Source organism: Halobacterium sp. KA-4, from assembly GCF_021028995.1.
GTDB lineage: Archaea > Halobacteriota > Halobacteria > Halobacteriales > Halobacteriaceae > Halobacterium.
This window is the reverse complement of record NZ_JAJJZG010000002.1, coordinates 1-216,369: the sequence shown is the minus strand read 5'-3', so window position 1 is coordinate 216,369 and position 216,369 is coordinate 1. Positions and strand designations below refer to the sequence as shown.

The 216,369-nt window shown below is 67.7% G+C and carries 240 protein-coding genes, 7 tRNA genes and 5 pseudogenes (1 of these 252 only partly in view); 137 read left to right on the top strand and 115 right to left on the bottom strand.

Features of this window, described 5'->3' with window-relative positions; translation table 11 throughout:
• Positions 1-1,353, bottom strand: the 5' portion of a protein-coding gene (locus LPA44_RS03400; RefSeq protein ID WP_230888178.1) for a minichromosome maintenance protein MCM. The gene continues 741 nt to the left of window position 1, outside the view; the window shows 1,353 of its 2,094 coding nt (coding positions 1-1,353); it begins with the start codon at positions 1,351-1,353; its stop codon lies beyond the left edge, outside the window.
• Positions 1,354-1,475: 122 nt separating this feature from the next.
• Here LPA44_RS03400 and LPA44_RS03395 point away from each other — a divergent pair, with 122 nt between their 5' ends.
• Positions 1,476-3,104 (top strand): sensor histidine kinase, encoded by a 1,629-nt coding sequence (locus LPA44_RS03395; protein ID WP_230888177.1) that lies wholly within the window; start codon positions 1,476-1,478, stop codon positions 3,102-3,104.
• Between the two features lie 8 nt (positions 3,105-3,112).
• On the opposite strand, the gene LPA44_RS03390 is transcribed toward LPA44_RS03395, so the two are convergent.
• Positions 3,113-3,646: a P-loop NTPase gene (locus LPA44_RS03390; RefSeq protein WP_230888176.1), complete on the bottom strand. Its 534-nt coding sequence runs from the start codon at positions 3,644-3,646 to the stop codon at positions 3,113-3,115.
• A 101-nt stretch (positions 3,647-3,747) separates the two neighbouring features.
• On the opposite strand from LPA44_RS03390, the gene LPA44_RS03385 reads away from it, so the two are divergent.
• On the top strand, positions 3,748-3,948 hold the full coding sequence (locus tag LPA44_RS03385; protein WP_230888175.1) for a ribbon-helix-helix protein, CopG family: 201 nt from the start codon (positions 3,748-3,750) through the stop codon (positions 3,946-3,948).
• A gap of 106 nt (positions 3,949-4,054) precedes the next feature.
• Here LPA44_RS03385 and LPA44_RS03380 read toward each other — a convergent pair.
• The 5 genes and pseudogenes from LPA44_RS03380 to LPA44_RS03360 form a co-directional block, all read right to left on the bottom strand.
• Positions 4,055-4,621 (bottom strand): annotated as a pseudogene (locus tag LPA44_RS03380) (P-loop NTPase); the annotation flags it as partial.
• 46 nt (positions 4,622-4,667) lie between these two features.
• Positions 4,668-4,901 carry a hypothetical protein gene (locus tag LPA44_RS03375; protein WP_230888174.1) on the bottom strand — a complete coding sequence of 78 codons (234 nt, stop codon included), beginning with the start codon at positions 4,899-4,901 and terminating at the stop codon, positions 4,668-4,670.
• Positions 4,901-6,226: an NrfD/PsrC family molybdoenzyme membrane anchor subunit gene (gene nrfD / locus LPA44_RS03370; protein WP_230888173.1), complete on the bottom strand. Its 1,326-nt coding sequence runs from the start codon at positions 6,224-6,226 to the stop codon at positions 4,901-4,903. The genes LPA44_RS03375 and nrfD overlap by 1 nt, the downstream gene beginning before the upstream one ends.
• Positions 6,227-6,308: 82 nt before the next feature.
• Positions 6,309-7,529, bottom strand: a complete 1,221-nt coding sequence (locus LPA44_RS03365; RefSeq protein ID WP_230888172.1) for a 4Fe-4S ferredoxin N-terminal domain-containing protein — start codon at positions 7,527-7,529, stop codon at positions 6,309-6,311.
• A gap of 190 nt (positions 7,530-7,719) precedes the next feature.
• Positions 7,720-8,133, bottom strand: coding sequence for an EamA family transporter (locus LPA44_RS03360; RefSeq protein WP_230888171.1), 414 nt, complete (start codon positions 8,131-8,133; stop codon positions 7,720-7,722).
• Positions 8,134-8,210: 77 nt separating this feature from the next.
• Here LPA44_RS03360 and LPA44_RS03355 point away from each other — a divergent pair, with 77 nt between their 5' ends.
• Complete coding sequence (locus LPA44_RS03355) at positions 8,211-8,501, top strand: DUF7526 family protein (protein ID WP_230888170.1); 291 nt, start codon at positions 8,211-8,213, stop codon at positions 8,499-8,501.
• Positions 8,502-8,509: 8 nt separating this feature from the next.
• Here LPA44_RS03355 and LPA44_RS03350 read toward each other — a convergent pair whose 3' ends face one another.
• The 3 genes from LPA44_RS03350 to LPA44_RS03340 all read right to left on the bottom strand — a co-directional run bounded on the left by LPA44_RS03350 (position 8,510) and on the right by LPA44_RS03340 (position 9,846).
• Entirely contained in the window at positions 8,510-8,782 is a 273-nt protein-coding gene (locus LPA44_RS03350; protein ID WP_230888169.1) for a hypothetical protein, read from the bottom strand.
• A 110-nt stretch (positions 8,783-8,892) separates the two neighbouring features.
• The gene (locus tag LPA44_RS03345; RefSeq protein WP_230888168.1) at positions 8,893-9,690 is read right to left on the bottom strand and encodes a group I intron-associated PD-(D/E)XK endonuclease; all 798 of its coding nucleotides are present in this window, start codon (positions 9,688-9,690) and stop codon (positions 8,893-8,895) included.
• An 83-nt stretch (positions 9,691-9,773) separates the two neighbouring features.
• Positions 9,774-9,846: transfer RNA gene (locus LPA44_RS03340), tRNA-Pro, on the bottom strand.
• 92 nt (positions 9,847-9,938) lie between these two features.
• Here LPA44_RS03340 and LPA44_RS03335 point away from each other — a divergent pair.
• Together LPA44_RS03335 and LPA44_RS03330 are read left to right on the top strand one after the other, a co-directional pair.
• A complete protein-coding gene (locus LPA44_RS03335; protein ID WP_230888167.1) occupies positions 9,939-10,220 on the top strand; it encodes a pro-sigmaK processing inhibitor BofA family protein in 282 nt (93 codons plus the stop codon).
• A 14-nt stretch (positions 10,221-10,234) separates the two neighbouring features.
• The gene (locus LPA44_RS03330) at positions 10,235-10,657 is read left to right on the top strand and encodes a DUF6789 family protein (protein ID WP_230888166.1); all 423 of its coding nucleotides are present in this window, start codon (positions 10,235-10,237) and stop codon (positions 10,655-10,657) included.
• Here the strand turns inward: LPA44_RS03330 and LPA44_RS03325 are convergent, their stop codons facing one another.
• From LPA44_RS03325 to LPA44_RS03305, 5 genes are all read right to left on the bottom strand, one after another.
• Positions 10,658-12,466: a cbb3-type cytochrome c oxidase subunit I gene (locus LPA44_RS03325; RefSeq protein ID WP_230888165.1), complete on the bottom strand. Its 1,809-nt coding sequence runs from the start codon at positions 12,464-12,466 to the stop codon at positions 10,658-10,660. It lies immediately after the preceding gene.
• Between the two features lie 69 nt (positions 12,467-12,535).
• Entirely contained in the window at positions 12,536-14,590 is a 2,055-nt protein-coding gene (locus LPA44_RS03320) for a DEAD/DEAH box helicase (RefSeq protein ID WP_230888164.1), read from the bottom strand.
• A 245-nt stretch (positions 14,591-14,835) separates the two neighbouring features.
• A complete protein-coding gene (locus LPA44_RS03315) occupies positions 14,836-15,216 on the bottom strand; it encodes a cupin domain-containing protein (protein ID WP_230888163.1) in 381 nt (126 codons plus the stop codon).
• Positions 15,217-15,241: 25 nt separating this feature from the next.
• On the bottom strand, positions 15,242-16,099 hold the full coding sequence (locus tag LPA44_RS03310; protein WP_230888162.1) for a 3-keto-5-aminohexanoate cleavage protein: 858 nt from the start codon (positions 16,097-16,099) through the stop codon (positions 15,242-15,244).
• Entirely contained in the window at positions 16,096-16,281 is a 186-nt protein-coding gene (locus LPA44_RS03305) for a hypothetical protein (RefSeq protein WP_230888161.1), read from the bottom strand. Before LPA44_RS03305 ends, LPA44_RS03310 begins: the two co-directional genes overlap by 4 nt.
• Before the next feature lie 126 nt (positions 16,282-16,407).
• Here LPA44_RS03305 and LPA44_RS03300 point away from each other — a divergent pair, with 126 nt between their 5' ends.
• From LPA44_RS03300 to LPA44_RS03290, 3 genes are all read left to right on the top strand, one after another.
• Positions 16,408-17,373: a ring-cleaving dioxygenase gene (locus LPA44_RS03300; RefSeq protein ID WP_230888160.1), complete on the top strand. Its 966-nt coding sequence runs from the start codon at positions 16,408-16,410 to the stop codon at positions 17,371-17,373.
• Between the two features lies 1 nt (position 17,374).
• A complete protein-coding gene (locus LPA44_RS03295; protein WP_230888159.1) occupies positions 17,375-18,595 on the top strand; it encodes an iron-containing alcohol dehydrogenase family protein in 1,221 nt (406 codons plus the stop codon).
• Between the two features lie 69 nt (positions 18,596-18,664).
• Positions 18,665-19,837 (top strand): CBS domain-containing protein, encoded by a 1,173-nt coding sequence (locus LPA44_RS03290; protein ID WP_230888158.1) that lies wholly within the window; start codon positions 18,665-18,667, stop codon positions 19,835-19,837.
• On the opposite strand, the gene LPA44_RS03285 is transcribed toward LPA44_RS03290, so the two are convergent.
• Both LPA44_RS03285 and LPA44_RS03280 read right to left on the bottom strand, forming a co-directional pair.
• A complete protein-coding gene (locus LPA44_RS03285) occupies positions 19,838-20,599 on the bottom strand; it encodes a DUF4097 family beta strand repeat-containing protein (RefSeq protein ID WP_230888157.1) in 762 nt (253 codons plus the stop codon).
• 101 nt (positions 20,600-20,700) lie between these two features.
• Positions 20,701-20,773: transfer RNA gene (locus tag LPA44_RS03280), tRNA-His, on the bottom strand.
• Between the two features lie 122 nt (positions 20,774-20,895).
• On the opposite strand from LPA44_RS03280, the gene LPA44_RS03275 reads away from it, so the two are divergent.
• The 4 genes from LPA44_RS03275 to LPA44_RS03260 are packed head-to-tail and all read left to right on the top strand — an operon-like array spanning position 20,896 to position 23,340.
• Positions 20,896-21,285 (top strand): ArsR/SmtB family transcription factor, encoded by a 390-nt coding sequence (locus tag LPA44_RS03275; RefSeq protein ID WP_230888156.1) that lies wholly within the window; start codon positions 20,896-20,898, stop codon positions 21,283-21,285.
• Entirely contained in the window at positions 21,278-22,423 is a 1,146-nt protein-coding gene (gene arsB / locus LPA44_RS03270) for an ACR3 family arsenite efflux transporter (RefSeq protein ID WP_330166475.1), read from the top strand. Before LPA44_RS03275 ends, arsB begins: the two co-directional genes overlap by 8 nt.
• Positions 22,416-22,841 (top strand): arsenate-mycothiol transferase ArsC, encoded by a 426-nt coding sequence (locus LPA44_RS03265; RefSeq protein WP_230888155.1) that lies wholly within the window; start codon positions 22,416-22,418, stop codon positions 22,839-22,841. The genes arsB and LPA44_RS03265 overlap by 8 nt, the downstream gene beginning before the upstream one ends.
• A 46-nt stretch (positions 22,842-22,887) precedes the next feature.
• Complete coding sequence (locus tag LPA44_RS03260) at positions 22,888-23,340, top strand: DUF5814 domain-containing protein (RefSeq protein WP_230888154.1); 453 nt, start codon at positions 22,888-22,890, stop codon at positions 23,338-23,340.
• Here LPA44_RS03260 and LPA44_RS03255 read toward each other — a convergent pair whose 3' ends face one another.
• From LPA44_RS03255 to LPA44_RS03240, 4 genes are all read right to left on the bottom strand, one after another.
• Positions 23,341-23,745, bottom strand: a complete 405-nt coding sequence (locus LPA44_RS03255; RefSeq protein ID WP_230888153.1) for a CopG family transcriptional regulator — start codon at positions 23,743-23,745, stop codon at positions 23,341-23,343. It abuts the gene before it with no gap.
• Between the two features lie 46 nt (positions 23,746-23,791).
• The gene (locus LPA44_RS03250; protein ID WP_230888152.1) at positions 23,792-24,382 is read right to left on the bottom strand and encodes an RPA family protein; all 591 of its coding nucleotides are present in this window, start codon (positions 24,380-24,382) and stop codon (positions 23,792-23,794) included.
• 1 nt (position 24,383) lies between these two features.
• Positions 24,384-25,316: a replication factor A gene (locus LPA44_RS03245; protein WP_230888151.1), complete on the bottom strand. Its 933-nt coding sequence runs from the start codon at positions 25,314-25,316 to the stop codon at positions 24,384-24,386.
• 62 nt (positions 25,317-25,378) lie between these two features.
• Positions 25,379-26,002 (bottom strand): LysE family translocator, encoded by a 624-nt coding sequence (locus LPA44_RS03240; RefSeq protein ID WP_230888150.1) that lies wholly within the window; start codon positions 26,000-26,002, stop codon positions 25,379-25,381.
• A gap of 152 nt (positions 26,003-26,154) precedes the next feature.
• Between LPA44_RS03240 and LPA44_RS03235 the strand changes: the two genes are divergently transcribed.
• Positions 26,155-27,150, top strand: a complete 996-nt coding sequence (locus LPA44_RS03235) for a mannose-1-phosphate guanylyltransferase (RefSeq protein ID WP_230888302.1) — start codon at positions 26,155-26,157, stop codon at positions 27,148-27,150.
• A gap of 1 nt (position 27,151) precedes the next feature.
• Here the strand turns inward: LPA44_RS03235 and LPA44_RS03230 are convergent, their stop codons facing one another.
• Positions 27,152-27,625: a Tfx family DNA-binding protein gene (locus LPA44_RS03230; protein WP_230888149.1), complete on the bottom strand. Its 474-nt coding sequence runs from the start codon at positions 27,623-27,625 to the stop codon at positions 27,152-27,154.
• A 121-nt stretch (positions 27,626-27,746) separates the two neighbouring features.
• Here LPA44_RS03230 and LPA44_RS03225 point away from each other — a divergent pair, with 121 nt between their 5' ends.
• The 3 genes from LPA44_RS03225 to LPA44_RS03215 all read left to right on the top strand — a co-directional run bounded on the left by LPA44_RS03225 (position 27,747) and on the right by LPA44_RS03215 (position 31,973).
• On the top strand, positions 27,747-29,813 hold the full coding sequence (locus LPA44_RS03225; protein ID WP_230888148.1) for a hypothetical protein: 2,067 nt from the start codon (positions 27,747-27,749) through the stop codon (positions 29,811-29,813).
• Positions 29,814-29,903: 90 nt separating this feature from the next.
• Positions 29,904-30,965, top strand: coding sequence for a hypothetical protein (locus LPA44_RS03220; RefSeq protein WP_230888147.1), 1,062 nt, complete (start codon positions 29,904-29,906; stop codon positions 30,963-30,965).
• 99 nt (positions 30,966-31,064) lie between these two features.
• On the top strand, positions 31,065-31,973 hold the full coding sequence (locus LPA44_RS03215; protein WP_230888146.1) for a hypothetical protein: 909 nt from the start codon (positions 31,065-31,067) through the stop codon (positions 31,971-31,973).
• Here LPA44_RS03215 and LPA44_RS03210 read toward each other — a convergent pair.
• From LPA44_RS03210 to ahaH, 13 genes and pseudogenes are all read right to left on the bottom strand, one after another.
• Complete coding sequence (locus LPA44_RS03210; protein WP_230888145.1) at positions 31,970-32,449, bottom strand: TRAM domain-containing protein; 480 nt, start codon at positions 32,447-32,449, stop codon at positions 31,970-31,972. The genes LPA44_RS03215 and LPA44_RS03210 overlap by 4 nt on opposite strands.
• 105 nt (positions 32,450-32,554) lie before the next feature.
• Positions 32,555-32,947 (bottom strand): DUF6276 family protein, encoded by a 393-nt coding sequence (locus tag LPA44_RS03205; protein WP_230888144.1) that lies wholly within the window; start codon positions 32,945-32,947, stop codon positions 32,555-32,557.
• Positions 32,948-32,994: 47 nt separating this feature from the next.
• Positions 32,995-33,675, bottom strand: coding sequence for a V-type ATP synthase subunit D (locus tag LPA44_RS03200; protein WP_059057781.1), 681 nt, complete (start codon positions 33,673-33,675; stop codon positions 32,995-32,997).
• A 62-nt stretch (positions 33,676-33,737) separates the two neighbouring features.
• Positions 33,738-34,765, bottom strand: a pseudogene (locus LPA44_RS03195) (Brp/Blh family beta-carotene 15,15'-dioxygenase).
• Entirely contained in the window at positions 34,756-35,466 is a 711-nt protein-coding gene (locus LPA44_RS03190; protein ID WP_330166474.1) for a lycopene cyclase domain-containing protein, read from the bottom strand. The pseudogene LPA44_RS03195 and the gene LPA44_RS03190 overlap by 10 nt, the downstream one beginning before the upstream one ends.
• 93 nt (positions 35,467-35,559) lie before the next feature.
• On the bottom strand, positions 35,560-36,978 hold the full coding sequence (locus tag LPA44_RS03185) for an ATP synthase subunit B (RefSeq protein ID WP_230888143.1): 1,419 nt from the start codon (positions 36,976-36,978) through the stop codon (positions 35,560-35,562).
• Positions 36,978-38,729: an ATP synthase subunit A gene (locus LPA44_RS03180; protein WP_230888142.1), complete on the bottom strand. Its 1,752-nt coding sequence runs from the start codon at positions 38,727-38,729 to the stop codon at positions 36,978-36,980. Before LPA44_RS03180 ends, LPA44_RS03185 begins: the two co-directional genes overlap by 1 nt.
• On the bottom strand, positions 38,726-39,067 hold the full coding sequence (locus tag LPA44_RS03175; RefSeq protein WP_230888141.1) for a V-type ATP synthase subunit F: 342 nt from the start codon (positions 39,065-39,067) through the stop codon (positions 38,726-38,728). The genes LPA44_RS03180 and LPA44_RS03175 overlap by 4 nt, the downstream gene beginning before the upstream one ends.
• Positions 39,064-40,113, bottom strand: a complete 1,050-nt coding sequence (locus tag LPA44_RS03170; protein ID WP_230888140.1) for a V-type ATP synthase subunit C — start codon at positions 40,111-40,113, stop codon at positions 39,064-39,066. Before LPA44_RS03170 ends, LPA44_RS03175 begins: the two co-directional genes overlap by 4 nt.
• The gene (locus LPA44_RS03165; RefSeq protein ID WP_230888139.1) at positions 40,110-40,697 is read right to left on the bottom strand and encodes a V-type ATP synthase subunit E; all 588 of its coding nucleotides are present in this window, start codon (positions 40,695-40,697) and stop codon (positions 40,110-40,112) included. The genes LPA44_RS03170 and LPA44_RS03165 overlap by 4 nt, the downstream gene beginning before the upstream one ends.
• Positions 40,698-40,719: 22 nt before the next feature.
• Complete coding sequence (locus LPA44_RS03160; protein ID WP_230888138.1) at positions 40,720-40,989, bottom strand: F0F1 ATP synthase subunit C; 270 nt, start codon at positions 40,987-40,989, stop codon at positions 40,720-40,722.
• A 5-nt stretch (positions 40,990-40,994) separates the two neighbouring features.
• Positions 40,995-43,175: a V-type ATP synthase subunit I gene (locus LPA44_RS03155; protein WP_230888137.1), complete on the bottom strand. Its 2,181-nt coding sequence runs from the start codon at positions 43,173-43,175 to the stop codon at positions 40,995-40,997.
• Positions 43,162-43,494: an ATP synthase archaeal subunit H gene (ahaH, locus tag LPA44_RS03150; RefSeq protein WP_230888136.1), complete on the bottom strand. Its 333-nt coding sequence runs from the start codon at positions 43,492-43,494 to the stop codon at positions 43,162-43,164. The genes LPA44_RS03155 and ahaH overlap by 14 nt, the downstream gene beginning before the upstream one ends.
• Positions 43,495-43,598: 104 nt before the next feature.
• On the opposite strand from ahaH, the gene LPA44_RS03145 reads away from it, so the two are divergent.
• On the top strand, positions 43,599-44,243 hold the full coding sequence (locus LPA44_RS03145; RefSeq protein WP_230888135.1) for a methyltransferase domain-containing protein: 645 nt from the start codon (positions 43,599-43,601) through the stop codon (positions 44,241-44,243).
• Positions 44,244-44,269: 26 nt separating this feature from the next.
• Here the strand turns inward: LPA44_RS03145 and LPA44_RS03140 are convergent, their stop codons facing one another.
• Positions 44,270-44,731 (bottom strand): type IV pilin, encoded by a 462-nt coding sequence (locus LPA44_RS03140; RefSeq protein ID WP_230888134.1) that lies wholly within the window; start codon positions 44,729-44,731, stop codon positions 44,270-44,272.
• Positions 44,732-44,782: 51 nt separating this feature from the next.
• Positions 44,783-46,042, bottom strand: a complete 1,260-nt coding sequence (locus LPA44_RS03135; protein WP_442903362.1) for a DUF7094 domain-containing protein — start codon at positions 46,040-46,042, stop codon at positions 44,783-44,785.
• Positions 46,043-46,198: 156 nt separating this feature from the next.
• Here LPA44_RS03135 and LPA44_RS03130 point away from each other — a divergent pair, with 156 nt between their 5' ends.
• The 3 genes from LPA44_RS03130 (at position 46,199) to LPA44_RS03120 (ending at position 49,205) form a co-directional block, all read left to right on the top strand.
• Positions 46,199-47,347: a helix-turn-helix transcriptional regulator gene (locus LPA44_RS03130; RefSeq protein WP_230888132.1), complete on the top strand. Its 1,149-nt coding sequence runs from the start codon at positions 46,199-46,201 to the stop codon at positions 47,345-47,347.
• An 86-nt stretch (positions 47,348-47,433) separates the two neighbouring features.
• Positions 47,434-48,234: an electron transfer flavoprotein subunit beta/FixA family protein gene (locus tag LPA44_RS03125; protein ID WP_230888131.1), complete on the top strand. Its 801-nt coding sequence runs from the start codon at positions 47,434-47,436 to the stop codon at positions 48,232-48,234.
• Positions 48,231-49,205 (top strand): electron transfer flavoprotein subunit alpha/FixB family protein, encoded by a 975-nt coding sequence (locus tag LPA44_RS03120; RefSeq protein WP_230888130.1) that lies wholly within the window; start codon positions 48,231-48,233, stop codon positions 49,203-49,205. Before LPA44_RS03125 ends, LPA44_RS03120 begins: the two co-directional genes overlap by 4 nt.
• Before the next feature lie 18 nt (positions 49,206-49,223).
• Here LPA44_RS03120 and LPA44_RS18325 read toward each other — a convergent pair whose 3' ends face one another.
• Both LPA44_RS18325 and LPA44_RS18320 read right to left on the bottom strand, forming a co-directional pair.
• Positions 49,224-50,168 carry an acyl-CoA thioester hydrolase/BAAT C-terminal domain-containing protein gene (locus tag LPA44_RS18325; protein ID WP_442903361.1) on the bottom strand — a complete coding sequence of 315 codons (945 nt, stop codon included), beginning with the start codon at positions 50,166-50,168 and terminating at the stop codon, positions 49,224-49,226.
• A pseudogene (locus LPA44_RS18320) lies at positions 50,075-50,446 on the bottom strand (acyl-CoA thioesterase/BAAT N-terminal domain-containing protein); the annotation flags it as partial. The pseudogene LPA44_RS18320 and the gene LPA44_RS18325, both read right to left, overlap by 94 nt.
• Before the next feature lie 337 nt (positions 50,447-50,783).
• On the opposite strand from LPA44_RS18320, the gene LPA44_RS03105 reads away from it, so the two are divergent.
• Positions 50,784-51,626, top strand: coding sequence for a polyprenyl synthetase family protein (locus LPA44_RS03105; RefSeq protein WP_230888127.1), 843 nt, complete (start codon positions 50,784-50,786; stop codon positions 51,624-51,626).
• On the opposite strand, the gene LPA44_RS03100 is transcribed toward LPA44_RS03105, so the two are convergent.
• Positions 51,623-52,720, bottom strand: coding sequence for a DUF373 family protein (locus LPA44_RS03100; RefSeq protein WP_230888126.1), 1,098 nt, complete (start codon positions 52,718-52,720; stop codon positions 51,623-51,625). The genes LPA44_RS03105 and LPA44_RS03100 overlap by 4 nt on opposite strands.
• Positions 52,721-52,839: 119 nt before the next feature.
• Here LPA44_RS03100 and LPA44_RS03095 point away from each other — a divergent pair, with 119 nt between their 5' ends.
• Positions 52,840-53,835, top strand: a complete 996-nt coding sequence (locus LPA44_RS03095; protein WP_230888300.1) for a radical SAM protein — start codon at positions 52,840-52,842, stop codon at positions 53,833-53,835.
• A gap of 258 nt (positions 53,836-54,093) precedes the next feature.
• On the opposite strand, the gene LPA44_RS03090 is transcribed toward LPA44_RS03095, so the two are convergent.
• Together LPA44_RS03090 and prf1 are read right to left on the bottom strand one after the other, a co-directional pair.
• Positions 54,094-54,363 carry a DUF7571 family protein gene (locus tag LPA44_RS03090; RefSeq protein WP_230888125.1) on the bottom strand — a complete coding sequence of 90 codons (270 nt, stop codon included), beginning with the start codon at positions 54,361-54,363 and terminating at the stop codon, positions 54,094-54,096.
• A 200-nt stretch (positions 54,364-54,563) separates the two neighbouring features.
• Positions 54,564-55,814 carry a peptide chain release factor aRF-1 gene (gene prf1, locus LPA44_RS03085; RefSeq protein ID WP_230888124.1) on the bottom strand — a complete coding sequence of 417 codons (1,251 nt, stop codon included), beginning with the start codon at positions 55,812-55,814 and terminating at the stop codon, positions 54,564-54,566.
• Positions 55,815-55,960: 146 nt separating this feature from the next.
• Between prf1 and LPA44_RS03080 the strand changes: the two genes are divergently transcribed.
• Positions 55,961-56,803, top strand: coding sequence for a MinD/ParA family ATP-binding protein (locus tag LPA44_RS03080; protein ID WP_230888123.1), 843 nt, complete (start codon positions 55,961-55,963; stop codon positions 56,801-56,803).
• A 154-nt stretch (positions 56,804-56,957) separates the two neighbouring features.
• On the opposite strand, the gene argS is transcribed toward LPA44_RS03080, so the two are convergent.
• The gene (argS, locus tag LPA44_RS03075) at positions 56,958-58,712 is read right to left on the bottom strand and encodes an arginine--tRNA ligase (protein ID WP_230888122.1); all 1,755 of its coding nucleotides are present in this window, start codon (positions 58,710-58,712) and stop codon (positions 56,958-56,960) included.
• Between the two features lie 218 nt (positions 58,713-58,930).
• Here argS and LPA44_RS03070 point away from each other — a divergent pair, with 218 nt between their 5' ends.
• From LPA44_RS03070 to ribB, 4 genes are all read left to right on the top strand, one after another.
• Positions 58,931-59,941, top strand: a complete 1,011-nt coding sequence (locus tag LPA44_RS03070; RefSeq protein ID WP_230888121.1) for a WD40/YVTN/BNR-like repeat-containing protein — start codon at positions 58,931-58,933, stop codon at positions 59,939-59,941.
• Between the two features lie 56 nt (positions 59,942-59,997).
• Positions 59,998-60,954, top strand: a complete 957-nt coding sequence (gene twy1 / locus LPA44_RS03065) for a 4-demethylwyosine synthase TYW1 (RefSeq protein WP_230888120.1) — start codon at positions 59,998-60,000, stop codon at positions 60,952-60,954.
• Positions 60,955-61,023: 69 nt separating this feature from the next.
• Entirely contained in the window at positions 61,024-61,731 is a 708-nt protein-coding gene (locus LPA44_RS03060; protein ID WP_230888119.1) for a CTP-dependent riboflavin kinase, read from the top strand.
• Positions 61,715-62,377, top strand: coding sequence for a 3,4-dihydroxy-2-butanone-4-phosphate synthase (gene ribB, locus LPA44_RS03055; RefSeq protein WP_230888118.1), 663 nt, complete (start codon positions 61,715-61,717; stop codon positions 62,375-62,377). The genes LPA44_RS03060 and ribB overlap by 17 nt, the downstream gene beginning before the upstream one ends.
• A gap of 15 nt (positions 62,378-62,392) precedes the next feature.
• Here the strand turns inward: ribB and arcD are convergent, their stop codons facing one another.
• A complete protein-coding gene (arcD, locus tag LPA44_RS03050) occupies positions 62,393-63,844 on the bottom strand; it encodes an arginine/ornithine antiporter ArcD (protein ID WP_230888117.1) in 1,452 nt (483 codons plus the stop codon).
• Positions 63,845-63,987: 143 nt separating this feature from the next.
• Between arcD and LPA44_RS03045 the strand changes: the two genes are divergently transcribed.
• On the top strand, positions 63,988-64,914 hold the full coding sequence (locus LPA44_RS03045; protein ID WP_230888116.1) for a branched-chain amino acid transaminase: 927 nt from the start codon (positions 63,988-63,990) through the stop codon (positions 64,912-64,914).
• 114 nt (positions 64,915-65,028) lie between these two features.
• The gene (locus tag LPA44_RS03040; RefSeq protein ID WP_230888115.1) at positions 65,029-65,223 is read left to right on the top strand and encodes a hypothetical protein; all 195 of its coding nucleotides are present in this window, start codon (positions 65,029-65,031) and stop codon (positions 65,221-65,223) included.
• Positions 65,224-65,257: 34 nt separating this feature from the next.
• Here LPA44_RS03040 and LPA44_RS03035 read toward each other — a convergent pair whose 3' ends face one another.
• Positions 65,258-65,860 (bottom strand): DUF502 domain-containing protein, encoded by a 603-nt coding sequence (locus LPA44_RS03035; RefSeq protein ID WP_230888114.1) that lies wholly within the window; start codon positions 65,858-65,860, stop codon positions 65,258-65,260.
• 48 nt (positions 65,861-65,908) lie between these two features.
• Positions 65,909-66,748 (bottom strand): proline dehydrogenase family protein, encoded by an 840-nt coding sequence (locus LPA44_RS03030; RefSeq protein WP_230888113.1) that lies wholly within the window; start codon positions 66,746-66,748, stop codon positions 65,909-65,911.
• Between the two features lie 90 nt (positions 66,749-66,838).
• On the opposite strand from LPA44_RS03030, the gene LPA44_RS03025 reads away from it, so the two are divergent.
• From LPA44_RS03025 to LPA44_RS02995, 7 genes are all read left to right on the top strand, one after another.
• Positions 66,839-67,384, top strand: a complete 546-nt coding sequence (locus tag LPA44_RS03025) for a CDP-2,3-bis-(O-geranylgeranyl)-sn-glycerol synthase (protein ID WP_230888112.1) — start codon at positions 66,839-66,841, stop codon at positions 67,382-67,384.
• Positions 67,385-67,620: 236 nt separating this feature from the next.
• The gene (gene pyrE / locus LPA44_RS03020) at positions 67,621-68,148 is read left to right on the top strand and encodes an orotate phosphoribosyltransferase (protein WP_230888299.1); all 528 of its coding nucleotides are present in this window, start codon (positions 67,621-67,623) and stop codon (positions 68,146-68,148) included.
• Positions 68,149-68,245: 97 nt separating this feature from the next.
• Positions 68,246-68,959: a phosphoribosyltransferase family protein gene (locus LPA44_RS03015; RefSeq protein WP_230888111.1), complete on the top strand. Its 714-nt coding sequence runs from the start codon at positions 68,246-68,248 to the stop codon at positions 68,957-68,959.
• A gap of 160 nt (positions 68,960-69,119) precedes the next feature.
• Complete coding sequence (locus LPA44_RS03010; RefSeq protein ID WP_230888298.1) at positions 69,120-70,508, top strand: NCS2 family permease; 1,389 nt, start codon at positions 69,120-69,122, stop codon at positions 70,506-70,508.
• 54 nt (positions 70,509-70,562) lie between these two features.
• Positions 70,563-70,808, top strand: coding sequence for a glutaredoxin family protein (locus LPA44_RS03005; RefSeq protein WP_230888110.1), 246 nt, complete (start codon positions 70,563-70,565; stop codon positions 70,806-70,808).
• A 70-nt stretch (positions 70,809-70,878) separates the two neighbouring features.
• Positions 70,879-71,247, top strand: a complete 369-nt coding sequence (locus tag LPA44_RS03000; RefSeq protein WP_230888109.1) for an STAS/SEC14 domain-containing protein — start codon at positions 70,879-70,881, stop codon at positions 71,245-71,247.
• Positions 71,248-71,293: 46 nt separating this feature from the next.
• Positions 71,294-71,479, top strand: coding sequence for a hypothetical protein (locus LPA44_RS02995; protein WP_230888108.1), 186 nt, complete (start codon positions 71,294-71,296; stop codon positions 71,477-71,479).
• A 9-nt stretch (positions 71,480-71,488) separates the two neighbouring features.
• Here the strand turns inward: LPA44_RS02995 and LPA44_RS02990 are convergent, their stop codons facing one another.
• Positions 71,489-72,451: a transcriptional regulator gene (locus tag LPA44_RS02990; RefSeq protein WP_230888107.1), complete on the bottom strand. Its 963-nt coding sequence runs from the start codon at positions 72,449-72,451 to the stop codon at positions 71,489-71,491.
• Between the two features lie 141 nt (positions 72,452-72,592).
• Here LPA44_RS02990 and LPA44_RS02985 point away from each other — a divergent pair, with 141 nt between their 5' ends.
• Positions 72,593-73,855, top strand: a complete 1,263-nt coding sequence (locus tag LPA44_RS02985; protein ID WP_230888106.1) for a tRNA(Ile)(2)-agmatinylcytidine synthase — start codon at positions 72,593-72,595, stop codon at positions 73,853-73,855.
• Positions 73,856-73,947: 92 nt separating this feature from the next.
• The gene (locus LPA44_RS02980; protein WP_230888105.1) at positions 73,948-74,163 is read left to right on the top strand and encodes a DUF7511 domain-containing protein; all 216 of its coding nucleotides are present in this window, start codon (positions 73,948-73,950) and stop codon (positions 74,161-74,163) included.
• A 2-nt stretch (positions 74,164-74,165) separates the two neighbouring features.
• Here LPA44_RS02980 and LPA44_RS02975 read toward each other — a convergent pair whose 3' ends face one another.
• The gene (locus tag LPA44_RS02975; protein ID WP_230888104.1) at positions 74,166-75,239 is read right to left on the bottom strand and encodes a pyridoxal-phosphate dependent enzyme; all 1,074 of its coding nucleotides are present in this window, start codon (positions 75,237-75,239) and stop codon (positions 74,166-74,168) included.
• 198 nt (positions 75,240-75,437) lie between these two features.
• Positions 75,438-76,394 carry a succinylglutamate desuccinylase/aspartoacylase family protein gene (locus LPA44_RS02970; protein ID WP_230888103.1) on the bottom strand — a complete coding sequence of 319 codons (957 nt, stop codon included), beginning with the start codon at positions 76,392-76,394 and terminating at the stop codon, positions 75,438-75,440.
• An 85-nt stretch (positions 76,395-76,479) separates the two neighbouring features.
• On the opposite strand from LPA44_RS02970, the gene LPA44_RS02965 reads away from it, so the two are divergent.
• Positions 76,480-76,767: a DUF7536 family protein gene (locus tag LPA44_RS02965; RefSeq protein ID WP_230888102.1), complete on the top strand. Its 288-nt coding sequence runs from the start codon at positions 76,480-76,482 to the stop codon at positions 76,765-76,767.
• Between the two features lie 126 nt (positions 76,768-76,893).
• Complete coding sequence (locus LPA44_RS02960) at positions 76,894-77,412, top strand: hypothetical protein (RefSeq protein ID WP_230888101.1); 519 nt, start codon at positions 76,894-76,896, stop codon at positions 77,410-77,412.
• A 1-nt stretch (position 77,413) separates the two neighbouring features.
• Here the strand turns inward: LPA44_RS02960 and LPA44_RS02955 are convergent, their stop codons facing one another.
• The gene (locus LPA44_RS02955) at positions 77,414-78,607 is read right to left on the bottom strand and encodes a potassium channel family protein (RefSeq protein ID WP_230888100.1); all 1,194 of its coding nucleotides are present in this window, start codon (positions 78,605-78,607) and stop codon (positions 77,414-77,416) included.
• Between the two features lie 184 nt (positions 78,608-78,791).
• Here LPA44_RS02955 and citZ point away from each other — a divergent pair, with 184 nt between their 5' ends.
• Positions 78,792-79,928, top strand: coding sequence for a citrate synthase (gene citZ, locus LPA44_RS02950; protein WP_230888099.1), 1,137 nt, complete (start codon positions 78,792-78,794; stop codon positions 79,926-79,928).
• 27 nt (positions 79,929-79,955) lie between these two features.
• Here citZ and LPA44_RS02945 read toward each other — a convergent pair whose 3' ends face one another.
• Both LPA44_RS02945 and LPA44_RS02940 read right to left on the bottom strand, forming a co-directional pair.
• Entirely contained in the window at positions 79,956-81,257 is a 1,302-nt protein-coding gene (locus tag LPA44_RS02945; protein ID WP_269069619.1) for an MATE family efflux transporter, read from the bottom strand.
• Between the two features lie 66 nt (positions 81,258-81,323).
• On the bottom strand, positions 81,324-81,524 hold the full coding sequence (locus tag LPA44_RS02940) for a hypothetical protein (RefSeq protein WP_230888097.1): 201 nt from the start codon (positions 81,522-81,524) through the stop codon (positions 81,324-81,326).
• On the opposite strand from LPA44_RS02940, the gene ilvA reads away from it, so the two are divergent.
• Positions 81,523-82,752, top strand: coding sequence for a threonine ammonia-lyase (gene ilvA, locus LPA44_RS02935; protein ID WP_230888096.1), 1,230 nt, complete (start codon positions 81,523-81,525; stop codon positions 82,750-82,752). The two genes, LPA44_RS02940 and ilvA, sit on opposite strands and share 2 nt — an antisense overlap.
• Here ilvA and LPA44_RS02930 read toward each other — a convergent pair whose 3' ends face one another.
• Positions 82,753-83,595, bottom strand: coding sequence for a hypothetical protein (locus LPA44_RS02930; protein WP_230888095.1), 843 nt, complete (start codon positions 83,593-83,595; stop codon positions 82,753-82,755). It abuts the gene before it with no gap.
• A 116-nt stretch (positions 83,596-83,711) separates the two neighbouring features.
• On the opposite strand from LPA44_RS02930, the gene LPA44_RS02925 reads away from it, so the two are divergent.
• From LPA44_RS02925 to thsB, 6 genes are all read left to right on the top strand, one after another.
• A complete protein-coding gene (locus LPA44_RS02925) occupies positions 83,712-84,095 on the top strand; it encodes a Rid family detoxifying hydrolase (protein ID WP_230888094.1) in 384 nt (127 codons plus the stop codon).
• Positions 84,096-84,284 (top strand): hypothetical protein, encoded by a 189-nt coding sequence (locus LPA44_RS02920; protein ID WP_230888093.1) that lies wholly within the window; start codon positions 84,096-84,098, stop codon positions 84,282-84,284.
• 46 nt (positions 84,285-84,330) lie between these two features.
• Positions 84,331-84,412: transfer RNA gene (locus tag LPA44_RS02915), tRNA-Ser, on the top strand.
• Positions 84,413-84,680: 268 nt separating this feature from the next.
• Positions 84,681-84,959: a hypothetical protein gene (locus LPA44_RS02910; protein WP_230888092.1), complete on the top strand. Its 279-nt coding sequence runs from the start codon at positions 84,681-84,683 to the stop codon at positions 84,957-84,959.
• 50 nt (positions 84,960-85,009) lie between these two features.
• On the top strand, positions 85,010-85,231 hold the full coding sequence (locus LPA44_RS02905; protein ID WP_230888091.1) for a TRAM domain-containing protein: 222 nt from the start codon (positions 85,010-85,012) through the stop codon (positions 85,229-85,231).
• A gap of 170 nt (positions 85,232-85,401) precedes the next feature.
• On the top strand, positions 85,402-87,066 hold the full coding sequence (gene thsB / locus LPA44_RS02900) for a thermosome subunit beta (protein ID WP_230888090.1): 1,665 nt from the start codon (positions 85,402-85,404) through the stop codon (positions 87,064-87,066).
• A gap of 261 nt (positions 87,067-87,327) precedes the next feature.
• Here thsB and lrp read toward each other — a convergent pair whose 3' ends face one another.
• Positions 87,328-87,789, bottom strand: coding sequence for an HTH-type transcriptional regulator Lrp (gene lrp / locus LPA44_RS02895; protein WP_230888089.1), 462 nt, complete (start codon positions 87,787-87,789; stop codon positions 87,328-87,330).
• A gap of 124 nt (positions 87,790-87,913) precedes the next feature.
• Here lrp and glnA point away from each other — a divergent pair, with 124 nt between their 5' ends.
• Entirely contained in the window at positions 87,914-89,290 is a 1,377-nt protein-coding gene (gene glnA / locus LPA44_RS02890) for a type I glutamate--ammonia ligase (protein WP_230888088.1), read from the top strand.
• A gap of 51 nt (positions 89,291-89,341) precedes the next feature.
• Here glnA and LPA44_RS02885 read toward each other — a convergent pair whose 3' ends face one another.
• From LPA44_RS02885 to LPA44_RS18035, 6 genes are all read right to left on the bottom strand, one after another.
• Entirely contained in the window at positions 89,342-90,166 is an 825-nt protein-coding gene (locus tag LPA44_RS02885) for a phosphatase PAP2 family protein (RefSeq protein ID WP_230888087.1), read from the bottom strand.
• Positions 90,163-91,359, bottom strand: a complete 1,197-nt coding sequence (locus LPA44_RS02880) for a YihY/virulence factor BrkB family protein (RefSeq protein ID WP_230888086.1) — start codon at positions 91,357-91,359, stop codon at positions 90,163-90,165. Before LPA44_RS02880 ends, LPA44_RS02885 begins: the two co-directional genes overlap by 4 nt.
• 22 nt (positions 91,360-91,381) lie before the next feature.
• Entirely contained in the window at positions 91,382-92,500 is a 1,119-nt protein-coding gene (locus LPA44_RS02875) for a tRNA (guanine(26)-N(2))-dimethyltransferase (protein WP_230888085.1), read from the bottom strand.
• A 236-nt stretch (positions 92,501-92,736) separates the two neighbouring features.
• Entirely contained in the window at positions 92,737-94,047 is a 1,311-nt protein-coding gene (gene aceB / locus LPA44_RS02870; protein ID WP_230888084.1) for a malate synthase AceB, read from the bottom strand.
• Complete coding sequence (gene aceA / locus LPA44_RS02865) at positions 94,040-95,092, bottom strand: isocitrate lyase (protein WP_230888083.1); 1,053 nt, start codon at positions 95,090-95,092, stop codon at positions 94,040-94,042. The genes aceB and aceA overlap by 8 nt, the downstream gene beginning before the upstream one ends.
• Positions 95,085-95,216 carry a hypothetical protein gene (locus LPA44_RS18035; RefSeq protein WP_269069528.1) on the bottom strand — a complete coding sequence of 44 codons (132 nt, stop codon included), beginning with the start codon at positions 95,214-95,216 and terminating at the stop codon, positions 95,085-95,087. The genes aceA and LPA44_RS18035 overlap by 8 nt, the downstream gene beginning before the upstream one ends.
• A gap of 236 nt (positions 95,217-95,452) precedes the next feature.
• Here LPA44_RS18035 and LPA44_RS02860 point away from each other — a divergent pair, with 236 nt between their 5' ends.
• Positions 95,453-95,791, top strand: coding sequence for a hypothetical protein (locus LPA44_RS02860; RefSeq protein ID WP_230888082.1), 339 nt, complete (start codon positions 95,453-95,455; stop codon positions 95,789-95,791).
• Between the two features lie 295 nt (positions 95,792-96,086).
• Here the strand turns inward: LPA44_RS02860 and hisH are convergent, their stop codons facing one another.
• On the bottom strand, positions 96,087-96,743 hold the full coding sequence (gene hisH, locus LPA44_RS02855; RefSeq protein WP_230888081.1) for an imidazole glycerol phosphate synthase subunit HisH: 657 nt from the start codon (positions 96,741-96,743) through the stop codon (positions 96,087-96,089).
• 130 nt (positions 96,744-96,873) lie between these two features.
• On the opposite strand from hisH, the gene LPA44_RS02850 reads away from it, so the two are divergent.
• The 3 genes from LPA44_RS02850 (at position 96,874) to phnE (ending at position 99,746) form a co-directional block, all read left to right on the top strand.
• Positions 96,874-97,908 carry a phosphate/phosphite/phosphonate ABC transporter substrate-binding protein gene (locus LPA44_RS02850; RefSeq protein ID WP_230888080.1) on the top strand — a complete coding sequence of 345 codons (1,035 nt, stop codon included), beginning with the start codon at positions 96,874-96,876 and terminating at the stop codon, positions 97,906-97,908.
• An 87-nt stretch (positions 97,909-97,995) separates the two neighbouring features.
• Positions 97,996-98,739, top strand: a complete 744-nt coding sequence (gene phnC / locus LPA44_RS02845; RefSeq protein ID WP_230888079.1) for a phosphonate ABC transporter ATP-binding protein — start codon at positions 97,996-97,998, stop codon at positions 98,737-98,739.
• A complete protein-coding gene (gene phnE, locus LPA44_RS02840; RefSeq protein WP_230888078.1) occupies positions 98,736-99,746 on the top strand; it encodes a phosphonate ABC transporter, permease protein PhnE in 1,011 nt (336 codons plus the stop codon). The genes phnC and phnE overlap by 4 nt, the downstream gene beginning before the upstream one ends.
• A 1-nt stretch (position 99,747) precedes the next feature.
• Here phnE and LPA44_RS02835 read toward each other — a convergent pair whose 3' ends face one another.
• The 3 genes from LPA44_RS02835 to LPA44_RS02825 form a co-directional block, all read right to left on the bottom strand.
• Positions 99,748-100,344 (bottom strand): uracil-DNA glycosylase, encoded by a 597-nt coding sequence (locus LPA44_RS02835; protein ID WP_230888077.1) that lies wholly within the window; start codon positions 100,342-100,344, stop codon positions 99,748-99,750.
• Between the two features lie 137 nt (positions 100,345-100,481).
• Positions 100,482-101,033: an endonuclease dU gene (locus tag LPA44_RS02830; protein WP_230888076.1), complete on the bottom strand. Its 552-nt coding sequence runs from the start codon at positions 101,031-101,033 to the stop codon at positions 100,482-100,484.
• Positions 101,034-101,066: 33 nt separating this feature from the next.
• The gene (locus LPA44_RS02825; RefSeq protein WP_230888297.1) at positions 101,067-101,246 is read right to left on the bottom strand and encodes a DUF5786 family protein; all 180 of its coding nucleotides are present in this window, start codon (positions 101,244-101,246) and stop codon (positions 101,067-101,069) included.
• Positions 101,247-101,352: 106 nt separating this feature from the next.
• Between LPA44_RS02825 and LPA44_RS02820 the strand changes: the two genes are divergently transcribed.
• Both LPA44_RS02820 and LPA44_RS02815 read left to right on the top strand, forming a co-directional pair.
• Positions 101,353-101,961 (top strand): MBL fold metallo-hydrolase, encoded by a 609-nt coding sequence (locus tag LPA44_RS02820; RefSeq protein WP_230888075.1) that lies wholly within the window; start codon positions 101,353-101,355, stop codon positions 101,959-101,961.
• Positions 101,962-102,030: 69 nt separating this feature from the next.
• A complete protein-coding gene (locus LPA44_RS02815; protein ID WP_230888074.1) occupies positions 102,031-102,573 on the top strand; it encodes a GNAT family N-acetyltransferase in 543 nt (180 codons plus the stop codon).
• Here the strand turns inward: LPA44_RS02815 and LPA44_RS02810 are convergent, their stop codons facing one another.
• Both LPA44_RS02810 and LPA44_RS02805 read right to left on the bottom strand, forming a co-directional pair.
• Positions 102,574-102,717, bottom strand: a complete 144-nt coding sequence (locus LPA44_RS02810) for a 50S ribosomal protein L40e (RefSeq protein WP_230888073.1) — start codon at positions 102,715-102,717, stop codon at positions 102,574-102,576.
• Positions 102,718-102,992: 275 nt separating this feature from the next.
• Complete coding sequence (locus tag LPA44_RS02805; RefSeq protein WP_230888072.1) at positions 102,993-103,490, bottom strand: DUF367 family protein; 498 nt, start codon at positions 103,488-103,490, stop codon at positions 102,993-102,995.
• A gap of 140 nt (positions 103,491-103,630) precedes the next feature.
• Here LPA44_RS02805 and LPA44_RS02800 point away from each other — a divergent pair, with 140 nt between their 5' ends.
• Positions 103,631-105,040, top strand: a complete 1,410-nt coding sequence (locus tag LPA44_RS02800; protein ID WP_230888071.1) for a lamin tail domain-containing protein — start codon at positions 103,631-103,633, stop codon at positions 105,038-105,040.
• A gap of 53 nt (positions 105,041-105,093) precedes the next feature.
• Positions 105,094-105,459: a nuclear transport factor 2 family protein gene (locus LPA44_RS02795; RefSeq protein ID WP_230888070.1), complete on the top strand. Its 366-nt coding sequence runs from the start codon at positions 105,094-105,096 to the stop codon at positions 105,457-105,459.
• Here the strand turns inward: LPA44_RS02795 and LPA44_RS02790 are convergent.
• Together LPA44_RS02790 and serS are read right to left on the bottom strand one after the other, a co-directional pair.
• Complete coding sequence (locus LPA44_RS02790) at positions 105,411-106,379, bottom strand: TIGR03557 family F420-dependent LLM class oxidoreductase (protein ID WP_230888069.1); 969 nt, start codon at positions 106,377-106,379, stop codon at positions 105,411-105,413. The two genes, LPA44_RS02795 and LPA44_RS02790, sit on opposite strands and share 49 nt — an antisense overlap.
• 72 nt (positions 106,380-106,451) lie before the next feature.
• Positions 106,452-107,831: a serine--tRNA ligase gene (gene serS, locus LPA44_RS02785; RefSeq protein WP_230888068.1), complete on the bottom strand. Its 1,380-nt coding sequence runs from the start codon at positions 107,829-107,831 to the stop codon at positions 106,452-106,454.
• A gap of 118 nt (positions 107,832-107,949) precedes the next feature.
• Here serS and LPA44_RS02780 point away from each other — a divergent pair, with 118 nt between their 5' ends.
• Positions 107,950-109,122, top strand: coding sequence for an inorganic phosphate transporter (locus tag LPA44_RS02780; RefSeq protein ID WP_230888067.1), 1,173 nt, complete (start codon positions 107,950-107,952; stop codon positions 109,120-109,122).
• A 3-nt stretch (positions 109,123-109,125) separates the two neighbouring features.
• On the opposite strand, the gene LPA44_RS02775 is transcribed toward LPA44_RS02780, so the two are convergent.
• Positions 109,126-109,581, bottom strand: a complete 456-nt coding sequence (locus tag LPA44_RS02775) for a hypothetical protein (RefSeq protein ID WP_230888066.1) — start codon at positions 109,579-109,581, stop codon at positions 109,126-109,128.
• 77 nt (positions 109,582-109,658) lie between these two features.
• Between LPA44_RS02775 and LPA44_RS02770 the strand changes: the two genes are divergently transcribed.
• The 3 genes from LPA44_RS02770 (at position 109,659) to LPA44_RS02760 (ending at position 114,470) form a co-directional block, all read left to right on the top strand.
• Positions 109,659-110,573, top strand: a complete 915-nt coding sequence (locus LPA44_RS02770; RefSeq protein ID WP_230888065.1) for an MBL fold metallo-hydrolase — start codon at positions 109,659-109,661, stop codon at positions 110,571-110,573.
• 5 nt (positions 110,574-110,578) lie between these two features.
• A complete protein-coding gene (locus LPA44_RS02765) occupies positions 110,579-112,516 on the top strand; it encodes an AMP-dependent synthetase/ligase (RefSeq protein WP_230888064.1) in 1,938 nt (645 codons plus the stop codon).
• Positions 112,517-112,607: 91 nt separating this feature from the next.
• Positions 112,608-114,470, top strand: a complete 1,863-nt coding sequence (locus tag LPA44_RS02760; RefSeq protein ID WP_230888063.1) for a cation:proton antiporter domain-containing protein — start codon at positions 112,608-112,610, stop codon at positions 114,468-114,470.
• Between the two features lie 6 nt (positions 114,471-114,476).
• On the opposite strand, the gene LPA44_RS02755 is transcribed toward LPA44_RS02760, so the two are convergent.
• From LPA44_RS02755 to LPA44_RS02745, 3 genes are all read right to left on the bottom strand, one after another.
• A complete protein-coding gene (locus LPA44_RS02755) occupies positions 114,477-114,959 on the bottom strand; it encodes a GtrA family protein (protein ID WP_230888062.1) in 483 nt (160 codons plus the stop codon).
• Positions 114,956-115,720 carry a glycosyltransferase gene (locus tag LPA44_RS02750; RefSeq protein ID WP_230888061.1) on the bottom strand — a complete coding sequence of 255 codons (765 nt, stop codon included), beginning with the start codon at positions 115,718-115,720 and terminating at the stop codon, positions 114,956-114,958. Before LPA44_RS02750 ends, LPA44_RS02755 begins: the two co-directional genes overlap by 4 nt.
• Before the next feature lie 66 nt (positions 115,721-115,786).
• Positions 115,787-116,932, bottom strand: a complete 1,146-nt coding sequence (locus LPA44_RS02745) for a thiolase family protein (protein WP_230888060.1) — start codon at positions 116,930-116,932, stop codon at positions 115,787-115,789.
• 77 nt (positions 116,933-117,009) lie between these two features.
• Between LPA44_RS02745 and LPA44_RS02740 the strand changes: the two are divergent.
• The 4 genes and pseudogenes from LPA44_RS02740 to LPA44_RS02725 form a co-directional block, all read left to right on the top strand.
• Positions 117,010-117,711 (top strand): annotated as a pseudogene (locus LPA44_RS02740) ((Fe-S)-binding protein); the annotation flags it as partial.
• A 181-nt stretch (positions 117,712-117,892) separates the two neighbouring features.
• The gene (locus tag LPA44_RS02735; RefSeq protein WP_230888059.1) at positions 117,893-119,575 is read left to right on the top strand and encodes a flippase activity-associated protein Agl23; all 1,683 of its coding nucleotides are present in this window, start codon (positions 117,893-117,895) and stop codon (positions 119,573-119,575) included.
• A gap of 148 nt (positions 119,576-119,723) precedes the next feature.
• On the top strand, positions 119,724-121,040 hold the full coding sequence (locus tag LPA44_RS02730; RefSeq protein WP_230888058.1) for an ATP-binding protein: 1,317 nt from the start codon (positions 119,724-119,726) through the stop codon (positions 121,038-121,040).
• A complete protein-coding gene (locus tag LPA44_RS02725) occupies positions 121,037-121,855 on the top strand; it encodes an MBL fold metallo-hydrolase (RefSeq protein WP_230888057.1) in 819 nt (272 codons plus the stop codon). The genes LPA44_RS02730 and LPA44_RS02725 overlap by 4 nt, the downstream gene beginning before the upstream one ends.
• Before the next feature lie 13 nt (positions 121,856-121,868).
• Here LPA44_RS02725 and LPA44_RS02720 read toward each other — a convergent pair whose 3' ends face one another.
• Positions 121,869-122,855: a DUF5787 family protein gene (locus LPA44_RS02720; RefSeq protein WP_230888056.1), complete on the bottom strand. Its 987-nt coding sequence runs from the start codon at positions 122,853-122,855 to the stop codon at positions 121,869-121,871.
• 168 nt (positions 122,856-123,023) lie between these two features.
• Between LPA44_RS02720 and LPA44_RS02715 the strand changes: the two genes are divergently transcribed.
• From LPA44_RS02715 to rdgB, 10 genes are all read left to right on the top strand, one after another.
• Positions 123,024-124,262 carry a translation initiation factor IF-2 subunit gamma gene (locus LPA44_RS02715; protein WP_230888055.1) on the top strand — a complete coding sequence of 413 codons (1,239 nt, stop codon included), beginning with the start codon at positions 123,024-123,026 and terminating at the stop codon, positions 124,260-124,262.
• Complete coding sequence (locus LPA44_RS02710; protein WP_230888054.1) at positions 124,262-124,639, top strand: twitching motility protein PilT; 378 nt, start codon at positions 124,262-124,264, stop codon at positions 124,637-124,639. Before LPA44_RS02715 ends, LPA44_RS02710 begins: the two co-directional genes overlap by 1 nt.
• On the top strand, positions 124,640-125,203 hold the full coding sequence (locus LPA44_RS02705) for a DNA-directed RNA polymerase (RefSeq protein WP_230888053.1): 564 nt from the start codon (positions 124,640-124,642) through the stop codon (positions 125,201-125,203).
• A complete protein-coding gene (gene spt4 / locus LPA44_RS02700) occupies positions 125,204-125,401 on the top strand; it encodes a transcription elongation factor subunit Spt4 (RefSeq protein WP_059057698.1) in 198 nt (65 codons plus the stop codon).
• Between the two features lies 1 nt (position 125,402).
• On the top strand, positions 125,403-125,936 hold the full coding sequence (locus tag LPA44_RS02695; RefSeq protein WP_230888052.1) for a GTP-dependent dephospho-CoA kinase family protein: 534 nt from the start codon (positions 125,403-125,405) through the stop codon (positions 125,934-125,936).
• 78 nt (positions 125,937-126,014) lie between these two features.
• The gene (locus LPA44_RS02690; protein WP_230888051.1) at positions 126,015-126,326 is read left to right on the top strand and encodes a 30S ribosomal protein S24e; all 312 of its coding nucleotides are present in this window, start codon (positions 126,015-126,017) and stop codon (positions 126,324-126,326) included.
• Entirely contained in the window at positions 126,327-126,461 is a 135-nt protein-coding gene (locus LPA44_RS02685; protein ID WP_167245830.1) for a 30S ribosomal protein S27ae, read from the top strand.
• A gap of 8 nt (positions 126,462-126,469) precedes the next feature.
• A complete protein-coding gene (locus LPA44_RS02680) occupies positions 126,470-128,041 on the top strand; it encodes a bifunctional N(6)-L-threonylcarbamoyladenine synthase/serine/threonine protein kinase (RefSeq protein ID WP_230888050.1) in 1,572 nt (523 codons plus the stop codon).
• Between the two features lie 40 nt (positions 128,042-128,081).
• Positions 128,082-128,357 carry a DUF5808 domain-containing protein gene (locus tag LPA44_RS02675; RefSeq protein WP_230888049.1) on the top strand — a complete coding sequence of 92 codons (276 nt, stop codon included), beginning with the start codon at positions 128,082-128,084 and terminating at the stop codon, positions 128,355-128,357.
• Between the two features lie 37 nt (positions 128,358-128,394).
• On the top strand, positions 128,395-128,949 hold the full coding sequence (gene rdgB, locus LPA44_RS02670) for an RdgB/HAM1 family non-canonical purine NTP pyrophosphatase (RefSeq protein WP_230888048.1): 555 nt from the start codon (positions 128,395-128,397) through the stop codon (positions 128,947-128,949).
• A gap of 1 nt (position 128,950) precedes the next feature.
• Here rdgB and LPA44_RS02665 read toward each other — a convergent pair whose 3' ends face one another.
• The 3 genes from LPA44_RS02665 to LPA44_RS02655 all read right to left on the bottom strand — a co-directional run bounded on the left by LPA44_RS02665 (position 128,951) and on the right by LPA44_RS02655 (position 131,207).
• Positions 128,951-129,421 (bottom strand): DUF7384 family protein, encoded by a 471-nt coding sequence (locus tag LPA44_RS02665; protein WP_230888047.1) that lies wholly within the window; start codon positions 129,419-129,421, stop codon positions 128,951-128,953.
• A gap of 90 nt (positions 129,422-129,511) precedes the next feature.
• Positions 129,512-130,279, bottom strand: coding sequence for a DUF6517 family protein (locus LPA44_RS02660; protein WP_230888046.1), 768 nt, complete (start codon positions 130,277-130,279; stop codon positions 129,512-129,514).
• 55 nt (positions 130,280-130,334) lie between these two features.
• Entirely contained in the window at positions 130,335-131,207 is an 873-nt protein-coding gene (locus LPA44_RS02655; RefSeq protein ID WP_230888045.1) for a dihydrodipicolinate synthase family protein, read from the bottom strand.
• 207 nt (positions 131,208-131,414) lie between these two features.
• On the opposite strand from LPA44_RS02655, the gene LPA44_RS02650 reads away from it, so the two are divergent.
• Both LPA44_RS02650 and LPA44_RS02645 read left to right on the top strand, forming a co-directional pair.
• Positions 131,415-132,620 carry an inorganic phosphate transporter gene (locus tag LPA44_RS02650; protein ID WP_230888044.1) on the top strand — a complete coding sequence of 402 codons (1,206 nt, stop codon included), beginning with the start codon at positions 131,415-131,417 and terminating at the stop codon, positions 132,618-132,620.
• Positions 132,621-132,675: 55 nt separating this feature from the next.
• The gene (locus LPA44_RS02645) at positions 132,676-133,119 is read left to right on the top strand and encodes a hypothetical protein (protein ID WP_230888043.1); all 444 of its coding nucleotides are present in this window, start codon (positions 132,676-132,678) and stop codon (positions 133,117-133,119) included.
• A gap of 3 nt (positions 133,120-133,122) precedes the next feature.
• Here LPA44_RS02645 and LPA44_RS02640 read toward each other — a convergent pair whose 3' ends face one another.
• Complete coding sequence (locus LPA44_RS02640) at positions 133,123-133,329, bottom strand: DUF7501 family protein (RefSeq protein ID WP_230888042.1); 207 nt, start codon at positions 133,327-133,329, stop codon at positions 133,123-133,125.
• A gap of 154 nt (positions 133,330-133,483) precedes the next feature.
• Between LPA44_RS02640 and LPA44_RS02635 the strand changes: the two genes are divergently transcribed.
• Complete coding sequence (locus LPA44_RS02635; protein ID WP_230888041.1) at positions 133,484-134,323, top strand: aldo/keto reductase; 840 nt, start codon at positions 133,484-133,486, stop codon at positions 134,321-134,323.
• Positions 134,324-134,357: 34 nt separating this feature from the next.
• On the opposite strand, the gene LPA44_RS02630 is transcribed toward LPA44_RS02635, so the two are convergent.
• Positions 134,358-134,429, bottom strand: a tRNA-Thr gene (locus tag LPA44_RS02630).
• A 44-nt stretch (positions 134,430-134,473) separates the two neighbouring features.
• Positions 134,474-135,136, bottom strand: coding sequence for a DUF7114 family protein (locus tag LPA44_RS02625; RefSeq protein WP_230888040.1), 663 nt, complete (start codon positions 135,134-135,136; stop codon positions 134,474-134,476).
• Positions 135,137-135,195: 59 nt separating this feature from the next.
• Here LPA44_RS02625 and LPA44_RS02620 point away from each other — a divergent pair, with 59 nt between their 5' ends.
• Entirely contained in the window at positions 135,196-135,879 is a 684-nt protein-coding gene (locus LPA44_RS02620; protein WP_230888039.1) for an enoyl-CoA hydratase/isomerase family protein, read from the top strand.
• Here LPA44_RS02620 and LPA44_RS02615 read toward each other — a convergent pair.
• Positions 135,876-136,682 (bottom strand): NAD+ synthase, encoded by an 807-nt coding sequence (locus LPA44_RS02615; RefSeq protein ID WP_230888038.1) that lies wholly within the window; start codon positions 136,680-136,682, stop codon positions 135,876-135,878. The genes LPA44_RS02620 and LPA44_RS02615 overlap by 4 nt on opposite strands.
• A 121-nt stretch (positions 136,683-136,803) precedes the next feature.
• Between LPA44_RS02615 and LPA44_RS02610 the strand changes: the two genes are divergently transcribed.
• Both LPA44_RS02610 and LPA44_RS02605 read left to right on the top strand, forming a co-directional pair.
• Positions 136,804-136,874, top strand: a tRNA-Gly gene (locus tag LPA44_RS02610).
• A gap of 258 nt (positions 136,875-137,132) precedes the next feature.
• Positions 137,133-138,390 (top strand): annotated as a pseudogene (locus LPA44_RS02605) (RNA-guided endonuclease InsQ/TnpB family protein).
• A gap of 76 nt (positions 138,391-138,466) precedes the next feature.
• On the opposite strand, the gene LPA44_RS02595 reads toward LPA44_RS02605, so the two are convergent.
• Genes LPA44_RS02595 through LPA44_RS02580 form a run of 4 tightly spaced genes read right to left on the bottom strand, consistent with a single transcriptional unit; the run spans position 138,467 to position 140,681 of the window.
• Positions 138,467-138,727, bottom strand: coding sequence for a glutathione S-transferase N-terminal domain-containing protein (locus tag LPA44_RS02595; protein ID WP_230888035.1), 261 nt, complete (start codon positions 138,725-138,727; stop codon positions 138,467-138,469).
• 32 nt (positions 138,728-138,759) lie between these two features.
• Positions 138,760-139,470 (bottom strand): hypothetical protein, encoded by a 711-nt coding sequence (locus LPA44_RS02590; protein WP_230888034.1) that lies wholly within the window; start codon positions 139,468-139,470, stop codon positions 138,760-138,762.
• Positions 139,467-139,712: a DUF7577 domain-containing protein gene (locus LPA44_RS02585; protein ID WP_230888033.1), complete on the bottom strand. Its 246-nt coding sequence runs from the start codon at positions 139,710-139,712 to the stop codon at positions 139,467-139,469. The genes LPA44_RS02590 and LPA44_RS02585 overlap by 4 nt, the downstream gene beginning before the upstream one ends.
• Positions 139,713-139,769: 57 nt before the next feature.
• Positions 139,770-140,681: an acyltransferase gene (locus LPA44_RS02580; protein WP_230888032.1), complete on the bottom strand. Its 912-nt coding sequence runs from the start codon at positions 140,679-140,681 to the stop codon at positions 139,770-139,772.
• A gap of 152 nt (positions 140,682-140,833) precedes the next feature.
• Here LPA44_RS02580 and LPA44_RS02575 point away from each other — a divergent pair, with 152 nt between their 5' ends.
• Positions 140,834-141,892: an aldo/keto reductase gene (locus LPA44_RS02575; protein WP_230888031.1), complete on the top strand. Its 1,059-nt coding sequence runs from the start codon at positions 140,834-140,836 to the stop codon at positions 141,890-141,892.
• Positions 141,893-142,160: 268 nt separating this feature from the next.
• On the opposite strand, the gene LPA44_RS02570 is transcribed toward LPA44_RS02575, so the two are convergent.
• The gene (locus LPA44_RS02570; RefSeq protein WP_230888030.1) at positions 142,161-143,633 is read right to left on the bottom strand and encodes a heme-binding protein; all 1,473 of its coding nucleotides are present in this window, start codon (positions 143,631-143,633) and stop codon (positions 142,161-142,163) included.
• Positions 143,634-143,999: 366 nt separating this feature from the next.
• Here LPA44_RS02570 and LPA44_RS02565 point away from each other — a divergent pair, with 366 nt between their 5' ends.
• Positions 144,000-144,521, top strand: a complete 522-nt coding sequence (locus LPA44_RS02565) for a PadR family transcriptional regulator (protein ID WP_230888029.1) — start codon at positions 144,000-144,002, stop codon at positions 144,519-144,521.
• Positions 144,522-144,535: 14 nt separating this feature from the next.
• On the opposite strand, the gene LPA44_RS02560 is transcribed toward LPA44_RS02565, so the two are convergent.
• The 3 genes from LPA44_RS02560 to pyrH are packed head-to-tail and all read right to left on the bottom strand — an operon-like array spanning position 144,536 to position 148,752.
• A complete protein-coding gene (locus LPA44_RS02560; RefSeq protein ID WP_230888028.1) occupies positions 144,536-146,326 on the bottom strand; it encodes a site-2 protease family protein in 1,791 nt (596 codons plus the stop codon).
• A 51-nt stretch (positions 146,327-146,377) separates the two neighbouring features.
• Positions 146,378-148,024 carry a lysine--tRNA ligase gene (gene lysS / locus LPA44_RS02555; RefSeq protein ID WP_230888027.1) on the bottom strand — a complete coding sequence of 549 codons (1,647 nt, stop codon included), beginning with the start codon at positions 148,022-148,024 and terminating at the stop codon, positions 146,378-146,380.
• Between the two features lie 2 nt (positions 148,025-148,026).
• Entirely contained in the window at positions 148,027-148,752 is a 726-nt protein-coding gene (gene pyrH / locus LPA44_RS02550; RefSeq protein WP_230888026.1) for a UMP kinase, read from the bottom strand.
• Positions 148,753-148,855: 103 nt separating this feature from the next.
• Between pyrH and LPA44_RS02545 the strand changes: the two genes are divergently transcribed.
• The 4 genes from LPA44_RS02545 to LPA44_RS02530 all read left to right on the top strand — a co-directional run bounded on the left by LPA44_RS02545 (position 148,856) and on the right by LPA44_RS02530 (position 151,699).
• Positions 148,856-149,122 (top strand): hypothetical protein, encoded by a 267-nt coding sequence (locus tag LPA44_RS02545; protein WP_230888025.1) that lies wholly within the window; start codon positions 148,856-148,858, stop codon positions 149,120-149,122.
• Between the two features lie 41 nt (positions 149,123-149,163).
• Positions 149,164-149,925 carry a molybdopterin synthase gene (locus LPA44_RS02540; protein ID WP_230888024.1) on the top strand — a complete coding sequence of 254 codons (762 nt, stop codon included), beginning with the start codon at positions 149,164-149,166 and terminating at the stop codon, positions 149,923-149,925.
• A 273-nt stretch (positions 149,926-150,198) separates the two neighbouring features.
• Positions 150,199-150,453: a DUF7123 family protein gene (locus LPA44_RS02535; protein ID WP_230888023.1), complete on the top strand. Its 255-nt coding sequence runs from the start codon at positions 150,199-150,201 to the stop codon at positions 150,451-150,453.
• Between the two features lie 130 nt (positions 150,454-150,583).
• Positions 150,584-151,699, top strand: coding sequence for a site-2 protease family protein (locus tag LPA44_RS02530; protein ID WP_230888022.1), 1,116 nt, complete (start codon positions 150,584-150,586; stop codon positions 151,697-151,699).
• On the opposite strand, the gene thiL is transcribed toward LPA44_RS02530, so the two are convergent.
• Entirely contained in the window at positions 151,696-152,556 is an 861-nt protein-coding gene (thiL, locus tag LPA44_RS02525; protein ID WP_230888021.1) for a thiamine-phosphate kinase, read from the bottom strand. The genes LPA44_RS02530 and thiL overlap by 4 nt on opposite strands.
• Positions 152,557-152,696: 140 nt before the next feature.
• Between thiL and LPA44_RS02520 the strand changes: the two genes are divergently transcribed.
• From LPA44_RS02520 to LPA44_RS02475, 10 genes are all read left to right on the top strand, one after another.
• Positions 152,697-153,152 (top strand): 30S ribosomal protein S19e, encoded by a 456-nt coding sequence (locus tag LPA44_RS02520; RefSeq protein WP_230888020.1) that lies wholly within the window; start codon positions 152,697-152,699, stop codon positions 153,150-153,152.
• A 96-nt stretch (positions 153,153-153,248) separates the two neighbouring features.
• Entirely contained in the window at positions 153,249-153,608 is a 360-nt protein-coding gene (locus tag LPA44_RS02515) for a DNA-binding protein (RefSeq protein WP_230888019.1), read from the top strand.
• Positions 153,609-153,611: 3 nt separating this feature from the next.
• Positions 153,612-154,205, top strand: a complete 594-nt coding sequence (locus tag LPA44_RS02510; protein WP_230888018.1) for a DUF7411 family protein — start codon at positions 153,612-153,614, stop codon at positions 154,203-154,205.
• A 56-nt stretch (positions 154,206-154,261) separates the two neighbouring features.
• On the top strand, positions 154,262-155,137 hold the full coding sequence (locus tag LPA44_RS02505; protein WP_230888017.1) for a DMT family transporter: 876 nt from the start codon (positions 154,262-154,264) through the stop codon (positions 155,135-155,137).
• A 50-nt stretch (positions 155,138-155,187) separates the two neighbouring features.
• The gene (hisS, locus tag LPA44_RS02500; protein WP_230888016.1) at positions 155,188-156,486 is read left to right on the top strand and encodes a histidine--tRNA ligase; all 1,299 of its coding nucleotides are present in this window, start codon (positions 155,188-155,190) and stop codon (positions 156,484-156,486) included.
• 3 nt (positions 156,487-156,489) lie between these two features.
• Positions 156,490-157,284, top strand: coding sequence for a tRNA pseudouridine(38-40) synthase TruA (gene truA, locus LPA44_RS02495; RefSeq protein WP_230888015.1), 795 nt, complete (start codon positions 156,490-156,492; stop codon positions 157,282-157,284).
• Between the two features lie 78 nt (positions 157,285-157,362).
• Complete coding sequence (gene pepF / locus LPA44_RS02490; protein ID WP_230888014.1) at positions 157,363-159,153, top strand: oligoendopeptidase F; 1,791 nt, start codon at positions 157,363-157,365, stop codon at positions 159,151-159,153.
• A 110-nt stretch (positions 159,154-159,263) separates the two neighbouring features.
• On the top strand, positions 159,264-160,496 hold the full coding sequence (pan2, locus tag LPA44_RS02485; protein ID WP_230888013.1) for a proteasome-activating nucleotidase Pan2: 1,233 nt from the start codon (positions 159,264-159,266) through the stop codon (positions 160,494-160,496).
• Between the two features lie 58 nt (positions 160,497-160,554).
• Entirely contained in the window at positions 160,555-161,028 is a 474-nt protein-coding gene (locus tag LPA44_RS02480) for a pyruvoyl-dependent arginine decarboxylase (RefSeq protein ID WP_230888012.1), read from the top strand.
• 68 nt (positions 161,029-161,096) lie between these two features.
• Positions 161,097-161,468 carry a DUF5811 family protein gene (locus tag LPA44_RS02475; RefSeq protein WP_230888011.1) on the top strand — a complete coding sequence of 124 codons (372 nt, stop codon included), beginning with the start codon at positions 161,097-161,099 and terminating at the stop codon, positions 161,466-161,468.
• On the opposite strand, the gene LPA44_RS02470 is transcribed toward LPA44_RS02475, so the two are convergent.
• Complete coding sequence (locus LPA44_RS02470) at positions 161,465-161,668, bottom strand: hypothetical protein (protein WP_230888010.1); 204 nt, start codon at positions 161,666-161,668, stop codon at positions 161,465-161,467. The genes LPA44_RS02475 and LPA44_RS02470 overlap by 4 nt on opposite strands.
• 77 nt (positions 161,669-161,745) lie before the next feature.
• Positions 161,746-163,548, bottom strand: a complete 1,803-nt coding sequence (infB, locus tag LPA44_RS02465; RefSeq protein WP_230888009.1) for a translation initiation factor IF-2 — start codon at positions 163,546-163,548, stop codon at positions 161,746-161,748.
• 144 nt (positions 163,549-163,692) lie between these two features.
• On the opposite strand from infB, the gene LPA44_RS02460 reads away from it, so the two are divergent.
• Positions 163,693-163,935: a PRC-barrel domain-containing protein gene (locus LPA44_RS02460; RefSeq protein WP_059057654.1), complete on the top strand. Its 243-nt coding sequence runs from the start codon at positions 163,693-163,695 to the stop codon at positions 163,933-163,935.
• On the top strand, positions 163,935-164,393 hold the full coding sequence (locus LPA44_RS02455) for an NOB1 family endonuclease (protein WP_230888008.1): 459 nt from the start codon (positions 163,935-163,937) through the stop codon (positions 164,391-164,393). The genes LPA44_RS02460 and LPA44_RS02455 overlap by 1 nt, the downstream gene beginning before the upstream one ends.
• Here LPA44_RS02455 and LPA44_RS02450 read toward each other — a convergent pair.
• The 3 genes from LPA44_RS02450 to LPA44_RS02440 all read right to left on the bottom strand — a co-directional run bounded on the left by LPA44_RS02450 (position 164,390) and on the right by LPA44_RS02440 (position 166,938).
• A complete protein-coding gene (locus LPA44_RS02450; protein ID WP_230888007.1) occupies positions 164,390-164,524 on the bottom strand; it encodes a ribbon-helix-helix protein, CopG family in 135 nt (44 codons plus the stop codon). The genes LPA44_RS02455 and LPA44_RS02450 overlap by 4 nt on opposite strands.
• 62 nt (positions 164,525-164,586) lie before the next feature.
• On the bottom strand, positions 164,587-165,618 hold the full coding sequence (locus LPA44_RS18195) for a CPBP family intramembrane glutamic endopeptidase (protein ID WP_230888006.1): 1,032 nt from the start codon (positions 165,616-165,618) through the stop codon (positions 164,587-164,589).
• A 42-nt stretch (positions 165,619-165,660) separates the two neighbouring features.
• Entirely contained in the window at positions 165,661-166,938 is a 1,278-nt protein-coding gene (locus LPA44_RS02440) for a glucose-6-phosphate isomerase (RefSeq protein ID WP_230888005.1), read from the bottom strand.
• 308 nt (positions 166,939-167,246) lie between these two features.
• On the opposite strand from LPA44_RS02440, the gene LPA44_RS02435 reads away from it, so the two are divergent.
• Together LPA44_RS02435 and LPA44_RS02430 are read left to right on the top strand one after the other, a co-directional pair.
• Positions 167,247-167,813 carry a hypothetical protein gene (locus tag LPA44_RS02435; RefSeq protein ID WP_230888004.1) on the top strand — a complete coding sequence of 189 codons (567 nt, stop codon included), beginning with the start codon at positions 167,247-167,249 and terminating at the stop codon, positions 167,811-167,813.
• 8 nt (positions 167,814-167,821) lie between these two features.
• Entirely contained in the window at positions 167,822-168,289 is a 468-nt protein-coding gene (locus LPA44_RS02430; protein WP_230888003.1) for a DUF5812 family protein, read from the top strand.
• On the opposite strand, the gene LPA44_RS02425 is transcribed toward LPA44_RS02430, so the two are convergent.
• On the bottom strand, positions 168,286-168,591 hold the full coding sequence (locus LPA44_RS02425) for a hypothetical protein (protein ID WP_230888002.1): 306 nt from the start codon (positions 168,589-168,591) through the stop codon (positions 168,286-168,288). The genes LPA44_RS02430 and LPA44_RS02425 overlap by 4 nt on opposite strands.
• 99 nt (positions 168,592-168,690) lie before the next feature.
• Between LPA44_RS02425 and LPA44_RS02420 the strand changes: the two genes are divergently transcribed.
• The 4 genes from LPA44_RS02420 to LPA44_RS02405 all read left to right on the top strand — a co-directional run bounded on the left by LPA44_RS02420 (position 168,691) and on the right by LPA44_RS02405 (position 172,863).
• On the top strand, positions 168,691-169,293 hold the full coding sequence (locus tag LPA44_RS02420) for a metal-dependent hydrolase (RefSeq protein ID WP_230888001.1): 603 nt from the start codon (positions 168,691-168,693) through the stop codon (positions 169,291-169,293).
• Between the two features lie 54 nt (positions 169,294-169,347).
• Positions 169,348-170,208, top strand: coding sequence for a protein translocase subunit SecF (gene secF, locus LPA44_RS02415; protein WP_230888000.1), 861 nt, complete (start codon positions 169,348-169,350; stop codon positions 170,206-170,208).
• A complete protein-coding gene (locus LPA44_RS02410) occupies positions 170,205-171,743 on the top strand; it encodes a preprotein translocase subunit SecD (protein ID WP_230887999.1) in 1,539 nt (512 codons plus the stop codon). Before secF ends, LPA44_RS02410 begins: the two co-directional genes overlap by 4 nt.
• Before the next feature lie 67 nt (positions 171,744-171,810).
• Positions 171,811-172,863, top strand: a complete 1,053-nt coding sequence (locus LPA44_RS02405; RefSeq protein ID WP_230887998.1) for a sensor histidine kinase — start codon at positions 171,811-171,813, stop codon at positions 172,861-172,863.
• Here LPA44_RS02405 and nucS read toward each other — a convergent pair.
• Positions 172,860-173,612 (bottom strand): endonuclease NucS, encoded by a 753-nt coding sequence (gene nucS, locus LPA44_RS02400; protein WP_230887997.1) that lies wholly within the window; start codon positions 173,610-173,612, stop codon positions 172,860-172,862. The two genes, LPA44_RS02405 and nucS, sit on opposite strands and share 4 nt — an antisense overlap.
• 112 nt (positions 173,613-173,724) lie before the next feature.
• Between nucS and LPA44_RS02395 the strand changes: the two genes are divergently transcribed.
• A complete protein-coding gene (locus LPA44_RS02395) occupies positions 173,725-175,332 on the top strand; it encodes a Na+/H+ antiporter NhaC family protein (protein WP_230887996.1) in 1,608 nt (535 codons plus the stop codon).
• Here LPA44_RS02395 and rnhB read toward each other — a convergent pair.
• The gene (gene rnhB / locus LPA44_RS02390) at positions 175,329-175,967 is read right to left on the bottom strand and encodes a ribonuclease HII (protein ID WP_230887995.1); all 639 of its coding nucleotides are present in this window, start codon (positions 175,965-175,967) and stop codon (positions 175,329-175,331) included. The genes LPA44_RS02395 and rnhB overlap by 4 nt on opposite strands.
• Positions 175,964-177,247: a tRNA pseudouridine(54/55) synthase Pus10 gene (locus tag LPA44_RS02385; RefSeq protein WP_230887994.1), complete on the bottom strand. Its 1,284-nt coding sequence runs from the start codon at positions 177,245-177,247 to the stop codon at positions 175,964-175,966. The genes rnhB and LPA44_RS02385 overlap by 4 nt, the downstream gene beginning before the upstream one ends.
• A gap of 268 nt (positions 177,248-177,515) precedes the next feature.
• Here LPA44_RS02385 and trmY point away from each other — a divergent pair, with 268 nt between their 5' ends.
• Both trmY and LPA44_RS02375 read left to right on the top strand, forming a co-directional pair.
• Positions 177,516-178,106 carry a tRNA (pseudouridine(54)-N(1))-methyltransferase TrmY gene (trmY, locus tag LPA44_RS02380; protein WP_230887993.1) on the top strand — a complete coding sequence of 197 codons (591 nt, stop codon included), beginning with the start codon at positions 177,516-177,518 and terminating at the stop codon, positions 178,104-178,106.
• Positions 178,106-178,549 (top strand): TIGR00725 family protein, encoded by a 444-nt coding sequence (locus LPA44_RS02375; protein WP_230887992.1) that lies wholly within the window; start codon positions 178,106-178,108, stop codon positions 178,547-178,549. The genes trmY and LPA44_RS02375 overlap by 1 nt, the downstream gene beginning before the upstream one ends.
• Positions 178,550-178,654: 105 nt before the next feature.
• Here LPA44_RS02375 and katG read toward each other — a convergent pair whose 3' ends face one another.
• Entirely contained in the window at positions 178,655-180,874 is a 2,220-nt protein-coding gene (gene katG / locus LPA44_RS02370; protein ID WP_230887991.1) for a catalase/peroxidase HPI, read from the bottom strand.
• Between the two features lie 172 nt (positions 180,875-181,046).
• On the opposite strand from katG, the gene LPA44_RS02365 reads away from it, so the two are divergent.
• The 9 genes from LPA44_RS02365 to LPA44_RS02325 all read left to right on the top strand — a co-directional run bounded on the left by LPA44_RS02365 (position 181,047) and on the right by LPA44_RS02325 (position 188,985).
• Positions 181,047-181,119: transfer RNA gene (locus LPA44_RS02365), tRNA-Pro, on the top strand.
• A 689-nt stretch (positions 181,120-181,808) separates the two neighbouring features.
• Positions 181,809-181,961 carry a hypothetical protein gene (locus LPA44_RS02360; protein WP_230887990.1) on the top strand — a complete coding sequence of 51 codons (153 nt, stop codon included), beginning with the start codon at positions 181,809-181,811 and terminating at the stop codon, positions 181,959-181,961.
• 63 nt (positions 181,962-182,024) lie between these two features.
• Positions 182,025-182,561 carry an AAA family ATPase gene (locus LPA44_RS02355; RefSeq protein WP_230887989.1) on the top strand — a complete coding sequence of 179 codons (537 nt, stop codon included), beginning with the start codon at positions 182,025-182,027 and terminating at the stop codon, positions 182,559-182,561.
• Between the two features lie 58 nt (positions 182,562-182,619).
• A complete protein-coding gene (locus LPA44_RS02350; protein WP_230887988.1) occupies positions 182,620-183,177 on the top strand; it encodes an NUDIX hydrolase in 558 nt (185 codons plus the stop codon).
• A 42-nt stretch (positions 183,178-183,219) separates the two neighbouring features.
• Positions 183,220-183,393, top strand: coding sequence for a hypothetical protein (locus tag LPA44_RS02345; protein WP_230887987.1), 174 nt, complete (start codon positions 183,220-183,222; stop codon positions 183,391-183,393).
• 43 nt (positions 183,394-183,436) lie between these two features.
• Entirely contained in the window at positions 183,437-184,909 is a 1,473-nt protein-coding gene (gene tgtA, locus LPA44_RS02340) for a tRNA guanosine(15) transglycosylase TgtA (RefSeq protein ID WP_230887986.1), read from the top strand.
• Positions 184,910-184,961: 52 nt separating this feature from the next.
• Positions 184,962-186,704 (top strand): sensor histidine kinase, encoded by a 1,743-nt coding sequence (locus LPA44_RS02335; RefSeq protein WP_230887985.1) that lies wholly within the window; start codon positions 184,962-184,964, stop codon positions 186,702-186,704.
• A gap of 57 nt (positions 186,705-186,761) precedes the next feature.
• Entirely contained in the window at positions 186,762-188,516 is a 1,755-nt protein-coding gene (arcS, locus tag LPA44_RS02330) for an archaeosine synthase subunit alpha (RefSeq protein ID WP_230887984.1), read from the top strand.
• A gap of 46 nt (positions 188,517-188,562) precedes the next feature.
• Positions 188,563-188,985, top strand: coding sequence for a CBS domain-containing protein (locus LPA44_RS02325; protein WP_230887983.1), 423 nt, complete (start codon positions 188,563-188,565; stop codon positions 188,983-188,985).
• Here the strand turns inward: LPA44_RS02325 and LPA44_RS02320 are convergent.
• Entirely contained in the window at positions 188,982-189,995 is a 1,014-nt protein-coding gene (locus LPA44_RS02320) for a formyltetrahydrofolate deformylase (RefSeq protein WP_230887982.1), read from the bottom strand. The two genes, LPA44_RS02325 and LPA44_RS02320, sit on opposite strands and share 4 nt — an antisense overlap.
• Positions 189,996-190,129: 134 nt before the next feature.
• Here LPA44_RS02320 and purS point away from each other — a divergent pair, with 134 nt between their 5' ends.
• The 3 genes from purS to LPA44_RS02305 all read left to right on the top strand — a co-directional run bounded on the left by purS (position 190,130) and on the right by LPA44_RS02305 (position 191,458).
• Positions 190,130-190,384: a phosphoribosylformylglycinamidine synthase subunit PurS gene (gene purS, locus LPA44_RS02315; protein ID WP_230887981.1), complete on the top strand. Its 255-nt coding sequence runs from the start codon at positions 190,130-190,132 to the stop codon at positions 190,382-190,384.
• Positions 190,385-190,463: 79 nt separating this feature from the next.
• Entirely contained in the window at positions 190,464-191,138 is a 675-nt protein-coding gene (purQ, locus tag LPA44_RS02310) for a phosphoribosylformylglycinamidine synthase I (protein ID WP_230887980.1), read from the top strand.
• A gap of 125 nt (positions 191,139-191,263) precedes the next feature.
• Positions 191,264-191,458 (top strand): hypothetical protein, encoded by a 195-nt coding sequence (locus LPA44_RS02305; RefSeq protein WP_230887979.1) that lies wholly within the window; start codon positions 191,264-191,266, stop codon positions 191,456-191,458.
• Positions 191,459-191,553: 95 nt separating this feature from the next.
• On the opposite strand, the gene LPA44_RS02300 is transcribed toward LPA44_RS02305, so the two are convergent.
• The 4 genes from LPA44_RS02300 to LPA44_RS02285 form a co-directional block, all read right to left on the bottom strand.
• On the bottom strand, positions 191,554-192,633 hold the full coding sequence (locus tag LPA44_RS02300; protein WP_230887978.1) for an archaeosine biosynthesis radical SAM protein RaSEA: 1,080 nt from the start codon (positions 192,631-192,633) through the stop codon (positions 191,554-191,556).
• A gap of 101 nt (positions 192,634-192,734) precedes the next feature.
• The gene (locus LPA44_RS02295) at positions 192,735-192,884 is read right to left on the bottom strand and encodes a hypothetical protein (protein WP_230887977.1); all 150 of its coding nucleotides are present in this window, start codon (positions 192,882-192,884) and stop codon (positions 192,735-192,737) included.
• Positions 192,885-192,945: 61 nt separating this feature from the next.
• Positions 192,946-193,284 (bottom strand): VanZ family protein, encoded by a 339-nt coding sequence (locus tag LPA44_RS02290; RefSeq protein WP_230887976.1) that lies wholly within the window; start codon positions 193,282-193,284, stop codon positions 192,946-192,948.
• Positions 193,281-194,336 (bottom strand): phosphoribosylaminoimidazolesuccinocarboxamide synthase, encoded by a 1,056-nt coding sequence (locus LPA44_RS02285; RefSeq protein WP_230887975.1) that lies wholly within the window; start codon positions 194,334-194,336, stop codon positions 193,281-193,283. The genes LPA44_RS02290 and LPA44_RS02285 overlap by 4 nt, the downstream gene beginning before the upstream one ends.
• Positions 194,337-194,486: 150 nt before the next feature.
• Between LPA44_RS02285 and cofH the strand changes: the two genes are divergently transcribed.
• Together cofH and LPA44_RS02275 are read left to right on the top strand one after the other, a co-directional pair.
• Positions 194,487-195,860: a 7,8-didemethyl-8-hydroxy-5-deazariboflavin synthase subunit CofH gene (cofH, locus tag LPA44_RS02280; RefSeq protein ID WP_230887974.1), complete on the top strand. Its 1,374-nt coding sequence runs from the start codon at positions 194,487-194,489 to the stop codon at positions 195,858-195,860.
• A gap of 19 nt (positions 195,861-195,879) precedes the next feature.
• Positions 195,880-196,422, top strand: coding sequence for a metal-dependent hydrolase (locus tag LPA44_RS02275; protein WP_230887973.1), 543 nt, complete (start codon positions 195,880-195,882; stop codon positions 196,420-196,422).
• Here the strand turns inward: LPA44_RS02275 and LPA44_RS02270 are convergent.
• The 7 genes from LPA44_RS02270 to LPA44_RS02240 all read right to left on the bottom strand — a co-directional run bounded on the left by LPA44_RS02270 (position 196,419) and on the right by LPA44_RS02240 (position 203,782).
• Positions 196,419-198,485 carry an adenosylcobalamin-dependent ribonucleoside-diphosphate reductase gene (locus LPA44_RS02270; protein ID WP_230887972.1) on the bottom strand — a complete coding sequence of 689 codons (2,067 nt, stop codon included), beginning with the start codon at positions 198,483-198,485 and terminating at the stop codon, positions 196,419-196,421. The genes LPA44_RS02275 and LPA44_RS02270 overlap by 4 nt on opposite strands.
• A 39-nt stretch (positions 198,486-198,524) precedes the next feature.
• Positions 198,525-199,649: a 7,8-didemethyl-8-hydroxy-5-deazariboflavin synthase subunit CofG gene (cofG, locus tag LPA44_RS02265; RefSeq protein WP_230887971.1), complete on the bottom strand. Its 1,125-nt coding sequence runs from the start codon at positions 199,647-199,649 to the stop codon at positions 198,525-198,527.
• Positions 199,646-200,092: a hypothetical protein gene (locus LPA44_RS02260; protein WP_230887970.1), complete on the bottom strand. Its 447-nt coding sequence runs from the start codon at positions 200,090-200,092 to the stop codon at positions 199,646-199,648. Before LPA44_RS02260 ends, cofG begins: the two co-directional genes overlap by 4 nt.
• Positions 200,093-200,143: 51 nt before the next feature.
• Positions 200,144-200,755 carry a 2-phospho-L-lactate guanylyltransferase gene (cofC, locus tag LPA44_RS02255; protein ID WP_230887969.1) on the bottom strand — a complete coding sequence of 204 codons (612 nt, stop codon included), beginning with the start codon at positions 200,753-200,755 and terminating at the stop codon, positions 200,144-200,146.
• A 3-nt stretch (positions 200,756-200,758) separates the two neighbouring features.
• Positions 200,759-201,544, bottom strand: a complete 786-nt coding sequence (locus LPA44_RS02250) for a hypothetical protein (RefSeq protein WP_230887968.1) — start codon at positions 201,542-201,544, stop codon at positions 200,759-200,761.
• Positions 201,522-202,703, bottom strand: coding sequence for a tubulin/FtsZ family protein (locus LPA44_RS02245; RefSeq protein ID WP_230887967.1), 1,182 nt, complete (start codon positions 202,701-202,703; stop codon positions 201,522-201,524). The genes LPA44_RS02250 and LPA44_RS02245 overlap by 23 nt, the downstream gene beginning before the upstream one ends.
• Positions 202,704-202,876: 173 nt before the next feature.
• Positions 202,877-203,782, bottom strand: a complete 906-nt coding sequence (locus LPA44_RS02240; protein WP_230887966.1) for a complex I NDUFA9 subunit family protein — start codon at positions 203,780-203,782, stop codon at positions 202,877-202,879.
• Between the two features lie 136 nt (positions 203,783-203,918).
• On the opposite strand from LPA44_RS02240, the gene tmk reads away from it, so the two are divergent.
• Positions 203,919-204,509, top strand: coding sequence for a dTMP kinase (tmk, locus tag LPA44_RS02235; protein WP_230887965.1), 591 nt, complete (start codon positions 203,919-203,921; stop codon positions 204,507-204,509).
• Between the two features lie 2 nt (positions 204,510-204,511).
• A complete protein-coding gene (locus LPA44_RS02230; protein ID WP_230887964.1) occupies positions 204,512-204,931 on the top strand; it encodes a hypothetical protein in 420 nt (139 codons plus the stop codon).
• Here the strand turns inward: LPA44_RS02230 and LPA44_RS02225 are convergent.
• The gene (locus LPA44_RS02225; protein WP_230887963.1) at positions 204,920-205,234 is read right to left on the bottom strand and encodes a hypothetical protein; all 315 of its coding nucleotides are present in this window, start codon (positions 205,232-205,234) and stop codon (positions 204,920-204,922) included. The two genes, LPA44_RS02230 and LPA44_RS02225, sit on opposite strands and share 12 nt — an antisense overlap.
• A 65-nt stretch (positions 205,235-205,299) precedes the next feature.
• Between LPA44_RS02225 and LPA44_RS02220 the strand changes: the two genes are divergently transcribed.
• Entirely contained in the window at positions 205,300-206,346 is a 1,047-nt protein-coding gene (locus tag LPA44_RS02220; RefSeq protein WP_230887962.1) for a thiamine pyrophosphate-dependent enzyme, read from the top strand.
• Here the strand turns inward: LPA44_RS02220 and LPA44_RS02215 are convergent.
• Positions 206,343-206,579, bottom strand: a complete 237-nt coding sequence (locus LPA44_RS02215) for an Lrp/AsnC family transcriptional regulator (protein ID WP_230887961.1) — start codon at positions 206,577-206,579, stop codon at positions 206,343-206,345. The genes LPA44_RS02220 and LPA44_RS02215 overlap by 4 nt on opposite strands.
• An 88-nt stretch (positions 206,580-206,667) precedes the next feature.
• On the opposite strand from LPA44_RS02215, the gene LPA44_RS02210 reads away from it, so the two are divergent.
• From LPA44_RS02210 to LPA44_RS02180, 7 genes are all read left to right on the top strand, one after another.
• On the top strand, positions 206,668-207,348 hold the full coding sequence (locus LPA44_RS02210) for a potassium channel family protein (protein ID WP_230887960.1): 681 nt from the start codon (positions 206,668-206,670) through the stop codon (positions 207,346-207,348).
• The gene (locus LPA44_RS02205) at positions 207,349-207,576 is read left to right on the top strand and encodes an Lrp/AsnC family transcriptional regulator (protein ID WP_230887959.1); all 228 of its coding nucleotides are present in this window, start codon (positions 207,349-207,351) and stop codon (positions 207,574-207,576) included.
• 117 nt (positions 207,577-207,693) lie between these two features.
• Entirely contained in the window at positions 207,694-208,272 is a 579-nt protein-coding gene (cmk, locus tag LPA44_RS02200; protein ID WP_230887958.1) for a (d)CMP kinase, read from the top strand.
• Between the two features lie 2 nt (positions 208,273-208,274).
• Positions 208,275-209,168: an RNA-guided pseudouridylation complex pseudouridine synthase subunit Cbf5 gene (locus tag LPA44_RS02195; RefSeq protein ID WP_230887957.1), complete on the top strand. Its 894-nt coding sequence runs from the start codon at positions 208,275-208,277 to the stop codon at positions 209,166-209,168.
• Between the two features lie 52 nt (positions 209,169-209,220).
• Positions 209,221-209,291: transfer RNA gene (locus tag LPA44_RS02190), tRNA-Pro, on the top strand.
• A gap of 286 nt (positions 209,292-209,577) precedes the next feature.
• Positions 209,578-209,778: a DUF7835 family putative zinc beta-ribbon protein gene (locus tag LPA44_RS02185; protein WP_230887956.1), complete on the top strand. Its 201-nt coding sequence runs from the start codon at positions 209,578-209,580 to the stop codon at positions 209,776-209,778.
• A 99-nt stretch (positions 209,779-209,877) separates the two neighbouring features.
• Positions 209,878-210,267, top strand: coding sequence for a hypothetical protein (locus LPA44_RS02180; RefSeq protein ID WP_230887955.1), 390 nt, complete (start codon positions 209,878-209,880; stop codon positions 210,265-210,267).
• Between the two features lie 113 nt (positions 210,268-210,380).
• Here LPA44_RS02180 and LPA44_RS02175 read toward each other — a convergent pair whose 3' ends face one another.
• Entirely contained in the window at positions 210,381-210,575 is a 195-nt protein-coding gene (locus tag LPA44_RS02175; protein WP_058983995.1) for a cold-shock protein, read from the bottom strand.
• Positions 210,576-210,760: 185 nt separating this feature from the next.
• Here LPA44_RS02175 and LPA44_RS02170 point away from each other — a divergent pair, with 185 nt between their 5' ends.
• Positions 210,761-211,450: an RAD55 family ATPase gene (locus LPA44_RS02170; RefSeq protein WP_230887954.1), complete on the top strand. Its 690-nt coding sequence runs from the start codon at positions 210,761-210,763 to the stop codon at positions 211,448-211,450.
• Complete coding sequence (locus LPA44_RS02165) at positions 211,450-211,890, top strand: hypothetical protein (protein ID WP_230887953.1); 441 nt, start codon at positions 211,450-211,452, stop codon at positions 211,888-211,890. The genes LPA44_RS02170 and LPA44_RS02165 overlap by 1 nt, the downstream gene beginning before the upstream one ends.
• Here LPA44_RS02165 and ilvD read toward each other — a convergent pair whose 3' ends face one another.
• Entirely contained in the window at positions 211,891-213,600 is a 1,710-nt protein-coding gene (gene ilvD / locus LPA44_RS02160) for a dihydroxy-acid dehydratase (protein ID WP_230887952.1), read from the bottom strand.
• Between the two features lie 153 nt (positions 213,601-213,753).
• Here ilvD and LPA44_RS02155 point away from each other — a divergent pair, with 153 nt between their 5' ends.
• The 3 genes from LPA44_RS02155 to LPA44_RS02145 all read left to right on the top strand — a co-directional run.
• On the top strand, positions 213,754-214,740 hold the full coding sequence (locus LPA44_RS02155; protein WP_230887951.1) for a beta-ribofuranosylaminobenzene 5'-phosphate synthase family protein: 987 nt from the start codon (positions 213,754-213,756) through the stop codon (positions 214,738-214,740).
• A gap of 24 nt (positions 214,741-214,764) precedes the next feature.
• Positions 214,765-215,604, top strand: a complete 840-nt coding sequence (locus tag LPA44_RS02150) for an RAD55 family ATPase (protein ID WP_230887950.1) — start codon at positions 214,765-214,767, stop codon at positions 215,602-215,604.
• A 43-nt stretch (positions 215,605-215,647) separates the two neighbouring features.
• On the top strand, positions 215,648-216,369 hold a 722-nt coding region (locus LPA44_RS02145; protein ID WP_230887949.1), incomplete at its 3' end, for a hypothetical protein.

The window sequence follows — 216,369 nt, the reverse complement described above, 5'->3', positions numbered from 1 at the left end:
GTCGATCTGCTCGCCAATTGGCTCGTACTGGTCGAAGCGGCCGTACTTCGGGTTCGCCGCGCCCAGCAGCGAACAGCGGGCTTTCAGCGTGGCGTTGATGCCCGCCTTCGAAATCGAGATCTTCTGCTGTTCGAGCGCTTCGTGCATCGCCGAGCGGTCGTCGGCGGCCATCTTGTCGAGTTCGTCCACCGCCGCGACGCCCTGGTCGGCGAGCACGAGCGCGCCGGCTTCCAGCGTCCACTGCTGGCCGTCGCCGAAGTCGTCGCGCACGGCTGCCGCCGTCAGACCTGCCGAGGACGAACCCTTGCCGGAGGTGTAGACGGAGCGCGGCGCGATGTTCTGGACGTACGAAATTAAGGCCGATTTGCCAGTGCCGGGGTCCCCGATGAGTAGCATGTGGAGGTCGCCGCGAATGCGGGACTCGTCGGGGAGGTGTTTGGTGACGCCGGAGAACAGCTGGAGAATCATCGCGAGCTTGGCCTCCCGGTGGCCGTAGATGGAGGGCGCCATCGAGTCGACCATCTGCTCGTAGATGTTCTCGCGGTTCGAGATTTCGACGATTTGCTGTTTGTCCTCCTCGGTGATGTTCATCTCGTCGAACTCCTCGTCCTCGATGACGACCGACGTCCCCTCCATGTAGAGGTCGAAGACGGGGGACTCGTTGCTGCCCTCGCTCTGGTCGAGGCGGAGCACGCCCGAGACGGTGACGTGGTCGCCGGGCGTCACTTCGCCGGTGATGTCGTCGGCGACGTGCACGTCGATGCTCTGGGGGGTCTCGCCGCCCGCCAGCCCCTCCGGGGACTCCTGAATCCGGAGTTTCTGGGAGTCGACGAATTCGGAGCGCTCGGGGTCGAGCTTGAACGGCCCCTGGCGCTCGCAGCTCTCGCACTGGTAGGGCTCCTGGAAGCCGGCGTCGCCCTGTGGCACTTCGGTTTCGGCGCCGCAGCGCTGGCAGACGAACACCGCGCGCTCGATTTTCGGGCGCACGTCCGTCGCCTTCCGCACCATCCCCTGCACGCTGACGAGCGTGTTGAGGTGTTCGGCGCGAATCGCGCGAATCTCGGTGTGCTCGTCGAGACCGAACACGCGCACGTGGGCCTGTCCGAGGCTGACGTCCACGGGGAGGTCGTAGAGGCGCAGCGCCTCCTCGGCGGCCTCCCGGAGGTCGTCGGGGTGGTTGATGTAGTCGTCGGCCAGGTCGGGGTCCATCTGGTAGAGGTCCCGCCAGTCGAGGTGGAGGGATTTGGACTCGCGGGGGTACTTGCGGGCGAGTTCCGCGACGTCGTCGCTGTAGTACCGGCGGTAGAACTCCTCGAACCTGTCGACGAGTTCCTGGTTTGCGGCCTGGGCCATTCTGTCCACGGTAGGTAGCGCGCGCTCGCCTAAGAAGGTTCGCAAACCGGGGTGGAAGTGAATCCACGCCCGAACAGGTATCCCGCTCCGCCGAGAACCCCCGACAACTACGGAGTCGTCTGATGACAGGACTGGTGTTCGCTGGCTACGTCGCGGTGTTCGGTGTGTCGGCGCTCGCGTGCGTCGCGGGGCTGTCGCAGGTCGAGCACGTCAAGGACCCGGACACGCGCCGCGGGCTCGCCGCGTTGCTCGTGACCAGCGGCGGCTGGGCGGCCGCGCAGGCGGGCTTCCTCGCGCTGCCGTCGACGGAACTCAAGGTCGCGGCGTACACCGGCGGCCTCATCTTCGGGCTCGCCACAGTGGGCGCGTGGCTGTACTTCTGTTCGGCGTACACGGGCCGGGCGTTCCACCGCGACCCGCTGGTCCGCCGGGTCGCGCTGGGTGTCTTCCTCGCCGTCGTCGCGGTGAAGGTCACGAACCCCGTGCACGGCTTCTACTTCGGCGTCGAGCAGGTGTCGGCCCCGTTCCAGCACCTCGCAGTCGACCACTACGTCCTCCACTGGGTAGTGATGGGGACGGCGTACGCGCTCGCCGCGGTCGGCTACTTCATGCTGTTCGAGCTGCTCGGGCAGACGGGCTACGACACGCGCCCGCTGCTCGTGCTCGTCGGCATCACCGGCCTCCCGGTCGCGGCGGACATCGTCGGCGCGTCCACGTCGATAATTCCGGAGCTCAGCTACGAGTCGCTGGGCGTCGCGGCGTTCGCGGTGGGCGTGCTGTTCGTCTTCCTCGACCGGTTCCAGGCGGTCCAACTGGCGGGCGACGTCGACAACGCGGTCGTCTTCCTCACCGAGGAGGACGAGATTCGGGACACGAACGAGCGCGCCCGCGAACTGTTCCCCACGCTGATGGGCGCGACGGGCGAACCGCTCGCCGACGTCGTCCCGGCAATCGCCGACCGGCTCGCCGGCGAACGCGACGTCGTCGAACTCGACCGGGGTGGGGAGCGGCGGTTCTACCAGGTGTCGGCGACGCCGTTCACGTTCGGGCGGACGCGCGTCGGCGAGATGGTCGTCGTCACGGACGTCACCAGCGAGGAGCACGCGCGCCGCCAGATTCAGCGCCAAAACGAGCGCCTCGGTCAGTTCGCGAGCGTCGTCAGCCACGACCTCCGCAACCCCCTCAACGTCGCCGCGGGCCGCGTGGACCTGGAGCGCGACCAGCGCAACAGCGAGCACCTCGACGCCGCGGCGCGGGCGCTCGACCGCATGGAGCAAATCATCGAGGGCGTGCTGATGCTCGCGCGCGAAGGCGAGGACATCGGTGAGCGCTCGCGCGTGTCGCTGGCGGCGCTGGCCGAACAGGCGTGGGCGTCGGTCGCCGCCGAAGAAGCCACGCACGTCGTGGATGGCGACCTCGCGTTCGACGCGGACGCCGACCGCGTCGTCCAACTCATGGAGAACCTCTACCGGAACAGCGTCGAACACGGCGGTCCAGACGTCACGGTGCGCGTCGGCGCGCTCGCCGACGGCTCGGGGTTCTACATCGAGGACGACGGCCCCGGCATCCCCGCGGACCTGCAGGACGACATCTTCGAGATGGGGTACACGACCAGCGACGGCACGGGCCTCGGGCTCTCCATCGTGGAGACCATCGCGTCCGCGCACGGCTGGGAGGTCGCCGCCACCGACGCAGAGCAGAGCGAGACGGGCGCGCGCTTCGAAATTACTGGCGTCGACTCCGCGGAGTGACGCCCGGCCTACGGCGACCCAGCGGGGGCGTCGGCTTCCTCGGGCACGTCGTCGCCGCGCTCGGCGACGTGTTCGGCGACCTTCCGGCGGTTGATTTCGCCGACGCGGTCGGCGGTCTCGTCCACGAAGTCGAAGAGGTCGTCCTGGACGGCGCTGTCCTCGTCGCGAATCGTCGGGCCGCCGGCCTCGCTGCCGAAGTCCGGGTGGACGGGGAGGTCCGCGAGCACGGGGACGTCGTAGTCGTCGCTGATTTCGGCCGCGCCGCCGCTGCCGAACACCTCGTGGGTGTCCTCGCAGTTCGGGCAGTGGTACGCGGCCATGTTCTCGACGACGCCGAGGACGGGCGCGTCGTGCTCGGCGAACAGTTTCAGGCCCTTCCGGGCGTCCGCGACGGCCATCTCCTGTGGGGTCGTAACGACCACGACGCCCGCGACGGGCAGCGTCTGCAGGAGGTTCAGCGACGCGTCTCCCGTGCCGGGCGGCAGGTCCACGACGAGGTAGTCGAGGCGGCCCCACTGGACCTCGTTGATGAACTTCATCATCAGAGCCTGTCATAGAAGAGTTCACATGGTTCGCTAAATCAACTTAGACGAATTGAGACCGTTGTACACTTAGTGCACGCCGTTTTAAGCTTGTTTTAGCTATGGCGAAAGAGAAGTTCGGCGTCGCTGTTGACGAGGAAATCGTGCGAGAAGTGGATGAATTGGTCGCTGAGTGTGACGATCTCGGAGCCAGCCGCTCCGAGATCGTCGAGGCCATCCTCACAGCGTTCGTTCAATCCGAGACGAATCACGTAGAACAGGTGCGAGAAATCATTATTCGGAAACGAAAGGGCACTCTCTGACCGATTTTAAGATCCGTGCACCAAGTGCACGAGCTTCTAAGATAATATCTTCCTATAATAGTAAACAAAATAATCATTATGTGTGAATAGTTCTATGACACGCTCTCATCACGTTGTTCACCATCGGCCCGCGCATCACCGCGGGCTCGTCGCCGTCGGGCATCATGTGGTCGGTGCTCATCACGCGCACGCCGTCCGAGGCCGGCGGCACGATGTCGCCGTCGGGCGTGACGCCGGGTTCGTTCTCCGTCGGCAGGATGCGGGGGACGTTCGGGCCGTGGACGTCCGCGTCGAGGATGCCGACGCGCGCGCCGCGGTCGTTCAGGCCGGCCGCGAGGTTCGCCGCGACCGTCGTCTTCCCGACGCCGCCCTTCCCGCTGGCGACGGCGACGACGTTCTTCACGCCCGGGAGAATCTCGTCGTCGAAGCCGTGGTCGTCGTCGACGTTCGCGCGCAGGTCGGGGTCGAGGCCGGCGCCCTCGACGACGTCCCGGATTTCGTTGCCAATCTCGATTTCGGCGGGCGAGTACGGCGCGTTGAACGCCAGCGAGACGCGGGCGGTGTCCTCGCTCACCGTGACGTCGTTGACGAGCCCCATCGAGACGATGTCGTCGTCGTTCAGCGGGTCCTCCACGTCGGCGAGTCGTGCTCGGAGTTCGGGTGCAGTGGTCATGGTGTTGGGTGGGTGCCGGGGTCCCCCCGGCGCGGGTGGCTGGCTGTCAGAAGAACGCGACTTTGATGACCATCGTGGCGACGAACAGGCCGCCCCACAGCACGGTCGTGAGGCCGGCGAGGTAGGCGACGCCGAGGCCGGCGGTGCGGCCGTCGCTGGGCTCGCCGAGGTACCACGCGGCCAGCATCACGTAGACGGGCGCGAGCACGATGCCGAAGATGAGGTACGTGCCCGGGCCGACGAACGGCAGCGTGTACGGCGCCGACGCGAGCGGCAACATCACTCGGTCACCTCCTCGTGGTCGTCCTCGATGGCGTGCAGTTCGACCACCGGAATCACCTTCGAGACGGCGAGGAAGAACAGCACGACGATGCCGACCGCGCCCAGAAGCGACGACAGTTCCACGGGCGACGGCACGTAGACGCCGGGGACGGCGTCGTAGAGCTGGAAGTGCGCGTGCTGGAGCCCCTCGACGACGAACAGCGTCTTCTCGACGAGCGTGCCGACGAGCACCAGCACGGAGACCGCGACGATGCGCGGAATCGAGAACAGCGACGACTTCAGCGCGGCCGCGAAGACGTACAGCTCCGCGGCGACGACGAGTCCGATGGCGACCCAGTAGATGGGGGTCGCGATCTTCACTTCGGTGGCGTGCTGGAGCGTGGTCGGCGCGGCGAAGATGCCCGTGATGACCTGCTGGAGCTGCAGCCACAGGAAGAGCAGCCCGAAGAAGCCCAGCCACTTCGAGAGGCCGTAGAACACCTGCGTCGGGATGAGTTCCTGCCAGTCGTAGGCGTAGCGGAACGCCGCAGCGATGATGATGATGCCGCTGACCGCGGAGGTGAGCGCGATGGAGAGGAACGACGGCCCCTGCACGCCGCCCGCCCAGCCCGCCATCGACGGCAGCAGGGCGAACAGCCACGGGATGACGCCGCCGTGGAGCAACAGCGGCGCCATGATGATGATGGCGAACGCGAGCCACCACACCATACGCTCGACGACCGCGTCCTCCTTCTCGCTGTAGCCGACGAGCAGCGCCCTGTACAGCGGCTCGAAGCGGTCGGGGAGGCGGTCGCGCAGCCGGTGGACGTCGTAGCGAATCGTCAACAGGAGGTACGTCGCCGTCAGCACGAAGTACGCGGTGATGACGGTGACGTCCCAGACGAGCGGCGACCACTGGACGCGCGTCGGCCACGCGGGCAGCACGCTCGTGACGAGGCGGTCCGGCCGGCCGACGTGGATGAGGATGTACAGACCCGCGCAGGTCAGCGCCGCAATCGTGAGCAGTTCGGCCATGCGCGCGACCGGCTGGTAGGTGTCCATGCCGAGCAGCCGCACCGCGGCCGAGAGGATGATGCCGCCGTGGGCGATGCCGACCCACCAGATGAACGCGCCGATGTAGAGGCCCCACGGCACGCCGCCGCCGGAGCCCCAGTCCCCGAGGTGGGTGACGACGAGGCCGTGTTCGAGCTGCTGGACGTAGAAGAACAGCCAGACGCCGACGCCCGCCAGCGCGAGCAGGAAGGCGACGACGTATTTCTTCGAGAACGTCTGAATCGGCCGCACGAGCGTGTCGCGACCGACGCCGGTAACGTCGACGCTCACGGCCGCTCACCTCCGTTCGTGGTGACGCGGCGCGTCCCGTCGTCGCGGGCGGCGCGCTCGGGGCGTTCGCGGTCGGCGCTCGTCATGCCTCTTCGCCCTCCGTGTTGGCCATCGCGCCATTGTCCAGCACCTCCTCCTTGCGGTTGTCGACGATGCCCGCGTCCTCGTACGTGACGGGGCCCTCGACCTGTTCGGCGTGCGGGGACGGCTCGTTCCCGATGTAGTGGACGTTCGGGTCCGTGCCGCGCTCCTCCATCAGTTTGAACGTGGAGACGGTGTGCTCCTTCCGGTTCGGGTACGACTGGTCGTTCTCCTGCTGCTCGCGGTACTCCCGGAGGTGCTGGTTGGGTGCGCTCTCCGGGTCGTTCATGTCGCCGAAGTGGATGGCGTCCATCGCGCACGCCTCCTCGCAGGCGGTCGTCCCGATCTTGTCCTCGCCCATCTGGCCGTCCTGGCGGTCGACGCAGAACGTGCACTTGCCCATCACGCCCTTCGGTGGCCGGGAGCCGACCCAGCGGCCGCGTTCGTCGTACTGGTGGTCGTCGTCGATTTCGCTGTCCGGGACGTCGGGTTCGCCCCACTGGAAGTAATTCACGCCGTACGGGCAGGAGACCTCGCAGTACCGGCAGCCGATGCAGATGTCGTAGTCGGTGAGCACGAGACCGTCCTGTTCGCGGGTGTGGCGCGCGCCGACCGGACACACCTTCGTACAGGGGGAGTCCGTGCAGTGCTGGCACGGCCGCACGAGGAAGTTCTCGTCGCCCTGGTCCTCGTCCTCGTACGTGAACACGTACATCCAGTTCGCGCCGCGGGACGTGCCGTGTTCCTCGTTGCACGCGACGACGCAGGCGAGACAGCCGTCGCAGTTGTTGAGGTTGATGGTCATCCCGTAGCGCGTGCCCTCGCCCTCGTCGCCCTCCTGGGCGGCCGCGGTCTCGCTGTCCACGCTCGCGAACAGTCCGAGCGCGACCGCCGCGGCGCCGCCCTTCTTCATCACTTCGCGCCGCGAGAGGCCCTCGTCGTCGGCGAGCCCGGAGAGCCGGTCGGCGAACCCGTCGCCGCCGGCGTCGTCGAGCAGCCCCGAGATTTCGCGGTCGTCCTCGCCGAACTCCTCGAGGACGTCCTCGTGGTACTGGCGGTAGAACTCCGCCTCCGAGAGCTCGCCCGCGGCGACGCGCTGGGCGTCTTTCGCCATCTCGACGCCGAGCTCCGTGTCGTACTCGGTGTCGTCGAGCAGGCGCTCCATGCGGTCCTCTTCGTCGTCGTCGAACGATATTGGGATGTCGTCGTCTGAGTCTGGCATTCGTGTCAGCCTCCGTCGTGCGGGCGACTCGAACGGCCGCCGCCCGTCGTCTCTCGCGTGATTCGACCGTCAGCGGAGGCTCTCCGCGCGTTCTCCAAGAACCACCCTCGCAGTTTTCACTGCGTGGGAGCCGCCCGGATGATGTTCGGAGTTGCCTATAAGAGAGTCCCGCAGGCGGGGTCGAGTCTCGTCAGGACGCAACGAGCACGACCGCCACGACCGCGAGCGCGAGCCCCGCGACGTTCGTCGCGGACAGCGCCGCGTCGAAGTAGAACACGCCGACGACCGCGGGAATCACGAAGTACAGCGCCACGATGGCGGAGACGACGGCCATGTTCCCGCGCGCCAGCGCCGCGTAGAAGCCGATGGTGCCGGCGGCCAGACAGAGGCCCGAGACTGCCGCGAACGCGAGGTCGACGCGCGAGCCCGTCACCGGCTGGCGCGTCCAGAGCACGTACCCGCCCGCGACCGCGATGCCCGCGACGTACGAGACGAACACGGCGTTCACGGGCGTCATGCTCCGCGTCGCCACGCCCGCGGTGACCGCCCACGCGCCGTACAACACGAGTGCCACGACCGCGATGAGAACCGACGACCCGACCATACCGGTGCGTTTCGCGTGCGCCGGAAAAGCACCGCGTTCGAGCAAGACTCATTCCGGTCGAACCCCTCGGGTCGCGTGTGCCCGAAACGCTCCACACGCAAGTGCTCGCCGTCGTCCCCCCGGAGGACGTCGACGACCACGACCTCCAGCCTGCCCTCCGCGACCTCGCCAGTTCTCGGTACGTGCTCGTCTGCCGGAAGGGCGGCGCGCCGTCGTGGCCCGAACGCATCAAGTCGTTCCTGCTGCGCGACCCCATCGAAGCTGTCACGCTCGTCGCCGACGACGCGCCCGAGGAAGGCGCTGAATTCACGGCGCGCGTCGAAGAAACGGAGATGGTCGGCGTCTACGACGTCCTCAGCGAAGAATAGGCGCCGGGCTAGCCACCGCCGCCGTTGCCGCCGTAGCCGCCCGCCTCCGCTTCCATCTCCTTCTCGCGGTCGCTCTTCGCACTGGTCGGCTTTTCCCGAATCTGTCCCCACTGGTAGAGCAGGTACAGCACGCCGACGACTGCGCCGGCGGTCAGCACGCCGACAGCGGACTCGTAGGCTGCGCCGCCCACGACGTGTACAACTGCTGCGAGCACGCCGCTCGCGGCCGTCGCGAGCCACACCCACGCCGGTGCCACGTCAGTCGGGGACAGGTCGCTCATGTGTACGTGTTGGTGGGGTGTCGGTAAATGTATTCTCCCAGGGTGGATTTTCGGGCTATACAACTCGGCATGTCTATCTTGGGGTGACCAGACTTGTTTCTGCGAAACAACTACCTCGGCGGCCAGCACGTCCGGAATTCGTAGTCGGCAGCCCAGTTTATCGACGGCTGCGCCTGCTCGGGTTCGGCCACCCGCAGGCTCATCGTGCGCTCGTAGCTCGCGCGCTCGACGAGATACTGCTCGCCGCGCTCCGCGCAGTCCACGACCACGTACTCGACGTCGTCGGGACCCGGGACGGTCTGGCTCGTGTCGAAGCGAATCCGGCCGTTCGTCACCGAACCCCGGCGCACGGCCGCTCGCACGAGGTCGTCCGCGGGCGTGCGGAGGATGACGTCGTAGGGCGCGTCGCTGTCCATCGCGTCGATGACATCCACGCCGCGGTCGCGCAGCGTCTGGACGATGGCCTCGCGCTCGTCCACGACGGAGTTCGTGCCGTCCTCCGGCGGCCACTGTTCGTCGAATTTGTACTCGGCAGCCCAGTTGATGCTCGGCTGCTCGATTTCGGGGTCCTCGACGCGAAGGCGCATGTTCGACGTCACAGTGTCCTCTGCGACGAGGTACATCGTCTCCAAGTCGTGGCAGTACACGAGGAAGTAGTCGATGTCCCCGTCGTACGCCTCGTGGACGTTCCCCTCGGAATTCGTGTGTATCGAGTAGCCCTTGAACCGCACCGTTTCGCCGTCGAACGTTCCGGTTTTCACCTGCACCCGATAGAGGCCGTTTTCGGATTCGATGACGAGGTCGTACCGTTCGTTGTCCCCGAACGGAACGGAGACGGGTATCCCGCGGCGCTTCAACTCCGCGATGGCGATTACTTCCGTCAACTCACCCTTCCGATGGCTCTGCATAGCTGCTATCAGTTCGCGAACCGACGTAACATTAATCGAGTATGAAAGCAGCGGCGCGGCTACGTGTTAGGAAAGTGTTGGAGTGGGACCGCCCGAATTTGAATCGGGGTTATCGGCACCCAAGGCCGAAAGGATACCAAGCTACCCCACGGTCCCGCACGTAGACGTACCGCCGGGGACGGCGTAAGGGTTTCGTTCGGCGGGCTGTCGCCACAACGACTTTCGCGGTGGATGTCACACGGGTACGTATGCCAACGATGCTGGAGGTCGGGCTCGCGGTCCTCGTACTGGTGGCGTTGTTCGGCGCGTACCGCGTGATTCGCGCGGTGAAGCCGTTCATCGTCAACGCGGTCGTGGGGCTCGTGGTCATCCTCATCGCGGAGTTCCTGGGCGCGCAGGTGGCGGTGACGCCGCTGGCGTTGCTCGTGGTGGCAATCGGCGGGCTGCCGAGCGCGATACTCGTCATCCTGCTGGCGACGCTTGGGGTGGCGTTCGTGCCGGGGCTGTTGGCGGTGCCGCTGGTGGTTTGAGGAGGTGACAACGCATGGACCCGATACGACGCGCGATTGGTGGTGGTGTCGCCGGGACGATCGTGATGTCCGTGGTGCTCGTCATCGCGGAGGTCGAGGCGCGTTTCGAGCTGGGCGTCGGCCCGGCAATAGCGCGGTACGCGGGCGTCTCCGACCAGCCCGTGCTGGGGTTGTTCGTGTTCCTGCTGGCGGGGATGGTACTGTTCCCGCTGGTGTTCGTGCGCCTGGGGCGCGTGCTCTCGACGGTGCCGGGCGGCGGCGACCCCGCGATTCGGGGGATGGCGTTCAGCATCCCGCTGTGGGTGGTGTACGTCGTGGTCGCGTCGCCCGACCTCACCTCCCTGGAGGGCGCGCTCCACCTCTCCTTTACGCTGTTCGCGCACCTCCTCTACGGGTTCACGCTCGGCGCGGTCTACCACTCCCTCGAAGACGTCTGATTACTCGCGCCCGTAGGGGAGTTCGTCCCACTCCGCGGTACGGTCGTCGCCGTGCTCGCGGAGGTCCCAGGGGTCGTCGGTGGTGACGGGCTCGCCCATCCGGTAGGACTGCACGAGGTTGAACAGCCAGACGACCGTGCCGAGCGCGATGAGAATCGCGCCGAGCGTCGCGACCTGCTGGAGGCCCGCGAACTCCGCGGGGTAGGAGGCGTACCGCCGCGGCAGCCCTTCCTGGCCCATAATCATCATCGGGCCGAACGCGAGCACGATGCCCACGGTGGTGAGCAGGAAGTGTGCGACCGAGAGCCGGTAGTCGGTGTGTTTGCCGACGACGAGGGGGTACCAGTAGTAGACGCCCGCGAACACCGCGAACGAGATGAGCCCCATGATGATGAAGTGGAAGTGGCCGACGACGTAGTAGGTGTCGTGCAACAGGAGGTCGATGGGGATGGCGGCGAGGAAGATGCCGGTGACGCCGCCGACGATGAACGTCCCGATGCCGCCGATGCAGAACAGCATCGGTGCGGTGAGGCGGACGTGGCCGTTCCACATCGTGGTAATCCAGTTGAACACCTTCACCGCCGACGGCACGGCGATGGCGATGGAGACGGCCATGAAGCTAGCGCGGAGCCGTGGGTCGATACCCGTGGTGAACATGTGGTGAGCCCACACGCCGAAGGAGAGCACACCGATCGCCAGCGTCGAGTAAACGACGAATTTGAACCCGAACAGCTTCCGCCCCGAGAACTTGGGGACGAGGAGGCTGACGATACCCATCGGCGGTAGCACGAGAATGTACACCTCCGGATGGCCGAAGAACCAGAACAGGTGTTGCCAGAGAATGGGGCTCCCGCCCTGGATAGCGAAGAAGGTCGTGCCGACGGTGCGGTCTAACAGGAGCATGACGAGCGCGCTGCCCAGCAGCGGGAACGCGAACAGAATCAGCCCGGACTGGGTGAGCATCGTCCACGAGAAGATGTCGAGTTCGCGCCACGACACCTCGCGCTCGGTGAAGATGGTCGCGATGAAGTTGATGGCGGACATCGTGGTGGCGACCCCCGAGAGGTGCAAGCCCAGCAGGACGACGCTCACCGTCGGGAGTTCGAGTTGCACGGACAGCGGCGCGTAGAACGTCCACCCGGTCGCGGGCGGCGCGAGCGCGAGCAGTTGGTCACCCAGGACCCCGAGGCCGCCCGCGACGAAGACGTGGCCGAGGACGTCCGAGAGCAGGCCGGCGCGCATGAGCACGAGTGCGGGCACGAGCAGCCAGAAGGCGATGGCGTTGATGCGGGGGAACGCCATGTCGTCGGCGCCGATGAACAGCGGGAGCAGGTAGTTCCCGAGGCCGGCGAGCGCGGGCGTCCCGAACAGGAACAGCATCGTGAGCCCGTGCATCGTGAACAGGGCGTTGTACGTGTGTTCGTCCCAGACGGAGACCGCGGGGTCGTACAGTTCGGTGCGCATCATCATCGCGTCCGTGCCGCCCCAGAGGAACGCAGTCGCGGCGAACGCGAGGTACAGCAGCCCGATGTCCTTGTGGTCGATCGTTGTCAGCCAGCGCGTGACGCCGCTCAGTTTGTGCGACGCGGAGGTTCCGAGGAGGTAGCCCGACTCGGCGGGTTCGCCGCCGTCGGGTTCGGCGTCGGCCGGGCCGCTGGCGCGCTCGCCGCCGTCCGCGAGCGCGGCCGCGTCGCTCGGCGGCGTCGGTTGTGCGTCGCGGGACGGTTCCGCGCGCCACGCGGCGTAGAGCACGAGCCCGGCGGCGGCGACCGAGAGCGCGGCCAGTCCAGCCGCGGCGACCAGAGTCATGTGCGACCCGTTCACACGCCTCCGGTTAAAATCGAACGGCAGGTACGACCCGCCAGCGGGCGCGCCGGACTACTGCTGTTCGCCGCGCAACTCGATGTCCGCGACGATGTCGTAGGGGTGTTTCTCCTTGCGCACGCCGTCCAGAATCGTGAACGCCGCGCCGGGTTCGAGGAAGTGCGTCGTCACCGCGCGCCCGAGCGGCGTCGGCTCGAAGCCGTCGACGAAGTCGTACTCGAGGAGTTTCCCGAGCGCGTGCTTGGTCGGCACTTCGCCGAGCATCCGGTCGTTGAGGCGCTTGGCGGCCTTCCCGCCGACCGTGACGTTCGCGAGCGTCTCCTCGACGGCCGCGGTCTCGTCGTAGTGCGTGACGACGTCCTCCATCTCGCCCTTCAGGAGTTTGAACGCGATTTCCTCCTCGGTGCCCTCCATCGAGGAGTGGTAGGAGGCGTCGGGTTCGACGAGCATGTACACCTTCCCGCGGTCGTGGTAGTCGGGGCGGCCCGCGCGTCCGAGCATCTGTTCGAACTCCTGGACGGAGAGCCACTCGATGCCCATCGCGAGCGTGTCGAAGATGACCTGCGAGGCGGGGAAGTCGACGCCAGCCGCGAGCGCCGCCGTCGTCACGACCGCCGAGAGGTCCTGATTCCCGAACCGGCGCTCGACGGACTTGCGCTCGCCGTAGTCCAGCCCCGCGTGGTACGCGGCGGAGGGGTAGTCCAGTTTCCGCGAGATTTCGTGGCAGCGCCGACGCGAATTCGTGAAGATGATGGTCTGGCCCTTGTACCCCTTCGAGGACTCCTTGTCGAACTCCCGGCGCACGAGTTTGTTCTCGATGTCGGGCTTCTCGTTGCCCTCCGCGAACGTCACGTGGCGCTCGATGGGAATCGGTCGCTCCTCGAACTCCACGAGGTTCGCGCGCATCCCCCGCGCGAGTTCGCCGGGGTTGCCGACGGTCGCCGAGAGGTAGATCCACTGCGCGCCCTCGTAGTTGCGGTACTGCTGTTCGCGCTGCTCGCAGTAGTACTTCAGCCGCGAGATGAGGCCGTCGAGGCGGTGGCCGCGCTCGTCCTCCTTGAGCGTGTGCACCTCGTCGATGACCACCGTCCCGATGTCGCCGAGGTCCTTCCCCGTGCGGAGCGCGTGGTCGATGCCCTCGTACGTCCCGACGATGATGTCCGCCGACGGGTCGAACGCGTGGCCGTCGTCCCGAATCCGCGAGGACCCCACGCGAATCGTGACGTTCGCCAGGTCGCCGTACTCGTCCTGGAAGTCCTCGTGCTTCTGGTTCGCGAGCGCGACCAGCGGCACCAGGAACAGCATCTTCCCCTTCCCGGAGAGGTGGCGGTGCAGCCCCGCCATCTCCCCGACGAGCGTCTTCCCGGTCGCCGTCGCCGACACCACGAGCTGGTCCTCGCCGTCGAGCAGCCCGTTCTCCACGGAGAGGCTCTGCACGGGCAGCAGTTCGTCGAAGCGCGCCGTCAACAGTTCCTTCACGTCCGGGTGGAGGTCGAGGCTGTCGACCGGCACCGGGTCGACCTCGTCGGTCGTCGCGCTCACCTCGTCGAACTTCGTCAAGTCCGGGTCGAGGTTCCCACCCAACAATCCGGTGATGCGGTCGAGGTCCTGCTCCTCCAGCAGGAGTTCTTCGAGGCGGTCCTGCGCCGCGCCCGTCATGCCGCCGTTGAACGACAGCTCGCGCTCCAATTCGCGAATCGCGCAGTCCTGACAGATGAACTCGCCGTCCGCCTCGATGGCCGTCTCCGACGTGATGGGCGAGTACCGCCCCTTCCCCGCGCAGTACCGGCACGTCCGCACGACCTTCGCGTCCTGCTGGTAGGCGTCCAGCATCTCCCGGAGCTCCCCGCGGCCGCTCCGGCTCGTCTGCTCGCTGATGCGGATGCGGTCCGCGCGCCGCGCGATGTCCACGAACTGGTCGGGGCTGCGCGGCTCCTCGCCGCTTCCCGTCTTCACGCGAAATCGTCCGGGCCGCGGCCCCGCATCCCGTTCCGTTAACTCCAGTTTCGCGCGGAACAACCGGTCGCTGCTCCGCTGGGCGACCGCCAAGTAGTCGTCTCCGGTCTCGTGGAGGAACAACGTATCCACGCGCTGGACCTGCTCAGACACGAACCAACGTACGGGAGGACAGTATTTCAGCGATTCGCTTGCTAGGTCTTCGCGTATTGGCCGTGCTCACTATCGGTGTTTTCGACGTGTCCTCGAAAGCCCCGACGCGGTCGCCTCCCGCGGCTCGCTGCGCGCGCTCACTTCGTTCGCGTGCTTACGTCGCCGGGGTTCGGCGACCGCGCCGTCCCTTTCAGTCCACCCGGTGTCGGTTGTTCAGTCGCTGTCGGCGGTGGTCGGTGTCGTCGCTACTCCACGAGTTCGATGGCGTCGTCGCCGTTCGGGACGACGCAGACGAACGCGCCTTCCTCGTCGCCGGGGTTGTCGTACCAGTGGACCGCGCCCGCGGGGATGAGGAGGCTGTCGCCGGCGCTCACCTCGTAGGTCTCGCCCTCGATGCCGACCGTGTACTCGCCCGCGAGCACGTACTGCTCGTGCTCGACTTCGTTCGTGTGCTCGGGGACGCTCGCGCCCGGTTCGAGGACGAACCGCCGCATCGCGAAGTGGGGCGCTCCATCGGTGTCGTCCAGCAGCACGCCCTTCCGCATGCCCTCGGCGGCGTCCACGGTCTCGTACTCAACGTCGGCAGCGCGGCGAACCACGTGGCTCGCGGTCTCGGAAGTCGTCATACACGTACCGTGGCGGTCCCGGGCCTTAGGCGTCACCGTCCCGGAGGCCGAGGACCTCGCGGGCTTCGGCTGGCGACGCGACCGGGCGACCGAGCGTCTCCGCGACGCCGACCACGCGCTCGACGAGTTGGGCGTTGCTCTCCGCGAGTTCGCCCTTTTCGTAGTAGACGTTGTCCTCGAGGCCGACGCGGACGTGTCCGCCGAACATGATGCCCATTGTGGCGAACGGGAGCTGGTGTGGGCCGAACCCGAGCGTGTTGAACGCCGCGCCATCGGGGAGGTTCGACACGAGGTTCAGGAAGTTCCGGGGGCGTGGCCGGGTGAGCGTGCCCGGCCCGAAAATCAGCGTGGCGTAGACGGGGTCGGCGAGGTCGCGGCGCTCGAGCAGGCCGTGGACCTCGTTGAGGTGGCCGTCGTTGAACACCTCCAACTCGGGCTTGATGCCGCGCTCGTCCATCTCGTCGTACAGCGAGTCCACGAGCCCGCGGGTGTTCTCGCTCGTGAGGTGGTCGTAGCGGTTCAGCGGCCCCATGTCGAGGCTTGCCATCTCCGGCGCGGGGTCAGTCCGCAGGGGTTCGTGGCGCAGGTCGTCGGGTGCGCCAGTGCCGCCCGTCGAGTGCTGGATTATCACGTCGGCGGCGTGCTCGTGGATGGCGTCGTCGATGGCCTGGAAGTCCTCGGTCGCGAACGAGCGCTCGCCGTTGGGCTTCCGCGCGTGGACGTGGACGACCGCAGCGCCAGCATCCTCGGCTGCCGCGGCCGCGCGTCCGATTTCCTCGGGCGTCTCCGGGACGTTCGGGTTTGCTTCCTTCCCGTGGACGCCGCCGGTCAGCGCCGCCGTCACGACGACGGGGTCGCCCGCGAGGAACGATTCGTAGCTCACGATTCGCCCTCGTGCTCGCGGAATATCTCGCAGTGCGCGGCGTGGTCGAGGTCGTAGCGGTCGTTGCAGACGTCCGCGCGCATCGGCTGGACGAACTCCTCGGTAATCGTGCAGTACGCCCGCGCGGTGTCGAATTCGCGGCCGTCGCCCTCCTCGCGGTACTCCAGGTGTGGGCAGGTCATACGTCGCGTTCGTCCGCCGGCGTGTTAACCGTTCGCTGGCCTCCCCGTCCGGTGGTGACGGAGGCGTCACCCGGTGACAGTGCCGTCTAACGTGGCTATACGTGTGTGGACCGCCTACGTCGGTGCATGACAGATTCGACGCCGGGACTCCACCACGTCACGGCCATCGCGGGCGACCCGCAGGCGAACGCCGACTTCTACGTCGAGACGCTCGGCCTGCGCTTCGTCAAGCGCACCGTCAACCACGACGACACCAACACGTACCACTTCTACTTCGGCGACTACGAGGGGACGCCCGGGACGAACATCACGTTCTTCCCGTGGACCGACAGCGGCCGCGACGGGCAGTTCGGCGCGGGCCAGACCCGCGACACCGCGTACCTGATTCCGCCCGAGTCCGTGGACTTCTGGGTCCAGCGCCTCGACGAACAGGGCGTCGCCGTCGAAGAGTCCGAGCGCTTCGGCGACACCGTCATCCGGTTCTCGGACCCGGACGGCATCGGCCTCGAACTCGTCGCCAGCGAGCACGCACGCGACTCCGACGCGGTGCCGTGGCCCGACGGCCCGGTCCCCGAGGAACACCAGCTGCGCGGGTTCCACAGCGTCACGCTCGCGGTCCGCGACTTCGGCCCGACCGAGGAGATTCTCACCGAGGTACTGGGGTACGAGCACGTCGGCGACGACGGCGACCGCCGACGCTACCAGACGTCCGCGGGCGGCCCGCACTCGATTCTGGACCTCGTGCAGACCGACGCCGGCCGCGGACGAATGGGCGTCGGCACCGTCCACCACGTCGCGTTCACCGCCGAGAACGTCGACGAATTAGAGGCGTACAAGGAAGCCTACGCCGACCACGGCCTCTCCGCCAGCGGCCCCATCGACCGGAAGTACTTCCAGTCGCTGTACTGCCGCGAGCCCGGTGGTGTGCTCTTCGAAATTGCGACCGACGGCCCCGGCTTCGACGTCGACGAGGACGTCGAGGAACTCGGGTCCAGTCTCGTGCTCCCGGAGTGGCTGGAGGCCGAGCGCGCCGAAATCGAGGCCGCACTCCCCGAGTTCGAACCCCCTCGTCCCGAGGACGGAGGGACGTAGCGTGACCGACCCAGCCACGAGCGACCGCGTCGGCGAGCCGTTCCGCTTCGACTACGACCCCGGTGTGCTCCGGTACGGCGTCGACAGCGTCGCCGACCTCGCCGACGAACTCGACCGGCAGGGGTTCGAGCGCGCGCTCGTCGTCTGCGGGTCGACCGTCGGCAGCACGCCGGCCGTGATGGACCCGATTCGTGACGGGCTGGGCGACAAACTGGCCGGCGTCTTCGACGAGACGACGCCCGAGAAGCGACTCTCGACCGCGCTCGACGCCCGGGACGCGTACCGCGAGCAGGACGCCGACGTGCTCGTCGCGCTCGGCGGCGGCAGCAGTCTCGACGTCTCGAAAGCCGTCAGCGTACTCGCTACGGGCGGCCACGACGCCGAGGTAGCCGCCCGGGAGTTCGCCGAGACCGGCACGCTCTCCGCGGACGGCGACCTCGAACCAATCGTCGCCGTGCCGACGACGCTCGCTGGCGCGGACCTCTCCGTGGTCGCTGGACTGAACGCTCACCCCGACTCCGGGCTGGTCGACGTGCCCGTCAGCGGGGGGCTCTCGGACCGCCGGCTGATGCCGTGCGCGGTCTGCTACGACCCCGCGCTTGTCGCTACCACGCCCCGGGACGTGCTCGTCGGCTCCGCGATGAACGGCTTCGACAAGGGTATCGAGACGTTGTACGCCGCGAACGCCACACCAGTCACGGACGCGACGGCCGCCCGCGGGCTCGGCCTCCTCGCCGACGGCCTCCGCGAACTGGGGCGTGGGAGTGTCGACGCCGACACCCTCGAACCCGTCTTGGAGGGGCTGTTGCTCGTCCAGTACGGCATCTCGCGGCCCGGCGAGACGACGCTCTCCGTCATTCACGCGTTCGGACACGGACTCACCGACGGCTACGCGGTCCAGCAGGGCGCTGCCCACGCCGTCGTCGCGCCGCACGTCCTCCGCCACCTCTTCGCGGAAGTGGACGGTCGCCGCGATCTGCTCGCGAACGCGCTCGGCGCTGCGGATGCCGACGACCCCGCTGAAGCGGTCGTAGCGGCCGTTGCTGACGTCCGGGACGCCCTCGGCCTCCCCGACTCGCTGGCCGACGTCGCTGGTCCCGAGCCCAGCGAGTTCCCTGCGGTCGCCGAGACTGTCGTCGCGGACGCCTTCATGGCGAACGCGCCACCTGACCTCGACCTCACGACCGACGACGTGGAAGCAGTCCTCCGGGCGGCCTACTGACCCGGCCGTCGGTGCTCGTGTGGGACAGCCGCCCCCGCTTTTAAGCGGGACGCCCCGGTATCGTTGGGTATGCGAAGTTTCAAAATCGGGAGCGCGTTCGGCATCCCGATAAAACTCGACGTCACGTTCCTGCTGATTCTCCCGGTGTTCGCCTACCTCATCGGGATGCAGGTCGACGTCTGGATAGAGACGCTCAACAGCGTGCCGTTCAACGCGAACCTCGACGCCGCCGCGCTCACCGACGGCAACATGCGGTGGTACCTCGGCATCGCCGCGGCCGTCGGCCTGTTCGCCGGCGTCGTCCTCCACGAACTCGGGCACAGCGTCGTCGCGATGCACTTCGGGTTCCCCATCGACTCCATCACGCTGTGGATTCTCGGCGGCATCGCCAGCCTCTCCGACCAGCCCGAGGAGTGGAGCCAGGAACTGCTCATCGCCATCGCCGGCCCCATCGTCAGCATCGCGCTCGGCGTCTTGTCGTTCGGCGCGCTCCACTTCTTGCCAGCGTCACTGGACACGTTCCGGTTCGTCTTCGGCTACCTCGCGCTGATGAACTTCGCGCTCGCCGCGTTCAACCTCCTCCCCGGCTTCCCGATGGACGGCGGCCGCGTCCTCCGCGCGTTGCTCGCCCGGAAGCGCTCGTTCGCCCGCGCCACCCAGATTGCCGCCGAGGTCGGGAAGCTGTTCGCGCTCCTGCTCGGCATCGTCGGCCTGCTCGGGTTCAACCTCATCCTCATCGCCATCGCCTTCTTCATCTACATCGGCGCGTCCGGCGAAGCCCAGCGCACCGTCATGAACGCCGTCTTCCAGGACGTCAGCGTCGCCGACATCATGACCCACGACGTCCACACCGTCGAGGCCGACGACTCCGTCGCCGAACTCATGGAGCGCATGCTCGAAGAACGCCACACCGGCTACCCCGTCATGCGCAACGGCAGCGTCGTCGGCATGGTCACGCTCGACGACGCCCGGGACGTCGACCCGGTCGAACGCGACGCCATCCACGTCGAGGACGTCATGTCCGAGGAAGTCTACACAATTTCCCAGTCCAGCAACGCGATGGACGCCCTCGACGCCATGCAGGAGCACGGCGTCGGCCGCCTCGTCGTCGTCGACGAGGCCGACGAGATGGTCGGGCTCGTCTCCCGCACGGACCTCATGACTGCCTTCGACATCATCCAGTCGACGGGCGTCAGCGAGGAGCCCAAAATACCCGGCGCGAGCGGCCAGTCCGCGCCCTGACTACTGGAGCGCCCGAATCTCGATGCGGCCGTTCGTCGTCCGCATCGTCACGTCGTGGGTGCCGTCCCCGAGCGTCCCCGTGACGTGTGCGTTGTCGCCGCTCCGGTTCTGAACCTCTACGTCCTCGATTTCCACGTATTTCGTCTCCGTCCTCGCGTCCAGCGTCGCGTCGACGTCCGGCGACAGCGCCGCCTCGACATTCCCGTTCTCGGTGCGCACCAGCACGTCGCCGGGGAGCGGCGCCGGCACGTCCGCGGCGACGTCGCCGTTCGCGCTCGACACCGTCGAGACGGGGCCTGCATTCCGGACGGTTACGTTCCCGTTCGCCGAGCGCGCCGTGCCCACGCCCGATACGTCCCGCACCTCGACGTGGCCGTTCTCCGTCTCTACGGCTGCCATCGCGGCATCCTCGGGAACTAACAGGTCGAGGTCGACGCTCACACGGCTGGTGTCACCCCCGATGTCGACGGCGACTGTGACCTCGTCGCCGCCCTCGTCCACTGCGACGGTCACGTCGTCGAGGCGGCTCTCGCCGGGCACTGTCACCGTCGCGTCGACGCTCCCATCCGGCCTGTCGCGACCGGTCACGTCCACGTCGCCGTTCGTGTTCTCGACGCGAATTCGGGTGCCGTCGGGCATGTCGAAGTACTGCTCGCGGGTTTCCTGCACCGGGTCGCCGAACAGGCTCCCGGCGTCCGTGCAGCCGGCCAGGACGGTCGTCGTGCCGGCTGCGAAGCCGGCGAGGAGGGCTCTGCGTCGCATACCGGTGACGCGTAGCGAACGTGTAAAGTCGTTGCCGTGGCGTGGCACGCGTTCAGATGCGCGCGCACAGCGGTCGCTCCTCGGTTCGACTATATGAAAAGGTCCAGGGGCGAGAATCGAACCCGCGTCTCAGCCTCCACAAGGCTGAAGGATAGTCCACTACCCTACCCCGGACACTGCATCCATCTCTAGCCGACTGGAATTCAAATACGTTACGACACGCGCCGGGCCACCCACGTTATCTGAACGACAGTTCACATCGGAACGACTATCTGAACGAGAATTCAGGTAGGCGTATGGCTCAGAGTGCCGACCGGCTGCGACGACTGCTCACCGACGAACTCGGCGAGTGCTGCGACGGCGACGTCGAGCGGCGGCTCGACGAACTCCACGGGCTCGCTGACGACGCGTTCGACGACGACACCCAGTCCGTGTTCGCGGTGCTCGGCAACGACACCCGCTACCGGCTCGCGCGCGTGCTCGCCGCCAGCGACGGCGAGCGTTGCGTCTGCGAGCTCGAACCGCTCGTCGACGTCTCCGACAGCGCCGTCAGCCACGCGCTCTCGGACCTCGTCGACGCCGGACTCGTCACCCGGCGGAAGGACGGCAACTGGCGGTACTACGACACCACCGCGCTCGCGGACGACCTCTTCGCCGCCGCCGACCGCGGGGAGACTGATGAGTAGCGCTCACGAGCACGGCCCGAACTGCGGCTGCGAGGCCTGCGGCGACCCGCGCTCGATGGACGTCCTCGACAAGTACCTCACTGTCTGGATTTTCGCTGCGATGGCTGCCGGCGTCGGCCTCGGCTACGCCGCGCCGTCGGTCACACAGCCCATTCAGGACCTCCACCTCGTGGAAATCGGGCTGGTGTTGATGATGTACCCGCCGCTGGCGAAAGCCGACTACTCGCAACTGCGCGCGGTGTTCAGCAACTGGCGCATCCTCAGCCTGAGCCTCGTGCAGAACTGGCTCATCGGCCCGACGCTGATGTTCGGGCTCGCCGTCGTCTTCTTCGGCGGCGTCGTCCCCGGGCTGCCCGCGCGCCCCGAGTACTTCCTCGGGCTCGTGTTCATCGGGATGGCGCGCTGCATCGCGATGGTACTCGTCTGGAACGAACTCGCGGAGGGCTCCACGGAGTACGTCACCGGGCTCGTGGCGTTCAACAGCCTCTTCCAGATTCTCACGTACGGCGTCTACGTCTGGCTGTTCGCGCTCGTGCTCCCGTCGGCGTTCGGGCTGGACGCGCTCGCCGCCGGCATCACCACCTTCGACGTCACTCCGATGCAGGTCTTCGAGGCCATCGTCGTCTTCCTCGGCGTCCCGTTCGCCGCGGGCTTCCTCACCCGGTTCGCGGGCACGCGGCTCCATAGCGAGGACTGGTACGAGAACGACTTCGTGCCGAAAATCGACCCGCTGACGCTCGTCGCGCTGCTGTTCACCGTCGTCGTGATGTTCGCCACGCAGGGGAACAACATCGTCGCCGCGCCCGGCGACGTCTTGCTCGTCGCGGTCCCCCTCACCGTCTACTTCGTCGTGATGTTCCTCGTGAGCTTCGGCATGGGGAAGGGCATCGGCGCGGACTACTCCACCACCACCGCCATCGGCTTCACCGCCGCCTCGAACAACTTCGAACTCGCCATCGCCGTCTCCGTCGCCGTCTTCGGCGTCGGCTCCGGCGTCGCGTTCGCCACCGTCGTCGGCCCGCTCATCGAAGTGCCAGTTCTCCTGGCGCTCGTGAACGTCGCGCTGTACTTCCAGCGCCGCTACGACTGGACAGACCACACCACCGGTAGCCTCGACGCCCCACTCACCGATGACTGAAACGACTATGCTCGCCTTTGTCTGCGTGCAGAACGCTGGCCGCTCTCAGATGGCGTACGCGTTCGCCGAGCGCGAGCGCGCGAACCGCGGGCTCGAATCCGAAATCGACCTCGTGACCGGCGGGACCGACCCTGCCGACCACGTGCACGAGGAAGTCGTCGCTACGATGGCCGACGCTGGCTTCGACATCGGAGACCGCTCGCCCAGAGAAGTCACCTTCGAGGAAGTCCGGGACGCCGACTACGTGATTACGATGGGCTGTTCCGCGGAGGACGTCTGTCCGGCGGGCTGGGCGGGCGAGAACCGAGACTGGGACCTCGACGACCCCGACGGCCGCTCTCCGGCCGAGGTCGCGCGGATTCGGGACGACGTCCGCGAACGGGTCGCTGACCTCTTCGACGAACTCGCCGGCGACTGACCGGACGATACGCTTTTCCACGGCTGCCGCCTACTGTCGGGTGACTGTGGCCGTTACGGACAAAATCTACGTGAAGAACCACCGCCAGATAGCGTCCCAGATAGACACGCGCTTCCCGAAGAGCGCGTTCAGCGGCGCGACCCTGGACATCCTCTTCACGGGCGACCTCTCCGACCTGGACGAAGCCACCCGCGACAAAGTGCTGGACTTCTCCGAGGACTTCCTGGACTGCGGCTGCGAGTCCAACCCCTACTGTGGCCACCCCGAGCGGAAGTTCGTCAAGTACCTCCTGGAACTGCGCGCGCAGGGACTGGACCCCGAGTCGATGGTCGACGTGATGACCCAGGACTACATGGTGTACGCCTACCCCGGTGACATCTACTCGTTCCTGGACGACGCGGTCCGCACGCTCGAAGCCGTCGAGGACCTCGCCGAGGTGGACGGCCGCCAGGAGCAGGCCGAGCGCGCGACCAGAGAGAAACGCGAACTGTCGCGGTAGCTACCCGAGCTGGTAGGGCTCTTCGTCGTCGTCGCCGTCCAACTCTTCGAGGTGGATGACTTCCTCGACGTCGCCCTCGGACTCGACCTGCTCGCGGAGGTGGTCGATGTATTTCTTGTGCTCCTCGAGCTGGTCGCGGAGGTGTTCGGCTTCGAGTTCGAGACGCTCGTGCTCGCGCACGAAGCTCTTCGGGACCTCGACTTTCGGCGGGAACTCCTCGCTCTCCACGGACTCGGGCTGGTTCTCGGGGACGACCCGGACCTGGCCGTCGTGGGCGACCAGCGAGTCGACGTAGTCCCGGAACACGGCGGACAGCGAGAGGTCGCGCTCCTCGGCGATGTCCCGGAGCGCGTCGAACGTGTCCTCGTTCACGCGGAACGAGATGGTCTTGTTCTTGTTCCCCATCTACCGCCAGATAAGGAAACGAGCCCTATAAGCGTTTGTCAGACAGTCACGCGTCGGCGGGTACGTCGCCCTCGGTATCGAAGTCCTCCAAGGCTTCGAGGAGCGCGCGGCGGTACGGGGAGACGTCCTCGCCGTACTCGGCGCGGGCGCGCTCGGCGTACTCGTTGCCTTCGTCGTCGAACGCGTCGAGGCGTTCGAGCGTGCGCTCGGCGGTCTCGACGACCCAGCGGTCCCGGGTCGCCTCGTCGACGGCCGTGATGGACTCCGGCCGCAGGGAGACGTTCACGGACCCGTCGTCGGTCTCGAAGGTCCGCGGCTTCCCGACCACGGCGACGTACTGCGGCGTGTCGGCGTCGCGGAGCGCGGACGCCGCTTCCGGCTGGTACTGGCCCGCGTACACGAAGAACGTCCCGGTTGGGTCGACGACGCGGCCCCGCCAGTACTCCGAATCTTCGCCGATGTCCTCGGTCTCGGTGAGCGTGCCGACGACGAACACGCGGTTCGCGCGCTCCCCGGTCGGCAACAGCGCGTACAGCGGCGCGCGCTCGTCGTCGGACTCCTTGAACGTGAATTCGGCGTCGTTGAATTCGGCGGCGAAGGCGCGGCGTGCAACCTCGCGAGTGGGTGCGTTACTCATGTTATATCGACCTCGCTTCGATGAGGACGGCTTCCGGGTCCGCGGGCTCGCCCAGCTGTTCGGTGTCGTTGGCGAGCACGTACCGGCCGAACGTCGGGCCGGTCACGCGGTAGTAGCGCCCGAGCACCGTCTCGCGCATCTCGTCGGCGACGACGGTGGTGTCGAGGGCGTCCTTTGCCATCTGTTTGGCTTCTTCGAGGCCGATGCCGGTCAGCGCCTCGGTCGCTTCCTCGTCGAAGATGACTTCGTGGACGTCGCGGCCGTCGTCGAGCACGCCCTTGATGCGGAGGTCGAACTCGCCCTCCACTTCGCCGTGCTCGTTGCAGCGGCCGTTCTGGAGGACGCGCGTGCAGTCCTCCTCGGGGCAGCGCTTGATGAGCCCGCTCCCGGACTGGATGTCCACCAGCGCGCCCTCGACCTCGTCCTCGTTGTCGCCGACGTCGAACTCCTCGTCGACCTCCTGGATGGAGGTCGTGCGGTTGAGCTTCACGGAGTACCGGCCCTGGTACTCGTCGGTGACGACGTTGCCGAGGCGGTAGGTCTGGCCCTCCTGGAGGTCCTGGAGGTCGGATTTGGCCCACTTGGTGAATTTGATGGTGCCCGTCGGGTCGCCGAGCAGGCCGACCTGCCCGACGGAGTCCGAGCGGGGCTCCCAGAGTTCGACGACCTTCGCAGTGAGGTCGACCCACTGCTCGGGCTCGTCCACGTCCTCGATTTCGACGGTCTCGTTGCCGCCCCCGCCCGCGAGGTCGTCGCGGTCGAGGCCGGCCTCGTCGAGGTAGTGGTTCTCGACGGAGCGCCGTGCCTCGTCGAGCGGGACTTTGTACTCGGAAACCAGTTTCTCTAGCCGTGCTTCTACGTCGTCGACGGTGGCGTCGACGTGCTCGGAGAGCTCGTCGTGTATCTCCGTAGCGGTGTCTGAAAGGTCGCTCATGGTCGTATTCGTCTCCGCGTGTTTTCGGTGGGAGACGTATCGGGGTTGGTGCGCTACCGTATTTAAATTGTCGTAACCGCGGTGAAAGTGGAGGTCGGGACCGCCTCGACGAGCACCCCAACACCGAGGACGAGGAGTGCGACGCCGGATACCACGCGGAGCAGTACGGCGCGCTCCTCGAACAGGCTGCGCGCTCGGCCGGCCGTCGCGCCGACCGCACCGAGATACGCTGCCGTGAGCACCGCGTACGTCCCACCCAGCACGGGGACGTTCGTCGCCGCGTCGCCGTCTACGAAGTGCGGGAGGAACGCGAGGAAGAACACCGCGACTTTCGGGTTGAGGACGATCGTCGTCACGCCCGCGACGAACGGCCGCGAGACGTCACTCCCGCTGCCGAGGCTGCCGCCGCCGGCGAGCGTCCGGACGCCGAGCCAGCAGAGGTACGCGCCGCCACAGAGCTTCAGCGCCGCGAACGCCACCGGCGACGCGGCGAGCAGCGCGGCCACACCGACGGTCACGAGTCCGGTGTGGACGAGTACGCCCGCGCTGACGCCGAGCGCGGCGAGCGCACCCGCTCGCTGACCGCCGGTCGCGCCCGCCGAGAGCACCAGCACGGTGTCGGGCCCGGGGGCGAGCACGAGCGCACCCGCAGCGAGCACGAACGCCGCGAATCCCGCGTCGAACACGACCGCTCCGACGCGGCCGCGCCCGGTAAGCCTCGCGGTCGCCGCAATCCCGCGCGAACAGGCCTATAACGCGAGCCGTGCAAGCCCGACTCGATGCACTGCTCGCCCACGGTCTGCGACGAGATGCCGCACGCGAACCCCGGTGGTTCCGCGTGGTGACCACGGCCGCCGTCCTGCTCGCTGGCGGCACCGGCACGCGGCTCTACCCCGCGAGCCGCAGCCACCGCCCGAAGCAGTTCCTCGCGCTTGGGGACGACGACCGCAGTCTCCTCCGCCGGACCGCCGACCGCGCCGACTTCGTCGACGAACTGTTCGTCGTCACGCGCGACTCGTACGCCGACCGCGTGCGCGACATCGTCCCCGAAGCGACCGTGCTCGTCGAACCAGCCGGCCGCGACACCGGCCCGGCGCTCGCGTACGCCGCAAGCGAAGTCCGCGAGCGCCACCCCGACGCCGTACTGCTCTGCCTGCCCAGCGACCACGTCGTCGGCGACGGCTTCCGAGCGACGGCCGAGACTGCCGTCGACGTGGCCGCCCGCACCGACGCGCTCGTCACGCTCGGCATCGAGCCGGACCGCCCCGCTACCGGCTACGGCTACATTCAACCCGGAACCGACCACGGCGACCACTACGCGGTCGACCAGTTCCGCGAAAAGCCCGACGAGGAAACGGCCGAGGAACTCCTCGACGCGGGCTGCTACTGGAACGCGGGGATGTTCGTGTGGACGCCCGACGCGTTCCTCGACGTCGCCCGCGACGGCCCGCTCGAGTCGGTCGTTGACGCGCTCGAAACCGGGGGCGACGTCGCTGGTGCGTTCGACGAGATCGATTCAGTGAGCGTCGACTACGCGGTCTTGGAGCGCGCCGACGACGTGCGCGTCGTTCCGGCGGACTTCGAGTGGGACGACGTCGGAGCGTGGGACGCGCTACTCCGCCTCGCCGACGAGAAGAACGCGACGCTGGGCGACACACTCGCCATCGACGCCTCGGGGAACGTCCTCGCGAGCGACGACAAACACGTCTCCGTTGTTGGAGTGCGCGACCTCGTCGTCGCGGCGTTCGACGACCGCGTGCTCGTCGTGCCGACCGACGACGCCCAGCGCGTCCGCGAGGTCGTCGCCGAACTCCGCGCGGACGACCAGTTCTGAGCTACTCGCCGTCGCCCTCTCGGACCTGAATGTCGCCGTCGCTGGTCACCGACACCAGAAGCGGCGCGTGCACGCCACGGCCTCGGACGGCGGACCCGGCGGCGTCGCTGACGCGCTTCATCACTTCCGGCGCGGACAGCGAGACCTTCACGTTCGCCTCGTCGCAGGCCGCGTACACCATGTCCGGCACATCGTAGAGGTCCGTGCCGGCGTCGATTTCCACGCGCACCGGCGCCTGCAGCGCCTCCGCGAACGCCACCGTCTCCCGGGACTTCGCGACGTTCTCGCGCGCGCTCGCCTCCACCTTCGAGATGTTCGCGCGGGACGTCCCGAGCTGGTCGGCGATGGCGGCCTGGGCGGCGCCGCGCTCGCGCAGCGCCAGCACCTCCGCCTGCCGCCGCGTCAGCACGCTCTCGTCGGCGTCGAAGCCGGCGCTGGCCAGCACCTCGTCGGCGTCCGGAACCCCCTCGTCCATGTGTAAGCGGACGCCGCCGGAACGCAAAAACCCCGTGGACGGCGCCCCAGAATCCTTTTACGCGAACGCGGCCTTCCCCCACCATGAACGAGTGGCCTGCTCCTGGGTGGGGTCGCAGGCTGTGACGGTCCGCGTCGACGCACTCGACGACGGCCCGGGAATCCGCATTCGCGACACCTCGGAGGGTGAAGCGGTAGCGCTGCGTACCGACCGGGAGCCGAACCCCGAGCCCGCGAGTACGGACGGGTTCACGATGCCGGTCGACACGGCGGTCGAAATCGACGCGAACGAACTCCACGCGCCCGGGTTCGAGGACGTCGTTTTCTGGCGGGACGGTGAGGTCGTCCACCATGCGACGCGCGACGACGCCCCACAACTGTCACGTGGAACGTACGAAGTCGACTTCTCGCCGCCCGCGGCGAAACTCTACGTGCGCGTCGAGGGTACCGAGCCGGCTGCGGAGTTCGTCGACGACCACGTCTACTTGGACTTCGGCGACCCGAGTCGCGTCGTCGTGGGCGTTCGCTCGCATCACGAGCGGCCGGTGGGGACGGTGACGACGACGGACGACCCACGTGATTTGATGGCGGCGGTGTCGACGTTCGGGTCGGCGTTGAAGACGTATTCGCCGGACCGGTCGTGGCCGACACTGCGAGGGCACCCGCCGGCGATTCGACGCGGTGACGAGCTCGACGTTCCCGAGGAAGTAGCGCCGCCAGATACGGGCGTTCGCGTCGAGGTGCCGCCGGAGTACGGCGCCATCTACACGGTGGCGCCGCTGGCGTACTACCTCGGCGCGACTGTCGAATCGGGGAATCGGCCGCGGGTGGTCGCGGACGGGCAGAGCGTAGACTTAGACGTGGACGACTTGGCGGAGAGCGTGCGGACGTTCCTGAAGCACGTATTCACGCTGGACTGCGTCGTCCGAGTAGCGGGCGTCTACCCGTTCCGAACGACTGCCGTCGACGAGCTGGAGGAACGGGTGGAGTTAGACTACGAGGCGCTGTTCGAGTTGCCGCTGGCCGAACGGACGGCCGAATACTTCGATATTCCACGGTCGGCAACCGAGGGAATTCTGGGGTGGCACTACACGGCAGACGTAGCAGCAAACCCGGCGTACGCGCCCGCGCTGCCGTACGTCGTAGACCGGCTGGCGCTCGTACGGAGTCCGCCCCAACAGTCCGGACAGTTCGACCTCACGCCCTCCCCGAACGCGCTCCAGGAGGGCGACGGTGTGCTCGCTCGTTCGGCCACGGACACCACGTTGACGCAGCTCTCGGGTGTCGTTCCGTCGGACACGGAGACGCCCGGTCGCTCGTGGGTCGCGGGCGACTTTTCGCCGAGCGCGGCGAATCCGACGGTGGGGTCGTTCCGGCGTGGGTTCGACTGGCCGCAGGGCGACGACCCGCTGGACGTGCACGTGGTGTACAACGACGCACGGTTGGACGCCAGCGACGAAACCGCGTACGATACTCACCAGACGGCGGAGACGAACGTCCGCGTGTCGTACTCGCTGACGACGGGGGAACTCCGGGAAGCGCTGTACGAGGAGACTGACTTCCTGCACTTCGTGGGCCACGTCACCGACAACGGAATGGTATGTCCGGACGGGACCTTGGATACCCGAACACTGGCGCGGACGGGCGTGAAGGCGTTCTTCTTGAACGGGTGCCGGTCCTACGAGCAGGGGCGCGCGCTGCTAACCGCGGGGAGCGTCGGGGGTATCGTCACGGTCGACGACGTGGCCGACGACGTGGCGGGGCGGGTCGGGCACGACATCTCGTTGCTGTTGGACAGCGGATTCCCGTTGTACGCGGTGCTGGACGTGCTCGACCGAACGGGAATGCCTGCAGAGCGTTACTCGATTCTCGGGAGTGGGACGCTCGCCTTCCGTCGCGACCCAGGTGGAACCCCGGTGATGTACGACTTCGACACTGACGAGCTTGACGCCGATTCCGACACTGCCTCGGTGACTGTCCAACAGTATCCCTACGACGAGAACGGGATGGGCTCGTTCGTCGTTCCTTCGTACACCGCTGTCGATGGAGTCATCGCCGACGGTCGTACTCGTCGCAACCCGACCCCGTACTCGGAACTCGAACGGCTGCTCGACACCTCTCCGATACCCATCATACTCGACGGCGAACTCCGGTACACCTCGAACCTGACGATGGCGGACTTCGAGTGAAAGCCGGTCGCGCGGGCCGAATGTTTTTAATCGAAACATCCTATTTACGGCTATGCACTGGCAGGCGGCCGCCAGCGGGGGCCGCGAAGCGTGACGATCCACGTCGACGTACTCGACGACGAGCACGGGCTCCGCGTCCGGGACACCGTCGAGGGCGAGCAGTTCCCGCTGTACACGGACCGGGCCGTCGACCCGACGCCGGCGTCGACTGACGGCTTCACGATGCCCGTCGACGCGACGGTCGCCGTCGAAGCGCGCGAACTCCGAATGCCGACGTTCGTCGACGTGATTTTCTGGCGCGACGGTGAGGCCGTCCACCGCCCCGAGTCCGAGGAGTCCGCCGAGCGACTGCCGCGAGGCACCTACGAGGTCGACTTCTCGCCGCCCGACGCGAAGCTCTACGTGCGCGTCGAGGACGCCGCACCGACCACTCGCTTCGACGACGGTCGGTCGGTTCTCGAGACGGAGGCCGCGACGCGGATGGTGCTCGGGATTCGGTCGCACCACGAGACGCCGGCGGGGACGGTGACGACGACGGACGACCCACGAGATTTGATGGCTGCGGTGTCGACGTTCGGGTCGGCGCTGAAGACGGAGTCACCGGATCGGTCGTGGCCGACGCTACGGGGCCATCCGCCGGCCATCGAGCGAGGAGATACGCTGAATATCCCGCCGGAGGTCGCGCCCCCGGAGACGGGAGTGCGCATCGAGGTACCGCCGGCGTACGGGGCCATCTACACGGTGGCGCCGCTGGCGTACTACCTCGGTGCCACCGTCGAACCGGGGAACCGCCCGCGACTGGTCGCCGCCGGCCGCAGCCGCGACCTCTGTGTCGACGCCCTCGCCGAGAGCGTGCGGTCGATACTGGAGCACGTGTTCACGCTGGACTGCGCGGTGCGGACAGCTGGCGTCTACCCGTTCCGGACGACAGTCGTCACGGCGTTGGAGGAGCGCGTGGAGTTGGATTACCAGCGGCTGTTCGAGCTGCCGCTGGCCGAGCGCACGGCCGAGTACCTCGAGATTCCGCGCTCGGCGACGGAAGGATTGCTCGACTGGCACTACACGGCGGACGTCGAAGCGGACTCGGCGTACGCACCGGTGCTCCCCTATTTGCTCGACGACCTGGCGCTGGTGCGGAGTCCGCCGCGGTAGGCCTCGGAGGTCGACCTGACGCCGTCCCCGAACGCGCTCCAGTCCACGGACGGCGCGCTCGCACGGTCCGCGAGCACGGCAGCGCCGACGCCGCGCTCGGTGGTCGTGCCGGAGGACGCCGAGACGCCCGGCCACTCGTGGGTCGCACCCGGGCACGCGGTCCGCGCGTCGAACCCGACGGTGGGGTCGTTCCGACGGGACCTCTCGGCGTCGGCTGACGACGGCGCGCTCGACGTCCACGTCGTGTTCAACGACGCCCGACTCCAGCAGGGCGACGTCTCCCTGTTCGACTCGCACCCGTACCGGGAGACAGACGTGCGGGTGTCCCACGACCTGTCGACGGCGGAGCTACGCGAGGCGCTGTACGAGGACGTGGACTACTTCCACTTCGTGGGCCACGTCACGGACTCGGGGATGATGTGCCCGGACGGGGCGCTCGACACCCGAACGCTGGCGCGAACGGGCGTGAAGGCGTTCTTCCTGAACGGCTGTCGCTCCTACGAGCAGGGCCGCGCGCTGTTGACTGCCGGCGCTGCCGGCGGCTTCGTCACGGTAGACGACGTGGCCGACGACGATGCGCGGTCAGTCGGCGAAATGGCGGCGACTCTCCTCGGCGTTGGGTTCCCGCTGTACGGAATTCTCGACGCGCTCGAACTCGCCGGCACGCCGGCCGACCGGTACACGATTCTCGGCGACGGGCAGAGCAACGTTCGACAGAGCCACTCCAACGTCTCCATTCTCCACGAATTCGACACCGACGCCGTCCGGGCAGCATCCGGGGCGTGGCCAGTGTCCCTCCATCACTACCCACACAGGAAGAGCGGCATCGGCGGGATGTCGGCGTACTCGCACACGGACACGTCCTCGGCCGTCTACGACGCGTCGGTCCGGGAGACGACGCTCCCGCAGTCGGCACTAGACGAGTTCTTCGCAGACTCGGGTATCCCGGTGCTCGTCGACGGGACTGTCCGCCTCACCGACGACCTCTCGGTCGAGCAGTTCCGCTAGTTGCCCCAGAAGTTCTCGCGGCTGCCGAGCCGCTCGCTCTCGGCTTCTTCCGCTTGCTCGTCTTCGTCTTCCTCGCTCTCGACGTCCTCGCCGTCTTCCTCGCCTGCTTCACCTTCTTCGCCCTCCTCGCCTTCGGGCTCGTCGGGGAGCTTCTCGACGAGGTCGGCGCGGGCGTAGTTCGACTTCACCTTCGTAATCTCGGCTTTCACGCGGGCCGGCGGCAGCACGCCGTCGACCATCACGATGAAGCCGCTCTCCTCCTGCCGGCCGACGCCGGCGCCGCTCTCGTGCATGTCGTCGACTTCCAGCACGACCTCCTCGCCGGGCACTACGGGCGCGGTCTTCAGGTCGTTGATGGGCTGGTTGTAGTGGTTGCACCACTCCATCCCGCCGCGGTCGCCGTAGTGTTGACACCCCATCCCTTCGATTTGCTCCTGGAAACTGGGGCATTCGTCGGCGAGTGGACAGTCTGCCATACAGGGAGTTACTGGCCGGCCGGCTAAACCCTTGCGGCACGCCGTCGCTGTCCCGGAGCGGCGTCAGCGCACCCGCGCGCTCGCCGGCAACGGCCGGCCGCGCCCCTAGATGAGTTGTTCGAGTTGGCGGCGTCGCCGGGCGAGGTCGAGGTGGGGGTCGAGGCCGTCGTCCGCGGCGAGCCGGTCGAGAACGAGCAACACGTCGACGCCCCGCCGTTCGGCCTCGGTGGCGACCTGCTCGGCGTCGCTGCGGTGGACGACCAGCCGGTCGAGCAGCGCGAGCAGACACGCGAAGACCGCGCCGGTCTCGCCGTCCGCGGGGAACGCGTCGCTGACCCGCGTGAAGTCCGGATACTCGTCGGGAGCCTCATCGGCCGGCGATACGTGTAGGCAGTTCGTGCACAGCGTCGCCGCGGGCCGCTCGTCGGGGAGGTAGTCGCTGACGGCGTCGGGCACGGGAAAGAAGACTTCGTCGCCGCCGCAGTTCGGACAGCTCATACCCGGAGAACGGAGGGGTCGTACTTAGCCGGCGTGGACGAGACCGGTCAGTCCGCCAGCGCTTCCTCGGCGGCCTGCGCGGCTTCCTCCTCCTCTTCCTCGTCTTCCTCTTTCTTCGCTTTGACCTTCTTCATGCGGAAGATCTCCTCGCGCTCCTGCTCCTCGAGCTTCTGCTCGATGTACTCCTGGCCCTCGTACAGTTCAGGGAGGAGCTTGAACTCCAGGGCGTTCACGCGGCGTTTGGTGGTCTCGATTTCCGTGAGCATCTTCTTCATCGCGGTCTCGACTTCCGCCGCGAGCACGATGGACTCCAGGAGTTCCTCGTAGGCTTCCGCGGCTTCGTCGATGCGCGCGCTCGTGCCGAGGATGCCGTAGCCACGTTCGTCGAGGCTCTTGCGGACCTTCGAGGACTCGATTTGCGGGACGACGACGCCCATGATGTTCCGGGACTCGACCGTAATCTCGGGGTGTTCTTCGAGGGCCGCCGCCGCGCCGCGGACCGACATGTCGCCCTCCATCGCGCGCGCCATGTTGATCTTCTTCTGGGCGGTCTCGTAGTTGGCTTCGAGGTCCTCGCGGACGTCCTGTGCCTGGTCGAGGATGTCCATGAACTCCATGATGAGGCCGTCGCGCTTCTGCTCGAGCGTGTCGTGGCCCCGCTCGGAGAGTTCGATGCGGTCCTCGATCTCCATGAGGTTCTTCCGGGTCGGTTTGATGTCCTGGGCCATCTGTTCTCTTGGCGGCAACTTCTGGACGGAGGGAGGTAAACGTTTCCTGTCGCTGCCGCCAACTACAGCAGTCCTGCCGCGCGGTCCATCCACGTGACGGCGGCGACGTGGGGGAGCGTCAACACCGCGACGAACGCGAGGTACAGTCCGGTCGCGCCTGCGAGTGTCGTCGGCGGGTTCGGGACGGCGACCCAGAAGCCGGCGAGCAGCGCGAGCGCGGCAACTGTCAGGGGCGTCGCCTCGCGCGCGAATCGCTCGAGGGGCTTCCGGAGGTCGCCGGCCGCGAGCGCGTGCCGCGAGGTGCCGTCGACGGCGACCGCGCGGGCGACGTGGCGGACGCGTGCCACAGACAGAAGTACACCCCCACAGCGAACACAGGTGGAACGACAAGGAAGAACGCCCACAGGCCGACGGTTTCGGCGGCGTCGACGCGCCACGCGGTCGGCGGCGACTCGGCGGTCGCGAGCCGGTTCGCGGCCAGCGTCCCGACGGTTACGACTGCGAACGCGACGCCGAGCACGAGCCGGGCGTCCGGTGTGAACAGCCACAAGTCGCCGACGTTGCCGCCGAACGGCGCGGCGAACGCCGCCACTACCTCGCGGTACGTCTCCGGGTGGCCCAGCAGCGGCACGAGCATCGGCAGGCCGCCGCGGACGACGCCGGTCGCCACGCGTCGCGCGCGCGAATCGAGATAATCCGCGTCCAGCAGCACGGCCAGCGAGTAGACGTCGCCCTGCCCCCAGTGGAGCCACGTCAGCGCGACGAACGCCAGCGCCGCCGCGACCGGCCACGCGAACCACGCCACCACGTACGCGCCGCCGAGTACGAGGTAGAGGCAGCCGACGACGGCGAGCCAGCGCCCGGTCACTCGACCTGCGACCGCGCGCGGGAGCGCGACGTAGTCGATGGCGCCGTGCGGGAGGCCGAACAGCACGACGCTCGCGACCAGCGGCGCGTACCGAAGCGTCGTCGGCAACTCGACGCCGGCGCGCGTTGGAAGCGCTGCGACGGCGACCCCAATCCAGCCGGCAGCGAGCGCTGGACGCGCGAGCGTGCGGCGGACGTCCTCGTCGAGGCTGTTCACGCCCATCGCGCGACCACCCAGTCGTAGAGGAGCAGTCCTTGCACGACGAAGAGGTTCGTCACGAGGAAGAACGCGCCCTCCTCGACCGGGAGGCCTGCGACGGCGACGCCGGTCGTGTACTCCGCGGATATCGTCCAGATACCGTCCGCGAGCGCAATGCGGTCCACGGTGGCGAAGTACAGCGTCGGCACGCCGACGCCCACTGCGACTGTGCGCGGGCGTTCCCAGAGGTACTGCCAGCCGACGGCCCACTGGAGCGCGAGCACGGGTCCGGCCCACGCGAGAATCGCGCCGAGATAGAACGTGCTCGCCGTCCCGAGGAACGCGGCGCCCGCGGCGGTGACGACAAGGCCGGCGAGCGCGCCGACTGCAGCGTCACGCTTCGAGGGACCGAATCCGGCGTCCGGCGGGCCAGCAACGAACTGCACCCACAGTCCCGCGACGACGGTCTGCATCGCCACGAACGCGTACTCTTCGATTGGCGCGAGCCACAGCGTCCCCAGAACCGTGTCCGCGCCATACGTCCAGACGCCGCGGCGAATCAGGTAGTTGTCCCACGGCGTCGTGTACGCCAGCGCGAGCACGACCAGCACGCCGACGCCGGCCAACGACCACCAGTCCTCGCGGTGGTTACGGAAGCGGAGCGCGGCGAGCGCGAGCAGCGGCGGCGCGACGAACGCGGCGAGGAACTGGAGGTACGTCGCCATCAGGTCGCCCTCGGTTCGTCCGTGCGCACGCGTGGCTGGTCGACGGTGGTCGTCTGCAAAAGATACGTGGACGGCACGCCGCGGGCGCGGCGGTTAGTCGGCGGCCGCGGCCTCTTCGGCCTCGGCCTCGTCCTCGACGTAGTACTGCTCGATGAGCTCCTCGTCGACGCGGTTGAGCTCCTCCTTCGGGAAGAGGCTGAGCAGCTCCCAGCCGAGGTCCAGCGTCTCCTCGACGCTGCGGTTCGTGTCGAAGCCCTGGTCGACGAACTCCGCCTCGAAGCGGTCCGCGAAGTCCAGGTAGAGGTTGTCGCGGTCGCTGAGCGCCTCGCGACCGACGATGTTCACGAGGTCACGGAGGTCCTCACCTTCCGCGTACGCCGCGTACAGCTGGTCGGAGACGTCGCCGTGGTCCTCGCGCGTGAGGCCCTCGCCGATACCGTCGTCCATCAGCCGGCTGAGGCTCGGGAGGACGTTCACGGGCGGCGTCACGCCCTGACTGTTCAGGTCGCGGTCCATCATAATCTGGCCCTCGGTGATGTACCCCGTGAGGTCCGGAATCGGGTGGGTGTCGTCGTCGCCGGGCATCGTGAGGATGGGAATCTGGGTGACCGACCCCTCCCGGCCCTCGATGCGGCCGGCGCGCTCGTACAGCTGCGCGAGGTCCGTGTACATGTACCCGGGGTAGCCACGGCGGCCGGGGACTTCCTCGCGGGCCGCACCGATTTCGCGGAGCGCCTCGCAGTAGTTGGTCATGTCCGTCAGGATGACGAGGACGTGGTAGTCCTTCTCGAAGGCGAGGTACTCCGCCGTGGTGAGCGCCATCCGCGGCGTGACCGTCCGCTCGACGGCGGGGTCGTCCGCGAGGTTCATGAAGACGACGCTGCGTTCGAGCGCGCCGGTGCGCTCGAAGTCCTCCATGAATTCGTTGGCTTCCTCGGCGGTGATACCCATCGCGCCGAAGACGACGGCGAATTCGCTGCCGCCCTCTTCGCTGGCCTCTTCCTCGGGGACGGAGGCCTGTCGCGCAATCTGGAGCGCGAGGTCGCTGTGGGGCAGCCCCGACGCCGAGAAGATGGGGAGTTTCTGCCCGCGCACGAGCGTGTTCATGCCGTCGATGGCAGAGACGCCCGTCTGGATGAACTCCTCGGGGTACTCGCGCGCGTGGGGGTTGATTGCTTCGCCGACGATGTCGCGGCGTTCCTCGGGCACGATGTCCGGGCCGCCGTCGATGGGTTGGCCGGAGCCGTCGAGCACGCGACCGAGGAGGTCCTCGGTCACGGGCATCTTCAGGGTCTCGCCGAGGAACCGCACCGAAGCGTCCTGCCCGATGCCCTCGGTGCCCTCGAAGACCTGAATCGCGACGAACTCGTCGCTGGATTCGAGCACCTGACCGCGCTTGACTTCGCCGTCAGGCGTCTCGATTTCCACCATCTCGTCGTAGGCCACCGGCTCGTCGATGTCGACGTACACCAGCGGGCCGCTGACTTCCGAGATTGTCTTGTACTCTTTCATTAGTAGAGGTCCCGTAGTTGCGCTGTGAGGTCGTCTTTCAGCTCCTCGATGTACTCGTCCCAGTCCTCCTGGACGCCCATACGGTTGAGGCGGGGCGCCGCGTCGACGTTCTGAATCTCGTCGACGGGGACGCCGGCTTCGAGTGCGTCGAAGGCCGCGTCGTTGAACGTCTTGATGGCCGTGAGCATCTTGTACGTCTTCGCCGGCTCACAGTTGGTGTCGACGTCGTGGAGCGCGTTCTGCTGGAGCCACGCCTCGCGGAGGTACCGCGCCACTTCGAGGGTGAGCTGCTGGTCGTCCGGCAGCGCGTCCTTGCCGACGAGCTGGACGATCTCCTGCAGTTCGGTCTCCTCGTCGAGGACGTCGACGGCCCACTGCCGGACCTCCGGGAAGTCCTCGGAGACGTTCTCTCGCCACCAGTCGTCGAGCTGGTCCTTGTACAGCGAGTACGACTCGTTCCAGTTGATAGCGGGGAAGTGCCGGCGTTCGGCGAGGTCTGCGTCCAGCGCCCAGAACGTCTTCACGATGCGCAGCGTGTTCTGGGTGACCGGCTCGGAGAAGTCGCCGCCCGGCGGACTGACCGCGCCGACCACGGACACCGACCCCTCGTCGTCGTTGAGGGTGGTGTAGAGGCCCGCGCGCTCGTAGAACTGTGCGAGGCGAGCGGCGAGGTACGCGGGGTACCCCTCCTCGCCCGGCATCTCCTCGAGGCGCGAGGAGATTTCGCGCATGGCCTCGGCCCACCGCGAGGTGGAGTCGGCCATCAGCGCCACGTCGTAGCCCATGTCGCGGTAGTACTCCGCGATGGTGATGCCCGTGTAGATGCAGGACTCGCGGGCCGCCACCGGCATGTTCGACGTGTTCGCGATGAGACACGTCCGTGCCATCAGCGGGTTCCCGGTCTGAGGGTCTTCCAGTTCAGGGAAGTCCTCGATGACTTCCGTCATCTCGTTGCCGCGCTCCCCGCAACCGATGTAGACGACGATGTCCGCGTCGGACCACTTGGCGAGCTGCTGCTGGGTGACCGTCTTCCCGGAGCCGAACGGCCCCGGAATCGCGGCCGTCCCACCCTTCGCGAGCGGGAACAGGCCGTCCTGAATCCGCTGGCCCGTGACGAGCGGCGTCCGCGGCGTGTGCTTGTCCTTGGACGGACGCGCACGCCGAACCGGCCACTCCTGGCGCATCGCGATTTCCTCGCCGCTGTCGAGCACGGCGACGGGTTCGTCGACCGTGTACTCGCCGGCGTTCACTTCGGTGACCTCGCCGCCGTCGCTGCGCGGCGGCACGAGCACCTTGTGCTCGATGCTAACCGTCTCGTCGACGGTGCCGAGGACGTCACCGGCCTCGACGTGGTCGCCCTCCTCAACGACGGGCTCGAACGACCACTCCTTCTCCAGGTCGATACCGGGCGCGTCGACACCGCGGTCGAGGAACGCGCCCATCTCGCCCTGCAGGACGTCCAGCGGGCGCTGGACGCCGTCGTAGATGGAGTCCAGCATACCGGGGCCCAGGTCGACGGTGAGGGGTTCGCCCGTGTTGTCCACGGGGCCACCCGGGCTGATGCCCGAGGTCTCCTCGTAGACCTGGATGGTTGTTACTTCGCCTTCGATTTCGATGACCTCGCCCATCAGGCCTTCGTCGCCCACGTAGACGACGTCGTTCATCTGGGCGTCGAGGTCCGTGGCGGTCACGACCGGACCACTCACGCTCTCGATTACGCCGGAGTCAGTGATTTCTTCTGCTTGACTCATTCGTTGGATTCGTCTTCTTCGGCCATCAGGTCGATCCCGATGGCTCGCTTGATCTGGTCGCGCAGTCCGCTCCCGCCGGCGGCACCGCCGCCGATGGTCACGAACGTCGGCTCTACGCTCGTCTCGACTTCCTCGCGGACCTGCCGCGAGAGCGCGTCGAGGTCGTCGTCGTGCATCACCGCGATGCCGACGTCCTCGTCTGCCAGCACCGACTCGACTGCGTCGTCGAGCGCTTCGTCTTTCTCGTCCTGCGGGACGTTCTCGAATTTCCGGACGCCCGCGAGCCGGAACCCGGTAGTGAAGTCCGGGCTGCCGACGACTGCGATTTCCTGGCTCATAGGATGACCAGCTCCTCTTCGATTTCCGCCTCGCTCAGGCCGGCTTCGCGGCCGCGAGCGATGGCACGGATGTTGTCCACTTCGCGTTCCTTCGCGAGGACGTACGCCAGCACCGGACAGACCGACAGCGGGTAGACGTACGAGAGGTGGTCGGAGTACTCCAGCAGCGCCCGGTCGAGGGCGTGCTCGAAGCCGATGAGGCTCTCCGCGTCCTCCAGCTCGTCCAGCGCCTTCGAGAGCTCGTCGCCGTACTTTCTCTCACGGATGCGCGTGACCAGCGTCGAACGGTCCGCGACGAGCTGGCCGACCTCCTTCCGGTCGAACAGCGCGCCGCCGTCGATGAAGTACTCCGCGGGGTCGACGTCGGCACCCGACCGCGCCAGCCGTAGCGCGTTCCGGACGTTCCGGAAGTCGATTTCGGCTTCGAGGAACTCCCGGTAGAGCTGCGCGGCCTCGCCGCGCGCGGACTCGTCGGGCACGAGGTTCTCGTAGTACGCGCGGTCGACCGCGTTCTCCAGCGGGACCAGCGTCCCGGACTCCTCGTAGGCCTCGAACGCGCTGTCGAGGTACGTCTCGAACCGCGTGCCGTCGAGTAGCTCGACGACGGACTCGATGGACTCGGCGGCGACCAGGCGGTCGAGGAACGCGTCCTCGAACTCGCCGGCGTCGATGAGGTCCGAGCGGACCTCCTCGTCGGTCGCGCCCGAGTAGAGCCCGCGAAGCACGGTCTTGACGTTCCACGCGTCGAATTTGCGGAGGTAGCGGACGACCTGCTCGTAGAGCCGGCCCTCGCTGTACCGCAGCAAGTCCTGGAAGTCCTCGGCGAGCGTCTCGTTGAGCGCGTGCTCGACGAGGTCGACGCCGCTGAACCGCGAGCCCAGCGCGTTGACCGCGTCCTCGTACTGGGTCTCCTCCATGAACCGGGCGATTTCGCCCGTGCCCATGCGGAGCAGTTTCCGGTACTCGTCGTCGCTGAACAGGCTGGCTCGGCGGTGGCGGACGCGGGCGACCACGTACTCGTAGTTTGCCGACCCGTACACGCTCATTGCTCCTCGTCGAAGAGGCGTGCGCTGATTTCCTTCAGGTTGTTCTCCCAGACGTCGTCGATGACCGAGTCGAACGTGTTGTTCACCCGGACCCGAGACGTCTCGCTCTCGACAACGACGCCGCCGAGACAGTCGTGCTCGCCGGCGTACTCGTAACCGTCGTAGTCGTCGAGGATGTCCGAGATGAGGTCCTCGTCGTCCGCGCGGCCGTAGACGCTGACGTCGGCGTCGGCGTCGAATTCGTCGGCCGCAGCGTCGAGGAGGGCGCGAGTGAGTTCCTCGCGGTCGTCGCCGTCGATGGCGGCGATTTCCTCCTCGGCGGTTTCGCGGACGTCCTCGAGGGCGTCGCGGCGCGCTTCGAGGCGCATCTGCTTGGCCTCGAGTTTCGCGCTGGAGAGGCGCTGCTCGCGCTCCCGCTCGATTTCGCGCTCGGCGTCGGCTTCGGCCTCGGAGAGAACCTCCTCGGCGTCGGCTTCGGCGTCCGCGACAATCTCCTCGGCGCGCGATTCGGCATCGTTCCGAATCTCCTTCGCGCGCTCGCGGGCCTCGTCTCGAATGTCCTCAACTACTGTTTCCAAGCTCATAGATGAGAGGGGGGACGGTGGTTTAGAATGCGGACGGCACGACGAAGACGACGACCAGCGCGAGGATGACCAGCGTCTCCGGGAGGACCGTCAGAATGAGGCCCGTACCGAAGAGGTCCTGGTCTTCCGCGATGGCGCCGACGGCGGCGCTACCGATGCCGCGCTCCGCGTACCCTGCGGCGAGGGCGGCGAGACCGACGGCGAGTGCGGCGGCGGACTTCGGGGTGATTGCGGGGCTGCTGCCTGTCGTTTGCTGTGCGACCGTGACGAATTCTGGAATTGTGTCGAACATTTTACTTAGTCCTCAGTGGTGTAGTTTCGCTGGTAGCCGAACGGGTGGTACTTCTCGCCACCGCCCTCATAAAACTTGTTAAAGAACTCCACGTATTCGAGGCGTAGCGTCTGTAAGCCGGCCGATGTGACGCCGAGCGCCAGCACGAGGAGGTGCCCGAGTACGAGCACGACGATGCCGGCCAGCACCCCTGCGGTGCCCATGTGAACCAGGCCGGGGAACAGCACCTCGCCCCCGTGGGTGTCGGTGCTGAACAGCATGAAGTGCGTCTCGTGCTCGATGACCGCCGAGAACAGGCCGAACATGTACTCGACCGTCTCGGGTTCTTCGAGGTGGAGTTCGTAGGCGCCGAACACGAGCAGATTGACGACGTACGCCATGCCCGCCTTCGCGAGCAGGACCGCCGCAATCCGCGTGTAGGAGACCGTGTTGACGAGCGCGTACGTCGGGCTCTCGAGGAACCCGGCAGCGCCCTCGCCGATTGTCACGAGTACGAGGCCGACGAGCGCGAGCGCGAGCCCCACGATGCCCACGATGGGCGGGAGCTCGAGCGCGCGGTAGAGCAGTTCGGGGCGCGGACCGCCGCCGGACTGCATGTGCGTGCTGAACAGCCACGCGCCGACCCCTGCCATCAGCAGGAGCGGACCGCCGCTCTCCGTGACGGCGGCCTTGACGCCGTGCGAGCGCGTCTCGTTGACGAGCCCGAACAGGTAGCCGATGGCGAGATGCGCGATGCCGAACAGGAGGCTCGCCGCGAGCCACAGTTCGGCGAACGCGCCGACGTGCAGCCCCTTCTTCAGCGGGGCGTCCGCGAGGTGGAACACGCCGTGCCACAGGTACTCCGTGACGAGGTGGAGACCGAATATTTCGCCGTACAACACGCCGAACAGGGCCGTGAATCCGCCGGCCCACATGGCGACGCCACCGAGCTTCGAAATCATCTCGCTGTCGAAACCGCGGTACAGCCAGAAGCCGAGCGCGGCGTACAGGATGCCGTACCCGAGGTCACCGATCATGAACCCGTAGAACGCCGGGAACGTCAGGAACAGCACGACCGTCGGGTCGAGTTCCGTGTACTTCGGTCGGTTGATGACCTCCGTCAGCGCCTCGAACGGGCGCGTCGGCGCGGGGTTGTCCTGGATGACCGGCGGGCTGTCGTCGGCGTCGAATTCGGCGGCCGTCCCACCGTCGGTCGCGGCCTCCTCCACGTCGTGCCCCTCTTCGACGGGGCCGTGGTGGCCGTGACCGGACGGCTCGTAGTCCGCCTGTTCGAGTTCCTCGACGGCAGCGTGCTCGCCGACGGCGTCCTGGATGCCCTCGACGAACGTCGCGTACTCGTCGCTGGGAATCCAGCCCTCGGCGACGAACGCGCGCTCGGTGGTCGCGAACTGCAGCGGGACTTCGGCCTTCTGGACGTCGATGGAGAGTTTCTCCTCGGCGGCCAGCAGGAAGCCCGCGTGCTCCACGCGGAGGTCGTCGAGTTCGCTCTCCACGCTGTCGAGCTTCGACTCGATAGTCTCGCGCTCGTGACGGAGGTCCTCGACGTACGCCTCGGGGCTGCCCTCGGCGTCCGGGACCTCCAGTCGCGCGAACTCCACGCCGACGAGCGCGTCGTCGAGCGCGTCGGGGTCGTCGCTGCGCGGGTACGCGAACACCGCGAGCGTGTCGTCCCCCTCGAAGACCTCGAACGCCTCGATGGGTTCCGCGGTCCGGAGTTCGTCGCGGACGTCGTCGGCGTTCCCCTCACCGACTGCGACCTGCAGGCTGTCGTAGCCGCTGAGCAGGTCGAGGTCGATGCCGAGGTCCGCGAACGGTTCGACGGCGTCGATTCGCTCTTCGACGTCGCGGAGTTCGTCCTCGAGCTCGCTGTACCGGTCGTCGAGCTCGTTGACTTCGACGCGAATCTCCTCGAGTTCCGTCTCGAGGGCTTCCTCGGTGACGATGCGGGTCGGGCCGGCGTCGGCCTCGTCGATGTCGAGAGTCGACTCCAGCGACCGCACCGTGACGAGCTTCTCGGAGGCGTCGTCGGCACCCTCCATCGGGTTGCCGTTGTCGAACCCCTCGATTTCGCCGTCGTAGTCCGAGAGGTGGACGAGATTCAGGTCGTGAATCGTCTCGATGACGTCGTCGATGACGCGCTTCGAGCCCGTCACCGACACCTTGCTCATGCGCTCAGGTCTGAGCATGTACCGCCTCCTCGAACTGTTCGACGGCGTACGCGACTGCGTCCTCCTCGTTCTCGTCCGCGAGGGCTTCGAGCTGCTCGCGCTCGGCTTCGCCCTCTTCGAGGATGCGGTCGCGCTCCGCCTCGATGTCTTCGCGTGCCTCTTCGAGTTTTTGTTCTTTCAGCTCGCGAGCCTCCTCCTCCGCTTCGTCGCGGATTTCATCGGCCCGCTGCCGGGCTTCGGACAACCGTTCCTCGCGGTCCTCCTCCGCCTCGGCCACGATGTCGTCGGCGTCCGATTCAGCCGATTTGATATCTTCGAGAACCTCTGGCCTTGGCATACACTCTTACCGGGCGGAAGTTTGGCCACGGCCTATATGGTAGTTGCGAAGTTCGCGGGCGCTAACGCAAGCTATTATGCGTCCTCGGGCGCAATTCCGGAGTAATGGGAGTCCTCGAAGACAAGGCGCGCGCCCGCACCTTCTACAAGTACCTCTCGAAGGTGTACGACCGCGTCAACCCGTTCGTGTGGAACGAGGAGATGCGCGACGAGGCGCTCGAACTGCTCGACCTCGACGCCGACGACCGCGTACTCGACGTCGGCTGTGGCACCGGCTTCGGCACGGAGGGACTCCTCCAGTACACTGACGACGTCTACGGCCTCGACCAGAGCCGACACCAGCTCGCCAAGGCGCGGGAGAAGCTCGGCAAGCACGACCCCGTGGCGTTCCACTACGGTGACGCCGAGCGCCTGCCGTTCAAGGACGACACGTTCGACGCCGTGTGGTCGTCGGGCTCCATCGAGTACTGGCCCAACCCCGTGGAGGGGCTGCGCGAGATTCGGCGTGTGCTGAAGCCTGGCGAGTGGACGGTCGTCGTCGGCCCCGACTACCCGAATTCGACGGTGTTCCAGAAGGTCGCCGACGCCATCATGCTGTTCTACGACGAGGCCGAGGCCGACCGGATGTTCGCGGAAGCCGGCTTCGTCGACGTCGAACACCACGTGATGCAGGCGAAACCTGGGAGTCCGCGGGCCATCGTCACGCTCGCGCGAGCGCCTGTCGACGAGAGCGACGACGCCTCGGCCTGACTAACACCGACGCCTCTACCTGACGACTACGACGCCTTCTCGACGGTCGTCTCGCCGACAGCGACGACCTGTCCGCTGACGAGCACGCGCACGGTGAGCGTCGCACCTACCCGCAACTCGGGACTGTTCGTCCCTGCGACCTGTAGCGACGCCGTTTCACCCACCGTCCACGACGAGTCGGCGGCGACGTTGAACGGGCCGGTCGGCCCGCCGCGGAATCCGCGCGCCGCGAAGTAGGGCACGGGCGACTGATGAGCCAGCGGCTCGCCGTCGACCGCGACGCGAACGGTCGCACTCTGGACGTCAAGCGGTTCCCCGGAGAGCAGCGTGACCGTGACGCGGCCGTCGCTGGTCGCGTCGGCGTCTACCGCGCGTTGTGGCGGCGGGTCTCCGGGGAGCGCGGGAACGGCGGTCGCGACGGCTGCCGCGGCGACGACGGTGACCGCGAGCAGGAGCACGACCGCGACGGGCGCGTAGCCGCGAGCCACGCGCTCCAGTGGTCGCGCTCTCCTACAAGAACGCTCGGACGATTCGGAACGTCAAGGCGACGGTCGTGCGGTCACGTTGACTTCCAGCGTCGTCCCGTCGTGCACTGTCGTGACGTTGTACTCGCCGGCCGGACTCAACAGCCAGAGCCGGCCGTCGGCGCCGGTGTGACCGGCGACCGTCCCGTTCAGTGAGACCGTCGTGTCGAGGGGTTCGCTGGCTTCGTTCTCCATCCGAACGAGCAGCGGCCCGCCAGCGTACGTTCGGGACGTGGTCAGTGTCGCGTTGTTCTCGGTGTCGTTCCGTTCGGCGTCGGCGGGGAGCTGTGCGAGCGTCTGCTGGTGGTGTTCCGCGTAGACGCGCTCGGTCGTCGTGTCGATGTACGCCGTGATTTGGCCGTGGCCGTAGTTCGTCCGGTAGTAGAAGGCGTACCCGCCGTGTGTCTCGGTGATGCACGGCGACGTCGACTGGTTCGCCGGCCACGGATACTGCGCCTGGATAATCGCCGACGCCTCGGAGAAGTCGCCGCCGAGACTGTCATCGGCGTTGTCCGGGCGGACGGTCTCGCGGACGTACTGGCTGTCGTCGATGGTCGACAGCATGACGCCGTTGCCGGCGGTCACGTGGACCCGAATCTGGTCGCGGTCGCCGTGGACAACCTTGGCGACGAGCTCCCGGACCGGCCCCTCGACGGTCGCCAGTTGTGCGCGGAGTTGGTACACTCGCGTGCCGGTTTCGGAGAAGCTGTTCCCGATGGCGTAGGTGTACAGCGTTCCCGGGCTAGACGTACTCCAGAGCATTGAGGAGAGGCTGCTGGCTTCCGCGTGAACCGCGCCGAGCGTGCGGACGTACGCTACGGCGGTCATCTCGCCGTCCCGGTACGCGTCGTTGGCGGCGGTCGCACGAGCACAGAGTTTCGCGACGCGTTCGGCGGCCTCGTCGGTGGCGTTCTGGAGGATTTCGCGGCGAGCGGACCGGTTGTCCGTCGCCACGAGGCGCTGTTCGACCTCGCCGAATTGGAGGTCGATGGCGAGGTCAGCGTGACCGGTTTCGAGCGTGCTCGTCACGGACGCGTTCGGTTCGTCGTAGGCCGCTGCGTCGGCCTCCGTGAGGAGGAGCACGTGCGAGGAGCGCTCGGACGTACCGACGATGGGGTTGTCGCTGGGTTCGGCGGGTGTAGCGACGTCCCGCTGGCGGCGAGCGTGGCCGTCGTCGCGACGACGAGGAGGACGGCGGCGAGGGCGGGGCGGACGCGGGACATGAGAACGCGTTCGGCCGCACCCGACAAAACGATGAGGAGACGACGAAGGCAGCGGAGTCTCGGTCGGAGCGCCGCCGGTTCACGCGCCGGAACGTCTTGTTAGACCGCTGTAACGACTGTGGCTGCGGAATTCGGCCGCGTCGCCGGCGAGGTGGCAGATTCCACGGGATAGAAAATACTTTGCACGAGCGGGGTGGACGGAATTGGTATGCGGCAGGCCGCCCTCCTCGTCGCCGTCGTCTGTCTCCTCGCCGTGCCCGTGGCCGGTGCAGTCGGAGCGCCCGCTCCGCAGTCGGCCGCCCTCCAAGAAGATACCGAGCCGGCAGCGTCGGGCGTCGACATCACCGTCCAGATTCAGTCCGACGGTGCGGCGCGCTGGAACGTCTCTGCGAAGTACCCCCTCGAGGACGCCAACGCCACCGCGGCGTTCGAGCGGCTCCGCGAGCGATTCGAAGCCGGCGAGACGGACAGCGAGTTCTCCGTGGACGTGTTCCGCGCGGTCGCCCCGTCGGTCAGCGAAAGCGTCGGCCGGGAGATGGAAATCCGGGACGCCAGCCGGTCCTCGCACATCGTGCGGGAAGGGAACAACTCCACGGGCGTGCTCACCATCGAATTCACGTGGACGAACTTCTCGCGCGTCGAGGAGGAGCGACTGGTCGTCGACGCGTTCTCCACGGGGTGGTTCGGCGACCTCGCGGCGAACCAGACGTTGACGATTCGGCCGCCCGACGGCTACGACACTGACCAGGTCGAGCCTGGGCCCGACAGCATCGCGAACGGTGCGTACCGATGGAACGGGCCACAGACGTTCGGCTCCGACGAACCGACGGTCGTGTTCACCGAAGCCAACTCCGTGGTCGGCGTCTCGATGGCCGCGCTCGTCGTCGTCGGTCTCTTCGCGCTCGTCGCGGGCGGCGCGTCCGTGTGGGCGTACTACCGTGGCGAGCCGGCGCTCTCGTGGCTGCGCCGCGTTCGCGATAGCATCCAGAGCAGCGAGTCCGGCGGCGAGGCTGCGTCCGGCGAGCCGTCCGTGGAATCCGAAGCGGGGACCGAACCGACGGAATCGGTTGGAGGTGCCGCGGCGACGACGGCGGGCGAAGCCGCCGAGTCCGAACCCGAGGACGTCGACCCCGAGCTGTTGAGCGACGAGGAGCGCGTCGAGCGACTACTACACGAGCACGGCGGCCGGATGAAACAGTCCGAAATCGTCGAGGAGACGCGGTGGTCGACGGCGAAAGTCTCCCAGTTACTCTCTTCGATGGCCGAGGAGGGCCGCGTCGAGAAGCTCCGCATCGGCCGCGAGAATCTCATCTCGCTGCCCGGAGAGGGCGTCAACGACGACCTCGGCGAGGAGTAACGTCCCGCCGGAACGCCGGAGAAACTGTTCGTGCGCTCCTCGCGGTTCCGAAAACGTTTACCTCCGTCCCGGAGCACTCACGCACGATGAAGGTTCTCGTCACCGTCAAGGAGGTCGCTACTGTCGAGGACGACTTCGAGATTTCCGGCACGGAAATCGAGGAGACGTACCTCGACTACGACCTCAACGAGTGGGACGACTACGCCGTCGAGGAGGCCGTCCAGCTCGCGGAAGCCGGCGACGACGTCGAAGTCGTCGCGGTCACCATCGGCCCCGAGCGAAGCGAGGAGACGATTCGGATGGCGCTGGCGAAGGGCGCCGACCGCGCGGTCCGCGTCTGGGACGACGCCATCGCGGACGTCGAACTGCTCGACGTCGAGACGAAAGCACGACTGCTCGGCGCTGTCGTCGAAGCCGAGAACCCGGACCTCGTGTTCTCGGGCGTGCAGGCCAACGACGACAGCTTCGGCGCGACCGGCGTCGCGCTCGCCGAAACAGTCGGCTTCGAGTGGGCAGCGGTCGTGAACGCCCTCGACACCGAGAAAGTCGTCGACGAAAGCGTCGCCTCGGTCCGCCGTGAACTCGAAGGCGGCATCGAGGAACTCACGGACGTCGAACTCCCGGCGGTGCTGGCCATCCAGACGGGCATCAACGAGCCCCGCTACGCCAGCCTCCGGGGCATCCGCCAGGCGCAGTCGAAGCCACTGGACGTGCAGAGCCTCGCCGACCTCGGAGTCGGTGCCGAAGATGTCGCCAGCAGCCTCGACGTGACGGCGATGTACGAGCCCGAGACCGAGAGCGAGGCCCAGTACCTCGACGGCGACGCCAGCGAGCAGGCGGGGAAACTCGCTGACGTGCTCCGCGAGAAGGGGGTGGTCGGCGAATGACTGATGTACTCGTCGTCGCCGACCACCGACGCGGCGACCTGCGCGACGTCAGCCTGGAACTGCTCTCGGCGGGCGGCGACCTCGCGGACGCCGCGGGCGGGGACCTCCACGCGGCCGTGATTTCGGGGAACGTCGAGTCGTTCGCCGAGGACCTCGACCGCGAGGGCGTCGACCAGATTCACACGGTCGCGTACGGCGAGGAGTTCAACCACGACGTCTACGTGCAGGCCCTCACCGCGCTCGCCGCGGACCTCGCGCCCGAATTCATCGTGGTGCCCAACAGCGTCAACGGCCTCGACTACGCGCCCGCCGTCGCCACCCGGCTCGACCGCCCGTACGTCTCGGACGCGGTCGACCTCGACTACAGCGAGGGCACGCTGGAAGTCACCCGGGAGATGTACGGCTCGAAGGTCGAGACGACCGTCGACGTCGCCGAAGGCCCGTTCGCGGTCTCCATCCGCGGCGGCGAGTGGCCGCCCGCGGAAGGCATCGGCGACGCCGAAGTCAGCGAATTCGACGTGGACGTCGACGAGGACGCGGTCCGGTCGAACGTCAAGGGCTTCGAGGAGGTCGGCGGCGGCGACGTCGACATCAGCGACGCGGAGTTCCTCGTCTCCATCGGTCGCGGCATCGAGGAGGAGGAGAACCTCGAACTCGTGGAGAAACTCGCGGACGTGACGGGTGCGACGCTCTCCTCCTCGCGCCCCATCGTGGACAACGGCTGGCTGGCGAAGAACCGGCAGGTCGGCCAGTCCGGCAAGCAGGTGACGCCTGACGTCTACCTCGCGATCGGCATTTCGGGTGCGGTCCAGCACGTCGCCGGGATGAAGGCAAGTGAGACCATCATCGCGGTCAACACCGACCCGAACGCGCCCATCTTCGACATCGCGGACTACGGCGTCGTCGGCGACCTCTTCGACGTCGTGCCCGCGCTCATCGAAGAGTTCGGCGGGGAGCCGCCGAGCGTCTGAGATAGGTCTTCTTCGCCGTTAGTCGTTCTTGAGTCCGTCTTCGAGCGTGTCGAGCACGGCGGGCCACGCGTCTTCGCTGGCACGGACGGTGCCGCGCGGGGTGCCGCCGGCATGGTCGACGTCATCGATGCCTGCGACGGGAGCGTACGGCGTGCCGATGAGGTGCCCGCAGTCGTCGTAGGTGCGGTGCTCGTAGTCGTGGGGGAAGTCGTGGGCGTCGAGACGGTCGACGACGACTTCGGAGAGCCGGCTGGCGTTCCAGATGTTGTCGTCCTGCCCGGAGAGCAGCAGGATGGGGCCGCCGGCGTTCTCGACGGGCGGGACGTTCCCGTCGAGGTCGCGGTCGTCGAGGTCGGTGACGATGGGGTGTTCGTCTGCTTCGATGTGGGGGACTGGGACGCCGTCGTGCGTCCACGCGGGCTCGCCGCTCGGGATGTCCCACGGGACGCCGCTGCCGGCGTAGGAGACGACTGCGCCGACCCAGTCGCAGTGGGCGGTGAGCAGGAGCGCGAACTCGGCCCCGCGCGAGGCACCGACGAGGCCGACAGAACCGTCGGCGACCTCGGGTGGTCGCGCAGCCAGTCCGCGGCGTCGTCGCCGTACGACAACGGGACGCGTTCGAGTTGGTCCGGGAGCGCGTCGTAGTCCTCGCCGAAGTACGTGAGCGCGAGCGCGGCGTAGCCGTTCGTTGCGAGCTGTTTCGCGGTGCCGTCGGCGCGCCGGCCGCCGGACCCGTGGAGTTCTATCACGCCAGGGTGTGGGCCGTCGCCCGGTGGGAGGTAGAGCGTGCCGACGAGGCCGTCGCGCTCGACGGGTCGTGTTTCGATGTCGCCGTCGTGGAGGACGCGCGTGACGGTGCGGGTCACTTCCGCGTCGTCCGTGGTCGCACGGAGGGTGACGTCGACGTGCTGGAGGCCGCTGAGTCGCGCGAACGGCGCGTCCGCGTCGCTGGTCATCGACCACAGCCACCCCATCGCTTCGACGCCGTCGTAACTCCCAGTGTCGGGCGCGTGCTCGGCACAGTCGACGTCGCCGTCAGCGGTGAATGTCGCTTCCGAGGTCCACTCGACGCCGTCGGCGTCTTCGAGCGTCGCTACGAGCGTTACCTCCTCGCCGGGTTCCGCGCCCGTGACGCGAACAGTAATTGGTTCGTCGTTCGGACTGGCGTCGCGGGCCTCGATGTCGAGCGTTCGGTGGTCGGTTTCGGGCGGACTAGCTGCTGACTGTCTGTCCTCTGTCATGGTGTCGTTGCGCTCTCGGCTGGTGGGCGATGCGATGGACAAGAGTGTACGTGGTCCTGTGACGGCTTCTCTGGATATACGGGCATCCGCAAAAAGAATTGTGAAAAAGTTTGAGTTTATCCTTCACTTACATATTTGTAGCGCGGGTTAATAGGGATTTTCGGACTTCGTTGACACGTTCGCTCGGTGCCGGCGTAATCTCCTGTGAGTCGCGGCTGTGGCGACGCGGGCAGCGAGCTTCAACCACCGAGTTCTGTCGGACCGGGAGCGACGCGTGCGCGCCGCTGGCCGCGGAATCCCGTCATATATTTCCGCGCGAATCCCCGAGAGACGGGTAATGGAGTACGTGGAGGCGCGCCGCGCCGCCATCGAGCAACGGCTCGCGGAGACCGTCGCGGCCGTGGAGCCGTCGGAGCTCAGCGACGAACTCGAACACGTCGTGCTCGCGGGCGGCAAGCGCGTGCGCCCGACGCTCACCGTGCTCGTCTGCGAGGCCGCGGGCGGGGACAGCGAGGACGCGATGGGGTTCGCGGTCGGCATCGAACTCGTCCACAACGCCTCTCTCGTCGTCGACGACATCATCGACCAGTCCGCGCTCCGCCGCGGGAAGGCCAGCGCGTGGGCGGAGTTCGACCACGGTCCCGCGCTCGTCGCGTCGAACGGCCTGCTCGGGGAGGCGTTCGCGCTGTTCTCCCGCGACCCCCGCGCGATGGAGTGCGTGACCGACGCGCTCGTCGAACTCGGCGAGGGCGAAGCCATCGAACTCGTCGACCGCCCGGAGACCGAGGAGGAGTACATGGAATTGGCGCGCCGGAAGACGGGCGCGCTGTTCCGCGCGGCCGCCGAACTCGGCGCGGTCGCGGCGGACGCCGACGGCCGCTCGATAGAGGCGTTGGGCGAGTACGCCGAGCGCGTCGGCGTCGCGTTCCAGATTCGGGACGACGTCCTCGACGCCACCGCGGAGAGCGAGGCGCTCGGGAAGCCCGCGGGCATCGACGAGGAGATGGACCGCCCGAGCATCGTGCGCGTCACCGACCGGTCGCCCGCGGAGTTGAACGCGCTCGCCGAGCGCGAGAGCGAGCGCGCGATGGACGCCCTCGACAGCCTCGACCTGCCGGCCGGGGAAGCCTACGACTACTTGGAGTACCTCGCGGAGTTCGTCGTCTCCCGGGAAGCCTAAGCGGCGTCCGGGCCGCCCTTCCGGTCGGCGCGCCACGACTCGACGACAGCGAACGTCAACGTCGACAGCACGCTCACCAGCGTCCCGGCCGTCAGCACCGCGGCGAGTTCGGTGAGCGTGACGTACCCGAGGAAGAACGCCGACAGCATGTGCAGCACGGCGGCGATGGAGAGCACGTAGAACGGCGCGTTCAGGTACCGCCAGCGGAACCGCTCGGCGAGGTACTCGTCCGTGACCTGGCCGAGACTCGTGGTGAGTCCCGCCGCCGCGAACCACCGGACGGCGCCGTACGTGAGCGCCGCGACGACCGTCGAGGGTGCGAGCGACCCGGCCGTGCTCTCCCGGACGGTCGCGAGTTCGTTCATCCCTTCGACGCCGCCGATGACGAGCAGGGCGGCCGCGACGACGTACGTGATGAGCGTCACGCGGCCCGTGTACAGCCCCGAGCGCACGCGCTCGACCGCGGCGTCCACGGTGGATTCGAGGCCGAGCCCGCGGAACAGCGCGTACAGTCCGACCGCTGCCGAGGAGACGCCCAAGACCGCGCCGGGGAGCCCGAGCACGTCCGCGAGCACCGCCAGCGGATAGATGAGCAGGAGGATGCCCAGCGGCACCAACAGCGTCCCCCGGGTCTCGGGGTCGTTCATCACCTGCTTGAGCGTGTAGTACATCGACTCGAGGTCCTGGGCCTGCCGCACGACGACGCGCTTGACGGCGTCGATGGGCACCCGCGAGCGGATGACCGGGACGACGGACTCGTCCTGTGCGCCGTCCGTGACGACGACCGCGCGAACGGGGTCGTCGCTCTGGATGCTCGCCAATACTTCGTCGACTTCGCGTCCGACCTTCCGGTTGGCGGCGACGTCGCCGCGCTCGAGGCCCGTGACGGCGGCGACCTCCACCTCCTCGTCGGTGCTGTACTGGTCGTGGAGGTGGACGCCCTCGAAGAGGACGTTCACGTCGCTGTCCTCGGGGTCGGCCTCCGCCAGCGACACCGCGGCGTGTTCGACCTCGTTGCGCCCGACCACCGGCGTCGGCACGCCGGTCTTCCGGCCGAGGTCGTCGTCGAGGTCCACGCACAGCACGAGCAGCATTCGCTGGGAGGTACGGGAGGGCGGTATAACTGCTTTCGGGAGCGCACACCGAGTCGGACGTACGTCCAGTTGGATTCGCACAGTTTTTCAGCCCTCGGGGAGTAGAGGTGTTCCAACGAATGATTTCGAAGGGCTGCGAGCAGTGCGCGAAGGGCGGCAAGATGGTGCTCTTCGTCTACGGGTACTGCGACCAGCGTGACTGCTTCTACTGCCCGCTGGGCGAGAACCGGAAGAACGTCCAGCAGGTGTACGCTAACGAGCGTCCCGTCGAGGACGACGAGGACATCGTCAAGGAAGCGAAGCTGATGGACGCGCTCGGCACCTCGATTACGGGCGGCGAGCCCCAGGAAGTGCTCGACCGCACGTGCCGGTACCTCCGCCTGCTGAAAGACGAATTCGGCGAGGACCACCACACACACCTCTACACGGGCATCACGGGCGGCCGCGAGAACATGCGCCGCCTCTCGGAGGCTGGCCTCGACGAGATTCGCTTCCACCCGCCGTACGAGCAGTGGGGCGACCTCCACGGCACCGAGTGGGAGGAGATTCTGTACATTGCGCGCGAGGAGGGTCTGACCCCGGCGTTCGAGATTCCCGGCATCCGCGCCGAGCAGGAGTTCCTCGACTTCCTCGACGAGGGAGCCGCCGACTTCTGCAACGTCAACGAGTTCGAGATGAGCGACGGCAACTACGAGCGTATGCAGGACGCCGGCTACGAACTCCAAGAGGACCACATGAGCGCCGTCGACGGCTCGAAGGACGCCATCCTCGAAGAGATGGCCGACCACGAGAAGGTGTACTTCTGCACGAGCGTCTTCAAGGACGCCGCCCAGCACCGCTCGCGCCTGAAGCGCATGGCGCGGAACGTCCGCCGGGAGTTCGACGACGTCACCGAGGACGGCACGCTCGTCTACGGGAAGACGACCGTCAGCCCCCAGCGCATCCGCGAACTCGGCGTCCCCGAGGAGTTCTACACGGTGAAGTCCAACCACGTCGAGGTGGCGTGGTGGATTCTCGAAGAGATGGTCGAGGAGGGCGATATCGACAGCGGCGAAATCGTCGAGCAGTACCCGACGTACGACGGGCAGGTTGTCGAGCGGACGCCGCTCGCCTGAGTGGAGCATTCGCGCCGGAGGCGCGATTCGCTCGTCCGAGCGCAGCGAGGACGAGGTGTTTTTCGTCCAGGGTTTTGCCGCGAGAGGTGCCCGCAGCGGAGCGAGGACACCCGAGCGGGAAAACGGTGGGTCTGACCAGTACCCGACGTACGACAGCCAAGTGGTAGAGCGGACGCCGCTGGCGTAGAGCGGCTTTTCTTGACTCACGTCTGCCGAGCAAAAGTAGCCAAAAAGCGATAGCAGCGACTGGTCCGCGCTTCAGGTCGAAATCGGGTCGCGGTGCCAGCCGGGGTCGTGGCCCGTCTGCTCGATGAAGTCCGAGCGGCAGGCCGGACAGAAGTCGGGGACGTCCGAGTCGCTTCGGGGAACGTACACCGCGCCGCCACACTCCACGCACGCGTCGTCGACGACGGTTGCACAGTCCGCGCAGACGTTGAAGTCGTCGACTGTCAGGTCGCGCAGGGGTTCGAGTTGTTTGTCCAAGACGTACTCGTCGATGACCGTCTGACAGTTTTGGCACGGTTTCATGGCGATGCATCTTGGTCCATGTGACCGAGTAACAAGTACCTGTCCCTGCCGGCGAAAAGGCGACTGTCGACGAACACCTACACCAACAAAGACAAGCATCCGCGAGGCCGACGAACCCCCGAAGGGGGTGAGGAGTGCTTTTTTCCCAAGTTTTTGCAAGCGAGGGAGCGTCAGCGACCGAGCGCAGGAAAAAGTGGGTTCTAGACGCCCGTGCCGTACCGTAGCAGCCCGGCAATCCCACCGAAGGCGGTGAGCAGCTGTTCGCCCTTCTCGAAGTCGGTGGAGATGAAGTGGGTGTCCGTGCCGCGGTTGTCCGCGATTTCCATGAGGTGGTCGATGGCGTCGTCGCGTTCGACGACTTCGGCGTCGTCGCCGCACTCCGTGCACGTGTGTTCGGGGGTGTCGGCGCGCTGGCCGAGGAGTTCGCGTTCCTCGTGGCCGTTGGGACATTCGTAGGTGACGATGTCCTTGCGGAGGTCCTCGGAGATAAGCAGGGTCTCGACGGAGCCCATGACGAGGTTCTTGCGCGTGGGCTCGAAGCCGTAGGTGGCGAGGTCGCCGCCGTTGAGCTCCTTGAAGAACGTCTCCATGTCGGACTTGTCGTCCATCAGGTCGGCTTCCGCGAGCGTGTCCTGGGCGCGGTCGACCAGTTCCTTCAGGCCGGATTCGTCCGTGTAGGAGACGTCGAACTTCCCGAGCACCGAGTCCTGGAGTTCGTGGTGGAGGTAGTCGCCGTCGAGGAACTCGTCCTTCGTCGGGGAGGGGCCGCCGACGAGGATGCCGTCGATCTCGTGGCGCTTCGGGACGAAGAGGTCGTCGGCCATCCCGGCGACCTCCTGGTAGAAGTTGTCGATGGCTTCCAGGCGGAGGCGGGCGAACCGCTGTGCGGACTGCCCCCCCTTGCGCTGTTTGCCGGGGACGAGGCTGCTCGCTGACTTGACAGCCTCGATGCGTTTGCCCTTCAGCCAGCCGACGTTGGCTTCGCGGCGGTCGAGGACGATGAGCCCGTAGAGGCCCTTGTCACCGAGCATCTCCTCGAGGGGCTCGGTGAGGAACGCGTCGTCGCAGTGGTAGCGGAACGACTCGATGGGCTGGGGCGGCGATTCGAGCACTTCCGTCACCATGTCCGTGCGGCCGCCGCCGGTGTCGACGGCACCGGAGAAGACGACGAGGCCGTTCTCCGGCGGGAACGTGTCGTAGTACCGGAGGCGGTCCTTGATGGACTTGAGTGCGTCCTGGACGTTCGTCCGGGTCTGCTTGGACTTGATGTTGGAGGCTTCGGAGTGTTCCTGCGTGACGTGGGCGACGACGTCCGAAATCTGCTTGTCCGGGGGGATGTAGATGGTCACCAGCTGGGTGCCGCTCCCGGTGTAGTCCTTCAGGTCCTCGATGACCTTCTGGAACTCGTACTTTCGGCGGTCCTCGGACGGTGCGCCCTCCTGCTCGCTCATTACCCGAAGATAGCCGTCGTGCGCGTAAGTAACCTTTGACCTCCGGGGGTGGTGGGGGAATCCGCCGGCTCGCTGGCCGGCTATCGGAGCGTGCGAGCCCCGAATCCCGCCCAACGCTTTAAGGGCCACTCTGTGTACCCGGGAGTATGACTGGACGCGTGTTCGCCGTCGCCTCCGGCAAGGGCGGCGTCGGCAAGACGACGACTGCCGTGAACCTCGCGGCGGTGATGGCGGAGGCCGACCGCTCGGTCGTGCTCGTGGACTACGACCTCGGGATGTCGAACGTCGGCGCCGTCCTTGACGTGGAGTCCGCCGAGGCGACGCTCCACGACGTGCTCGCGGGGGACGCGGACACGCTTGACGCCGTCGCGGAGGCACCCGGGGAGTTCGACGCGATGGTCGGCGGCACGCACATCGAGGACTTCGGGCGCGCGGACCCCTCGAAACTCCGCGAGGTCGCCGAAGACCTCCGCGCGGAGTACGACGTCACCATCGTGGACACGGGCGGCGGCCTCAGCCACGACACGACCGTGCCGCTCGGGCTCGCCGACGACGTGCTGCTCGTGTCGACGCCGCAGGTCGCCGCGCTGGAGAACACGAAGAAGACTCTCGAACTCGCGGAGCGCGTCGGCGGCGACGTCACGGGCCTGATTCTGACGCGCGTCGGCGGGTCGGCCGTGGACGTCGACGAGGCCGTCGAGCGCATCGACGCGCCGCTGCTCGGGACGATTCCCGAGGACAGTGCGGTCGCGGACAGCGAGGAGGCCGGCGAGCCGCTGGTCGTCTACGCGCCGGAGAACCCGGCGGCGCAGTCGTACCGCGAACTCGGCTACGAACTGCTCGGCGAGTCGCCGCCCGTCTCGTTCCGCGACGACGAGGAGGAAGGCGAGGTGTCCGCTGGCGCGGCGTTCGCGGAAGTCGCCGGCGACGAGGAGGAGCCCGAGCGACGGTCGCTGCTGTCGCGGCTGACGGGCGGCCGGCTCGGCTGAACGGGAACAATTAAGCGAACACGGCCGCCGAATGTCGACTATGGCAAACGAGAACTCCGTCTCGACCGGCTGGCTGCTGGTCTACGTCGTGGTCGCGCTGCTCATCATCTACGGCTCGCTGGTGTACGTCGGCGCGCTGTAACTGCTTTTTCGCCTACATCGACTCCGGCGCTTCGATGCCGAGCACGTCCAGCGCGTTCGCCAGCGTGTGCCGCGCGGCGTTCACGAGCGCGAGGCGCGCGGCCGCGACGTCGTCGTCGACGTCCTCGCTGAGGACGTGCCGGGAGCGGTAGAACCCGTTGAACGTGTCCACGAACTCGCGGGCGAACGTCGCAATCTGGTGCGGTTCGCGGTCCGCCGCGGCTTCCTCGACGACGCCCGGGAACCGCGCGATTGCCTTCAGGAGGTCGCGCTCCTCGGGCGAGTCCAGCAGGCCGGCGTCCAGTTCCGGTTCGAGGTCGCCGGCTTCCGCCGCGATGCCGCAGGCGCGGGCGTGGGCGTACTGGACGTAGGGCGCGCTCTGCCCCTCGAAGTCGAGGGCGTCCTCCCAGTCGAACGTAATCGCCTTCGTGGGCTGCTTGGAGACGATGTCGTAGCGCACCGCGCCGATGCCGACCTGCCGCGCGATGCGTTCGACGTCCTCGTCGGTCAGGTCGTCGCCGCGGATGCGGTCGTCCAGCCGGGAGCGGACGGCGTCCTCGGCGCGCGCGACCGCCTCGTCCAGTAGGTCGTCCATGTCCACGCCCGTGCCCTGTCGGGTGCTCATCGACTCGCCGCCCGGGAGGTTCACCCACGCGTAGAACACTTCCTCCAGTTGCTCGGTGTCGTTACCGAGGATGTCCAGCGCGGCGTTGAGTTTGTTCGCGTGGAGTTCCTGGTCCTCGCCGAGCACGGTGATGGCCTGGTCGAAGGTGTCGAACTTCCACTCGTGGTGGGCGAGGTCGCGGGTGGTGTACAGCGTGGTGTCGTCCGAGCGCAGGAAGACGAACGACTGCTCGATGTCCCACTCCTCGAGGTCGAGCTGCCACGCGTCCTCCTCCTCGTAGGCGTACTCGGAGTCCTGGAGGCGTTCGACGACCTCGTGCGTGGAGCTGTCCCGGAGGAACCGCGTCTCCTTGACGAATTCGTCGAAGGTCGCGAGGAGGCGGTCGAGGGTCTGCTTCATCCCGCCGAGCACCTGGTCGACGACTTCCCCGACGCGCTCGTAGGTCTCCTCGTCGCCGGCGTCCAATCCCTCGATGATGGACGCGATTTCGGCTTCGGCTTCCTCGACGGCCTCGGGGTCACCCTCCTCTAAGAACTCGTTGCCCTTCCGGTAGTAGCGCACGAGTTCGTAGTCGGGTTTCTCGCGCTCGGGCTCGGGGAGGTCGCTCTCGTCGAAAGTCTCGTACGCCCACGTGAACACGGCCATCTGGCGGCCGGCGTCGTTGACGTAGTACTCGCGGGTGACGTCGTAGCCCGCGTAGTCGAGAACGCGCGCGAGCGCGTCGCCGAGAATCGGGTTGCGGGCGCGGCCGACGTGGACCGGGCCCGTGGGGTTCGCGCTGGTGTGCTCGACGACGACCGACGTGTCGGTGTCGGGGAGGCGACCCCACTCGGTCTCTTGGGCGTCAGCGAGCGTGCCCTCGAAGTACGCTTCGCTGGGCGTGAAGTTCACGTACGGCCCCTGCGTGGACGCGCTGGCGACGTACTCCGAATCGGAGAGGTCGACGGCGTCGGCGATTTCGGCGGCGACCTCCGGCGGCGGTGCCTGCGCCTCGCCGGCGAGTCGGAACGCCACGCTGGACGCGAGCACGGCGGGCACGTCCGCGGGCGGTTCCTCGATGCCGAGGTCCTCGGTCGGGTAGCCGAGGTCGTCGAGCGCGGCGTCGAGGGCCGCCTCGACTTCCCGGCGGAAAGCGATGAACATGCTCGCTCGTTCAACGCGACGGCTAAAGGGATTTCCGAAGCGGGCGAGCGGACGCGGTCGCCGGCCGGCGCGACCTCACGCGTAGTTAGAAAATTATGGATAGATTCGGAATATTAGTTCGATTTTATTCGCGAATACACTTATTCGGTTTTCTTTGTTAGGAGACAGCCAGTATATACATTTTTCATCCGATTCGTGGGTGCAACCGGTGACGTGAGATGACAGAACACACGACCTCGCGACGGACGTTCCTGAAAGTAGCCGGCGGTGCCGCTGCAGTCGCCGTCGGCGGCGGCGCGGCCGCGACGCAGGTGACCGCACAGAGCAGCAGCACGTGGGCCGAGGTGTCGTCGCCGACGTCGAAGTCGATATCGGCGGTCGTCCAGACCGCCGACGGCCCGCACGCCGTCGGCTCCAGCGGGAACATCCTCGCCCTGGCCGACGGGCAGTGGCAGCTCGTCGTGGACAGCGGCCCGGACGCGTCGAACAACCCGCTCAACGACGTCGCCGTCACTAGCGACGGCGAGCGCATCTGGTTCGCGGGCGGCTCCGGCGCGATGGGCGCCTACGACGTCATGACCGGGAAGAAACACGACTACACGGCGCCCGACGGGAAGACGAGCACGTGGGAGGCCATCGCGACGACGGGCACCATCGACCGCGAGCACGTCATCGTCGCGAACGGCTCCGGGGAGACGCTCCACGGCGTCTTCGAGCAGAACGACCAGGGCGCGTACTGCATGCAGTGGGGAAGCGTCACGAAGCCCGCGGGCGGGTCGACCATCCCGGGCGTCGCGTTCTCCCGCGGCAGCAGCGACACCGCCTACGGCATCAGCACCAGCCAGGCCGCCTTCGAGAGCACCGACTTCAACAGCACGTGGACGCAAATCGGCGTCTCGAACGCCAACGAGTCGTTCTACGACGTGCTCGGCGACGACGAGACGGTGTACGTCTCCGCGGGCGGCGGCACCATCTACCGCTACGACTGTGGCTGTCGCCGGTGGACGCCAATCGACGTCGGCGAGAACGCGCTCCAGGGCCTCGACCGCGTCGCGCCGGACAAGCCGGTATTGGCGGCGGGCAACGGCGGCTACGTCTACGAGCGCACGTCGAACGGCTGGCAGGAGTACGACACGCCGGTCGGCTCGGACATCTACGACGTCGCGTACGGCGGCGACACGGACCCGGACGTCGCGGTCGGCTCTAGCGGCACGATTCTCGAACGCTAACTCCGAATTGGGCGCCGAACGCCACGTTTTTCCACGCGCTCGCCGAATCCCGGAGTATGCCCAAGCAGGTGGACGACCCGGACTACCACCACGACAACCACACCGCCGCCCAGACCTGCGGGTGGACGGCGAACTCCCTGCGCGGCGAGGGCACCTGTTACAAGCACGCCTTCTACGGCATCCGCTCGCACCGCTGCATCCAGATGACGCCCGTGGTGCGCTGCAACGAGCGCTGCGTGTTCTGCTGGCGGGACCACGCCGGCCACACGTACGAACTGGACGGCGTGGAGTGGGACGACCCGGAGGCAGTGGTGGACGCCTCGATCGAACTCCAGAAGAAACTGCTCTCGGGGTTCGGCGGCAACGACGACGTCCCGAGAGAACGCTTCGAGGAGGCGATGGACCCGCGCCACGTCGCCATCTCGCTGGACGGCGAACCGACGCTGTATCCCTACCTCCCGGAACTGCTGGAGGAGTTCCACGACCGCGGCCTGACGACGTTCCTCGTCTCGAACGGGACGCGCCCCGACGTCCTCGAAGAGTGTGACCCGACGCAGTTGTACGTCTCCGTGGACGCCCCCGAGCGCGCGACGTTCGACGACGTGGTGGGCGCAACCGAGGACGACGCGTGGGAGAAACTCGTCGACACGATGGACGTCCTCCACGACAAAGACGAGACGCGGACCGTGCTGCGGACGACGCTCGTCGGCGGCGAGAACATGCAGAACCCGGACTGGTACGCGGGCTTCTTTGACCGCGCGGACCCCGACTTCGTGGAACTGAAAGCGTACATGCACGTCGGCGACTCGCGGGACCGCCTCGACCGGGAGGCGATGCCGAACCACGAGGACGTGCTGGAGTTCGCCCGCGAGGTCCAGGCGCACATGCCCGAGCACACGGTGTTGCGCGACCAGGAGGTCTCGCGGGTGGCGCTGCTCGCTCGCGAGCAGGACACGTGGGTGCCGAAGCTCCGCGCGGATTCGGAGTTCTGGGCGGGCTCGACGGCGGACTGACGCACTCTCACTTTCGGGACGCGTTCCACTTCCGGTATTCTTATGCGGCGCGCGCCCGAATTTGCGGGTATGTCGCAAGCAACGGGCACGAGCGAGGTCGGCTTCGACGAGCTCGCCGTGCTGAAGCTGCTCGCGCTCGACGGCGCGCGCCGCGGCGAAGTCAAGGTCTCCTGCGGGGACCTCGCGGGCCGCCTCGACGCCTCCAACCAGACCGCCTCCCGCCGCCTCCAGGCGCTGGAGGACGCCGGGCTCGTCCAGCGGGACCTCGTCAACGACGGCCAGTGGGTCGCCATCACCGACGACGGCGAGCGCACGCTCGAACGCGAGTACGAGGACTACCGCCGCATCTTCGAGGACGCCGGCGAACTCGCCCTGGAAGGCTCGGTCACCAGCGGGATGGGCGAGGGCCGCCACTACATCAGCCTCCCCGGGTACATGCGCCAGTTCGAGGAGAAACTCGGCTACGAGCCGTACCTCGGCACGCTCAACGTCGAACTCGACGCGGAGAGCCAGCGCGCCCGCTCCGCGTTAGAGGCGATGGACGGCGTCCGCATCGAGGGCTGGGAGGACGAGGAGCGCACCTACGGCCCGGCGACGTGCTACCACGCCACCGTCGAGAACGACGACGACGGCTCGTTCTCCCCCGCGCACGTCATCGTCCCGGACCGCACCCACCACGACGAGACGCAGGTCGAACTCATCGCGCCGGAGAAGCTCCGCGAGGAACTCGGCCTGCTCGACGGCGACGAGGTGACTGTTCGTGTCGAAGAGCAGTAACGCCACCCGCGTCGAGCGCGCCGTCGCAGCGTTCCGCGCTGGCGAGCCCGTGCTCGTCCACGACGCCGCCGACCGCGAGGGAGAGGTCGACCTCGTCTACCCCGCGGAGTCGGTGACGCCCGACGACGTCGCCCGCCTCCGCAACGACGCCGGCGGCCTCATTTGCGTCGCGCTCGGCGAAGCGGCGTCCGACGCCTTCGACCTCCCGTTCCTCGGCGACGTCATCGACCACCCGGCGGCCGACCACGGCCACCTCGGGTACGACGACCGTTCGTCGTTCTCGCTGCCCGTGAACCACCGCGACACCTACACGGGCATCACGGACGAGGACCGCGCGCTCACCATCACGGAGCTCGGAAAGGCGGCCGCGGACCCCGCCAGCGTGGACTTCGCGACGGAGTTCCGCGCGCCCGGCCATGTCCACGTGCTCCGGTCGGCGCCGTCACTGTCCCACCGGAAGGGCCACACGGAACTCGCGGTCGCGCTCGCCGAGGAAGCCGGCGTCGCGCCCGCCGCGGTCGTCTGCGAGATGCTCGACGACGAGACGGGCGAAGCGCTCTCGGTCGCGGACGCGAAGGCGTACGCCGACCGCGAGGGCCTCGTCTACGTGGAAGGTAGCGACCTGTTGGCGGCGTTCAGCGCGTAAAAAGCGAGGTTCTTCTCAGTCGTCCGTCGCGGGCGCAGCGTCGGCCGGCTTCGGCTGTTGCGTGTAGCCGTGACCGGTCAGCGCCATCACGAACAGCACGACTGGCGAGAGGATGCCGAAGAAGTAGAACGGCACCCACCACCACGAGATAGCGCCCGGCGCGCTGTAGAGCGCGCTCGTCATGAAGACGGCGCCGGCGTGCCACGGGAAGAACGGCCCGGTCGGTGTGCCGGCGGCCTCGACGGCTCGCGAGAGGTCCGTCTCGGGGAGGTCGTACTCCTCGTAGAGGTTCCGGAGGCTGAGCCCCGGGACGACGATGCTCATGTACTGCTGGGCGGAGAAGGCGTTGGTCACGATGGCGGCGAGGCCGGTACCGGCGACCAGCGAGCCCGGCGACCAGACGGCGGTCGTGAGGTGGTGGGCGAGCGTCGCGAGCACGCCCGTGCCCTCGAGCAGGCCGCCGAGGGCGAGCGCGGCGACGACCACGGCGATGGTCCACGCCGAGCCCGAGATGCCGCCGGCGGTCAGGAGGCTGTTGACGAGGTCGCTGCCGGTGGCGGGGTTGGTGCCGTTGAGGAAGATGTTCCACGCGGCGGTGAAGCTCGCACCCTGCGCGACGATGGTGGTGAGCGCGCCCGCGAAGATGCCCGCAATCAGCGAGGGGAGCGGCGGGTAGCCGCGGAGCGCGAGCCCGAACGTCACCACGAGCGGCAGGAACACGAGCGGGCCGAGCGCGTACGAGTCCGCGAGCGGTCCGCTGATTGCGGCGATGTCGGCGCTCCCGCCCTCGATGAAGTACACGCCGAGGACGGCGTACGCGACCACGGAGAGCCCGAACGCGATGGCGGTGCCGTTCCGCATCGCCTTGATGTGGTCGTAGAGGTCGGCGTTCGTGACGGCGGCGGCGAGGTTCGTGGTGTCAGAGAGGGGGCTCTGCTTGTCGCCAGCGTACGCGCCGGAGACGATGGCACCCGCGGTCATCGCCAGCGGGACGCCGAGCCCTTCGCCGATGCCGACGAACGCGACGCCGAGCGTCCCGACGGTCGTCCACGAGGAGCCGATGGCGAACGCCACGATGGCCGCGAGGACGGCGGTCACGGGCAGGAAGACGATTGGCGTGAGCGTGCCGAGGCCGTAGTACATCAGTCCCGGGATGGTGCCGGCGCTAATCCACGTAGCGATGAGCCCGTAGATGACGAACAGGATGAGAATCGCCTGCAGGCCCATGCGGAGGCCGGAGGCGGCGGCGTCGTAGACGCCGTCCCAGTCGTAGCCGAGCTGGTAGCGCGCGAACAGTCCCGTGAAGGCGATACTCCAGAGGAGGGGAGCGTGTGGCGCGAGGCCGAGGTAGCCGGAGCCGACGCCGAGAGCGACGACGACGGCGAGAATCGGCACGAGCGCCTCGCCGAGGCTCGGGCGGCGAGCCTCGTCGATGTCCTCGTACGTGAGGGGTGCGTAATCGCTCATCGACCGCTTGTAATTCTCTTCGGTAATTAAGCGTCTCGGTTGAATTATTCTCGGACATTCGCGCCGGTTTTCGAACTCACCGGCAACGACTGCCCGTAGCCGGCACTCGTGGTTTTATGATACGGCGCGCCGTCCCCGGACGTATGAGCGGATTCGACGACATGGACGTCGACACCATCTGGATGAACGGCGACTTCGTGGACTGGGAGGACGCCACGACCCACGTGCTCACGCACGCGCTGCACTACGGCAGCGGCGTCTTCGAGGGCGTCCGCGCGTACGACACCGACAACGGCCCCGCGTTGTTCCGGTGGGAGGAACACCTCGACCGCCTGTTCGCGTCCGCGAAGCCCTACGACCTCGACATCGACTTCACGCGCGAGGAGCTCACCGAGGCGACCGTGGAACTGCTCGACCGCCAGGACCTCGCGTCGTGTTACGTCCGCCCCATCGCGTACTTCGGCTACGACTCACTGGGCGTCTCCCCGAAGGACTGCCCGACCGACGTCGCCGTCGCCGCGTGGCCGTGGGGAACGTACCTCGGCGAGGAAGCGCTCGAAGAGGGCGTCGAAGTGATGGTCTCCTCGTGGCGCAAGCACGCCTCCAGCCAGATTCCGACCAACGCCAAGACCACCGGCCTCTACGTCAACTCCATGCTCGCCGGCGAGGAAGCCCGCCGCAACGGCTTCACGGAAGCCATCGTCCTCAACAAGGAGGGCAACGTCGCGGAAGGCCCCGGCGAGAACCTCTTCCTCGTGCGCGACGGTGAGATTTTCACGCCCGGGCTCTCCGAGAGCATCCTCGACGGCATCACCCGCGACACCGTCATCACGCTCGCGGAGGAACGCGGCTACACCGTCCACGACAACGTCTCCATCTCGCGGGGCGAACTCCACACCGCTGACGAACTGTTCTTCACCGGCTCCGCCGCGGAAGTCACCCCCATCCGGCAGGTCGACAACGTCGAAATCGGCTCCGGGACTCGCGGCCCCATCACCGAGGAACTCCAGCAGGCGTTCTTCGACGTCGTCGAGACCGGCGACCGCGAGGAGTGGTTCCACTACGTCTAAACGCCGCGTAGCCCCCTCTCGACGACGCCGGCACGAACTGTTACCCGATTAATCAAAACGAACAGCGTAGTCAAAACCCTCACATCGTATGCCCGTGAGGGTTCACTGAGACGTGTGCACGGCCCGGCGGACCAAGTCGTCTGTAGTAACTGCAACGACGAGAGCAACGCCGCCACGGAGCACTCGCTGCGGTTCGACCGCGCCGGCGGCGAGCGCCGCGACGTGACGGTCTACCTCTGTGACACCTGTGCGACCGACATTCTCGCGGTCGGCTGGATAGAACACCGGCAGCAGGCGGCGGACGACTGACTCGCGCTATCCCACGCCACCAGCGACGGCCTGTCTACTCCTGTTCGTCCTTGTCGTCGGTGAACGGCTCCGGGACGTCACGCTCGTTCTCCCCGAACCCCGCCGAGAGCACCCGCGTCAGGGCGTCCTCCGTGGACTCCTCGACCTCGATGATGTCCTCGGGTTCCAGTTCCATCACGAACCCCGAGGTGATGTTCGGCGCGGTCGGCATGAACACCACCTCGCGGCCGTCGTTGGTAGTCTTCCCCGTCTTGAACGCGGTGAGGCGCATCCCCTCCCACGGTTCAACCTTCACGGGCTTCTGGAATTCGTCGGCGCCGCCCGACAGCACCGTCTCGACGGCCATCTTCGAGGCGTTGTAGACGATGCGCAGCCCCGGTAGCCGGTTAATGAGGTCGTCCAGCACCTCCTCCGCGAACGTGCCGAGCGCGGTCCGCATCAGGTACCCCACGGAGAACACCAGCAACACGAAGATGACGACCGTCAGGCTGACCGCCACGACGGGGTCGTCGACGTTCGTCGCCAGCAGCGAAAATCGCGCGATGAGCGAGAACAGCCAGTAGAGAACGTACAGCGTGACCAGAATCGGTGCGAGCACGATGAGCCCGCTCGCGAAGTCCCGCTTCCACGAGGTCATACCGGATTCCACTGAGCGCCGACGTATAGGGATTTCGAGACGACCGCCCTACCGCCCCAGAACCGCCCGCAGCGCGAACAACAGGTTCTCCTTGCGCTCCATCGCGCGCCGGTAGAAGTACGAGAACCACTTGTCGCCGTACGGCACGTACTGGTAGACCGTGACGCCGTCGGCCGCGAGGTCGACCTGCGCGTCGTCGCGCACGCCCATCAGCATCTGGACCTCGTAGTCGGTGCCGTACTCGTCGTGGAGGTCGCGGGCGTGCGCTATCATCTCCGGGTCGTGGCTGCCCACCGCGACGCCGCCCTCGAACTCCCGGAACATGTACTCTAGATAGTCGCGGTACGCCTGGTTCACGCGCTCCTTGCGCTTGTACGCAATCGACTTCGGCTCGTCGTACGCGCCCTTCACGAGTCGGACTTTACCGGGAAGGTCTGCGAGACGTTCGAGGTCGTCCTCGGTGCGCTTGAGGTTCGCCTGAATGCAGACACCGACGCCGCCCCCGTACTCGGTGGTGAGGTCCTCGTAGGCGTCCAGCGTGGCGTCCGTCGTCTCGTGGTCCTCCATGTCCACCCACGTGAACACGTCGTGCTCGTCGGCCACCGCGACGATGCCCGCGAGGTTCTCGGCGAACACGTCCTCGCCGACGTCCAGCCCGATTTGGGAGGGCTTCACCGAGATACAGGCGTCCACCCCGCTCTTCGAGACGTCGCGCACGAGGTTCTCGTACGCCGCGGCGTCCTCGTCCGCGGGCGGCCGCTCCGCGTAGTGCTCGCCCAGGAGGTTCAGGATGGCGGCGACGCCCCGAGCGTTCAGCGACTCGGCGTGCTCGATGGCCTCCGCGGGCGTCTCACCCGCGACGAAGTTGCTCGCGATGGGCGGTAGCATACCCGAATCTGCGGCGTCACGACCCTTAAACGACGCGCCTCCCCCGCTCGAACCCGCGGGTTTTTCCGCCGGCCGCGTCCACCCCCACGCATGGGTCTCGTAGCGACGGTCGCGACTGCGGTCTGGGTGATGCTGCCCGCGTACGTGCCGAACAACGCCGCGGTGCTGGCGGGCGGCGGCCGCCCCATCGACGGCGGCCGCACGTGGGGCGGCAAGCGCGTGCTCGGCGACGGGAAGACGTGGCGCGGCACCGCCATCGGCGTGCTCGCCGGCGTCGCGCTCGCGTTCGTCCTGAACACTGTCGAACCAGCCGCCAGCGACGCACTCGGCGTCACACTCCCCTCGTTCCCGCCCGCAGCGATGGTCGCGCTCCCCGCCGGCGCGATGCTCGGCGACATCCTCGCCTCCTTCCTCAAACGTCGCACCGGCCGCGAACGCGGCGCCGCCTTCCCCCTCCTCGACCAACTCGACTTCGTCGTCGTCGCGCTCGCACTCGCCGCCGTCGCCGCCCCCGCCTGGTTCGACGCCATCTTCACCCTCGATGTCGTCGTCGCCATCCTCGTCCTCACGCCGCTGCTCCACGTCGTCACCAACGGCATCGCCTATCTGCTCGGTCTGAAGAACGAGCCCTGGTAGCACTTTTTGCAAGCGAACGCGCCTGCGGCGCGTTCGCTTGCAAAAACTTGCGGAAAAAGCACTCCTCCTTCGGTCCGCTTCGCGTCCCTCAGTCGTCGGCCTCCGCTCCCTCACTTCTTTCAGTCGCAGAGTGAACCACTTCGTTCGGGTCTTTCAGACCGCTCGCTCGCGGATGCTCCACCACATTCGTCTCGGCTCGGTAATCGCACCCCTTTTGGTCGGGTGGCCCGCCAACTCTGGTAATGACCGACGACCTCGTTCAACTGCTCCGCGACGCGGACGCCGTCAAATTCGGGGAGTTCGAACTCTCCCACGGTGGCACGTCCGAGTACTACGTGGACAAGTACCTCTTCGAGACCGACCCCGACTGCCTGCGCGCCATCGCCGAAGCATTCGCCGAGCGCCTCGACGCGGACGCGAAACTCGGCGGCGTCGCGCTCGGCGGCGTCCCGCTGGCGGCCGCGACGGCCGTCGAAGCCGACGTGCCGTACGTCATCGCGCGCAAGCAAGCGAAAGAGTACGGCACCGGCAACCGCATCGAGGGCCGCCTCGAAGACGGCGAGGAAGTCGTCGTCGTGGAGGACATTGCGACGACCGGCCAGTCCGCCGTCGACGCCGTGGAGGCGCTCCGCGACGCGGGTGCGGAAGTCGATCGCGCGCTGCTCGTTGTGGACCGCGAGGAAGGTGGCCGCGAACTGCTCGCCGAGCACGGCGTCGAGATGGAGGCGCTCGTGACGGCCAGCGACCTGCTGGACGCCGAGTAGTTCGGGCCGCTTCGCCGCCCGAGATGGGCGCGTTTGTGATTTCTTCGCACGCCGACAGTTCCGGGATATTCAAGTTTGTGGAAACGTGTGTATCCCTATGAACCGAGCAGAGAAGGCCGCCCTCCAGTTGCGGGCGGTCGACGTGCTGCGCACGCTGAAGGAGACCCGGACGTACGACGAACTCTCCGAGGAGACCGGGCTCCCCGCGGGCGACCTCAACCGCTACGTCAACGGTCACGTCCTCCCGAGCGCCGAGCGCGCCCGCGAAGTCGTCGAAGACGCCGGTGCTGGCCTCCTGCGCGAGGAACTGGAAGCCCGCGTCCGCCTCGACGACGAGGGTTACGTCGACAACTCCGGCGTCGTCTTCGACCAGTCGTTCCTCGACCTGGTCGCGCCGGTCGCCGCCGAGACGTTCGACTTCGAGCGCCCCGACGTCGTGCTCACCGCCGCCACCGACGGCATCACGCTCGCGGCGTCGCTGGCCTCCTACTACGGCGCTCGCTGCGCGTACGCCAAGAAGTCCAAGGAGACCGCCGTCGAGGAGTTCATCGAGGCCCGCAAGCGCTTCGCGTCGGGCATCGAACTGACCTACTACCTCCCCGCGTCGGCCATCGACAGCGGCGAGACCGTGCTCGTCGTCGACGACCTCATCCGGTCGGGCGAGACCCAGGAGATTCTGCTGGACATCGCCGGCGCCGCGGACGCCGACGTCACCGGCGTGTTCACGCTCATCGCGGTCGGCGACGACGGCGTCGAACGCGCTCGCGAACTCACGGACGCCCCCGTCGGCGCGCTCGCCGAACTCGAATAACCTTACGACCACGACGCCGCTCCCAACCCGTCGCAGCCCCCGATTCTAGACACGACCGTGCATCTTCTGGACGATTCTTCATCGTCGACAGACACGAACTACCAACGTGCATAACAACGCTTAAGCGGGCGGTGTAGTTATGCCCGAACGTGCATCGTTAATGGGGCTCGCTGACTACTTCGCACTCGACGAACACGACACGGACGTCCGAACGGAAGTGCTCGCGGGCGTGACGACATTCTTCGCGATGTCGTACATCGTCCTCGTCAACCCCGCGACGCTCGGCCAAGCAATCTCCATCCCGGGGTACACCGGCGACCAGGTCCAGCAGATGCTGGCGGTCGTCACCATCATCTCGGCGTTCGTCGCGACGACGGTGATGGCGCTGTACGCCAACCGGCCGTTCGCGCAAGCGCCCGGCCTCGGGCTCAACGCCTTCTTCGCGTACACCGTCGTCATCGGGCTCGGCATCCCGTGGCAGGTCGCGCTCGCCGCGGTGTTCGTCGAAGGCATCATCTTCATCCTGCTGACCGCCGCCGGCGCGCGCAAAGCCATCATCCGCGCGTTCCCCGAACCCGTCAAACTCGCGGTCGGTGCGGGTATCGGTGGCTTCCTCGCGCTCATCGGGCTCCAGGAGATGGGCGTCGTCGCCGCCGACCAGGCGACGATGGTCACGCTCGGCCAAATCGCGACCGACCCCGCCGCCACGCTCGCCATCGCCGGGTTGTTCTTCACGCTCGCGCTGTACGCCCGCGGCGTTCCCGGCTCCATCGTCGTCGGCATCCTCGGCACGACAGTCGCCGCCTACGTCATCGAGTGGGCGGGCGTCGTCGCGCCGGGCACGCTCACGACGACCATCACCGGCGCACAGTACGACATCACGCCGCTCGCGGGCGCGTTCCTCGACGGGCTCGTCGGCGCTCCCGCGGAAGGCATCGACATGTTCGCGTTCGCGCTCATCGTCTTCACGTTCTTCTTCGTGGACTTCTTCGACACCGCCGGCACGCTCGTCGGCGTCGGGCAGGTCGCGGGCTTCCTCGACGAGGACGGCAACCTCCCGGACATCGACAAGCCGCTGATGGCGGACGCAATCGGCACCACCATCGGTAGCATGCTCGGCACCTCGACAGTCACCACGTACATCGAGTCTGCGACGGGCGTCGAGGAGGGCGGCCGCACCGGTCTCACCGCACTCGTCGTCGCAGTCCTGTTCCTCGCGAGCCTTGCCGTCGTCCCGCTGGCGGCCATCGTCCCCCTCTACGCCAGCCACATCGCGCTCGTCGTCGTCGGCGTCATCATGCTCGCGAACGTCACCGACGTCGCGTGGGACGACATGACGTACGCGATTCCCGCCGGCCTCACCGTGTTCATGATGCCGTTCACGTACAACATCGGCTACGGTATCGCCGCCGGCATCGTCTCTTACCCGGTCGTGAAAGTCGCGGTCGGCGAGTACGACGAGGTCTCCGCGGGCCAGTGGCTGCTCGCGCTCGCGTTCGTCGTCTACTTCTACGTCCGCACCAGCGGCACGCTCGCCGCCGCGGTCTGAGCGCCGCCCGCCGCATCCACGGCTTCTTTGCGTCGCCGCCCCGTACGCTCGGGTGTGACACTCGAACTGTACAAGCTGCCGGGCTGCCCGTACTGCGCGAAAGTCGAGACCAAACTCGACGAACTCGGCCTCGACTACGTCGAACACGAGGTCCCGAGTTCCCACAGCCAGCGCGACGAAGTCGAAGAAGTCAGCGGCCAGACCGGCGTCCCCGTGCTCGTCGACACCGACCACGGCATCGAGGGGCTGCCGGAGTCGGACGACATCGTGGAGTACCTAGAAGAGACGTACGGGGCGTAGCGGAGTTTTCCTAGGTTTCTGGTAGTCGCTGCCAGAAGCAACTTGCTGCGGGCGTACGCAGTCGCCGACGATGTACGAGAAACTCGACCGGAGTGGTGGGCGAGTCGTCGGCTACCAGGTCCGCGACGAACTCTCAGAGGAGGACGTCGAGGCGATGCTCCAGGACATCGAGGAGACCATCCACGAGGAGGGGTCGGCGCGGGTGTTGGTGTACATGCCGACCGTGCCGGTGCCGGACCTCGACGCACTCGACGAGGACATCGGCTTCTGGCTACACCACGGCGACGACCTCGAGAAGTACGCCGTCGTCGGTGACAATAGACTCCTAGAGTGGGTGACGGACCTCGAAGACCGCGTCACCGACGTTGACCTCGAGTACTTCGGTGCGGCTGACCTCGACGACGCGTGGGAGTGGCTGCGCGAGGACGAGACGGCCTGAGAACCGTGCGAAGGGTGAAGCGGGAGTCGAGCGTAACGTCCACACGATGACCGAGCCCGAGATTCCGACCGACGACCCCGAGACGCGCCACGACCCCTCCAGCGTGGGGCTGCTGTCGGTTCTAGGGCTGCTCGGCTTCGTCGCGCTCGTCTACGCGTGGACAGAGAGCTTCCTTCTCACCGTCTCGCTCACCGCCGCGTGCGGCGTCCTCGGCTACTGGTCGCTTCGATAAAAGTCGCCGTCAGGCTTCGGACTGCGCGCCGCGGTCGGCGAGCAGGTCGCGGAATTCGTCGGAGTCCTCCACGTCTTCGAGTTCCTTGCGTTCGACGATAGCGGTGTCGTCGACGGACTCCCGGGACGCCTCGTCGACGACGTAGACGGCGCGGGTGTGCGTAATCGCGCCGAGCGAACTCATGATGCGGGCGCGCTTGACGGCGGCGTCCGTGAACGACGAGTGCCCCGTCAGCATGCGGTCCGCACCGGACGCGTCCTCGCTGACGGCCTTGAACGGCGCGCGGTCCGTCGGGTGGACTTCGAAGCCGACGCGCGCGAGCACGGAGAGCACGGGCACGTCCTCGGGGTCGGCTTCGGGGTCCTCCGGGGTGGGTTCGGCGTCCCGGACCTCCTCCGCGCCGTCCATCACGGAGACGGGCGAGGTGAGGTCGCCGCCGAAGAGGTCCTCGAGTTCCATCGCGACCTCGATGCTGGCGTTCATGCCGTCCTCGTACTTCGAGACGGTGCGCCGGGAGACGCCGAGCTGGTTGGCGAGCTGGCCGAGGCTCAAGTCCTCGTTCTGACGGCGGTCCGCGAGCACGTCGCCGTCGATGTTCACGTAGAGGCCGCCCGGGGCCGCGTAGATGAGCGGCGGGACGCCCTCCACGAAGAAGTCCATCGCGGTGTCGGGGCTGAGCACGGGGACGCCGTGGCGGAAGTAGACGACGCCTGGCTTCAATTCCTCGTCGCGGGTGCGGAGGCCGATGACCATCGGGGTGGCGTCGAGGTAGGTGCCGAGCCGCCGCATCTCCGCGCCAGTCGGCGCGTCGAAGGCGTCGATGTTACCGAGAATCTTCACGAGGATGACGTCGTTCTCGCGGCGGGCGGCCACGTCGAAGCTCTTGGGCCGCGTCGCACACCGGTCGCTCACCGTGAACCCCGCGTCCGCGAGCATGGCGGTGACGTTCTCGATGAGTACCGACCGTGACATACACGAGTGTAAGCCGTCGGCGACATATATGCGTTGTGCCGATACGGCGGCGCTGCCCCGCGGTTTCGGTCATTCGGCCGCCACTATCTTCGGGCCGCGGACCGGAAGCACGAAAAGCGCGCGGGCACTAGCCGAGAGGCGATGACGGTCGTCGCCCTCGACGACACGGACTCCCGCGAGCGCGGGATGTGCACGACGTACGCCGCCCACCTGGTCGCCGAGCGGCTGCGCGACCGCGGCGCGAGCGTCGAGCGCGTGCTCCTCGTGCGCCTGAACCCCGCCGTCGAGTACAAGACGCGCGGGAACGCCGCGCTCGCCATCCACACCGACGTCGACCCCAGAGTGGGGCTGGCGGTCGCCGAGGAAGAAGTCGGCGAGGTCGCCGAGGTCGACGACCCACGAACGAACCCGGGCGTGGTGGTCGCGCCCGAGGCCGACGCCCCCGAACCAATCGCCGACTTCGCCGAACGCGCGATGCGCGAACACCTCGACCCCGGCGAAGCGCAGTCGCTGGCGGCCGCCCACGGTTACGAGACCGCGCAGTGGGAGAACGGCCGCGGCGTCGTCGGCGCACTCGCTGCCGTGGGCGCGTGGACGGCATTCGACGACTGGACCTGCGAGCGCATCGACTACCGTGCACCCGACCGCTGGGGGACCGAGCGCGACGTCGACGCCGAGAGCGTGTTCGCCGCCGCGGACGACGCCTACCCCGACGCGTGGGACACCGTCGACCGCGAGGAGGCCGAGCTGGTCTGCGTGCCGCACACGCCCGGCCCCATCCTCTACGGCATCCGCGGCGACGACGCCGAGACCGTCGCCGAAGTCGCGAACTCCGTGGAGAGCGAGCGAGTCCACGCCAGCGAACTGTTCGTCACGAACCAAGGGACGGACGCCCACCTCCGCGCGGCCGACCTCGCCGACCTCGAAGACGGCCGCGCGTACTGTACGGACGCGACGGTCGTCGGGGAGCCCGCGACGCGGCGCGGCGGGCACGTCTTCGCCCCCGTTGAGGACGACGGTGTTCGCGTGGAGTGCGCGGCGTTCGAGCCGACCAAGCGGTTCCGCGACCGCGTGCGGGCGCTCCGGCCGGCCGACCGCGTCACGGTCTGTGGCGAGGTCAGCGACGGCACGCTCAAACTGGAGAAGTTCGCGGTCCGCGACCTCGACGAGACGGAGTCGGTGACGCCACAGTGCCCGGACTGCGAGACGTCGATGGAGAGCGCGGGCGCGAACCAGGGCTACCGCTGCCGGGACTGCGGGACATCCGCGCCCGGGAAAGTCGAGCAACCCGTCGACCGCGACCTCGACGTCGGCTGGTACGAGGTGCCGCCGTGCGCGCGTCGCCACGTCGCCAAACCACTGATTCGTGGCGACTGGGACGCTCCTATCCATCCCGAGCGGTAGCCGGCGTGCCGACGAGTAAATCGCTTTCGCTGGTTGTCACACTCTCACAGGCAGCCACAACGCTTTATTCTAGCACGTCCTAAACTGTAACCATGCGCCCGGACCGCCGTACCCCTGACGAGGTTGGCGTCGCCAGCGAGACGACCGACAGCGAGGCCGCTGCGGGACGACTCGCCGCGCACGTCGAAGTGCAGGACGGCGAGCGGGCGTGCACGCTGTTCCCCGCGAACGCCGACGGCGACGAACTCGTCACGACGTGGGTGACCGCCGAGGACGACGCGTTCGTCTCCCTCGCCAACTGGCGGTAGGCCTACTTCTTCAGTCCGCTGCCCGTCAGCGCGACGACCACGTCGGCGTCCGCGTCGAGGACGCCGCGCTCGCGGTACGCTTCTAAGCCGGCGACGCCGACGGCGCTCGTCGGCTCCACGTAGAAGCCGCGCTCGTGGAGCGCGTCCAGTGCGTCCTCGGTCACTTCGGCGTCGCACGCGATGGCGTCACCGTCGGTCGCGTCGATGGCGTCTAGAATCTGCCCCTTCCGCGCGGGCTCCCGAATCTGGATGCCGTCCGCGACGTCGTTCGTACCTGCCTCTTCCGAGCCGTGGAGTTCTTCGACGATTGGCGCGACGCCCATCGCCTGCACGCCGAGCAGCCGCGGCACCGACTCTGTCCACCCTGCCGCCTCGAGCGCAGAGAACCCGCGGTACGCGCCGATGAACAGCGTGCCATGACCGAGCGGGAGCACCACCGTGTCCGGGACGGTCCAGTCGCGTTGCGCCGCGAGTTCGAGCGCGAACGTCGACGTCCCCGCGTAGAACGCCGGATTCCACGCGTGGCTCGCGTACCACGCATCCCCGCCCACGGCTTCCTGAATACAGGCATCAGTCACGTCCTGCCGGCTCCCCTCGATTCGGACTGCCGTCGCGCCCGCCGCCTCGATGGCGTCGAGTTTCGACTGCTTGACTGACGCGGGCACGTAGATGTCGGCGTCGATGCCGGCGCGCGCGGCGTACTGCGCGATGGCCGCACCTGCATTCCCCGACGAGTCCTCCACGATTCGTTCGACGCCCAACTCCGCTGCACGCGACAGCGTCAGCGCCGCACCGCGGTCCTTGTAGCTCCCCGACGGGAACACGTAGTCCAGTTTGAACTGCGCGTCCCACTCCGGCGCATCGGCCAGTGGCGTCCAGCCTTCACCGAGTGTCACCTCCGCCCCGATTGGGAGGAACTCGTCGAACGCCCACAGCCCCTCGCGGGGGTCGACGTCCGGCTCGTCGCTGTCCGGCAGCGGCTGCTCAGCGAAGTCCAGCGCGTGCCCGCACTCGCAGCGCCACGGCTCCTCGGGTCCGGACTCGTAGGTTCGACCGCAGGAACGGCATTCGAGCATACTCCCGAGAACGAGGACGGGCTACCTGAGCGTGGCGATGAACGAGCATTCGCGCGGCTCCGCTGCGCGATTCACTCCGCGACCGAGCATAGCGAGGGAGCGGAGGCCGACGAACCCCCGGAGGGGGTGAGGAGTGCTTTTTCCCAAGTTTTTGCAAGCGACGGCGCGCGTAGCGCGCCGAGCGCTGGAAAAAGTGGGTTAGAAAGAATCCACGTCCGTTCCGACCGAACAGACGTACTCGCCGGTGGCGACCTGTGGGAGGCGACGGCTTCGCCAGAAGATACCGTGGTTGTCGGCGGTGACGGTGGCTTTGAGCGTGCCGAAGACGTCGGTGACTTCGAAGAGGGTGTCGCCGGCGCGGACGTCGTCGCCGAGGTCCTGTTTGTACTCGACGATGCCGCCGACGGGGGAGCCGTAGCGGTCGAAGTCCTTCGCGCGGGTCTGGCGTTCGGTCTCGACGTCGCCGTCGAGGAGGCCGTAGTAGCGGAGGACGTTGAAGACGCCGTCGACGCCGTACTGGATCGATTCCTCGTCGAAGCCGACCGCGCCGCCGAGTTCGGGGTCGACGGTGGGGATGCCTTCGGAGGGGCCGGCACGTGCGAGTTGGCCTTCGGGGCCTTTCTGGTCGAGGACGTGCCCGCAGCCGAACGCCTTCGCGAGTTCGAGGCAGTCGCTGTGGAGGCGGTGGTGGCGGCCGCAGCGCACGCGCACCTCGTTAATCATGCGGGAGGTCGAGCCCTGGTGGAGGTCGAGGATGAGGTCGGCGTCCTCGGCGGCGGAGAACGTGGCGTGTGCGATGCGCTCGGAGGAGGAGCCGTTCGCGCTGCCGGGGTACGCACGGTTGAGTTTCGTGTCGTCGATGGGGTTGCGGTGTTCGGCGACCTGGAACGCGTGGAAGTTCGTGATGCCGACGACGCGCACTTCGCCCGCGAGCTCCGCGGGGTCGAGTTGGGGGACGACGCGGCGGAGCACGCCGACGCCGTTCAGTTCGTCGCCGTCGCTGGCTGCCTGCAGGTAGAGGGTTTTGCCGTCGCGTTCGCCGTTCACGACCGCGACCGGGAGGCCGACTGCGGTGCCGTCCCGCATCTCGCCCACGGTGAGCCGACCGGTGTCGAACTCCCCGGGGTCCGCGGACGCCGTGCCGAGCGTAGTCATTACAGTAATCCCACGCACGCGTGGCCTTGAGCGGTTCGGTCCCGGAATCGGCGACGTTTTCACGTGCCACAGCCAACCCCCGTGTATGTCCGAGCGGTCCGAGCAGTCCGCCGACGCGGCGTCCGACCGCCCCGGCGTCGACAACTTCGTGCGCGCGCTCGGCGTCGTGACGCAGGCGAAACGCGGGTTCGCGGTCGGCCTGCTGGTCGCCGTCGCGACGTACTACTTCTTCGTCGTGGCGTCGGGCGGGTCGCCGTACTCGACGCCGTACCTGGTCGCGCTGGCCGCCGTGCTCGCGTTCACGGTCGGCTTGCTCGCGACGTTCGCCTTCACCGCCGGCGCTGCCTACCGGCTCTACCGCCGACTAGAGTAGTTGGTTCGCCGAAGAAAACCTCTTGTCGGCGGGTCTGTTTCGTTTCGAAGATGGCTGAGGACTTCCCGACCCGGCTCGCCGCGTACACGGGCGACGACGCGGACGACGGGAAGGGACTCCCCGTCGGTGTCCGCCGTCGTCGCTGGCGTGCTCGCGCCGCTGCGCGGGGCGGACAAGTCGCCGGGCGGGAAGCGCTTCGAGGTCGCCGAGACCAGCCACGCCGACAAACGCTACGCGTTCACGTGCCCGGTCGAACTCGCGGGCACCGACTGCACGGCCCGGCTCGTCGTCCATCGCGAGGACGGTTACGTCTACGCCCGGCACGGCGTCCGCCCACCAGAGAGCGGCGGGCTCCTGTCTCGCGTCCGGGGCGGCAAGTCCGGGTACGACGCGCTCGGCGTCGGTTCTGACTCGGTCGCTCGGCTCGCGAAACGACGCCGGAAGGTCGTCGCCAACGGCGTCGACGCGCGCGTCGCCACGCCACGCGTCACCGACGAGCCCGTGGGCTTCGAGTTGCGCTTCGAGACCGCAGACACCGCGGTGCTCTCCGTGACCGGCTACGCGGACGGCCGCGACTACCTCTCCGTGCCGCTGCCGGACCTCGCGCTCCGCGCGGTCGCGGCCGAGCGCGACGTACTGGACTGACTCACGCCGACGCGAGGTCGTGGAGCCGGTCGGCGCTCGCGCGCGTCCCCTTCGCCAACAGCACGTCGCCGGCCGTGACTTCCGTCTCGGGGCCGGGCTGGACGACCCACTCGTCAGTCTCGGCGTCCGGCCGCCGCACCGCGATGACGCGCATCCCGGTCTCGGTTGCGACCTCCTTCCCGCCGAGCGTCGCGCCGTCGAGCGCGCTCCCCGCTTCGACGGTCTCCCGGACGATGACCTCGTCGGACTCCTCGACGGCTTCCTGGACGACGACGTGCGTGTCAAGCCCGCGGAGGACCCCCTCGCTTATTTCGACCGCGGCGTCGCTGATGACCTCCGTCGCGGTGGCGATGTGGACGAGCCCGCGCAGCGACACCGGGTCCTCGACGCGGCTGGCCGCCCGCAGCGTCCACGCCTCGAAGCGGGACTTCAGCGCGTCTACTTCGGCTTCCAGTTCGACGACCTCCGCCGCGAGGTCCGTCGAGTCGAAGAGGACGGCGCCGTACGCGAGGTCGACGGAGAGTTCGCTCATGTTCTTCATCGTCACCACGGAGTCGACGGCGCGCCCGAGGTCGTCGATGCTCGGTTCGGGGACCGCAGGCGGCTCGTAGGACTCGCCCGTCGCCGTCTCGTAGACGCCGCCGATGCGGTCCTCCGGCCCGCGGAGCAACAGCACGTCGCCCGCCACTAGTTCCGTGTCGCGGTCCGGGTTCAGCAGCCAGTCGCCGCCGCGCCGAATCGCGAGCACGCGCACCCCGGTCTCGGTCTCCAGATTCACGTCCAGCAGCGTGCGGCCGGCGTACGCGGAGTCGACCGTCAACTCCGCACGCTCCAGCGACTCGACGGCTTCGGGGAGCGCCGCGCGAATCGCGTCGGGCACGCGGATGTCTTCGAGGACGACCTTCGCGATGTCCCCGGCCGCGTCGCTAATCTTCTCCGCCGCGCCGACGACGCCCAGGACGGGCGCGAGCGTCTCCGCGTCCTCGGGGTTGCGCGCCGCCATCAGGAGGCTCATGCGTGCGCGCAACTGGAGGACGTCCATGCGCTCTTCGAGTTTGAGGACTTCCGCCGCCACGTCGTCGCTGCCGTGCAGCACCGCCGAGTAGGAGAGGTCGATGAGGAGTTCGGCGGTGTCTTTCATCTCCGCGAGGAGGTCTTTTACGCTCGCGGGCTCGTACTCGACGCGGCCGCTCATGCCCCCGGATTCGCCCCCGCCCCCGAAAAACGTTCGCGTCAGTCGGGGCGCTCGCGGCGACCGCCAAAATCGTGTTAGTTGTTCACACGAAGCGCTCGGTAATCGTTCTCTCGCGCAATATTTTCGTAGACGACCGTGAAGGAAACCGACACACATTAGGTAGAACCGTCAAGAACCCACGCACATGGCCGACGAACTCAAGAAGGGTTTGGAAGGTGTGCTCGTCGCGGAGTCCGAGTTGAGCTACATCGACGGCGACGAGGGCAAACTCGTCTACCGCGGGTACACCATCGAGGACCTCGCGCGCGGCGCGAGCTACGAGGAAGTCCTCTACCTGCTCTGGCACGGCCGCCTCCCCGACCGGGAGGAACTCGAAGCGTTCAGCGAGGAGATGACCACCCACCGCGAGCTCGACGACGTCGTGCTCGACCTCGTCGCGGACCTCGCGGCCGCCGACGAGGACCCGATGGCGGCGCTGCGCACGGCAGTCTCGGAGCTGTCGGCGTTCGACCCGGACGCCGACGCCGACCCCACCGACCGCGAGGCGAACCTCCGGAAGGGCAAGCGCATCACCGCCAAGATTCCGACCATCGTCGCGGCGTTCACGCGCCTGCGCGAGGGCGACGACCCCGTCGCGCCCCGGGACGACCTCGACCACGCGGCGAACTTCCTCTACATGCTGAACGACGAGGAGCCCGACGACGTGCTCGCGGACGTCTTCGACCAGGCGCTCGTGCTCCACGCCGACCACGGGCTGAACGCGTCGACGTTCTCCTCGATGGTCACGTCCAGCACGCTCGCGGACCTCCACTCCGCGATTACGTCGGCCGTCGGCACGCTCGGCGGTAGCCTCCACGGCGGCGCGAACGCGAACGTCATGCGCATGCTCCAGACCATCGACGAGTCCGAGAAGGAGCCCGTCGAGTGGGTCGAGGACGCCCTCGAGAACGGCGAGCGCGTCGCCGGGTTCGGTCACCGCGTCTACAACGTCAAGGACCCGCGCGCGAAGATTCTCGGCGAGCGTAGCGAGGAACTCGGCGAGGCCGCCGGCGACACGAAGTGGTACGAGATGAGCGTCGCCATCGAGGAGTACGTCAAAGAGGAGAAGGGCCTCGCGCCGAACGTCGACTTCTACTCCGCCTCGACGTACTACCAGATGGGCATCCCCGTCGACATCTACACGCCCATCTTCGCGATGTCCCGCGCCGGCGGCTGGATTGCCCACGTGCTCGAACAGTACGAGGACAACCGCCTCATCCGCCCGCGCTCGCGGTACGTCGGCGAGGAAGACCAGGAGTTCGTGCCGCTCGACGAGCGGTAGGCTCAGTCGCGCCGTAACGACTTCTTTCTACGCGTCGCTCCGTTCCGCCATCATCGACGCCGCGCGACTCGCCCAGCCGCCGTAGTGGAAGCCGGCGGCGACGACGGCAGCCATCCAGACGTTCGAGAGCGCGATGCCCCAGTACGCCGCAAGCGGGCCGTAGTCGAGCGTGTGACCGACGAGCCACGAGAAGCCGACGAGGAAGCCGACCATCCCGGTGGCGCGCGCGACGAACGGGACGCGGGTCTCGCTGGCGCCCTGGAGCGCGCCCGAGAGCCCGACGAACGCCGCGAGGAACGGCGCGCTCAGGCCGTACGCGCGGGCGAACCAGACGCCGTGGCGGATTGTCTCGGGTTCGTCGGCGAGTAGCGAGACCAGCGGCCGGGCGTAGTACGAGAGGAGGAGGCCGACAGCACCGACCGTGAGCACGCCGAGCGCGGCGACCGCCCAGCCGTCGAAGCGCGCGGTGTCGGGGTCGCCTTCGCCGAGCGCCTGGCCGACGACGACGTTCGCCGCGACGTTGTAGCCGCGGGAGAGCGGGCCGGTGACCTGCTGGTAGACGCGGCGGCCGATTTGGAACGCGGCGTTGACGTTCGTCCCGAAGGAGAGCAGCAGGGCGTTGAACGGGAACTCCGCGAGCGCGGAGACGGTCCCCTCCGCGATTTTCGGGAGGCTAACCGCGAACAGCTGTTTCGTGATGATTCGAGAGCGCGGGCGCGCGAAGCCGGCGGCGGTGTACGAGGACGCGATGGCGACGGTGAGCGCGACGGCGGTGAAGGTGTTCGCGGCGGCGGTGGCGGCGCCGACGCCGACGACGCCGAGTTCGGGGAGGCCGAAGTAGCCCAGGCCGAGGCCGACGCTGCCGGCGACGTTGCCGAGGTTGGAGACGGCGTTGACGTACATCGGCGTGCGCGTGTCGCCGGTCCCTTGCAGGGCACGGGCGGCGATGAGCGCGACGTGGCGTGCGGGCGCGGTGAGGAGGATGACAGCAAGGTAGGTGCTTCCGAGCGTGACGACGTTCGGTGCAGCGCCGAGCAGGCGGATGGCGGCCGGGCCGAACAGCACGCCGAACGCGGCGAACGGAACGCCCGCGAGCGCGCCGACGAGGACGGCCTGCGTGATGGCCTCGTCGCGGGTGACGGTGGCGTCGCGGCCGGTGTCCTGACTGGAGAGGCTGATGGCACCGCCGCCCAAGCCGAGGCCGACGCGCAGCGGGAAGCGCGCGTAGAGGTCCGCGATGCCGACGGCGACGACGGCAGCCGGCGAGATGGCGGCGGTGACGACGACGTCGACGGTCCGCATCAGCGTGCGGAGCGTCTGCTCGGTCATCACGGGCCACGCGAGCGCGAAGACGCGCCGCCACACCGCGCGGAGTCGGGAGCGCACGGTCGAGACTCACAGCGCCGCGAAAAACCGCTGTCGGTCCGCGGCTGCCCGCGTCGTCCCGCCGCATTCCTGCACTTTCACTTTCACCGTGCTTTGGTCGCTTTTATCACCATCCGGGTCGTCGTCGTAATCGTCACACGCTCCGTCCCCCACGTATTCTTGGAGCACACCACCAACCGTTAACAGCGACAGCGCCGTAGCCGCGAGCATGATTGGACTCGACGACGTGCTCGACGCCCGCGAGCGCGTCGCTGACGTCGCCCGCCACACCCCGCTGGACTACTCCAACACGTTCTCCCGGATGACCGACGCGGAGGTCCACCTGAAACTGGAGTGTTTCCAGCGGACGGGGTCGTTCAAGATTCGCGGCGCGACCAACCGCATCCGCACGCTGTCGGAGGCCGAGCGCGACGCCGGCGTCGTCACCGCCTCGGCGGGCAACCACGCACAGGGCGTCGCGCTCGCGGCCTCGCGCTCGGGCGTCGACGCGAAGGTCGTGATGCCCGAGACCGCGCCCATCTCGAAAGTCAAGGCGACGAAGAGTTACGGCGCGGAGGTCGTCCTCCACGGCGTCGACTACGACGCCGCCCAGACCCACGCCCATGAACTCGAAGACGAGGAGGGTCGCACCTACGTCCACGCCTTCGACGACGAGCACGTGATGGCCGGGCAGGGGACGATTGGCCTCGAAATCGTCGACGACCTCCCCGAAGTCGACACCGTCGTCGTCCCCATCGGCGGCGGCGGACTCATCTCGGGCGTCGCGACTGCGGTGAAGGCTCACGACCCGGACGTCCGCGTCGTCGGCGTGCAGGCCGAAGGTGCCTCCACGGTCGCCCCCTCGCTCCAGAAGGGCGAGCCGCAGGCCCTCGACTCCGTGGACACCATCGCGGACGGCATCGCCGTGCGCCGGGTCGGCGAGCAGACGTTCCCGGTCATCCGGGAGCGCGTGGACGAGGTCGTCACCGTCTCCGACGACGAGATCGCGACCGCGCTCGTGCTGATGCTCGAACGCGGGAAGACCCTCGTCGAGGGCGCGGGCGCGACGCCACTCGCGGCGCTGCTCGAAGGCAAGTTCGTCTACGAGGACGACGAGGTCGTCGTGCCCGCGCTCTGCGGCGGCAACATCGACCTCAACCTCCTCACGACAGTCGTCATGCGCGGGCTCGTCGATCAGGGTCGCTACGTGAAGATTCGCACTGTCCTGAAGGACCGCCCCGGCGCCCTCGACGACCTCATCGACGTCGTCGCGGACGAGCGCGCGAACATCTACGCCATCCAGCACGACCGCACGAACCGCGACATCGCGATGAACGCCGCGGAGGTCGAACTCGACCTCGAGACCCGCGGCCCCGAACACGTCGACGCGCTCCTGGACCGCATCCGCGAGGCGGGCTTCGAGGTCACCGTGCTCAACGGACCGCGCCCCCAGAACTGACTACGCGGGCACGACCGCGTACTCGACGGTGAGGAACTGCGCGCCACACAGCCACATCTCGTGGGTCGCCAGCGCCACCGCGTCGCCGCCGGTCGGGTCGTCTACTTCTGCGGGCGCGCTCACCGTCCCGTCCGTCGGCCACACGCGGAACCGCTGGTCCGCGGGGAGCGCGAATCCAGCGGGCGGCGTGACCCAGTAGAGCCCGGGGTCGCCGGGTGCTCTCGTGGTCAGTTCCACGCCGGTCGCGTCGCCCGCGCCGAGGTGCCCGATGCGCAGCACCGTCGAGAGGTTGCCGCCGGGCAGCGGTGCCGCGATGTTCACGAACCGCTCGCCGTCGCGCTCGTGGCTCGCGTACAGCGCTACGAACACCGCCGCCCCGGACTCGTCCGTGCGAATCCACGCTCGCGCGCCGTCCCGCGGGTCGGCGTCGGGGTCGAGCGCGACGAACTCGCTTCCAAGCCGGTGCCAGTCCTCGTCGCTCGGGCCCGGGAGATTCAACTGGCGAATGCGGGTCGTCACGGGCGCAGCGAGGCGCGCGCCCTTTCGGAACGGGCGGTGCCAGCGCGCGCGAAGCAGCATCTCGTACTCGGTCGTGCGCTCGTAGAACCGCCGGACGTCGCCCGCGACGCGCTCGGGGTCGAAGTCCGGCCGCGCGAACTCGGCCATGTCGTCCATCTCGCCGACGAGTGCGGGGTCTTCGGCGGCGAGTCCGCGCCGTGCGACGAACTCCGCGCCGATGTGGCCCCCGCCGGTCACCGGGCTGAACGGCACGTCGCGCGCTCGCCACGCCGCGGCGCCGGCCAGCGACGCGACGGCGCCGGCGGCGACTGTTCGGCCACGCATACGCCCGCTTGCGCGCGAACGGACACGAATCTGGTGACTCCGGCGTCTGCCGGCTTCCCGGCCGCCGCCGAGCGCTGACGCCGGTCTTTAATACGTGTGACCGCGACTCACCGGACATGAAACGCATTATCGACACCCCCGACGCCCCCGCTGCGGTCGGCGCGTACAGCCAGGCGACGACCGACGGCGACCTCGTCTTCACCGCCGGCCAGATTCCGCTGACGCCGGACGGCGACCACCTCGACGACGAACCCATCGCCACCCAGACCCGGCAGAGCCTCGAGAACGTCAAGGCCATCCTCGAAGCCGAGGGCCTCACGATGCAGGACGTGCTCAAGGTCTCGGTGTTCCTCGACGACATCGACGACTTCGACGAGATGAACGAGGCGTACAAGGAGTACTTCCAGGACAACCCGCCCGCCCGCTCCGCGCTCGAAGTCTCGGCGCTCCCGAAGGGCGCGGCCGTCGAAATCGAAGCCATCGCCGCCCAGCGCGACTAGATGCGTCGCTCCACGTTGGACACGCTGGCGTGGGGCGCCGTCGGCGCGCTCGCGTTCCTCGTGCTCGCCCAGGGCTACCGACTGTTCGCCGACGAGGGCGTCGGCTTCCTCCCGCTGCTTGGCGTCGCCGTCGTCGTCTTCGCGGCGTCCTCGCTGGTCGCCCACCTCGCGGCCACTCGCCTCCACTGACGCGAAAAGAAGGGTTTAAACGACAGACCCGGATAGGTTACGACGGGCCGGGATGGCCGAATGGCAAAGCGCACGCCTGGAAAGCGTGTCCCCTTACGGGGTTCAGGGTTCAAATCCCTGTCCCGGCGTTTTCACCGTACTCGCGCCGCCCAGCGACGGTTCTGTCGCTGGGCGCGCGATGGTTTCGTAAACGACGGCGGGATTTGAACTCTGGAAGTCGCAGCCCGCGCACCACAGCGAGCAGGACCGTCTTCCTCCAGTTTAAATCCCGATAGGCAGAGCCGCGCGTATGCTCTATTTGGGAGTTGGCATCTCAAACTAGTGCGTAGTCGAGTACTTCGAGTTTTCCAGCGAACGGCCACAGCGCCTACTTGGGGGCCGGCCGGAGTCGCCCGTATGGAACCGCCGAACATCGACGAGGACACCGCGCGGAAGGTGCTGGAACTGGGCTACCACGACTTGGGCGAGAGCGTCGAGTACGGCGACCTCCTGCTGGAGAAAGTCGAGGAGGAGCGCGAGGACGGCGACGTCGCCCGAGAGTACTACGCGCTCGTGGACGAGGAGACCGGCGAGCCGCTCGGCGAGCGCATCGGCGCGCACCACTACGCAGTCAACGAGTTCCACGACTTCCGCGACGACCTCGAGGACGTGTGGCGCTCGCACCACGAGTCCTGACCGTCACATCGGCCCCAGCGCTCTTTTCGCCGGGTCGGGAACGGGAGTGTATGCGCGAATCAGACACACCCGTACCGGTCGAGGAGGACGAGGAGTACGTCGTGGACGTCGAGGACATCGGCGACGAGGGCGACGGCGTCGCGCACGTCGACGACTTCGTGGTGCTAGTGCCCGAGGCCGACATGGGTGACCGCGTGCGGGTGCGCATCGACCGCGTCGAGCCGGACTTCGCGATGGCGGAGCTCGTCGAGCACGAATCCGACGTCGCCTAACTTAAAGGCCGGTTCGACGCGCCCGTCTCGTGTGAACGACTAACACACTATTCGGGCTGTGTAGTGATTTTCCGCGGGACTCAGGGCGTGTTCTTCCATTCGGCGCGCGACCGGCCTCGGAGCGGGATAGAAGATTTTATATAGAATCACAATCAATCATCCAGGTACCTATGGCACAACAACAGCGGATGCAGGGGCAGCCCATGATCATCATGGGAGACGACGCACAGCGCGTGAAAGACAAGGACGCTCAGGAGCACAACATCTCCGCGGCGCGAGCCGTCGCGGACGCCGTCCGCTCCACACTTGGCCCGAAAGGGATGGACAAGATGCTCGTCTCCTCGATGGGCGACGTCACCATCACGAACGACGGCGTCACCATCCTCCAGGAGATGGACATCGACAACCCGACCGCGGAGATGATCGTCGAAGTCGCCGAAACCCAGGAAGACGAGGCCGGCGACGGCACGACGACCGCGGTCGCCATTGCGGGCGAACTCCTCAAGAACGCCGAGGACCTCCTCGAGCGCGACATCCACCCGACCGCCATCATCAAGGGCTACAACCTCGCCGCCGAGCAGGCCCGCGAGGAAGTCGACAACGTCGCCATCGACGTCGACCCCGAGGACGAGGACCTCATCCGCAGCGTCGCCGAGACCTCCATGACCGGCAAGGGCGCCGAGCTCGACAAGGAGCTGCTCTCCGGCATCATCTACGACGCCATCAATCAGGTCTCCGTCGAGGCCGCCGACGGCAGCACCGTCGTCGACGCCGCGAACATCAACGTCGAGACCCAGACCGGCCGCGCGGTCGGTGACTCCGAGCTCCTCGTCGGTGCCGCCATCGACAAGGACCCGGTCCACGACGAGATGCCGACGGACGTCGAGGACGCCAAAATCCTCCTGCTGAACGAGGCCATCGAAGTCGAGGAAGCCGAAGCCGACACCTCGGTCAACATCGAGAGCCCCGACCAGCTCCAGTCCTTCCTCGACCAGGAAGAGGAGCAGCTCAAGCAGAAGGTCCAGCAGATTGTCGACACCGGCGCGAACGTCGTCTTCTGTCAGAAGGGCATCGACGACATGGCCCAGCACTACCTCGCGAAGGAGGGCATCCTCGCCATCCGTCGCACCAAGAAGTCCGACATCGAGTTCCTGACGAACGTCCTCAACACGGCAGTCGTCACGGACCTCGACTCCGCGACCGCAGCCAACGTCGCCAGCGGTTCTATCTCCCGCGACAGCGAGGACGAACTCTTCTACGTCGAGGGCCACGACGAGGACGCCCACGGCGTCACCATCCTCCTGCGCGCCTCCACCGAACACGTCGTCGACGAGCTCGAACGCGGCGTCACTGACGCGCTCGACGTCTCCGCGCAGACGCTCAGCGACGGCCGCGTCCTCCCCGGCGGCGGCGCCATCGAAGTCGAAGTCGCCGACCGGCTCCGCGACTTCGCGGACTCCGTCTCCGGCCGCGAACAGCTCGCCGTCGAAGCGTTCGCGGACTCCCTGGAACTCGTGCCGCGCGTGCTCGCCGAGAACGCCGGCCTCGACTCCATCGACACGCTCGTCGACCTGCGCTCCGCGCACGAATCCGGCGAGGAACGCACCGGCCTCAACGTGCTCTCCGGCAACCTCGAGGACACCTTCGAAGCCGGTGTCGTCGAGCCCGCACACGCCAAAGAGCAGGCCGTCACGAGCGCCTCCGAAGCCGCGAACCTCGTGCTCAAAATCGACGACATCATCTCCGCCGGCGACCTCTCCACCGACAAGGGTGACGAGGGCGGTGCCGGCGGCCCCGCAGGCGGCATGGGCGGCGGCATGGGCGGGATGATGTAGTACCTTTTTCCTGCACTCACTCGGGCGCTACCGCGCCCTCGTTCGCTGGGAAAAAGCTACGCTAAAAAGCCCCGTGGACCCCACTTCGGGGGTCCTCGGGGCCAGCGCGCTTCGCGCGCTGTGAACCGGCGACCTCCGGTCGCCGGATGCTCCCGTTCCGCCGCGCTGCACCGTCGGCTGACTACTCGCGATTTTCTTTCGACGTTTCGCTGGATAGCGGCGGCTCCGGGTCACGCGCGGTCGCAGAAAGGAGTGGTCGCGTTACTCGTCGTCGACGTCGAGCTCGAACTGCTCGTGTTCGGCGGCGGCGTTGAGCACGACGCTCGTGTTGGACTCCTTGATGTCGGCGTCCGAGAGCAGTTCCTTGATGAGCGCGTTCATGTCGTCGGTGTCGTTGAACTTCCCGACGGCGATGACGTCGTGGTCGCCGGTGACCTCGTAGACGGAGACCATCTGCTTGTGGTCGCGGAAGCGGTCGGTGATGTCGGGGAGCGCGCCACCCTCGACCTTGAGTTGGATGATGGCGGTGACGTCGTAGCCGAGCTGGTCGTAGTCGACGATTGGGACGTACCCCTCGATGACGCCCTCGTTTTCCAGGTCTTTGAGGTGGTTGGAGACGGTCGTCACCGATACGTCGAGTTCGTCGGCGAGGCTGCGCAGGCTGGCGCGGCCGTCGGCCAGCAGCTCGTTGACGAGGTGCGCGTCGAGGTTTTCGTACGTCATACCCACCCCTACCGTCTCCGCCGTATAGAAGTTTACGAATGTTCAGTTATCGCTGCGTCTCCCAAAATTACGCTAACCGCTACTGCTTTAATGGTGGATGTACTCGTCTGGAGTGTCCACAGATATGACGAACGGGAATCCTAGTGAGGGCCTCAGCCCGAGCGAGCAGGCGGTACTCGAGAAGATAGACGAACAGAACATCGACTTCCTCCGTCTCCAATTCACGGACATCCTCGGCACCGTGAAGAACGTCTCCATCCCCGCCAGTCAGGCGGAGAAGGCGTTCGAGGACGGCATCTACTTCGACGGCTCGTCCATCGAGGGCTTCGTCCGCATCCAGGAGTCGGACATGCGCCTCGTCCCCGACCCCGAGACGTTCTCCGTGCTCCCGTGGCGCACCCGCGAGGACGAGGAAGAGGGCGGCGCTGCGCGTCTCATCTGCGATGTCGTCGACACCTCGACCGGCGAGCCGTTCGAGGGTGACCCGCGCTACGTGCTCAAGCAGGCCCTCGACCGCGCCGAGGAGATGGGGTACAAGGTCAACGCCGCGCCCGAACCCGAGTTCTTCCTCTTCGAGGAGGACGAGGAAGGTCGCGCGACGACGAAGACCAACGACGCCGGTGGCTACTTCGACCTCGCGCCGAAGGACCTCGCCAGCGACGTCCGCCGTGACATCATCTACGGCCTCGAAGACATGGGCTTCGAAATCGAGGCCTCCCACCACGAGGTCGCGCAGGGCCAGCACGAGATCAACTTCGAGTACGACGACGCCCTCACGACGGCGGACAACGTCGGGACGTTCCGGACGGTCGTGCGCGCCATCGCGGCCCAGCACGACCTCCACGCGACGTTCATGCCCAAGCCCATCCCGCGCATCAACGGCTCCGGCATGCACACCCACATCTCGCTGTTCACCGAGGACGGCGAGAACGCGTTCCACGACGGCGACGACGAGTTCGACCTCTCGGAGACGGCCAAGCAGTTCACGGCTGGCATCCTCGAACACGCGCCGGCGCTGGCCGCGGTCACGAACCCGACCGTGAATTCCTACAAGCGCCTCGTCCCCGGCTACGAAGCGCCGGTGTACGTCGCGTGGTCGGACCGCAACCGCTCCGCGCTCATCCGCAAGCCCGCGGCCCGCGTGCCCGCCGCCAGCCGTATCGAGGCGCGCTTCCCGGACCCGTCGTGTAACCCGTATCTGGCGTTCGCGGCGCTCATCCACGCCGGCCTCGACGGCATCGAGCGCGGCCTCGACTGCGACGACCCGGTCCGCGAGAACATCTACGAGTTCGACGAGGCCAAGCGCGACGAGTACGGCATCGAGACGCTGCCGTCGAACCTCGGCGACGCCCTCGACGAGCTCGAAGACGACGAGGTCGTCCTAGACGCGCTCGGCGACCACGTCTCCGAGAAGTTCCTCGAAGCGAAGAACGCCGAGTACGACGACTACCGCGTCGACGTCTCCGACTGGGAGCTCGACCGCTACCTCGAGAAGTTCTAGACGGCTCCACTCCACGTTTTCTTTCGCGTCGCGCGCCGACCAGCGACGGCGTCACTGCCGCAGGACCGGGAGCGCGACGAACGCGACGCCGGCGACGACGTGTGCCACACCTATCGCGGGCAGCATCGCGTCCACTTTCAGCGTGAGCGCGGCGGTCCCGCCGAGCACGACGAGAATGGGGGCCGCGGTCTTTACCGAGACGTCGTTCAGCAGTGCGCCCCTGCGGGTCACCAGCCACCAGCCGACGAGCGCGCCGACCGTCCCGCCGAGTGCCGCGACCGGGTCCTCGGTAGGGCCGACGAGCACGACGGCCGCGACGGCGGTAGTGGTCGCGACGACGAACCCGTAGCCGACGCGGCGGCGGGTGAGCGCGAGCAGCGCCACGACGAACGCCGTGCCGAGGAGCGCGCCCGCGACTACGTCCCCGAGGTAGTGGACGCCGAGCACGAGCCGCGTGAACGCCACGAGCGCAATCATCCCGGCGGCTGCAGCGTACCGGCGCGCGCGGTCGCTCACGTCGAGGAGCGCTGCGAGTCCGCCGTAGAACGCCGCCGCACCGGTGGCGTGGCCGCTCGGGAAGCCGTTGCCGTCCTCGGCGATGCGCATCACCGACTCGGGCGGCCGCGGCTCCGCGAACAGCCCCTTCGTGAGGACGACGAGCGCGAGCGCGCCGATGCTCACCGCGAGCAGGCGCGCGCCGTCGCGGCGCGACAGCCAGTCGCGTTTGGGGCCGAACAGGTAGACCGCGGGGCCGACAGTCGTCACGAACCACGTGCTCCCGAGGAACGTCAACACCACGAACACCGGCACCAGCGCCTCGGGGAGGCTTCCTGCGAGCGTCTCCGTGACGCTGACGCTCCTGTCGATTGCGCTCATCGTCGCCACGACCGCACGCGGTCGGCAATGCGGCCCGAGAGACCGACTGCGTTGATGCTCAGGCCGAACAACACCATCAGCACGTACAGGCCCAGCGTCGACAGCCACACTACGAGCATCGCCAGGATGGACCAGCCGCCGTCGAGGTAGTGGAACGCGCCGACGGTCATCAGGGTGCCGTACAGCAACACGAGGTACGGTCCCCAGCCGCGGGCTTTCCCGCGGCGCAGGCGCTGGCGGACGTACTGCTTGAGGTCCGCCTCCAGCTCGGACTTGCGCACGGTCTTGGCGTCCAACTCGGCGCGCAGCGCTTCGACTTCCGCGCCGAGTTCGGCGACGTCCGGCGCCTCGTTCGGTGGCTCGGGCTCCGGCTTCTCGTCGTCGTCAGGTCGTCCCGACAGCACGGCGTTGAGTACCGCACCGAGGGTGATAACGATGCCGCCGAAGTACAGCCACGTCACGAGGAGGAGCGCGCCGCCCAGAATCCCGTACAGTTCGCCGCCGCCGACGTACGCGGCGTACACGCGGAACCCCTGCGCGAGGAGCGTCCACCCGACCGCGGCGAACGCTGCGCCCGGCACCGCTTCCCGGACGGACATCTCGACGTCCGGGAAGACGTAGTACGACGGCAGAAACACCAGCGTGAGCGCGACCGGCAGCGTCAGCGCGCTGGCGAGGTCGAGGTACGGCAGGACGTCGAGGTAGGGCACGAGCACCGTCACGACGATTGCCGCGCCGACCGCCAGCGGCAGCGTCAGCAGGACGACGAGTCCGTCGACGACCTGTTCGAGCAGCGACTCGGGCTCCTGGACGCCGTACACCTGCGAGAACGCGACGTCGAGGCCGCGGAACAGTTTGAGCGCGGACCACGTCAACAGGAGGAGACTGACGACGGTCGCGCTCGTCCGCCCGCGGCCGTCCGTCATCGCGTCCCGGAGCGCTGTCTCGCCGGACTCGGTGAGGAACGGCCCGAGCGCGCCGACGATGGCGTCGACGAGTTCGACGCCGCCGAGCACGGTCCCGACTGCGACTGACAACACTAGCAGCGGAATCAGGGAGACGAACGCGTAGTAGGCGACAGCCGCGGAGAGGAACGTCACTTGCTCGTCCTGGGCCGTCCCGACCACGCGGCGCGCGACCCCGACGGCGGACCCGATTCGTGTCACGTCACGGACTTCGACGTGGTGGGTCATAAATCGGGCTACTGCGCGACGCCTACTCGCGGACCGCGGCCTCGACGTCGGCGAGCGTGCCGTCGGTCTTGAACGTCGTGCCGCCGTACTGCGTGCGCGAGGCCGCCAGCCCCGCCTCGTGGAGTTCGTCGAGGAACTCGTCCATGCCCACGGCGGGCTCTCCCCACTGCTTGTAGAGGCGGTGCTGGTCGAAGTGCGTGGGTTCGTGGAGTTCGCCCGCGACAGTATCGAGTAGTTTGCGCGCGCGTTTGGCGGTGCCCATGTAATCAGTGACGTGCTCGCGGACCTCGGCGACGAACTGCCGGTCGTGGGCGGCCCCGAGCCACAGCGGGCCCGCGGGCAGCACTTGTCGGCCGCCGCAGTGCGCGCACGTCTCCGGTGGGTCCGCAATCAGGCCGTACTCGTGCTCGCGGTGGAGACACTCCTGGCAGTGGTAGACGTAGCCGAGTTCGTCGATGGCTTCGTTGGCCTCGGTCGCGGTGTGCGAGAGGTCCAGATACGTGCGGACGTAGTGGTCGCTGACGTGGCTGAGGATGGGCGTGACGCCGACGTCGTAGCGCGCGGCGGTCCGGGCGAGCGCGGACAGCAGCACGCGCAGCCCCATCTCGGCGTGGTACTCGGTGTTCCGGGGGACGGCGGAGTACTTCCGGACGCCGGACTCGAAGTGCGCGCCACACAGCGGCGCGGTGTCGGTGGCCGTGACGCAGACGAGGTTGCGGGCGTTCGCGAACGCCGCGTCCGCGAACGGAATCGGCGTCCCGAACGGGTCGAGGTCCACCACGTCGAAGAACTGGCCGTCCTCGTGGAGGAGGCTGTTGACGTTGCGCTGGACGACCTCGCCGTCGAGGTCGTTGCGCGCGAGGTTCGCCCGCGCGAGTTCGACCGAATCAGGGTCGAGGTCCGCGAGCGTCGTCGTCCAGTCGTTTGCGGCCGCGCGGACGCCCCGGATACCGCTGGCGGCCATCGCGTCGAGGTACGTCTCCGCGCGCGGCTCGCGCTCGCGGTACGCCGACAGCGCCGCGACCGTCAGGTCCCGGTTGAGTTCCTGCGTGGGGTTGAAGAACACGCCGTCGCCGGCGCCCTCGCCGCCGCCAGCCTCCCCGGGTACTTCGACGGTCACGCCGCCTTCCTCGACGAGCATACCGCTTCTCGGTGCGACGCGGAAAAAAGGCCGACGGTTGCGAGAGACGAAGTCTCTCGGGTCAAGCGAGCGCTGAGCGTAGCGAGGCGCGAGCAGCGGGAGACGTAGTTTCCCGAGTTGTGCAGCACTGTGGGTCGTGAGAAGTGGGAGGCGAGAACCTCCCGAGCTACGAGATTCTGGATGCCGACGGAACGGCCGCGGGCGGGCTGAGCACGTCCGCGTGCGGCCGCGCGTCGTTAGTTCCCGACGTTGGTTGCGCGTTCGACGACGTCTTTGCCGTACCTGGCTTGGAGGTCGTCGTGCTGGTCGGGGCGGTGGTGGTAGACGTCCTGGAAGAGGGTAATCGGCGTCTGGGCCGCTTGGTAAGTGGCTTCGTCCCACATGCGGTCCTTGCTGAGTTCGACGGTGACGCCGTCGAGGTCGAGGGTTGCGGCCTGGGTCATCGCGATGGCGCCCTTGCCGGCTTCCTTGGCGGCTTCGAACTCCTCCATGGAGTCCACGATGTCACCCATACTGGGGACGTATGAGGTGCGGTCGAGCAGTTCCTCACGGAGTTCCTCCTCGGAGAGTTCGCGCTCGTCGCCGCCGACACCGAGCACGTAGCCGCCCTCTGTTTGCTCCAGGGAGAGGTGGTCGCCGTCGTAGACCTGGCGGCCGTCCTCGGCGTCGAGTTCGACCTCGCGGCCGTCGACGTCGAGCAGCCAGCTCCCGGTTTCGGGCGGGAGTGGCGCAGTATTCGCAACTTCGACCTGCTCGGGTGTGAGCGACCAGATGCCGGTCATCCCCTTCGCGCGGTTGTCCTGCATGCGCTGGCGGTAGCCCTCGACGTCGCGGATGTCGTCGTAAGGACCGTCGACGGCGACGAGGCCGGCGGCGCTGGCGCCGCGGGAGGTGTTGTGGCGGAGTTCGGGCCATGGCGGGAGTTCCCCAGTCGGGGTCATCGCGCGCATGTCTTTGGTGTAGTCGACTTCGCCGTCGACGAGCAGGAACATGCGTTCGAGGTTGTTCGAGGGGTTGCCCATTTCCTCGCGGAGGTCGGCCATGGCGAGTTCGGCTTCGCCGCTCTCGACGATGACGGACATTGAGAGGCTGCCTTCGTCGAGGCCGTGCTCTGCTTCGACGACGGTGATGGCTTCGTCGGCTTTCTTCCAGTCGTCGATGTCGCCGACTTCCGGGATGACGAAGCCGTCGATGTGGTCGACGGCGCCGGCGTCGGGGTTGGCGATGGTGAGCATCTGCTGGAAGCCGCGGTAGCGGGTGGACGGACTTTCGTGGTGCCAGACTACCCGCGGGTGGATTTCCCCCGGGAACTCGCTCCCGTGGTCGCTCACCACGTCCACGATGTTTTGTGCGCCTTCGGCGCGCATGGAGGGCGCGGTGGCGTCCTCGTTGTCCGGCACCCAGACGTCCGGTGCCTCGATGCCGCGCAGCTGTGCCGCGCTCTGGATCATTTTGGCGGAGTCGTCCTCGCCCTCGACGGCAGCCGGGGATGTGAAGAACGTCCGCACGAACTCGCGATCGTAGTGGCGCGCGGTCGGGTCAGTCATCCTGCGTCGCCGCGGCCTCGTCGTCGGCCGTAATCGGGTCGCTCTCGTCCTCGCTGTACCCCTCGGACTCCTCGATGCGGCGACGGGCCTCGGGGTCGAACTGGGTCTCGATGTCCTGGTAGCGACTGACCAGCGAGAGGTCGTGGTGGCTCTCGGTCTCGTGGCCGAGGTAGCGGTCTTCGAGGTCGAACTGCGCCTGCTCGGCGTTGTTCGCGATGTTCTCCATGTCCTCGTAGACGGCGTGGGCGCCCGAGTGGAGGCCGTAGAGGGTGATGAAGATGTACTCGTAGCCGAGGTCGCCGAGCTCCTCGAACGTCAGCGGGTCGTCTTCCTCGCTCCACGCGAACGACGACGAGTAGTTGAACGCGAGGTCGAGGTCCGGGTGGGTCTCGTGGATGGTCTCGGCGTACTCGACGGCGTCCTCGCGGGACGGGTCGGGCATCTCCGGCCAGACGAGGTCGACGCCGGCGTCGGCGTAGATGCGGCCGCGTTCGAGGTGTTCCTCCCAGTCACCGTTCGCGGAGCCGTACGCGTCGGTGCGCGCGATGATGACGGTGTCCTCGGACTGCTTGGCGTCGACGGCGGCCTCGAAGCGCGCCTGGGCCTTCTCCCGGGAGACGATTTCCTTCCCGGCGATGTGGCCACAGCGCTTGGGCGTCGTCTGGTCCTCGATGTGAATCGCGGCGACGCCGGCCTTCTCGTACTCGCGGACGGCGCGCCGGACGTTGTGGACGCCGCCGTAGCCCGTGTCGGCGTCGGCGACGACCGGGAGGCTGGTGGCGTCGACGATGCGCTTGGCATTCTCGACCATCTCGGTAATCGACACCATCTCGAGGTCCGGGAAGCCGAACTGCCCGAGGACCGTCGAGTAGCCGCTCATGTAGACGGCGTCGTGGCCGGCGCGTTCGGCGAGCCGCGCGTCGAGGGCGTGGTAGAGGCCGGGCGCGAACACGTAGGGGTCGTCGTCCGCGAGCAGCTCGCGGAATTCGCGCGCGGCGGCATTGTCGATGTCTCGGTGCGTGTAGTCAGGGTAGTCGTCACTCATCAGTAGGCTCCGTGTGTCGGTGGCTCCAGACGGTCTCGGATAGCGATTCTTCCTCGTCGGCGTCGCCCCGGAGGTCCGGGACGACCGGCGCGCCGGTGTTCTCTATGTCCGTGTAGGTGGGCATGGTGGGGTCTCTGTGGGTCGTTGTGGCGGTCGATAGTCGGTGCGAGCGGTCGTGCGGTGGCGTACTACGGGCATCGCAACTGGTGACGGGACGACCAACCGCATAAAGTTAATGAATAATAATGTTATATGGCTCGAATGGCATTAACAATAATTAAGGAATTATTTTGATACGCCAACTCGTACCACGGACGCGCGACCGAACCTGCTAAACCACGCGCCACCCAACAGCGGGTCGTGCCCGAGGTCGACGACTGGCGGGCCGCACTCGCCGACACCGGCGAACTCACCGCCCCCATCACCGAACGCATCCTCGCCGAACACGGCGACCGCGGCCAACGCGCCATCGAAGCCGCCAGCGAAGGCCGCGTCAAACAGTACAACGACTTCACCGTCGTCGTCGGCCACGAAGACGAATACATCGTCGAAGAAGGCAACTGCAACTGCCAAGACAGCCAGTACAACCTCGACCACGACGAATCCTGCTGGCACGCCATCGCCACCGACATCGCCGAACGCGTCGGCGAAGTCGACCACCACGACATGTTCTACAGCGAAGTTAGGGATTTTCTCTAAGACACACTTTTTGCTGCGCTCGCGGTGCTACGTGCCGCTCGCTGGCAAAAACTTGCGGAAAAAGCACTCCTTCTTCCCGACGCTCGCTCTGGTCAGTCGTCGGCCCGCGCTCCCTGCGGTCGCGCGGTGAACCGCTTCGTTCGGGCTTTTCGAGCCGCTCGCTCGCGGATGCTCGTTGTCGGTTGGTCAGTACGCCGTCCTCCTCTGCCTCACGAACCTACGCTACGGTGGTCGTACGCTCGTTGTCGACGGAACGGGAGAAAAATGCTGTTTGGGACCGAGAACAGCTGACGGGCTACTGGTCGGCGCAGATGTCCACGAAGTTCCGGAGAATCTGGAGCCCGGTCTCGCCGGATTTCTCGGGGTGGAACTGGGTGCCGAAGACGTTGCCCTCGTCGTTGGCGACGATGGACGGGAACGCCTCGCCGTAGTCGGTCTCGGCGACCACGTGGTCGTCGCTGTCCGGCTCGGCGTAGTAGGAGTGCACGAAGTACGCATACTCGCCGTCGACGCCCTCGACAAGCGGGTGGTCGCGGACGACGTCGAGTTCGTTCCATCCCATGTGCGGGACCTTCACGTCGCCCGTGAATCGACGGTTGCGCCCCGGAATCAGGTCCAGGCCCTTCACGTCGCCTTGCCCCTCGCGTTCGGCTTCCTCGCTCTCCGTGAGCAACATCTGCATCCCGAGACAGATGCCGAACAGCGGGCGGCCCTCGTCGGCGGCGTCGACGAGCGCGTCGCGGAACGGGCCGGCGTTCTCCATGCCGTCGCCGAACGCGCCGACGCCCGGGAGCACGATGCCGTCGGCGTCGTCGAGTGCGCCGGGGTCGTCAGAGATTGTCACGTCCGCGTTCGCGCGTTCGAGCCCGCGCGTGACACTCCGGAGGTTCCCCAGCCCGTAGTCCACGACGACGACCGAGGCCGTCGTCTGGTCGGTCGACGAGATACTCATGTTCGTGCCTTCGCCCCCCAGTTGCAAGTGGGTTTCCCTCCGCCGTTTGTTACATAGTGGTGGTTACTGTTCGATATAGTTGAAGGACAAACCTTTTGAACCATCTCTCGTATTCACAAACGAATTTCCCATGGCGGGACGACGCAAATTCCTCAAAATCGCAGGTGCGACAGGTATCGCTGGACTCACGGGACTCGCTGGCTGCACCGGTGACGGCGGCGACGGCGACGGCACCGAGAGCGGCGGTTCCGGGACGACTTCGGGCACGACGGCCGGCACGACCGAGAGCGGCCCGACGGACCTCACATTCACGCTGACGCCGGCCGAATCCGACGTCGACGTCCAGCAGCAGTACCAGCCGATGTTCGACTACCTCGAATCCGAGGCGGACGTCTCCATCACGTCGAGCGTCGCCGCGGACTACGCGGCGGTGTACTCCTCGCTGGAGTCCGGCCAGACGGACGTCGCCGACGCCGCGCCGGCCATCGCCATCCAGAGCGCGGACAACGACGTCGCGGAAGTCGCGGGCATCCGCATCGCCTACGGCGCCGCGAAGTACTTCTCGCTCCTCACGACGACGCCGGACAGCGACATCGAGCAGCTCTCGGACCTCGAAGGCGAGACGGTCGCCTTCGCCGACCGGCTCTCCACGAGCGGCTCCATCTTCCCGCTGTACATGCTCAAGCAGGCCGGCCTCGACACCGGCGGCGCGCCCAACGGCACGCCGAACGACTTCGAGGGCCAGTGGTCGGACCACTCGCAGGCCCGCGAGACGCTCATCAACCGCGACCCCGTGAAGGCCGCCGGCACCGGCGCGTTCTCCACGGCCCCGCACGTCCCCAAAGACCAGTTCCCGCAGCAGTTCCTGGACATGTCCGCCGAGAACGACGGCGACCTCGGCACCGAGAGCCCGGAACTCCAGTTGCTGCAGTGCTCGAACCCGATTCCGCGCGCGCCCATCCTCATCCGCTCGGGGCTCGACGAGACGGTCAAGTCCGACGTCACCGACGCGCTGCTGAACGCCACCGAGGAGGACCTCATCAACGAGGACCTCTCGGACGACCAGCAGCTCTGGTTCACGGGACTCAGCGAGGGCTCCGTCGAGGACTACCAGCCGGTCCGGGACGCCTTCGAGGAGCTCGGCGTCGAGCTCGGGAACGCGTAACGCCGACGCGCCTAATCGATTAACCTATTTGTTACCCGTGATGACCCCCTACAAGCCCGCCAGTCGGGTCAGGCGGCCGTACAAGTAATGATTGAAGTCTCAAACCTGAGCAAATCCTACGGCGAGATTCAAGCTGTCGACGACGTCTCGTTCACGATTCCCGACGGTGAGTTCGTCGTCGTGCTCGGCGAGTCCGGCGCGGGGAAGTCGACGCTTCTGCGCTGTCTCAACGGCATCACCGAGCCGACGGAGGGGTCGATCACCATCAACGGCGACCCCGTGCAGGGGCCGCGGGACGACGTCGCGATGGTGTTCCAGCAGCACTACCTCATCGAGGAGATGAGCGCGTACAACAACGCCCTCACGGGTGCACTCGGCCGCACGTCCTTCTTCAACAGCCTCCTCGGTCGGTACCCCGAGGAGGACAAGTACGAGGCGCTGCGCGCCCTCGAAACCGTCGGCCTGCTCGAGGAGTCCGGGCAGTCGGTCGGGCAGATGAGCGGCGGCCAACAGCAACGCGTCGGCATCGCTCGCGCGCTCGTCCAGAAACCGAACCTCCTGCTCGCCGACGAGCCGGTCGCGAGCCTCGACCCGGCGTCGGCCGAACAGGTGATGGCCTACATCCGTGCGGCGGCCGACGAGCGCGGCCTGTCGACGCTCGCGAGCCTCCACCAGGTAAACATCGCCCGCGAATTCGGGGAGCGCTTCCTCGGCATGAAAGACGGCGAAGTCATCTTCGACGGCTACCGCGACGACCTCACTGTCGACGTCATCGACGAGATATACGGGACGATCGAGACCGAAGCCATCCGCACGGAGGCCGAAGCATGAGCACGGAGCCAGAGTCCGAGCAGTCCGTATCGGGCGCCGTCCAGGAGCAATTCACGCGACTCCGCATCAACAAGCGCGCGCGACAGGTCTTCGGCCTGTTCGCGCTGGTCGTGTTCGGCTGGCTGTTCTCGCTGGCGCTCGGTCAGGTCGGCTTCTCCATCGCCGAAATCATGGAGTACTGGCCGGACTTCCGGGACGCGCTCGGACAGTTCTTCCCGCCCGGCGAGATATTCGGCATCCCGTTCGTGGACACGGGCGCGTACTGGTCGTTCATCCAGCAGAACAACCTCCTCTTCGAGCTCCAGACCAACGGCGCGGGCGTCGCGTTCTGGAATTGGACGTTCGTCCCCGGCCAGATGTTCATCACGCTCGCGATGGGGTTCGCGGGCACCGTGCTCGGCCTGCCGGGCGCGCTCCTGCTGGGCGTGCTCGGATCCGAGCGCGTCACGCCGTACCCGTTCAACTTCATCTTCCGCGGCACGATGAGCGTCATCCGCGCGATTCCCGCGCTCGTCTGGGCGCTCATCTACATCCCGCTGGGCGGCGTCACGCCGTTCACGGCGACGCTCGCCATCGGCACCGACACCATGGGGAACCTCGGCCGGCTGTTCACCGACGCCCTCGAAGAGGTCGAGGACGGCCCCATCGAGGCCATCGGTTCGACCGGGGCCAGCGGCCCCCAGCGCGTCGTCTTCGGGATGCTGAGCCAGGTGTTCTCGCCGTTCATCGCGTGGACGATGTACATCCTTGAAATCAACACGCGCATCGCCGTCACCATGGGGCTCATCGGCGGCGGCGGTCTGGGGTACGTCCTCCAGGTCCAGCGCGGCCTGTTCAAGTACACGAACATGATGGCGACGATTCTGGTCATCTTCGTGCTCGTCATCTCCGTGGAAGTCGTCAGCCAGCGCGTCCGCGCGTACATCCGCGGCACCGAGGAGTCGCAGGGACTCATCGCGCTCATCGTGGAGTTCCCCCAGCGGATGGTCCGCACGCTCTGGCAGTAGCTCAGTAGTCCCCCAACTGGGCCTGCCCGCTGTTCCCGCCCGCTATCGTCGCCGCTTTCTCTATCGTCTTCGTGAACGTCTCGCGCTGGCTCGCGTCGTACAGCGTCGCCGCCGGATGCAGACAAATCAACACTTCACGGGGCTCGCCGCCGAGTTCGACGCGCTCGACGCTACCGGCTTCGTTCGTCACCGCGATGTCCCGCCCGAGCAGGTGTTCGCCGGGCACCTTCCCGAGCGTGACGACGACCTCGGGGTCGACGAGCTCGATTTCGCGTTCGAGGTACGGCCGGCAGTTCGCTAACTCCTCCTGACTGGGGTCGCGGTTCTCGGGCGGTCGACACCGCACGCAGTTCGTGATGCGGACGTCCGCGCGCGGCAGCCCCGCGTCCCGGAGCTCGTCGTCGAGCACGTCGCCGCTGCGCCCGACGAACGGCACGCCCTCCTCGTCTTCGGACTCGCCGGGCGCCTCCCCGACGAACAGCACGCCGGCGTCCTCGGGACCGTCCCCGTTCACGATTTGGCTGCGGGACTCCACGAGGTCCGCACAGCGCGTGCACTCCGTGACTTCCACGCCCTCCATGCCGTCGATGTCGCTCATGCGTGTGCCGACCACGGCCGCCGGGTTAAGCGTTACAGACCCGAGTCGTCGCCTGCGGTCTCATGTACTCGTCGGCCGCGCGGCTCACGGGTCGCTTCGTGCTCTCCCATCCGGTCGAGCACGCGCTCTCCGCTCGCTCAGTCTGCGGCCTCCCTTCGGTCGGCCGCACGTGCCGCTAGCCGTGCCACCCGCAACGGCTCGGGACGGCCGCCTTCGGGCGTGAACGCCCGAACGACTTCTTTGGGATTCTCGCAGCCGACCGCGCGCACGAACACCTGTTCGTCGTTCACGGTCACGGGCTCGCGGTCGGGTTGGCGCTCGTAGACTGCGAGGCGCCGGTCGCGTTCGTCGCCCGAGAACTCCCGCCGGATGGCGGCTTCGAGTCCCTCGCTCTCCTCGAAGGAGACGGAGAGCACGGGCCGCGAGACGGCGTCGTGGACGGCGTGGAGGTCGACGATGTTGAACCACGCGGGCGCGATGCCCGACACGAGGACGTATTGGACGTCCTCGCGGTCCAACTGCTGGTAGCAGTCGACGACGGCCGCGGTGCTGTCGAGGCCACCGACCGTACACGAAGTAAACGAAAAGCCGTCCGCGACGCGGGACGCCCGCACGACCGCACCGGCGAACGTCGACGCATCCCCCTGATAGGACTCCGCGACGCCGAGCGCTCGCGTCCCGGACTTCACTGCTCTACTCGCAGCTCACTGCGGTCGTCCACGCTACTCGCCTTTGATGTCCTGCAGCCGGTCGAGCAGTTCGTCGTTCGACGCCCCGATTTCGTAATTCACGTCCCCGCTGTGCTCGAACTCCGCGGTGTCGAGCCCCTCCTCTGCGTCGATGTCATCCGAGTCCAGAGACTGGTTCTCCTGTTCGGATTCGTCGTAACTCCCGAAACCCATGTTCGTGTACACATACGGATTCCTCCCCCAAAAGTTCCCCGCCGAGTAGGTGGGCGGCCGTCAAAAACCCGGCCGTTTTACCACGCACGCGGGCCTGGGTGTCGGCATGGACGTAGTCCACGTCACCCGCGACGCCGAGACGTTCACGTGCAACGCCTACCTCGTGCCCGGCGACGAGCCGACGCTCGTGGACGCCGGTGCCTACGACGGCGTCGTCGACGAGGTTCGGCGGCACGTCGACGACCTCGAACGCGTCGTCCTCACCCACCAGCACGGCGACCACGTCGAACAACTGGATGCGGTCGTGGAGGCCTTCGACCCCGACGTGTACGCGTTCGCCGACCACCGCCTCCGAACGCACGAAGTCGGCGACGGCGACACCGTCCGAATCGGCGACGACGACTTCGACGTGGTATTCACGCCCGGCCACGCCCCCGACCACGTCTCGCTGGTCTCCGACGCCGCGCTGTTCTCCGGGGACGTCGTCGTCCACGACGACGGCGCGTTCGACGACGGGAGCTTCGGCCGCACCGACATGACCGGCCAGTCCCGCGAGCGCCTCATCGGGAGCATCCGCGAACTCCTCCAGCGCATGCCCGATTCTGTCGAGCACATGTACGCGGGCCACGGCAGCGTCTTCCACGGCGACGTCCGCGAGGTCGTCGAGCGCGCGCTCGAACGCGCCGAGCGCCGCGAACCCAAGTACGACGAGTAGAACCTCGAGAATGAGACTGTCTGACACACCCGAGGAACCCTTTTTCCCACGGAGGTAGTGCTCTCGCGTATGCCCGGGAGACCATTCCTCGAGGGCGACGCCGTCGACCTCTGTGCGGTCGCCGAGGACGACCTGGAGTTCCTCCGCGAGACGCTCAACGACCCCGCCGTCTGGCCGTCGCTGTCCGCGCGCACGCCGCTGACCGCGAAACAGGAGCGAGAGTGGTACGAGGAACACGCCAGCGCCGACAACGGGAGCGTGGACTTCGTCGTCGCAGTGGACGACCAGCCAATCGGCAGCGTCGGCGTCAACGACGCCGACGACGTGAACGGCAGCGCCGAAGTCGGCCTCTTCCTCGCCGAGGAGTTCTGGGGGAACGGCTACGGCACCGAAGCCGGCCGTCTCGTCACGCAGTACGCGTTCGCCCAGCACCGCCGCCACCGCGTCGTCGCGCGCGTCTTCGAGCACAACGACGCCTCCGCGCGCATCTGGGAGAAACTCGGCTTCGAGTTGGAGGGCACCCACCGCGACGAAGCCTTCGTTGACGGCGAGTACCGGGACGTGCGCTACTACTCGGTGCTCGAAGACGAGTGGAACGGCGAAAAGGACTGATTACGTCGAGCGGGACTCCTTGGCCTTCGGGCGCAGGTTCTTGTACCCGCACTTGCGGCACTCGGAGGCGCGCTTCGGGTTCCGGGCGTTACAGCGCATGCAAATCTGCTTCTCGAGCAGGCGTTTCTCGATAGTCTCGCTCATGCGCTCTCGTTCGCTCGGGGTGCGTTTAAGCTGTTCGAAACCAAGCCCTCCCTCGCTCGCTGTTCACGCCTCCTGACAGTCGCCGTTCGCTCACTCCGAGGCGCTCCGCGCCTCGCTGTGCTCGTTCGCTCGCCCTTGAAGATTCTTCCGAAAATCGCTCCGCGATTTTCGGCGTCTCGGGAGAGCTATGCTCTCCCGGCGACCGCCAGGCTACCGGCTGACGAATCTTGCATCAGGATACTGGGTGTCCAATCTGCCGCAAGGATGCCGGAAAATCAGTCCTCGTCGGCGAGATAGTCGTCCTGCACCGCGACGACTTCGGCGGAGTCCGCGCACTCGCTGTACCGGCGGAGCGGCTCCTCGTTGAGCTCGAGGAACGTGTGCCCCCACGTGAATTTCGAGAGGATGCGCTCGGCGTGCTCGCGCTCGCCGAGGATGCACAGCCCGGCCGCGAACGCCTCTACGGTGTTGAGCTGGAACGGCTGCCCGTAATTCACGGGGTTGGCGGCGACGAGGAACGGGAGCGCGCGGTGCTCGCCGTCGATTTCGAACATCGCTTCGCCGGCGGTCTCCCACGAGCAATCCAGCGCCACCAGCCGCCCGTGGTCGGCGTCCGCGGGCGACAGCGCGGTGTCGGCGTGCGGGTTCAGGACGACGCCGTACGGCGTCGCGCGTGCCGTTTCGTGGAGGACGGCCTCGTCGAAGCGCGCGAGCTTGCGCGCCGTGCACTTCTTCGGGTCGTCGTCGCCCTCGTACCGGACGTGCAGGTCCACACCGCTCGTAGGCCGCGGCCGCTCAAAAGCGCCCCGCTCGGCCAGCCACCCCTCAGACACGGTAGACACTCGCACGCGCACGATTTCTGCAGTGCTGGCCACCGACCTTTTCCGACCAAACTACCAACCACTCCGCTAAGATGACTGACGGGAGCGACACCGCGTCCGACAGCGACTCGACGCGAGGGCTGTCGCGACGCGGGTTCACGGCTGGCGCCGTCGGCCTCGGCGCGCTCGCGCTCGGCGGCGCGGGCGTCTACCAGACCCTCCAGAACGACGGCGACGACCAGCGGACGTTCCTCCTCCGGCAGGGCAAACTCCGGTGGACGGTGACGGCGCTGTCCCACGGCGACGACACCGTCGAGGAGTTCTACGACTACCAGTCCGAGGGGACGTCCGCGAATCCCGCGACCGACCTCCTCGCGGACGACGAGGTCGCGCGGACGTTCGTCTACGACGGCCCGGTCGGGTCGTCGCTGGCGTTCCTCCACGGGAGCCCCGACGTCCCGCACGGCGGTACCGCGCGCTTCTCGTTCTCGGGGCTCTCCCGGGACAGCGGCGAGTGGGCGGTCCGCGACGACCCCGTGAACGTCGACGACGACTTCGAGCCCTGGGAGGGCGGCAACAGCGTCGTGGAGTGGCAGTGGGGCGCCGGGAAGACCGACGGCGGCGCGTTCTGGGGCGGCCTCGACCGCGAGGACTTCACCATCTCGGTCACGCCGAAGACCCTCAACGGCGTGGACGCGTGGCGGTTCCTCGCCGGGGACCCGGCCGACCCGCGCCGTATCGACCTCGTCGAGGACCGCCCGGCACAGCTCAAGCCCGCGAAGGGGCGGCAGGTGAAGCGCGCGAACGTCGAAATCATGCCCGGCGAGGACCCCAACGAGTTCGACCCGTACGTCGAGGACCGCATCACGGTCGCGATTCGCTCGCCGCCCGAGACCGCCGACGGCGACTGGGTCGACCCCGCGGACGTCGACCCCGGGAACTACTCGGTGAATTTCGGCAGCCGGTCGTACCTCGCCGGCGGGAACGGCGTACAGCCCCAGTCGTACGCCCGTGAGGACGGCGCGCTCCACCTCGAATACACGACGCGCGCGGCCCAGTTCGACCTCTCCGCTGCGCACGGCTTCGTCGTCGGGAAGGTCAGCGACTCGGTGTGGTTCCGCGGGAAGGACACCGTCCAGCCCGGTGGCTTCGACAACACCGCTTCGGGCGAGGTGGACCTCGTCGTCAGCGACCTCGACGTCGCTCCCGAGGGGGACGCGCTCGCCGACGAGTTCGTCGCGTTCACGAACGACGGCGACGCGCCCCTCGACATGTCCAGCTACGTCGTCAGCGACGAGAGCGGCCGCGAGTTCCGCGTCCCCGACGGCTTCACGCTCGACGCGGGTCAGGAGGTCCACCTGCACACGGGCGATGGCGAGCGCACTGACACCGACCTCTACTGGGGCGCGAGCCAGTCGGTGTGGAACGACGGCGGCGACACGATTCTGGTCCGCGACGCCGACGGGAACACGGTCCTCGAATACGCCTACCCGCGGCAGTAGCCCAGTCCACCGGAGTCCGCGGTTTCTTGGGCGTCGCTGGCGACTGTCGATGCATGGACGACGCTTCGCTCGCGCGAGCCTACTACGACGCCATCGACGCCGGGGACTACGACGCCCTCCGTGGAGTGCTCGCGCCCGAATTCGAGCACGTCCGCCCGGATATGACGCTCTCGGGGCGCGAGGAGTTCGTCGCGTTCATGCGCGACGACCGTCCGCGCACCGACACCCGCCACGTCGTCGACGCCATCTACGACGGCGCCGAGGGCGTGGCGGTCCACGGGCGCTTGCTCGCCGTCGACGACGGCCGCGAACTGTTCACGTTCGTGGACGCCTTCGACACTGCCGACGGCAAAATCCGCGGACTGGCGACTTACACCGGCGCTATCGACTCGACGGCGGGCAGCACCTCGTCCTCGTAGAACTCGAAGAACCCCTCTTGGTTCGGGCCGACCTGGTGGACGTAGACGCGGTCGTAGCCCGCGTCGACGGCGTTCTCGACGGCTGCGACGTGCGCCTCAGGGTCAGGACTGGTGACGAGTCCCGATTCGGCGATGTCCTCCCTCGAGACCATCTCGCAGGCCTGCTCGAAGTGCGCGGTCGTCGGCAACTGGGAGGCGAGTTCGCCCGGGAGCGCAGTATTGGGCCACCACTCGTAGGCCGTCTCGACTGCTTCCTCCTCGGTCTCGGCGTAACAGACGCTCAACTGCGTGTACCGCGGTCCCTCACCGCCGTACTCCGCCCACGTCTGGACGGTGTCCTGCGGGCCGACCGACCAGAAGCCGTCCCCGATTTCGGCGGCGCTCTTCGCAGCGGCCGGGCCGTACGCGGAGACGATGATGGGCGGCGTCTCCTCGGGGCGCGTGAACAGCCGCGCGTTCTGGACGGTGTAGTGTTTCCCGTGGTGGCTCTGCTGGCCGCCCGCCCAGAGTTTGCGGATGATTTCGACCGCCTCTTCGAGCATCTCGAGGCGGATCGCGTGCTCGGGCCAGTGTTCGCCCACAATATGCTCGTTGAGCAGTTCGCCCGTGCCGACGCCGAGGAAGAACCGGCCGTCGAGCATCGACGCCACCGACGCCGACGCCTGCGCGACGATAGCAGGGTGGTATCGCGTGATTGGGCAGACGACGCCGATGCCCACCGGGATGTCGTCGGTGGCGTGCGCGACGCCGCCGAGCGTCGACCAGACGAAGCCGCTCTCGCCCTGCTGGCTCACCCACGGGTGGAAGTGGTCCGAAATCGAGAGGAAGTCGAACCCCACGTCCTCCGCGCGGGCGGCGTACTCCACGAGGTCGTTCGGTTCGTGCTCCTCGCTGGAGAGCGTGTAGCCGAGTTCCACCATTCACCCACACCTCCGTGCGCTCGCGTTCATGTGGGGCGGGTCGCAGCGAGCGAGGAAAAGCCTACTCGCCGACTACTCGCGTTCGCCCGCGCCGAGCGCGGACTCGCCGACTTTCGCCGAGCCCTCGACGACTTCCTGGCCGTTCATGTACGGCTGGAGCGCCTCGGGCACGTCGACGGTGCCGTCGTCGTTCTGGTAGTACTCGAGGATGGCGACGAGCACGCGTGGAACGGCCAGCCCCGAACCGTTCAGTGTGTGGAGGTACTCCGCGCTCTCGTGGCGCTCGGGGCGGTACTGGATGCCCGCGCGCCGCGCCTGGAAGTCCTCGAAGTTCGAGACGCTGGAGACTTCGAGCCAGCGCCCGCCTTCCTCGGGGCCCTCGGGCATGTCGTCGCCGGGCGCCCACACCTCGATGTCGTACTTCTTCGCCTGCGTGAACCCGAGGTCGCCCGTGCACATCTCCAGAATCCGGTAGGGGAGGCCGAGGCGGCGCAGCACCGACTCGGCTTCGTCGACGAGGCCGTCGAAGCGCTCGTAACTCTCCTCGGGTTCGACGAAATTCACCATCTCCACCTTGTTGAATTGGTGGACGCGCACGATGCCGCGGGTCTCGGTGCCGTGCTCGCCGGCCTCCCGCCGGAAATTCGGCGAGTACGCCTGGTGCTTCAGGGGGAGGTCGTCGCTGAGCAGAATCTCGTCGCGGTACATGTTCGTCACCGGGACCTCCGCCGTGGGGAGCAGCCAGAGGTCGTCCTCGTCGTAGTCGGCGTCGTTGACGTCGCCGATGCGGTAGGCGTCCTCGACGAACTTCGGGAACTGTCCGGTCCCCTCCATCGACTTCGAATTCACGGGAATCGGCGGGAAGACGTCCTCGTAGCCCTGCTCGCGGTGGACGTCGAGCATGAATTGGACGAGCGCGTGCTCGAGGCGGGCGCCCGCGCCCTTCGCGAAGTAGAAGCCGCCGCCCGACACCTTCGCGCCGCGCTCGAAGTCCAGGATGTCCAGTTCCTCGCCGAGGTCGTAGTGCGGCGTCACCTCGTCGGGGAGGTCGCGCAGGTCGTCGAAGCCCTCGCGACGGCGCTCGACGTTGTCGGACTCGTCCTCGCCGACCGGCACCTCCTCGTGGGGGACCATCGGGAGCGTGAGAAGTTTGCGCTCCAGTTCGGTTTCGAGTTCGTCCGCTCGCGCTTCGATTTCCTCGAGCTCCTCCTTGAGTTCCTGCGAGCGCTCGATGGCTTCCTGGGCTTTCTCCTCCTTGCCTTCCTGCTTGAGCTCGCCGATTTTCGAGGAGACCTCGTTGCGCTCGTGGCGGAGTTCGTCGCCGCGGGCCTTGAGGTCACGCCACTCCTCGTCGACTTCCAGGATTCGGTCGAGGTCCGCGTCCACGCCCTTCTTCCGCAGGGCGTCGCGGACCTCCTCGGGGTGTTCGCGGACGTACTGTCTGCTCAGCATTTGCCGGAGTTTGCGGGGGCGCCGGCAAGAACGTATCGCATCCCCGTCAACCGGTCACGAACCCGAACCGGGCGACACCCAGAATCTATACCACGCGGAATCGTGTACGCCGCGACACATGGAGGTCCTGTTGGTCGTCGCCGTCGCCGCCGCGGCGTTCGTCGGCTTCAACGTCGGCGGGTCGTCGACGGGTGTCGCGTGGGGGCCGTCGGTCGGCGCGGGCGTCACGAAGAAGACGACCGCGGCGGCGCTGATGACGGTGTTCGTCCTGCTGGGCGGCTGGACGGTCGGCCGGAACGTCGTCGAGACGCTGGGCAGCGGGGTCGTCGCGCCCGGCGCGTTCACCGTCGAAGCGAGTATCGTCGTGCTCGTGTTCATCGGGCTCGGGATGGTGGTCGCGAACGCCTACGGCGTCCCCATCTCGACGTCGATGACGGCGGTCGGTGCTATCGCGGGCCTCGGGCTCGCGACGGGCACGCTCGACTGGGCGGTGCTCGGCGAAATCGTCGTCTGGTGGCTGGTCGCGCCCGTCGTCGGCTTCTGGTGTGGCGCGGTCGTCGGGCGCTACCTCTACGTCCACCTGCAGCGCGTCGTCGAAATCGAGCAGTCCGATGGCCCGCTGGTCACGCTCGATTGGTCGTCGTTCGTCCCCAGGCCGGCGCTCGGTCCGGGGACGTCGCTTCGGGAGTTCGTCAGCACCGCGCTCGTCGTCGTCGTCGCGTGCTACATGTCGTTCTCGGCGGGCGCGAGCAACGTCGCGAACGCGGTCGCGCCGCTGGTCGGCGGCGGGCTCCTCGACCCGGGGCCGGCGGTCGTGCTCGCGGCGGCGGCCATCGGCGTCGGCGCGTTCACCATCGCGCGCCGCACGATGGCGTCCGTCGGGAGCGAACTCACGGACCTTCCGCTGCTGGCCGCGATGGTCGTGACGGTGGTTGCGGCGACGATTACGACCGCCGCGTCGTGGCTCGGCATCCCCATCAGTCTCGCGCTCTCGACGGTGATGACCATCGTCGGGCTCGGCTGGGGGCGCGCGTCCCGGACGGCGACGGCGGCGGAACTCGCGCGAGGCGACGTCGAGGGCGGCGTCTCCGTGAGCGCGGTCGCCGCCGGAGTCGACGAGGGCGTCGCCGAAATCGGCGGGGCACGCGACGACGACCTGCAGGACGCGGCGGCGCTGTTCGACCCGTCGACCGTCGCGCGGTTCGTCTCCTTCTGGATTCTCGGGCCGAGCGCCGCGACCCTGTTCTCGTATCTGGCGTTCCTCGCGCTGCCCGTGGCGGGGACGCCCTGACGGTCAGGCCGTGCCCCGAACCTCGTTCCACGAGATGTCGTCGCCGTCGACGCTGACCTCGATGCGCGTGAGGTCGGTGTCCGCGGCGACGTTGACGTCCCGCTTGCCGACTTCCTCGACGTCCACGTAGACGACGAGGTGGTAGGCTATTTCGCCGTTCACGGGCGCGTACAGCGTGCCGATGTCCGAAGTGCCCCCCGGAGGGAGCGACGCCGAGCCCGCGTCCGGGACGCCCTCCACGCGCACGGTGTGAATCTGCACGCCGTTGTTGACGACGCGGACGACCGGCCCGCTGTCGGTTGTCGGCACCTGTTCGGCGGTCGGCTCCGCGGTCGTCTGCGTCGTCGTGCCCCCGTCCTGCTGGGTCGTGGTCGGCGACGACGAGGAGCCCGAACAGCCGGCCAGGACTGCGAGCCCGCCCACTGCGACGGCGAGTGTGTGACGGCGTGACATAGGCATGTCTGCTCCGACGGCGTAGCCCCGCATAAGCGTTCCTGCACGCGAAATCTTTTGCGTGCGGCCACCCCACTCCCGGTATGGCACCCGGCGACGTCTTCGACGTCGAACAGTGTACCGACATCTCGTACGTCGACACCGGCATGTACGACACCGCCGAGTACGGCTCCGTCTACGTCGTCGACGCCGACCGGCCGGCAATCGTCGACACCGGCATCGGCACGAACTACGAACGAATCCTCGCCGCGCTCGACGAGTGCGGCATCGCGCCCGCGGACCTCGAAGCGATTCTGGTCACGCACGTCCACCTCGACCACGCGGGCGGGGCGGGCTTCCTCGCCGAGGAGTGTCCGAACGCGGACGTCTACGTCCACGAAATCGGCGCGCGCCACCTCGTGGACCCCTCGCGGCTCGTGGAGGGCACCAAGGAAGCAGTGGGCGACCAGTGGCAGTACTACGTTGAACCCGAGCCCGTTCCCGAGGAGCGCATCGTCGAACTCGAAGACGGCGACACCGTCGACCTCGGGAGTCGGGAACTGACCGCCCACCACGCGCCCGGGCACGCTCCCCACCAGGTCGTCTTCGAGGACCACGCCGACGACGCGGTCTTCACCGCGGACGCCGCCGGCATCTGGATTCCCGAGCAGGACCGCGTCCGGGAGACGAGCCCGCCACCGAACTTCGACCTCGAACAGTGCATCACTGACGCCGAACTGATTCGGCGCCTCGACCCCGACGTCCTGCTGTACGCGCACTTCGGACCGGGCCCGGACGACGTCGACGCCGTGCTCCGCCAGTACGAGCAAGTGCTGCGCGGCTGGGTGGAGACCGTCGAGCAGGAGGTAATCGAGCGCGGCAGCGAGGAAGCCGCCATCGACCACCTCGCCAGCACCAACGAGGTCTGGCAGGTCTGGGGCGACCACAAGGCCCGCGCGGAAACTGCAATGAACGTTCGTGGAGTTCTCCACTACCTTAAGACCCGGGAGACCCACTAGGCCGTATGAACTTCCGCGAGGCGGAACGCGACTACGAGGACGAGGTCACCGGCGAGACCACCCTCGCCCGCACGTTCGAGGACGCCGCGGAGCGACACGCCGACCGCCCCGCACAGGGCTACAAGGGCGGCATCCACGACCGCACGTTCACGCCGGACGTGCTCCCGCCCGCGCCCGACGGCGAGTTCGCCGACGTCACGTACGGTGAGATGCGGGATATCGTCCGCAACCTCGCGGCCGGGTTCCGCGACCTCGGCGTCGAAGCCGGGGAGCGGGTCGGTATCTTCGCGCACACCCGCATGGAGTGGGCGCAGAGCGACTTCGGGATTCTCGCGGCTGGCGGCGCAGTCACCACCGTCTACCCTAGTTCCAGCCCGCGGCAAGTGAAACACCTCCTCGGCGACAGCGGCGCGGTCGGCGTCGTCGTCGAGGGCGAGGCTGAAGTCGAGCGCGTCCGCGAGGTCGAGGACGACCTCGACGTGGAGTTCGTCGTCACGATGGACCACGTCGCCGACGACGACGCCATCGCGCTCTCGGAGGTGTACGAGCGCGGGAAGGCCGTATTCGACCGCGACACCTATGAGGAGTGGGTCGACGGGGCCGACTACGACGACCTCGCGAGCCTCATCTACACGTCCGGCACTACCGGCCAGCCGAAGGGCGTCGCGCTCACGCACGCGAACTTCCGGGAGAACGTCAACCAGTGCCGGAAGCGCTTCGGCCCGCGACCCGACAAGCCCGACCTCCCCGCCATCACCGAGGAGACCCGAGTCGTCTCGTTCCTCCCGCTGGCGCACGTCCTCGAACGGCTCGCCGGCCACTTCTTGCTGTTCGCCTCGGGCGCGCACGTCTGTTACGCCGAGTCCCCGGACACGCTCCGCGAGGACTTCGCGCTCTGCGAGCCCTCCGTCGGCACGAGCGTCCCCCGCGTCTACGAGAAGATTTTCGACGCCGTCCGCGAGCAGGCCGCCGAATCGCCCACCAAGGAGCGGATTTTCGAGTGGGCGACCGGCATCGGCCGCGACTACCACGAGGCCGACGACCCGGGGCTGGCACTCCGCGCGAAGCACGCCGTCGCGGACAAACTCATCTTCGAGCAAGTGCGAGACGCGCTCGGCGGGAACGTCGACTTCTTCATCTCCGGCGGCGGGTCGCTGTCGCCGGAGTTGTGCGCGCTCTACCACGGCATGGGCCTCCCGATTCTGGAGGGGTACGGCCTCACCGAGACCAGCCCCGTGCTCTGCGTGAACCCGCCCGAGGACCCCAAGCCCGGCACCATCGGCCCGCCGGTCGTGGACACCGAGCTCCGCGTCGACGAGACCATCGTCAGCCCCGAGCAGCGCGACGCCAGCGACGGCGAGGTCGGCGAGCTGCTCGTACGCGGCCCGCAGGTCTTCGACGGCTACTGGGGGCTCGACGACGCCACCGAGCAGGCGTTCACCGAAATCGAGGGCCAGGAGTGGTTCCGCACCGGCGACGTCGTCGAACTCCGGGACGACGGCTACGTCACGTTCCTCGAACGCGCGAAACAGATTCTCACGCTGTCGACCGGGAAGAACGTCGCGCCCGGTCCCATCGAGGACGCCTTCGCGGCGAGCCCGCTGGTCGAGCAGGCGATGGTCGTCGGCGACAACCGGAAGTTCGTCTCCGCGGTCATCGTCCCGAATTTCGACGGCCTCCGGACGTGGGCGGACAGCGAGGGCGTCGACCTGCCCGACGACAAGGCCGCCATCTGCCGGGACGACCGCGTCGAAGCCCGCATCCAGCGGGAGGTCGACGCCGTCAACGAGAACTTCGAGGACTACGAGCAAATCAAGCGTTTCCGCCTCGTCCCCACCGAATTCACCGAGGAAAACGACCTGCTCACGCCGACGATGAAGAAGAAGCGCCGCAACATCCTCGAAGCGTTCGCCGACGAAATCGGCGACATCTACGCGGAGTAGCTCGCACTGCCGGGGGTGGCTGCCGGCATCCGGGCGGTTTAAGGGTAGCGGCACTGAATCACGGGACGATGTCGGCACTGGAGGTGCTCCTGTGAGCTCCGAACTCATTCCACTGGTCGCCACGATAATCGCCCTCGGAGTGGCGTCGCAAGTCATCGCGGACCGCCTCCAAGTGCCGAGCGTGCTGTTCCTCGTCATCGCAGGGATTCTCGTCGGCCCGGAAGTGCTGGGCGTCGTCACCTTGGAGACGTTCGGCGGCGCGGAGACGCTGTCTAGCATCGTCGGGCTCTCCGTCGCCATCATCGTCTTCGAGGGCGCGTTCCACCTGAAGCTCCCGAAGCTCCGGGAAGCCCCGGGCGCGGTGGTCAGGCTCACGACAGTCGGGGCCGCCATCTCGCTGGTCGGGACCGCGCTGTCGGTGCACTACCTGCTCGGCGCGAATTGGGACATGGCGTTCCTCGTCGGCAGCCTGCTGGTCGCCACCGGCCCGACGGTCATCACGCCGATTCTGGACATCGTGCCCGTGCGCAACCGCGTCGCCGCCGCGCTCGAAACCGAGGGCGTCGTCAACGACGTCACCGCGGCCATCCTCGCAATCGTCGTCTTCGAGGTCGTGAACAATCCAGGGCTCACCCGGATGCAGATTATCGAGGAATTCACGGTCCGACTGGGCATCGGCGTCCTCTTCGGGCTCGCCGTCGCGGGCGCCGTCTGGTACCTGCTGCGGCACGTCGACCTCTCGCGGGGGAACGCCCCGCAGAACGCCCGCCTCATCGTGCTCGCCGGCGCGCTCGTCGCGTACGGCGCGGCCGACTTCCTCCGCGGCGAAGCGGGCATCGCCGCGGTCGCGACCGCCGGCATGGTGCTGGGGAACGCCGACCTCCCCTACGAGGAGGAGATAGAGGCCTTCAAGGGCGACGTGACGCTGGTCGTCCTCTCGTTCGTGTTCATCGGGCTCGCTGCGCTGTTGTCGTTCGACAACCTCATCCAGCTCGGCGTCGCCGGACTCGCGGTCGTCGCGCTCGTCGCGCTCGTCATCCGGCCACTGGGCGTCTTCCTCTCCACCCGGGGGGAGCGCTACACGCTCTCCGAGCGGACGTTCATGAGCGTCGTCGGGCCGCGCGGCATCATCCCCGCGTCGGTCGCGACGCTGTTCGCCGTCCAGCTCCAGAGCAACGGGATGGAGGAAGCAGCCAGCCTCCTGGTCGGCGTCGTCTTCCTCGTCATCCTGCTGACTGTCGTCTTCGAAGGGGGGTTCGCAAGACACATCGCGCAAGCACTTGAGGTCATACCTATGCGTGTCATCATCGTCGGCGGCGGCACCGTCGGTCGGGCGCTCGGTGAGCGCCTCGAAGACCGCGGTGAGAACGTCGTCCTCATCGAGAAGGACGTAGAGATGGTCGAACGAACGCGGAACGAGGGGTTCACCGTCCACCACGGTGACGGCACGGACACCGACGAGCTACGCTCCGCGGGCGCGGAGAACGCCCGCATCGTCGTCGCTGCGACCGGTGACGACGACGCCAACCTGCTCGTCTCTCAGCTCGCGGACTCGAAATTCGACGTCGACACCATCATCGCCCGGGCGAACAACCCGGACAACGTCGACGCCTTCGAGGACCTCGGCGTCCGCACGGTCTCCTCGTCGCTGGCGACCGCGTGGGGCATCGACAACATCATCGAGCGCCCCGCGCTCGCCAACTGGATGACCGAAATCGGGCGCTCCGGTGACGTTCAGGAGGTCGAAGTCACCTCCGAGGACCTCGTCGGGAAGACCATCGACGAACTCGACGCGGAGCTCCCGAACGGCTGCATCATCGCCCTCGTCGGCCGCGACGACGAGAATCAGGTGCCGTCGGGCGACTTCACGCTCCAGCAGGGCGACCACCTCACGTTCCTCGGCCGGAAGGAAGCGGTCCGCGAGGCGCTGGACTGGTGTCACCCCCACGACTGACTTCTCCTACTCTTCTGCGTGGACGCGCCACGTGAACAGGCTCTCGAAGACGTAATTCACGAGCATCGCCACGCCGATGGCGCCGCCTTTCACGACGACCAGCCAGAGGTCCACGCCCGCGACCGAGAGGTCGACGGCGACGTTGTAGAACACCGCGACGAACAGCACGTACTGCAGCGTCGACCCGCCAGCGCGGACGACGTGCGAGCGCACGAGCCGCCGGCCAATCGAGCGCAGGTCGGTCGCGCCGTGCTCCGCGAACGTCCAGCGCTCGTTGACCGTGAACATCACGAGAATCGCCGTCTCGATGCTGACGACGTTCGCGACGGCCGCCGGCACGCCGAACAGCTCGGTGAGCAGGACGAGCGTCGTGACGTCGAAGACGGCGCCGATGGCGCCGACGGAGACGAACTGCCCGAACCGCACCGTCGAGACGAGCGCCGCGAGCCGCTCGGGGAGCGCCTCCCGCAGGCGGTCGGAACGGCTCATCGGTGTCGCTCCACGAGCGCGGCGGGGTCGTCGCGGCGCGCCGCGATGGCTTCGTGTAGCTGGCTGTCCCGCAGGAGTTTCGACCGGTGGCGGGACGCCAGCAGCGCGCGGAACAGCGCTATCGACGTCTCCACCGGCGACACCGTCGACCCCGGCTGGTCCTCCCACTCGATGGGGACTTCCCGCACCCGGAGGTCGAGCGCGCCCGCCATCGCGACGAGTTCGACGTCCCACGCGAACCCGGGCTCGTAGAGGTGGTCCCGTACCTGTTCCCAGCCCTCGCTGGTGATGGCTTTCGCGCCGCACTGGTAGTCGTAGAGGTCGACGTCGAGGAGCCGGCGCGCCAGCCACGCGAACGCGTCGCCGAGGAACCGGCGCGCGAACGTCTGGTGGCTGGCGACGGTCGCGTTGGGGTGGCGCCGCGACCCCACCGCGAGGTCGGCGTCGCCGTCGCGAACTGGTGCGACGACTTCCGCGAGCGACGGCGCGGGCGTCGCGCCGTCGGCGTCCGCGAACGCGAGCACGTCCGTCTCCAGCGTCTCGAACCCCGCGGTGATGGCGGCCCCTTTGCCGCGGCGCTCGGCCGCGTCGTTGACAGTCGCTCCGGTTTCACGAATCGCGGCGGCCGTCTCCGCGGTAGCCGCATCCAGTTCCACGTGCAGGCGCTCGGGTTGGAGGGTCTCCTGGAGGGAGTCGAGGTACGACACGAGCACCTCGACGTTCGGGTCGTACGCGGGGACGACGATGCCGACGGAACGCATTACGCCGAGAGAAACGAGGCTCCGGTATCAGTTTCGTGGTTTCGGCGCGGGCGACGGGCCAGTAGATTACTTCCGCTCGAACGTAATCGCCGCGCCCTGCCCGAAGCCGACGCAGAGCGTCGCCAGCCCCTTCTCGGCGTCGCGCTTGTTCATCTCGTGAATCAGCGTGACGGGGAGGCGTGCGCCGCTGGCCCCGAGCGGGTGGCCGATGGCGATAGCGCCGCCGTTGACGTTGAAGTTCTCGTTGTCGATGCCGAGTTCGTCGCGCGCGTAGACGGTCTGGGACGCGAACGCCTCGTTGAGCTCCACGAGGTCGAAGTCGTCGACGTCCTCGCCGGTGCGCTCCAAGAGTTCCCGGGTGGCCGGAACGGGACCGATGCCCATGACGCGCGGGTCGACGCCCGTGACGTTGTGGTCGCCGACGTACGCGAGCACGTCGAGATCGTGGTCCTCGGCGAACTGCTCGCTCGTGACGAGCGTCGCGGCCGCGCCGTCCGAAATCTGGCTGGCGTTCCCCGGCGTCACCGTGCCGTCGCCCTTGAAGACGGTCGGGAGTTGGCTCAGGGCTTCCAACGAGGTGTCGCGGCGGATGCCCTCGTCCTCCTCGACGAGCCCCTCTTCTGTCTCGATGGGGACGATTTCGTCGTCGAAGCGCCCGGAGTCGGTGGCTTCGGCGGCGCGTTGCTGGCTCTGGAGCGCGTACTCGTCCTGCTGCTCGCGGCTGATGTCGTGGCGCTCGGCGACCTCCTCGGCGGTCATCCCCATCTGGAGCTCGGGCACGTTATAGTGCTCGGCGAGTTCGGGGTGGAGGTACTGGTAGGAGTCGCCGTCCATCGGCACGCGGGACATGTTCTCGACGCCGCCCGCGATGATGGCCTGGCGCTGGCCCGCGCTGATGGAGTCCGCCGCGCGCATGATGGCCTCCATCGAGGAGGCACACCAGCGGTTCACGGTCGCCGCGGGCACGTCCTCGCCCAATTCGGAGAGGAGCGCGATGACGCGCGCGACGTTGTTGTCCTGTTCCTTGCGTTGCTGGGCGACGCCCCACTGGAGGTCGTCGATGTCGTCGCTCGTCAGGTCGTGTTCGTCGAGGATGTGGTCGATTAGCGGAATCGAGAGGTCCTCGCTGCGGGTGTCCGCGAACACGCCGCCTTCCTTGCCCTGGGGGGTTCGGTAGGCCGCCGCGATGACCGGAGTGGTGTCGCTTGCCATACTGGTACTGACGCGCGACGGACCATAAACCTCCGACAACGCGTCGCACGGTGCTCGCGGTTTACCGCGCTGGTTTTGACGCGACGACTAACTTTAATTATCGACCGTGTGGATTCCGGAACGTGACTTCCGAGGGAACGCACGCGACGTGGTCCACGCAGGAACTCGACGCCGACCGGCCGGACGCCGCCGAATACCGCGAATTGGCGGATGACCTCCGCTCGCGCGTCGCCGACGGCTGGGACGTCGTCTTCGTCGAGCCCTCGGACGCCGTGATGTTCCAAGACGAATATCTGGATCTACTCGGCGACGCCTCTCGCGCCGCGGACGGCGGCTCCCGCGCACCGGTCGAACGCGTCGCCGACAGCGCCTACGGCGTCTGCGAGTACCTCGACGCCTTCCGCCTCGACGAGAACCTCTCCATCCCCGACCGCTCGCCCGGTGCCGCCGGCGCGTTCAGCTACCACGGCCACTGCAACCAGAAAGTCACCAACAAGGACCACCACACGGTCGGCGTCCTCCGGCGCGTCGGCTACGACGTAGACCCCCTCGACACCACGTGCTGCGGGATGGCCGGGAGCTTCGGCTACCACGACGAACACTACGACCTCTCGCAGGCCATCGGTAGCCGGCTGTTCGAGCAAGTCGAGGACAGTCCCGCCGACCGCGTCGTCGCCTCCGGTGGCTCCTGTCGCTCCCAACTCGGCGACCGCGACGACGCCGACGACATTCCACCTCATCCTATCGAAGCCGTCGCCGAACGGCTGCACGGGTCGTAATTCGGGCGTCGCTGTTCGCGGCTCCGACGGTCGCCGTTCGCATTAGGAGACCCCTCGCGTTGCTCGGGCTCTCGCTGCTCACGCATCGCTTCGCTCCGCGTTCGCGTTTTCGGGGACCGCCGCTATGCGGCGCTCCCCGCCATCCGGAAAGCGTTTATCGACCCCGTCGCAATCGCGTGGTATGTCTCGGTCCAGTGGCGGCCAGACGTCGCGTCGCCGCGTCGCCGCCGCGCTCGTCGCCGTCGCCGCCCTCGCCCTCCTCGCGCGACTCTGGAACCTCGGCTGGCGGGTCGCCCACCAGGACGAAGCCCGGGTCGCCGACTGGATTCTCCACTACATGGAGGTCGGCGCGTGGACGTACCGCCCCATCATCCACGGACCGTTCCTCCCGCACGTCAACGGCGTCGTCTTCGACCTGCTCGGGCCGTCGGACTTCACGATGCGGCTGGTCGTCGCGGTCGCCGGCGCGCTGCTCGTGGTGACGCCGTGGCTGCTCCGCGAGCGGCTCTCGCAGCCCGCACTCGTCGCGACGAGCCTCTTCTTCGCCGCCAATCCCGTGTTGCTGTACTACTCGCGGTTCATGCGCAACGACCTGCTGCTCGCGGCGTTCATGTTCACCGCGTTCGGGCTGTTCGTCCGCGCGCTCGACACAGGGAAGGCGCGCTACCTCTACGCCGCGGCGCTCCCGTTCGCGCTCGCGTTCACGACCAAGGAGAACGCGCTCCTCTACCCGGTCTGCTGGCTGGGCGCGCTCGCGCTCGTCCTCGACGGCCGGCTCGTGCTCGCGAAAGCCGACGACGAGACGTCGCGCTGGGCGGTCGCGCGGTCGCACGTCCGGCGTGCTGCGCGCGCCGCGTGGCAGTACAAACTCCACCTCGGCGCCGCGCTCGCCGAGGGCGCGGTCGTCGTCGTGGCGTTCTACGCGCCCAAGCCTGACCTCTACGAGGCGCTGCGCGACCCCGCGCTGCTGCCCGGCGTGCTCCGCGACGCGACGCTCGGGTCGTGGAACGAGTTCATGGGCCTGTGGGGGTCGACGGGAATGCAGGAGCACTCCTACGTCGCGTTCCTGAAACACGACCTCACCGTGCTCGGCGTCGGCGCCACCGCGCTCGTCGTGTTCGCCGTGCTCGGCTTCCTCTACGAGCGGTACGCCACGGTGGAGCCGCGGCCGGTCGTCGAGGTCTGTTTCTACTGGGGGCTGTTCTCGGTGTTCGGCTACCCCGCGGTCGCGGACATCTCTGCCGCGTGGACGATGATTAACGCCATCGTGCCGCTGGCGGTGCCTGCTGGCGTCGGCGTCGCGCTCGTCTACGAGCGCGGCCGCGCGGCCGCCGCGTCCGGGAACTCCGCCGGTGCTCGCGCCGTCGCGCTCGCGCTCCTCGTCGCCGCCGCCGGCACGGGCGCGGTCGCCGCGCAGACGACGTACGCGAACCCGCAGGGGCCGGACAACACGCTCGTCCAGTACGCCCAGCCCGCCGGCGAGATGCAGCCGACGCTACAGGACATTCGCGACATCTCCGCGACCAACGACGGCGTCGACGTGATGTACTACGGCGACGAGTTCCACCACCCCGACGACCTCACGGAGAAGCCCGAGTTGAACATCACGCGCGGCGGCTACACGGGCTGGTTCGAGCGCCTGCCGCTGCCGTGGTACTTCGACCAGTACGGCACGAACGCCTCCAGCACGCTCCACAACGAGACGGTGTTCGAACACGAGCCGCCGGTCGTCATCGCGCTCGACGACGAGGACGAAGCCCTCGAAGACACGCTCACCGAACGCGGCTACACCCGCACCGTCCACCAGGGCTACCAGCACAGCCGCCCGGTCGTGTTCTACATCCGCGCGAACGCGACGGCCTGAAAGCGGACGGGCCGGAAGACGAACGCAGTGAGTCCTCCGGGGCTTTCGAGGCGTCTCCGACGCAACCAACGCAAACCACTTCCGAACTGTTCTCCTTTCAGGACGACTGCGACGCGCTTATGCGCCCTGAGGTGGTAGGTTAGTGGTAGTGACTGAGGCGCTCGACGTCGTCGAATTCCTGTTGTCGGCCCGCATCTACGACAAGCACCGGGAACTCGACGAGAACGACCTGCCGCCCGCGTACCGCACCGTGCTCTGGGGGGACGACGGCGTCCCGCGACCGCCGAAGACCACGGAGACAGCCGTCAGCGAGGGCTCCGGCGTGGACGAGCCCTGGGAAGCCATCTCCGGGCTGATGTTCACGGACCGCGACACGTTCGCGGGGAGCATGAGCCTCGTGGACGACGAGATGGCCGTCGACTGGTTCGTCGACAACGCCGACGCCGACCGCGTCCGCGAGAACCCCGTGCTGGCGTACGCCGTCGGCGACGAGTTCGGCGTGGACTACGAGGAGGTCCGCGAGGACAACCGACCCGTGCAGGCCGATCCGCAGTGGATCGACGGCCTGCTCTCGGAGTACTTCGACGAGGACGACGAGGAGATGCTGGACCTCGTGGAAGTGCGCTCGCCCGCAGAAATCGACGTGACCCTCGACGACATCGTGCTCACGGACGAGCAGGAGGCCGAGATTACGAAGGTCGCGAAGGCCATCGAGCACCGCGACTACCTCGCGACCATCGGGCTCAGCGAAATCGGGAAGCTCCTATTCGTCGGCCCACCCGGAACCGGGAAGACGTCGACGGCCCGGGGGCTCGCCCACCAACTCGACCTGCCATTCGTGGAGGTGAAACTCTCGATGATTACGAGCCAGTACCTCGGCGAGACGGCGAAGAACGTCGAGAAGGTCTTCGAGGTGGCCAAGCGGCTCTCGCCGTGTATCCTCTTCATGGACGAGTTCGACTTCGTCGCCACCACGCGGACGGGCGACGAGCACAACGCCATCAAGCGCGCGGTGAACACGCTCCTGAAGAGCATCGACGAGGTGAGCCTCGTCAACGACGACGTGTTGCTCATCGGCGCGACCAACCACCCCGACGAACTCGACGCCGCGGCGTGGCGACGTTTCGACGAGATTCTGTCGTTCCCGCGGCCCGACGAGGGGATGCGCGCCGAAATCCTGGAAATCGTCACCCGCGAACTCGCGGTCGACGACCTCGACGCCGAGGCGCTCGCCGCCGAGACCGAGGGCCTGACGGGGAGCGACCTCCGGCTCGTGCTCCGCGAGGCCGTCCTCGACGCGCTCATGGAGGACCGCCGGACGCTCACGCAGGACGACCTCGTGGCCGCCGTCTCGGACTTCGAGGACCGCGACCACCTCCGCAACCTCGACACGCTCGAGGAGGCCATCGACGACCCGGACGAACCCGACGACGACGCTGCACACGCCGGCCACGACCACGCATGAGGGTCACGCTGCTCGGCACGGGTGACACCACGGGCACGCCGACGCCCGGGTGTGACTGCGAGACGTGCCAGGCAGCCCGCGACCGCGGCGTCGAACGCACGCGGTTCGCCGTCCACGTCGAGGACGAAGCCAGCGGCGACGCGCTCCTCCTCGACTTCAGCCCCGACTTCCGCACGCAGTTCCTCCGCGAGGACGTCCCGCTGCCCGACGCGGGCGTCGTCTCCCACATCCACTTCGACCACTTGGACGGCCTCGGGAACTCCTACCGGCTGTTCGACGAGCTCCCGGTGTACGCCGCCGACGAGACCGACCCCAAGACCGACGAGAGCGTCGCCGAGACCGTCGCTCGGAAGTACGACTACCTCGACAACGTCGACCCGCGAGCGGTCACGCCGCACGAGACCTTCGAGGCCGCGGGCTTCGACGTGACGCTTGTGCCCGTCGACCACCCGCCGCTTTTGTGCTACGGCGTGGTCGTCGAACGGGACGGCGCGAAACTCTCACTCTCCGGGGACACGACGTACGACATCCCCGACGAGTCGCTGGCCGCGATGCGGGTCCCGGACCTCCTGCTCTCGGACGGCATCGTCCCCGCGCACCTCGCCGACCACCACCCCGTCGGCGGCCGCCACGAGGACGCCGACGGCGTGCCGCGGACGTTCGGCACGAAGCACATGACGAAGGAAGGCGCGCTCGCGCTCGGCGACGAACTCGACGCCGAGGAGACGCGCGTCGTCCACGTCTCACACTTCTACCCGGCCGACGAGGCGTTCGACGACGCGCTCGCCGTCGACGGCGAGACGTTCGACCTCTGACCGGCCACCACTCTCAGAACTGGTCGAGCCCGGACTGCCGCCGGCGGCCGCCCGCGTCCGCGTTCCACGGCGTATTCCGCTCGCGTTCGGTGTCGAGGTCCGCTTCGGGTGCGTCTGCCGGCTCGTATCCCGGGCAGTCGGCGCCGCACTCGCTGGCGGGGTCGACGAGCCGGGCCTTGTACGCGCAGAACGGGAGCGTGGCAGTATCGCCTGCCTCGCCGCGAGCGACCCGTGCACAGTCCGGGAGGTCGTACGTCCGCCAGCCCTTGCCGTACGCGCGCTCGGCGACACGACGGCGCTGGCGCGCCTTCTCGGCGGCCGTCACTGGTCGCACGTCCGTCTTTCCGGGTTCCGAGTCGAGCACTTCCAGCCCGGGGCCCGCCGAATCCAGGGGCTCGGGCTCCCGTATCACGTCGATCGGCTCGTCGGAATCAAAGTCCACACGCCAGACGCCGACCGCGTCGGGGAGGCGGTTCAGGTGGGCGCGCGTGACGTGGGAGGCGGTCGCGACGACTGCGTAGTCGAGGACGCCGAGGCTGGCGTCGTGGCGCATCTGGGTTTCGAGGTCGCCCGGCCGCCCGAGGTCGGGCTTGTTCTCGATGCCGACTAGCCCCCCCACCCAGTCCGGATAGCGGGCGTGCTGGCGGACGACCGTCTGGCCGCCGTGGCGGTCGAGGTCTATAAAGCCGGTGTCGGCACCCCGTTCGGCGAGGCTGCGGGCGCGCTCCGGCGGGCCGTCGAAGACCCGCGTGACGCGCTCGTACTCGCCGACTGGGACGTCGGCGTCGAGTACTGCAGGAGGAATCGTCTCGCTGGTGAGTTCGGTGCGGGCGTCGAACTCCGGGCCTGGGAGTACGCAGACAGTGTCGACGATGCGGCCGCCCGCGGCGTGGACGCTCGTCCCGAGTTGCCGGGCGACGATTCCCGCGTCGCCGACGCTCGGGACGCCGCTGGCTTCGAGGTGGGCGCACAGCCGGAGTTCGAATCCGAACTCTCGCACGCCTCTCCGTTCGTCGTTGACGGGGTTAAACGCCCGGTTCGGTCGCGGCGTACGCGCCGCTGTATCGCGCCAACGAACGGCGTTTTGACGCTCGCTGACCCGGCGCCTCTGTAACAGTAGGTTTATCAGTCGTTCGGGGCGAAATTCACGCAAGATTACTCTGTGAACATGGCAGACAATCACCGACAACCGGAGGTGAACATCGGACTGGTCGGTCACGTCGACCACGGAAAGACCACGCTCGTCCGGGCGCTCAGCGGCGAGTGGACGGACCAGCACTCCGAGGAGATGAAACGCGGCATCTCCATTCGCCTCGGGTACGCCGACGCGACGCTGCGGCGGTGTCCGGACTGCGACGAACCCGAGTGTTACACCGTCGCCGAGGAGTGTCCCGAGCACGGCACCGAGACGGAGGTGCTGCGCACGGTCTCGTTCGTGGACGCTCCCGGCCACGAGACCCTGATGGCGACGATGCTCTCGGGCGCGGCAATCATGGACGGCGCGGTGCTGGTCGTCAGCGCCAACGAGCCCGTCCCCCAGCCCCAGACGGAGGAACACCTGATGGCGCTGGACATCATCGGCATCGAGAACATCGTCATCGCGCAGAACAAGGTCGACCTCGTGGACGGCGAGCAGGCCCGACAGAACTACGAGGAGATTCAGGACTTCGTCGAGGGCACGGTCGCCGAGGGCGCGCCCATCGTCCCCATCTCCGCCGAACAGGAGATCAACATCGACCTCGTCATCGACGCGCTCGAGTCCGAGATTCCGACGCCGGACCGCGACCCGGACGCCGACCCCCGGATGTACGTCGCGCGTTCGTTCGACATCAACCGCCCCGGCACCACGTGGGACGGTCTGCTGGGCGGCGTGCTCGGCGGCAGTCTCGTGCAGGGCGAACTCGACGTCGATGAGGACATCGAGCTCCGCCCCGGCCGCGAGGTCGAGGAGGGCGGCAAGACGGAGTGGCGGTCGGTGTCCACCACCGTCCGCAGCCTCCAGGCCGGCGGCGAGGACGTCGACGCGGCCTCGCCCGGTGGCCTGCTCGGCGTCGGGACCGGCCTGGACCCGAGCCTCACGAAGGGTGACGCGCTCGCCGGGCAGGTCGCCGGTCCGCCGGAGACGCTCCCGCCGACGTGGGACTCCTTCACGATGGACGTCGACCTGCTCGAACGCCTCGTCGGCGCCGAGGAGGGCGAGACCATCGACGAAATCAACACCGGCGAACCGCTGATGTTGACCGTCGGGACCGCGACCACCGTCGGCTCCGTGACGAGCGCTCGCGACGGCGAGTGCGACGTCCAGCTCAAGCGGCCCGTGTGCGCGCCCGAGGGCTCGAAAATCGCCATCAACCGCCGCGTCGGCGCGCGCTGGCGCCTCATCGGCGTGGGTACGCTCACGGAGTGATGCGGGTCGCCATGGACGCCAACGCGCTGATGATGCCGGTCGAGGCCGGAGTGCGAGTCTTCGACGAACTCGACCGCATCATCGACGATTACGACGCCGTCGTCCCCGAGACGGTCCTCGTGGAGCTGGAGAAGCTCGGCGCGGGCAGCGGGGAGGAAGCGACGGCTGCGAGCGTGGCGGCGGACCTGGCAGACCGCTGTGAGACCGTGGAGACCGAGGAATCGTACGCAGACGACGCGCTGTACGCGCTCGCCGTCGACGGCGACGCCGACGCGGTCGTCACGAACGACGGTCCCCTCCGTGAGCGCCTGCTCGACGCGGGCGTGCCGGTAATTCATTTAAGGGGCCGGAATCAAATGACTATCACTCGACCATAAATGTACAAGCGAGCACGGCTGAAAGACACGATAGAGGTTCCGCCCGAGCACCTCGGGGACGTGAGTCCGGACCTCGTGAAGCGGCTGCTGCAGGACAAACTGGAAGGGCGAATGGACGAGGACATCGGGAGCATCGTCACCGTCACTGAGGTCCACGACCTCGGCGAGGGTGCGGTGTTGCCGAACCGTCCTGGCGTCTACTTCAAAGCGGAGTTCGACGCCGTCACGTTCGACCCCGAGATGCAGGAAGTCGTCGACGGTGAAATCGTCGAAGTCGTGAGCTTCGGCGCGTTCGTCGGTATCGGCCCCGTCGACGGGCTCCTGCACGTCTCCCAGATTTCCGACGAGTACCTCGCGTTCGACGAGGAGAACCAGCAACTCGCCTCCCGGGAGTCCAACAGCGTCATCGGCACTGGCGATTCGGTGCGGGCCCGCATCGTCACGAAGAGCATCGACGAGCGCAACCCCCGCGAGTCCAAAATCGGGCTCACGGCGAAACAGCCCGGCCTCGGGAAGCACGGCTGGCTCCGCGAGGAGCGCGAGCAGAGCGAGGAGGCCGAGTAGATGGCGTCGAATCGCCTGGCCTGTCACGATTGCCACCGCATCGTCGAGCCGGACGAGGAGATGTGTCCGTACTGCTCGTCGACGAGCCTCACGGAGGACTGGGCGGGGTACGTGGTCATCACGCACCCCGAGGAGTCCGAAATCGCGGAGAAGATGGAGGTCTCGGAGCCGGGCGAGTACGCGCTGAAGGTCCGGTAGCGTGGCTCGCGCGGCCGCGACGCTCCCACCGGACGCCCGCGGGGCGTTCAAGGAGCCTCTGGGCCCCGTCTACGAGGACGCCCAGCGACTGCTGGCGGACGCCGGCGACCCCATCATCGCGGTCGGCGACGTCGTCACCTACCACTTAGTCGCGGCGGGAGCGCCGCCGAAAGTCGCGGTCGTCGACGGGAAGACCGAACGCGAGGCGGTCACCGCGGAGGTCGCGGGCGGCCGACCCGACGCCGACCGCACCGTCGAGGTCGCCAGCGACCCGGGGACCATCTCGGAGGAACTCCTCGAAGCGCTCGTCGAGGCAATCCACGCCGAGGGTTCGACCTTGTTGTCCGTGGACGGCGAGGAGGACCTCGCGACGCTGCCGGCCGTCGTCGCCGCCCCCATCGGTGCGAGCGTCGTCTACGGGCAGCCCGGCGAGGGGATGGTGCTGGCGAACGTGACGAGCGCGCTCGAAGAGCAGGCCCACGAACTCTGCGAACTCCTGGAGACGACCGAGGCGTTCTGGGCGCTGCTGGAGTGAGTCCGAACGCGCTCGCGGCCGCAATCAGCCCTTCGAAATGCTTTTACTGATTTCGCGTTCATATAGGAACAACTGACCATGGAAATCGAGATTCTGGAGCAGGAGGACAACCCCCTGCTTCACCGGACTGAGGTCAAATTCGAGATAGAACACGAGGACGCCACGCCGTCGCGGCTCTCCGTGCGGGACAGCCTCGCGGCGAAACTCGACAAGGACTCCGAGGAGGTCGTCGTTCACGAACTCGACACGAAGTTCGGGATGCGCAAGACCGTCGGCCGCGCGAAGACTTACGACTCCCCGGAGGACGCCGCGGAAGTCGAACACGAGCACATGCTCGACCGCAACAAAATCGGTGCCGAGGAGGAAGCCGAGGCGGAGGAGGCCGAATAGATGCCCCGGAGCGACTACTACAACGACGACGGCACGACGGACAAGGAGATGTGCCCGCGCTGCGGTGACACCTTCCTAGCGGACCACGGCGACCGGCAGTACTGCGGGAAGTGCGGCTACACCGAGTGGGACTGACCCGGTAGATGCGGGTTCTCGGAATCGAGGGCACTGCGTGGTGTGCGAGCGCGGCGCTGTACGATTCCGAGACTGATTCTGTCGTCATCAAATCCGACGCGTACGCGCCAGAGAGCGGCGGCATCCACCCGCGCGAGGCCGCCGAGCACATGCGGTCGGCGATTCCTGCGGTCGTCGAAACGATCCTCGACGAGAGCGACGGCCAGATAGACGCAGTCTCGTTCTCGCGTGGCCCCGGCCTCGGCCCGTGCCTGCGCATCGTCGGCTCCGCGGCGCGCGCGCTCGCCCAGACCTTAGACGTCCCTCTCGTGGGCGTCAACCACATGGTCGCGCACCTCGAAATCGGCCGCCACCGCTCCGGGTTCGACGCGCCTGTCTGCCTGAACGCCAGCGGCGCGAACGCCCACGTGCTCGCATATCGGAACGGCCGCTATCGCGTGCTCGGAGAGACGATGGACACGGGCGTCGGGAACGCCCTCGACAAGTTCACGCGCCACGTCGGCTGGTCGCACCCCGGCGGCCCGAAGGTCGAAGCCCACGCGAAGGACGGCGAGTACACGGACCTGCCGTACGTCGTCAAGGGGATGGACTTCTCCTTCTCGGGCATTATGAGCGCCGCCAAGCAGGAGTATGACAGCGGTACGCCCGTCGAGGACGTCTGCCGCGGCCTCGAGGAGACAGTATTCGCGATGCTCGCGGAGGTCGCCGAGCGCGCGCTCTCGCTGACCGGCCGCGACGAACTCGTCTTGGGGGGTGGCGTCGCGCAGAACGACCGGCTGCGCGGGATGCTCGAAGCGATGTGCGAGCAGCGCAGCGCGGACTTTTTCGCGCCCGAACCGCGCTTCCTCCGGGACAACGCGGGGATGATTGCGGTGCTCGGCGAGAAGATGGCGCGCGCCGGCGACACCCTCGAAATTGAGGATTCGGCCATCGACTCGAACTTCCGACCCGACGAGGTGCCGGTGACGTGGCGCGAGCCCGAGCCGCCCGCGCGCCCCGACAGCGATGTCCTCCAGGGCGCCGAGGCCACCGTCACGTTCAAGAACGACCACGTGACGAAGGCGCGCCTCCCGAAAGCGTACCGCCACCCCTCCCTGGACTCGCGCCTGCGCCGCGACCGTACCGTCCTCGAAGCCCGCCTCACGAGCGAAGCGCGCCGCCACGGCGTCCCCACGCCCCTGGTCTGGGACGTCGACGTACCCGAGTCAACGCTCACGCTCCAGCACGTCGGCGATACCGACCTCCGGGACGCACTCACCGAGTCCCGCGTCCGGGACGTGGGCCGCCACCTCGCGACGATTCACGACGCCGGGTTCGTGCATGGGGACCCGACGACGCGAAATGTTCGAGTGGCAGACGGCGACGACCGCACGTTCCTCATCGACTTCGGGCTCGGCTACAACACGGACGACGTGGAGGACTACGCGATGGACTGCCACGTCTTCGAGCAGAGCCTCGCGGGCACCGCCGATGACCCCGAGCCGCTGACGGCGGCGTTCGAGGCCGCGTACCGGGAGGCGGGCGACGAGTCGGTCCTCGACCAACTGCGCGCCATCGAGGGGCGCGGGCGCTACCAGTAGTCCCCAAACTGATTTGGGGGCTGGCGCCGAACCAACGAGCATGGTCGAGAAACCGTCCAGCGGCGAACTGTTCGGCGTCCCCTACAACTTCGAGCGCCCGAAGCTCAGCCGGATGCTGCAGTCGTACTGGCAGCCCGGCGAAGGGATGCTCGTGGAGAAGCCGTTCGGCATCGGCTACACGCTGAACCTCGCGAATTGGCGGTCGTGGGTCGTGCTGGCGGTCGCTGGCGTGCTGCTCTGGCAGCAACAGCAGAGCGAGGGCGACGACGAGGAGGGCGCCGTCGAGGAAGCCGTGGAAGTCGTCGTCGACGACTAACCGACGCATCCAACTCGGTGCGCGCCGATGCTTCGGTATGCGCACGCTCCGGTTCGTGACGACGAACCCCGGGAAGGTCCGGGAGGCCGAACAGTACCTCGCCGACGTCTACGACGTCGCTCAGCACGACTACGACTACACCGAGATTCAGAGCGACGAGCTCGCCGATATCGCGGCCCGCGGCGCGGAGGACGCCTACGAGTCGCAGGACGCCGACGTTCCCATCATCGTCGACGACGCTGGGCTCTTCGTTCGCGCGCTCGACGGGTTCCCGGGCCCGTACTCTTCGTACGTCGAGGACACGCTCGGTATCGAGCGGGTCTGGGACCTCGCCGAAGACCTAGAGGACCGCCGTGGCGCGTTCCGCTGTACGGTCGCGTACACGGACGGTGACGTGACCGAAACGTTCTCCGGGGCCGTGCAGGGCACCATCGTCGCGCCGCGCGGCGAAGGCGGGTTCGGCTATGACCCGATTTTCGAGCATGACGGCGAGACGTTCGCGGAGATGGACACCGAGCGGAAGAACGCGCTCAGCCACCGCGGTCGCGCGCTCGCGAAACTCGCCGACTGGCTCGCAGAACGGCAGCACTGAGTTATTCGCGGGGGTCGCGGTCCGGACCGGGGTAGTCGCCGCCGACGACCGTCGGATACAGTTTCTCCGGGCCGAACAGCCGCGCGAACGCGTCCGGGGCCTTCACGCTGACGTCCACGCGCCCCTTCAGTTCCATGCCGGTGCGCGCCGAGCGCAGCGTCTCGTCGTACGTGAGGACGTGTGCAGCGTCGCCGGCGTGCGCGGCACCGAGCGCGGGCTGGTCGCCCTCTGGGTGGCTCACGAGCGTCGCCTCGGCCTCGATGCGCTCGCGCCAGTCGGCGGCGAGGGCGGGGTCGCCGAGCGCCGCAATCACGGCTTCGGCGTCGTCAAGCAACGGCTCGCTGGCGACGAGGTCGACCCACGAGTGCGAGCGCACGTGGTCGAGGGCGGCACGCGCGTCGCCGTCCACGAAGAGGTCGGAAGCGAGCACGTCCGCGTCCGCGGCGACCCGTGCGGGACTCACGTCACTCATCGTCCTCCCGGCGTTCGGCCAGCGCCGCGCGCACGTCGGCCACGTCGGCATCGTGGTAGGCGGCGCGGTCGAAGAGGTCTCGCCACGTGGTCATTCTGTCGCCGCCATCAGCCCGCGGACCTCACTCTGGTACTCGCTGGGGGTGAGCTCGAGGTCGACGTCGACGGTCACCGAGATGGCCTCGGAGAGCTCCTTCTCGGTCGTCGTCGTGAAGTTCTCACCGGGGTACGCGCCGCCCGCGACGACCATGTAGTCGCCCTCGTTCCACACCGCGAGGTCGCCCGCGACCTCGATGGAACCCGCGTCGATGGTGAACGTCTCCCCACTGGCTTCGTACTCCATCGTGCCGACCGGGAACTCGCCGCGGAACGTGCTGATGCCGGGGCTGGCTCCCGAATCCGTCTGGAACTCCGTCTCGCCGGTCTTCGTGACGTTCTCTAGGCCGTTGTCCCGCATCCGCTGCTCGAATTGGGACTTGGCGGCGGACTCGACCTCCGAGAGCACCTCCGAGCGGCCGACGCCGCCCGGGAGGTTGTTGAGGTCCGGGGAGAAGTTGATGTGCGAGGCCGAGTAGATGGCCAGCGTGCCGTCGATTTGGCCGAGGGTCTTCTCTCGGACGGCGGCGGCGAGCGCCTCGTCCTCGTAGGCCACGGTCGTGGACTTCGCGGTGACCGTCACGGGGCCGTAGCTCTGCTCGAAGACGGTCTGCTCGCTCTCGTCGGTCTTCGTCCACCCGCCTTCGGAGAGCTGGTCCTCCGAGACGTTCGGCGGCGCGACGGAGCCGACTGCACTCGAACAGCCCGCGAGCGCGCCGAGTCCGACCACGCCGGCGGCACCGAGGAATCTGCGTCGGTTCATGCCACAACATCGGTCGCTCCCCGCTAAAGGGTCTTCCGACGCCCGCAACCCCGAGCTACGGCAACGCTTCGTCGACGAGCGCCGCGAGTTCCGCCGCGGCGTCGTCGTCGACGGGTCGGTGGGGCGACCGGACGATACCCGCGGGCCGGTCTCGGGAGCGCATCGCGGCCTTCAGCCCGGGGACGCCGTACTCCGCGGTGACCGCGTGGTCGAGGTCGAGGATGCGGCGGTTCACGTCGCGCGCCGCCTCGTCCTTGCCGGCGGTGTGGAGTTCCGCGATTTCGTCGGCGCGCTCGGGGACGACGTTCGATACCGCGAGGATGCCGCCGTCAGCGCCCGCGTCGAGTGCGGCCGCGAACACGCCGCCACTCCCCACGAAGAGCTCGAAGTCGGCGTCGGCGGTGTACTCGCGAGTACGCTGGAACGCCGCGAGGTCGCCCGCAGAGTCTTTCATGCCCGCAATATTCGGGTGGGTCGCCAGCGATTCGACGGTCCGCGGGTCGAGGCGCACGTCCGTGTACGCGGGGACGCTGTAGAGGTACACCGGGAGCGGCGACTGCTCGGCGACCTCCCGGTAGTACGCCGCGAAGTCCGCCTGGTCGTGGTCGTAGTAGAACGGCGTCACGACGAGCGCGCCGTCCGCGCCCGCGTCGGCCGCTCGTACGGTCGCGTCCAGCGTCTCCCGAAGCCCGGGACTCCCCGTGCCAGCGAGCACGGGCACGTCGGCTGGTACGGCCTCGACGACGGTCTCCACGACCGCCGCGCGCTCGCCGGCGGTGAGCAGTTCGGCCTCGCTGTTCGACCCGCAGGGCACGAGGAAGTCCGCACCCTCGTCGGTCACCCACGCCGCGAGGTCCGCCAGCGCGTCGTGGTCGACGCTACCGGTTCCGTCGAAGGGCGTCACCAGTGGCACACCGAGTCCGTTCATGTGTGACCCGACGGAGCCCTGCCCCGTAGCCTTTCGTGCCGCGTCGCGTCTGACGAATCTTTATTACGCACGAGGGGGACCCATCATCTGGACGCGCGTTCGACTCTCCCCCACTCTCCCCCCGCGCGTCCGGCACTCCCCACTCCCGCTTTCGGACACCGAGTGAGAAGACGTTATAATCGACTCGTTCCTACCGTCCCGGCGACTGTGACCGAGACACTGCTCGCCGTCGGCGTGCTCATCGCGTGTTTCGTCGCGTACAACATCGGCGGCGCGACGACCGGCCCGGCGTTCGGGCCCGCAGTCGGTGCCGGCGCCATCACGAAGGTGACCGCCGCCGCGCTCATGTCGGTGTGTTTCTTCGTGGGCGCGTGGACGCTCGGCCGCCGCGTCGTGGACACGCTCGGCGAGGGCCTTCTCGCGGACCCCGGCGTGTTCACGCTCCCGGTCAGCATCACCGTCCTGTTCTTCGTCGGCGGGGCGCTCCTCGTCGGCAACCTCTCGGGCGCGCCCGCGTCGACGTCGATGACCGCGGTCGGCGCTATCGTCGGGCTCGGGCTCGCGTCCGACAGCGTGAATTGGGCGGTGGTCGGCGAAATCGCGAGCTGGTGGCTCGTCTCCCCCGCAATCGGCTTCTGGGTGTCGGTAATGGTGGGGCGGTACTTCTACCCGCGCATCGACAACGTGTTCGCCATCGACCAGAGCGACGGCCCGCTGCTCGCTCTCGAGCGCGACGGCGCGGTCCCGCGGCCCGTGCTCGGCCCGAACACGACCCGCCGCGAGTTCGTCGGGACGGTCGTCGTCGTCGCCATCGGCTGCCTGATGGCGTTCAGTTCGGGGACGAGTAACGTCGCCAACGCCATCGCACCGCTCGTTGGCAGCGGCGAACTCGGGATGAACGTCGGCATCCTCGTCGGCTCGGCGGCCGTCGCGGTCGGCGCGTTCACCATCGCGCGCCGCACGATGGAGACGCTCGGCAACGACATCACCGACCTCCCGCTGACCGCGGCCATCGTCGTCGCCGTCATCAGCTCCACCATCGTGGTCGCACTGTCGGCTGCCGGCATCCCAGCGAGTTTCGTCGTCATCGCCACCATGTCTATCGTCGGCCTCGGCTGGGGGCAGGCGACCCGGACGTTCGCAATCGTGGACGCCGTCCGCGGCCAGGCCACCCCCCGGATGTCCGTCGGCGCGCTCGCGACCGACGAGGACGCGCCGACCGTCGGCGACCCGGAGCTCGACGGCGAGGACACGACCCGCGACATCGGCGAGCCCTCCCCCGAGGACCTCCCCGAGAGCTCCGAATTGTTCGACCCGTCGACGACCGTCCGCGTCGTCGCGATGCAGAACCTCGTCCCCGTCGTCGCCACGGTCGGGTCGTTCCTCGCGTTCGAGCTGGTCTTCTTCGGCTGACGACGCCTCAACCGGGCACAGGGCCTTTGTACGCGCCGGACCGAACCTACAGGTGATGCCACCGCTCAGTGGACGACAGACGCAGTTCTACATCGACGTCGTCTACGGTGTCGCGTTCAGCCTGGGCTTCGGCTACCTGCTCGTCTTCGGGATGGACGCCCGCGTCGCCGCGCTCCAGGGCGGGCTCGTGCTCGGCTACTTCCTGCGCGTCTGGGAGAACATGAGCATCTACGAGCAGATTCTCGAAGAGCAGGTCGCACAGGCCGCGGAGACGAAGGTCGCCGCGGAGGTCGACGACCAGGTGTCGGGTGCCGTGGCCGACGAAGTGGAGACGCACGTCGAAGACCACGTCGAGGAACACGTCGACGACCGCGTCCAGGAGCGCGTCGAGGAGGAGGTCGACGACACCGTACAGCGACGTGTCGAAGAAGAGGTCGAGGAACACATCGAGGACGCCGACCCGCGTCAGTCCGACGTGGTCGGCGACCCCTCCGCCTAAGTTCTACCCCGCCCAGCCACCGGGGACGTCGTTGGCGACGCGGTCGCGCCACGCGTCGAAGTCCGCGTCACACTCGGGGTTCTCCTCGACGTGCAGCATGAATCCCTTCCCCGGCGAGGCGACGTACTCCCCGCAGAACGGGCACTCGTGGGGGTCAGTTTCGTGGGCGTCTGATTCGTGTGCGTCGGTGCTGGGGTTCTTCGTTGCCATGTCCGGGCCTCGGCAGCGAAGAAATATAACGCTGTTCCGTATACAGATTATTTTGGTATAATGTGGTTATATGCCAATTAGGATAGGGGGCGTGGTTCCGCGAAACTGTCGACGAGCCAAACGCCTTTGGGGGTTTCTGCGCAACGATGCGACGATGACACCACCGACGAAGACGCTCCCGAGTGGCGACGAACTCCCCGCAATCGGCGTCGGCACGTGGGACATCGGCGGCGACATCGTCCGCGACGCCGTGCGAGCCGGCCTCGACACCGGCTACGCCCACGTCGACACCGCCGAAGGCTACGGCAACGAAGCCGAAATCGGGGACGTACTCGCGGAGTACGACCGTGACGACGTCTTCCTCACCTCGAAAGTCCTCGCGAAACACCTCGACTACGAGTCCGTCATCGAGTCCTGCGAGGCGACGCTGGACCGCCTCGGCACCGACTACCTCGACCTCTACCTCGTCCACTGGCCCAACCCCGCTATCTCGCTGCGTGAGACCATGGACGCCATGGCGACGCTCCACGAGCAGGGCAAAATCCGGAACGTCGGCGTCTCGAATTTCAGCGCCTACCAGCTCAGCTGCGCCCACCACGTCAGCGACGTCCCCATCGCCGTCAACCAAATCGAGTACCACCCCTGGAACACCCAGGACGACGTCGTCGACTACTGCCGGGAGACTGACACCGTCGTCGAAGCCGCCGCACCGCTCGCACGCACCGAGGTATTCGCCGACGACACGATTCAGGCAGTCGCGGAGAAGTACGAGCGCTCGCCCGCGGAGGTCGTGCTCCGGTGGGCCGTCGAGAACGACGTCGTCCCGCTCCCCAAGTCCTCGACGCCCGAGCACGTCCGCGCGAACCTCGACGTCTTCGACTGGGAACTCGACGACGAAGACCACGCGCGCATCGACGACATCGACCACCACCAGCCCGTCTACGACTTCCCCGCGCGGGACTGGACCGGCGACACGTACGGCATCTCCGAGTAGCCACAGCGCTACTCGATTAAGGTCGAGAGGAAAGAGCCTAGGCCGGAATTTGAATCCGGGGTCTCGTCCTTACCAAGGACGCGCTTTACCGCTAAGCTACCCAGGCACGCATTCGTTAGAAGGCACGGGGACTTCTTTAGGCGTTTCGATTCAGCGGTCCGCAGTCGACGTCGGGCTGACCCGTTCGTCCCCCTGCCGGCTGCCGACTCTTGCCATCACGTCCTCGATTTCCTCGGGGAGCGCGTCGCCCGCGCCCGGCAGCGGGACGGCCGCGTTGTCCGCGAGGCCGACGACGTACTGGCGGAGCGCGACCGGCGTCTCGCCGCCCGCCGCGGTGCCGCCTGCGATGGCCGCGAGTTCGAAGACGTTCGACTCCAGCGAGCGCGACGCCGACGTCCGGCCCTCCTGTTCGTCGGTCTGCTGGCGGCCGAACTCGCGGACCGTCTGGACCGCGTGCCCGGCGGCCTCGGTGCGCGCGAGCAGTCGGAAGCCCCGCGCGACGAGCACGTCCGCCGCGAGCACGTCGAGGTCGTCGCTGGGGTCCTGTTCGTCGGTGTCCGCCCACGGCTCCTCGGCGACGAGGTCGCGCGTCGTGCGCAGTCCCTCGTAGATGAGCTGGACGCCCGCCGCGCGCCGCGTCACCGCGTCGTCGTCGACTGAGCCGTCGACGACGCGGGCGCTCAGCACCGTGAGTACGCCCGGGAGCATCGAGGACGACGCGACGTGGTCGTCGATGACCACCCGGAGGCCGTCGGGTTCGATGTCCGCGACGGCGTCCCGGGCGGCAGTCCGCGCCTGCTCGGCCTCCTCCATCGACCGAAGGTAGCGGCGGGAACGGCAAAGACCTTTGGAAACCACCGCCACGGTCCGGTATGCTTCGCGTGGAAGACGACGAGGCCGTCCGCGTGGTGACCCTCGACCGGCCGGCCGCCCGGAACGCGCTCACGTCGCAAGCCCTCGACGACCTCCGTGAAGCCGTGAGAGACGCCACTCAGCCGGTCGTCTACGTCCACGGCGCTGGGGACGTGTTCTGCGCGGGTGCCGACCTCGACACCGTCCGGGGCCTCGACGGCCCTCGCGGTGAGGCGTTCGCACGCCGTGGCCAGCGCACGATGAACGCCATCGAGGACGCGGACAGCGTCGTCGTCGCGGGCGTAGACGGCGCGGCACGCGGTGGCGGCGTCGAACTCGCGCTCGCCTGCGACATCCGCGTCTGCACGCCGAACGCGACGTTCGCCGAACCCGGCGTCTCACTCGGCGTGTTCGGCGCGTGGGGCGGTACCCGCCGCCTCCCCGCAGCCGTCGGGTCCACGCACGCTGCAGACCTCTCGCTGTCCGGTCGCAGTATCGACGCCGAAACTGCCCGTGAAATCGGCCTCGTCTCCAGAATCGCCGAGGAGCCCCGTGCGGTCGCGGACGAAATCGCGGCCAACGACCCGGCTGCTCTCGGTGAACTCGCAGGCTTGCTCGCTTCGGAGGACGACCGCGACGACTCCGACCGAGCCGAGACCGACGCGTTCGCGCGCCTCCTGGCCGACGAGCCGTTCGAGACCTAGGGCGTCGGCGGCACCGCGCGCTTGTGCTTGCTGCGCTCGTAGAGCCCGCGCACCGTCTCCACGACGCCGTCCGGAATTTCGAGGTGGTCAGCCGTCGCGCTCGCCGGGACGTTCCCGTCGACGTGGAGCGCGAGCACCGCGTCGATAGTGTCGTAGTCCACGCCGAGTTCCTCCTCGTCCGTCTGGTCGGCCCACAACTCCGCGGTCGGCGTCTTCGTCACGAGGTCCTCCTCGACGCCGAGGTCGCGCGCGAGTTGGCGAACCTGCATCTTGTAGAGGTTCCCGATTGGGTGGCAGTCGACCGCGCCGTCGCCGTACTTCGTGAAGTAGCCCGCCAGCGCCTCCGTGCGATTGCCGGTGCCGAGCACGACGGCGTTCTCGTGGTTCGCGACGAGGTAGTTGAGCACGGCACGCGTCCGCGCTCGGGCGTTCCCGACGGCGAGCTGGTCGCCCTCCGCGGGCGGATAGAGGTCCGTCAGCAGGTCGACGACGGGGTCGATTCCCACGACGTCGTACTCGATGTCGAGGTCCTCGGCGACGCGCTCGGCGTCGCTCATGTTCTGCTCGCTGGACACCTCGCCCGGCATCACGAGCCCGTGAACCGCGTCGGTCCCGAGTTCGTCCACGGCGAGGTGCGCGACCGTCGTCGAGTCGATACCGCCCGACAGCCCGAGCACGCAGCGGTCCGCACCCGCGGCCTCCAGCGTCTCCCGAAGGAACGACTGGATGCGGTCGCGGCGCGCGGCCAACTCCGACTCGGAGAAGCGCAAGTCCAGTGGCGCAATCGTGTCTGGCGCAGTCATCGTCTCGTCGTTCGGCGGCGGCCGACTAAAACCCACTCCACCCCCTGGATTCGTGAACACGCGTCCACTCCCCGAAACGCTACGTTCAAGTGGGGCGGTCAGTTACTCGCAGACGCCGCGCGCGCCGTTGGTCAAGTGGTATGACTCGGGCTTCCCAAGCCCGCGACCCGGGTTCAATTCCCGGACGGCGCACTCCTCTCATACTCGAACCGGCCAGCGACGACTCTGTTCTGTCCGTTCGTGCGCTCGAAAAATATTGAGTGGCGGCCGTTGTTCGGCCGTCAGCAGTTTTGAGGCGGAGCCTGCGGCCTCAAGGAGGGAGGGGTTCCGACTGGTCGGAAGCGCGAGGCGAGTAGGCCGGAGAGGAAGACGTCACTTTACAACACAAATTCGGGACTGTAGCTGTCCGAGTCCCGAATTATTAAGTACCGATAGGCTAGCATCTGAATTATGGAGGTCAGGCGTACCGCGCCGGTCAAACTCGTCGTTCCTGACGAGTATCGCGACGACCTCCACGAAACCGCCGAGCAATCCCTCTACTGCGCGAACGAGGCCAGTGACTACTGCTGGGACAACACCCACTACGAAGACTGCGTCACCTCGAACGTGACAGCGAGAGACGCGCTGTACGACCGGCTCCGCGAGGAGACTGAGCTGACGGCAAACCTCGTCCAGGAAGCCATCCGGCGTGCCGTCCACGCCGTCGATAGCGGTGTTGACCGCTGGAAAAACGGCAAGCGGACGAACAAACCAGAGTTTACCTCCTGGAGTATGGTCTACGACAAGCGCAGTGCGACGTTCTACCGGAACAAAATCTCACTCTCCACGGTGAACGGACGCATCGAGTGTGATTTCGAGCTGCCAGCGGATAGTCCGACGCCGTACGAAGAGTACGTCTTGTCTGAGGAGTACGAGTTTCGGACGAGTACACTCCAGTACGACCAAGCGACCAACGATTTTTATTTCCACGTCAAAACGCGGAAGGTAGACGAAGATGGGGAGGCTGTTGAGATCGAGGGTTCGGACGATACCGGGCACGAAACCGTCCTCGGGATCGATCTCGGTGTGAACAGTCTCGCCGTCGCTAGCACAGGGACGTTCTGGAGTGGTGACGAGTACGACCACTGGATCCACGAGTTCGAGAACCGTCGGGCGGAAATGCAACAGCGTGGCACACAAGCCGCTCATAATGCCTTGCTTCGGCTTGGAAAGCGAGAGCGAGCGTGGCGCAAACAGTATACTCCACACGGTCGCCAACGAGCTTGTTGCCGAAGCGATTGACCACGATTGCGATGTGATCGTGTTCGGGGAGTTGACGGATATTCGAGAGCGACTGCCTCACGCTGACTGGCATCACATTTGGGCATTCCGCCGTCTCGTCGAATACGTCGAATACAAAGCGCCAGACCGAGGGGTGGCTGTTGAGCAGGTCGAACCAGATTACACCAGTCAGCGGTGTTCTCGGACTGATTGTGGGTTTACTCACGAAGAGAACCGGGACGGCGAGCAGTTCCAGTGTCTGAAGTGTGGGTACGAAATCAACGCGGATTACAACGGCGCGAAAAACGTCGCGTTACGGTATATGCGGAAGCGCCAGCACAGCCTGCGTTCCTCGCCCACGTCGGGGGGCGCAGACGCACCAGTAGACGTGCGTATACATGGTGGGATGTTGAACGGTGACGGCTATCGGCCAACCGCCGACAGCTGATCACCGGGAGTCCACATCAAAGCCCCACCCTCAACGAACTGAGGCGTGTAGCGCCGAGGGAGTAGGGTGGGGTAGTTTACGCGTAGTGTTCGTCGAGGTACTGGACGATGTCGTCGCTCTCGTAGAGCGCTTCTTCGCGGGCGGTGTCGACGAGGTATGGAATTTGGTCTTCGCCGCCGTTTTGGAGTTCTTCGTAGGTCTGTTCGTTCGTGACGTCGCCGCCCGCGCCGCCCGGGAGCCGGGGGTTGTGGGTGACGTAGGAGACGCCGAGCTCGGAGAGTTTCTCGCGGACTTTCGCGCAGTGCGGGCAGCCTTCGGACTGGTACAGTTCCAGCATGTGTGGGGTTTGGCGGGCCTCCCACGTAAACGTCAGCGAACCGGCGGGTACAACTCCCGCTGAATCCACTCGCGGAGGCGCTCATGGCCGGCATCGTCGTAGCGGAGCGCGCGCCGCCACCACGGCCCCTTCCCGGAGTCGCTGGACCACTCGGTGACCGCGCGGTTGGCGTCGACGCCGCGCGCGCCGCTCAGCGGGACGGCGTGCTCGTAGAGCCGTGAGTCGTCGGTCCCCGCGAGTAGCACGGCGGCGTCGAATGGGTCGCGTTTCAGGTGCGCGTTCCCCGCGAACGCCGCGCGTTCGCGCTCGGGCAGGTCCTCGAACGCTTCGCCCGTCAGGGGGTCGCGGGCGAGCACGAAGTCGCCGATGACGTAGGTCCCCCAGTCGTCGGCCATCCACGCCGCTGGGTCCGCTGGCGCGTCGAGCGTCGCGTAGAAGTAGACGCGGTCGCCGGCGTCAAGGTCAAGCAGCGGGCGGGCCTTCAAGTCGTGCGGGTCGCCGTAGGTGTAGCGCTCGCAGCACGGGTACCCCGCGAACGACGGGTCGAGGTGCACGGGCGTCTCGCGGAGGTCGTCGGAAATCTCGATTGGGAGGTCGAGGTCCGCGTACGTCGGGGCGCGCTCGCTGGTCGGCTCGCTCTCGGGAATCGGAACGTAGACGAACGAGCCGTCCGCGCGCAGCGGCCCGCGGAACCCCGGCTGGTTCGTGTTCGCCGCGACGTTGATTGCGACCGCCCGCGTCACGGGTGCAGTTGCGCGACGCACTCGCGGCAGAAGCGGTAGCTCGCGTCGTTCTCGGTCCCACACGCCGGACACAGTAGGCTAGAGGCGTCGTCCGACGAGGACTGCCCGCTCCCCGAGCGAGCGCCGTCGCCGACGCCCGACTCACCCGGTGTCCCGGCGTCCTCACTCTGGAGGCGTCGCCACACGGCGAACTGCAGCGCCGCCACGACCAGCACCGCGAGCACGAACAACCCCCATTCCATGTGTTGGCGTAACACGGCGAGCCTATTCAGCCCTTCGCCCGTTCCGACAGCGAGAATTCAGGCGTCCGGCGGGTTCAGGTCGCGCTGGAACTCGTCGAACGAATCGAGGTCGTCGGGGAGGTCGTAGTCGATGCGGCGTTCTGCTTGGCGGTTCTCGCCCGCTTCGTCGACCGGCTCGGCTTCGGACTCCCAGCCGGGCTTGATTTTGATGCTCTTGGCGGGCATCCCGACCGCGATGTGGTGGTTGGGAACGTCGTTCTGGACGACCGCACGCGACCCCACGATGGCGTTCTTGCCGACGCGGACGCCGGCGCGGACGAGCGCGCCCTGTGTGACGCGGGCGTCGTCGTCGACGATGGTGTGGTAGTTCTCGACGACGGTCTGGTCGACGACGTCGTGGTCGTGGGTGTAGACGTGGACGCCGTCGCTGATGCTCGCGCGGTCGCCGATGGTGAGTTCGCCGCGGTCGTCGAGGTGGACGTCGTCGTGGACGACGACGTTGTCGCCCATCTCGATGTTGTGCCCGTACGTCATCGAGATGCCCTTGAACAGCCGCACGCCGTCGCCGACGCTCTCGAAGAGGTGGCCGGCGAGCATCCGGCGGAACCGCAGCGCGAAGGCCACGTTGTCCGCCAGCGGCGTGTTGTCGAACTGCCGCCACAGCCACTGCACGGGCTTCGAGCGCGCGAACGCGTCCTCGTCCTTCTCGGCGTAGTACTCGGATTCGAGCGTGGCGTTGCGCGGGTCGAAGTTCGCCAGCCGCGCGGCCTCGGTCGGCGAGACGTGTTCGTCGTTCTGCCAGCTCTCGTAGGCGTCGCGGGCGCCGTGGAGGTCCACGAGCGTCTCCGTGACGGCGTCCGCGAGTTCGTCGGGCCCGCTCGCGGCCGCGAGTCGGTCGTCCACCTCCGAGACGAACCCGCGGAGGGTCGCCTCCGCGTCGTCCGGGAGGGAGACGTGGCGCTTGGTCATACCCCTACCTCGGCCGCGGGCACTGATATTGGTTTCCGTCCCGACGGCAAGCCCCGGAATCGGCACGGAACCTGCTCGCGGGCCGGTATCGACGCCGACTCCGCCCGCTGGGAACCGCACCCGCTAAGTGGGCGTCTCCCCAACTGGCGCGTATGCAACATCGCGAAGTCGGGAACTCCGGGGTCGAGGTCAGCGAAGTCGGGTTCGGCGCGTGGGTCGTCGGCACCGACTGGTGGGGCGACCGCGACGAGGACGACGCCCTCGAGATGGTTGAGTACGCGCTCGACCAGGGTATCACGTACTTCGACACGGGCGACGTCTACGGCCATGGCCGCAGCGAGGAGCTCCTCGGGGAAGTGCTGGCCGAGCACGGCGACGAGATGACCGTCGCGACGAAGGTCGGCTACGACTTCTACAACAACCCCCAGGCGGGCCACGGCGAACTCCCGAAGGAGATGAGCGTCGACTACCTCCGCGACGCCGTCGAGAAGTCCATGGACCGCCTCGGCGTCGACCACGTCGACGTGCTCCAGCTCCACAACCCGGACGTCGCCGAACTCACGCCTGACGTCATCGAACTGCTGGACGAACTCCGTGAAGACGGCCGCGCGGACGCCATCGGCGTCGCGCTCGGTCCCTCCATCGGCTGGCTCGCGGAGGGCGAGAAGGCAATCGAGGAGGCGTTCGACTCCGTGCAGTACGTCGGGAACATGCTCGAACAGGACGTCCACAACCACTTCGTGGAGTACGTCCGCGAGCAGGACGCCGCCACCTCCCTGATTCCGCGCGTTCCGCACTCCTCGGGCCTCCTGAACGAGCAGGTCACTCCGGAGACAGAACTCGGCGAGGGTGACCACCGTGGCTTCCGCCCGGAGGAGTGGTACGAGACGGGCTGGGAGAAGGTCGACGCGCTCCGCTTCCTCGAACGGAACGGCGAGCGCACGATGGGCCAGGCCGCCATCCAGTGGCTCCTGAGTTTCGACGAGGTCGCGACCGTCACGCCGACGTTCCGCTCGAAGGCCGACATCGACGAGTGGGTCGCTGCGCCCGACACGCCCGCTATCAGCGAAGAGGAGCGCGACCGCGTCGCGGACCTCTACGAGGACAACTTCGGCGTCGACCGCTTCGACGGCATGAGTCACGAGGACTACCGCACGAGCGTCGACGGCGAGGACCTGCAGGAAGCCGGGCTCATCGGCTCCGCTGACTAAGAGCGAGCAGTCCCACTGCGGAGAAGCATACGCGAACGGAGTGCGGGGTTTTCCCGTCAACGCTTCGCGTTGACGACGTCACGCTCGCTGATGCTCGCGTGACCACCGCGCGCCTCCGGCGCGCGGCCTTTTTATCTGACTTTTTCGAGGAGTGGTTCCCGCAGCGAGCGTGAGGTCGACCGTAGGGAGACCTCGGACTGCTCGAACGGCGACCGGAGGGAGCCGTGAGAGCGAAGCGAGCGAGGAAACCCCGCGCAGTAAAAAGGTACTAGGCCAGGAACACGTGCCGCGGCCGGTCCGCGAGCACGTCGCGGCCCCAGTCGACGGTGTCGGCGAAGTCGTCCGAGCGGAAGAACGCCATGGCGTCCTCCTTGGAGGCCCACTGGCTGGCGATGAACATGTCGTTCTCGTCTTCGACGTTCACCATGAGGTCGGTCTCGAAGTGGCCCTCCATCTCTTCGAGCACGTCGGCGACGGTGTCGAACTTCTCGACGAAGTCGTCGGTGTGCTCGGGCTTGGTCTCGTAGAACATCCCCATCGTGCCGAAGCCGGACTCCTCGCCGGCGCGGGAGACGACGTCGGGGAGTTCGGAGAGGAAACCGGCGGCGGTGTCGGCGGCGCTGGCGGTGTCCCAGATGGAGACGACCGCGGCGCGGTCGGTCGTGCGGCCGTCGTAGACGGCGGTCTTGACGTGCGTGTCGTAGTGGTCGAAGTTGCTCCGGAGCCCCTCGACTTCCTCGAACAGTTCGTCGGTGTCCGCTTCGGAGTAGAGGACTGTCGCGTAGACGTCCTCGCCGTGGGGCTGGCCGGCGTAGATGTCGAGGTCTTCGAGTTCGCCGCGGATGCCCTCGCTCTCCTCTTCTTCGTCGCTGTGGTCGTGGTGGCCGTCGCCGTGCTCGTGGCCGTCTTCGCCGTGCGCGTGCTCGCTCCCGCCGTGGGCGTGCGCGTGGCCTTCGTCCTCGGGCGTCGGGACTTCCTCGCCGTCCATGTACGCCGCGAGGTCTTCGGGCGGGAAGCGGCGGCCGACGTAGAAGTCGCCGAACTCGCCGTACTTCGAGGACGCGGGGTCGAAGCGCATCTCGTAGACGATGTCCTTGACGTCCGTGAGGTCGTCCGCGAACAGGGTGACGCCCCACTCCCAGTCGTCGAGACCGACGGAGGACGCGATGACCTGACTGATTTTGCCCGCGTACTGCTTGCCCACTTCACCGTGGCCCGCCATGAGCTCCGCGCGCTCCTCCATCGGGAGGTCGTACCAGTTCTGCTCGGGCTGGCGGCGCTTGCTCATCGGATAGAAGGAGACGTACGTGTCCTCGGGAATCTCGGGCGTGAGCTTTCCTTCCATGTAGTTCCGGAGGCCCGCGTCGACGCTCTCGGGGTCCTCGAAGTACTCGGGGCTCGTGTACCCCGAAATCTCCGTGACAGAGACGTACGAGTACGACTGCTCCGTGTACTCCGCGAACGCCGTCCCCTCGAATCGGCGCTCGATGCGGTCGAGTTCGTCCAGCGTCTCCCGGAAGTGGACGAACAGGAGGTCGGCCTTGTGGCCGGTAATCGAGAACACCGCGGAGTCGCCCGCCTCGGCGTCGGCGAGCGCCTCGCGATGCTGCAGGAACGACTCGGCTTCGGCCAGTGCGCTCTCGCGGTCACGCTCGGGCGCGTCCCGCCACGCGTCCCAGTCCACGGTACGGAAGTCGTGGAGTGTGAACCAGCCCTCCTCCGTCTGCGGCGCGTCTACCATACTCGGGTGTTCGGTTTCGCCGTAGAAGGGTTTTCCTAACCAGTCCTGTCAGCAGCCGTTGCTCCCGCTGTCTCGTGGAGAACCGACCAGCCAGCAGACGGGTGGGACTGAGCGAACACTGCGCGTTCGCGAGGGTCGGAAGACGAACGCAGTGAGTCTTCCGGGACTGAAAGGGGCGGCTGGGTCGACGAGCGAGCCGACGCAAGCACCGCAGCGCAGCGAGGAGCGCAGCGAGGCGCAGCCGTCGAGCCAGCCGGGGCTTTCGAGGACACGTTGCCGGTATTTCTCTCGCGTTCAGAAACGTTGAATACGCCAGATAGCCGCGACCGAAACGTTTTCCCGCCGAACAGCGAAACGTGCGCTCGAATGCGCAAGAGCGGTCCGCCGAAAGGGCTCGTCTCGTATCTCGTGTTGGAACTGCTCGAGGAACAACCACGGTACGGGTACGAGATTCTCAAGGAAATCACGGACCTCAGCGGCGGCCACTGGGAGCCCTCCTACGGCTCCGTCTACCCGATTCTGTACAAATTCGAGGAGGAGGGGTACGCCGAGCGCATCGAGGTCGAGGACGAGCCCGACCGCAAGTACTTCGAAATCACGGAGGCGGGCCGCGAGAAGCTCGCGGAGAAGCGCGAAGAGGTCGGCCAGACGGCCGACGACGTGACGGACGTCATCCTGGGGTTCTACCACGTGTTCGCGGTGTTGGCGACCGACGAGCGCTTCGCCGTGGACAACCCCGAGGAGGGCGACGGGTGGCGCTTCGACGAGGCGTTCTCGGCGTGGATTGCCGAGCAGCTCATCCGCCACCACGAGTACTACTTCGACGAGTTCGAGCGCGTCGAGGACACGCCCGAGGAGTTTGCCGAGCGGATGGGCTTCGAGGAGTAGCCGCCAGTCCTGTTCTAGCTCAGTAGCTGCGGCCCGAAGAACATGATGACGAGGCTCGCGAGCATCGTCAGCCCGATGCTCGTGGTGATGGCCCGGGTGACCGTCTGCCGGTCGCTAATCGGGAGTCTCGCCGTGAGCGCTTCCGCGACCGTCCGCAGCAGGTGACCGCCGTCCAGCGGGAACGCGGGGATGCAGTTGAAGAACGCGAGGTTGAGGTTTATCCACCCGGTCCACAGCAGGACGTTCGCCAGCACGAACACCACAGTATCCGGAACGGGACCGTCGACGACGTAGAAGTTCGTGTTCACGCCGGCGAACCCGGGGAAGTTGAACGCGAGCGTGGGGTCGATGAGGCTCAGCAGCGGGAGGAACAGCGCAGCCGCGATGCCCTGGAGGAAGCCGACGAGGCCGCTGGCAGCGCCGCCTAGCAGCAGGCCGAGTCCCGTGCCGTCGACGTTCCCGGAGACCAGCGTGAGGAACGCCTCCGCGGGGTAGAGCTGTGCGCCGAACCCGGACGCGGTGAGGCCGCTGACGCCGGGGGCGATGACGCCGCCGAAGTAACTGGAGCCGTCGTCCTGCTCGCCGAGCGTGACCTCGTAGGATTCTGCGGTCCCGTTCACGTACGCTTCGACGGTGACCGTCTCGCCGGGTTCGCGCGCCGAGAGCGCGTCCCGCATGTCCGCGCCGGTGGCGATGCGCTCGCCGCCCATCCGGGTCACGATGACGTCGTCCTCGGCGGGCAGGCCGTGCTCGTCTGCGGGCGCGTTCGGGACGATGGTGACGAACGCGCCGGCTGGCGCGGTGACGCTCGTCCCGTTGGCGGTCTCGAAGGTGGCGACCGTCCGGTTCTGGACGGCGGCTTCGAGGCCGGCTTGCGTGTACACCGCGGTGTCGTTCACTTCTGTGAGCACGCTCCCAGTACCAATATCGGCGAGCGGCGAGTCCGTGGCGACCCCGCTCACGAGGAGGTGGCGGTCGACGCGCACCTGCTCGCCGCCGGCCAGTGTCACCGTGACTTCGCGGCTCTCGGTGTCGGCGAGCGCCTGCTGGAACTCCGTGTTGTTCGCGACCGGCACGCCGGCGACCTCGGTGACGCGGTCGCCCGCGCCGATGCCGGCCGCGGCGGCCGCCGAGTCCTCGTGGACGTCGCCGACGAGCCCGCCGCTGGCGACGCCGACTGCGCCCGCGACCGGACCGAACAGCAGCGCGAACGTCACGACGACGACGAGGAAGTTGTTCGTCACGCCCGCCGCGAACATCCGTGCGCGAGAGCCACGGTCGGCGCGGCGCTGGCTCTCCTCGTCGGGCTGGACGAACGCGCCGATGGGGAGCACCGCCAGCAACACCGCGCCCATTGAGTCCACGTCGATGTCCTCGACGTAGCACATCAGGCCGTGGCCGAATTCGTGGACGACCATGCCGATGAAGAGGCCGGCGACGATTTCGGGGGCGACCGACAGCGGCATGAAGTCGCTGACGCCGGGGATGACCAGCGCGTTCCGCGGCTGGTTCACCGCCGAGGGCGCGGGCGGGTTCGCGAGCGTGCCCATGGCCGACGTGATTAGCATGAACAGCGTGCCGGCGGCGACGACGAGCGCGACGCCGAGCCCGAAGTTCCCCCACGCGCGCCAGAACCGCTTCGGGGCCGCGGCGCGCTTCAGTAGCCGCTTCCCGCGCTTCGTGTGGAGGGTGAGAATCGGTCCGGTCGCGGAGACGAACGACGGCAGTAGGTTGCGGGCCTTCGCCCACGACACGCCGGCCCAGTACGCGAGCAGGGCGACGCCGAGGACCGTCCAGATATCCATTACGGGGAAATCAGGGGTCGCGCGGCAAAAGCCGTTGGGTATCCGAAGGGGTCAGCGCCGCCGGCGGAGCCGCCCGAGCACGAACTGGCGGTCGAGTTTCGCGAGGAAGGGACCCAGCTTCGGGCCCTGGTCCTCGTCGAAGAACAGCCGGTAGCCCGCCGAGAAGAACGCGCCGATGTCGACGTCGTGGCGCTTGGCGGCCTCGTATATTTCGCCCTGGAGCGCGTCGCCGTCGGGGTCCTCGGCTTCGAGGAAGTCCGCGACCTCGTCGAGGGCGGCTTCGGTGGCGTCGTCGAAGTCGTGGTCGGGCATCTTCGTGCGCTTGAGGTCGTAGTTGAACTCGTTGTCCGTGCGTCGGGCCCACTCGCGGGCGCGTTCGACGCGTTCGAGTGCGGCTTCGATTGCCCAGTCCGGGGCGTCGTCGGGGATGTGGCCCTCGCGGCGCGCGATTTCCTCGCGGAGCGCGGGGTCGTCGGTCATCCCGAGCACGGCCGCGAACGTGTACGGGATGCGGATGCGCTCCTCGCGGGGTTCGTCCACAATCAGGGGGTAGACGCGCTCGGCGTGCTCGCGTTCGTCCTCGTCGGCGTCGATTTCGCCGAAGTAGACGGCTTCCATGCGGTCGAACTCGTCGACGAGCTGGTCGAGGCGTTCGACGGAGAAGTCCCGGGCGCGCTGGGGGTCCTTGCTGAAGAAGAACCGAATCACTTCGCGCTCCAGCAGCCGGAGCACGTCCTGCACGAGGACGACGTGGCCCTCCGAGGAGGAGAACGGCTCGCCGTCGAGCGTGAACCACTCGTACACCATCGGAACGGGCGGCTCGTCGCCGAGCACGTTGCGCGCGACGTCCGTCCCGGACGGCCACGAGCCCTCGGCGTGGTCCTTGCCGAACGGCTCGAAGTCCACGCCCAGGACCTGCCACTGCGCGGGCCACTCGAAGCGCCATGGGAGCTTCCCGTCGCGCAGGCTCGCGGTGCCCTCGTGCCCACAGCCCTCGATGGTGCGGTCGCCGGCTTCGACGTCGCTGCACTCGTACTCGACGACGCTCTCGTCGAGGTCGATGCCGGTGATGGCGTCGGTCTCGGTGACGTGCCCGCAGTTCTCGCAGATGGGGCGGAACGGCACGTAGTCGGCATCGACTTTCTCCTGGTACTCGCCGAGCACCTCGCGGGCCGTCTCCCGGTTCTCGAGGAGGAATTCCGTGACGGCTTCGAGGTCGCCGTCCTCGTACAGTTCGGTGTTCGACACCATCGCCACGTCGATGCCCAGCAGTTCCGCGGACTCCTCGATGAGATTCGAGAAGTGCGCGCCGTACGAATCACAGCAGCCGAACGGGTCCGGAATCGCGGTGTACGGCGCGCCGAGGTTCTGCCCGAGCGCGCCCGCGTTCACGTCCCCGAGGTCGACGAGGTCGCCGTCGAGGTCCGCGAGCTTGCGCGGGAGCTTCCGGAGCGGGTCGCGGTCGTCGCTTGTGAAAATCTGGCGGACGTCGTAGCCGCGCTCGCGGAGCACTTCTGCGACGAAGTAGCCGCGGACGATTTCGTTCATGTTCCCGAGGTGCGGGACGCCCGACGGCGAGATGCCGCCCTTGATGACGATTGGCTCCTCGGGGTCGCGGTCGAGGACGCGGTCGGCGGCGGTGTCCGCCCAGAAGCCGCGTTCGTCGCCGAGAATGTAGGGGTCGTCTTCGGGGTGCATCGTTACCGCTCGTTGTCCGCCCAGTACGTCATCTGGTCGGTGGTGCCCTCGGGGATGATGTCCGTCCCGTCGTGCTCGCCGTACAGCACGGCGTCCACGATGCGGGAGGGGTCGGTGCCGTCGAGGACGATGGTGCGCACGCCCGAGCGCTCGATGAGTTTCGCGGCGAGCAGGTCGACGGGCGCCGACGACCCGGCGCTCATCTCGATGTCCGCGATGATGTCCACGAGTTCGCCCGCGGTCATCTCGTCGAAGCGCTCGGCGTCGGCCTCCTCGTTGGGGTCCGCGCTGAACACGCCGGGGACGCTGGTCGCGTACAGCAGCAGGTCGGCGTCCGTGTACTCCGCGAGCGCCGCGCTGACGGCGTCCGTGGTCTGCCCGGCGACCACGCCGCCCATCACAGCGACGTCGCCGCGGCGAATCGCCTCGCCGGCCTTCTCGTAGTCCTCGGCGGGGCTCGGCGCCGCCATGCCGTCGAGGGCCGCGATGAGCAGACGGGCGTTCAGGCGCGTGACGTCGACGCCGATGTCGTCGAGCTCGATCTCGTTCGCGCCGAGCTCCCGCGCCGTCGTAATGTACTCCCGCGCGACACCCCCGCCACCGACGACGGCTCCGATTTCGCAGCCGGCGTCGGCGAGTTCTTCGATGGCGGCGGCGTGCTCCTCGACCCGGTCGTGGGCGAGGTCGGGCGCGAGGACGCTTCCGCCGATAGAAACAACGACACGCATACTACACCGTGATAGCCCTGTTGCGTCCTTAAGAGTTGTCAACTCCCGAGCAGCGGCTGCGAACGCGACGAACAGTTATCCGGTCGCCGCTCGTCGTCCCGGTATGGTTGCGGTCACCGACCCGGCTGTCCTCCTGACTCTCGCGTGGCTTCTCGTGCTGTTCGGGGTGGCGTGGCGGTACCAGTTCGGCTCGCTGCCGCCGACCCGCGCGCTCGTGCTGACGTCCGCCGCGCTCCTCTGGCTGGCGTACTCACTGCTCCAGATTGGCGACCTGCTCTCGTCGCCCTACGTCGACGTGCTCGACGTGGTCGCAATCGTCCTCCTCGTCGCCGGCCTGTCGGTGGGCTGGCGGTGGTGGCGGGCGCGGTAGCTGGCGACACCTACAAGCCGCGAGCACCCCCACGTGCGAGTATGCAACTACACGGCATCGTCGGGGGCGACGCCGACGGCGTCGCGGACCGCCTCGCCGACCGGCTCGCCGAGCGCGGCCGCGTCGGTATCGTTCGCGCCGGCGACCCCGACACTCCAAATCGAACCACGTACACCGTCGGCGACGGCTGGACGGGCGCCGGGGGCGACCGCTCGGTCGACGACGTGCTCGACGACCTCGCGCGAGACCACGACTACGCGCTCCTGGTGGGCTTCCCGGACGCGCGCGTCCCCCAGATTGCCGTCGGCGACGCCGCCGTCGAGGACCCTGCGCTTCGGGTGGACGCCGAGAATCCGGACCTCGACGCCGCCGTCGAAGCCGTCGAAGCCGCCGAGCCGTTCGAGACGTTGGCCTCGCTGGTGGCAGACCTCAAGCGCTCGCCGCGTGCGGACTACTCGGGCGCTATCGCGACGTTCACGGGCCGTGTCCGCGCGCTCGAAGACGAGGACGACGAGTGGACGGAGTCGCTGACCTTCGAGAAGTACGACGCCGTCGCCGCCGAGCGCACCGCGGCCATCCGCGAGGAACTGGAAGCCCGCGACGGCGTCCTCGACGTCCGCCTCCACCACCGCATCGGCCGTATCGAAGCCGGCGAGGACATCGTCTTCGTCGCGGTGCTCGCCGGCCACCGCGGCGAGGCCTTCGACGCGGTTGAGGACGGCATCGACCGGCTCAAGGCGGAGGTCCCGATTTTCAAGAAGGAGGTCACCGTCGAGGACGAGTTCTGGAAGCACGAGCAGTAGGCCGCGGCCGCCACTTTCTCGCGCGCCGACGATTTCACCGCCGATACTGCCGCCCAACCGCGGTTCTGCGGCGGATTTCGACCGCCGTGCGTCCGACATTAGTAACGACAAGAGAGACAGGAAATAATCTCTCTTCAGCCACTATAAAATGTCTAAACGATTCTCGAACGGTCGTAAATTGTTCGTCGAATTCGGTTTACGGCTGAAATCGCTCGAATCTGCCCGAACGTTCACCCCTTTATAACCTCCCGTAGCCAGTAGGCTGAATCGAAGATGAGCGCAACCCAATCCCCCTCCGCCGACGCCGACGAACCGCAGGACAAGGAGACGCGGCTCAAGGCGTACCTCCGCGAGAAGGCCGCCGACGGCGAGGTGTACTTCAAGAGCAAGTTCATCGCCGACGACGTCGACCTCTCCCCGAAGGAAATCGGCGCGCTCATGGTGAAACTCTCGAAGTCCGCGACCGACCTCGAAGTCGAGAAGTGGTCGTACACGAGCGCCACCACCTGGCGCGTCCAGTCCGCATAACCCCCGCTCGCGCTCGCATCGTCCGCCCTGAACAACAGCAACCTCCCCCTTCGCGTCCCGTTTTTCACACCCGGTAGCCGCGCGTGCCGGCGACTAAGTGCTTAAACCGCTGGAACGGTAAGCACCGGTGATGTCGGCACAGCCGCCCGACGGCGCTCCGAGCCCGGATTCGTTCGCGTCGGTCTTCGACGTCTACGAGGTGCGCCGCGAGGACGGTCGCGTGCTCTACTTCGGCGACCCCGCGACCGACCGCGAAACCCTCATGGAGACCGTCTGGCCGGCGTTCCGCCAACACGGCTACGAGGTCCGTCTCGCGCGCCGCACGGGCGAACTCGTCCTCGTCGCGGAACCCCACGACGCCGCCGGCGACGACGGCGGTGTCCCGTGGACGAACGTCGCGCTGTTCGTCGCGACGCTGGCGTCGACGCTGTTCGTCGGGGCCAACTGGTACTACGTCGACGCGTTCTCGCCCGCGGTCGTGCAGGCGCTCCCGTTCATGTTCTCGGTCGTCGGCGTGCTCGCCGTCCACGAGTTCGGTCACTACGCGATGAGCCGCTACCACGACGTCGACGCCTCCCTCCCGTACTTCATCCCGTTCCCGTCGCTGTTCGGGACGATGGGCGCGGTCATCCGCATGCGCGGCCGGATACCCTCCCGGAAGGCCCTCTTCGACATCGGCGCTGCCGGCCCGCTCGCCGGGCTCGTCGCCGCCGTTGTCGTCTCCGCTATCGGGCTCTCGCTGCCGCCCGTGACGGTGCCACCCGAACTCGTCAACTCCGCGGACGCCGTCGAAGTCCAGTTCGCGTACCCGCCGCTCTTGCAGGCCATCGCTGCTGTCCTCGGCGAACCGCTCTCCTACAGCGACCCCGCGAAGTCCATCAACCCGGTCGTGATGGGCGGGTGGATCGGGATGTTCGTCACGTTCCTGAACCTCATCCCGGTCGGCCAACTCGACGGCGGCCACGTCCTCCGGTCGCTGGTCGGCGAGCACGCCGACCGCGTCGCCCCCCTCGTCCCGACGGCGCTGTTCGCGCTCGCGGGCTACCAGTGGCTCGTCGCGGACGCCGGCGACACCGCCGGCATCTGGGTCGTCTGGGGCATCATCGCGACGGTCATCACGTTCGCGGGCGGCGTCGACCCCGTGGACGACTCGTCGCTGGACCCGCGCCGGGTCGCCGTCGGCGTGCTCACGTTCGTCCTCGGGGCGCTCTGCTTCATGCCTGTCCCCATCCAAATTGTCGGTTAGTGCGTCCAGCCGCGGTCCGCCAGCGGCTCGCCGTCCAGCGTCACGCCCGACGCCGTGACCTCGCCGACGACCGAAATTGGGACGTCTGCCGTGTCACGTACCGCTTCGACCGCGTTATTAGGCAGGGTCGCCACGAGTTCGAAGTCCTCGCCGTACGTCACGGCCGTGTCGAGCGGGTCCTCGACGGCACTGTGGAGTTCGTCGGCCACCGGGACGCTGTCGCCATCCACGGCGAACCCGCAGTCGCTGGCTTCCGCGAGTTGGTGGAGCGAGCGCGCGAGGCCGTCGCTGGAGTCCATCATCGCGGTCGCGTGTCCGGCGAGCGCGCGGCCCGCTCGGACGCGCGGCTCGAACCGGAACAGTTCGTTCGCCCGCTCGACATTCCCGGAGTTGAAGTGGTGCATGGCTGCTGCGGTCCGGCCCAGCGTCCCCGTCACGACGAGCGCGTCGCCCGGGCTTGCGCCGTCCCGGAGGACGGGGTCGTCCGTGCGTCCGATGGCGGCTGTCGCCACCGTGAACTCGTCGTGACCGTCGAGGTCGCCGCCGACGTACTCCGCGTCGACTGCCTCGCAGACGTCCAGCGCGCCCTCGACGTACGCGTGCAGTTCGTCCTCGTCGAAGTCGGGCGCGCCGTAGACGCCGACCGCTGCCGTCGCGTCTGCGCCCATCGCGGCGACGTCCGACAGCGACGCGCCCACGGACCGCCAGCCCGCTGTGTACCGGGTCGTGCCGTCCGGGAAGTCGGTCGTCTCGTGGAGCATGTCGATGGTGAACACCGTCTCGTCGACGACCGCGGCGTCGTCGCCGGCACCCGCGACGAGCCCACCGACGACGTCGAGGGCCGCCCGTTCGTTCATGTCCTCGGGTTCGCAGTCGCGGCCTAAAACGCCCCGGATGCGTGCGCGCCCGCTCTCGCGGTCGGCGGCTGGAAGGCCCCGACGACGCCGCACGAGTCCCTAACGATGGCTTTAAACGAATCCGACGTGAATTCCGCGTAATGGCAACCCTCTACGACGCTCCCGCTGACGAGCTCGTCGACGAGCTCGCGAGCGAGCTCGAAGACCGACTCGACGAACCGGACTGGGCGCAGTTCGCGAAGACCGGCGTTGGCCGCGAACTCCCCCCTGAACAGGAAGACTTCTGGGCGCGCCGCGCCGCCAGCATCCTCCGCAAGGTCGCGATGGAAGGCCCCATCGGCGTCAAGCGTCTCGCGACGGCCTACGGCGACACCACCGACGGCTCCAACCGATACGGTGTCTCCCCGCCGGACAGCACGTCCAGCTCCCGGAACATCGTCCGCACCGCGCTCCAGCAGCTCGAAGACGAGGACCTCGTCGAGCAGCAGCACAACCGTGGTCGCGTCGTCACCGCCGAGGGTCGTAGCCTCCTCGACGAGACGGCCGGCGACGTCATCGAAGCGCTCGACCGTCCCGAGCTCGAACGCTACGCGTAACGCTACCGCCGCTTTTCCGCCGTTTTCGCCCGCATAGCCGCGGCGCTACCACCCCGTTGCGTCAGAATTATCCGGATTCACCGACTACTGTCGCGTATGAGTGGGAGCACGGACGACGACCGACTCGAAGAACTGCGCCAGCAGAAGAAAGAACAGCTCAAGCAGCAGAAACAGCAGCAGGGCGGCGGTGACGCCGGCGCGGCCCAGCAGGCCCAGCGCGAGCAGGCCGAACAGCAGAAGCAGGCGCTACTCAAACAGCACCTCACCGACGGCGCGCGCAAGCGCCTCAACACCATCAAGATGAGCAAGCCGGAGTTCGCCGAGAAGGCCGAACAGCAGATTCTCGCGCTCGCCCAGTCAGGCCGCCTCCAGGACCAAATCGACGAGGAGCAGATGAAAGACCTGCTCCGCGAACTCAAGCCCGACTCCCAGAGCTTCAACATCAACCGCCGGTAGGCGATGCGGCTGGGCTTGCTTTACAGCGGCGGGAAGGACTCCACGCTGGCGGCGCTGCTCGTCGAGCGGTTCTACGACGTCACGCTCGTCACCGCGCACTTCGGCGTGACTGACGAGCACGAGCACGCCGAGCGGGCGGCCGACGCCGCCGGCTTCGAGTTCCGCGCGCTGGAACTCGACCGCGAGGTCGCCGAGGGGGCCGTCGAGCGCATGCGCGAGGACGGCTACCCACGCAACGGCATTCAGCACGTCCACGAGGAAGCGCTGGAAGCCGTCGCTGCCCTCGACTTCGACGCCGTCGCCGACGGCACGCGCCGCGACGACCGCGTCCCAACGGTCTCGCGGGCGCAAGCTCAGAGTCTCGAAGACCGCCACGACGTCGACTACCTCTCGCCGCTGGCGGGCTTCGGCCGCGGTGCCGTCGACCGCCTCGTGGACGCCGAACTCGACGTCGAGGTCGGCCCCAGCGAGGAGATTCCGCGCGCCGACTACGAGGCCGAGTTGCGCGCGATTCTGCGTGCGGAACACGGCGAGGACGCCATTCGCGAAGTGTTCCCCGACCACGACCAGACGTACGTCCACGGCCTCCGCGAGTAGTCCCCCCGTTCCGCAATCGAACCACTCTTCTCTCGGCGCGGATTCCGTTCGCGTGAATGGAGTCCGGGTTAGTCTACGCGCTCGCCGCCGCGGGCCTGTGGGGCGTGTATCTCTTCGTGCTGAAACGCTACTTCGTGGGCGTGCACGGTGCCGTCCTCACGGTGTTCGTCAACGCCGCGGCCATCGCGTGGTACCTTCCGTTCGCCGTCGCGACCGGTGGCAACGGGCTGCCGGCGTTCCCGCCGATGGACGCGTGGTCGATTGCGGTGTTCGCCGGCACCGTTGTGTTCGGCGCGCTCGCGTTCGTCGTCTCCGTGCAGGCGCTGGCGGTCGGCGACGTCTCCTACGTCGCGCCGATCGCGAAAATCGTCCCCGTGTTCGTCGTGCCCATCGAGGTGCTCGTGCTCGGCGCGTACCTCGAACCGACCGCGGTCGCCGGTATCGTCGTCGCCACCACCGCGGTCTACCTCGCCAACTACGAGGGCGGGGACGTCCTCGAACCGTTCCGCCGCGCCGTCCACTCTCGGGCCGCCCAACTCGCGCTTGTTTCGGCGGCGCTGTTCGCCGTCAGCGACGTCGGCCGCCGGGTCGTCCTCGACGGGTTCACGTTCCCGACGCGGCTCTGGGTGCCGGTGTACCTCGGGAGCGTCGCCGTCGTGGTCGTGCCGCTCGCACTCCGCCGCTGGCCGGCGACTGGTATCCGGCCGTTCCTCGGGAAGTTCGCGGTGACTGGGGCCGGGGTCGCGGTCGCCGAGCACGTGACCGCGCTTGCGTTCGCCAGCGTGCCCGCGAGCATCGCGTCCACGCTCGTCAACGGGCAGGCCATCGTCGCCGTCCTGCTCGGCTGCGTGCTGTTGGGTGAACCCGGCTTGCGCCGGCGGCTCGGCGCTGCCGTGCTCGCCGTGGTCGGCGTCGGCCTGATTGCGGTGTAGCGTCCCAGCGAACGAAAGCTTTCAAGCGCGGCACGGGCGAACTCCGGGGTATGTACAACCGACTCAAGGGATTCCGCGACTTCTACCCCGAGGAGATGGGGCCGCGCCGCGAGGCGATGGACGCCGTCGAGGACGCGGCGCGCCGGTACGGCTTCCGGGAGATCGGGACGCCCGCGCTGGAGTCGACGCAGATGTACGTTGACAAGTCCGGCGAGGGCATCGTCGACGAACTCTACTCGTTCACCGACCAGGGCGGCCGCGACGTCGCGCTCACGCCCGAGCTGACGCCGACGGTCGCGCGCATGGTCGTCGCGAAACAGCAGGAGCTCTCGAAGCCCATCAAGTGGTACTCGACGCGTGCGTTCTGGCGCTACGAGGAGCCCCAGCAGGGCCGTTTCCGCGAGTTCTACCAGACGAACGTCGACATCTTCGGCTCCAGCGACCCGCGCGCGGACGCCGAAGTGCTGGCGGTCGCCGCCGACGGCCTGACGAGCCTCGGGCTGACGGGCGAGGACTTCGAGTTCCGCGTCTCCCACCGCGACATCCTCGGCGGCCTGCTGAACGCCTTCGACGCCGACGTCGACACCGAGGACGCCATCCGTGTCGTGGACAAGCGCGAGAAAATCGAGCGTGCGGAGTACCTCGACGGCCTCGCCGACGCCGGCCTCTCCTACGACCAGGCCGAACAGTTCGACGACCTGCTCGCGGGCGACGACCTCGACGCACTCGTCGACTTCGCCGGCACGGAGCGCGTCGAGGACGCCGTCCAGAACCTCCAGGCAGTCCTCGACGCCGCCGAGAACCTCGGCGTGCGCGAGTACTGCGACATCTCGCTGACCACGGCTCGGGGCCTCGACTACTATACCGGCGTCGTCTTCGAGTGCTTCGACGCCACCGGCGACATCGGGCGCTCCGTGTTCGGCGGCGGCCGCTACGACGACCTCATCGAGTCGTTCGGCGGCCAGCCCATGCCCGCGGTCGGCGTCGCACCCGGCCACGCGCCCCTGAACCTCCTGCTGGAGCGTGCTGGCGTCCGCTCCGAGGGCAGCCTCGCGACGGACTACTACGTCCTCCAGGTCGGCAACACGGAGGAAGAGGCGGCGCGCGTCGCCAGCGACCTCCGCGCCCGCGGCCACGTCGTCGAGAGCGACGTCGCCGACCGGAGCTTCGGCGCGCAGATGAACTACGCCGACAGCATCGGCGCCGAGACCGTCGTCATCGTCGGCGAGCAGGACCTCGCGAACGGCGAGGTCACCGTCAAGGACATGGAGAGCGGCGACCAGACCACCGCACCCTTCGAGGACTTCCCCGGCGACCGGGACGAACCCCGGTACGAGGACTTCGCCTGACGGATGCCCCGTCGCGCGTTCCGCGTCGCCTACGACGGCCGCCCCTACTACGGGTTCCAGCGTCAGCCCGACGTCACGACCGTTGAGGGCGAACTGTTCGGCGCGCTCCGACGTCTGGACGTCTTCGAGGGCGCGAAACCACCGGCGTACGCGGCTGCCGGCCGCACGGACGCCGGCGTGTCGGCGCGCGCGCAGACCATCGCCTTCGACGCGCCCACGTGGCTGACGCCGTCCGGGCTGAACAGCGAACTCTCCGGGCCGCTCCGCGCGTGGGCGACTGCTAATGTGCCCCCGGACTTCCACGCGACCCACGACGCGAACTGGCGCGAATATCGGTACTTCTGGCTCGCTGGAGATGCTGACGACCAGCGCGCGCGCCGCGCACTCGACCGGCTGCTCGGCGAGCACGACTTCCACAACCTCACGACCGACGACGCGAACACCGTCCGCGAGTTTTCGGGTAGCATCGAGCGTGAAGGCGACTTTTTGGTGGTGACGCTGCGCGCGAGCGGATTTTGTCGTGAGCTCGTGCGTCGCGTCGTCGCGCTCGTGCAGGCAGTCACGGGCGGCGACGACTTCGACCGCATCGACCGGCTGCTCGCCGCCGAGCCAATCGAGGGGCCGGAGGGCGTGCCGCCCGCGCCGGCGGGACCGCTCGTGCTCCACGACGTCGACTACGACGTCGATTTCGCTGCGGAGCCGCCCGCTGCGGCCGCGACGCGGGCGATGTTCGCGGACCTACGCGAGGAACGCCGTGCGAGAGCACGCGTCGCCGGGCACGTCGCGGACTCGTTGTGAGTTAATTTCGCGGTCGAGCGCCGGCAATCGCCCCGTCGTTCATCAACGTTTAACCGGCCTGCACCGAACGAACACGCCATGAGCAGCGTTCCCGAACGCAGCGAGCTATCCGAGAAACACACGTGGGACTTGGAGAGCATCTACGCGACCGACGACGACTGGGAAGCAGCCTACGAGGACGTCGCGTCGCGGCTCGACGACCTCGAAGCCTACGAGGGACGGCTCACCGAGTCCGGCGAGACCCTCCTTGAAGCCCTCCAGCTCCGCGACGAAATCCACCGCGAAGCCGAGAAGGTGTCGGCGTACGCCCGCATGCGCTCCGACGAGGACACTCGCGACCAGCACTACCAGGCGCTCCGGGCGCGGGCGTCCAGCCTGATGGCGGACGTCTCCAGTGCGAGTTCGTTCTTCGGCCCGGAGCTCCAGGACTGCACGCGCGAGCAGCTCCAGGAACTCGTCGAAGAAGAGCCCGAATTGGCCACCTACGAGCACTACTTCGACGACGTCCTCCGCATGAAGCCGCACACGCGCTCCGCGGAGGTCGAGGAACTGCTCAGCGACCTCGGCGAGGTGCTCGGCGCGCCGAGTGACGCGTACAACATGCTGACGGACGCGGACCTCGAATTCCCGACCGTCGAGGACCCCGAGGGCGAGGCCGTCGAAATCTCGCAGGCGAACTTCACGAAGCTCCTGAAGAACCCCGACCGGGAGTTCCGCCAGACCGTCCACGAGTCCTTCTTCGAGACCATCGGCGACGTCCGAAACACCATCGGTGCGACGATGAAGAACCAGGTGAAGAAGGACGTCAAGCTTGCCGAGGCGCGCAACTACGACACCGCCCGCGAGGCCGCCCTCGACGGCGCGAACATCCCCACGGAGGTGTACGACAACCTCGTGGAGACCGTCGACGACAACCTCGACAAGCTCCACCGCCACGTCGACCTCAAGCGCGAGGCGCTCGACGTCGACGAGGTCCAGATGTGGGACCTCTACATGCCCATCGTGGACTCCGAGAGCCCCGAAGTCCCCTACGAGGAGGCCAAAAAACACGTCGTGGAGGCGGTCGCGCCGCTCGGCGAGGACTACCAGAACCGGGTCGCCGACGGGTTGGAGTCCCGCTGGGTGGACGTCTACGAGAACCGCGGGAAGCGCTCGGGCGCGTACTCCGGGGGGACCTACGACACGCAGCCGTTCATCCTGATGAACTACCAGGACGATATCTCCTCGATGTTCACGCTCGCCCACGAGCTCGGGCACAGCCTCCACAGCCAGTACACCAGCGAACAGCAGCCCTACGTCTACTCGGACTACGAAATCTTCGTGGCGGAGGTCGCCTCCACGGTCAACGAGGCGCTGCTCGTCAACCACCTGCTGGACACCGTCGAGGACGACCACTTCCGCAAGCACATCCTCAACGAGTACCTCGAGCGGTTCCGCTCGACGCTGTACCGGCAGACGCTGTTCGCGGACGTCGAACACCGCCTGCACTCGCTGGCCGAGGAGGGCGAGGCGCTGACGCCGGACCGCGTCGACGAGGTGTACGGCGAGCGCAAGGAGGCCTACTACGCGAACGCCGCCGTCGACGACCACATCCGCCGCGAGTGGATGCGCATCCCGCACTTCTACTACAACTTCTACGTCTTCCAGTACTCCACGGGTATCTCGGCGGCCGTCGCGCTCGTTCAGGACATCCTCGACGAGGGCCAGCCTGCTGCCGACCGCTACCTGGACTTCCTGCAGCGGGGCTCCAGCGAGTACCCGCTGGAACTGCTGCGCGCTGCGGGCGTGGACATGTCCACGAGCGAGCCAATCGAGCGCGCGCTCGACGTCTACGACGAACGTCTCGAACAGGCCGAGGAACTCGTCTGAGGGCGCCACGGACGGTCAGTTCTTTCCGACCGTGTCAGACGCCCGAACGCCGGTAGGCGTTCCGCCTACCCAAAGGAACTTCTACGCGCGGCCCCTACAACCGACAACGAATGTCGCGTAGTCCTTCACTACCTGACCGGCCGACGCTCGACGTCGACCCCGAGTCGTCGCCGGACGAACACCTCGACGCGCTCCAAGACCACTACGGAGAGATTCTCGACGTCCACGAGCAGCTGCAGTCCCAACTGGAGGACGTCGAGTCGCGTCGCGAAGAGCTCCGCGAGGAGGTCGACCGCCTCCAGCGGGAGAACGAGACGCTCAAGACCGCGTCGCTGTACCTCGCAACCGTCGAGGACCTGCCCGAGGACGACAGCGCCGTCATCAAGCAGCACGGCAACAACCAGGAAGTCCTCACCGAACTGTCCCCGCGGCTCGCCGACGAACTCGAAGTGGGCGACCGCGTCGCCATCAACGACTCGTTCAGCGTGCAGCGCGTCCTCGACGACGAGACGGATGCCCGCGCGCAGGCGATGGAAGTCGACGAGTCTCCGACTGTCGAGTACGACGACATCGGCGGCCTCGACGAGCAGCTCCGGGAGGTCCGGGAGGCCGTCGAGGACCCGCTCGTCAACCCCGAGAAGTTCGAGAAGGTCGGCGTCGAGCCGCCGAGCGGCGTGCTCCTGCACGGGCCGCCGGGCACCGGGAAGACGATGCTCGCGAAGGCCGTCGCGAACCAGACGGACGCGACGTTCATCAAGATGGCCGGTAGCGAACTCGTCCGGAAATTCATCGGTGAGGGCTCGCGGCTCGTCCGCGACCTCTTCGAACTCGCCGACCAGAAGGAGCCCGCCATCATCTTCATCGACGAGATCGACGCCGTCGCCGCCAAGCGCACGGACTCGAAGACCAGCGGTGACGCCGAGGTCCAGCGGACTATGATGCAGCTACTCTCGGAGATGGACGGCTTCGACGAACGCGGCGACGTCCGCATCATCGCCGCTACCAACCGCTTCGACATGCTCGACTCCGCGATTCTCCGCCCCGGCCGCTTCGACCGCCTCATCGAGGTGCCGAACCCGACCGAGGAAGCCCGCGAGCGCATCCTCGAAATCCACGCGGGCGACATGAACGTCGCCGACGACGTGGCGTTCGCAGACCTCGCGCGGGAGACCGAGGGCTTCTCCGGCGCACAGCTCGCGAGCCTCGCCACGGAAGCGGGGATGTTCGCGATTCGGGACGACCGCGACGAGGTCCGCCGCGAGGACTTCGACGCGGCCTACGAGAAACTCGTCGCCGAGGGCGAGGACGAAGCCGGCCCGAGCTACCCGAGCTACATTCGGTAGTACTTCTCTGCCGTTCCGGATTGGAACGCTCTTGTATCGCGCGCTCTGACGCATTCGTATGACTATTAGCGTCGTCTGGGGGACGGGTACCGCGCCCACGGAGATGGCGGCTTACGACGCCGCGCTCGCGGACGCGGGCGTCCACAACTACAACCTCGTCACGGTGTCGTCGGTGATTCCCGCGGACGCCGACGTCGAGGCTGTGGGGACTGCGCCGGACCTCGGCCCCGCCGGGAACCGCTTGACGGTCGTGGAAGCACACGCCAACGCCGCGGGGCCGCGCCACGTCAGCGCCGCGCTCGCGTGGGCGAAAAGCGACGAGGGCCCGGGCTTGTTCTACGAGGTCGCGGGCGAGACGGACGCCGCGGCCGTCGAGGCGCGCGTGCGCACCGGCATCGAGGCGGGCATGGACCTCCGTGACTGGTCGTTCGACGACGCGACGGTGCGCGCGACCAGCACCGAAGCCGACGCCGGCGAGTACGCGGCGGCGGTCGTAGTCGCGGCGTACGGTGACAGCGAACCAATTCTTTGAGCGGCCGGACTGTGTGAATACCACCCAAACTAAAAGGCCTTTACGTGGGGGTGCCCTACTAACAGCGAATGCACGGGAACACGCCGTACAGTGGTGCCGAGCCGTCGGAACCCGAACCCGACCTCACGGGGACGCAGCGGCGCGCGCTCCAGGACAGCATTTCCCAGATTACCGCTCGCACGCGGGACTTCCTGCCCGACGAGTACGTCGTCGGCTCCGAGATTAGCTCGGGTTCGAACGGCATCCAGGTCACCGTCGCCGTCCGACCGCCCGCCGGCAACCCCGTCAGCGCCGGGTTCACTCCGGAGTTCGACGGTGTCGCCGACGACGACTTGATTCCGGACGACGACCGCGAGGAGGTCGCGCGCGGCCTCGCCGCCAGCGCAGCCCTCCAGGTGAAGCACGCGCTCGGCGACGACGTTCCGCAGACCGCACGCTAGTTCTCCGGCGGGACGAAAAATAACGCGTACGCCGTCATCGGCACCGCACCAGCCGCGCCGAACGCCGCGCGCTCGACGTGCGACGCCGAGACGGCTGCCCCGAAGACGAACGCGACGGCGAACGCCAGCGGTATCCCAGCGAGCACGACGTCGTACCGGGACCACGAACGGACCAACGGCTGGTCGGAGTCAGTTGCCACAGTCTACGAGGACTGCTGGCCGAGGTGTTTGTATTGTGGCTACCCGCTAACCTATCACGCACCGAATAGTCGTAGCGCTACTTCCCCCAGAAGGGGTCGCGTTTCCGCTGGATTTCGAGGTACGCCTTCAGCGCTTCGCGCTCGTCGGCGGGGATTTCGTCGGAGAGTTCCTGTTCGAGCACTTTCGCGTGTTTCTCGGGGAGGTCGACCCAGAGTTCGTCGCCCTCCTCGATGTCGCGGCCGACCGTGGGGCCGTCGATGGAGACGCTGACGCGGTTGCCCGCGCGCGCCTCGTCGACGTCCTCGCCCTGGTCCTGGATGCCCTTCACGACGCCGACGCGATGGAGTTCGTTGCCCTCCATGTAGCCGACGGGCGTGTTCCGCTTGAGCGTCCCCGAGACCACTTCGACGCCGACGACCGCGGGGTCGTTCTGCCGGAACACGTGGTCCTGGAGGATGCGGAAGCGCGCGGGCCGGACGATGTTCTCGAAGATGGCTTCCTGCTGGGCGCGCTCGCGCTCCTCGACGAACTCCTCGTAGTTCTCGACGAGCTGGTAGATGACGTCGCTGTCGAAGATGCGGACGTCCTCGTTCTCGGCCTTCTGCTCGGCGTCGCTGAGCACGTCCACGTTGAACCCGAGGATGGTGCGGTGTTTGTCGTCGTCGGCGGTGGTCGCCATCGCGATGTCGCGGGGCGCGATGTCGCCGACTTCCGCGGCCATCACGGGAATCTCGGCTTCCTCCATGGCGTTCGCGAGCGCTTCGAGGCTGCCGAGCGTGTCAGCTTTCACGACGACGCCCTCCTCGGCGGTCTCGACGGCGACCTCCGCGAGTTCCGCTTCGACTTCCTCGACGACGTCCTCGACGTCGCGGTTGCCGACCACGCGGACCGGCGCGCCCGCCATCGCTTCGTCGAGGTCCGGTGCGGCAATCTTCAGGCCGGCCGCCGCCTGCATTGACTCCACGTCGTCGAAGCGCTTCTCCGTGCGAATCTCCGCGAGTTCGCGCGGCTTCAGGAGCGCGCGCACCTCGGTGACGATGGTGTCGTTGGTGCCGCCGACGACGATTTGGTCGCCCTGCCGGATTGTGCCGTCGTAGAGAATCACGTCTAGCGTCGTCCCGAACCCGCGCTCGTCCTTGACTTCGAGGACGGTACCCGCACCCGGGCCGTCGATGTTCACCTCCATCTCGGCCTTCATGTACCGCTGTGCGAGCCCCATCAGCACGGTGAGAAGGTCCGGGACGCCCTCGCCGGTCTCCGCGGAGACCGGGATGACGCCGATGTTCGACTGGAAGTCCTGGACGCGCCAGTAGAGGTCCGAGGAGAACCCCGCGCCCGAGAGTTCGCCGATGAGCTCGTACAGCGCTTCGTCGAGTTGGCTTCGCACGCGGTCGGACTGGTTCTCGTAGGTCTGCTGGACGGGGGCGTCCTCCGTGGGGTTCCAGCCCGGGATGGTGTCGATTTTGTTCGCGGCGACGACGAACGGCGTCCCCGTGTCCTTGAGGATGCGGATGGCTTCCTCCGTCTGGGGCTGGAAGCCGTCGTTGACGTCCACCACGAGGATGGCGATGTCCGCGAGCGCGCCGCCCCGCGAGCGCAGCGTCGAGAACGAGTGGTGGCCGGGCGTGTCGATGAACAGCAGCCCGGGGAGGTCGAACTCCGTGGGGTCCACGAGGCTACCGGCGACCTCGCTGACGACGTCCAGCGGTACGGCGGTCGCGCCGATGTGCTGGGTGATGGCGCCGGCTTCGCCCTCGATGACGGCGGAGCCGCGGATTTTGTCGAGCAAGCTAGTCTTCCCGTGGTCGACGTGGCCGAGGACCGCGACGATGGGCGTCCGCAGCTCCCCGTGGTCTTCGGTGGTGTCTGCGTCGGACATAGTAGAATCCTCCGAGAGAACGGTTGTTGACCGAACAGAGCGGGCGGCGGCGTATAATTCCATCGTCACGAGCCGCCGGCCTCGTGCGTCGCGCGTCCGACGACCCCGCGGGGTTTATATGAATCCCAGCCGAGACTCCCGGGTATGGCCGACATCCTCGCCGAGAACCTCTCCGGGAAAGCCGTGATGGGGTCGGACGGTACGGAACTGGGTATGCTGTACAACATCACGATGGACCTCAAGAGCGGGAAACTAGAGGACCTCCTCGTGGAGCCGCTCGAAGATTCGAACGTGACCGTCAACTTCCCGACCGACGGCGAGGGCCACTACCGGGTCCCCGTCGGGCGCGTGCAGGCGGTCAAAGACTACATCGTCGTCCAGCGATAGTGAAGGTCTTAGACGCCTCCGCGTTCATCCACGACTATAAGCCCGATGGTGAGACGGCGTCGATTCCCGCCGTCCGGGACGAACTGGAGGACGCTGCGGCGTACCGCTACGACGCGATGGCGGGCGGCGGCATGCAGGTACAGGTACCGGACGACGCCGCACTCGCGGCGGCCCGCGAAGCCGCACGCGCGACCGGCGACCTCGACGTGCTCTCCGAGACGGACCTGCGGCTGCTCGCGGCGGCGTACGAACTCGACGGCACGGTCGTCACCGACGACTACGCGGTGCAGAACGCCGCCGACGAATTGGGCGTCGGCGTCGACGTCATCGAGCAGGTGGGCATCAGCGAGCGCCGGAACTGGAACTTCCAGTGTCAGGGCTGTGGCCGCGAGTTCGACGAGTCGAAGGAGCGCTGCCCGGTCTGTGGTAGCGACCTCGCGCGCAAGCGCCCCCGTTAGTCGACCTCTTCGAGCCCGTTCTCGATGAGTTGGCGCAGCACTTCCTGCTCGGAGAGCCCGTACTCCCGCGCCAACTCCTCGACGTCCGCAGCGAGAGAGTCCCCACAGACGACGGAGTACTTCCGGGGCATATCGTTTGGTTTGGTAGCACGGCCCGTAATACTTAGTCAGCCCCGCGTCAGACGACGCTGCCCTATCCCGCGAACGCGACGTACGCCATCGCGAACTGGACGGCGTCGTACGTGCCGTGGACGACGACCGGCGCGAACAGGTCGTCCGTGCGCTCGTACGTCGCGCCGAGCACCAGCGAGACCACGAACAGTCGACCGAGCGTCACCAGCACCGCGCCGGGCGTCGCGCCAGCGTACGCGAGGATGTGCGCGCCGGTGAACACGAGACAGCCGACGACGACCGCGCCGCGCCGCGAGAACGCGCCGTAGAGGTACTTCTGGACGCCGTTGCGCGCGAGCAGTTCCTCGCCGGGGCCGACCGCGAGATAGGAGAGGACGACCAGCGGCGGCAGAATCTCGGGGTGGTCGCGCGCGGTCTCGACGAGCGTGTGGGTGGTCTGCGGGAGGTCGAAGAAGACCACGAGCCCGACGAGCGCGTAGTGGACCGCGAAGATGGCGACTACGCCGACGGCCGCGACTTTCAGGTCGCTGCGCGACGGCCGGCTGACGTCGATGCTCCCGTCGTACCACGCCACGAACGCGACGCCCGCGAGTCCGTACCCGACGCTCGCGACGGCGACGTTGACGGGTAGCCTGACCAAGGGGCCGTCGGGGACGAGTCCGATAGCGACGCTCGCGAGCAGCGACCCGAACACGAGCGCGGCCAGCGAGACGACCGCACCGACGACGAGGTGTTTCTCGCGAGCGCGGACCGCGTCGGCGTCCAGCCCCGCGTTCGCCGCGACTGCCGCGCCGACCGTTCCGAGTCCAGCGAGCAGCGCGAGCGGCGGGCCACGCGGCAATCCACCCGTCGCGGCGTTGACGCCGAACGCTGCGGCGACCACGAGTCCCCCGCCCGCGAGGCCGGCGACGAGGTCGAGCCGCGGGACGTCGACGCCGTGCCGGCGCGCGCCGAACGCGGCGGCGGCGAGCAGCGCGAACCCGGTGGCGGCGCGCGCGGCGAGCGTGGCGTCGGCCGGCCAGCCGAGGAACGTGGCAGCGAGCCCGCCGCCCGCGACGACGAAGCCAACGGTCTGTGCGTACCGGTCGTTCACGCTGCCGAATCCGGCCTGCTCGGACAAAGGCGTGCCGTTGTCCTACTCGACGACGAGTTCGGTCTTCTCCGGGAGCCCGCGCTCGCCGCTGAGCAGGCCGCGAGCGGCGTCTTTCCCCCACTCGACGGCGGGCTGGGTGAACGTCTCCACTTCGTACAGTTCGCCCGCGAGGATGCAGGCGGCTTCGACGTCGTAGAGCAGGCGACCCAGCGAGCGCTCGTCGATTCGCGGAATTTCGATGCGGACGTTCGGGACGCCCGATTCGGCGAGGCTCGCTTCCGTGGCCTCGAACTCCGCGTCCAGCAGTTCGCCGAGGCTGCCACCGGCGAGGTAGTCCAGCCCCTCCAGTTCGGTTTCCGGAATCTCGCGGTCGTCGCGCTCGCGTGCTCGGACGAGCGTCACGAGTTTGTCCCGGGGGCCAGCGCGGTAGAGCTGGAGCTGGCTGTGCTGGTCGGTCGCGCCGAGCGCTCGCGCCGGCGTCTGCCCGAGGCCGTCCTTCCCCAGACTCTCCGCCCACAACTGCGCGAACCACTCCGCGAACGTCTCCAGCGACTCGGCGTACGGCATCATCGCGTTGATACCCGCGCCACGGACGTCGAGCGCGTACGCTGTCGCGCCGTACGCGTACGCCGGGCAGTCGAACAGCGACCCAGTGAGCGCCGCGCGGCCCTCGCGCGCACCATCGAGAATCGCTTCGACGTCGTGGCCGGCGAGCGCGGCAGCCGGTAGCCCGACTGTCGAGAGCGCGGAGAATCGCCCGGGGACGCCCTCGGGCGCGTCGAGCGCGGGCAGGTCGTGCTCGTCGGCGAGGTCCCGGAGGTTCCCCTCGGAGCCGGTCGTGACGAACGTGCGCTCGGTCCAGTCGACGCCCGCGTCCGCCATCGCGTCGCGCACGACGAGGAAGTTCGAGAGCGTCTCCGCGGTCGTCCCCGACCGCGAGACGACGTGGACGACAGTCTGCGACAGGTCGATATCCTCCAGAAGTGCGGTGACGTGCTCGGGGTCGACGTTGTCGAGGAAGTACGCGTCCAGGTCGCCGTCAAGTGCGTCTACGAGCGTCGCCGCGCCGAGCGCGCTCCCGCCGATGCCGACGTTCAGCAGGAAGTCGCTGTCCGCGAACGGCTCGACCGCCTGTTCTATCGCGGCCGGGTCCGCGGTCTTCGGGAGGTTCAGCGCCGCGTACCCGAACTTGTCGCCGGTCATCCCCGCGACGATGCGCTCGTGTGCGTCCCTGACGCGGTCGTCCAGTCGTTCGAGTGCGTCCTCGGGGACGCCCGGCGTCGCCTCCACCGCGAGGGCGTTGCCCACGTCTACGTGCATGTGGGGTACCGGGACGGCGGCGTGCTTAAGCGCTGGCCTCTCGCTGCCCGACCACCCGGTAGCAGGCGGGGAACCGGAAGACGAGCGGAGCGAGTCTTCCGGGACTGAAAGGGGCGGCGCGCTCGCTATCCGAGACGACGTAAGCACTACAGCGAACAAAGTGAGCGAAGCGCGCAACGAGTCGCAGGCAGCGAGCGCGCCGGGGCTTTCTGGTTCTCGGACTACGTCCACGGTTCGATTTCCGAACTGTGTGCATCGACTACAGCGAGTCGCCGTACTTTTGCTCCGGTAGCGCCGAGTCTCGAGTAATGGGACGGTTCGACAGTTACTCCGGGCTGCTGACGGCGTACCCGTACGCGTTCCGGCAGTCCGACTCGCTCTTGTTCCGGAGTTACGTGGTCGTCAGCACCGTCGTCGCGGCGATGGTGGTCGCGCTCGCGGTGGGTGGGCTGCTCGTGCTCATCGGGAACACGACGGGCGCTGGCGGCGGGTCGCTGACGCTCTCGCGGACGTTCTACGTCGTCGTCGGCCTCTTCGTGTTCGTCCCCATCGTCGCGCCGGTGTTGTTCGTGGCGAACCGGCACCGCCGCGAGCGCCAGGTCGCTGACCGCTACGACGCCGCGCTCGGCGCTGCCGGCTACGTCTTCGTCGTCTCGGTCTACCTCGCGCTCGTGGCGTCGATGCCCGCGAAGTTCGGGACGGGCAGCGAGACGATTACGCGCCCGGAACCCTCGGGCGTCTTCGCGCCCGTCGTGGAACTCCTCTACGCGATTCCGTCCGTGGCGTCGCCGCTGCTCGTGCTGGCGGGCGCGCTCGTCGTCTACGGCGTCCACCGGCGCTTCGCGTCGAAACACGGAAACGGCGAGACGGCCTAGGCCCGTCGATGACAGACGAGAAGACCGCGACGTTCCTCGTCACCAGCGCGGAGGACGGCTCCGCGGTGCTCTCGGACGTGACGGACGCGCAGGTCCACACGCTCTCGGAGAACCCGGGGCTGGCGGAGGGCGACGTGCTGGAAGCGACGGTCGCGCCGGACCCGCCGATGAACGTGACGTACAGCGTCGTCGAGGTCGCCGAGCGCAAGCAGATTCCCGTCGAAGCCAGCGACGAGACGCCGACGCCCAAGTCCAAGGAAATCGCCGAAGGGCTGGACGCCGGTGACTTGGAGACCGTCGAGCGCGCGGGCATCGGCGAAGTCCACGTGCTCGGCGTGCCCGAGGACGGCATCGAGCAGACTGTCGAGGACGTACTCGCAGACGAACAGACGGTCGAACGCGCCGCTCGTATCGGTATCAACCGCGTCGAAGTCCGCTCCGGCGAGGACTTCGTCAGCGTCCGTTACCTCCCCTAGTTCTCCGGACTCGCTTCGCTCTGGACGTCCCAGCCGGCGTCGACGCCGGCGGCCTCGCGTTCGACGAACGCCAGTTCTGCGGTTTCGTCGAGGCTCGCGTCGCCGGCGACGTGTTCGACGCGGAGCGGGATGTCCGGGCTGGTGCCACAGCACCCGACGTCGACGAACACGTCCCACGTGTCCCCCTCCCGAGCGTGGTCGTTCGAGCGCTTGAGGTACGCCCGCATGTGGTCGGTCGTCAACTGGTCGCGCTCCCAGTCGCTGACGTCCGCCGGGTACGAGACGGTGACCGTGGTCGCCATATGTTTGTGTATGCGTAGCACTGCCTTACGCTCACCGCCGAATTCTGTTCTTCTGTAGGCGACATCTTCAAGCCTCCCGCCCGCCTAGAGAGCACATCTATGATGGCGACGACACACGCGCTCGTGGGGCTGGCGGTCGCCGCGCTCGTCTCACTCGTCGTGCCCGAGTTCGGGGTCGCTGTAGCCGCTGCCGGCCTCGCCGGCGGCGTCTTCCCCGACCTCGACCTCTACGCCGGCCACCGCCGCACGCTCCACTTCCCGGTCTACTACAGCGTCGCTGCGGCCGTCGCAGGCGTCGTCGCGCTCGTCTCGCCGACGGCGTGGACCGTCGCCGCGGCCGTCTTCCTCGCCGCCGCCGCGCTCCACGCCGCCAGCGACGCGCTCGGCGGCGGCCTCGAACTCGAACCGTGGAAGGGGACCAGCGAACGCGCCGTCTACAGCCACTTCCACGGCCGGTGGCTCCCGCCGCGCCGGCTCGTCCGCTACGACGGGTCCCCCGAGGACCTCGCCGTCGCGGCCGTCTTCGGCGTGCCCGCGTCGCTGGCGTTCGGCCCGAGCGTCCAGCAGGTCGTCGCCGGCGCGCTCGTCTTCTCGGCCGGCTACGTCGTCGTCCGCAAGCGCCTCCCCGCTATCGCGACGTGGCTGTTCGCGCAGGTGCCCGACGGCGTCCGCCGCCACGTCCCCGAGCGGTTCGCGCCGTAGTCCTGCTGGCTAGGTATAAGAAGCCTTAACCTCGCTCGCTCCCGACCGGCAGTCATGCCCAGTTTCGAGGTCCCTGAGGTCGACCTCAGTCAGTACTCCATGCGGCAGCTCGTCGCCCCGCCGCTGGCGCTGCTGGTAATCGCGCTCACAGTCGTGGGCGCGTCGTTCGCCCTCACGGGATGGCCGGCCGACCCCGGCATCGAGTTCACCGGCGGAACGGAGCTCGTGGTCGAATCGGACGCACCCCAATCGGAGATTACGGCTGCGTTCGAGCAGGACCACGAGTCCATCCGGTCAATCGGCACGAGCAGCTCCCAGTACCTCATCACGTTCCAGTCCGACGACACGCAAGCACTCTCCCAGCAGGCCAGGGACGCCGGCTTCGAGGTCGTCCAGTCACAGGGCATCGCGCCCTCGTTCGGTAGCTCCACCCAGCAGCTCGCGCTCCTCGGGCTCGCTATCGCCTTCCTCGGCATGAGCGCCGTCGTCTTCCTCCTCTTCCGCACGTTCGTTCCCTCCATCGCGATCGTGCTGTCGGCGTTCAGCGACATTATCGTCCCCATCGCGCTGATGAACGTCTTCGGCATCGAGCTCTCGCTGGGGACCGTCGCCGCGCTGTTGATGCTCATCGGTTACAGTGTCGACTCCGACATCCTCCTGAACAACCACGTCCTCCGGCGCTCCGGGGGGTTCTGGGAGAGCGTCCACCGCGCGATGCGCACCGGTGTCACGATGACCGTGACCTCCATCGTCACGATGATCGTGATGACCATCGTCTCCTACATCTTCGGCATCCAGCTGCTCACGGACATCGGGCTGGTGCTCGTCTTCGGGCTGACGACTGACCTCGTGAACACCTACATGATGAACGTCACACTGCTTCGCTGGTACAAATTCGAGGGGGTGGCGCGATGAGCTGGCTCCGCGAGAACTGGCGGGTCGCGTTCCTCGTCGTCCTGTTGCTCGGCTCGTCGGTCGCGCTGTTCGCGCCGGGCATCGGCGCGTCCGCCAGCGGGGACGAGGAGGCCGCGTCACGGCCGACGAACCTCCAGTACGGTCTCGAACTCTCCGGCGGCGTGCGGCTGCGCGCGACCGCGGTCGGCGTCACCGCGTCGGGCGTCGACGTCCCGACCAACGAGAGCGCACGCGAAGCCCTTGAAGCCGACGTGGCCAACGCGCTCTCGCTCGAACCCGGGAGCGTGACCGCGCGCGACCGGCGGGCCGCCGACAGCCCCGACGTCGTGGAAGTGTACGCGGCCAACACGACCGAGGAGGTCAAGGCCGCCCTCGACTCGCTGGGGTACGGCTATGACTCGGTCTCCAGCGGCGTCACGGCCGCGACGCGGAGCGAAATCGTCGACACCATCTCCACGAAAATCGACGCGACGGGCTTCTCCGGGGCCTCGGTCTACTCCACGCGGACGCAGGCCGGCGGGAACTACATCGTCGTCGAAGTCCCCGGACAGAACGCCTCCGAGGTGCGCTCGCTCATCCAGGGACGCGGTGAGGTCGAGATGTGGGCGTACTACCCACAGAACGGCAACCAGACGAACGCCACGGTGCTCTCGCACGCCCAACTCCAGCGCAGCGACGTCAGCACCGCGCAAGTCATCGACGGCCGGCCGTCGGTCCCCGTCTCGCTGACCCAAGACGCCGCCGAGGAGTTCGCAGCGGACATGCGCCAGTACGGCTTCACGTCCAGCCAGGGCACCAGTAACTGCCAGTTCCCGGACGGCGGCTACTGCCTGCTCACCGTCCTCGACGGCGAAGTCGTCTACGACGCCGGCGTCCGCGCGAACCTCGCCCAGAGCTTCGAGAACGGCGACTTCGTGCAGGACCCACGGTTCGTCATCACGGCCAACTCCATGGAGGAAGCCCGCGAACTGCGCGTGAACCTCCAGGCAGGCGCGCTCCCGACGCAACTCGAATTCCAGGACTCCTACTACGTCTCCCCGAGCTTCGCCGAGCGGTACAAGCCGCTGTCCTTGGTGACTGGCATCGCCGCCGCCATCGCGATGGCGCTGGTCGTGTTCGCCCGGTACGGCGACCCCCGGGTCGCGATACCGATGGTGTTCACGGCGCTGGCGGAAGTCGTCATCCTGCTCGGGTTCGCCGCCGTGAGCGGGCTGGCGCTCGACCTCTCGCACATCGCCGGGTTCATCGCCGTCATCGGGACCGGGGTCGACGACCTCGTCATCATCGCCGACGAGGTGATGACCAAGGAAATCGGCTCCCAGCGCGTGTTCAAGAGCCGATTCCGCAAGGCGCTGTGGGTCATCGGGGCCGCCGCGGTCACGACCATCATCGCGATGAGTCCGCTGGCGGTGCTCAGCCTCGGCGACCTCCGCGGGTTCGCCATCATCACCATCCTCGGCGTGCTCATCGGCGTGCTCGTCACGCGCCCGGCGTACGGGGACATCCTCCGCCGGCTCCTCACCGGCGAGCACTGACGCCGCCGTCTTTTTCGTCGGCCGCCGCGAGCACCACGCTTAACCTGCCTACGGACGCATACCGACTATGCACACAGATACGTGGCGCGCCGCCGCCAGCGCCACCATCAGCCTCACGGGGCTCGTCGTCGTCGCCGTGATGGCGCGACACGTCCTCGACACGCAGCCGCCGACTTCGGGCTGGCTGCTCGCCGGGTTCGGCGCGCTCGTCGGCCTCGCGCTCGTCGCCGCCGGCTACGTCGTCTATCGCGCGGGCTTCACGCTCCGGCAGACGCTCGGCATCGCCGGCTGGAACGCGCTCGGCGTCGTCGTCATCGGTGCCGCGCTCGCGTTGCTGTACGCCTACCAGTCCGCGGTCGCGTCGCTGCCCGCCGCGCCCATCTTCTCTGGCACGGTCGTCGTCGCCGTCAGCGCCGTCGCGCACGTCCTCATCGGCGTCAACGACGCGCGCCGCATCCGCGCCCGCGAACTCGCCCGCGAACGCGAGAAACTCGATGTGCTCTCGCGGCTCGTCCGCCACAACCTCCGCACGGAAGCCCAGCGGCTGTACAGTTACGCGACGCGCGTCCGAATGGCTGACGACGAGTCGAGCGACGACCTCGCCGACGACGTCCACGGCTCCGGCGAACGCCTTGCGGAACTCCACGAACACATCACGACCATCCGCGACCTCGTCGAGAACCCGCCTGAACCCCGTCCCTACGACGTGGGCAGCGCCGTCGCCGACGTCGTCACCGACCTCCGCGAGGACTACCCGGACGCGACCATCGAGGTGAACGCTGCCGACGCGACGGCCGTAGCCGGGGACTACCTCGCGGACGCGATTCGCGAACTCGTCGAGAACGCCATCCAGCACAACGACAGCGACGAGCCGTGGGTCGGCGTCGAAGTCACCGAGACGGACGGTCGCGTCGAAGTCGTCGTCCGCGACGACGGCCCCGAGATTCCCGATGTCGAGCGGGAGACCGTGACCGGCGAGCGCGAAATCACGCAGCTCAGCCACGGCAGCGGCGTCGGCCTCTGGCTCGTGCGCTGGATTCTCGACGCCTACGACGGCGACCTCTCGTTCGGCGACCGCGAGAACGGCAACGAGGTCGTGCTCTCGTTCCCCGCCGCCTAGAAGTCGGTGAGTTTGGCTTCGGTCGCGCCCTTCGCGTCCAGCCCGAACTCCGACAATTCCACGAACTCCATGTCGTTGTCGCGGAGCGCGCGCCGCACGCGCTCGGAGGCGGACGGCGCGACCAACATCCCGCGGACGTTCTCGTTCGATTCGGAGTACAGTTCGACGTAGCGCTTGAGCTGGTCGAAGTGGTTGAGCGTCGCCTGAATCCGCTTGACCTCGACGACTACGGGCGTGCCCTCACTGTCGACGGCGTAGAAGTCCACGAACCCGTACTTCGTCTCGCGCTCGTGTTCGACGATGCGCAGGCCGTCTTCGAGGCTCTCGGGGTTGTTCTGGATGTACTCGTGCATCTCCGCTTCCGTGCCGGACTCCTCGTAGGTCGCGCCGTCCTCGGCCTCGAAGCGCGTGACGCCATACGCTTCCAGGATGCGGGCTTCCACGCGCTCGCTGGGGTTGCTGCGGCGCGCGAGCAGGACGGCGTCGCCGTCGCTCTCCCGGGCTTCGACGGTGCCGCCGCCCGGCATCCAGTTGACGGGCTTGTGGCCGGTCGGCTGGTGGACGAGGAAGGTTCCGTCGGGCTTCGCGACGAGCAGCCGGTCGCCCTCGCCGAGATAGCCACTGGTGCGGCCCTCGTACTCGACCTCGCAGCGGGCCTGTACGGTCAACACCGCGCCGTCCCGGACCGCCGCCTTCGCCGCGTCGACGACCTCCCCGGGGGTGGGCGCGTCCAATCGCTGTACGACCATCGTCTCCACTCGGTTGCCGCGCCGACCGATAAAACTGTGGATTACTCTCGGTAGCCTGGCGGCGTCAGCGCTCCAGAGTGGGCTTTAAGCCGATAGAGCGAAAGGACGAGATATGTCCGACTTCGGCGTCCTCTCTATCGTCCCCCCGTTGCTCGCCATCGCACTCGCCATCATTACGCGGAAGGCGGTGCTGTCTCTGTTCCTCGGGGTGTGGTCCGGCGCCGTCATCTTCACCGGCGGCGTCGGCCTCGCACAGACCTTCGACTGGATTGCGCGCTCCATCTCACAGGTGTCTGCGGACGGCGAGGGCTCCATCTTCCACGCCCAAATCATCATCTTCACGCTGCTGTTGGGGTCGGCGGTCGCGATGATTTGGCGCCTCGGCGGCTCCCACGCCGTCCGCGACTGGGCGCTCGAACACATCGACAGCAAGCGCACCGCGGGCGTCGTCGCGTGGCTCTTGGGTCTCTTGCTGTTCTTCGACGACTACGCGAACTCCGCGGTCGTCGGCTCCACGATGAAAGACGTCTCCGACTTCCTCGGCGTCTCCCGCGAGAAACTCTCCTACATCGTCGACTCCACGGCCGCGCCCGTCGCCACCCTCACCATCTCCTCGTGGGTGGCGTTCCAGCTCTCGATGATAGAGACGGGCTACCAGACGGCGGGCGTCGCGGCCGCCGACCGCCCCGACGCCTTCGCGGTGTTCCTGCAGTCGATTCCGTTCAACATGTACGCGATTCTCGCCATCGCGATGGTCGCCATCGTCGTGCTCTCCTGCCGGGACTACGGCGAGATGCTCGGCGCCGAACACCGCGCCTCCACGACGGGCAAAGTCACCCGCGACGACGCCCGCCCGATGCAGGACGTCGAAGCCACGCTCGGCGAACCCAAGACGGAGAACCCGAAACTGCTCTCGTTCTTCGCGCCCATCGCGGTGCTCATCGCTGTCACCGTCGGCTCCGCGCTGTACACGGGGTACGCGCCCGGCGCCAGTCTATACGACATGGTCGTGGACGCCGACTACGCGCTCGCGCTCATCTTCGGGTCGTTCGCGATGGTCGTCTCCACGTACGTGCTCGGGTTCGCGTACGGCGTGCTCTCGCTGGGGGAGAGTGTCGACACCACCATCGACGGGTTCGGCATCATGCTCACCGCGGTGACGATTCTCGTGCTCGCGTGGTCCATCGGGAACGTCGTCGAAGCGCTCGGCACCGGCACGTACGTCGCGAACGCCGTCGAACAGTTCCTCACGCCCGAACTGCTGCCCGTAATCGTGTTGTTCACCGCCGCCTTCGTCGCGTTCTCCACGGGGAGTTCGTGGGGGACGATGAGCATCGTCACGCCCATCGCGGTGCCGGTCGCGTGGAACCTCGCGGGCAGCCACACGATGGTCGCGGCCGCCGTCGGCGTCGTCTTCTCGGGCGCCATCTTCGGCGACCACGCCTCGCCCATCTCCGACACCACGGTGCTGTCGGCGACGTTCACGGGCGCGGACCTCATCGACCACGTGCGTACGCAACTGTACTACGCAGTTACTGTCGTGGCTGTCTCCGCGCTCCTGCTCGTCGTCTGGGGGTACACCAGAATCACGCCGTGGCTGCTGCTCCCCGTCGGCGTCGGCCTGCTGGTCGCGCTCGTCTACGGCCTCTCGGAACTCGACGCCAACCGCCGCGGCATCGACCCCAAGCAGAGCGACGTCCCGACGCCCGAGAGCGACTAGAACTCGTCGAGTCCGGACTGCTCGGCAGCAGCGAGCGCGTCCCGGCTGGTCTGCCAGGACTCCCGCGCACAATCCGGCAGCGCGTCGTGTTCGCGGACGTACTCCCGCAAAAAGTCCCGCGTCGTCGGGTCGCTCGGGTAGCCCGAGCCCACGTCGCCGTACTCCGCACTCAGTTCTTCGACGTGGCTGTCGCGGGCGACTTTCGCGACGATGCTCGCTGCCGCCACGAGCGCGTACTCGTCGTCCGCGCCGTGCTCGGCGGTCACGTCCACGTCGGCCGTGACGCCCTCGGCGACCCGCCGGCCGAACCGCGCCTCGTCCACGTCCCCTGCGTCCACGTAGCCTGCGAGTCCATCCGCCGCAACCGCGTCGAGCGCGCTTGCCTGCGCGTCTACGGTGAGCGTGTTCATGTCCGTCTCGGGGCCGTCGATGCGCTCGACGGGAACCTCGGCGACGCCGACCTCGCAGCGCTCGCGGATTCGCTCGTCTAGGTCCTCGCGTCGCGCGGGCGAGAGCCGCTTCGAGTCTGCGACCTCATCCGGGAGGTCCTTGGAGGAGCCGACGACTGCCGCCGCGAACATCGACCCCAGAACGGGACCTTTGCCGGCCTCGTCCACGCCGAACCGCTCGCTCATTCCACGAAGAACTCCTCGTCCTCGAACTCGTCGCGCTCGCCCTCGACGGTGACCACGTCCAGCGCCGTCACCGTCGCCTCCACGCCGAGCACGCCCGCGAGACTCGGCTCCGTGCGGCCCTCGTCGCTGGAGACGAGTTCCTTGATGTAGAGGCCACCCTCGCCCTCCACTTCGACGACGGCGTGCGTGTCGTCCGTGAGTTCGCCCTCGATGTCGTACACTTCGCGCTCGCGGACCTTCTCCGCACGCCGGTGTTTCACGCGCTGGGGCGTCTCCTGCTGGATGGTCGCGCCGTCCAGTTCGAGGAGTGCGGCGTCGAACTCCTCTTCCGTGACCGGTTCGCCGAACTCCACCTGCGCGCGGTAGCGCTTGCGGGCGTCCAGTTCCTTCACGCGAGCCACCATCTCGTAGGACGCCAGCCGAATCCCCTCGACTTCGACCTTCTCGTCGGCGTACTCGTTGATGGCGTCCTCCAGTTCTTCGGGGTCCGGGTGGCGCTCCTGTGGTTCGTCCACCTCGACGACGAACGGCCGCCCCGTCCCCAGCATCAGCGCGTCGATGTCCTCGCGGCCCGCGCCGTGGAACGACGCCGACTCGCCGTCCATCGCGTCGATGACGGGCGGCGCGGTCAACTGCTCGACGCTCTCCGGGTAGAGGAAGCCCGTCCCCTCGCAGTGCGGACACGGCGAGTCCACGAGCGTCCCCGTCCCGTTACAGTCGCTGCACGGCCACTTCGTCTGCGGAATCCCGCGCTCGAGTTTGCGGTACCGGCCGTAGACGAACGCCGAATTCACCGTCACGTCCACCGTCTCGTGCTCGACGTCCAGTATCGCGAGCACGTCCGGGCGCTCGAAGTCCACGTCCGCGCCCGTCTCCTGGCCGACGCGCTTGCCGACCTCGCGGTTGCACTCGGACTTGAACAGTTCGCCAGCGTCCTCCTCTAAGTCCGCGATGTCCCGCAGCATCGTCTCGTTCTCCTCCACGAGCGGCGGCGCTCGCGTCCCCACCTGGTACGTGTCGAAGTTCTGCTCGGAGAGCGCGTTCACGACGAGGTCTGCGAATTCGTCGAAGCGCCCCGACGTGCCCTCACACACCCAGCACTCGGAGGGCTCGACGTCCTCGTACGGCTCGTCGTCCTCCAGCGCGATGGTCGTCCGGAGCGCCCGCCCGCGCTCGGCGTTCGTCAACCCGAAACTCCGCCCCGCGAAACACCGACCCACGCACGCGTCGCAAATCGGGTCCTCCGCCAGCACCCGTCGCGCGTCCTCCAAGACTGTCATGGGTGTTGTGTCGGGGGCCGCTGGTACGTACTCTTCGGTCCTCGAGTGTCGACTTCTCGCAGCCGCTAGTGTCCACTCTGTTTCCCAGAAAGCCCTCGCGCCGCTCGACTCGGGGGACTCGCTGTGCGCGCTCGCTGGGCTCGCGTGCTTGCTTCGTCCGCCGTCGTCGACCGCCGCTCGCCCTTTCGATCCGCCAGGAGACGACTGTTCAATCGGCTGTTCCGTGGTCGGTCGATAGGGGTAAATCGCGGGGCTGCGATGGGTCGGTATGCGCCAGTTCGTCGTTCTCGGCCACCACGCGCCGACCGACCCCGACTTCTCGTTGGACGACCTCGCGGGCGGTGCGGGGCGTCTGGACGTGCTCTGCCGGTGCGTCAACGCCGCGCTGTTCCTCTCGCACGACCTCCGTCGAGACATTCAGGTGCACCTCGTGCTCGCTGACGAGGTGACCGTCCGCATCGACGGCAGTGAGTTGCGGTACATGAATCCCGACGAGCGCAACATCGCCGGCCTGCTCAAGCAAGCGCTGGAGGCGAAAGACCGCGCCATCGGCCACCGCGAGGCCGAGTCGACGCCCGGCATCCACGTCTCCAAGCGCGGGTTCCGGACGGTGCTGGACGACCTCGACGGCACCGTCGTGGAACTCCACGAGGACGGCGACGCGCTCGCGGACGTCGAACCCCCCGAGGACCCGATTTTCGTGCTCTCGGACCACGAGGACTTCACCGAGGAGGAAGCCGTCTTCCTCGCGGACCGCAGCGACCAGCGCGTGCGCGTCGGGCCCGAGATTCTACACGCCGACCACACGATTACGGTCGCACACAACTACCTCGACACCGACGGCTTCACGGAGTACTGATGCGCGTCAGTGTGATTGGCGCGAGCGCGCCACCGGACGAAGCCGTCGAGAACGCCCACGAAGTCGGCCGGCTACTCGCAGAACGCGGACACATCGTCGTCTGCGGCGGGCTCGGTGGCGTGATGCGCGCAGCCTGCCGCGGCGCGAGCGAAGCCGACGGTCACACAATCGGCATCCTCCCGGGCGAGGACCGAGAGGCCGCCAACGAGTACGTCGAGACCGCTATCGCGACCAGCATGGGGCACGCGCGGAACGCGCTCGTCGTCGTGAACGGCGACGCAGTCATCGCGGTCGACGGCGCGGGCGGCACGCTCTCGGAAGTCGGCTTCAGTTCAATCTACGACCGGCCGATTGCGGGGCTCGGCGCGCCCGACGCACCACACGTCGAGGATGTCGAGACGCCAGCGGACGCCGTGGACTACGTGGAAGCGCGCGTCGACTGACGGCCGCACGGCTGGCGGAGCGAGCGCGAAAGAAAGAATCGCAGAGCAGTAGGCGGCTTATCGAAGTTGCGAGGCTAAAACCCTGCTTTCAGGGCGGGGAGGATGTCAATCGAGGTCGAAGCGGTCGAGCTTCATGACCTTGCTCCAGGCGTCGACGAAGTCCTCGACGAACTTCTCGTCGGCGTCGTTGGCGCCGTAGACGTCGGCGATGGCGCGGAGGCGGGCGTTCGACCCGAAGATGAGGTCGAAGCGAGTGGCCTCCCACTTGACGTCGCCGCTCTCGCGGTCGCGGACCTCGAAGACCTCTTCGTCCTCGTCGACGGCCTCCCACTCGTAGCTCATGTCGAGCAGGTTCGCGAAGAAGTCGTTCGTGAGCGTGCCCGGTTCGTCCGTGAAGACGCCGCGGTCGGAGTCGCCGTACGTCGCGCCGAGCGCGCGCATGCCGCCGACCAGCACCGTCATCTCGGAGGCCGACAGGTCCAGCAGGTCGGCCTTGTCGATCATTCGGTCCTCGGGGCGGTCGTCGTACCCGCCGCCGAGGTAGTTCCGGAAGGCGTCGGCCTTCGGTTCGAGCACTTCGAAGGATTCGACGTCGGTCTGCTCCTGCGTGGCGTCGGTGCGGCCCGGCTCGAATGGCACTTCCACGTCGTAGCCGGCGTCGGCGGCCGCCTGCTCGACGGCCGCGTTCCCGCCGAGCACGATGAGGTCGGCGAGCGAGACGCGGACGTCGTCCGAGCGCGAACTGTTGAAGTCCTCCTGGACGTCTTCGAGGGTCTTTAGGACGGTCTCCAGTTCGTCGGGTTCGTTGACCTCCCAGCTACGCTGGGGTTCCAGGCGGACGCGTGCACCGTTGGCACCGCCGCGCTTGTCGCTGTCGCGGTACGTCGACGCCGACGCCCACGCGGTCTTCACGAGCTGCTGGCGCGAGAGGTCCGAGTCCAGTAGTTCCTCCTTGAGCTCGGCGACCTCCTCGTCGCCGACGAAGTCGTAGTCGGCGTCCGGGAGCGGGTCCTGCCAGACGAACGTCTCCTCGGGGACTTCGGGGCCGACGAGGCGCTCCGGCGGGCCCATGTCGCGGTGAATGAGCTTGTACCACGCCTTCGCGAACGCCGCCTGGAACTCGTCGGGGTTCTCCTGGAAGCGCTCCAGAATCTCCCGGTAGTCGTCGTCGTGCTTGAGGGCGACGTCTGTCGTCAGCATCATCGGCTCCTCGGTGTCCTCGGGGTCGTGCGGGGCCGGCGCGTCCTCGACGTCTTCGCCGACCGGCCGCCACTGCCACGCACCGCCGGGACCTTTGACCGAGGTCCAGTCGTGGTTCAGGAGGTTGTCGATGTAGCCCATGTCCCACTGGGTCGGCGCGGAGTTCCAGGGACCCTCGATGCCGCTGGTAATCGTGTCCGGGCCCTTGCCCTCACCGAGGTCGTTGTCCCAGCCGAGCCCCTGCAGGTCGATCGGCGCGTCCTCGGGTTCAGCGTCGACGTGCTCTTCGGGGTCGTCGGCGCCGTGGACTTTCCCGAACGTGTGGCCGCCGGCGATGAGCGCGACCGTCTCCTCGTCGTCCATCGCCATCCGGCTGAACTCCTCGCGGATGTTCGCCGCGGAGCCCTCGACGTCCGGTTCGCCGTACGGCCCCTCGGGGTTCACGTAGATGAGGCCCATCACGGTGTTCGCGAGCGGGTCTTTGAGGTTGCCCACCTCACCGTCCTCGAAGCGCTCGGGGGACGTGGTCTCCCACTCGGTCTCGGGGCCCCAGTCGACGGCGTGGTTGGGCTTGAATTCGTCGTCGCGGCCGCCCGCGAAGCCGAACGTCTCGAAGCCCATCGTCTCCAGGGCGACGTTCCCGGCGAGAATGATTAGGTCGCCCCACGAGAGCTTGCGGCCGTGCTTCTCCTTGACAGGCTGGAGTAGACGGCGGGCCTTGTCGAGGTTGACGTTGTCCGGGAAACTGCTCTCCGGTGGGAGGCGCTGGAGGCCGCCGGACGCGCCGGCGCGGCCGTCGATGGTCCGGTACGTCCCGGCGCTGTGCCACGCCATCCGGATGAACAGCGGGCCGTAGGTGCCATAGTCCGCGGGCCACCAGTCCTTCGAGTCCATCATGACCTTCCGGATGTCGTTTTTCAGCTGCTCGTAGTCGATGTCCTCGAACGCGTCCGCGTAGTCGAAGTCCTCCTCAAGCGGACCGACGTTGCGGAGGTTGTCGTCGAGCACGTCGACGTCCAGCAGGTTTGGCCACCAGTCGTCGACGCCTTTCGGTTCCCAGTGTTCCCCGCTTCCCCCGTCGGGTCGCAGGTCGTCCGTATCGCGCTCGGGTTTGTCGTTGCTCATGAAGTACTACCTACGCATGACCAGACGTGCCTCCCGGTTAACGATGACGTTGGCAATTACCAACTGTGCAGTGAGTTAGCACGTCGAATTCGCCGGCGGGAGTGTCACTCCCACCTGCTCGATTCCTGCGATTCGGAAGCGTTAAACCGACGACGAGATAACGTAAAAACGCGGGCCGGTGGGGTAGCTTGGTATCCTTCGGCCTTCGGGTGGCCGTAACCACGATTCAAATTCGTGCCGGCCCACTTCTCCCGCATTCTTCGACACGTAAAGACATCTTAATCGCGTAAGAATCCGACTTACTTGACTACCTACTGGATGATCTTGTTGCTGGCGTCCGTTCCTGAGAGAAATGTCTGGTATAGCCATGATCGAGGATCATAACGGGACCCCATATTCCTCAATCCGCGCAGTTTCGCGACTTTTGTCGATGCGGTATTGGATTTGGAGAGGATAGCTGATCTGCAAAGGTCGAATATACTTAATCTGCCATACCACACGTTAGGAGCGTATCCGCTACTCAAACCAAGAATCCACTCGATAAAATAGCGTAGGGAAGGTATCCCGTTTAGGCTTCGTTGACTGTAACTTCTTCTTGCGTCACAACTGTCCGGGAGCCATCCCTACCAACCGCCGCTACGGTAACTTCGTGGTTGCCGTCCGTGGTAGCGTCGTCAGTTAGAGTGGCCGTACTTCCGATAACTTGGAGTTCAACGTATTGGCCATTCCTATTCCTCCCCTCCAAGTGGCGCTACGCTCACTAGCTCCGAGATCCGTGTTAGCGACTGCTTAACGGTGTTTTATCGGCAGTTTTGGGGACGAATCGAGTCAGTGTGGGCCGCTCGGACCTGCTGGGTACTCCAGTGACGACACGTAAAACGGCTTGACAAATCATGCGTGAATGATTCGCGGACCGACGTAGTAAGGCGACCAGATGGTATGCACGAACTGCGGAGATGGGGGAGATGTCAAGGGGTACACAGTCCGGTTCACGCAGGGTAGCACCGAGCCGACGGAGATGGAGCTCGTGCTCTGTGCGACATGCGCCGAGGAGTTCCGCACCGAGCCCGGCGTCGAACTGCAGTAGGTCGTCCACGACCCAGATTCCACAGGTTCATATCCCGGGCGCGCCGTTTCTCAGTCGATTAATGTGAGCGGGGAGCTCGCTACAGCGAACGTATCGAACGCCGACCAGCAGCTGCGCATTGTGGTAGTCTGCGGGCTGCCGGGCGCGGGGAAGACGACCGTCGCCGAACACGCGGCGGAGCTGCTCGACGCGGAACTGTTGCGGACCGACGTCGTCCGTACGGACCTGTTCTCGGACCCCGAGTACACGGACGCCGAGATGCGCGCCGTATACGACGAACTGTTCGAGCGCGCGGCTGAAATCGTCCACGGTGGCGACAGTGTCGTGCTTGACGGGACCTTCCAGCACCGCGAGCACCGGGAGAGCGTCCAGAACACCGCGGACGACCTCGACATGCCGGCGACGCTCGTGAAAGTCGAGTGCGAGGAGACCGTCGTCGAAGAGCGCATCCGCCAGCGCTCGGACGACGAGAGCGACGCGGACTTCTCCATCCACCAGCAGTACCGCGAGTCCTTCGACAGTATCGAACGCGAGCACGCCGTCGTGGACAACTCCAACGGGCTGGCATCGACCCGCGAGCAGGTCGACGTGCTGTTCTGAACGCGCTGGGGCGACCGGTCGCGGCAGCCTTTTTTCCGCGTAGCGCGAACCAACATTCGTGACTGAGGAGGATTCGCCAGTCGACTCGTTGGCGTGGGAGACGAACAGCCGTCGCGTGGCCTACGAGTGCCCAGGATTCGAAATCGCCCACGAGGAGGTCCGGCTGCCGGACGGCACGGAGACGGACTTCGACTACCTCGTCGACGACCCCGCAGTCGTCTTGTTGGCGTTCACGCCCGACGGCGACGTCGTGCTCATCGAGGAGTGGCGGCAAGCCGTCGGCCGCGTGAACCGTGGGCTGCCCGCGGGCGGCGTCGAGAGCGAGGACACCGACCTCGCGGCGGCCGCGCACCGCGAACTCACGGAGGAAACCGGCTACGAGGCCGAGTCCGTCGAGAAGTTCGGGGAGTTCGAGCCGACCAACGGCGTCGCGGACGCCGTCCACCACTACTTCGTCGCGGAGGGCTGCCGGCCGACCGGCGAGCAGGACCTTGACTTCAACGAGTCTATCCGCGTGACGCCGACTCCCTACGACGACCTACTCGAAGACGTCCGAGAAGGGAAGATTCGGGACGGTCGCACTGCGCTCGGCGTGCTAAATTACGAACTCGCGTAGGCTGGCCGCTGTCTTTATCGCGGCTGGCCGCGACGCTCCGGTATGGGCGTTATCGTCTACGAGGACCCCGAGGGTGGGGTTACGGACTGGCAGACCAGTGATTCGAATCTCGGGTTCAACGACGACACCGGCCACTGGCTCGTGACCAGCGAGGACGGCCGCACCGTCCGCCGCATCCCCCGCGAGCGCGTGTTCTACGTCGAGACCAGCGAGTAGCACAAAGAAACCCTTACGCGCCGCCGCTGGCTACCCACGAGTAATGAGAGAGGTCTTCGAGGTGACCGCGCAGGACGGTGCGGCCCGCATCGGCGAGTTGGAGGTCCCGCGAGCGGGTGTGACCGTGGAGACGCCGACGCTGATGCCGGTCGTCAACCCGAACCTGATAACTGTGGAGCCGTCGCGGTTCCCGGACTTCGGCGCGGAGATGCTCATCACGAACTCCTACATCATCAACAACGACCCGGACCTCCACGAGCGCGCGCTGGACGAAGGCCTCCACGAGATGCTGGACTTCGACGGCGCAATCATGACGGACTCGGGGAGTTTCCAGCTCGCCGAGTACGGCGAAATCGACACGACCACCGAGGAGATTCTGCAGTTCCAGCACGACGTCGGCAGCGACATCGGGACGCCGGTCGACATCCCGACGCCGCCGGACGCCAGCCGCGAGCAGGTCGAGGAGGAACTCGCGACCACGCAGGAGCGCCTCGAACTCGCCGAGACCGTCGACGTCGGCGACATGCTCGTGAACGCACCCGTGCAGGGCGCGACGTACACCGACCTCCGCGAGGAGGCCGCCCGCCACGCCTACGGCACGGACCTCGACCTGTTCCCCGTGGGCGCGGTCGTGCCGATGATGAACCAGTACCGCTACGACGACGTCGCGGAGACCGTCCTCGCGGCGAAGCGCGGACTCGGCCGAGACGCGCCCGTCCACCTCTTCGGTGCGGGCCACCCGATGATGTTCGCGCTCGCCGCAGCCCTGGGCTGCGACCTGCTGGACTCGGCGGCGTACGCCATCTACGCTCGCGACGACCGCTACCTCACCGTCCACGGCACCGAACACCTCGACAGCCTCCACTACTTCCCCTGCGAGTGCCCGGTCTGCACCGAGCACACGCCCGACGAGGTCGAGCGCATGGGCGACGCCGCCCGCGAGGAATTGCTCGCCGAACACAACCTCCACGTCTCCTTCGGCGAACTCCGCCGCGTCAAGCAAGCCATCAAATCCGGGAACCTGATGGAACTCGTGGAAGCCCGCGCGCACGCCCACCCTCGCACCCTCGACGGGTTCCGCGCGCTCCTCGACCACAGCGAGCAACTCGAAGAGACGGACCCCGCGAGCAAGGACGCGTTCTTCTACACGTCCGCCGACAGCGCGCGCCGCCCGGAAGTCGTGCGCCACCACCGCCGCCTCGAACGCCTCTCTCCGGAGGGCGACGTGCTCCTCACGGAAGGCTCGGGGAACGACCGCTTCGACGACTGGTGGAACGTCCTCCCGCCGTTCGGCCCCTACCCGCGCTCGCTGTCCACGACGTACCCACTGACCGCCGAAACCCCCGACCGGATGGACCGCGCGGGCTACGAGGCCGCCGCCGACGGCGTCGCCGCGCTCGCCGGAGCGAACCCCGAGACGGAGTTCACGCTCGCGCACCGCGGCTGGCCGGACACCGCGCTCGACCGCGTGCCCGGCGACGTCGACACCGTAGACATCGCCGCGGACGACGAGTAGGGATTCTGCCGCCGTCGTAGTTTTATACCAGTCCGGGTGGAAGGGCGACAGTATGAATTCGCCGTCGGAGGCACCGGAGCCGACGGACCACGCTGGGGCACAGAGCGATGGGGGCGAACGACGCGACATAGCGACGCCACCATCAGACTGGTCCCGTCGATACCGACTCGCGTGGGTCGCGGCGGGCCTCCTCCTGGTCGTCTCGTTCGCGTGGATACGCTACTCCGTCGGCGGTCCGCGAACGTCGCAAGTGTTCCAGGATGTCGTCGTCGCCGCGGGCGCTGTCGCGGCCGCACTCGCCGTCACCTACCTCGTCCGGCAACTGACAGGGCAGACGCGGCGCGGCTGGCAGTTCCTCGCAGTCGGCTTCTGGCTCGAGGCGCTCGGCGAAGTCACGTGGCTGGCCTACAGCGTGCTCGCCGCCGACGTCCCGTTCCCCGGCCTCGCCGACGTCTTCTACCTGCCGGGATACGTCTTCCTCGCGGCCGGCTTCGTCGTGCTCGCCGTCGACCCCCGGGACACCCGACCGCGCGTCCGCTTCACGCTCGACGGCCTCGTCATCGCCACTGCGCTCCTCACGCTCGGCTGGCACTTCAGCCTCGAACCGCTCATCGCGGCGAGCCCGCTCACCGCGCTCGCAACCTGGCTCAGCGTCGCCTACCCGGTTCTCGACATCGTCGTCGCGTCCATCGGCCTCGTCGTCGCGATGAACGCCCGCGGTCGCCGGCGGCTGTCGCTGCTCCTCGTTGCCGGCGGCGTGTTCGCGTGGGCGGTCGGGGACGTCGCGTTCGTCGCGCTCGAATTCGGGGACGGCTACGCCGCCGACGAACTCGGGCTGTTCTGGCTGCTCGGCGACCTCGCAGTCATGCTCGGCGCGCTCCACCCCGACGCCAGCGCGCCGCCGACGGTGTGTGATGCGCGCCACTTCAAATTCCACGAGCTCGCCGTCCCGTACGTCCCGTTCCTCGCCACGATGGGCGTCGTCTCCTACCTCGGGTTCACGAATTCGCTGGACCGCGGTGACGTCCTGTTCGGCGCGCTCGTCGTCGTGTTCGTCGTCGCCCGCCAGATGTACATCTCCCGGGATGCTGCCCGCCTCGGCGACGAACTCGACGCCAGCGAGCGCTCGCTCGCGCGGCGCAACGAGGAACTCCTGCTCGTGAACCGCATTGTCCGCCACGACATCCGCAACGACATGGCCGTCGCGAACGGCTGGGCTGGCGAACTCCGCGAACACGTCGACGAGGCGGGCGAGCCGATGCTGGAGCGCGTGCTCCGCACCACCCAGCACACCATCGACCTCACGGAGACGCTCCGGGACTTCGTGGAGGCGCTCGAACCCGGGACGGAGGCCGACCTGGAGCCGACGTCGCTCTCGGAGCACCTGCGGGAGACCATCGAGAGTTGTCGCGAGACGTACCCGCACGCCGCGTTCGAGGTCGGCGAAATTCCCGACGTGCGCGTCGAGGCGAACGCGCTCCTCGGCACCGTCTTCCGGAACCTCCTGAACAACGCCGTCCAGCACAACGACACCGACGAACCCCGCGTCGACGTGTCGGCCCAGACCACCGACGGCTCGGTTCGCGTCCGCATCGCCGACAACGGCCCGGGGCTCCCCGAGGAACGCAGGGAGGCCGTCTTCGGCCGCGCCGAACGGGGGCTGAACAGCGCTGGGAGCGGCGTCGGGCTCTACCTCGTGGACACACTCGTCCGCCAGTACGGCGGGGACGTCTGGGTCGAGGACGCGGAGCCGCAGGGTACCGTGTTCGTAGTGGAGTTGAATCGCGTGGACTGACTTGCGGGGGCCGGGCGAAAGGCAAGGCAATTGGGCGCGCGGCCCCGAACTGTCTGTATGACCGAGTACTTCGAAGTGCACGCGCGCGACGCCGCGGCGCGCGTGGGCGAACTCCGGCTCGCCGAGTCGGTGACGACGCCGACGCTCGCGGACGACGTCGTCGAGGACGCGGGCAGCGAGTGGGTCCAGCGACAGGACACGCCCGAGGGCGACGAGTCCGTTCTGACCGTGCTGCCGTACCGCGGCTTCCCATCCGGCACGGCCGAGGAAGTCCAGGAGTCGTTCGCACCGGACTACCCGGACGTCGAGTTCCCGAGCGCGGGCGTCGTCTCCCCGCAGACCGCCGACGACTACGGCGCGGACGCGTACGTGCTCTCGGGCGCGCCCGGAACTGTCGGGCACGGCGCGGCGTTCCGGGAGGCCGTCGTCGACACGCGCGAGGCGATTCCGGACGACACCGCGCTCTACCTCTCCGGAGTGGCGACGCCGCGGAACGTCGCCGTGCTCGTGTACGCTGGCGTCGACCTCGTGGACGCCGACCGCGCCGTCGTTCGCGGAACGCAGGGCCGCTACCTCACCACCGAGGGTGCCTACGACCTCGAAGAACTGGACGAACTGCCGTGCTCGTGCCCCGCGTGCCAGCAGCCAGTGTCGGAGTTCGACCGCGAGGACTGCGTCGACCACAATGTCAACGCGCTGAAGGCCGAATTGGGCCGCGTCCGCCGCCGGATTCGCGACGGCCGCCTGCGCGACTACGTCGAGGGCCAGGCACGTCACGAGGCGTGGGTCACCGCGGCGTTCCGCGAGTTCGACCAGCAGTACGGCTACCTGGAGGAGCGCACGCCCGTCATGCGGGACTCGCTGCTGCTCTCGGCGACCGAGGACACGCTCCGACGCGTCGAGATTCAGCGCTTCGCCGAGCGCGTCACCACGCGCTACCAGAAGCGCCTCGACGGCCATCCCCTCTTGTTGGTGCCATGTTCGGCGAAGAAGCCGTACAGCGAGAGCCAGAGCCACCGGCAGTTCCAGGACGCCGCCAACTACCGCGCGCACATGGTCTCGATGACGTCGCCCATCGGCGTCGTCCCCCAGGAATTGGAGTTGACCTACCCCGCCCAGCACTACGACAGCGTGGTGACGGGGCGGTGGAGCGAGGAGGAGAAGGACTTCGTCGCGCGCGTCCTGAAGCAGTACATCGACCGCACGGACTACCCGCGGGTCATCGCGCACGTCCCCGAGGAGGGCTACCGCGACATCTGCGAGCGCGTCGCCAGCCAGGTCGACGTCCCCTTCGAATTCACGGTCGAGGACCACCCGACGACCGACGAGAGCCTCGGCGAGTTGAACGCGGCGCTCGCGGGCGAACCCAAAATTTGGGTGGAGGAGCGCGAGAAGGCCACGCTGCGCGCGGTCGCAGACTACTTCATCGCAGACGGCGCGGGCGACGAATTGTTCGACGACCTCACCGTGCAGGGTCGGTATCCGAAGCTGCAGGCGCTGGACGGCGACGGCGAGCAGTTGGCGGCGCTGGTCCCCCAGTACGGGACGCTGTCGTTCACGCTCGCCGGCGCGCGCAAGTGGGTCGACAGCGACGCGCCGACCAAGCGCGTGGAAATCGACGCGTTCGTCCCCGAGGGCAGTGTGCTCGCGCCGGGCGTCGTCGACGCCGACGACGACATCCGGGTCGGCGACGAGGTCGTCGTCGAGGGTCCAGAGGCGTTCGCCATCGGGCGCGCAGCGATGCCCGGCCCCGCGATGGCCGACGCGACGCGCGGGATGGCGGTCGACGTGCGGCACAGCGAGCGGACGTAGCGACGCGGGCGAAAGAGATACGCCCGTGGTGTGTGAACCTTTGACTATGCGGGTGCGCGACGTGATGTCCACGGACGTACTTTCGGCGGCAGCCGACGAGAGCGTCCGCGACGCCGTCGGCCGGATGCTCGACCGGGAGACCGGGAGCGTCGTCGTGGAGAAGGACAGCAACCCGGCGGGCATTCTCACGAAAGTGGACGTGATGGAGGCCGGCCACGAGCACGACCGGCCGCTCAGCGAGATTCCCGTCTACGCTGCGGCCAGCCGCCCCCTGATTACCGTCGAGCCGTCGGCGACCGTGAGCGCTGCGGCCGCGCGCATGTTCGACTACGGCATCCACCACCTCCCGGCCGCGGACGGCCTCGAACTCGTCGGCATCGTCACCGCCACGGACCTCCTCGAAGCGCAGGACGACCTGCTCGTGGAAGCCCGCGGGACCGACGAGCGTCGCGACGAGTGGGAGGACTAGTCGTCGGCGGGCGGCGCGTCTACGGGACTATCGGGGTTCGCCGCGCTCGCCTCGTCGGGCATTCCGAACTGGTGGTCCCCCGTGACTTCGACGCTGCCGCGGCGGACCGTCGCGTCGCCGGCGAGGTGGACGCGCACGGCCTCCACGAGCGCGTCGGCTTCGAGGGGCTGGCCGCGGTCTTTGACGTCCTGGACAGTCGCCGTCGGCGGCACGTCGAACGCGCGCTGGGTGAGAATCGGGCCCTGGTCGAGGTCCGTGGTGACGTAGTGGGCGGTGACGCCCGCGACGCGGACACCTTCCTCGACGGCCTGGCGGTAGGCCTGCGCGCCGGGGAACGCGGGCAGCAGGCTCGGGTGGATGTTGATGATGCGGCCGGCGTACCGGAAGACGACGTCCGGGCTGAGGATGCGCATGTACCGCGCGAGTACGACGAGGTCGACGTCGTACTCGTCGAGCAGGTCGAGCAGGCGCTCCTCGTCGGGGGTGCCGGTGCCGTCGCCGACGTCGTAGAACGGGACGTCGTGCTCGCGTGCGACGGATTCGAGGTCGGGATGGTTCCCGATGACGACGCGAATCTCGGCGTCGAAGTCGGCGTCGAGGAGTGCGCGCAGGCAGTGGTCTTCCTTGGTGACGAGGACGGCGACGCCTTCGTCGCGTTCGTCGGGGAAGCGCACGCGGACGTCGACGCCGAGCTGGTCGCCGATGTCGGCGAGGCGCTCGCGGAACGCCGCGCGCGTCGTCGCGTCGCCCGCGAGGTCGGCGGGCTCGACTTCGTCCTCGGCCTCCCAGCGGTCGTCGGCGTCGTCGATGGGGCTGGTGTCGGCGAGCAGCGTCATGCGGAAGACGCCGTCGCGGACGGTCTGCTCGATGTCCTCGATGTTGACCCCGTGTTCGAACAGCAGTCCAGTGACTTCGGCGACGATTCCCGTGCGGTCGGCTCCGACGACCGTGATTTCGGTCAGGTCGTTCGTCGTCGCTGCTGTCTCTGGACTGCCGTTCGGCTTCGGCATACACCCACCCAGGGCGTCGTCGGACATAAGCGGCGTCCTTCGCGCAGGAATCGGCGCAGTCGACAGTACGCACGTTCGTGTATCTTCGCACACTTCCAAAAGAGTCTTTGACCACGAACGCACATATCAGCGCGATGACCGCCTACACCGCGACGGTGACGGTCCGACTCAAGCACGGGGTCCTCGACCCGGAGGCCGAGACCACCCAGAAAGCCCTCGAACGCCTCGGCTTCGAGCTCGGGGACCTGCGGTCGGCGGACCGCTTCGAAATCGACCTCGACGCGGCCGACAGCGACGAAGCGGCCGAACGCGCGGGCGAGATGGCCGACCGCCTGCTCGCGAACCCCACAATCCACGACTACGACGTAACCGTCGAAGCAGCAGAATGACTTCCGAAAGACAGTCCTGCTCGCTACGCTGTGCGGGCTGTGACTTTCGGCGTCCCGCTCGCCACCAGGGGTGGCTCGCGTGACGGTTTCCGTTATCCGCTTCGGCGGCTCGAACTGCGACCGGGACGCCGTCCGCGCGCTCTCCCAGCTCGACGTCGACGCCGAAATCGTCTGGCACGAGGACGACCTCCCCGCCGACACCACGGGTGTCGTCCTCCCCGGCGGCTTCTCGTACGGCGACTACCTCCGCGCCGGCGCGATGGCCGCGCACTCGCCGATTATGGACGAGGTACGCGACCTCGCCGACGACGGCGTGCCCGTCCTCGGCGTCTGCAACGGCGCGCAAATCGGCTGCGAGTCGAAACTCACGCCGGGCACGTTCACGACGAACGCGAGCGCGCGCTTCCAGTGCGAGCACGTCAACGTCCGCGTGGAGAACGCCGACACGCCGTTCACGGCCGCCTACGACGAGGGCGACGTGCTCACGCTCCCCATCGCACACGGCGAGGGGCGCTTCGAAATCGACGACGAGCGCTACGACGACCTCGTCAGCGAGAACCGGGTGCTCTTCCGCTACTGCGACGAGCACGGCGACGTCACCGACGCCGCGAACCCGAACGGCTCCACGGGCGCGGTCGCAGGTGTCCTTGGCGAGCGCGAATCTATCGCGGTGTTGATGCCCCATCCCGAGCGCGCGACGCTCTCCGAACTCGGACTCACGGACGGACAGGGCGTCCTCGACGCGTTCGCGTAAACCGGCTGTAGCGGTTCGACGGCCTCTTTAGTCGGCGTTCCTCGTGAAACAGCCTTCAGTCCGCGTACGTGCCGAGAGAATACCGACCACAATTTATCTGTGGTGGTGACGTCGTTCATTCCATCATGGGATCGCTCGAGGACATCGCGGTTGCGAATTTGCAGTTTCGCCTCGTCCTGTTGCCGGCCGTGATCGTCTTCGGTTTCTGCCTGTTCGTCGGTGGTCGGTGGTTCGGTGAATCGGGATTAGTCGTCGGCGTCGCCACTGGGCTCGTGCTGGCCACTCTCGTCGCGTACGCAGTCGCGAAACGCCTCTCGTAGTCTCGTCGAGCGATAGGCCCGTGACCCCGCTAGTCGATTTGACCACTGGACCTCAGCAGTTCGCAGAGAAGCAGCCGCGCGACGACCGGAAACGGCTATTCGGCGAGCGGGAGGTTGTAGCTCGTCTCGCGCTCGACGACCGCGTCCCACGTCGCCTCACAGTCGCAGGACACTTCCGAGAACACGGAGGGGTCCTGCCGGAGGTCGAAGTCCTTGATGGCTTCCTGCACGAGGTCGTCGCACTCGCCGCAGTTGTGCGGCCCGCGGTCGCTGCCGTGGCCCACGGGGTCGGAGACGACGATGGCGTCCGCGTCCGCCGTCGATTCCAGTACCTCGGCGACCGACCAGAGCCACGGCGGCCGGTAGCCGCCGCGGAAGTGCAGCTGGTCGACCATCGTGTACCGCTGGACGTTCGTCGGATTCATCGAGACTGTGTGGCAGCCCTCGACTTCCGCGCACTCGCGCACGGACTTCTTCATGTCCCCGACGGCCTCGGACTCGGAGAGGAACGGCGGTTTCATCAGCAGGTACGCCTTCACGCCGGCGTCCACCTCTCGGGCCTCCGCGCAGGCCGCCTCGAAGTCGCTGAAGTCGAAGTACTTGTTCACGCAGTCGTGGCGCACGCGGTCCGTCGCAGTCTCCAGACCGACGGCGACGTCCGTCTCCAAGCCGACTTCGGTGAAGTCCTCGATTTTCGTCTGGTCGACGAAGTCCGGGAGGCTCTCCACGACGATGCGCTCGCGGTCCGCGAACGTCTCCGCGATGGCCTGCCGCGTCTCGGCGGGGACCTCGCGCTCGTCAAGGAACGACCCGCTCGTGTAGATTTTTATCAGGCCGCTCTCCTCGTCGGCTTCCTCCTGCTCGTGTTCGAGGCAGGCATCGACCTGCGTCATCAGGTCCTCGTGGGCGACCGTCCCGCCCTCCACGGACTCGGCGACGTACCCGCACATCGTACAGCCGCCGGCGCGCGCCCACCGGCACCCGCCGGTGTTGAGGATGATGGTGAGGCTCTGGTAGACGCCGTCGGGCGTGTTGTCCTCGTCCAGCCAGACGCGCGTCGGTTCGTCGGGCGCGTAGTCTTTCGCGCCCTTCTCGTCGCGCAGCTCCCGCATCACCTTGTTGTGGGCGTCCATTCCACGCCCCTGCTCGTAGACCTCCGCGCTCGGCTCGCTCATGGCTAGTTGGTGTCGTCGCGGGCGTAAAGCGGCTTCGTCTGGTCGTTCGCCCGCTCGTCGAGAACGGACGGCTTCACCGACGAATCGCTAGGTTCCGAGAATCAGAGACCGAGACGACGACACCACGACACCAGCCGCGCGACCGCTGCCGCGCGCTGTTCCTCGTCGTCTTCGTCGTCATCGGGCGTCGAGACGCCGATTTGCGAACTCCGGCCGACAGTCGCGTCGATGACCGTGGCGTGCTTCAGCATGTCCGTACCTCGCGGTTCCGCGTTGATGTACTTCGTGGTAGCGGCGGGTGTCGAAACAGGGTCAGTTCGTCCGAGCCCACCAGCCGACCGTGCCGGCGGTCGCACCCAGGAGATTCGTGACGGCGTCGAGGAGGCTCGCGGTCCGCCCGACCGTCGGCTGGACGACCTCGACGCCGATACCCAGCAGCCCCGCGGCGAGCACGATAGAAACGAGTGTCCGCCCCGTCTCGGCTCGCTGCGCGCCAGCCAGGGAGAGCGCGATGACCGCGTAGCCGGCGGCGTGGAGGAGTTTGTCCACGCCCGCGGGCAGCCCGCCGGCTGTCGAGCCGGGCGCGAGCGACCCCACGAGCACGGCGGCTACCGAGAGCGCCGCGAGAGTTCGCCAGCGTCGCGGCGTCACTCCTCGAACGCGGCGAGCGCGTCGGCCAGCGGCGGCGCGTCGAACCACTCGTGGCCCGTGTAGCGGTTCGCGCCCGCGGCGTACATGTCCGCGGTCGCCTGCACGAGGTCCGCGGGGAGCGGGTCGGGGGACTCCTTGCAGAGTTCGCGCCAGTCCGCGATGCCGCGCTCGTCCGCTTCTGCTTTGGCCGTGCTGACGGCGTCGACCCAGACGGGGTCGGTTCGCTTGTAGTACTGGCGGACGACCTCCTTCGAGACTTCCCGGCCCTCGTACGCGAAGCGGTTCTCGTCGAACGTCCCCGCGACGTCCGCGACCTGCACCTCGCCGTCCACGTAGAGGCACTCGATTTTGCCGTCCTCGTGCGTGAACCCGGCTTCCTCGGCGCGCTCGGTGACGACCTCGTTCACGCGGCGCGCGAGTCCCTCTAGTTCCTCGATGCTCGCGCGGCCCGCGATGGCGTCGGCTTCCTCGCGGGAGAGGTAGCGGTCCTGCTCCTCGTACTTCGTGGAGAACTCCACGACCGGTTCCGGGAGGTCGACTGGCTCCTCGGGCCACTCGTCGTAGTCGAGGTCGAACTCCGCGGGGTCGCGGCGCTTGCGGAGGCTCGACCCGACGGGCACGCTGTTCCGGAAGACGACTTCGAGGGGGACGAGGTAGTTGCCGTCCGCGGCGGCGTGGTACGCGCCGTAGTCGTACCCACCGTGGATGGCTGCGTCGTCAATTCCCTCGGCGTCGTGACCCTCGAAGGGGAGGTCCGGGACCTGCGTGAGCGCGATTGCCATCTCCGTCGGCGGTTCGTCGGCGTCCGCCAGCGGGACCGTCTCGCCGTCGCTGTCCCGTACGCCGCGGTAGTGCGTGGGAACGCCCTCGGTTTCGAGGAGTTCGAAGTTGAACGCGCCCATCGTGGCGAGGCTCGTGCCCTTCCCCGGAATCAGGTCGGGCATCTCCCCCCAGTCGAACACCGAGTAGCGGTCGCTGAAGTCGAAGACGCCCCGGCCCAGCGCGTCCCGGGTCGCCGCCTCCTCGACGCGGAGGGTTTTGACGCTCGTCATAGCTGTACGCGCGGCGGCGACCACCATGAATCTTTCACTCTCGTGCCCACAACCCCAGTACTTCGCGTGGAGATATTCACTTCCGTGCATCCATTCGAAGGGGTGGCCGCTGTGGCAGGCTTTTTGGCGGTGGCCGCGGTGGATTCGAACATGTCCGACGCCGCCAGCGAGTTCGACTTCGACGTGGTCCCCGAGACCGACCAGTCGTTCGAGAACGCGCTGGCGAACGCCCGCGACGGCCGCCGGCTCTCCATCGCGGACGGTATCGAACTCATCACCACCGGCACCGACCACGAGGGAATCGACCCGCAACGGAAGGAACTCGTCCTCGAAGCTGCCGACCGCCGCCGCGCCGAGGTCGTCGGCGACGAGGTGACGTTCGTCACGAACGTCAACAACAACGTCACCACGGCCTGCAACACGGGCTGTCTGTTCTGCAACTTCAAGGACACCGCGCACAACTTCGAGGTCGACGAACCCGACGACCATGCCGGCTTCACGAAGACACCCGAGGAGTCCCACGATGTCGTGGCTGACGCCGTCGAACGCGGCGTCTACGAAGTCACCTCAGTCTCGGGCCTCCACCCGGCGTTCGGCCTGAACGACGACCACCGCGACGCCCTCGACCCCGAGAATCCGGAGCACAACTACAAGCCGCCCGAGCGCTATACCACGGACCCGCACACGTACGTCGAGCAAATCGCGGCGATGAGCGGCTCCGGCGCGCACGTCCACTCGATGACGCCCGAGGAAGCCCACCACGCCCAGCGCGGCGTCGAGTGGGGCTACCGCCACGTCTATAGTGAACTCGCCGACGCCGGCCTCGACACCGTGCCGGGGACGGCCGCCGAAATCCTCGTCGACGAAGTCCGGGACGTCATCTGCCCCGGGAAGATCGACACCGGCGAGTGGGTCGCCGCGATGGAAGCCGCCGCCGACGTCGGCCTCCCGATGACCTCAACGATGATGTACGGCCACGTCGAAAACGAGGCCCACCGCGTCCGCCACCTCGACGTGATTCGGGACCTCCAGGACCGCACCGGCAACATCACCGAGTTCGTCCCGCTTTCGTTCATCCACCAGGAGACGCCGCTGTACGACCGCGGCGTCGTCGAGACCGGCGCCAGCGACGCCGAGGACGAACTCCTCGTCGCCGTCGCGCGCCTCTATCTGGACAACATAGAACACATCCAGTCGTCGTGGGTGAAGTTCGGGAACGCGAAGGGACTGAAACTCCTGAACTGCGGCGCCGACGACTTCATGGGCACCATCCTCAGCGAGGAGATTACGAAGCGGGCGGGCGGCCAGCACGGCGAGTTCCGCTCGGTCGCCGACTACGCCGACATGATTTCGGCCATTGGCCGCACACCCGTCGAGCGCTCCACGGATTACACCGAGCGCCGCGTTCTCGACACCGATGCCGACACGCTCGGCCCGCAGCTTGGCCCGCAGGCGGATGGCACGCCGCTCGTTCCCGACCGCGACACCGACGGCTCGCGCGGCACCGCGAGCGCAGACGACTGATGGGAGGGAGCCAGCCGTGATGGCGACGACTCACGCCGCGATGGGCGTGCTGCTCGCGACGCCGCTGTTCTGGGTCGCGCCCTACTTCGCCGTGCCCGCCGCGCTCGCCGCGATGGCCGGCGGCGTCTTCCCCGACCTCGACTTAGGCGTGCTCGAACACCGGAAGACGCTGCACTACCCCGAGCACTACTGGCCGCTGGCCGCCGCGGCGTTCGGCATCGCCGTCGGTGCGCCGTCGGCACTCACGGTTGCCGTTGCGTTCTTCCTGCTGTCGGCGGCCGTCCACTCCGTCACCGACGCGTTCGGCGGCGGACTCGGCGCGCGCCCGTGGGCGAACGACGACCAGCGCGGCGTCTACTCGCACACCCGCCGCCGGTGGATTCGGCCGCGGCGCTGGATTCGCTACGACGGCGCGCCCGAGGACCTGCTCGCCGTCGTCGTCCTCTCGATTCCGGCGCTCGCGCTGTACGACGGGCTCGTGCGCCGACTCATGGTCGCGATGCTCGCGGTGTCGGTCGTCTACACGCTCGCCCGCAAGCGACTGCCCGACCTGCTGGACTAGTCGACACTCCCGGTCTCCTCGGGTTTCGTCGTGAGCACCTGCGCCGTCCGCGACCCCGCGCGGTAGACGGTGACGCCGACGCAGCCCAGGTCGATGGCGCGCCGGTACGCGTCCGCGACGTCCCCGCGGGTGGCGTCGTGGGCGACGTTGATGGTCTTCGAGACCGCGCCGTCCACGTGCGCCTGGAACGCCGCCTGCACCCGCACGTGGGCGTCCATCGGGAGTTCGCGCGCGGTCGGGAACAATTCCAGAATCTCGTCGGGGACCGACAGCGACTGCGCGCCCTCGAACTCCCCCTCTTGTAGGAGGCGCTTGGCTTCTTCTTCGACGGCGTCGACGTCGACGTCGTTGGCCTCCAGCACGCGCAGGAAGTAGTCGTCGAACTCCACGAGTGGCTCGGCGCCCTGCACGTCCCGGCCGACGTTCTTGAAGTAGACGACCTCGTAGATGGGCTCGCAGCCCCCGGAGGTGTTCGCGATCATCGACGTCGTGCCCGTCGGCGCGACGCTCGTCACGCCGTGGTTGCGAATCGGGTAGCCGTCCGCCCACTCCGCGGGGTCCTCGCCCGTGTGCTGGCGGAACCACTCGGGATACGCCGTCGGATTCGCGTACTTCGACTCGCTCCACTTCGGGAACTTCCCGCGCTCGGCGGCGAGTTTGCGGCTCGTCTCCGTCGCGACGTGGTCGATGCGCGCCATCACCTGGTCGGCGATTTCGACGCTCGCGTCGCTGCCGTAGCGCACGCCCAACTGGACGAGCAGTTCCGCGAACCCCATCACGCCCAGCCCGACTTTCCGCATCTCTGAGACCGTCTCCTCGATTTCGGGCAGCGGGAAGTCGCTCTCCGTCACCACGTCGTCCAGAAAGCGCGTCCCCCAGCGCGTCACGCGGTCCAATCGCGCCGTGTCGAGTGCCTCACCGAGGAACGCGTCCACCTGGGCTTCGAGGTCGCCGTCGTGCTCGAACTCGCTCCAAAGCGGCGCGTCGTCGGCCGCCATCAGCGAGAAGTTCACGTGCCCGAGGTTGCACGCCTCGAAGTCCTCGAGGGGCTGCTCGCCACAGGGATTCGTCGCCTCGATGCGATGTTCGGGGTGCTCCTCGACGTCGAAGGAGTGCTCGCGGTTCGCGCGGTCGACCGCGAACACGCCCGGTTCCCCGTTCCGCCACGCGCCGTCGACGAGTAGCCGCCAGACGAATTCGGCCGGGAGCGTCATCGGTTCGCCGACCTCCACGAGGTCGCCGCGGAACTCGTCGACGCTGTCCCCGTAGTCCCGCCAGAAGTTCCCGGGGACGGCTCGCGGGTCGGCGTCCGCGTGGCTCGCGTTGTAGAACTGCGCGGTCGCCTCCGTCACCTCGTGGACCTCGCCAGTCCGTGGGTTCGTGAGTTTGTACGCCTCGCCCGCGTCCAGTGCGTCGAGGAAGTCGTCGGTGACCGCCACGGAGACATTGAAGTTCTCCAGTTCGCCCTCCTCGCGTTTCGCCACGCAGAACCGCCCGACGTCCGGGTGGTCGACGCGCAGCACGCCCATCTGTGCGCCTCTGCGCTTGCCGCCCGCCTTCACCGTCTCGCACATCTGGTCGTAGACGCGCATGAACGACACCGGCCCGGACGCCACGCCGCCCGTCTCCGCGACGACGTCGCCGCGCGGCCGCAGGTCCGAGAACGCGTACCCGACGCCGCCGCCGGACTGGAACACGCGGGCCGCCCGCCGTACCGTCTCGAAGATGTCGTCCAGGTCGTCCTCCGGCGACATCACGAAGCACGCCGACAACTGGCCCAGCGGCCCGCCCGCGTTCATCAGCGTCGGCGAGTTCGGCACGAACTCCAGGCCAGTCATCAACTCGTAGAACCGGTCGCTCCACAGCTCTTGGTCGGCCTCGGGTTCCGCGACGGCGTCGGCGACGCGCTCGAATAGCTCTGCGGGCGTCTCGACGACCTCGCCGGTCTCGTCGCGGAGCAGGTACCGCGCCGGTAGAATGTGCTCGACAGCGTTGTCCGTGAGTCGCTCTTCGACCGTGTCGCCGCGCACGCGCTTCCGGGGGAGCGTGACGTCCTCGGGCATGAGACTAACCGCGTTACCCGAATTTCGACGCCCGCGCGGTTAGTGTTGGGGGCCGTGCGCGTCCAGCGGTTCGCCCGAACGCACCGCCTGATACCGCTCGCCGGATTCGATGGCGCGCCCGATGCGCTCGCTCACCCACTCGTTCTCGTGCCCGTCCTCGGGGAGGAAGCGCTCGTAGACCGGGAGGCGCTCGCGGAGCGGGACACCACCGTGGTCTGCGATATCTTCCAGTTCCCGGAGCGCCGGCCACGCGTAGTCGGGGTTGATGTGGTCTTTCGTCACCGGGGAGACCCCACCCAAGTCCTCGACGCCGTAATCGAGGAGGGCGCGGGCGTCGGCGAGGTTCGGTGGCACCTGGACCGCCACGTCCTCGGGCAGCACCGCGCGCGCCATCGCCACCACGCGCCGCATCGTCTCCCGGTCGGGTGGGTCCTCCGTCCAGCGCTCGTTCGGGCTGACCGGCTGGACGATGACCTCCTGGACGTGCCCGTAGCGCTCGTGGAGCGCGCGAATCGCGAGCAGGCTGTCCGCGCGGTCGCTCCAGTCCTCGCCGACACCGACGAGGATGCCCGTCGTGAACGGCACGCCGAGGTCGCCCGCGACCTCGATGGTGTGCAGGCGCTGGCCAGGGTTCTTCGCGCGCGGGCCGCCGTGAGCCTGCACGTCCGCCGTCGTCTCCAGCATCACGCCCATCGACGCGTTCACGTCCGCGACGTGGGCCATCTGCTCGCGCGTCTGGTCGCCCGGATTCGCGTGCGGCAACAGTCCCTCTTCTAGGGCGATTTCGCAGGCGCGCCGGAGGTAGTCGTGGATGGAGTCGAACCCCCACTCCGTGAGTTGGTCGTGGACGGCGGTGTAGCGGTCGTCGGGGTCGTCCCCGAACGTGAACAGCGCCTCCGTGCAGCCCGCTGCCGCGCCATTCCGACACGTCTTCCGGACGGCCTCGGGGCTCATCAGTTCCGCTTCGCCGGGAGGGTCGTAGTAGGTGCAGTACGTGCACGTGTACCGGCATGCGGTCGTCAGCGGCACGAAGACGTTTCGCGCGAACGTCAACTCCTCGGCGGCTTCGACGTCCCCGGGGCGGACCGCGAGCGCGGCCTCCCGGTCGGCGTCCCGAATCTCGACGTCGACGCCGTACTCGTCAGTACCGGGAATCGAACTCACGGCTGCATCTCCTCCTCGACGTCTGGCTCTCGGCTGCGGTACGCGTCGAGGTTCCGCGCGACGAACGTCGCGTACCCCGCCAACGACGCCCCCGACACTACGACGAGTTCCGCGAGACTGCTCGCGTCCGCAGAGAGGAGGAATTGGCTGCCAGCGTAGCCGACGACGCCGCCGACCACCGCCGCCAGCAGCGCGTCCGCAGCGAGACCGGCGGCGGACCGCTCGCGGAGCGCGGCTGTCCGGCCGTAGCTCCCCAGCGGCGTGTACGCGTCCGCGAGCGCGAGCACCGGTGGCAGCACCGCGCCGACGGCCGTCGGCGACGCCGCCCACGACGGCACGCCGAATTCGGCCAACGCCGCCAGAACGCCCTGGAACAGCGCCGCCGCCAGCACTGCCAGCCCGAGCAGCGCCGCGACCGCCCGCGCGAGTTGCAACGGCTGCATACCCGTGCGGTCGGCTGGCCGTCGTTTAGGCGTTTGGTTCCCCAGCCCCGTTCAGTCCCGGACGACCTCGGGCGTGCCGTCCACGACGGCGACCCGGAAGCCAGCGTCGCGGAGCCAGCCGGCGGCCCCACGATTGCCGTGAACGAGTACGTCGAGCAGGTCGGCTGGCTCGTCGACGTCGACGGCGAGCCGGAACGAGTCAACCGTTTCGACGGACGCCCCCACCGCGTCGGCGGCGGCGAGGTGGTCGAGAAACGAGGTGCCGTGGTAGTCGACGCTGAATTCGCGGTGGCGGACGACGAGCGCGTTCGTCCCGCCGCCACGTCCGGGTGCGACGACGACGTCGGCGTCGGCGTCGTACAGCCGCTGGATGGCCGCGGGCGTCGCGAGCGCGAGGTCAGCCATCACGACCACAGCCGGGAGTTCCGCGAGTGCGTCGTTCACCGCGACCGAGAGTGGCCGGTCGTCGACAGTCACGGGCGCGTCCACGTCGGCCTCGAGTGGAGCGGTCGCCAGCACGGTCGGCGTGCCGCCCGCTCGACGAACCGCGTCGAGGACGTCGGACAGCATCGCCGTAGCGAACGCTCGGCGTTCGTCGTCCGAAAGAAGCGAAGCGAGACGCGTGTTCGGGTTCGTCGGGTCGAACGGGACGAGGGTTCGCATCCCTCAGCCGAGTTTGTCGTAACTGTCGCGCTGCTGGAGGTACCAGTAGACCCCCCCAGCCAGCAACAGCAGGACGACCAGCGCCGCCCCAATCATGATGATGAGGTCGGTGCGCTCGGCGGAGGACGCCGCGCTGTTCGCGGCGGACTCGGCCTGCTCGGCGTTGCTGACGGCCTGCTCGAAGTTGCCACCGTTGTAGAACTCGATGGCGTCCTGGAGGTCGCTCTTTGCGCCGCCGACGCTCGCGCCAGCGTTCTCGGCCTGCTGGATGGCGGCCTCGGCGTCACTAATGGCGGTGCGTGCTTCCTGGCTCGCGGTCGTGTACGGCCGTGTGCTGTACGTCTCCAGCGTGTTGCTGGCACCGCCGGGCTGGGCCTGGACGAATTCGGCGTACGTAATCGTCTGTGCGGGGTCGTAGCTCCACGACCACGCGTTCGACGACGGCACCGTGCCGACGATGGTGACTTCGGCGCGCACCGCGCCGCTGGACGCCGCGAAGTCGTAGCTCACCGACTGCCCTGTGATCGTCGCCTCATCGATCTGGTTGCCCGCGTTGTCGAACGTGACAATCTGCCACGTGACGTCGGTCAGGTCCGTCTCCGCCTGGAGCGTCCACTCCTCGTAGCTCTCGAAGGGGTCGGCGACGGTGAACGTCGTCTCCTGTTGTGCGCCAGCCTGCACGCTACCCGGCGCGTCGCCGCTAATCGAGACGGCGGCTGCTGGGACCGCGGCGACCGCGAGGAGGACGACGAGAGCGACCGCTAGCTTAGAACAGCGGTTCAAGTTCATCGTCGTCGTCTTCGACCAATTCCTCCAAGTTCTCTTCGCTTTCCTCGCGGATGTCGTCGATGTTGTCCTGGGCTTCGATGGCGACTTCCTGCAGCTCCTTGATGCGCGGGACGTTGTTCACGCCCGACAGCAGGACGACTGACGCGACCTGCTGGGAGTTCGGCACGGGGTAATCGCCGCCGCGGACTTCCATCGAGCCGGTCTGCTCTTCGAGCCACTTGCGGCCGCGCTCGATGCCTTTCCGGTTGAGGTACTTCGGCGGGCCGGCGGTGACCAGCAGCGCGCGCTCGGTGCCCTCGATTTCACACGGGAGCGTGAGTCGGCCGAGCGCCGCCTTCCGGACGAGGCTCGTGATGCGGTTCGTCGTCGAGGCGGAGTCCTCGACGGCGTTGTCGTCGCTGCCGGTGAACCGCGACAGCAGGCCGCTGCCGGAGTCGTCGTTGTCGACGCCCTCGGAGGCGTACCCGACTGTGGAGACGCCGCCGCCGGCGAGCGTGTTGATGATTTCGCTGGAGTCGACGACGCTCTCGGCGACGTCGCCGCCCTGCTCGACTTCGCCGGCGCCGAAGAGGATGCCGAAGCGGGTGACGATTTCCTCGTTGATTTCGTCGTAGCCGCCCTGCATCGACTCGCCGGACTTGCGCCACGCGTCGTTGTCGAACACGAGGAGGTTGTCCACCTCGCGGACGAACGTCTGGAACGACCGCGCGGCGTTCAGCGTGTAGATGCCGCCCTCGTCGCTGCCGGGCAGCACGCCGAGTCCGTAGACGGGTTCGGTGTAGATGCGCTTGAGGTGTTTGGCGATGACCGGGGAGCCGCCGGAGCCCGTTCCGCCGCCAAGCCCGGAGATGACGAGGAACGCGTCGACCTCGTGGACCGGGATAGAGTCGATTGCACCCTGCACCTCGTCGATGTCCTCCTCGGCGATTTCCGCGCCGAGTTCGTTGTCGGCACCGACGCCGTGTCCCTTCACGCGGGACTGTCCGATGAGGACGCGATTCTCCTGTGGAACGTGCTCCAAGCCCATGAGGTCGGCTTTAGCGGTGTTGACGGCAATCGCGGCACGCACGATGTTGGAATCGTGCCGCTTGTCGTACTCGAGGAACTTGTCGAGTATTTTACCGCCCGCCTGGCCGAACCCGATCATTGCCAGTTTCATACGGAACCCTTTGCACAATTAGAGTAGAAACGAGGGTATAAGCCTTTTGCAGACACGTGTCCGACGGTTCAGCGGCGAAACTGGTTTTCGCCAGACGGGGCGCAGTCTGGGACTCTCCGCTGGGGACGCTCCGGGCCGGACCCCTCGGGATGTTTAAGTTTGACGGCTACCCTCTACGCGCTGACGTGTTCCGCGCCGGCCTCCAGGAACTCGGCCAGCGTCGTCAACTCGGATTCGTCCACGCCGAACGCGTCGACGTCGTTGTCCTCGACCGTGTTGTCGAACTTCAGCGACCGGTACTGGTCGGTGCCGAACGGGACGAACGGCAACGGGTCCGCCAGCCGCATCCCGATGCCGGCCAGCGGCATCGGTACCGGGAGAATCCGGACTGACTTCCCCTCCGAGCGGTAGACCAGCCGCGTCACGTCGCCGAGCGTCAACACCTCAGGGCCGCCGATTTCGTACGTCTCTCCCCAATGGGACTCGTCCTCGATTGCGTCCGCGAGCATCCCCACGAGGTCGCCGACCCAGATGGGCTGGAACCGTGTCTTGCCGCCACCCGGCAGCCCCGTGACGTACGGCGTCGTCAACTGCTTCGTGAACGAGACGAACTCCCCTTCCTCGCCGAACACGACCGACGGCCGCACGATGGTGTACTCGAGGTCGGAACTCCGCACGACCTCCTCGGCGCGGCCCTTCGAGCGGATGTACGCCGTCGACCCGTCCGGGTCCGCACCCAGCGCGGACAACTGGAGCACGTACTCCACGCCGGCCTCCTCGGCGGCCTCGACGACGTTCTCGGTGCCGCCGAGGTGCACCTCGAAGTGGCGGTCGTCGCCTCCGCTGGGCTTGAACAGCGGCGACAGCGCCACCAGGTTCACGACCGCGTCGTGGCCCTCGACGGCCGACCGGATGGAGTCGTAGGCGGTCACGTCGCCGACCACCGTCTCCACGGAGTCGGGCAGGGCCGCCTCCTCCGGGTGCCGCGAGAGCGCGGTCACCTCGTGGCCTCGCTCGTCGAGTTCCCGGCACAGATGCGTCCCGATGAATCCCGTTCCGCCAGTGACCAGCACGTCCATATCCCCGAAGACGGCCGGCAACTCCCTAAAACTATGCCCGCACCAGGGGGTAATATATCGGCGGGAACGGCCGGATTCAGGACGCCGCTCAACTGGAACCCGAAGCCGTTAGTACGTCCGTCGTCGTTTTTCGGGCATGCTCGTCACGCTGGAGGGCATCGACGGCAGCGGCAAGACCACGGTCTGGGAGGCCCTGCGGGACGCCCGCGGCGACGGCTACACGTTCACCCGCGAGCCCACCGACTCGTGGTACGGCGACGCCGTCCGGCGGTCCATCGGCGAGGACGACGCCGACCCGGTCGCCGAACTGTTCCTCTACACCGCCGACCACGCCGACCACCTCTCGCGGGTAATCGAGCCCGCGCTCGACCGCGGCGACGTCGTGATTTCGGACCGGTACTCGGACTCCCGGTACGCCTACCAGGGCGTCGCCCTCGACGGCGTCGTCGACCGTCCGATGGAGTACGTCCGCGGCATCCACCAGCCGTGGACGCGCCCGCCCGACCTCACGCTGTTCTTCGACGTGGACCCCGAGACCGGCGCTGCGCGCGCCGGCGCGACGAACAAATTCGAACAGGTGGAGTTCCTCAGTCGCGTCCGCAAGAACTACGAACAACTGGCCGAGTACGAGCCCGAGCGGTTCGTCCGCATCGACGCGACCCAGTCCCCCGAGGAAGTGCTGGCGGACGCCGAGGACGTCCTCGACCGCGTGCTCGGCGACGAGTAGCGATGCCCAGCGACGACCGCGGCGACGGGGGCGACCACATCGGCCGTGCCGACGACAGCGAGCGCGACGACGGCGGCCTCTCCCTGAAACTGCCGCCGATTCGCCTGCCGTCGCTGTTCCCCGAGAACTTCCACATCCTGTGGCCCGCACCCGGCGAGGGGCCGCGGCGTCACGTCTCGAAACGCGCTGTCCTCGTAGCAGTCCTCCTCTTCGATGTCGTGGACGCCGTGCTCGCGCTCGCAGTCGACAGCGGTGCCGTCGTCGGTGTCCGAGTCGTCGGCGGCGCGCTCGTCGCCGCGACGACGTTCGGCACGCTGGGCGTGGCCTACGTCTGGGAGGCAGTCGCGGCGCTGGCAGGGTTCGGCGAACTCACCGTCGCCCCGACGCTGACCGCGCTGTTCGTCGTTCGCTCACTCCGGTGAGTCCTCGAACTCCTCGGGGGCGGGAATCCAGAACAGGTCGATAGACCACCCGAGGAAGAACGGGAACGCCCACGTCACGACGATGAGCTGGCCGGGGTCCTCGAACGCGCCCGCACCGAGCCCGAGCACGCCGAGCGCGAGTGTCGTAACGAAGTAGACGAGCGGAATCAGGACGGCGGTGTACAGCACCGACCCCCAGCGCGTCGCGAGGGTGATGCGGAAGTAGCGCGCGCCGACGGCGGCAATCGCGGTGTGCACGAGCACGATGATGCCGACGCCGGCGGCGGTGACGACCGAGACCATACCCTTGGCTTGGTGCTCGGGCCGTTTTTCGCTATCGGTAAGTGACTGTGCGGTAACGGACTCGTATGCACCGTGCTATCGGGGAACGGGACCTCGCCGACACGGCCGTCGACGAGGCGACCGCACGCGACCTCTTTCGAGACGTGGTTCTCGCGCGGGAGTTCGACGAGCGCGCGCTCTCCCTCCAGCGCCGCGGCTGGATGCCGGGCTACCCGCCGTTCCGCGGGCAGGAGAGCTCGCAGGTCGGGGCCGCGCACGCGATGGCCGACGGCGACTGGCTGTTCCCGACGTACCGCTCGAACGCGATGCAGTTGGCCCGCGGCGTCCCCGCCAGCGACATCCTCCTCTTCCGACGTGGGTACGCGGAGTTCCACTCCGACCACGACGTCAACAACTTCCCGCAGGCGGTCCCCATCGCGAGCCAGCTCCCCCACGCGGTCGGCGCCGGGATGGCGATGAACTACACCGGCGACGCGGACGCGGTCGTCGCGTACTTCGGGGACGGCGCGACCAGCGAGGGCGACTTCCACGAGGCGATGAATTTTGCGGGCGTCTTCGACGCGCCCGTCGTCTTCCTCTGCGAGAACAACAACTGGGCCATCTCCCTGCCCCGTGAGAAGCAGACCGCTAGCGACTCCATCGCGGTGAAGGCCGAAGCCTACGGCTTCGAGGGCGTGCAGGTTGACGGCAACGACCCCGTCGCCGTCTACGAGACCGTCGGCGACGCGCTCGACGACGCCCGCGAAGGCGACCCCGTGCTCGTCGAGAGCCTCACGTACCGGCAGGGCGCGCACACCACCAGCGACGACCCCGAGCGCTACCGCTCCGAGGAGGCGGACTTGCCGGAGTGGCGGACCGCGGACCCGCTGGAGCGCTACGAGACGTACCTCCGCGAGCAGGGCGTCGTCGACGACGAGTTCGTGGAGTCCTGCTGGGACGATGCGGAAGCCGAACTCGACGCCGCCATCGACGCCGCCGAAGCAGTCGGCGAACCGGACGTCGACGAGGTCTTCGACTACGCATACGCCGAGCGCACGCCCCGCGTCGACGACCAGAAGGCGTGGCTGGAGTCGTATCTCGAAGAACACGACCCGCAGGAACAGGAGTTCTAGGCGGCGGACAGCGAGATGTAGGTTTTCGTCTCGGTGACGCCCGCGACCGTGCCGATGCGGTTCGACACCGTGCCGAGGACGTCCTGCATCTCGTTGCCCTCGACCTCCGCGATGACGTCGTACTTGCCCGCGACCACGTGGGACGCGACGACGCCGTCGAGGTCGGCGACGCGGTCGCGGGCGTCGGCGGCCGTCCCTGCCCCGGTTTTCACCATGATGAACGCGTGAACCATACGTCCCGTTCGGTGGGCGACACTAAAAGTATTGGTGCGTGGTAACGCAGCACAAACCTATTTGGCGCTCGCTCGCGTTACGACGCGTATGCACATCCTCATCGTCGGTGCCGGGCGCGTCGGCCTCCGAACCGCCCGAATCACGCACAACGAGGGCCACGAGGTCACGGTCGTCGAGAACGACTACGACAAAGCCGAGCGCGCGCAAAACGAGGGATTCGCCGTCGTCGAGGGCGACGGCTCCGACGAGGACACCCTCGAACGCGCCGGCGTCGACGAAGTGGACGCCCTCGGCGCACTCACCGGCGACCTCAACACCAACTTCGTCGCCTGCATGGTCGGCAAACACCACGGCTGCCGCACCGTCATGCGCATCGACGAGGACTACCGCGAGAACATCTACCGCAAGTACGCCGAGGAAGTCGACGAAATCGTCTACCCCGAACGCCTCGGCGCAATCGGCGCGAAGAACGCGCTCCTCGGCGGCAACGTCACCGCCATCGCCGACCTCGCCGAGAATCTCCAAATCGTGCAGTTCGCCGTCACCGAAGACGCCCCCATGCACGGCTACACGCTCAGCGAACTCGAACTCCCCTCCCGCGCCCGCCTGCTCGCGTTCGGGAAGAAAGACGGCGCGCTCGGCCTCCCACTGCCCGACGACACGCTCGAAGTCGGCGACCGCATCGCCGTTCTCGCCGAATTCGACGCGCTTGACGACGTCCGCCAGATACTCGTCGGGGAAGCCACCGCCGCCACGGAGGTGGCGTAGATGGTCACCGCCTACGTCCTCGTCAAAGCCAACACCGGCGAAGCCGACCGCCTCCTGGACGCTATCGCCGCCATCGACGGCGTGGTCGACGCCCACATCGTCGCCGGCGACGTCGACGTCATCGCCAAACTCGACGTCGATTCCCCCACCGACGTCAAGGACATCGCCGCCGACGAGATTCAGCACACGGACGGCGTCGAAGACACGGAGACGTACATCTCGATGTAATCGCACTTTTTGCTGCGCTCGCGCGAATGCTCGTTTTCGGTGGTCGCTCCGCGCGAAACCGCCACACGCCGGGTTCAGGTTCAAAACCTCTTTGTCCGCGCCGCTCCCAGCACGGATATGTTAGTCACTATCTCCGGCCCGCCGGGGAGCGGGAAGAGCACGGTGGCGTCCGCGCTCGCCGACCACCTTGACTACGACCACATCTCCGGTGGCGACATCTTCCGCGAGCTCGCCGACGACCGCGGGCTCACCCTCGAAGAGTTCAACGAACTCGCCGAGGAGGACCCCCAGATAGACAAGGACCTCGACCGACAGCTCCGCGAGACCGCTCGCGAGCGCGACGACGTCGTGCTCGAATCCCGGCTCTCGGGCTGGATGGCCGGCGAGTACGCCGACATCAAGATTTGGCTCGACGCGCCGCTGAGCGTGCGCGCGCGCCGCATCGCCGAGCGCGAGGAGAAGACGCCGGCGACGGCACGCGCCGAGACCGAGAAGCGCGAAGACTCCGAAAGCGCGCGGTACGCCGACTACTACGGCATCGACTTCGACGACCTCACCATCTACGACCTCTCGGTGAACACCGCGCGGTGGGGGCCCGACGCCGTCACGGACATCGTCCTGTACGCCGTGGACAACTACGAGCCGTCCAACGACGAGGGGCCCGCGCCAATCGAGAACGTCGACTACGAGTTCTGACGATGCTGCGAGACGCCCCTGCGGACCGCGACCCGGACGACGTCTTCGACTTCGGCGTCGTCAACCTCGACAAACCGCCGGGGCCGTCGGCCCACCAGGTGTCGGCGTGGATTCGGGACATGGTCGGCGTCGAGAAGGCCGCGCACGCGGGCACGCTCGACCCGAAGGTCACGGGCTGCCTGCCCGTCCTGACGGGTGCGGCGACCCGGCTCGCGCCCGCGCTGCTCGAAGGCCCCAAGGAGTACGTCGCCGTGCTGGAACTGCACGCCGAGCCGCCCGCGAACCTCCACAGCGTCGTCGAGGAGTTCGAGGGCCCGACCTACCAGAAGCCGCCGCGGAAGTCCGCGGTCGCGCGCCGCCTGCGCGTCCGCGAGATTCACGACCTCGACGTGCTCGAAGTGAAAGAGCGGCAGGCGCTGTTGCGCATCCGCTGTGAGTCCGGGACGTACATACGGAAGCTCTGCCACGACCTCGGACGTGCGCTCGGCACCGGCGCGCACATGGGCGACCTCCGCCGCACCGCCACCACGCCGTTCGACGACACCACGCTGTCGACGCTACACGACCTCGCGGACGCGCTCGCGTGGCTGCGCGACGAGGACGACACCAGCCCGCCGAGCGGCGACCCCGAAGCCGCGCTCCGGGACGTGCTCGTGCCCGCCGAACGCGCGCTCGAACACATCCCGTCGGTGACCATCGCGCCCTCCGCCGCCGAACAGGTCGCCGAAGGCGCGCCGGTCTACGCCCCCGGCGTCATCAGCGCAGAGGACGCCGAGCGGAACCAGCTCGTCGCGTGCTACACGCCCAACGGCGCTGCGGTCTGCCTCGGTCGCTTCGTCGGCGACCCCGACGCCGACGCCGGCACCGTGGTCGAACTCGAACGCGTACTCGTGTAACGCGATTCCGAAACGAAGGCCTTAATGCCGGACGCCGCCTCGGTCGATACGTGGGACCGTGGGGTAGCGGTATCCTCGGCGGATGGGGTCCGTCGGACCTGAGTTCGAATCTCGGCGGTCCCACTTCACTATAGCCCGGAATACACTTCCGGGCCTACTGCTCAACCTTCTAGTAGCGGCTGCTCCACGTTCGGCTTCGTTTCTCGATTTCCATACATACTCTCATGGGGTTGCGCGTTGAGAGAATCGCGTTCCCGAATCTGTACACAACTGTGAACCCGGTACGCCGCGACGAGGTACACGACTCCCTGCTACTGTAGATTCTCGTGGTGCTCTCGAATTCCTGCTACCCTAACTGTTTAGGCCCAGTTGGAATGCACGACGCGACAGTATTCGTGTGGTACCGACGATGGCGAGCGAGGCACCACACAGCACCGGTCGGACGGAGTCGTGCGAGAGCTGTCGCAAGAAGACGCCACACAGCGTCACGATAGACCTCCGCGTGGAGAGCACGCCGGAGGCGGACGCGGCGTTCGCTCGCCAGCCGTACCGGGTGTCGGCGTGCCGCGAGTGCGGAACGGAGTCCGTCCGGGCGATGAACGAGGGCTGAGCGACCGCTCGCTGGGCGTGTGAGCGGGTTCTGGTGGAAGATTCAGCGTGCTGACTCGTAGCACGCGGTATGATATAACCTGGCGTGGTAGCGCGGAGTATGCCCGTGACGTTCCGGGTGGTGTTGCGCTCGACGGAGACCCAGCCGTCCCAGCAGACCCAGGAGAGCGTGCTGCCGGCGATGTCCCAGAAATTCGGGCAGCGGGTCTCGATCAGCGCGGCCGACCTCGCGCCCGACGACCGGCTGGGCGCGGCGACCATCGGCACGGTCGACACCGACGCGCCGGCGGCGCTCCGGGACGTCTACGAGTACGTGGAACCGCACCGACTCGTAAAGGTCGGTGCGATTCGGACGAACGACGATAGCCGCGTCGCCGTGCGGAAGGCCCACGAGGTCGACCGGGAGGCCGTCGAGCGCCACGAGCGCGCGACCGTGCTCGGGGAGGTGCACGGCGACCTCCTCGTGCGCGTTCGTCGCGGCGACGAGTGAGTGCTCACGAGCCGGTGGCTACGCGAGTGTCAGACTGTCCCGTGACGAGCGCGCCGCTATTCGGCGTGGGTCACAAAAATCGGAAAGTGTAGTTCTACGAAGGAACGCCGGGATTACAGCCGGGTGAGGTTCGTCGCGCGTGGGCCCTTGTCGGCCTGCTCGATGTCGAACTCGACTTCCTGTCCTTCTTCGAGGTCCGGGCCGCCGACGTCCTCCATGTGGAAGAAAACGTCCTCGTCCGCGTCCTCAGATTCGATGAAACCGTAACCGCCCGTGTCGTTGAAGAAATCAACCGTACCGGTTGCCATTGCAACTACAGGTAAGCGGGATGCACGGATAACCTTTCCGAGACCGGTTGTGGCACGGGTGGCAGTGACACGGACCTACTCCCAGTCCAGCCAGCTGAACCACGAACCGACGGAGGGCTGCGGGAGAGAACGTGAAAGACGTCGAACACGGGAGGATTTAAGCGTGGCCTACGTGAGCACCACCGATGAGAATCTCGACCGGCGTCGCCGGGCTCGACAGCCTCCTCGACGGCGGGCTCCCGGCGCGCCGCCTGTACACGCTGAGTGGGCCGCCCGGCAGCGGGAAGACCACGCTCGCCGCCCAGTACGTCACGGAGGGCGTGAAGAACGGCGAGGAAGTGCTGTACGTGACGATGCACGAGACGCGCAACGAGCTCGTCGACGACATGGCGAACTACGACTTCGGCTTCTCGCGCGCCGCCAACGCGGAGAACTTCGAGTTCTTGAACCTCACGCGGGAGCGCTCGCGGCGCTCGCTCACCCAGTACGGCCGCGAGTCCGGGCTCTCCTCGCGGCTCGCGTCGATGATTCGCCAGGAGGACTACGACCGCGTGGTCGTCGACTCTACGATGCTTTTGGCGCACTTCGCCGACGACGCCGACGCGGAGGTCACGCACTTCGCGACTGGCCTCAAGCAGACCGACGCCACCGTCCTGCTCGTTTCGGAGATGACCGACCCGACGGCGTACGCCGAGGAGCACTACCTCGCCCACGGCGTCATCTTCCTCCATAACTTCCTGGAGGGCGGCGGGATGACCCGGGGCGTCCAGCTCGTGAAGATGCGCGGCACGAACATCGACTGCGACATCCGGGACGTCTCCTTCACGGGCGGGGGGCTGCAGGTCGACCCCGGCCGGAAAGTCCGCCCCGAGTGATGTACGACGAATCCTTCTCCCGCGACTGGGACGGCGAGGAACTGGACCGCGAGGAAGCCGTCTGGCGGGCGTACGCGTTGGGCGTCGCCGCGGCGCTGGGTGACCGGAACCCACAGGAGTACCGCCAGCTCGTCGCCGCGGCGGGCCGGTCGCTCGTGGAGATGGCCTACGACGAGGGGAAGAGTTCGGCAGCGGACCTCGACAGCAAACTCGCCTCGGGGGAGAGCGACCTCGACACCTCGGACTTCCCGTCCCGTGAGCGCGCGGTCTGGTCGAAACTAATCACGTACAAGGGGGAGGAGGGAGGCGAAATCGACGCGAGCGGCGAGGGTGGCGACCGCATGGACCTCCCGGAGCTCCTGAAGCGAATCGACATCGACACGCTCCCCAGAAAAGACCTCGACCGGCTGCGACTCCCGGAGTTTCTCTCGCGGAAGTAGTTACTCGCGCTTCGCCGCGGGGTTGGTGACGGCGCCGTGAGCGGCGGAGCCGAACTGGGCGCCGTACTTCCGGAGCACGCCGGTGTCGTAGCGCGGCTCGGGTTCCGCCCAGTCCTCGCTCCGGGACGCCATCTCGTCGTCGTCGACCGCCACGGAGAGTTCGCGGTTCGGCACGTCGACGGTTACCTCGTCGCCATCCTCTACCAGCGCGATTGGACCACCAGACGCGGCTTCGGGCGCGACGTGGCCGACCATCGGGCCGCGGGTCGCGCCGGAGAAGCGGCCGTCGGTGAGCAGCGCGACGTCGTCCTCGTGGCCCTGGCCGACGACCGCAGCGGTGACGCCGAGCATCTCGCGCATCCCGGGTCCGCCGCGCGGTCCCTCGTTGCGAATGACGATGACGTCGCCGGACTCGATGTGACCTTCCTGCACGTACGCCATCGCGTCCTCCTCGGACTCGAAGACGCGCGCGGGACCGGTGTGCTGGGTCTCGTCCTTCCCGGTGACCTTGAGGACCGCGCCGTCGGGCGCGAGGTTCCCCGTGAGCACCGTGATTGCGCCCGTCTCGTGGAAGGGGTCGTCGACGGGCTTGAGGAAGTCGACGTCCTCCTCGACGCTGCCGTTGACGCCGAGATGGTCGAGTTCCTCTTCGATGGTGCGTCCGGTGACCGTCTTCGCGTCGCCGTGGATGAGGCCCGCGTCGAGCAGGCGCGCGAGGATGACGGGGACGCCGCCGACCTCGTGGAGGTCGTTCATCACGCGCGAGCCGCCGGGCTGGAGGTTCGCGACCTTGGGCGTGCGGTCGCTGATGGTGTTGAAGTCCTCGATGTCGAGGTCGACGCCCGCCTCCGCGGCGAGCGCGAGCAGGTGGAGGACGGCGTTCGTGGAGCCGCCGAGCGCGACCTGAATCGCGATGGCGTTCTCGAAGCTCTCCCGCGTGAGGATGTCCGAGGGACGGCGGTCCTCGCGGACGCACTCCGCGGCGAGTTCGCCGGCGCGCTCGGCGACGTCGTAGCGCTCGTCGCTCTCCGCGGGCGGACTGGCCGAGCCCAGCGGCGCGAGGCCGAGCGCCTCGGAGATGGAGGCCATCGTGTTCGCGGTGAACATCCCGCCGCAGGCACCCGCACCGGGGCAGGCGTGGCGCTCCATCTCCTCCAGTTCGTCCTCGCTCATGTCGCCGGAGGCGACCGCGCCGACGCCCTCGAAGACGTTCTGGACGGTAATCTCGCGGCCGTCGTGCTCGCCGGGCATGATGGAGCCGCCGTAGAGGAACACCGACGGGAGGTCGGTGCGAATTGCGGCCATCATCATCCCGGGGAGGTTCTTGTCGCAGCCCGCGACGGTCACGAGGGCGTCCATGCGCTCGCCGAACGCCACGAGTTCGACGGAGTCCGCGATGACTTCGCGGGAGATGAGCGACGCGCGCATCCCCTCGGTCCCCATCGAGATGGCGTCCGAGATGGTGATGGTGCCGAACTCGATGGGCATGCCGTCGCCGCCCTCGACGCCCTCGACGGCCGAATCCGCGACGTCGTCGAGGTGGACGTTACACGGCGTGATGTCGGCGGCGGGGTTTGCGACGCCGACCATCGGCGAGGAGAAGTCTGCGTCGTCGTAGCCCATCGCGCGGAACATCGCGCGGTGGGGCGCGCGCTCGACGCCTTCGGTGACGTCGGCGCTCGGGAGGTCCTTGTCCTTCTGCTTGCTCATGTAAGGTGGTTACGCGCGCAGCGGTTAAAGCACGCCGACTGAACAGATGTTGCCGGTGACTCGAGATGAGGCGATGATGTTCGCCCGAATCGGGTACCGGGAAGGTTTGCCAGCGGCAGAACCACCAACACCGCCGGTGACGAATCCGGTAGTATGCCCACCCGGGTCGAGAGCGGCGGCCGACTCCACTTCGGCTTCCTGAACCTCTCGCTGTCCCACGACCAGCTGTACGGCAGCCTCGGCGTCGCGCTCGACCAGCCACGGGTGGTCGTCCAAGCCGAGCGCGCGGACGAGATTCGATGCGACCACGAGCGAGCGCGCGAGCACGCCGAGCGCGCATGCGAGGTGCTGGACGTACCGGGCGTCGACCTCACCGTTCGGGAGGAACTACCGCCGCACGTGGGGCTCGGCTCCGGGACGCAGCTCGCGCTGGCGGTGCTCGAAGCGGTCGCGCGAGCAAACGGCCGCGAGGTAGACGTGCGCAACCTCGCGCCCGAACTGGGACGAGGCGGCCGGAGCGGCGTGGGCGTCGCGACGTTCGAGAGCGGCGAGTTTGTCCTCGACGCCGGCCACCCGACCGGGCTGTTCACGACGGAAGCGCCGGCGCGCGGGAAGTGGACGGTCCCGGCGGTCGCGGCACACCACCGGGTTCCCGACGACTGGCGGTTCCTGCTCGTGCTGCCCGACGCGACACCCGGGAAGGACGGCAGCGAGGAGGACGCGAGCATGCGCTCGGCCGTTGAAGCCGCGGACCCCAGGCTCGCGGACCGTATTTCGGGCGTCGTGACGCGGCGCGTGCTCCCGGCGCTGGCAAGCGAGGATGTCGCGGCGTTCGGCGCAGCGGTCGCGGAGGTCGGGCGGCTGAACGGCGCGTGGTACGCCGACGAGCAAGGCGGCGTCTACCGCCCGCCTGTCGGCTGCATCGTAGACGCGCTCGACGGGAGCCCCGCGGTGTCGGGTGCTGGACAATCGTCGTGGGGGCCGGCCGTGTACGGCGTCACCGACGAGAGTCGTGCCGAGGACGCCCTCGTTGCGGGCCGCGACGCGCTGGACGCGGCTGGCGTCGACGGCGACGTGCGCGTGGTCGCGCCCCGTAACGAGGGCGCGCGGGTCACGGAGACGGGGCAGGGAAAAGCGTAAACGCCGCCCGCGCGACTCGGGCGTATGGCGACGATTCCGTTCGGGATATCGCGGCTGGACGGCCGCATCGGGGGTGGCGCACCCGAGGGGAGTGTCGTGTTGCTGTCGGGAGAAGCGGGCGCTGGCGCTCGCGAGTTCGTCTACACGAGCGCCGTCCTCAACGGCCTGCAGGCCGCCGACCCGGAGCTCTTCGAGTTACACTACGGCGACCTCCATGGTTCGGCGGTGCCGCCGGAGGATATCCACTACGTCTCGTTCACGGCTGATGAGGCCGAACTCCGCCGGGAGATTTCGTTCACGATGGACGAGGAAATCGTCGACGCGGGCCTCGACGCGGTGACCTTCGAGGACTTCTCGCCGGAGTACTTCCAGTTGAGCCCCGTCCCCCGGGAGTGGTACGCGGGCGAACACCGCTCGATCCTGGACCTCGGGCAGTCCGACAGCGACCGGCGGGACGTTCTCGAAGCATTCGCGGACTACCTCGACGAACACGCCAGCGGCAGCCTCGTGGTCGTGGACTCGCTGACCGACCTCATCGGCGCACGTGAACAGGAGATGGCGTTCAGCGACGTCGTGATGACGCTGAAGGGACTGCGGAAGGCCGCTCGCGGCTGGGACGGCTTGCTCTTGTTGCACTTGACGCGGGACGCGGTCACCGAGGAGGAGTTCGGGAGCCTGATGACCTCCGTGGACGGCACCGTGCAGTTCCGGTGGGAGAGCGGCGGAAACGAGCGTGTGCGCACGATGTTCGTCCGAGAGTTCCGTGGCGTGCTCGGGCGCTTGGAGGAAGAAGACATCGTCCAGTTCGAGACCGAGATTCACGACGCGGGCTTCGACGTCACGGACGTCCGGAAGATCCGGTAGCGCGGGCCAACGATTAAGAGAGCAGAGTGCCAATTCCGGGTGAATGGCCGACGGCACGTCGGACGCAGTCGAGACGACGCTGGAGGGTCCCGTCGCGTCGTGGCTGTCGGAGCGCGCCGACGACCTCGGCGTGCCCACCGAGGAGTTTCTCGAACGGGTTCTGGCGGCGTATCGCGAAGCCGACGAGCAGACTGATGTCGTCACCAGCGACGACCTCGATGACCGCTTGCGCGCCGTTGAGGACGACCTGCGCGCGGATATCGAGACCGTGGACAGCGAGTTTGACGAGAAGATTCAGGATGTCCGCGAGCGCGTCATCCAGGTTAAGCGCGACGCCGACGCGAAAGCGCCGAAGGACCACGACCATCCGGAACTCTCCTCGATAGCCGAGGAGGCGGTGAACGCCGCCCGCGACGCGCAAGCCGAGGTCGCGGAGGTTTCGGAGGCAGCGCGACGGCTCCGCGAGCGCGTGGACGCGGGCTTCGACAACTTCGAGGAGGTGTTGACGTACCTCCGCGACGAGACCCAGGACCTCGACCGGAAGACGGCGACGCTGGCGACGGCGGTCGTGTCGATGCGGGACTCGGTGGCGTCGCTGGCGGCCGCGGAGGCGCGCCGCGAGCGCGCCGAGCGCCTCAAACGGGAGGCCAACGTCGCGGGCGTCCGCGAAGCCGAGTGCGAGGAGTGCGGCGAAGACGTGACGGTCGCACTGTTGGCCGCTCCGGAGTGTCCGTTCTGCGCGGCGACCTTCGAGGAAGTGGAAGC

Coding starts and splice junctions, on each gene's coding strand:
- LPA44_RS02820 (WP_230888075.1), top strand. CDS start 101,353: ATGGACGTAGTCCACGTCACCCGCGACGCCGAGACGTTCACGTGCAAC.
- LPA44_RS02625 (WP_230888040.1), bottom strand. CDS start 135,136: ATGGAGGAGGCCGAGCAGGCGCGGACTGCCGCCCGGGACGCCGTCGCG.
- LPA44_RS02430 (WP_230888003.1), top strand. CDS start 167,822: ATGACAGACGAGAAGACCGCGACGTTCCTCGTCACCAGCGCGGAGGAC.
- LPA44_RS02325 (WP_230887983.1), top strand. CDS start 188,563: ATGCGGGTGCGCGACGTGATGTCCACGGACGTACTTTCGGCGGCAGCC.
- LPA44_RS03015 (WP_230888111.1), top strand. CDS start 68,246: ATGAACCGAGCAGAGAAGGCCGCCCTCCAGTTGCGGGCGGTCGACGTG.
- lysS (WP_230888027.1), bottom strand. CDS start 148,024: ATGCACCCCGAAGACGACCCCTACATTCTCGGCGACGAACGCGGCTTC.
- LPA44_RS02225 (WP_230887963.1), bottom strand. CDS start 205,234: ATGGTCTCGGTCGTCACCGCCGCCGGCGTCGGCATCATCGTGCTCGTG.
- LPA44_RS02965 (WP_230888102.1), top strand. CDS start 76,480: ATGTCCGAGCGGTCCGAGCAGTCCGCCGACGCGGCGTCCGACCGCCCC.
- katG (WP_230887991.1), bottom strand. CDS start 180,874: ATGAGCAACGACAAACCCGAGCGCGATACGGACGACCTGCGACCCGAC.
- LPA44_RS02165 (WP_230887953.1), top strand. CDS start 211,450: ATGTACGACGAATCCTTCTCCCGCGACTGGGACGGCGAGGAACTGGAC.
- LPA44_RS02980 (WP_230888105.1), top strand. CDS start 73,948: ATGCGCCCGGACCGCCGTACCCCTGACGAGGTTGGCGTCGCCAGCGAG.
- LPA44_RS02685 (WP_167245830.1), top strand. CDS start 126,327: ATGCCCCGGAGCGACTACTACAACGACGACGGCACGACGGACAAGGAG.
- LPA44_RS02790 (WP_230888069.1), bottom strand. CDS start 106,379: ATGGTGGAACTCGGCTACACGCTCTCCAGCGAGGAGCACGAACCGAAC.
- nucS (WP_230887997.1), bottom strand. CDS start 173,612: ATGGTCGTACAGCGATTGGACGCGCCCACCCCCGGGGAGGTCGTCGAC.
- LPA44_RS02195 (WP_230887957.1), top strand. CDS start 208,275: ATGCTGCGAGACGCCCCTGCGGACCGCGACCCGGACGACGTCTTCGAC.
- LPA44_RS02710 (WP_230888054.1), top strand. CDS start 124,262: ATGCGGGTCGCCATGGACGCCAACGCGCTGATGATGCCGGTCGAGGCC.
- LPA44_RS02250 (WP_230887968.1), bottom strand. CDS start 201,544: ATGAACTTGAACCGCTGTTCTAAGCTAGCGGTCGCTCTCGTCGTCCTC.
- LPA44_RS03285 (WP_230888157.1), bottom strand. CDS start 20,599: ATGCGACGCAGAGCCCTCCTCGCCGGCTTCGCAGCCGGCACGACGACC.
- LPA44_RS02660 (WP_230888046.1), bottom strand. CDS start 130,279: ATGAACCGACGCAGATTCCTCGGTGCCGCCGGCGTGGTCGGACTCGGC.
- LPA44_RS03175 (WP_230888141.1), bottom strand. CDS start 39,067: ATGAGCCAGGAAATCGCAGTCGTCGGCAGCCCGGACTTCACTACCGGG.
- LPA44_RS02420 (WP_230888001.1), top strand. CDS start 168,691: ATGATGGCGACGACACACGCGCTCGTGGGGCTGGCGGTCGCCGCGCTC.
- LPA44_RS02925 (WP_230888094.1), top strand. CDS start 83,712: ATGAAACGCATTATCGACACCCCCGACGCCCCCGCTGCGGTCGGCGCG.
- arcS (WP_230887984.1), top strand. CDS start 186,762: ATGACCGAGTACTTCGAAGTGCACGCGCGCGACGCCGCGGCGCGCGTG.
- LPA44_RS02770 (WP_230888065.1), top strand. CDS start 109,659: ATGGCACCCGGCGACGTCTTCGACGTCGAACAGTGTACCGACATCTCG.
- LPA44_RS02210 (WP_230887960.1), top strand. CDS start 206,668: ATGCACATCCTCATCGTCGGTGCCGGGCGCGTCGGCCTCCGAACCGCC.
- LPA44_RS02220 (WP_230887962.1), top strand. CDS start 205,300: ATGCACCGTGCTATCGGGGAACGGGACCTCGCCGACACGGCCGTCGAC.
- LPA44_RS02635 (WP_230888041.1), top strand. CDS start 133,484: ATGACACCACCGACGAAGACGCTCCCGAGTGGCGACGAACTCCCCGCA.
- LPA44_RS02245 (WP_230887967.1), bottom strand. CDS start 202,703: ATGAAACTGGCAATGATCGGGTTCGGCCAGGCGGGCGGTAAAATACTC.
- LPA44_RS02535 (WP_230888023.1), top strand. CDS start 150,199: ATGAGCGCAACCCAATCCCCCTCCGCCGACGCCGACGAACCGCAGGAC.
- LPA44_RS03170 (WP_230888140.1), bottom strand. CDS start 40,113: ATGAGCGTGTACGGGTCGGCAAACTACGAGTACGTGGTCGCCCGCGTC.
- LPA44_RS02560 (WP_230888028.1), bottom strand. CDS start 146,326: ATGGATATCTGGACGGTCCTCGGCGTCGCCCTGCTCGCGTACTGGGCC.
- LPA44_RS02150 (WP_230887950.1), top strand. CDS start 214,765: ATGGCGACGATTCCGTTCGGGATATCGCGGCTGGACGGCCGCATCGGG.
- LPA44_RS03210 (WP_230888145.1), bottom strand. CDS start 32,449: ATGGCAGACTGTCCACTCGCCGACGAATGCCCCAGTTTCCAGGAGCAA.
- hisH (WP_230888081.1), bottom strand. CDS start 96,743: ATGAGTATCTCGTCGACCGACCAGACGACGGCCTCGGTCGTCGTCGTG.
- LPA44_RS02320 (WP_230887982.1), bottom strand. CDS start 189,995: ATGCCGAAGCCGAACGGCAGTCCAGAGACAGCAGCGACGACGAACGAC.
- LPA44_RS03205 (WP_230888144.1), bottom strand. CDS start 32,947: ATGAGCTGTCCGAACTGCGGCGGCGACGAAGTCTTCTTTCCCGTGCCC.
- LPA44_RS02970 (WP_230888103.1), bottom strand. CDS start 76,394: ATGACTACGCTCGGCACGGCGTCCGCGGACCCCGGGGAGTTCGACACC.
- LPA44_RS03375 (WP_230888174.1), bottom strand. CDS start 4,901: ATGTTGCCGCTCGCGTCGGCGCCGTACACGCTGCCGTTCGTCGGCCCG.
- LPA44_RS02735 (WP_230888059.1), top strand. CDS start 117,893: ATGTCTCGGTCCAGTGGCGGCCAGACGTCGCGTCGCCGCGTCGCCGCC.
- glnA (WP_230888088.1), top strand. CDS start 87,914: ATGACGAACGGGAATCCTAGTGAGGGCCTCAGCCCGAGCGAGCAGGCG.
- LPA44_RS03030 (WP_230888113.1), bottom strand. CDS start 66,748: ATGCTACCGCCCATCGCGAGCAACTTCGTCGCGGGTGAGACGCCCGCG.
- LPA44_RS03100 (WP_230888126.1), bottom strand. CDS start 52,720: ATGCTGCTCGTGCTGTGCGTGGACCTCGACGACGACCTCGGCCGGAAG.
- LPA44_RS02575 (WP_230888031.1), top strand. CDS start 140,834: ATGCAACATCGCGAAGTCGGGAACTCCGGGGTCGAGGTCAGCGAAGTC.
- LPA44_RS03325 (WP_230888165.1), bottom strand. CDS start 12,466: ATGACTCTGGTCGCCGCGGCTGGACTGGCCGCGCTCTCGGTCGCCGCC.
- LPA44_RS02645 (WP_230888043.1), top strand. CDS start 132,676: ATGCCACCGCTCAGTGGACGACAGACGCAGTTCTACATCGACGTCGTC.
- LPA44_RS02275 (WP_230887973.1), top strand. CDS start 195,880: ATGGCGACGACTCACGCCGCGATGGGCGTGCTGCTCGCGACGCCGCTG.
- LPA44_RS02810 (WP_230888073.1), bottom strand. CDS start 102,717: ATGAGCGAGACTATCGAGAAACGCCTGCTCGAGAAGCAGATTTGCATG.
- LPA44_RS02570 (WP_230888030.1), bottom strand. CDS start 143,633: ATGGTAGACGCGCCGCAGACGGAGGAGGGCTGGTTCACACTCCACGAC.
- LPA44_RS03275 (WP_230888156.1), top strand. CDS start 20,896: ATGGCTCAGAGTGCCGACCGGCTGCGACGACTGCTCACCGACGAACTC.
- LPA44_RS03315 (WP_230888163.1), bottom strand. CDS start 15,216: ATGACGACTTCCGAGACCGCGAGCCACGTGGTTCGCCGCGCTGCCGAC.
- LPA44_RS03125 (WP_230888131.1), top strand. CDS start 47,434: ATGAAGGTTCTCGTCACCGTCAAGGAGGTCGCTACTGTCGAGGACGAC.
- citZ (WP_230888099.1), top strand. CDS start 78,792: ATGGCCGACGAACTCAAGAAGGGTTTGGAAGGTGTGCTCGTCGCGGAG.
- LPA44_RS02270 (WP_230887972.1), bottom strand. CDS start 198,485: ATGCCCGAGGACGTCACGCTCCCCCGGAAGCGCGTGCGCGGCGACACG.
- twy1 (WP_230888120.1), top strand. CDS start 59,998: ATGCCCAAGCAGGTGGACGACCCGGACTACCACCACGACAACCACACC.
- LPA44_RS02930 (WP_230888095.1), bottom strand. CDS start 83,595: ATGCGTGGCCGAACAGTCGCCGCCGGCGCCGTCGCGTCGCTGGCCGGC.
- LPA44_RS02800 (WP_230888071.1), top strand. CDS start 103,631: ATGACTGACGGGAGCGACACCGCGTCCGACAGCGACTCGACGCGAGGG.
- LPA44_RS03000 (WP_230888109.1), top strand. CDS start 70,879: ATGTACGAGAAACTCGACCGGAGTGGTGGGCGAGTCGTCGGCTACCAG.
- LPA44_RS02665 (WP_230888047.1), bottom strand. CDS start 129,421: ATGAGTGACGTGAGTCCCGCACGGGTCGCCGCGGACGCGGACGTGCTC.
- prf1 (WP_230888124.1), bottom strand. CDS start 55,814: ATGAGCGAGCAGGAGGGCGCACCGTCCGAGGACCGCCGAAAGTACGAG.
- LPA44_RS02435 (WP_230888004.1), top strand. CDS start 167,247: ATGGGACGGTTCGACAGTTACTCCGGGCTGCTGACGGCGTACCCGTAC.
- LPA44_RS03185 (WP_230888143.1), bottom strand. CDS start 36,978: ATGAAAGAGTACAAGACAATCTCGGAAGTCAGCGGCCCGCTGGTGTAC.
- cmk (WP_230887958.1), top strand. CDS start 207,694: ATGTTAGTCACTATCTCCGGCCCGCCGGGGAGCGGGAAGAGCACGGTG.
- LPA44_RS02765 (WP_230888064.1), top strand. CDS start 110,579: ATGAACTTCCGCGAGGCGGAACGCGACTACGAGGACGAGGTCACCGGC.
- LPA44_RS02585 (WP_230888033.1), bottom strand. CDS start 139,712: ATGGAATGGGGGTTGTTCGTGCTCGCGGTGCTGGTCGTGGCGGCGCTG.
- ilvD (WP_230887952.1), bottom strand. CDS start 213,600: ATGAGCAAGCAGAAGGACAAGGACCTCCCGAGCGCCGACGTCACCGAA.
- LPA44_RS02480 (WP_230888012.1), top strand. CDS start 160,555: ATGACTATTAGCGTCGTCTGGGGGACGGGTACCGCGCCCACGGAGATG.
- LPA44_RS03345 (WP_230888168.1), bottom strand. CDS start 9,690: ATGCAGAGCCATCGGAAGGGTGAGTTGACGGAAGTAATCGCCATCGCG.
- LPA44_RS03105 (WP_230888127.1), top strand. CDS start 50,784: ATGGAGTACGTGGAGGCGCGCCGCGCCGCCATCGAGCAACGGCTCGCG.
- LPA44_RS02410 (WP_230887999.1), top strand. CDS start 170,205: ATGAGCTGGCTCCGCGAGAACTGGCGGGTCGCGTTCCTCGTCGTCCTG.
- LPA44_RS02905 (WP_230888091.1), top strand. CDS start 85,010: ATGCGCGAATCAGACACACCCGTACCGGTCGAGGAGGACGAGGAGTAC.
- LPA44_RS02995 (WP_230888108.1), top strand. CDS start 71,294: ATGACCGAGCCCGAGATTCCGACCGACGACCCCGAGACGCGCCACGAC.
- LPA44_RS03245 (WP_230888151.1), bottom strand. CDS start 25,316: ATGAGCGACCTTTCAGACACCGCTACGGAGATACACGACGAGCTCTCC.
- aceB (WP_230888084.1), bottom strand. CDS start 94,047: ATGACTGACCCGACCGCGCGCCACTACGATCGCGAGTTCGTGCGGACG.
- LPA44_RS02285 (WP_230887975.1), bottom strand. CDS start 194,336: ATGACGAGCGTCAAAACCCTCCGCGTCGAGGAGGCGGCGACCCGGGAC.
- LPA44_RS03360 (WP_230888171.1), bottom strand. CDS start 8,133: ATGGTCGGGTCGTCGGTTCTCATCGCGGTCGTGGCACTCGTGTTGTAC.
- LPA44_RS02385 (WP_230887994.1), bottom strand. CDS start 177,247: ATGACAGTCTTGGAGGACGCGCGACGGGTGCTGGCGGAGGACCCGATT.
- ilvA (WP_230888096.1), top strand. CDS start 81,523: ATGATTGGACTCGACGACGTGCTCGACGCCCGCGAGCGCGTCGCTGAC.
- LPA44_RS18035 (WP_269069528.1), bottom strand. CDS start 95,216: ATGCCCACCTACACGGACATAGAGAACACCGGCGCGCCGGTCGTCCCG.
- LPA44_RS03080 (WP_230888123.1), top strand. CDS start 55,961: ATGACTGGACGCGTGTTCGCCGTCGCCTCCGGCAAGGGCGGCGTCGGC.
- LPA44_RS02615 (WP_230888038.1), bottom strand. CDS start 136,682: ATGACTGCGCCAGACACGATTGCGCCACTGGACTTGCGCTTCTCCGAG.
- arcD (WP_230888117.1), bottom strand. CDS start 63,844: ATGAGCGATTACGCACCCCTCACGTACGAGGACATCGACGAGGCTCGC.
- LPA44_RS03390 (WP_230888176.1), bottom strand. CDS start 3,646: ATGATGAAGTTCATCAACGAGGTCCAGTGGGGCCGCCTCGACTACCTC.
- secF (WP_230888000.1), top strand. CDS start 169,348: ATGCCCAGTTTCGAGGTCCCTGAGGTCGACCTCAGTCAGTACTCCATG.
- LPA44_RS02745 (WP_230888060.1), bottom strand. CDS start 116,932: ATGGCAAGCGACACCACTCCGGTCATCGCGGCGGCCTACCGAACCCCC.
- LPA44_RS02440 (WP_230888005.1), bottom strand. CDS start 166,938: ATGCACGTAGACGTGGGCAACGCCCTCGCGGTGGAGGCGACGCCGGGC.
- LPA44_RS02475 (WP_230888011.1), top strand. CDS start 161,097: ATGCACGGGAACACGCCGTACAGTGGTGCCGAGCCGTCGGAACCCGAA.
- lrp (WP_230888089.1), bottom strand. CDS start 87,789: ATGACGTACGAAAACCTCGACGCGCACCTCGTCAACGAGCTGCTGGCC.
- LPA44_RS02945 (WP_269069619.1), bottom strand. CDS start 81,257: ATGACCGAGCAGACGCTCCGCACGCTGATGCGGACCGTCGACGTCGTC.
- LPA44_RS02595 (WP_230888035.1), bottom strand. CDS start 138,727: ATGCTGGAACTGTACCAGTCCGAAGGCTGCCCGCACTGCGCGAAAGTC.
- LPA44_RS02975 (WP_230888104.1), bottom strand. CDS start 75,239: ATGCTCGAATGCCGTTCCTGCGGTCGAACCTACGAGTCCGGACCCGAG.
- LPA44_RS03250 (WP_230888152.1), bottom strand. CDS start 24,382: ATGAGTAACGCACCCACTCGCGAGGTTGCACGCCGCGCCTTCGCCGCC.
- aceA (WP_230888083.1), bottom strand. CDS start 95,092: ATGAGTGACGACTACCCTGACTACACGCACCGAGACATCGACAATGCC.
- LPA44_RS03395 (WP_230888177.1), top strand. CDS start 1,476: ATGACAGGACTGGTGTTCGCTGGCTACGTCGCGGTGTTCGGTGTGTCG.
- LPA44_RS03190 (WP_330166474.1), bottom strand. CDS start 35,466: ATGGCGACGTACCTCCAGTTCCTCGCCGCGTTCGTCGCGCCGCCGCTG.
- LPA44_RS02815 (WP_230888074.1), top strand. CDS start 102,031: ATGCCCGGGAGACCATTCCTCGAGGGCGACGCCGTCGACCTCTGTGCG.
- trmY (WP_230887993.1), top strand. CDS start 177,516: ATGCGCCAGTTCGTCGTTCTCGGCCACCACGCGCCGACCGACCCCGAC.
- LPA44_RS02360 (WP_230887990.1), top strand. CDS start 181,809: ATGGTATGCACGAACTGCGGAGATGGGGGAGATGTCAAGGGGTACACA.
- LPA44_RS02640 (WP_230888042.1), bottom strand. CDS start 133,329: ATGGCAACGAAGAACCCCAGCACCGACGCACACGAATCAGACGCCCAC.
- LPA44_RS02715 (WP_230888055.1), top strand. CDS start 123,024: ATGGCAGACAATCACCGACAACCGGAGGTGAACATCGGACTGGTCGGT.
- LPA44_RS02910 (WP_230888092.1), top strand. CDS start 84,681: ATGGAACCGCCGAACATCGACGAGGACACCGCGCGGAAGGTGCTGGAA.
- LPA44_RS02205 (WP_230887959.1), top strand. CDS start 207,349: ATGGTCACCGCCTACGTCCTCGTCAAAGCCAACACCGGCGAAGCCGAC.
- rdgB (WP_230888048.1), top strand. CDS start 128,395: ATGCGCACGCTCCGGTTCGTGACGACGAACCCCGGGAAGGTCCGGGAG.
- LPA44_RS02395 (WP_230887996.1), top strand. CDS start 173,725: ATGTCCGACTTCGGCGTCCTCTCTATCGTCCCCCCGTTGCTCGCCATC.
- tgtA (WP_230887986.1), top strand. CDS start 183,437: ATGAGAGAGGTCTTCGAGGTGACCGCGCAGGACGGTGCGGCCCGCATC.
- LPA44_RS02335 (WP_230887985.1), top strand. CDS start 184,962: ATGAATTCGCCGTCGGAGGCACCGGAGCCGACGGACCACGCTGGGGCA.
- LPA44_RS03305 (WP_230888161.1), bottom strand. CDS start 16,281: ATGACCTGCCCACACCTGGAGTACCGCGAGGAGGGCGACGGCCGCGAA.
- arsB (WP_330166475.1), top strand. CDS start 21,278: ATGAGTAGCGCTCACGAGCACGGCCCGAACTGCGGCTGCGAGGCCTGC.
- LPA44_RS03335 (WP_230888167.1), top strand. CDS start 9,939: ATGCCAACGATGCTGGAGGTCGGGCTCGCGGTCCTCGTACTGGTGGCG.
- LPA44_RS02780 (WP_230888067.1), top strand. CDS start 107,950: ATGGAGGTCCTGTTGGTCGTCGCCGTCGCCGCCGCGGCGTTCGTCGGC.
- tmk (WP_230887965.1), top strand. CDS start 203,919: ATGCTCGTCACGCTGGAGGGCATCGACGGCAGCGGCAAGACCACGGTC.
- thsB (WP_230888090.1), top strand. CDS start 85,402: ATGGCACAACAACAGCGGATGCAGGGGCAGCCCATGATCATCATGGGA.
- LPA44_RS03350 (WP_230888169.1), bottom strand. CDS start 8,782: ATGAGCGACCTGTCCCCGACTGACGTGGCACCGGCGTGGGTGTGGCTC.
- LPA44_RS03300 (WP_230888160.1), top strand. CDS start 16,408: ATGACAGATTCGACGCCGGGACTCCACCACGTCACGGCCATCGCGGGC.
- LPA44_RS02215 (WP_230887961.1), bottom strand. CDS start 206,579: ATGGTTCACGCGTTCATCATGGTGAAAACCGGGGCAGGGACGGCCGCC.
- LPA44_RS02885 (WP_230888087.1), bottom strand. CDS start 90,166: ATGAGCGCAATCGACAGGAGCGTCAGCGTCACGGAGACGCTCGCAGGA.
- LPA44_RS02990 (WP_230888107.1), bottom strand. CDS start 72,451: ATGTCACGGTCGGTACTCATCGAGAACGTCACCGCCATGCTCGCGGAC.
- LPA44_RS03145 (WP_230888135.1), top strand. CDS start 43,599: ATGGGAGTCCTCGAAGACAAGGCGCGCGCCCGCACCTTCTACAAGTAC.
- LPA44_RS03120 (WP_230888130.1), top strand. CDS start 48,231: ATGACTGATGTACTCGTCGTCGCCGACCACCGACGCGGCGACCTGCGC.
- LPA44_RS02875 (WP_230888085.1), bottom strand. CDS start 92,500: ATGCTCGTCGAGGAAGGCGGCGTGACCGTCGAAGTACCCGGGGAGGCT.
- LPA44_RS02505 (WP_230888017.1), top strand. CDS start 154,262: ATGGAGTCCGGGTTAGTCTACGCGCTCGCCGCCGCGGGCCTGTGGGGC.
- LPA44_RS02655 (WP_230888045.1), bottom strand. CDS start 131,207: ATGAACGGACTCGGTGTGCCACTGGTGACGCCCTTCGACGGAACCGGT.
- spt4 (WP_059057698.1), top strand. CDS start 125,204: ATGGCGTCGAATCGCCTGGCCTGTCACGATTGCCACCGCATCGTCGAG.
- LPA44_RS03365 (WP_230888172.1), bottom strand. CDS start 7,529: ATGCCAGACTCAGACGACGACATCCCAATATCGTTCGACGACGACGAA.
- LPA44_RS03165 (WP_230888139.1), bottom strand. CDS start 40,697: ATGAGCTTGGAAACAGTAGTTGAGGACATTCGAGACGAGGCCCGCGAG.
- LPA44_RS02580 (WP_230888032.1), bottom strand. CDS start 140,681: ATGACCAAGCGCCACGTCTCCCTCCCGGACGACGCGGAGGCGACCCTC.
- LPA44_RS03010 (WP_230888298.1), top strand. CDS start 69,120: ATGGGGCTCGCTGACTACTTCGCACTCGACGAACACGACACGGACGTC.
- pyrH (WP_230888026.1), bottom strand. CDS start 148,752: ATGCGTGTCGTTGTTTCTATCGGCGGAAGCGTCCTCGCGCCCGACCTC.
- LPA44_RS02825 (WP_230888297.1), bottom strand. CDS start 101,246: ATGGGTTTCGGGAGTTACGACGAATCCGAACAGGAGAACCAGTCTCTG.
- LPA44_RS03155 (WP_230888137.1), bottom strand. CDS start 43,175: ATGCTCAGACCTGAGCGCATGAGCAAGGTGTCGGTGACGGGCTCGAAG.
- LPA44_RS03230 (WP_230888149.1), bottom strand. CDS start 27,625: ATGGACGAGGGGGTTCCGGACGCCGACGAGGTGCTGGCCAGCGCCGGC.
- LPA44_RS02755 (WP_230888062.1), bottom strand. CDS start 114,959: ATGAGCCGTTCCGACCGCCTGCGGGAGGCGCTCCCCGAGCGGCTCGCG.
- cofC (WP_230887969.1), bottom strand. CDS start 200,755: ATGCGAACCCTCGTCCCGTTCGACCCGACGAACCCGAACACGCGTCTC.
- LPA44_RS02985 (WP_230888106.1), top strand. CDS start 72,593: ATGACGGTCGTCGCCCTCGACGACACGGACTCCCGCGAGCGCGGGATG.
- LPA44_RS02920 (WP_230888093.1), top strand. CDS start 84,096: ATGCGTCGCTCCACGTTGGACACGCTGGCGTGGGGCGCCGTCGGCGCG.
- LPA44_RS03385 (WP_230888175.1), top strand. CDS start 3,748: ATGGCGAAAGAGAAGTTCGGCGTCGCTGTTGACGAGGAAATCGTGCGA.
- phnE (WP_230888078.1), top strand. CDS start 98,736: ATGAGCACGGAGCCAGAGTCCGAGCAGTCCGTATCGGGCGCCGTCCAG.
- purS (WP_230887981.1), top strand. CDS start 190,130: ATGACCGCCTACACCGCGACGGTGACGGTCCGACTCAAGCACGGGGTC.
- LPA44_RS02795 (WP_230888070.1), top strand. CDS start 105,094: ATGGACGACGCTTCGCTCGCGCGAGCCTACTACGACGCCATCGACGCC.
- LPA44_RS02835 (WP_230888077.1), bottom strand. CDS start 100,344: ATGAGCGACATCGACGGCATGGAGGGCGTGGAAGTCACGGAGTGCACG.
- LPA44_RS03130 (WP_230888132.1), top strand. CDS start 46,199: ATGCGGCAGGCCGCCCTCCTCGTCGCCGTCGTCTGTCTCCTCGCCGTG.
- argS (WP_230888122.1), bottom strand. CDS start 58,712: ATGTTCATCGCTTTCCGCCGGGAAGTCGAGGCGGCCCTCGACGCCGCG.
- LPA44_RS02240 (WP_230887966.1), bottom strand. CDS start 203,782: ATGGACGTGCTGGTCACTGGCGGAACGGGATTCATCGGGACGCATCTG.
- LPA44_RS02540 (WP_230888024.1), top strand. CDS start 149,164: ATGCAACTACACGGCATCGTCGGGGGCGACGCCGACGGCGTCGCGGAC.
- LPA44_RS02690 (WP_230888051.1), top strand. CDS start 126,015: ATGGAAATCGAGATTCTGGAGCAGGAGGACAACCCCCTGCTTCACCGG.
- LPA44_RS03070 (WP_230888121.1), top strand. CDS start 58,931: ATGACAGAACACACGACCTCGCGACGGACGTTCCTGAAAGTAGCCGGC.
- LPA44_RS02680 (WP_230888050.1), top strand. CDS start 126,470: ATGCGGGTTCTCGGAATCGAGGGCACTGCGTGGTGTGCGAGCGCGGCG.
- serS (WP_230888068.1), bottom strand. CDS start 107,831: ATGCTGAGCAGACAGTACGTCCGCGAACACCCCGAGGAGGTCCGCGAC.
- LPA44_RS02725 (WP_230888057.1), top strand. CDS start 121,037: ATGAGGGTCACGCTGCTCGGCACGGGTGACACCACGGGCACGCCGACG.
- LPA44_RS03160 (WP_230888138.1), bottom strand. CDS start 40,989: ATGTTCGACACAATTCCAGAATTCGTCACGGTCGCACAGCAAACGACA.
- LPA44_RS02230 (WP_230887964.1), top strand. CDS start 204,512: ATGCCCAGCGACGACCGCGGCGACGGGGGCGACCACATCGGCCGTGCC.
- LPA44_RS02675 (WP_230888049.1), top strand. CDS start 128,082: ATGGTCGAGAAACCGTCCAGCGGCGAACTGTTCGGCGTCCCCTACAAC.
- LPA44_RS02375 (WP_230887992.1), top strand. CDS start 178,106: ATGCGCGTCAGTGTGATTGGCGCGAGCGCGCCACCGGACGAAGCCGTC.
- LPA44_RS03045 (WP_230888116.1), top strand. CDS start 63,988: ATGAGCGGATTCGACGACATGGACGTCGACACCATCTGGATGAACGGC.
- LPA44_RS02940 (WP_230888097.1), bottom strand. CDS start 81,524: ATGCTCGCGGCTACGGCGCTGTCGCTGTTAACGGTTGGTGGTGTGCTC.
- LPA44_RS03255 (WP_230888153.1), bottom strand. CDS start 23,745: ATGGGGAACAAGAACAAGACCATCTCGTTCCGCGTGAACGAGGACACG.
- thiL (WP_230888021.1), bottom strand. CDS start 152,556: ATGAACGAACGGGCGGCCCTCGACGTCGTCGGTGGGCTCGTCGCGGGT.
- LPA44_RS02850 (WP_230888080.1), top strand. CDS start 96,874: ATGGCGGGACGACGCAAATTCCTCAAAATCGCAGGTGCGACAGGTATC.
- LPA44_RS03200 (WP_059057781.1), bottom strand. CDS start 33,675: ATGGCCCAGGACATCAAACCGACCCGGAAGAACCTCATGGAGATCGAG.
- LPA44_RS02775 (WP_230888066.1), bottom strand. CDS start 109,581: ATGCCTATGTCACGCCGTCACACACTCGCCGTCGCAGTGGGCGGGCTC.
- LPA44_RS02260 (WP_230887970.1), bottom strand. CDS start 200,092: ATGCAGCCGTTGCAACTCGCGCGGGCGGTCGCGGCGCTGCTCGGGCTG.
- LPA44_RS02425 (WP_230888002.1), bottom strand. CDS start 168,591: ATGGCGACCACGGTCACCGTCTCGTACCCGGCGGACGTCAGCGACTGG.
- LPA44_RS03290 (WP_230888158.1), top strand. CDS start 18,665: ATGCGAAGTTTCAAAATCGGGAGCGCGTTCGGCATCCCGATAAAACTC.
- LPA44_RS02450 (WP_230888007.1), bottom strand. CDS start 164,524: ATGCCCCGGAAGTACTCCGTCGTCTGTGGGGACTCTCTCGCTGCGGAC.
- LPA44_RS02405 (WP_230887998.1), top strand. CDS start 171,811: ATGCACACAGATACGTGGCGCGCCGCCGCCAGCGCCACCATCAGCCTC.
- LPA44_RS02510 (WP_230888018.1), top strand. CDS start 153,612: ATGCGGCTGGGCTTGCTTTACAGCGGCGGGAAGGACTCCACGCTGGCG.
- LPA44_RS03330 (WP_230888166.1), top strand. CDS start 10,235: ATGGACCCGATACGACGCGCGATTGGTGGTGGTGTCGCCGGGACGATC.
- LPA44_RS02530 (WP_230888022.1), top strand. CDS start 150,584: ATGTCGGCACAGCCGCCCGACGGCGCTCCGAGCCCGGATTCGTTCGCG.
- LPA44_RS02155 (WP_230887951.1), top strand. CDS start 213,754: ATGCCCACCCGGGTCGAGAGCGGCGGCCGACTCCACTTCGGCTTCCTG.
- LPA44_RS02460 (WP_059057654.1), top strand. CDS start 163,693: ATGGCCGACATCCTCGCCGAGAACCTCTCCGGGAAAGCCGTGATGGGG.
- LPA44_RS03060 (WP_230888119.1), top strand. CDS start 61,024: ATGTCGCAAGCAACGGGCACGAGCGAGGTCGGCTTCGACGAGCTCGCC.
- infB (WP_230888009.1), bottom strand. CDS start 163,548: ATGTCCGACGCAGACACCACCGAAGACCACGGGGAGCTGCGGACGCCC.
- LPA44_RS03090 (WP_230888125.1), bottom strand. CDS start 54,363: ATGAAACCGTGCCAAAACTGTCAGACGGTCATCGACGAGTACGTCTTG.
- LPA44_RS03025 (WP_230888112.1), top strand. CDS start 66,839: ATGGGTCTCGTAGCGACGGTCGCGACTGCGGTCTGGGTGATGCTGCCC.
- LPA44_RS02955 (WP_230888100.1), bottom strand. CDS start 78,607: ATGAGCGGCCGCGTCGAGTACGAGCCCGCGAGCGTAAAAGACCTCCTC.
- LPA44_RS02305 (WP_230887979.1), top strand. CDS start 191,264: ATGGGATCGCTCGAGGACATCGCGGTTGCGAATTTGCAGTTTCGCCTC.
- LPA44_RS02515 (WP_230888019.1), top strand. CDS start 153,249: ATGAGTGGGAGCACGGACGACGACCGACTCGAAGAACTGCGCCAGCAG.
- pan2 (WP_230888013.1), top strand. CDS start 159,264: ATGTCGCGTAGTCCTTCACTACCTGACCGGCCGACGCTCGACGTCGAC.
- LPA44_RS02565 (WP_230888029.1), top strand. CDS start 144,000: ATGCGCAAGAGCGGTCCGCCGAAAGGGCTCGTCTCGTATCTCGTGTTG.
- LPA44_RS02880 (WP_230888086.1), bottom strand. CDS start 91,359: ATGACCCACCACGTCGAAGTCCGTGACGTGACACGAATCGGGTCCGCC.
- LPA44_RS02170 (WP_230887954.1), top strand. CDS start 210,761: ATGAGAATCTCGACCGGCGTCGCCGGGCTCGACAGCCTCCTCGACGGC.
- LPA44_RS02185 (WP_230887956.1), top strand. CDS start 209,578: ATGGCGAGCGAGGCACCACACAGCACCGGTCGGACGGAGTCGTGCGAG.
- LPA44_RS02300 (WP_230887978.1), bottom strand. CDS start 192,633: ATGAGCGAGCCGAGCGCGGAGGTCTACGAGCAGGGGCGTGGAATGGAC.
- cofH (WP_230887974.1), top strand. CDS start 194,487: ATGTCCGACGCCGCCAGCGAGTTCGACTTCGACGTGGTCCCCGAGACC.
- pepF (WP_230888014.1), top strand. CDS start 157,363: ATGAGCAGCGTTCCCGAACGCAGCGAGCTATCCGAGAAACACACGTGG.
- ahaH (WP_230888136.1), bottom strand. CDS start 43,494: ATGCCAAGGCCAGAGGTTCTCGAAGATATCAAATCGGCTGAATCGGAC.
- rnhB (WP_230887995.1), bottom strand. CDS start 175,967: ATGAGCGAGCGGTTCGGCGTGGACGAGGCCGGCAAAGGTCCCGTTCTG.
- LPA44_RS03095 (WP_230888300.1), top strand. CDS start 52,840: ATGATTTCGAAGGGCTGCGAGCAGTGCGCGAAGGGCGGCAAGATGGTG.
- LPA44_RS02750 (WP_230888061.1), bottom strand. CDS start 115,720: ATGCGTTCCGTCGGCATCGTCGTCCCCGCGTACGACCCGAACGTCGAG.
- LPA44_RS02520 (WP_230888020.1), top strand. CDS start 152,697: ATGGCAACCCTCTACGACGCTCCCGCTGACGAGCTCGTCGACGAGCTC.
- LPA44_RS02180 (WP_230887955.1), top strand. CDS start 209,878: ATGCCCGTGACGTTCCGGGTGGTGTTGCGCTCGACGGAGACCCAGCCG.
- hisS (WP_230888016.1), top strand. CDS start 155,188: ATGTACAACCGACTCAAGGGATTCCGCGACTTCTACCCCGAGGAGATG.
- truA (WP_230888015.1), top strand. CDS start 156,490: ATGCCCCGTCGCGCGTTCCGCGTCGCCTACGACGGCCGCCCCTACTAC.
- LPA44_RS03265 (WP_230888155.1), top strand. CDS start 22,416: ATGACTGAAACGACTATGCTCGCCTTTGTCTGCGTGCAGAACGCTGGC.
- LPA44_RS02545 (WP_230888025.1), top strand. CDS start 148,856: ATGGTTGCGGTCACCGACCCGGCTGTCCTCCTGACTCTCGCGTGGCTT.
- LPA44_RS03035 (WP_230888114.1), bottom strand. CDS start 65,860: ATGACCTCGTGGAAGCGGGACTTCGCGAGCGGGCTCATCGTGCTCGCA.
- LPA44_RS02620 (WP_230888039.1), top strand. CDS start 135,196: ATGCTTCGCGTGGAAGACGACGAGGCCGTCCGCGTGGTGACCCTCGAC.
- LPA44_RS02175 (WP_058983995.1), bottom strand. CDS start 210,575: ATGGCAACCGGTACGGTTGATTTCTTCAACGACACGGGCGGTTACGGT.
- phnC (WP_230888079.1), top strand. CDS start 97,996: ATGATTGAAGTCTCAAACCTGAGCAAATCCTACGGCGAGATTCAAGCT.
- LPA44_RS03180 (WP_230888142.1), bottom strand. CDS start 38,729: ATGAGTCAAGCAGAAGAAATCACTGACTCCGGCGTAATCGAGAGCGTG.
- LPA44_RS02295 (WP_230887977.1), bottom strand. CDS start 192,884: ATGCTGAAGCACGCCACGGTCATCGACGCGACTGTCGGCCGGAGTTCG.
- LPA44_RS02705 (WP_230888053.1), top strand. CDS start 124,640: ATGTACAAGCGAGCACGGCTGAAAGACACGATAGAGGTTCCGCCCGAG.
- LPA44_RS02345 (WP_230887987.1), top strand. CDS start 183,220: ATGGGCGTTATCGTCTACGAGGACCCCGAGGGTGGGGTTACGGACTGG.